Here is a 228,725-nt window from a genome sequence, read left to right as displayed (position 1 = left end):
TGACCGTGGCCCATCGGGACCCCGGCAACCGCATCGTGGCCTGGCTCGACAGCGCACGTGGGTCCCTGGTCACCGATGTACGGGTGGACGGCAGGAGTCGCGGCGAGCAGGCCACCGCGCTGCCGTCCGGCTTCTCCTGGGGCACCTGGCACAACGTGTCCGTGGAGCTGCGCGGTACCCGGATGACGGTGGAGGTGACCGGCGACCGGCTCCGGGACCCGGTGGCCGTGCAGAGGCGTGAGGTGCCCGCCGCGGCTGTCCGCCCGGGCGCTGTCGGAGCCGCGGCCCGCGGTTCGGGGGCCGCGGCGGACAACGTGGGCGCGGCGGCCCTGTACCGGCCGGTGACCTCCCGGGTGGATCCGCCCCGGACCGGGAAGCTGCTCACCGCGTACAGCGACGAGTTCGACACCCCCGCGGTCCCGGGAACGTCCCCCGGTTCCCCCTGGCAATGGGTGCGGGGCCCGGCCGCCGGGGTCACCGTGGGGGGCGGTTCGCTCTCCTGGCCGACGCAGGACGCCGAGCTCTACCTGGGCGACAACCGGGCCTCCGTCCTCCTGCGGGACGCACCGCAGGGCGACTACACCGTCGAGACGAGGATGCGGTTCGCACCGGACCGCACGGCGCAGCAGGCGGGGCTCGTGCTGTACGAGAACGACGACCGCTGGTTCAAGCTCGTCCACTCCGTGCTGCCGCTCACCAACGGCAACGGAGCCCTGCTCCATGTCAGCGAGTTCGGCAAGGAGGGCGAACGCCCCACCACCACCCCGCCGACCGCCGTCGCCAATGCCCCGATGTTCGGGGGGCCCACGGCCGACACCCTGTGGCTCCGGATGACGTACCACCACGACGCCGTGAACCAGGAACACGAGGTCCGCGCCTTCACCAGCCGCGACGGCGTCCATTGGTCGGCCGGCAGCGTCTGGACCCTCCCCGTACGGGGCGAGCTGAAGATCGGCCTCATCTCACTCAACCGCTCGGGCGCGCTCGCCGACTTCGACTACGTGCGGACCTACCGGGATCGATGAGCCGATCCGCCACTTCCTGAACAGACGAGGCTTCAGATCTCACGCTCCGTCACCGAGCAGGGCGAATCAAAGGGGCAATCACTGCGGGGGCGTCATCAGTTCTTGTCGCCAACAGGCCCTGAGACATCTGTTGTTGCACATCTCTTGACGCGTTCGTAACAAGGGTGAAGGATCTGCCGCAGCCGGAGAGAGCGCTCTCCGGCTGTACGCGTCGTGTACCCGCCCCACGACTCAGGAGACACCCGTATGTACGCACCCCCTCTGTTCCACAGACCCGTTGCCTCGCTGGGCAGAAGACGCGGCGGTGTACTGGCCGTCGTCGCCGGACTCGTCCTCTCGCTCCTGGCGCTCGTTCCCTCGACCCCGGCCAGCGCGGCACCCGCGCTCCTGTCGCAGGGCAAGACCGTCACCGCCTCCAGCCAGGAGAACGGCGGCACTCCCGCCGGCTCCGCGGTGGACGGCGACAACGGCACCCGCTGGGCGAGCGCCTTCGCCGATCCTCAGTGGATCAAGGTCGACCTGGGCGCCTCCGCCTCGGTGAGCCAGATCGTGCTGCGCTGGGAGGCCGCCTACGGCACCGCCTACCGCATCGAGTTCTCCACGGACGACAACAACTGGAGCACCGCCTACTCGACCACTACGGGCCCCGGCGGAACGGAGACGCTCAACGTCTCCGGTACCGCCCGCTACGTCCGGCTGACCGGTACCACCCGGGCCACCGGGTACGGCTACTCCCTCTGGGAGTTCCAGGTGTTCGGCACGACAGGCGGGGGCGACCCGCAGATCCCCGGCGGCGGTGACCTCGGCCCCAACGTCCTGGTCTTCGACCCCTCGACCCCGAACATCCAGGGCAAGGTCGACGAGATCTTCCGGCAGCAGGAGTCGGCCCAGTTCGGGACCGGCAGGTACGCGCTGATGTTCAAGCCGGGCACGTACAGCAACATCAACGCCCAGATCGGCTTCTACACCTCGATCGCCGGCCTCGGCCTCAAGCCCGACGACACCACCTTCAACGGTGATGTGACCGTCGACGCCGGCTGGTTCAACGGCAACGCCACCCAGAACTTCTGGCGTTCGGCCGAGAACCTGGCCCTCAACCCGGTCAGCGGCACCAACCGCTGGGCCGTCTCCCAGGCCGCCCCCTTCCGCCGCATGCACGTCAAGGGCGGTCTCAACCTCGCGCCGAACGGCTACGGCTGGGCCAGCGGCGGCTACATCGCCGACAGCAAGATCGACGGCCAGGTCGGCCCCTACTCGCAGCAGCAGTGGTACACCCGCGACAGCTCCATCGGCAGCTGGGGCAACGGCGTCTGGAACATGACGTTCTCCGGAGTCGAGGGCGCACCCGCGCAGAGCTTCCCCGAGCCGCCGTACACGACCCTGAACAACACCCCGGTCTCCCGCGAGAAGCCCTTCCTGTACCTCGACGGCAACAACTACAAGGTCTTCGTCCCCGCCAAGCGGACCAACGCACGCGGCGTCTCCTGGAACGGCACCCCGCAGGGCGAGTCCATCCCGCTGAGCCAGTTCTACGTGGTGAAGCCGGGCGCGACCGCGCAGACGATCAACGCTGCCGTCCGCCAGGGGCTGCACCTGCTGTTCACCCCGGGCATCTACCACGTCAACGAGCCCATCGAGATCAACCGCGCGAACACCGTCGCGCTGGGCCTCGGCCTCGCCACGATCATCCCGGACAACGGGGTGACCGCGATCAGGGTCGGTGACGTCGACGGCGTCAAGCTGGCCGGCCTTCTGGTCGACGCCGGTACGCAGAACTCCTCGGTGCTCGTCCAGGTGGGCCCCGAGGGCGCCTCCGCCGACCACTCGGCGAACCCGACGTCGCTCCAGGACGTGTTCGTCCGCGTCGGCGGAGCGGGCGCCGGCAAGGCGACCACCGGCATGGTCGTCAACAGCGACGACACGATCATCGACCACACCTGGCTCTGGCGCGCCGACCACGGCGACGGGGTCGGCTGGGAGACCAACCGGTCCGACTACGGTCTGCGGGTGAACGGCGACGACGTGCTGGCCACCGGGCTGTTCGTCGAGCACTTCAACAAGTACGACGTGCAGTGGTACGGCGAGAACGGCAAGACGATCTTCTTCCAGAACGAGAAGGCGTACGACGCCCCCAACCAGGCCGCCATCCAGAACGGCAGCATCAAGGGGTACGCCGCCTACAAGGTGGCCGACTCGGTGACCACCCATGAGGGCTGGGGCATGGGCAGCTACTGCTACTACAACGTCGATCCGACCATCCGTCAGGAGCACGGTTTCCAGGCACCGGTGAAGCCCGGTGTGAAGTTCCACGACCTGCTCGTGGTGTCCCTGGGCGGCCAGGGCCAGTACGAACACGTCATCAACAGCACCGGATCCCCCACATCCGGCACCTCGACCATCCCGTCGCAGGTGGTGTCCTTTCCCTGAGACGGGGTGAGGTGAGCGGAGCTCCACTCACCTGACGGCGCGGGGCCCGGCAGCAGTCACTGCCGGGCCCCGCGTCATGTCCCGACGAGCATCTCCAGGTAGGTACGCAGCTCCGGACCCGTCGCGGGGGTGATCCGAAGCCCCAGGTAGCCGTCCGGCCGTACGAGGATCGCCTCGCCGCCACGAGCGCCGTACATCGACCGGAACTCGTCGAGGCCGTCGTGCACGGCGGGCAGTCGCAGCCCGGGGGCCCGTACCTTCGGGGCGAGTACCGCGCAGGCGTTCAGCAGGCCGGGCGCCGCCTGCTCGGCGGCAGCCGCCACCTCGTCGAACCGTGCCGGCTGCTCCTCGTCGTCCGCGTAGAGCAGCAGGGTGTGGTCGCGCCCGCGCAGCAGGGTGAACAGCCGTACGGGGAAGGACGCCAGACCGTACTCGAGGCCGCCGCAGTCGGGAGCGCGGTCGCCCGGGGCGGGGCCGTCGTGCGCGGTGCCGTCCGGACCCACCACGGGGCTTCCCCGGTAGCCGACCAGGAGCTGTGCCTCACGGCGCATCATCGTCGCCGGGTCGTCCGGATCGGACTTCATTCCGCTCCGCGCATGACGGAGCGTCCGCCGCACCACTTCCTCGCCGACCGGGCGGCGCTCCGTGTCATAGCTCGCCAGCAGGCCCTCGCCCGCCCGGCCGCGCACGGCGGCGGCCAGCTTCCACGCCAGGTTGTAGGCGTCCTGGATGCCGGTGTTCATGCCCTGGGCTCCCGTGGGCGGGTGGATATGGGCGGCGTCCCCGGCGACGAACACCCGCCCCTGCCCGTAGCGGTCCACCAGCCGGTGGCTGATGCGGAAGACGGAGGACCAGCGCAGCGACGAAGCGGTCGTGGGCACGGGCGAGAGCCGGTCGAGGACCGCCTGGATGTGCTCCTGTCCGGGCTGCGGGCCACGGTCGCCGCTCAGACCGTGTACCACCTCGTCCTTCCCGGTCTGCTGGGCCTGGGAGAGCTCGGGCGGAGTCAGCATCGACATCCGGTAGCGGCGGCGGCCGGGCAGCGGAATACACACCAGCAGATCGTCGGTGCGCCCGTCGACGACGTGCGAGGACCGGACCGTGTACCCGACGGGCAGGTCCCAGTCGACCTCGACATCGCCCAGCATGTACTCCTCGGGGAGGGCCGCACCCTCGAAGGTGAGCCCGAGGCCCTTGCGTACGACGCTGTGGGCGCCGTCGCAGCCCAGCAGGTAGCGGGCCCGGAGCTCCTCCGTACCGCCGGAGGCCGACGTGAGACGTGCCCTGACCTCGTTGTCGTCCTGTTCGAAGGAGATGAGCTCCGTACCGCGCTCGACCTGTCCTCCCAGGCGGACCAGGAGTTCTTCGAGGAGCCGTTCCGTCTCGTACTGCGGGAGGGCGGCGAAGGTGTAGGGAACGTCCGCCGGCAGGGTCAGGTCGATCCGGGCCTGTTCCTCGCCGTTGACGTAAAGCAGTTGCCCCTTCAACGGAATCGCGGTCTCCAGTGCCTCGCGGACCATGCCCATCCTGTCCCAGATCTCCAGGGTCCTGGGCTGGACGCCCACCGCCTTGGCGAACGGCTGACGGGCGCGGAGCCGGTCGACGACCCTGCACCCGATGCCCCGCCGCTGCAGCTCCGACGCAGCCGTGAGACCGACCGGACCCGCCCCTACGACCAGCACGTCGACGTCGATCACAGTGCCTCCCGGGAGGAAGTGCGTTTCACTCAAATGCAGCACACCGGGGGTGTTATGTCCATTTCGCGCATCGGGTGGGCCGGCGCGGGAGGGCTGGTCCCCTCCCGCGCCGGCCCGTGAACTCAGGCCGTGGGCGTCAGACGACGGTGCAGGCCTCACCACCCAGGGTGAAGGCTGCCGGCTCGGCGTTGCTGCCCGACCAGCTGCCCGAGAAGCCGAAGCCCACGGAGGAGCCGGCCGCCACTTTGCCGTTCCAGCCGACGTCGGCCACGGTCACCTTCGCGCCGTCCTGCTTGGGGGTGCCGTTCCACATCTGGGTGACCTTCTGGCCGCCGGGGAAGGACCAGGCCAGCTGCCAGCCGTCGATCGCCGCGCTTCCGGTGTTGGTGACCGTCACATCGGCCTGGAAGCCACCGGACCACTGATTGGTGATCGTGTAGGCCACCGAGCAGTCGGCGTCCGCCGGAGGCTCCTCCGGATCGGGGTCCGGATCCGGGTCGGGGTCCGTGCTGCCGGCGTCCGAGGACTCGCCCACCTGGATGCCCCGGCCGTTCGTGGACACGTAGACCCGTCCGTAGACCCGCGGGTCACCGGTGATCGCGGCCCCGGTCCAACCCCACTGGCGTGCGTCGTCGTTGATGCGGGTCCAGTTCGCACCCGCGTCCGTGGACCGGAAGATCCCGCGCACCCCACCGATCTTCGCGCTCACGAAGACGGTCTGGTACGAAGCGCCCGGGGCCGCTTTGCCGAAGCCCACGCTGTCCGCCTGTTCCACACCGGAGAACTTGGTGAAGCTCGCACCGGAGTCGGTCGAACGCCACAGCCCGTACGCGCCCGTGGACGTGCCGCCCGCGAGCCAGATGTCGCCCTCGGTACCGGGCAACGCCTTGAAGCGGACGTTGCCTTCGGCGGGCAGGCCGTTCGCCTTGGCGGTGAAGGTGGCGCCGCCGTCCGTCGACACGTAGAAGGTTCCGGCCTTGAAGCCGTAGAACTTCTTCGGGTTCTTCCGGTCGGACTCGACCGTCGCCCCGGCCGGAATGCCGGTGGACGCGGTCCAGGAGTTGCCGTAGCCCGTGGTGTGGTGGACGGCCGCGCCGTCCGGGCTCCAGACGAATCCACTGGCGTCCGCCGCTGCGGCAACCGTGCCGCCGCCGGTGACTCCGGAGGGCTCGGAGCCCTGGAACCAGTTGGCCCCGTTGTCGGTGGAGAAGCCGATGTGGGGCGCGGCGTCGGCGTTGCCGACCCGCACGACCGTGCCCGGTGAGGCCTCCGCGAAGTCCAGGCTCGTGGTCGAGTCGAGGTTCGGCGAGGTGAACATCAGGCTGGGCACCGCGTCGAGATTCGTGTGGCGGAAGCCTCCGATGTCACCGAGCGCACTCAGCAGCGGCGCTCCGGAGGGCGGGCTCGCCAGGTCGTTGACGGCCGTCTCCTCCAGTCCCTTGACCATCGGCGTGATCTTGAACTGGCTTCCTGAGTCCCAGGAGGTGAGGTTCTCGGTGCCGTAGACCGTCGCGCCCGTGCCGTACATCATCCGGTTCGAGTCGAACGGGTCGATCTCCAGCGCCTCCGTCATCCAGCCCAGCTTGGGCGTGGTCTCGGGCGGGGACGGGTTGGCGCCCCAGCTGAGCCAGGGGACGGTGGAGACGTCCAGGGTGTAGCGGTTGGAACGGTTCGGGTAACTGGTGTAGTCCCAGGCCTTCGTCCAGGTCGCGCCGCTGTCCGTGGAGCGGAAGAGCTGGGTGTCGGGCCACCAGGAGCTGTAGGCGGTGGCCATCAGGGTGCCGGGCTTCTGCCGGTCCACGGACAGCCCGCTGAACCCGTAGTAGGTGTCGGCCTCCGCGACCGGGCTGACGTCGGTCCACTCGCCGGTCCCGGTGGCGTAGCGCCAGATGCGCCCCTTACCGCCGTCGTACGGGCCGCCGGTGTCGCTCAGGGTCAGATACAGGTGGCCCGTCGAGGAGTCGAGCACGCCCTTGTGCGCGAGATACCCGGTCGGCTGTCCGGCGATCCGCGACCAGGTGCTGCCGCCGTCCGTCGAGCGGTAGACGGTGTTCGCCTTGTCGGCGACGCCCACGTAGATGTCCTTGGTGGTGCTGCCCGCGCTGCCGGAGCGCTCGTCGAACGTCACCCAGACGATGCCCTGGTTGTCGCTGGCGTATCCGCTGGTGTCGGACGGGTCCTGGGCGTAGTTGCCGGGATTCGGAAAGGCCGTCACCTCCGACCAGGTGACCCCTGAATCGGTGGACCTCCACAGCCCGTTGCCGCTGGGGGCACCCAGGTAGAGGACGGAGTTCTTGTTCGGGTCGACCGCGAGGCGCTCACCCATCCCGCGCCCCGGCATGTTGCCGCCGAGCTTGAAGGGAAGCGTGGTCGCCTTCCAGGACGCGCCGCGGTCCGAGGACCTCAACACGGCGCCGTTCGTCGGGTCCCAGCTGTTGGTGTACGTGCCGACAGCGGCGTACACGTTGTCGGGATCGGCCGTGTCGGAGGCGAGACTCACGACGCCGGACCAGCCCCATCGGTCCCAGTCCACCCAGTCGAGGAGCGGGGTCCACTGTTTGCCCGACTGGTCCCAGCGGTAGGCGCCGCCGATGTCGGTACGTGCGTAGGCGAGGTTCTTCTCGGACCGGTTGAAGACGATGCCCGGCACGAAACCGCCGCCGTCGATCCGCGCGTTCTTCCACGTGTAGGTGTCCGCGGCGATCGACACATCGGATGCTTCGGCCGTGCGGGGCACATCGTCGGAGCGTGCCGCCGCCGGGGATCCGGTGACGGCCAACCCTGCGGTCAAGGTGAGTGCCGCCAGTAGTGCGGCGAATGGTCTGGCGCTCAAGCGCACGGAAACGTCCTCTCCGAGCTGGGCCGCCGAAGACGGCGGCTGGGGGTGGGCACAGAGATGGGAGCGCTCCCATAAAGCAACACGATGGTAGCGTCGCGCGCCGCCGGGGAGAAGGGTGGTGCGCACGGTTCATCGGATGAATCGGCCAGGAGCCCAGCGCGAGCCGCCCCACACGCCTCCCACGGCGCCACCGGCCGGCCCTTGCCACCCGAGCCTCGCGTCCGATTCCCCGCAGACTCCGCAGAATAAAGGAAAGAGACACAGCTCCGTCACATTCTCGAAGACCGTGTGACGGATGAACACGCGGCGGGAGAAACAGCTCCATCTATTCCTCGACTTCACCCAATCCCGGACTTCGCGTCCCATCCCGTGCGGGCGGGGACTCGTGCGGGCGGGGATACGCACGCGTTTTTTCACGCAGACATGAATTTCGCCGGCTCCGCAAAAACCTGCACACCGCATGCGCAGACCGAGCACGCCGACTGCCACGGAACACCCGGTCAGGGCCAGGTACGTACCAGGTCCGGGGCCGTTTGGTACGGGAGTGCCCTACTTGAAGCGAAGAGAGTCACGACCACGAGGAATTCGTCCCGTGAAGCTCGTGAAGGATTTGCCGTCAGAAAATGAACGGGTCTGCACGCGAGGCGATTCGAGGGCGCCGATATCGACCGGACTGCCGTTGTTCGATTGGCTGCGCAAGCCGTCGGCGTGCTTTGATCCTGGCCCTAAGGGAGCCGCACCACGGGTTCCCGGTTTAAGGAATTTCCAGACGAAGGGCAGCGCTCATCATGAACCTCACCCCCCAGGTTGAGACCCTCGAGATCTCCGACAACGACCTGGACAACGTGTCCGGCGGCCTCATCGGTGGCGTTCTCGGCAACGTCACCGCCACCGCCGACTCGATCGCCCCGGTCACCGGCATCGTCGGCTCGGTCACCGGCCTGGTCGAGTCGACCACCGGCGTGAACACCGGCGCGGTCACCGGTCTGGCCACCGGCCTCACCGCCGGTCTCTGAGAGACGGCAGCACCCACCGAGCCCCGGAACCCGTCGGTTCCGGGGCTCGGTGCCGACCGCCGACAGGTGAGGGAAGAGTTCCGTGCAGTTCCGCAAACAGGCCCTTTCCAAGCTGCAGTCGCCCGAACAGCTCGACCTGCCGGTGCGGTTCGCACGCCCGCAGGGACTGCTCGTCCTGAGCATCACCGTGGCGGTGATGGCCGCTGCCTGCTTCTGGGCGGTCACCGGCACCGTCGCCACCACACTCAGCGCCCCCGGGATCCTCACGCACGCCAAGGGCAGCTACATCCTGCAGAGCCCCGTCGCCGGACAGATCACCGAAGTGCTCGCGGAAGAGGGCGAAAGCCTGCCTGCCGACGCACCGTTGCTCAAGGTCCGCACGGAGCAGGGCAATCAGGTCGTCCGGACCATCGACGCCGGCCGGCTGACCACGGTGACGGCCACGATCGGCGCCGTGGTCACCACCGGCGCGGACGTGGCGAGCGTCGAACGCGTCGACGGCACGGACGATCCGCTCGTCGTGATGCTCTACGTACCGGGCAACAAGGGGGCGGCCGTCCCGGTGGGCGCCTCCGTCGACCTCACCGTCCAGTCCGTGCCCTCCCAGCAGTACGGGGTGCTCCGCGGCCGGGTGACCGCGGTGGGCAGGCCGCGGACCCAGCAGCAGATCACCCGGTTCCTCGGTGACGGACAGCTGGGAGAGCAGTTCTCACGCCAAGGCAGGCCGGTGGCAGTCCTGGTGAAGCTCGACCGCTCCGCCGCCACCGAGTCCGGCTACCGGTGGTCCTCGGCCCAAGGGCCCCCGTACGCGATCGACTCCATGACCCTGGCCACCGGCTCCGTCCATCTGGCCGACCGGCGTCCGATCGATTGGCTCCTCCCGTGACCGCACCGCACCCCTCCCCCGCAGCGCAGCAGTTGCCACCCCCCGGTCGCGGCAGGCACCGCCCCGAGAGCACCTCCGGAGGCAGGCGGCGGTCGCAGCCGCGCCCTGCGCCGAAGACGGCACGGACCAGGACCGTGCGCACCCCCACCGTGCTCCAGATGGAGGCGCTGGAGTGCGGAGCGGCCTCGCTGGCCATGGTCCTCGGCCACTACGGCCGGCATGTTCCGCTGGAGGAGCTGCGCATCGCCTGCGGAGTGTCGCGCGACGGTTCGCGGGCCAGCAACGTGCTTAAGGCGGCCCGCAGTTACGGCCTGACGGCCAAGGGCATGCAGATGGAGCCCGCAGCACTGGCGGAGGTCCAGGCGCCGGCCATTCTGTTCTGGGAGTTCAACCACTACGTCGTGTACGACGGCATGGGACGCAGGCTCGGACGGCGGGGCGTGCACATCAACGACCCCGACAAGGGCCGCCGTTTCGTCCCGTCCGAGGATTTCGACACAAGCTTCACCGGAGTGGTGCTCGTCCTGGAGCCGGGCGACGACTTCCGGCGCGGCGGCCGGAAGCCCGGCGTCATGGCCGCCCTGCCCGCGCGGCTGCGCGGCACCACGGGCACGATGCTGGTGGCACTGCTGGCCAGCCTGCTGCTGGTGGCGGTCGGCGCCACGCTGCCCGCCCTGAGCCGTACGTACATCGACATGTTCCTGATCGGCAATCAGACCTCGCTGCTGGGCGTGCTGTTCGGCGCGATGGGCACGATGGTCGCGCTCACCCTCGTGCTGACCTGGCTGCAGCAGGCGAATCTGCTGCGCGGGCGCATCATCTCCTCCACGCTCGGCAGCGCCCGCTTCTTCCGCCATCTGCTGCGGCTGCCGGTGACCTTCTTCGCCCAGCGCAGCCCCGCCGACCTCGTCCAGCGCCTGCAGTCGAACGACGCCGTGGCCGAGACACTCGCCCGGGACCTCACCGCGGCCGGTGTGGACGGAATCGTCGTCCTGCTCTACGCGTTCCTGCTGTGGACGTACGATCCGCAGCTGACCGTCATCGGGGTGGGGATCGCCCTGCTCAACGTGGTCGCGATGCGCATCGTCGTACGGCTGCGGGCCACCGGTACCCAGAAGCTGCGGGCCGACAGCGCCCGGCTGACGAACACCTCCTACACCGGGCTCCAGTTGATCGAGACCATGAAGGCGACCGGCGGGGAGAACGGCTACTTCCGGCGCTGGGCGGGCCAGCACGCGACGACACTCGACGAGCAGCAGCGTCTCGGAGTGCCGAGTGCGTGGCTCGGCGTCGTCGCTCCCGCCCTCGCGACGCTCAACAGCGCGCTGATCCTCTGGATCGGCGGGCTGAGGGCGGTCGAGGGGCACATCTCGATCGGTCTGCTCGTCGCCTTCCAGGCCCTGGTCACCCGCTTCACCGCACCCGTCACCCGGCTCAACGGGGTGGCGGGCCGGGTCCAGGACTTCGCGGCCGACGTGGCCCGTCTGAAGGACGTCGAGAACTTCCCGGTCGACCCCCTCTACTCCCGCCGCGAGCCCGCCGCGAGTACCCGCCGGCTCAAGGGCCATGTGACGCTGGACGACATCACCTTCGGCTACAGCCCGCTCGACAAACCGCTCCTCACCGGCTTCTCGCTGTCCGTGGGACCCGGTCAGCAGGTGGCACTCGTCGGCGGCTCCGGCAGCGGCAAGTCGACGGTCTCCCGGCTTATTTCGGGGCTCTACAGCCCGTGGGAGGGCACGATCCGGATCGACGGGCAGCGTCTCGAGGACATCCCGAGGGGTGCGCTGGCCGCGTCGGTCTCCTTCGTCGACCAGGACGTCTTCCTGTTCGAGGGCACGGTGCGGGACAACGTGGCGCTGTGGGACCCCTCGGTCCCGGACGAAGCCGTCGTCGCCGCGCTCCAGGACGCCGCGCTGTACGAGGTCGTCTCCCGTCGTCCGAGGGGTATCCACAGCAGGGTGGAGCAGGACGGCCGCAACTTCTCCGGCGGCCAGCGCCAGCGCCTGGAGATCGCGCGCGCTCTCGTGCGACGGCCCAGCATCCTGGTGCTGGACGAGGTCACCAGCGCTCTGGACGCGGAGACCGAGCAGGTCATCATCGACAATCTGCGGCGGCGCGGTTGTGCCTGCGTCGTGATCGCACACCGGCTGAGCACGGTCCGCGACAGCGACGAGATCGTGGTCCTGGACCACGGATCCGTCGTGGAACGCGGCCGGCACGAGGACCTGGTGGCTGCCGGGGGCCCGTACGCCGAACTGGTCAGGGAGCACTGACGTGACGTCCGTACACCACCCTGCGGGCGCTGAGGCCCTCGGGCAGGACCCGGTCATCGGAGCGCTGGGAGGGCTCGGCGCTCCCATCGACTGCACCGGGCTGCGCAGCCTCTCGCTCGAAGGGCCCCAGGTGCTGTGGCTCGTCGTGGGTGGTGCCCTCGACCTGTTCGCGGTCGATGCGCTGGAGCAGGGCCACTGGCATTTCCTCGGCCGGCTCGAGCCGGGAACACTGGTGCTGGGGCCCGTCGAGGGACCTCAGCACACGCTGGTCGGCCGGCCTCTGCAGGAGTGCGTGCTGCGCCGGATACCGCTGCGGGAGCTCTACCGGCCCGAGTACGCGGCCCAGGGGGCGTTCGAGGGGCAGTACCGCAGCCACTACGACACCGGCGACGCCGCTCTGAGTCTGCTGGAGCACGCCTTCTCGCTCGGCGTGGGCCGCAGTCAGCGTGTCCTGTTCGAGGCCCCGCTGGACAGCAGGACCGCTCTCGACGAGACCGTGGGCGACGACAACATCCTCTGGCTGCCGGTGTCGCCAGGCAGCGTGCAGTACGGCGCCGCGTTCAGCGCCGAGGCGGCCGGTGACCTGCTCGTCGACGGCGCGTTGTGGCAGGGGATGGTCAACCAGCAGTACCGGTTGCTGGCCGCGCTCGACCGCTGGATCGAGCAGCTGGAGCGCGCCCACGAGGACCGTACGGCGGCCGGTATGAAGGCGGGCGAAGCCGTCCGCAAGGAGGCCGACGAGGCGCTGCTGACCTCGATGGGCCGTTCCGGCAGGAGCTCTTCGCGCAGCGCGGGCGCCACCGACGACGCGGTGTACGCGGCCTGTCGGCTGGTGGCGCGGGAGTCGGGGATCGTTCTGTCGGAGGCTCCGGCGGGTGGCGCGGTGAGCGACCGGATCGATCCGGTCGAGCGTGTCGCGGTCGCCTCCCGGATCAGGACGCGCCCCGTGCGGCTCGACGGTCGCTGGTGGCGGGAGAACTCCGGGCCTCTGGTGGGTCACCGGGCCGCGTCGGGGGCACCGGTCGCGCTGCTGTGGCGTCGCGGCAGGTACGAGGCGGTGAACCCGCTGACCGGCCGGCGCTCCCGGGTCGACAGCACCGCCGCACAGGACTTCGAGCAGCGGGCCGTCATGTTCTACCGGCCGTTGCCCGAGCGGCCGCTGGGCAAGTGGCAGCTGCTGCGCTTCAGCCTGCTCGGCACGCGGGCCGATCTGCGCAGACTGCTGCTGACCGGGCTCGTGACGGTGGCGCTCGGTTCGCTGGTGCCGCTCGCGACGGGCCAGGTGCTCGGCGTGTACGTGCCCAATGCCGAGAACAGCCTCATCGTCCAGGTCTCACTGGCCGTGATCATCACCGGTGTCGTCTCGGCCGCCTTCATGCTGCTGCAGAACCTCACCATCCTGCGTATGGAGGGGCGCATCGAGAGCACGCTCCAGCCCGCTGTGTGGGACCGCTTGCTGCGTCTGCCGACGAAGTTCTTCACCGAGCGCTCGACCGGCGAGCTGGCGAGCGCGGCGATGGGGGTCAGTGCGATCCGTCGCGTGCTGTCCGGCATCGGGCCCGTGGCCGTGCAGGCAGGCACCCTCGGTGTGATGAATCTCGGTCTGCTGTTCTGGTTCAGCGTCCCGCTGGCAATGACCGCCATCGCGATGCTGGTCGTCATCGCGGGTGTGTTCCTCACCATGGGCATGTGGGAACTGCGCTGGCAGCGGCGGCTGGTGGAGCTCGGCAACAAGCTGAACAACCAGGCGTTCCAGACGCTGCGCGGGCTGCCCAAGCTGCGTGTCGCCTCGGCGGAGAGCTTCGCGTACGGGGCGTGGGCGGCGGAGTTCGCGCGCAGCCGTGAGCTGCAGAAGCGGGCGGGCCGGATCAAGAACCTGACGACGGTGCTCAACGCGGTCTATCTGCCGCTGTGTTCGCTGGTCATGTTCATCCTGCTGGCGGGCCCTGCCCGGGGCTCGTTGTCCGCCAGTGAGTTCCTGACCTTCAACACCTCGGTGACCATGCTGCTGACCGCGGTCACCCAGCTCACCGGGGCGTTCGTGTCCGCTGCCGCAGTGCTGCCGATGTTCGAGCAGATCAAGCCGGTGCTCGACGAGGCGCCCGAGGTACGGGGTGCCAGCACGCAGCCCGGCGAACTGTCCGGGGAGATCGAGGCCCGGGGCCTGTCCTTCCGCTACACCGATGACGGTCCCGCCGTCCTCGACGACCTGTCCCTGACCGTGCGGCCGGGCGAGTTCGTGGCGATCGTGGGTCCCAGCGGCTGCGGCAAGTCGACGCTGCTGAGGCTGCTCATCGGCTTCGACAAGCCGGCTTCCGGCAGCGTCCTGTACGACGGCCAGGATCTGGCGGCACTCGACCAGGCAGCCGTGCGCCGCCAGTGCGGGGTCGTCCTGCAGAACGCCCAGCCGCTGTCCGGATCGATCCTGGACTGCATCTGCGGCGCCGAGGTCTTCACCCAGGAGGAGGCGTGGGAGGCGGCCGCGATGGCGGGTCTGGCCGAGGACATCAAACGCATGCCGATGGGTCTGCACACCATGATCTCCGGTGGCGGCGCCATCTCCGGGGGCCAGCGTCAGCGGCTGATGATCGCCCAGGCGCTCGTCCGGCGGCCCCGCATCCTGTTCTTCGACGAGGCCACCAGCGCGCTCGACAACGAGACCCAGCGCACGGTGATCGAGAGCACCCGGTCCCTGAAGGCCACCCGCGTCGTGATCGCGCACCGGCTCTCCACGGTCCTGGACGCCGATCGTGTGATCGTCATGTCGGACGGCCGGATCGTTCAGCAGGGGCCGCCCGCCGAGCTGCTCGCGGACACGGGCGGACGGCTTCATGAACTGGTGCGGCGCCAGATGCAGTAGGCGGGACCTGCGGGGCAGCCCATCCGACGCGGCCGCCTCTCAGCGGGACGTGCCGCGCCGGCCGCCGGGCACGGGAGCGGCCGCGGCGTCGCGGATGCTGTCGTGTGCCGCCGCCGCGACCGCTTCGGCGGTGATCCCGAACTCCTGGTACAGCCGCGCGTAGTCGGCGGACGCGCCGTAGTGCTCGAGGCTCACGATCCGCCCGGCGTCGCCGACCACCTCGCGCCAGCCCTGGCCGACGGCGGCCTCGACACTGACACGGGCACGCACGGTGGGCGGCAGGACCTCGTCCTGGTACTCCGGGGACTGCTCGGCGAACCATTCGCGGCAGGGCATCGAGACCACGCGTACGGCCAGGCCCTCGCCGGTGAGGAGGTCGCGCGCCTCGAGGGCGATATGGATCTCGGATCCCGTCGCCACCAGGATGACGTCCGGAGTCACTCCGGAGGCGTCCGCGAGGACGTAGGCGCCGCGGGCCGCTCCGGCGGACGGGGCGTTCGCCACGTCCCCGCGGTCGAGCACCGGAAGATTCTGCCGGGTCAGGACCAGGCCGGCGGGCCGGTCGGTGTGCTCCAGGACCGTCCGCCAGCAGGCAACCGTCTCGTTCGCGTCGCCCGGGCGTACGACGTCGAGCCCGGGGATCGCCCGCAGTGCGGCGAGGTGTTCGACCGGCTGGTGCGTCGGACCGTCCTCACCCAGCCCGATCGAGTCGTGGGTCCACACGTAGGTGACGGGCAGCTTCATCAACGCGGCGAGGCGGACAGCGGGGCGCATGTAGTCGCTGAACGTCAGGAACGTACCGCCGTAGGGGCGGGTCAGGCTCTGCAGGGCGATGCCGTTGAGCACGGCTCCCATGGCGTGTTCACGGATGCCGAAGTGCAGGGTCCGCCCGTAGGGGCCGCCCTTGAACTCCTCGGTCTGCCGGTCCGCCGGGACGAAGGAGGGCTCGTCCTCCATCGTGGTGTTGTTGCTTCCGGCCAGGTCCGCGGAGCCGCCCCACAGTTCGGGCAGCACCGGGGCGAGGGCACCGAGCACCTTGCCGGACGCCTTGCGGGTGGCCATGCCCTTCGCGTCGGCCGGGAAGACGGGCAGGGCGTCGGCCCAGCCGTCCGGGAGCCGCTGCTCCCGGAGGCGGTCCAGCAGCGCGGCCCGCTCCGGGTTCGCGGCACGCCAGTCCTCGTACCCCGGCTGCCACTGCGCCCGCGCCGCCCGGCCCCGCTCCCCGACCGCGCGGGTGTGGACGAGGACCTCGTCCTCGATGGCGAAGGAGACCTCGGGGTCGAAGCCCAGGAGCTCCTTCGTGCCGGCGACCTCCTCGTCGCCCAGGGCGGACCCGTGCGCCTTGCCGCTGTTCCTCTTCGTCGGGGCGGGCCATCCGATGATGGTGCGCAGCATGATCAACGACGGGCGGGTCGTGTCCTCCTTGGCCGCTTCGATCGCGGCGAGCAGCGCGTCGACGTCCTCGACGTAGTCGCCCGTGCGGGTCCAGTCCACCGTCTGCACGTGCCAGCCGTAGGCGGCGAAGCGGGCGGGAACGTCCTCGCTGAAGGAGATGTCGGTGTCGTCCTCGATGGAGATGTGGTTCGAGTCGTAGAACGCCACGAGGCTGCCGAGCCGCTGGTGACCGGCGAGCGACGCGGCCTCCGAGGCCACGCCCTCCATCATGTCGCCGTCGGAAGCCACCACGTACACATGGTGGTCGAAGGGGCTGGTGCCCGGTGCTGCGTCCGGGTCGAGGAGCCCGCGCTCCCGGCGGGCCGCCATCGCCATGCCGACCGCCGCGCCCATGCCCTGGCCCAGCGGGCCGGTGGTGATCTCGACGCCGCGGGTGTGCCTGTACTCCGGATGCCCGGGGGTCGCCGAACCCCAGGTCCGCAGCGCCTCCAGATCCTCCATCTCCAGGCCGTAGCCCGCGAGATAGAGCTGGATGTACAGGGTGAGGCTGGTGTGACCGCAGGAGAGTACGAAACGGTCCCTTCCCAGCCACTGGTCATCGGCCGGATCGTGCCGCATGACCTGCTGGAACAGCAGGTAGGCGAGCGGCGCCAGGCTCATCGCCGTGCCGGGGTGCCCGTTGCCGGTCTTCTGTACGGCGTCGGCGGCCAGCACCCGTACGGTGTCCACCGCACGCACGTCCACCGGACCCCAGCCCGCCCGGTCCGCCACCGGCAGCGCAAGGCCGGGGTCGCGCGGTGCGGTGCTGCCGGAAGAGGATCGCTCGGGCGCCATGGTGGTGTCTCCCTCGGGATGTCGCTTACCGGCCCGTACGGGCCCGGCCCTACGGCTCGGTCCCTCTTGGCATCCTCGGTTCCCTGGGCTCCCTTCGCATCCCGGGGCGGGAGCGGTGGAGCGGATCGGGCGGTGCTTCGGGGAAGCCGGCCGGGACGACGCGTACCCGTTCCCGCCCGAGGCACGCTCGGCCACCGTCACTTCCGGCCTCGTTCCCTGCCCCTGCGCGGCCGTACCGATTCCCGGACGCCCGTTCCAGGGGTGCACGGATGTGGCACAGTCGTGCCGGTGGATGATCTGCGGCCCCAGGATCCCTCGCGCATGGGCGCGTACCGGCTACTCGCCCGTCTCGGCTCCGGTGGAATGGGGCAGGTGTATCTCGGCCGGTCGCCGGGCGGGCGGCTGGTGGCCGTGAAGGTGATCCGGGACGAGATCAGTGACCATCCCGAGGCACTGACCCGGTTCCGGCGCGAGGCCGCCACCGTGGAGACGGTACGCAGCGCGTACACCGCCCAGTTGATCGAGGCGTCCCTCGACGCCTCCCCCTACTGGCTGGCCACCGAGTACGTACCGGGGCCGACGCTGCGCGGGGCGGTGACAGCCGCAGGGCCCTTCCCGCCGGACAGCGCCCTGCGGCTGTTCGCGGCACTCGCCGAAGGGCTGGCCGCGGTCCATGTCCACGGGGTCACCCACCGGGACCTCAAACCGCAGAACGTGATCCTCTCGCCGCAAGGACCCCAGCTGATCGACTTCGGGATCGCCCGCGGGCTCGATCAGACCTTCATCACCAGGGACGGAACGGCACCGGGGACACCCGGGTTCGCGGCACCCGAGGTGGTACTGCGCAACGAGGCCGGCCCGGCGGCGGACGTCTTCGCCCTGGGCGCGACGCTCGCGTACACGGTGACCGGCAGGCCTCCGTACGGCTCCGGCGATCCGGCGGTCGTGAGCTACCGGGCCGTGCACGAGGACATCGACCTGGAGGGCGTGCGGCCGGCGCTCGCCGCGCTGATCCGGGAGTGTGTCGCCAAGGACCCGGCGGACCGGCCGGATCCGGCGGCGGTGATCGCACGGTGCGCGGTGGACACGGCACTGGCGACGGACCCCCACTACCGCTCGCTGGTCCGGGACGACGACCCGGTCCCGGTGCATGAGGCCGCGCGCACCGCGGTCCTGCCGGACGGCCCGGCGGAGGCGGAGGACGCGGCGGCACCTGAGCGGGCTCCTGTCGGCCCCACACCGTACGACGGAGCCGATACGGCACGTTCCGCTCGCCGCAGGGCGTTGGGGCTCTCGGTCTGCGCGGTCGTGCTCGCCGCGTCCGCGGTGGTCTGGCAGCTCTCCGGGCCGGACGGCGGGTCGACCGGAGGTTCCGGGGCATCGGGCGCCTCGGACACCTCTTCCCGGCCCGGGACCACCGCTCCGTCGGCTCCTGCCGGGCCACCGGACCACATCCTGAACGACCGTGAATCGAAGGACCGCTGGACCCTGTCGGAGGACCCGGGTGAGGCCGGTTACGGCATGGGCTCCTGCGATCCGGCGAGTCTCCCGATGGACCGGCTGTCGATGAACCTGCGGTCCAGCGTCTCGCACACCACCGGGTCGGACACCGCCACCGTGAGGCTGCGCCCCGAGGAGTCCGGGAAGGGCGAACGGCCGGCGCCCTACTACCTCTCGGTGGGAGTGCGGCCCCCGCACGGGACGGACCGCGCCACCGGCCGGCCCACCACGTCCGTCGGCAAGGGCATCGGCTTCACGAGCAAGCCCTTCGACGTCTACTCCCGGTGGTCGTCCGAAGGCACCATCACGCTCCGGTACCCCGACGACTTCCGGGCCCATTTCGGTGACCGGGTCGTCGACGCGATCCCGGTGGGCGACGACAGGGGCGACTGGACGGTGGTGTTCTACCACGTCGAGGGCGGGCCGACGAAGTACACGTCCGTGGTGTGCAACGGCTTCCACGCCTGACCCGCGGCCCGCCGCACGCCGTACCCGGCTCAGTCCGCGGCGCGGAAGCCGCGCAGGCGCAGGCTGTTGCCGACGACGAAGACGGAGGAGAAGGCCATGGCCGCTCCGGCGATCATCGGGTTGAGCAGTCCGGCGGCCGCGAGCGGCAGGGCGGCCACGTTGTAGGCGAAGGCCCAGAACAGGTTCGAGCGGATGGTGCCGAGCGTCTTGCGGGAGAGCCGGATGGCGTCGGCCGCGGCCCGCAGGTCTCCCCGTACGAGGGTCAGATCGCCGGCCTCGATGGCGGCGTCGGTGCCGGTGCCCATCGCGAGCCCGAGGTCGGCCTGGGCGAGTGCGGCGGCGTCGTTGACGCCGTCGCCGACCATCGCCACGCTGCGGCCCTCCGCCTGGAGCCTCTTGACGACGGCCACCTTGTCCTCGGGCATGACCTCGGCGATGACTTCGCCGATGCCGACCTCGGCGGCCACGGATTCGGCGACTGCCTTGTTGTCACCGGTCAGCAGCACCGGGGTCAGGCCCAGTCCGCGCAGCCGCCGGATCGCCTCGGGGCTGGTCTCCCTGACCGCGTCGGCCACCTCCAGGACCGCGCGCGCCTCGCCGTCCCAGGCGACGACGACGGCGGTCCTCCCGGCCTTCTCCGCGTCGTCCTTGGCCCTCCTGAGCTGCTCGGGCAGGTCCATGGCCCACTCGGTGAGCAGCTTCTCCCGGCCGACGAGGACGGAGTGGCCCTCGACGATGCCCTGCACGCCGAGGCCGGGGACGCCCGCGAAGTCCTCGGGGGTGGGCAGGGCACCGGCCTTCGCGACCGCTCCGGTGGCGACCGCTCGGGCGATCGGGTGCTCGGAGGCGTGCTCCAGGGCGCCCGCGAGTCGCAGGACCTCCTTCTCGTCCGTGTCCCCGACGGTGTGCACGCCGACCAGGGTCATCAGTCCGGTGGTGACGGTGCCGGTCTTGTCCAGGACGATGGTGTCCACCCGGCGGGTGGTCTCCAGTACCTCCGGCCCCTTGATGAGGATGCCGAGCTGGGCGCCACGGCCTGTGCCGACCATGAGGGCGGTCGGGGTGGCCAGGCCGAGTGCGCAGGGGCAGGCGATGATCAGCACGGCGACGGCTGCGGTGAACGCGGCCGTGAGGCCGCTGCCGTTGCCGAGCCAGAAACCGAGCGTGGCGAGCGCGAGCCCGATGACGACCGGCACGAACACCCCGGAGATCCTGTCGGCGAGGCGCTGGGCGGCGGCCTTGCCGTTCTGCGCGTCCTCGACGAGCGCGGCCATGCGGGCGAGCTGGGTGTCGGCACCGATCCGGGTGGCCTCGACGACCAGCCGGCCGCCGGCGTTCAGCGTCGCCCCGGTGACGGTGTCGCCGGCGGACACCTCGACGGGTACGGACTCCCCCGTGAGCATCGACGCGTCCACGGCGGAGGACCCCTCGACGACGGTGCCGTCGGTGGCGATCTTCTCTCCGGGACGGACCAGGAAACGGTCGCCCACCCGCAGGTCCGCGGTGGGCACGGTGACTTCGAGTCCGCCCCGCAGGAGGGTCACCTCCTTGGCGCCGAGCTCCAGGAGTGCCTTGAGGGCGGCACCCGCCTTGCGCTTGGAGCGGGCCTCGAAGTACCGGCCGGCCAGGATGAAGGCCGTGACACCCGCCGCGGCCTCCAGATAGATGTTCCCCGAGCCGTCGCTGCGGGTGATCGTGAACTCGAAGGGGTGTGTCATGCCCGGTGTACCGGCCGTTCCGAGGAAGAGCGCCCACAGTGACCACAGGAAGGCGGCGCCGGTACCGACGGAGATCAGGGTGTCCATGGTGGCCGCGCCGTGCCGGGCGTTGGTGAGGGCGGCACGGTGGAAGGGCCAGGCCGCGTACGTGACGACGGGCGCGGCAAGGGTGAGGGAGAGCCACTGCCAGTACTCGATCTGCAGGGCGGGGATCATCGCCATCGCGACGACGGGTACGGCGAGGACGACCGCGGTGACCAGTCGCTGGCGCAGCGGCCTCAGCTCGTTGTCGGCACGCTCGTCGTCGCTCGGGCCGCTCGCGGCGTCCTCGCCGTTGCCGGTCCGGGGCGGGGCCGGTTCCTGGGCGGAGTAGCCGGTCGCCTCGACGGTGGCGATCAGGTCCTCGACCGAGATGTCGTCTCCGTAGGTGACCTTCGCCTTCTCGGTGGCGTAGTTGACGGTGGCCTCGACCCCGTCCATGCGGTTGAGCTTCTTCTCTATACGGGCCGCGCACGAGGCGCAGGTCATGCCGCTGATGGCGAGCTCTACCCGGGCGGCGCCCGGAGTCCTGGTGGTCATGTGCCTGCTCCTCGTTCGACGGGGGTGGGACCCGGGCCGGAAGTACGGGTCCGATGGAGGCCGGGGGCGGTCGGCGCCGGTCAGACGCGGCCGGTCAGCTCGTAGCCGGCGTCGTCGACCGCCGCGGCGATCGCCGTGTCGTCCGGCTGTCCGCCGGCGGTGACGGTGACCAGGCCTCCGGCCACGTCGACATCCACGGAGACGACCTCGTCCAGCGCTCCGACCGACTTCGTGATGGCGGTCCGGCAGTGCCCGCAGGTCATGCCGGACACGCGGTAGACGGTGGCTGTGCGGCCCGCGGCGGCGGTCGTGGTGGTGCCGTGGACGGCCGGGCGGCTGCCGCCGGAAGTGAACCAGGACATGGGTTCCCCCTTCAGATCCCGATACCCCCATGGGGTATCTTCTTCACTTCCAGATATACCCCCCTCCCGTATCTTGCGCAAGCTGGCGCAGAGCTCTTGCAGATACCCCATGGGGGTATAACCTGATGGAGGTGGGCCCGCCCCGGAGCCCGCCCGGACAGAAGGAGCAGCCATGAACACCGCCGGGAAGATCACGTCCTTCACCGCGGCACTCGCCGTGTCCTTCGGCGCCGCCTACGGTCTCGGCAACACCGTCGGCCCCCTGGACGGCACCGAACCGGCCCCGCAGGCCGACCACATGAACAGCGCGGCATCGGAGGGAGGGGGCGACGGCAACGAGCATGCCCAGTCACCGCCCGGAGGGCTCCAGATCTCCGAAGGCGGCTACACCCTCGACCTCTTCACCCCGCGTCTGAAGGCGGAGCAGGAGGGCGAACTGCGCTTCGCCGTACGCGACCGGTCCGGCAAGGCGGTCACCACGTACCAGCGCGAGCACGACAAGGAACTCCACCTCATCCTCGCCTCACGGGACCTGGCCACCTATCAGCACCTGCACCCCACCCGGGCCGCCGACGGCACCTGGAGCACCCCGGTCACCCTCGCAGCCGCCGGTGACTACCGGGTCTTCGCGGACTTCACCCCCGGCGCGAAGAACGCCCCCGACCTCACTCTCGGCGCCGATCTCGCCGTAGCCGGCGCCTACAAGCCCGCCGAGCTCCCCAAGCCGTCCCGCACCGCCACGGTCGACGGCTACACCGTGACCCTGAACGGGACGCTTCGCCCCGGCACCGCTGGAGACCTCAGGCTCGACGTCAGCAGGGGCGGCCGCCCGATCACCGACCTCCAGCCCTACCTCGCCGCCTACGGACACCTCGTCGCCCTGCGTGCCGGTGACCTCGCCTACCTGCACGTCCACCCCAACGGGGAGCCCGGCGACGGCAGCACCGAGCCCGGTCCGGAGGTCTCCTTCACCGCGACGGCCCCCAGTTCCGGGACCTACCGCCTCTTCCTGGACTTCAAGCACAACGGCACCGTCCGCACCGCGGCCTTCACCGTCCACGCCGGGGCGGCAGCGGCCTCCCCGCAGCCCGCCGAGCCCACGACGGAGCACGAGGACGGCGGCCACGGGCACTGAACCAGGGTTTCACCGGCGGCTGCGCAGGTGCGCTCGCAGCAGGTTGGGATCCGTGGCCGTGGTGTACGCGGCGCTGAGCACGTACACGTCCTTGCCGCGCAGTGCGACGGAGGTGGGGTTCTGCAGTCCGTCGCCGGCATCCAGCACCGTGCTGCTTGTGCCGTCGGGGCTGATGCGCACCACCGTGTTGGGTGCGTTGAGTGCGGCGAGGACCTCGTCACCACGCCCGGTGAAGGTGAAGTCGTCGATGCCGACCAGGCCCGACGCCTTGACCTGCGGCGTTCCCGCACGGTTGCCGGAGCGGATCGGAATGCGCAGGAGGGTGCCCCGGTCGAGGTTGGTCACCCACAGCGCGCCGCCGCGCACCTTCGCGCCGTTCGCTCCGAGGAAGCCGGCGGAGGCGAGTTCGGGAGCGGTGGACCATGCGGTGGGCGTGCCACCGGTGGTGGGGACGGTCCAGACGGTGCCGAGCACCGAGTCCGTGATGTAGAGCTGCTTGCTGTGCCTGTCCAGTGCCAGCCCGTTGGGCAGGCCGTCGGCGGGCAGCGCGGCGATGCGCCGCGGGGCCTGCCCCTGGCGCAGCCGCCACAGCCCCGTCAGGTCGGCCGTGCCGGTCGCGTACAGCACGTACACGGTGCCGTCCGGGGTGTGGACGATGCCGGTGGCCAGGGGGAAGCCGAGAACCGGTGTCGCGACTCCGCCGTCGGCGGGTGCGGGCAGCGTCGCCAGGATGCGCGTTGCTCCCCGGGGGGTGACCAGAGCCACCTGGCGGGCGGCGGCGAAAGTGACGGCTGCCGTGCCGTCGGGCAGCACGGTGACGTTCTCCGGCATCTGCCCCGCGGACAGGTCGAAGTGGGTGGCGACCTGTACATCCGTCAGGGGCCCCCTGCCGAGCGTGGCGTCGGCCGGTGCGGCAGCCGTGAGGGTGGCCGTGGCCATCAGAACGGCCGACATGGTGATCTTGATGCTTCGCCTGGACATGGTTCCTTCACTGACTTCGGGCATGCGGCAGCCGCGGTGCGGCGCCGGTGGTCGGGTGGGTACTCAACAGGCGCCGGCGGTGGTGCCGCCGGCTGCAGGGGCTCGGGTCAGCTGGTGCGCGGGTCGGTGCGCACGCGGTGCGGCGTGCTGATGCCCGCGCGCTCGCGGGGCTCCTCCCACCGCGGCCCCTGCACCCGGCGCCGCTCACCGCAGGACTTCGCCCGGACGCTCCAGGGCCGCAGTCGGCCCTGGAACACCCTTAGGAGGTCGGCGAGTTGCCGGTGCTTGTTCATGAACCGAGTATGTGTACCGCACGACGATCCGCGCCTCACCCCAGTGGGGTGAGGATCCGCACAGCCCCGCGAGGAGCCCCGGCATGCACGCCGAACGGGGGTGGGTCAGTCCCAGCGGTCCTGGTTGATGAAGTGGCCGAAGCCCCGCCAGGAGTTGGGTCCCATGACACCGTCGATGGGTCCGGTGTAGCCGTTGGCGGCGGCCAGTCGTTGGACCGCGGCCCAGGAGTTGGGTCCCATCACTCCGTCGATGGGTCCGGTGTAGCCCCAGTTACGCATGTTCCTCTGGAGCGCGGCGTATGTATTGGTCCCGGGGACACCGTCGATCGGCCCGGTGTAACCGGACTCGATCCGCAGCCAGTTCTGCGTCCTTTTCCACATGACCGGACCCGGAACACCGTCCTGCTCCGTCGTCGACTTGGGCAGCGCGTCCCCTCCGGGCGGCGGGTCGGTCGGCTCCGTGAGGTCGAAGGCCCAGGCGCGGGCGAGGTTGAGGTCGACGGGAGAGACTCCGCCCGCGGATCCGACGGAGGTGTACTGGTGGGCGGCCCAGTCGGGGTAGCGGCCGCCGAGGTCGGGCGCGCCGGGATAGGTGCCGTTGTTGGACCCCCAGGAGGCCGCCCACAGGTGAGCGCCTGCGGCGACGGTGCGGCTCCAGGTGCCGGCCCGCAGTGCGCCCGCGCTGATGTAGAACCAGGGCACGTAGGCGCCGACCCGTTCCCGTACGCGGTTGAACCAGGTGGACACATCCGTGTCGTTCCACAGCCGGGTGGAGTCGTCGAGCACCTCGACGTCCAGCGCGAGCACGTCACCGACGCGGTAGTCGTGGAGGTGGTCCACGAAGTAGTCGGCGGCGGCGGTGGGGGTGAGGAAGTCCCCCGACAGCCAGTAGTGCCCGACGCGCAGACCCGCGGCGCGGGCTCCGTCCACATGCCCGGCGTACGACGACGTGACGTAGGGGCCCTCGGCGAGCTGGCACCCTCCGGCCTTGGCGATGACGAAACTCCGGCCTTCCCCGGCGGCGCGGGCGTAGTCGATGCCGACCTGGTAGTTCGAGACGTCCACGCCCTGCAGATCGGCGGCGGGAGCCCGGCCGGCACCGGCCGCGGCACGGGCGGCCGTGACGATGCCGACCGGGGCCAGGGCCGTCGCGACGGCGCCACGGATCAAGGTTCTCCTGTGCATGCTTCCTCCGGTGAAGACGGGGCCGACAGCAGCAACCATGACATGTTCTTATCAACATCTATGCGCGTAGGCTACCGTGGCACCGCGTTCCTCCGCCAGCTCAAGTCACCTAATCAGCAAGGGAGTTGCTGTGTGTGAGAACCATCGGCCCGACGACGGCCGACAGGATCGACCACGGCTCGAAATGAGCCGCCGCACCCTGCTGCGCGGCTCGGTCACCACGCTCGGCCTGGCTGCCGGCGGCGTTCTGTTCTCGGGAACCGCCGCCCATGCCCTGGACATCTACAACCCGTTCAGCGGCTACCAGATGACGGGCACCTGGCAGGATCACCTCAACAGCGGTTCCCTGGGCGGGCTCGACTACGGGATGGGCGTCGGTACCGCGCTGCCCGCCGCCGGTGCCGGCGTCGTCACCAACATCCCGGACAACGGCACGGGTGGACACACCGTCACCATCACCCACAGCGACGGGTACCGGACGCAGTACATGCACCTGTCGCAGTTCCTGCTGGCCAACGGCACCTCGGTCGGCAAGGGCGCCATCGTCGGACGGTCCGGGGGTGCCGTCGGCGCCCCCGGCTCCGGAAGCTCCACCGGACCGCACGTCCACTGGCATCTCATCACCCCGGGCGGCACCCGGGTCAACCCGCTCAACTACCTGGGCGGGGGCGGCGGCGGACTGCCGAAGACCACGACGGAGCAGGACGGTGTCCCGGGTCCGATCATGTGGAAAAGGACGCAGAACTGGCTGCGGATCGAGTCCGGTTACACCGGGCCGATCGACGGTGTCCCCGGGACCAATACATACGCCGCGCTCCAGAGGAACATGCGTAACTGGGGCTACACCGGACCCATCGACGGAGTGATGGGACCCAACTCCTGGGCCGCGGTCCAACGACTGGCCGCCGCCAACGGCTACACCGGACCCATCGACGGTGTCATGGGACCCAACTCCTGGCGGGGCTTCGGCCACTTCATCAACCAGGACCGCTGGGACTGACCCACCCCTATCGGTGCACATGAAAATCCCCGGTCCGCAATTGCGGACCGGGGATTTTCTCACGTATATTGAGTTCTTCTGTGTGCCCACAGAAAAGGCCCCACAAAGGGGGCCTACAAGAAACACAGTATCCGGCAGGGAGCTATTTTGTCAAATCGGGAAAGCGTCGAATTGGAGAAGGAGCAGGAATACGTCGACCGGCTCCATCACCGTGTCGACGTGCTGCGCGGGGCCGCCTCGGACGCCGTCGAGGAGGCGCTGACGCCGGTCGGGACCGGCCTGCAGGCGCGCCTCGAACGCGATGTGCGCGTCGCGGAACGCTCGGGTCTGGTGGCTGCCCTCGACGCGGTGGACGGTTCGCTGTGTTTCGGTCGCATCGACCTCGCCAATGGCGACACGCACCATATCGGCCGGATCGGGATCCGCGAGGACGACACCGAGCACACTCCCCTGCTGATCGACTGGCGTGCGCCGGTCGCCCGCCCCTTCTATCTCGCCACCGGGCACACACCGATGGGGCTGCGCCGACGCCGGCACCTCACCACCGAGGGCCGCGTCGTCACCGAGCTGCACGACGAGATCCTCGACCTCGGGGACCGGGAGCGCACCGGCTTCGAGGACCCGAGCGGCGATGCCGTACTGCTCGCGGCCGTGGGCTCCGCCCGCACCGGCCGCATGGGCGACATCGTGCGGACCATCCAGGCGGAACAGGACCGGATCATCCGCGCCCCGCACCGCGGTGTACTCGTCGTCGAGGGTGGCCCGGGCACGGGCAAGACGGCGGTCGCGCTGCACCGGGCGGCCTTCCTCCTGTACGAGCACCGCGAGCTGCTCGCCAAGCGTGCCGTCCTCATCGTGGGCCCCAACCCCGCCTTCCTGCGCTACATCGGCGAGGTGCTGCCCGCACTCGGCGAGACCGGTGTCCTGCTCGCCACACAGGCCGAGCTCTTCCCCGGCGTCCACGCACGCGGCACCGACGCGCCCCGCGCCGCCGCCGTCAAGGGCGGCGAGCCGATGGCCGAGGCGCTCGCCCTGGCCGTACGCGACCGGCAGCAGCTGCCCGAGCCCGGCGCCCCGCTGATCATCCCGAACGACGACGGAGACCTCGTCCTCGACTGGGAGATCGCCTACGAGGCCCGGCAGGCGGCCCGCGACACCCTTCTCCCGCACAACCTCGCCCGCCCGCACTTCGCCTTCCGGATCATCGACGCCCTCACGGCGCAGCTCGGCGAGCGCCTCGGTGCGGACCCGTACGGCGGCCCCAACTTCCTCGGCCCGGACGACCTCGCCCAGTTGGGCAAGGGCGTCGCCGTCAGCGAGGAGGTGCACGCCGCCATCGACGCGCTGTGGCCCGAGCTCACCCCGGAGGGGTTCCTGACGGACTATCTGGCCGAGCCCGTGTACGTACCGGACGAGGACGCCGACGCCATCCGGCGCGCTCCGGGCGACGGGAAGTGGACACCCGCCGACGTCCCGCTGCTCGACGAGGCCGCCGAACTGCTCGGGGCCGACGACAGCGCCGAGCGGGCCGCCGCCGAGGCCGGTCGCCAGGAGCGGATCGCTTACGCGCAGGCCGTACTGGAGATGTCGCGGGGCTCGGAGACGTACGAGTTCGAGGACGAGGAGGAGTCCGAGATCCTCGCCGCCCACGACATCATCGACGCCGAACGCATGGCGGAGCGGCACGAGGAGGCCGACCACCGCAGCGCCGCCGAACGCGCCGCCGCCGACCGGACCTGGGCGTTCGGGCACATCATCGTCGACGAGGCGCAGGAGCTGTCGCCGATGGCGTGGCGGCTGCTGATGCGACGCTCGCCGACCCGCTCACTGACCCTTGTCGGCGACCCGGCTCAGACCTCCGAGGAAGCCGGGGTCGGCTCGTGGGACAGGATTCTTCAGCCGTACGTCGGTGACCGCTACGAGCACGTCAGGCTGGGCGTCAACTACCGTACGCCTGCCGAGATCATGGAGCTCGCCGCCGAGGTCGTACGGGCCACGGACCCGTCCTTCGAGCCGCCCGGCTCCGTGCGGTCCACCGGTGAGGCGCCGTGGACGCGGAACTCCGGCGAGGACCTGGCGGGCGCTGTGGCGCTGGCCGTCGCTGAGCTGATGCCCGAGGAGGGACGCCTCGCGGTGATCGCGCCGGCGGCGCTCCACGAGGAGATCGCCGCTCCGCTGGACGGTGTCACGGCCGGTGAGGAGCCCGATCTCACCCGCACGGTGGTCCTTCTCGACCCGCGCCAGGCCAAGGGGCTCGAATTCGACCATGTGCTCGTGGTGGAGCCAGCCCGGTACGGGACCAGCGACCTGTACGTGGCACTGACCCGCGCCACGCAGCGCCTGGGCATCGTTCACCGGGAGGAACTGCCGGCAGCGCTGACGGCGCAGGTCGGCGGCGCCCCGGCGGCGGCACCGGGTCCGAACGGGTAATGGGCGGGTAATGAGGGCTTCCTACCGTGGCGCGGCATCATGGTCCGGCGCACGGAGGGAATGCGATGAGCCCGTCAGCGGTGGAGATCGTCACCATCCGGGTGCTCGGCGGCTTCCGGGTGGAGTGCGGTGGTGAGACGGTCCCGGCCGGGCAGTGGTCCCGGCCGAGTGCCCGGCGTCTGCTCAAGGCCCTGGCACTGGCGGACGGCGGGCGGATGCACCGCTCCCGGCTGGCCGCCCTGCTGTGGCCCCGGGCCGATCAGGTGTCGGCGGCACGGAGCCTGCGGGTGACGCTGCACGCGGTGCGGCGCGCCCTGGAGCCGGACCTGCCGTCCAGGGCGCCGTCCTCGTACGTCGTGTCCGGCGAGGACGGTTCGGTCGTACTGGCGCGCGGGCGGGTGCGGGTGGACCTCATCGCGGTCCGCGACGAGGCGGCCGGCGCCCGACCGCACGAACTGCACCGGCTGGTCCGTACGCTGCTGCCCGAACTGCTGCCGGACGACGACCACGAACCCTTCGTACGGGCCGCACGTGAGGCCCACCGTGAGTTGCGGCGGACCCTGGCGGTCGCCTGTGCGCGCCAGGGGCGGGTCGCGGCTCCCGGGGCGCCGGGGGAGCCGCCGGACGAGTCGCTCGACGACGTGTTGAGGGAGGTGCTCCTTGCCGACCCGCTGGCGGCGGACGTCTGCCGCGTGCTCCTGGAACGCCTGATCGCGTCGGGCCGGCACGGCGAGGCGGTGCAGCGCTATCACGCGCACCGCGGCGCGCTGGTCGACTCCTGCGGCACGGAGCCGGACCGGCCGCTCCGCGATCTCTTCGCGCTGGCCGTATCGGCCCCGTTCCCGACCGCGCCCACCGACGGTGATCTGCCACGTTTCGTGGGCCGTGAGGCCGAGTTGGCGATGCTCACCGCGCTCCCCCGTCGAGCCGGTCCCTCGGTCGTGGAGCTCACGGGCGAACCAGGCATCGGTCTGTCCCGGACCCTGTCCGAAGCCGCGGCCAGGCTCCGCCGGAGCGGAGCCCATGTCCTGCACACCGGCGGGAGTTTCACCGGTACGGACAGCGGATACCGGGCAGTGCTCGCCCCCTTCGACGCATTCGTGGAGCGCCTGCACCCGGATGCCCGCGCGGCGGTCGCGCTGGCGCACCCGGACCTCGCGGCCGTACTGCCCTCCCTGTACGGGGACATGGCGCGGGCCGACGGTACGAGCGTCACGGACATGTGCGCCTTCGTGACCGGTCTGGCCCGGTCCCGTCCGGTCGTCCTGCTCCTGGACGACCTGGAACTGGCCGGTCCCGTTGCCGTGCGGGTGCTGCGCCGGCTTGTGACGCGGTGTGCTCGGCTCCCGGTGAAGTTCGTGGTGGCCTGCCGCAGCCCGGAGCGCGGGTGGCCGGGCCATTTCGGTGCGGCGCACCGGCTCGTGCTCGGGCGGCTGAGCGAGGCGCAGTGTGCGCGACTGGCAGGTGGGGGCGATACGGGGCGCGAGGTCTTCGCTCTCTCCGGGGGCAACCCCCTGTGCGCGGTGGATGTGGTGCGTGGCGGTGCGGATACGGCCGCCGGGCGGCTGCGGAGGGAGGCACCGCAGGTGCGGGAGGTGGTGGCGCTGATCTCGGCGCACCCGTCGGGCCTGTCGCGCGCCGCTCTCACCCGTCAGGCCGACAGTGCGGCGCGGGGGCGGATCCTGGCCGGCCTCGGCCAGGCGTTGTGCCTGGGCTGGGTGCGCACCGTGCCCGGCACGGACGGCCCCGTGTACACGGTCGCGCTGCGTGTCGGGAGTGCGGTGGCCGGCGCCGTCTCCGCGCGGACGGCCGATGCCCGGCCGCTTCAGGGCTTGCGCCCCGGGTGACGGTCCGGACGATGTGTGTGCAGTCGGGGCGTATACGTGGCGGCGGCCCCCCTATGCGCCGTTCCGAGGGCCGTCCTCACCGCCGTTGTCCCGGGTCCGTGCCTGACCGGTCCACTCGCGCTGCGCCGCGCACCAGCCGAGCTGCATGCGGGTCTCCGCACCCGCACGGTCCATCAGCGCTCTGACCCGGCGCAGCACCGTACGTCTGCCGAGTCCCAGTTGCCGGGCGATCCCCTCATCGGTCATTCCGCTGAGCAGCAGGATGAGCAACTGCCTGTCCTGCTCGGACAGTTCCGACGCCGCGGGGGCCGGCGAACCGGCGACGGGGGTGAGCGGCAGCCCCGTCGCCCAGAACTGCTCGAACAAGGCGATCAGGCCGTCGAGAAGTGGGCTCGGGCGGACCAGGGCGGAGCCGCTCCGGGTGCCCGGACCGTCTCCGGGTGCGGGCAGGATCGCCAGTTCGCGGTCGACGATCACCATCTTCATCGGCAGCCTGGGTGCTGACCGTGCTTCCTCCCCCGCGTCGACGTACCGGCTGATCCGGCCCAGACCTCCAGGGTTCTCGAGTGCCCGGCGGTCGTAGATCGTCCGGTAGCGCACTCCTGCCGAGAGCTGTTCCATCTCACGGTCGTTGGCGAGCAGGTCGAGGCCGCCGGCGAGGGACGCGTACGGCGGTATGTCGAACATGAGTACCTCCTTGCGCGCATTGCTCTGGAGCTGGTCGAACCGCTGGGCCACCGCTGCGCCGGGGGTGAACTCCACCGGCACGGAGTCGGTCCTCTGCTGCTCCGCGGCCGTTCGGTACGCGGCGGCGAGCCGGCCCATGGCCGCGCGGGCCACGTGCAGCTCCTGCATTCTGCGCAGCAGCAGGACTTCGCCCGCGATGTCCGGCGGGGAGACGATCACCCGGGGCCCGTCACCTTCCGTCCTGGTCAGCAGGCCATGTTCCGCCAGACCGGTCAGGGACACCTCGATCCGCTCGGGCGGCAGTCCTGTCAGCTCGGGCAACCGGTCGATCCGGCAGGGCCCCTGCCGTACGAGCTCCGCATAGATCCGTGTCTCCTCCTCGGTCAGTCCCAGAGCTTCGAACAAGACGATCCCTCCCTGGCCCGGCACGGTCGGCTTCAGGCTCCCGGCCTGCGCGGGGTGGGCGAAACCGGCTCGGCAGGGACGCCCCGCCCGCTGTAACGCCTCAGTAACGCGCGCCGTGTACACAGCAGCCGTATCAGGTGCCCGTTGATCATTGGGGTGTGCGCATGCCAGGACCGCTCGAACTCTCACGCGCCCCGATGCTGTCCCTGCACCTCCTCGGAGGGTTCGCGGCGGTCCGTGACGACGGCGTGGAGATCCCCCGCCGATGGCGGCGCAGCACCGCGCAGACCCTGGTGAAGCTGCTTGCGGTGGCTCCCGGTCTGCGGCGTCATCGCGAGGAGGTGATGGACCTGCTGTGGCCGGACGCCCCGATGGACTCGGCCGTACGGAATCTCCGTGTCACCCTGCACGCCGCACGCCATGCGCTGGAGCCCGAACTGGCACCGCGGGTCCCTTCCTCCTATCTGGTCGCTGAGGGCGATCTGCTGTTCCTGGCGCCGGACCGGGTGCGGGTCGACGCCGACGAGGCCGAGGAGGCCGGGCGCGCCGCGCTCGCTTCGGGGAACGCCGACGCGACCGGCGAGGCGCTGCAGGTCCTGGACCGGGAGCTGTTGCCGGAGGACCGGTACGCGGACTGGGCCGGGGAGCGCCGTCGCCGCATCGAGGTGCTGCGGGAACTGCTCGTCCCGGCCCTGGCCGAGCGGCTGTTGGCCGACGGCCGCACCGAGGAGGCGATCGGTGTGCTGCGCGAGGCGGTGGACCGCTCCCCCGCCGACGAGCCCCTGAACCTGCTGCTGGCCCGCACCTGGTACGACATGGGCAGGCCGCGCCAGGCCATCCGCCAGTACCACGCCTGCCGTGAGGCGCTCGCCGATGAGCTCGGGGTGCGTCCCGGCGCCGCGCTGGAGGCGCTGCACCGTACCGCCCTGTCCGCACTGGACGCTCTCGGTGCGGCACCCGTCGCCAGGACCGTGCCGGAGGCCACGCCGTTGCCGCCCGCGATCCGCCGTCCGGAACGGCTCCCGCTGTTCGGCCGCGAGCGCCCGCTGGCGCTGCTCGCCGAGCACGCCTCGGCATCGGCCGGGGACACCCCGCTCGTCGTGGTGCGCGGTGAGGCGGGGATCGGGAAGACCCGGCTGGTCGCGGAGGCGGCGCGACACGCGGCGGCGGAGGGGGTGTGCGTCCTGTGGGGTACGAGCCACGAGGCGGAGGGGCAGACGCCGTACGGGGTGTTCGCCGACGCGCTCGACGGTCACCTCGCCGGGTGCAGCGCCGAGGAGCGTTCCCGGGTCAGCGCCGAGCACAGCGGCCTCGCCGCGCTGCTTCCCTCCCTGGGCGGTGGGCCGCCGGCAGCCGCGAGCCCGGAGGAGGAGCGCGCCCGGCTGTTCCGGGCGGTCGCCGGTGTCCTCACCGACCTCGCGGCCACCCGGCCGGTCCTCGTCGTCCTCGATGATGTGCACGCCGCCGATCCGGGCTCGCTGAGCCTGCTGCATCACCTGGTGCGGACCGCGCAGGCGAGGCGATGGCGGTTCATCGCCACCTGCCGCGATGACACCCTCGATCCGGACGACGTGCGGCGGCAGGTGCTCGACGGCATCCTTCGGCAGCGGATGGCGGTGGAGGTCGATCTGCTGCGTCTGAGCCGTGCCGACTGCGCGGGGCTCGCCGCCGCGGCAGCCGGCCGCGGCGGGCCGGCGGAGGACCGTCGTACCGCCTCGCGCATCTTCCGGCTCTCGCTCGGGAACCCGCTGTTCGCCCTGGAACTGACGACCAGTCCGGAATCGGACCTGGAACGCATGGGACCCCGCCACCGCACCACGGCCGAGCCGGCCGCGGATGCCGTTCCGGACAGCATCCGGCGCCTGGTCGGCGGGCGGCTGGCCCGGCTGCCCGGGGACGCGCGGCGCACCCTCGCGGCGCTGTCCGTGGCGGGCGGCACCGCGGTCTCGCTCGCCGAGCTCGAGGCCGTCACCTCCGCCGGGCTGCATCCGCCGCTGGACGGGGCCGAGGTCGTGGCGGCACTCGACGCGGCAGCCGGATCCGGCATTGTCGAGGAACGCGACGTGGTCCTCGGCGGCCGTCAGGTACTCGGCTACGCGTTCCGCCACCCGCTGGTGCGCCTGGCGTGTGCGGAGCAGCTCAGCAGAGCCGCGCGACGGCGCCTCCATCAGGCGTATGCCGACACCGTGCTCAGGCTGCGTCCCGATGCCGTCGACACCCTCGCCTTCCACATGTCGGTGGCGGACGACTCACGAGCACCTGTCTTCCTCCGGGCCGCCGCCGACCGGGCCGCCGCCCTGTACGCCAACGACAGTGCCGGCGACTACTACCGCGAACTGGTGGCCCAACTGGACACCACGGACAGGGTCGCGGCCGCCGAGGCGCGACTCGCCTGGGGGAATGTGCTCCGCAGGGCGGCGCGGTATCCGGAGGCCGAGGAGGTACTGCGGTGTGCGCTCCGGGATCTGGTGTCGGCCGCCGAACACGTCGGAGCGCTGCGCGCGGCGGTGTCCCTGGCAGAGGTGCTCGGCCGCGCCGGGCGACCGCTCGACGGTCTCGCGGTGCTCAGTGAGGCGCCCTCACCGAAGCGGTCGACGGTGGCCGACCGGGTCGGTCACCATCTGGCGGTGGGCGCGCTCAGCTTCTACGCAGGGCGCATCGACGGGACGATGGCCGCGCTGCGCCGGGCGGAGCTGGAGGCCGCCCGGCTGCCCGCGGAGGACCGTGATCCGGTGCTGTCCCGTCTGTTCACGATCCGCGCCGCCTCGCTGCTCACCTCCGGGCAGGTACGCGAGAGCCGCGGGGCGGCCGAGGCTGCTTTGCTGACCGGTGAGCGGTCCGGCGATGCGGCGCTGATCTCCAGCGCACTCTCCGTCGTCGGTGAACTGGCCCGCGAGGAGGGCCGGACGCAGGCCGCACGGGACTGCGCGCGGCGCGCGGTGTCGGTCGCACGGCGTACCGGGGACCCTACGGTGCTCGCCTTCGACCAGAGCAATCTGGCCGGCGCCGAACTTCTGGTGGGCGATCACCGGCGGGCGACGGCACTGGCCGACGCGGCGGTGCGGCTGGCCCGTTCGCTGGGTACCTCGTGGGTGCTGCCGTACGCACTCGTGGGGCGCGCCGAGGTCGAGCTGCGCTGCGGGCGGCTGGCCGAGGCGGACGAGGCGCTGCGCGAGTGTGCCGACACGGGCTCGCTGGCGCGTGACCCTCAGATAATGGAGGGGATGCGGCGGCTGGAGCAGGAGCTCGTCGCCGCCAGGGCCGCGCAGGCGGACGGATCGTCGCCGGCACGGGCGAGGGGGCTCACGGGGAACCCGGCCACCGGAGGGTGAGTCGCCGCTCCCCCGGCCGGCGCGCTTGGACAGCGCGCCGGCCGGGGGACGGGTCGTGCCCGGTCCGAGGACCGGATCTACCTCCGGGTGGACGCCTGGCCGGCGCTGCCGTTGATGACGAACTGTGATCCGGGTTCGACCACGACGTCGCCGTCGGCCGAACCGGTGATGGTCACACCGGTCAGGGTCGCACTGCCCCGCGCACCTCCATGGGCGAGGATTCCGGACCCGTTGACGGAATTGACGATGCGGACGTTCGAGATCTGCGCTCCGGGCACGGACCCTCCGCCCGACTTGAACTGGATGCCGTCGTAGGTCGAGTCATGGATGTCGGTGTCCCGGATCGTGACGCCGGGGATGTCCTGACCGGCCGCGAACAGGGTGATGGCACCGAACTCCTGGGCCTCGCCCCAGAATGCCCCGCCCGTGCGGTGGAGCGCGTTGTTGGCGATCAGTGTCTGCCCGGAGAAGGGCAGCGGATCGTGGTCCGTCGCCAGCATGATGCCGGGGTAGTTCATCGTGTCGGAGATGATGTTGTTCTCGATCGTGTTTCCGTAACCGCCGTAGACAGCGATGCCGTTGGCCCTCCAGGGCAGCTGGATGGTGTTGTTGCGGAAGTGGTTGTCATGGCCGATGTCCACCGACGGATTCTTCACGTACTTGCTCGACCACACGGCCAGCGCGTCGTCGCCGGTGTTCCTGAACGAGGAGTTGAACACCGTCGAATTGCGCGTGCCGTTCGCGAAGTTGATTCCGTCCGCGTAGGTGTTGCGAATCCGCATGCCTGTGAACTCGACGCCTTCGCCGGGTCCCCAGAGGTCGGGGATGTTGTCGTAGTCACGGCCGACCCACACGCCCACGTTCGCGTGCTCCAGCCACACGTTGGTGATCTTGGTGTCGTCGCCGAAGCGTCCGTTCAGACCCACTCCGCCCTCGGCGTTGCCGTCTCCGCCCCGGATGGTGCCGGAACCGAAGATCGCCAGGTCCGAGATCTTGGTGTTGTCGTCGATGTCGAAGCCGAAGTTCCCCTCGTGCGGGTGGTTGATGCCGCCCGCGTTCTGGGGCTGGGTGAGGGTGTACAGCTGGGAGTGCCACATGCCCGCCCCGCGGATCGTGACGTCCCTGATGCCCACCTGGTTGAACTGGCCCCGGTTCAGCGGGTCGTCGGTCAGGATCTTCTGCTCCTGCCGCCACTGGCCCTGCGGGATCCACACGCAGCCGATGTCACCGTTCTGGTCGGCCGTCACCGCCCTCTGGATGGCGTCCGTGTCATCGATTCCGTCGTTCGGGACGGCACCGTAGGTGGTGATCGACGTGCATCCCGCCGGCTGGGCGGCAGGCGGCGCCACCTGCTCCAGGTCGACGAGGTCGATGATGTAGAAGGAGGCCGAGTCGCCCGCGTCGCGCTGGAGACGGAACTTCGTACCGGCGGGGTAGGTCTGGCCGAGCAGGGCGTTGGACTCGTCGAACAGCCTGCGGGCATCGGCCTGCGGCTGGTTGGTCAGGCCCTCGGGGCTGTCCGTGTCACCGTAGAGCCAGCTGTGCTTGGAGGAGAGGGTCAGCTTCCGGGCGAAGGTGCCGTTGACGTACAGGCTGATCGTGGCCTCCGTCCCGCCGCCACCGGGGGCGTCGGGGATGGAGTTGCGGACCACGATGGAGTTGGACGGTACGGTCGAGGTGACCTCGACGTACTGGCCGGTGGAGTTCAGCCGCACGGATTCGCGTCCCGAGGACTCGGTGGCGAAGTTGGTGTGCCCGAAGGTCCGCTCCTGGTCGGCCTTCAGCAACGTGCCTTCGTAGGCGGCCTGTTCCGCCTCGTACTCGGTGTACGGGACCGCAGCCCCACGGCCGACCACGATGGCGCGCGAGAAGACGTTGTTGTTCTCGTTGGTCTCGGTGAGGACTCCGGTCGCGTCCGCGGTGGCGGTGAGGTTGGCCCCACCGCTCTTCGCGGTCCAGCTTCCGCTGATGGGCACGGTGACTGTGCCTCCGGCGGGAACGGCCCCGGTCGTGCCGTTCAGGGTGGTGGTCTCCGCCAGGAGGCGGGTGACCGTAGAGGAACTCACGGCTGTGGTACCGCGGTTGCGTACGGATACGGTGAAGGTGACGGCGGCGCCCACGGCGGGATTCGACGGGCTGGACGTGATGCCGAGCACCTCGAGGTCGGGACCAGGGCTCTGGGAGACCACGAGCTTCGACGCGGCGGTGCGGCTGTTGTTGCTGTTGTCCTGCTCGACGATCGTGTCGGTCGGGTCGACCACCGCCGAGACGCTGTAGGTACCCATCGGGCGCTTGCCCACGTCGACGGGCACGGTGACCGAGGCTCCGGCGGCGAGAGCGCCCACGGACGCACTGCCGGCGACCAGGCCTTCGAGGCTGACGTCGACCGTCGTCGCGGCGGCTGCCGCCGTACCCGTGTTGCGCACGGTGGCGTTCACCGAGACGTCGTCCTTCTCGGACGGCGTGGCGGGCGACCACGTCAGCTCGGACACGGTCAGGTCGGGGTTGGGGGCGGCGGTCCCGACGACCTGGACCTCCGCGACCTGGGCGCCGGGCGCACCGGTGTTGGAGAAGAACTTGAGCTGTACGTCCGCGTACCGGCCGCTGACCGCAATGGTCACCGTGTTCTGGTTGCCGGAGGGGTTGAAGGAGTAGTCGGCCCGGTCCTTCAACGAGGTGAATCCCGTGGCGTCCTGGGTACGGCCGAGCACCTGGACGCTCTGCGTACGGGTCGCCCATGCCTGGTCCGGGGAGAGCTTGACGACGACGGCCTCGATGTCGGCGTCGGCGCCGAGCTTCACCGTCAGCGTCGAGGGGTATCCGTTCGACTCCCAGTACGTGGAGAGTTTGTCGTCATTGGCGTTCGCCGCCACATAGGTCTGCGTGACCGACGAAGCCTCGATCGGTTTGTTCAGCGCAAGGTTGGAGCCGTCCGAGGCTGGCGGACCGGGATCCTCCCCGCCGTCCTCGCCGGAGACCTCCACCTGGGAGAGCTGCGCGGCGTTCCAGCCGGTGTTGGCGGTCACCTGCACCCGGATGTACCGCGCCTGCTTCGCGGCGAAGCCGATGGTGACGGTGTTGCCCGCCGAAGGACTGAACACCCGGGCGGCCGACGCGGACAGGGTGCTGAAGCTGCTCCCGTCCGTGCTGCCCTGGACGGCGAGCGTCTGGGTCCGCGCCTCCCACGTGGTCGGCAGCTTCAGCACCACCTGGTCGACGTCGAACCGGTTGCCGAGGTCGATCTGGACCCACTGCGGGAAGGTGCCCGGGCTCTCCCAGTACGTCTGCTGGCTGCCGTCGGTGACGTTCGACGCCGGGTAGGCGCCGTGCGACCCGCTGGTCGTCGCCTGCTTACCGAGAGCCAGGTCGGGGCTCCGGACGGCCGCCGATGCGGCGACGGGCAGGAGCCCGACGGTCATCAGTGCGGCTGCCACCGCTCCGACGGCGAACCGCCGTCCGAGTTGCTTCCATCTCATGCTGTCCTCAGTTCCGTGGGCTGCGGGACCGGGAGGGCACAGCGACGCGTCACCGACCGCACGGCGCGTACTGCGTCACGCGGTCGGCGACGGCCGGGGCGGGCTGCCGGTACACCGATGGGGGGACGATCGGGGACGCCGGCAGGGGGAAGGCAGGCCACCCGCCGGAAACTCGCGTTCATTGCCTAGGATTTTGAGTGATCCGGTCAATATTTTGCGGTGCCGAGGTGACAGGTTTCTAGCAGGTCACGCTTTTGTCAACGGTTCTCACACCGGCACCACCCTCACGCCCGCCAACTGCGCAGCTCAGCGCCACCAGGCGGATCGCAAAGGAACAGAGCTCCGGGCGAAGCCGTCCACGGCCCACCGCAGCCCTCGCCGTTCCGTCGCGGCGCGACCGGGCCCGGGAACGGAAATCCGCGACAACTCCCGCCGCGCAGCGGCCTGTCGGGGGTGGCAATCACCAAGTCACGGATGGTCGGCCCGTGACGCGAAGCTCAAAGGGCGGGGCTCACGCCTGGTTTCCGGTCGGCACGGTCCGGTCGGCGGCATCGTGGAGCAGGTCCCGCAGCTTCGATGCCGCCGGCACCGGGGCGGCGGGCAGCGCAATGTGTACGGTCCGGTGCGGGGGGAGGTCGCCGAGCCGGCACAGGACGAGCCCGGCCGGGACCGCGTGGGTCGCCAGCGAGGGGACCAGGGCGACCCCCAGCCCGGCGGCGGCGTAGCCGAACTTCCCTGCCCACTCCGCGATCCTGATGATCTTCCTGGGCCTGAATCCCGCCCGGGCCCACGCATCGGCGAGCATGGTGGGGCTGTCCGCGGGCGCGTCCTGGAGCCAGACCTCGTCGCGCAGGTCGCGCAGGTCGACGGTCCCGGCTCCCGCCAGGGGATGCCCGTGGTGGAGCGCGACGAGCAGCTCGTCCCCCAGGAGAGCCGTCGTCGTGACCCCCTCGGCCGGCGGAAGACCGGACGGGTAGTCGCTGACCACGGCGAGGTCGAGTGCTCCCTCCGCGAGGCGCCGCATCAGGGTGCTGCTCCGCCCCTCGACCGCGGTGACCTCCACATCGGGCCTGGCCCGCTTGAACTCCCGCAGGGCCGCGGGCATCAGGGAGATGTTGGCGGTGGCGAAGGCACCGACGCGCAGGATTCCGCCGCGGCCCGCGTGCAGCGCGGCGAGTTCGTGTTCCGCTCTGGACAGTGACCCCAGTACGTCCACGGCATGCCGATGCAGCACGCGACCGGCGGAATTCAACCGCACACCCCTGGGAAGCCGCTCGAACAGCGGCCCGCCCGCCTGCTGTTCCAACGAGGCGATGCGCCGCGACACGGCGGACTGCGTGTAACTGAGCCGCAGCGCGGCCTTGGTGAACGACCCCGTCTCGGCCACGGTCACCAGCAGACGCAGCGCATCGGTCTCGAACACATTCCCTCCAGGCATGGCTCCGATGCAATCTAGTCGCTGGTGGAATGCATGGCCACGTCCTAGCGTCGTGCGCGTCATCACGTTTTCCGGTTCGGGAGATAGCGGGGAAAGCATGCCTGTGTCATGGAACAGCGGTGCGGGGCAAGGCCGGTGACGGCGGGGAGCACACTCCGATTACCGGCGATGCTGACCGACCTGGAGCAACTCGTGGTCTGCGAGTCCTTCTCGGCCGACCACGCCGCGCTGGCCCGCAGCGCCCAGGTGGTCGGTGCCCTGGGCACGGAGCTGCTCGGCACCGCGCCGGAGACGATCGTGATCGACGGCGTGAGCCATCTGCGCTGGGCCTTCGGACCGCCGCGTGTACTCCTGCTGGGACACCACGACACGGTGTGGCCGACCGGCTCGCTGAAGGCCCGCCCCTGGTCGGTGTCCGACGGGATCGCCCGGGGTCCGGGAGTGCTGGACATGAAGGCGGGGCTGGTCCAGATGTTCCACGCACTGGCCTCGCTGTCGTCCCTGGACGGCGTGTGCGTACTGGTCAACGGGGACGAGGAAGTCGGCTCCCCCACCTCACGGGCGCTCATCGAGGAAACCGCACGGGGCTGCGTGGCCGCCCTCGTTCTCGAACCGTCCGCGAACGAGCGGGGCGCCCTCAAGACAGCACGCAAGGGCACCTCACGGTACGAGGTCGTGGTGCACGGCAGGGCAGCCCATGCCGGCCTGGAGCCGGAGAAGGGCGTCAACGCCTCGATCGAGGCCGCCCATCAGGTACTGGCCATCGCCGGTCTCGCCGCCTCGCCGAGCCTGACCGACTCCGTCCTCGGAGCACCGACCGTCACACCCACCCTGCTGTCGGCGGGCACGACCCTCAACACCGTGCCCGCGCTGGCAAGAGTCGTGGTGGACGTGCGCGTTCCGAGCCTGGCGGCGCAGGACAGGATCGACGGCCTCCTCCGCGCACTGACCCCCCGGACGAGCGGAGCGCGGCTGAGCGTACGAGGAGGCATGAGGCGGCGGCCCCTAGAACCGGAGTCCTCCGCCGAACTGTTCGCCCTGGCTGCGGAGATCGCTTCGGAGCTGGGTCAGGAACCACTCCACGGCATGGCGGTCGGCGGCGCCTCCGACGGCAACTGCACCGCGGGCGCCGGCTGTCCGACGCTGGACGGCCTGGGCGCTGTCGGCGGCGGAGCACACGCGGACACCGAGCACGTCGATGTCTCCCAGCTGATTCCGCGCACCCGCCTGCTCGCTCAACTGATCGCGCGGACACGGCGATGACCCGACCTCCAGCCACCCGAAACGAAGCAGAGGCTCATGGCAACGCAGAGACCCGCATCAACATCGTCACCCCTGTCGCCCGAGGTCGCCGAACTGGCCGCCCGTCACGAGCTGGGCGAACTCAGGGCCGCCTTCGCCCCCCAACGCCTCGGCATCATGATGTTCGCCCTCTACCTCTTCACGCTCACGTATCTCCTGATCCTCGTCATACCCGCCCTGCTGCTCTTCCTGTGGCTGCGCCGCTACCCGAACTTCAGCAGGAAGCAGGCCTCCAAGCGCCTCTACTTGTTCGATAACGGCATGATCATGAACCCGCAGTCGGCGGACGGCCTGATCGTCCTGCGCTGGGATTCCGTGCAGCTCTACACGAACGTCAGCCAGAAGATCATCAACGGGATTCCCGGCCCCATCACGTACGTCTACACGCTGCTCCCCCCGACAGGAGGAGCGAGCGCCACGCTCACGGAGTTCTACGAGCGCCCCGGCGCGTGGGGGCCATGGATTCAGGAGGCCGTCGTGCGGGCCCAGGGTCCGACAGCTCTGGGCACGGTCCTGGAGGGCAGGACGATCAGGTTCGGAAACTTCGAGGTCTCCCGGACCGGCATCACCGCCGGCGGAAGGGGCCACTTGCTCTGGGCCGACTTCCAGCGGATCGACGTGGAGAACGGCAGGGTCCACATCATGAAGACCGGCGACGCGATCCCCTGGAGCAGGAGCGATGTGAAGAGCATCGCCAATCTCGCCGTCCTGCTCACGCTCGCAAAGAACCTCGACGGCCGTCGTACGACCGGTCCGTAACCCCTGGCCGGCACCCCTCGACCACGTCCTGCACTGGTCACGTGGCGGGCAGCGGTCGGTTCCCATGCGGGTGCAGGCGGTCGGTGAGGAAGGCAAGTATCTCGTCGCGGGCCCGGACGGTGGGGTGGCCGGCCTCGTCGACGAGATGGGCGGTGACGACGCTGTGCGGGGTGCCGACATGATCGGCGAAGAAGGGCGGCGGAGCCGGGTTGGCGGCGCTGTCCGGGAGGACACGCCCGTCGAAGGCGTCGCCCAGTAGCGATCGGTAGGCGGCGAAGCGCTGCCCCGTGCACCAACGATCGCCCTCGAAGCGGTAGGCGAGGACGGTGAGTCCGTCGCGGTCGAGCCGGTCGCGCACCGCGCGCGCGTCCGCCGCGTCGAGTTCGAGTCCGCCGGGGTCGTCGAGCGGCAGCGACGGGTGGTTGACCACCGGGGCGATCACCGCCGGCTCCAGGGCCATGGTGAGGGCGAAATTGCCGGTGAAGCACAGGCCGATCGCACCCACCCCTGGCCCACCGCACGCGGTGTGGGCGTGGCGCGCCAGGCCGCGTAGCCAGACCGTCACCGGGCTGGTGCCGCCCCCGGCGAAGGCGCGGAACTCGGCGCTGACACAAGCGCGGCGGACGACCTCCCGGCCGCCCTCGGCCGTGGGGAAGGCGCCGTCCGTCCCGAACAGGGAGGGCACATGGACGGTGAAGCCCGCGTCCCGCACCCAGCGCGCGAGCCGCAAGACGTCGGGGCTGATGCCCGGCATCTCCGGCAGCACCACGACCGCGGGCCCGACCCCGGCTACGTACACCGTCTTCTCCACCCCCTCCACGGCCACGCTGCTGCGGGTGAAGTCGGTGATCGGATCGTCGAAGCTCATGGGGCCAGCCTGGCCCCGGAGCCGGCCGCCGGGTGAGGAGCGGGATCGCCAACCACAGGGGTAATCTCGCCACACGCGAGGAAGGCGAGCGGTACGCGGTCGGCGACACGGGGCCAGGGAAACCAGGGGGTACGGGAGGAGCGATGGCCGAGGCGACGCGGCAGGCAAGGGAGCGTGCGGGTCCGGGCGTCGGGCCGGATGCGCTGCGGGTCGGGGTCCTGGCGTACCCGGACTGCTTCGCGTCCGAAGTGTTCGGCGTCCCCGACCTGATGACGATGGCCGGGCACCTCGCCGGACCGGACGCGCCCGGCTACCGGGTGTCGGTCATCTCACCCCGCCGCCGGGTCACCGCCTCGGGCGGCGCGAGGCTGGACGTGCGTCCCGTGCGCGAGGTCGACGTCCTCGTCGTCCCCGGCTTCGAACTGCGCCCGGACACGGACCTCGACGCGCGGCTCGCCCGGCTCGCCCCCGAGATCGCGGCTATCCGCGAGCAGGCCGCCGCCGGCACCGCCGTCGTCTCCCTCTGCGTCGGCGCGTTCCTGCTCGCCGAGGCCGGGCTCCTCGACCGGCGCCGGGCCACCACCTCCTGGCTGCACGCCGGCGAACTGGCCAGGCGCTGCCCGGACGCCGACGTGCGGCCCGAGCACCTGGTCGTCACAGACGCGGGGGTGACGACCACGGCCGCGTTCAGCGCCATGTACGACTTCGCGCTGGACCTGATCCGCCGGCACAACGGCGCCCGGGTGGCCCGCAGCACCGCACGGTTGGCGCTGGTCGACGACGCGCGGACTTCCCAGACCCCGTACGTCGACCCGCGACTCCTCCCGCAGCCCGGCGGGGAGTTCTCCCAGCGCGTCATGCGGCGGCTCGACCAGAACCTCGCCGAGCGGTACGACCTCGCCACGCTCGCGGACGCCTTCGGGGTCAGCACCCGCACGCTGCTGCGCCGCTTCTCCGAAGAGGCCGGACGTAGCCCGCTGGCCCATCTGCAGGCTTCCCGGGTCCGCCGCGCCCGCCATCTGCTGGAGACCACCGACCGCACCGTCGCCGCCGTCGCCGCGGCCGTCGGCTACCAGGACCCTGGTACCTTCGCCGCCCTCTTCGCCCGCCACACCGGCCACCGTCCGAGCGCGTACCGCGCCGCCTTCCGCCGCACGGCCCAGGCGTCCGCCCGGGACGGCGGCGCCTAGGTTCTGCCTCTTGGCCGGCGTTGTGCCCGGATGAGGATGCCGCGAGGTGGAGTGCGGCCTGGTAGGCGATCGCGAGCTTGTCGCCTGCATCGTAGCCGCGGGTGCTCCCCTGTCGTGGAGCGTCCCGCCTGTCGCGGACGACCGACGGCCCACTCCAGGCTCCACCGTGCAGGCAGGCGACCGGCCTTCCGGGCTGGCGCGTGCCGACGCCGCTCTCGCCATGCTGCCCGAGGTGAGACAGGTCTCCGTCGTCCGCAATCTGGCCCGAGAGGTCTCCCTCGTCGAGCGCCCTGACTGAACGCCTCACCCGGTGCTCCGACTTCGACAAGTACCGCCGTCGGCCCGTGGAACGGCCCCGAATTGACGGTCGCCCGACGCGACGTCACTCGCAGATCCCGGCACGGCAATGTCCGCTGCGCTGTCGAGCACGCGAGCACGGCCAGGGCGTCGACCCCGACCCGGAACCTGGTACCGGCACGCTGCCCCGGACCCGTCGGCCGATCCGGTCCGAGGCATCCAGCGTCCTGACCGGAAATCGCTTTCAGGGGACCCGAGTTGAGGCCGTTCACCGGAGGCTTGCCCTCGATGCGGGCGGTGGCACGACGCCCTGTCCTACACCTCCGGCTCCCAGGCGCGGACAGGTCGAACAGGCCTGCGTCTCCGTCGATCTGCAGTGAGTCCGCCGGGATGCGGTCGCACACGAAGAGGACCAGCTCACTGGCCGTGCCGCGGACGGAGACGCCAGCCGCGTTCGGGCCCTCGTCGGCAGCGGCGACAGGCGTCGTGTCAGGCGCGGGGATACGGGTGGAGCGTGCGCCGTCGACCGTCAGGCGCCAGGAGTGGCCCTCGGTGGCTGGAAGTCGAAGGCAGTGGGCTTGTGCGGCCAGGCACTCGTCGTTGCGACGCAGGTGAATCCGGACAGCGATCTCCGTTGCCGCCGGATTCCGCGCAGCCGCCGAAAGGTCAGAGGAGGACCTCCGCTGCGTGGGCGCGAGCAGCTGGTCCTGGGGGAGCACCGTGCACTCGCGCCGCAGGGCTTTCAGTCAGAGCGTCCTCCCACAACACCCCTGCCGTCGAACGCCGTTGCACTCTCGGACCCGAGGTCCAGCCACAGCTCCGTGAACCGGTCGAGCAGCCCGGCCGCCTTCGTCACATCGTCCGTCAACGGCCGGTCGGCCAGCTCGGCGTCGAGCACCGAGTCCGCCAGCTCGAAGGCACGGCCCACCGGCAGCTCCGGGTCGAGTCGCATGTCACGCTGCCGCAACGCCCTGATAGCCGCGACGAGTTCACAGCCCACGACGAGCCGGTACGCCTCGCACGCCCGCAGCGTCTGGCGCGCCGCCAGCGAGGCGAAGCTGGCCTGCTCCTCGACGCCCCGCGAAAGGACCGCGTGGCCGAGCGACGCGGGTGCGGAGAAGGCCCGCAGGTCGCCGAGCGCCGCCCCGGCCGCGTATTCGAGGATCATCACGCCCGACGACGCCGGTTCGCCGTCCGCGAGGAACGGCCGCAAGCGGGTGAAGCCCGGTTCGTTCAGCGTCGAGAGGCGCGAGGTCGACAGGCGCGCCACCTGCGTCACCGCCAGCCTGAAATGGTCGAGCGACAGGGCGAGTTGAGCGAGGTAGAAGCCGCCATGGTGGTACGCCGCCATGTCGGCCGCCGAGATCAGCGGATTCTCGGCCGCCGCGTTGATCTCGACCGCGAGGACGTCTTCGAGCGCGTCCGCCGCGTCGTGCGCGGGACCGTGGATCTGCGGCACGCAGCGGAGTCCGTACGGGTCCTGGATCCGGCCGAGCGGCGGCGTGGGGCGGTCGGGTGCGCCGAGCAACTGCCGCATCCGTTCCGCGACCGCGTACGAACCGGCGTGCCGCCGCGCCTCGTGCACGGGCAGCGCGTACGCCTCGTACGAACCGTCGATCGCCATCAGGGACAGCGCCGCCACCACCTGGGTGGCCGCGATCAGACCACGCAGCTCGTGCACGGCGAGCGCGGACTGGCCGAGGGTGAGGGCGTTACTGCTGATCAGGGCGAGGGCGTCGTTGTTGTCGAGGGGCTGCGGGTCGGGTGCCGCCCCCGCTCCCTGCCAGGGGTGCTCACCCGCCAGCGCGAGGCCCATCTGTGCGAGCGCGGCAATGTCACCGGTGCCGACCGAGCCGAATTCGTTGACCCTCGGGTAGGCGCCCGTCTCCAGGGCCTCGCAGAGCGCCGTGACGACGGTCGGGCGCAGGCCGGCGCCCCCCGCGAGCAGCTGGTTGGCGCGGACCGCGAGCATGGCGCGGACCTGCCGTGCGGGGAGCTCCTCGCCGATCGCTCCGGCATGGCTGCGCAGGAGCCGCAGGCCGTGGTCGGCGGCCGCCTCCGTGGGCACGGATTCATTCCGGTTAGCACCCACGCCGGTGGAGCGACCGTAGACGCGACCCCACGAGGCGATCTCCCGCGCGGCGTCCCACGAGGCCTCCACGCGCTTCATCCCGTCGGTTGCCGGAACAGGTTTTGCGGCGGATTCGGCCAGGCGTACGACATCTGCGACCATCAGTCGGCGGCCGTCCAGGACGACGATCGCGCCGCTGTCGCCGGCGACCCCGTCCACGATTTGAGACGACATCAGTGGTGATTCCTCCTCAATCAGGCGCTCCGTCTTGCCCTACGACCACTTGTAACCAGGGATTTACGCCTGAGCGGCGACGACCTATTGACAATCTATTCAGTCACCGAGAACTCTGCATGATGATATGCAGCCGGGCAAGGGACTCCTCATGATCCAATTCGACAAGGTCCACAAGCGCTTCCCGAACGGCACAACCGCGGTGCACGACCTCACCCTTGAGATGCCGGAGGGGGGCGTGACCGTCCTCGTCGGATCTTCCGGTTGCGGCAAGACGACGACGCTCCGCATGATCAACCGGATGGTCGATCCGACCTCCGGGACGATCCGGGTCAACGGCAAGGACGTCCTGGAGCAGGACGCCGCCGAGCTGCGCCGCTCCATCGGCTACGTCATCCAGCAGTCCGGGCTCTTCCCGCACCGCACAGTCCTGGACAACATCGCGACCGTGCCGCTCCTGCTCGGCTGGGGCCGCAGGAAGGCGCGGGCGCGGGCGGCGGAGCTCCTGGAGACGGTCGGCCTCTCCGCCGACGCCGGGAAGCGCTACCCGCACCAGCTCTCCGGCGGCCAGCAGCAGCGCGTCGGCGTGGCCCGCGCGCTCGCCGCGGACCCGCCGGTGCTCCTGATGGACGAGCCGTTCGGCGCCGTCGACCCCGTGGTCCGCACCCAGCTCCAGGACGAACTCCTCCGTCTTCAGAAGGAGTTGAACAAGACCATCGTCTTCGTCACACACGACATCGACGAGGCCGTACGGCTCGGCGACCGCATAGCCGTCTTCCGCACCGGCGGCCACCTCGTCCAGTGCGCCGCCCCCGCCGAACTCCTGGCCCGCCCCTCGGACGCGTTCGTCGCGGATTTCCTGGGCGCCGAGCGCGGTCTGAAGCTGCTGTCCCTCACGACGCTCGCTGCGGTCCCGCAGGGGCCCGCCCCCGAAGGCACCCGCTGGCAGTTGGCCCTCGACGCCGCCCGCAAGCCGCTGGCCTGGCGCGACACCGAGACGGACGCGGAGACACCGGTCCGCTCGCTGCGGGACACGGACTCGCTGCTCTCGGCGCTCAACGAGTCGATCGCCGCGCCGAGCGGCCTGGTCGCACGGGTCGACGCGGACGGCGTGCTCACCGGCGTGACGTCCCGCGAGGACATCCACGAACACGCGGGGCATGTGCACAGCGAGGCAAGCACGGTGGCCGCATGACCGTCGACTGGTCGTGGATATCCGACCACACCGGCGATCTCACCACCCTGACTCTCTCCCACCTGCAGGCCGCCCTCACCGCCGTACTCCTCGGCCTGATCGTCTCGCTCCCCCTGGCCGTCGTCGCACACCGTGTACGCCAACTGCGCGGACTCCTCCTCGGTCTGTCGAACGTCCTGTTCACCATCCCGTCCATCGCCGTCTTCGTACTTCTCCTGCCGGTCAGCGGACTCACCCGCACCACCACCGTCATCGGACTGACGATCTACACGCTCGTCGTGCTCCTGCGGAACACCGTCGAGGGCCTGGACTCCGTCCCCGCCAGGACCAAGGAAGCCGCGAAGGCCATGGGAACCCGGCCGCTGCGCACCCTGCTCACCGTCGAACTGCCCCTCGCCCTCCCCGTGATCATGGCGGGCGTGCGGATCGCGACGGTGATGTCCATCTCCCTCGTCTCCGTGGCCACGTACATCGGCGACGGCGGACTCGGACAGCTGTTCACGGACGGGTTCCAGCGCAACTTCCCCACCCCCGTCATCGTCGGCGTCGTCCTGACGCTGCTCCTCGCTCTCGTCGCGGACGCGCTGCTCGTCACCCTCCAGTACGTCCTGACTCCCTGGACCCGCCGGCAGAAGCAGAGGGCCTGACCTCATGTACGAACTCTTCAAGGGCCTCGGCGCCTGGCTGGTCAGCGGCGAACAGTGGGCCGGCCCCGACGGCATCGGGCACCGTCTCGCCGAGCACCTCCAGTACTCGCTGCTCGCCACTCTCGTCGCCGCCGCCATCGCGCTCCCGATCGGCCTGCTCATCGGGCACACCGGGCGCGGTGCCTTCCTCGCCATCAACCTCTCCAGTTTCGGGCGCGCCCTGCCGACGGTCGGGCTCGTCGTGCTGGTCTTCCTCGCCAGCGGCCTGTCGATGTGGCCCGTCTACATCGCCCTCGTGGCGCTCGCCGTTCCCTCCATCGTCACCAACACGTACGCGGGGATGACCGCTGTCGACCCCGATGTGCGGGACGCGGCGCGCGGCCAGGGGATGCGCTGGTACCAGGTCCTCCTCCAGGTCGAACTGCCCCTCGCGCTCCCCCTGATCACGACCGGGCTCAGGCTCGCGCTCATCCAGGTCGTCGCGACGGCCACCATCGCCGCGTACGTCTCCTTCGGCGGGCTCGGCCGGTACGTCTTCGACGGGCTCGCCCAGCGCGACCTCGTGCAGGTGCTCGGCGGCGCCGTGCTCGTGGCGGTCGTCGCCGTCGTACTCGATCTCGCGCTCTCCGCACTGCAGCGCGCCCTTTTCCGCCACCGCCCCGCCAAGTCGGCCTAGGAGCAAGCACAATGAACCGCAGGACTCTCCTCGGCGGGCTCTTCGCCGCCGCTTCCGTCCCCGCCCTCGCCTCCTGCAGCAGTGGCATCACCTCCCTCGACGGTCAGGGATCCGGCGGCGGTGGCGGTGGCTCCAGCAAGGGCGGCGTCACCATCGGCACCGCCAACTTCACCGAGAACCAGGTTCTGGGACATCTCTACGCCGCCGCCCTCGCGGCGGCCGGCGTGAAGACCACGGTCCGCCCCAACCTCGGCACCCGCGAGATCCTCATCCCCGCTCTCAAGGGCGGCGACATCGACCTCCTGCCCGAGTACCAGGGCGCCCTGCTGCACTACCTCGACGCCGAGGCCGCGGCCACGGAGGAGGGCGAGATGCAGAACGCCCTCGCCATGGCCCTGCCGGCCGGCCTCCAGATCCTTCCCTACGGCGAGGCCGAGGACTCCGACGCCTTCGTCGTCACCCGGGAGACCGCCGAAAGGTACGGCCTCACGTCACTCGCCGACCTCGCCCGGCACAACGGCAGGCTCGTCATCGGCGCGGCGCCCGAGGTCAAGAAGCGCACGGTGGGCTCGGTGGGTCTCAAGGACGTGTACGGCGTGGAGTTCAAGGAGTTCAAGTCCCTCGACTCCTCGGGGCCGCTCGTCAAGGGTGCCCTGAAGAAGGGCGACGTCGACGTCGCGAACCTCTTCACCACCGACACGGACATCGTCGCCGAGAACTGGGTCGTCCTCACCGACCCCAAGAACCTGATCCCCGGCCAGCACATCGTCCCCCTCATCGCCGACCGCAAGGCCGACTCGACGGTCCGCAAGGCACTCGCCCGCCTCGGCAACGCGCTGACCACCAAGGACCTCACCGAGCTCAACCGCCTGGTGGACAAGGACAAGAAGGACCCCGAGGACGTCGCCAACGACTGGGCGGCACAGCACGGGATCAAGAAGTAGCAACCGCCGGAACGGGCGGCACAAGCACACCATCGAGAGGCCAGGTGACCGAGTCATGGCAGTTGAGGACCTGGTGGAGCGGCGCTCCATCGACGTCGTCCCGGACGACGAGCGGCACGGGACCGCGTTCAGTCAGTTCACCCTCTGGCTCGGCGCCAACCTCCAGATCACCGCGGTCGTCACGGGCGCCCTCGCCGTCGTCCTGGGCGGCGACGTGGTGTGGTCGGCAGCCGGCCTCCTGCTGGGCAACCTCCTCGGCGGCGCCGTCATGGCCCTGCACTCCGCGCAGGGCCCGAAGCTCGGCCTGCCCCAGATGATCCAGTCCCGCGCCCAGTTCGGGGTGCGCGGCGCGGTCGTACCCCTGTTCCTGGTCATCCTCATGTACGTGGGCTTCTTCGCGAGCGGCAGTGTCCTCGCCGGGCAGGCGACCGCCGAGCTCACGCACACGAACGACACCACCGGCATCATCGTCTTCGCGGTCGTCACGGCCGTGACGGCAGCGGTCGGCTACCGCGTGATCCACGCCCTGGGGCGGGTGGCCGGCGTGGTCTGCGCGCTCGCCTTCGTCTACCTGGGCATCCGCCTCCTGGACCGGGTGGACCTGTCGGCGATGCTCGGTGACGCGCACTTCGACCTGCCGATGTTCCTGCTCGCGGTGTCGCTCTCGGCATCCTGGCAACTCGCCTTCGGGCCGTACGTCGCGGACTACTCGCGCTATCTGCCGCGTGCGACGTCGGGGCGGGCAACGTTCTGGTGGACCCTTTCGGGATCGGCGGTCGGCTCACAGTGGTCGATGACGTTCGGGGTGCTCGTGGCAGCGAGCGCGGGGGACGCGTTCCTCGCCAACCAGGTCGGATACGTGGTCGGCCTGGGCGGCACGGGCCTGATCGCGTCGTTCCTGTACTTCGTGATCGCGCTCGGCAAGCTGACCGTCAACGTGCTCAACACCTACGGCGGCTTCATGTCGATGGTGACCAGCATCAGCGGGTTCCGCGGCCGGAGGACCCTGTCGCCGCGCGGCAGGATCGCGTACATCGCGCTGATCATGGTCGCGGGGACGGCGGTGGCGCTCCTGGGCAAGGACACCTTCCTGACGTCCTTCAAGGACTTCCTGCTGTTCCTGCTGACGTTCTTCACCCCGTGGTCGGCGATCAACCTGGTCGACTACTACCTGATCTCACGGGAGCGGTACGACATCCCCGCGCTCTTCGACCCGGAGGGCCGCTACGGCGCCTGGCGCTGGGACGCCCTCACGGTCTACGGGGTGGGTATCCTCGCCCAGCTCCCGTTCCTCGTGACGCACTTCTACACGGGCCCGCTGGTGCAGCCGCTGGGCGGCGCGGACATCTCCTGGATCGTGGGCCTGGTGGTCCCTGCGGCCCTGTACTGGCTGCTGGCCCGCCGCGGGACGCCGCACGTCCCGGACGGGACCCGCTACGACCTGGCTTCCGCGCGTAAGGCGTGACCGTGCGCAACCTGGGCACGGCTACGCCCTCGCGAGGGCGTAGCCGTGCCGGTGCCGCCGGATGTCAGTAGGCGGAGTCGACGTTGTCGATGGAGCCGTACTTGTCCGCGGCGTAGTTGGCGGCCGCAGTGATGTTGGCGACCGGGTCGGTCAGGTCCTGCGGGGTGCCGTCGACGTGATAGGCGTCGAAGGTCGGCTGGATCACCTGCAGCAGGCCCTTGGAGGGCGTGCCGTTCTGCGCGTTGACGTCCCAGCCGTTGGACGCGTCGGGGTCACCGCCGGACTCTCGCATGATGTTGCGGTGCAGGCCCTCGTAGCTGCCGGGGATGCCCTCGGCCTCCATGATCTCGAGGGACTCCCGGATCCAGCCGTCCAGGTTGTCCAGGTCTGCCTTGCCGGCCTGCTCGGCGACGGCGACCGCCTGCGCTGAGACTCCTGCTGCGGAGGCCGCGGCCGACGCGGACACGCTGTACGTGGCCGGCGCGGAGGCGTGCGCGGGGGACGGTACGAGGGTCAGGGCCGCTGCTGCGGCTCCGGCGGCGCACAGACCGGAGACCGAGAACCTGCGGATCCGGGCGGCACGGGTGGCGGGGGCCTGGGACTGGGTGGACGTACGGATGTAAACACTCTCCTTGCGCTGCTTGATGCCAGGGAAGCCACGGGGCCGGTGGCCGCGGAGCGGAATTGCGCGGCGAGGTCCGTACATGCGGAATGCGGCGCTTGACCGGTCCGGAACAGCAGCTCCCGGGGACTCGACCCATGGTTAGCGGCACGCCGGAGTGACGGCAAGGCCCGCTATTACTACGTGCCTACGTAGAGGGGAACCGAGAGGCCGGCCGACGCCATCGGACGCCCCGAACCCTTGCGCCGGGCCTTACTACCGCGCCTCATATGTGATCCGGGCCCTATGGGTTGACTCACAACTACGGTCCGGTGCCGAGCAGCCGGCCGCTGTGCACACTCCGCCTAGGAGGGTTCCTGCTGCTCCGGCGTGCCGCCGGGCACCGTGATGCGCGTCAGGACCTCGGCCGTGGTGGGAAGCGTGGGTATCAGGTCGCCGACGCCCGTGACGTCGAGCAGCCTCGTGAGGTGCGGTGGTGCGGCGGCCAACGACAGGGACCCGTGCCGGTCCTTCGCGTACCGCAGGATGGCGATCATCGTATTGAGGCCGGAGGAATCGCAGAACTCCACGGGCGCCAGGTCCAGGACCAGGTGCGGCCTGCCCTGCCGGATCAGCTCCATGGCCCGGGTCCGCAAGGCCGGCGCACTGTCCACATCGATCTCTCCGGCGACCGTGAGCACGGCGATCGAATCCGCCGGATACCTGACAGTGAGGATGAGGGTCTGGCTGTGCGTCATGGGTGTCAGTACTCCAGGCCGGGAGCGGGTCGCCGTCACGGCGGGAGCGGCATGGCCCGCTGGAAGATCACGCATCAGATATTGACTGCCGAACCTTACCTTACGACAACTGTTGCCGTACGGAAACTTACCGGGCCTCGGTCGCGCCCCGGGGAACCTGTGGCGGACGGGGGTAGGATATTCGGGGCCGTGCATGTGTGTCCCGGAACCTCAGTCCTGGCTTTCCGTGCGAGCGCATCGGATGCCCGGCTCGATTGCTCGGTCCGGTGGCCAGACGGACGAGTGAGGCGATGCCGGATCGGAGTGTCATCAATATGGGCCTGAGCCCCAAACCCGACCATTGGTCGCGGGATGTGGCCCGTGAGGGTTCCGAGTTCGTCGAACTCCTCGAAGTCCTCTGGGAGCACGGACGCGAAGCCGTACCGACAGGTCCGGTCTCCCCTTCCCAGCTCCGCGTGCTGTACACGCTGGACCGGGAGGAGGGCATCAATCTGCGGATGCTCGCCGATGCCCTGGGATCGGCCTCCCCCTCGGTCAGCAGGTTGTGCGACCGGTTGCAGGCAACGGGATTCGTGGAGCGTGCTCCCAGCCCGGTGAGTCGCCGGGAGCTGGAGCTCCGGCTGACCAGCCTCGGCAAGGCGTATCTCGTCGACCTGCGCATGCGCAGGGAGGAAGTACTGATGGCCACGATCGACTCCATGCCGGCCAAGACGCGGCGCTCGCTCCTCGAGGGGCTCAGGGCCTTCCGCAACGCGGCTGCGTCCTCGGGGCAGGACAGCGACGGGGCGAGACCCTTGCGGTCGACCGGATAGTCGCCGGCCGACCGCCAGGCCGCCTGATCGGCCACGGTCACACGAGCGTGTCACCGGTGGAGGATTGCCGTCCGAACCAGTCCAGGCAGACGACCAGGGCATCGTCGTCCAGCGGTGTGGCACCGCGGTAGTCCCGCAGATCGCGGAGAACCGCGAGAGGCACCTGCTCGGACGGCAGGAAGCGGTGCGCGGACAGGGACCGTGCAAGGGCACGCTGCCCGTAGTGCTCCCCCGCCGCCGACGCGCTGTCGTAGACACCGTCACTACCGATCAGCAGCCGGTCGCCCGGCTCCACGTGAAAGCGCTCCGCGACGTACTCCGTCTCTTCGAACATGCCCAGCGGGAGCTGCGCGTCGAAGTCGAAGGATTCGACGCCGCGTCCCCTCAGCCGCCACATGCGGGGGGAGCCCGCGTCCACGGCCTCCACCTCGCCCGTGGCCAGATCGAAGCGGAGCAGGAGGACCGACGCGTACAGGGCGCCACGGTGCTGGGCGTAGACGGCCTGGTCGGCGAGGCTGGCCTGGCCGGAAAGGTCGAGGCCGGCCCGCCGGGCGTTGCGCAGCGCGTTCACGACGAGATTGGTCAGCAGGGCCGCCTCCATCCCCTTGCCCATACCGTTGGTGACGGTGAGCGTGAGGTGATGGGCCGACACCGACCAGTCGAAGTTGTCGCCGAAGATCGCGTACGCGGGCTCCAGGTGGGCACCCAGCGAGAATTCGGGGCGGGACACGGAGCGGCCGGGCAGCAGCTGCCACTGCATCTCCGCCGCCAGGGTCAGCCGTGTGGCGCGGCGGGCGAGGAGATAGAGGTCGGTGTCCCGTTCGGCGACCAGGATCTCGTGACCGAGCGCTTCGCAGATCTGCTGCATCTCCGCGAGGCCCTCGCGGGACCAGCCGCCCTCCCGCGCCGTGACGCTGAGGACACCGAGCCGGTCACCCCGGACGGTCACCGGCAGGTGCGCGGTCGCCGGACCCGGCGTGGTCCGGGGCTCCACGTACGCTTCCTGGGCGCCGAAAGCCCGCCCTTGCGGGCTGTCATGAATGGGCACCGGCTCGGCGAGAGGCGTCTCGGACACCACTTGGAGCGTCGTCACGCCGTAGTCGGCGAGCCGCAACTCCACGCTCTGTACGTCGTACTGCTCCCGCAGGGCCGTCGTGACGACGTCGAGGAGCTGATGAGGTGCGGCCTTGCGCAACTCTCGCTCGACGGCAGCGAATCTGTCCACGTGATCCTGTTTCTCGTCGTGCTGCGCCGAAACCCCGGACCGTCCGTGGGCCCCGGCCGTCGGCCTCCAGCGTACGGGGCCTGTGCCCGATCCAGCGCGGCGCGCCCAAGGGGTCGCGCCGGTGGTCGGCGCTGCTCATCTTACGATGCCCAGAGACAACTGTTTCCGCACAGCAAGAAAATTTGCGTCATGGCGCATGGGCCTCCCGAGGCGGGGCAAGGGCTCGTCAGGAAGCGAGCTCGTTCCAGGGAGGGTGACAAGAAGTGATTACTGAACAGACTGCCGGGCTCATGGCGACTGACGTGACATCGCCGTCGGAGGCATCGCCGGAGCGTGTCGGTGAGCTGCCCTGGATCGAGGACGCGGGCAAGGTGGCCCCGAAGGACGCGCGCGCTCTGTCGACGCTGTTCTTCGAGCAGCTGCAGGTCCTGGAGGAGGGCACGCGCGAGTACCAGTACGCGCGCAACACCCTCATCGAGATGAACATCTCCCTGGTCAGGTTCGCCGCGCGCCGCTTCCGCAACCGGGGCAGCGGTGAGATGGAGGACATCACCCAGGTCGGAACCATCGGACTCATCAAGGCCATCGACCGGTTCGAGCTCTCCCGCGAGGTCGAGTTCACCACCTTCGCCGTCCCCTACATCATCGGCGAGATCAAGCGCTTCTTCCGTGACACCACCTGGGCCGTCCACGTCCCCCGACGGCTGCAGGAACTCCGCGTGGATCTGGCCAAGGCGAAGGACGAACTCGCCACCCACCTGGACCGTGACCCGACGGCGAAGGAACTGGCCGAACACATGGACCTCACCGAGGACGAGGTCATCGAGGGCATCATCGCCTCGAACGGCTACACCGCGGGTTCCCTGGACCTGCCGACCGACTCCGGGGAAACGCCGGGCTCGGCGTCCCGCACGTTCGCCGACATCCTGGGCGAGCCGGACTCCGCCATGGAGACCGTGGAGAACCTGCACGCCTTGGCCCCGCTCCTGGAGGAGCTCGACGACCGCGAGCGACGCATCATCGAGATGCGCTTCGGCCAGGAGATGACGCAGTCGCAGATAGGCGCCGAACTCGACGTCTCCCAGATGCACGTCTCCCGCCTCCTCACACGCACCCTCAACAAGCTCCGCGCCGGCATGCTGGCCTGAACCCGTCCGCGCCCGGCGCCGACGCCCTCTCCCGGAGGCCGCGAGGGCCGCAGAAGCGCACTGCGAACCCGGTCACGGCCGCGACCCGCTCGAGGTCGGCCGATGCCGTTCCGCGGTCCCGGGTGAGCGCGCTCCGCAAAGCGGACGGACGCGGCTGATTTCCGGCTGATGTCGAACCCGCCCGGCCGAGGCGCAGCGCGACGTCCGCCGCCGTGCCTGGCGCACGGCCCGCGCCTTCGCTTCGCAGGGAAGCCGACGACCGCCGCGTGTTCGCGCAAGTAACCGCTAGCGGTACAGGTACGCACAGAGGGACCCGGTCCGCTTCCCGCGGGCCGGGTCCCTCTGTGCGTCGGAAGCCGCGATGCGCGAGCACGCGGCGGAGTGCCGTCCCGGCGAACATGACCGACGCCGGTTGGCCCTTCCGTCTCACGACCGCGAGGACGCCTCGTCGGTGCGCCCCCAGCCCTTCCCGGGCCGAAACAGCGTCCTGTCGTGTTTCTGACCCCGTGGCGCGAAGCCGGTCGCACCAAATGCCGACGGTGGCGCCTGCGGGGTTGCCGCCCAGCCCGGGGCCCGACAGGCCGCAATCCCCTTGGCGTACGGCACTTCTGCCGCCCCTCGACCCGTCGGTCCCCCACCGCTGGAGCCGAACCGGCCGATATCTGGAACGCGCCGTCAGCTGCGGCTGAATACAGTCGGTACCCGGACAAACATCGTGCGGACGCGATCATCGTATCGAGCGAATGTCAGCAACTTCCCTTGGTTCAGGGGGTGAAGCGGCAGTTAGGGTTCCTCTGGATCTGGACGGGTTCCCGTTCAAATACCGCTTTTCCCTCCTGTTGCCCGGTGGTGTCCGCATACGCGCGCCATCGCCCTGACCAAGGAGACCTAGCCCGATGACTATCGACTCCAGCCCGGAAGCGCGAGTGGAGCTGCCCAGGCAGTCCAGCCTGAGCACGGCGGCTGCCCGCAACCTCGCCACAACGACCAAGTCCGCCCCGCAGATGCAGGAGATCACCTCTCGCTGGCTGCTTCGCATGCTCCCCTGGGTGGAGACCCAGGGCGGGGCCTACCGAGTGAACCGTCGGCTGACGTACACCGTCGGCGACGGGAGCGTGGAGTTCATCCAGGACGGCGCAGACGTCCGGGTGATTCCCCGTGAGCTCGGTGAACTGGCCCTGCTGCGCGGCTTCGACGACGTGGAGGTACTGACTGCCGTCGCGGACAGGTGCGTTCAACGCGACTTCCGGACCGGCGAGACACTGGTGGAGCGCGGGACGCCCGCGGACCAGCTCCACTTGATCGCCCACGGCCGCATCAGCCGGACCTCCGTCGGCAAGTACGGCGACGAGGCCGCTCTGGACGTACTCGCCGATGGCGACCGGTTCGGAGAGCACGCCCTGCTGGAAGAGGACGCCCGGTGGGAGCACACCGCCACCGCCGAGACCTCGGGCACGCTGCTCACCCTGTCACGCGCCGACTTCACAGCCGTGCTGGCCACAGCGCCGGGCCTCCGAGCCCACCTCGACGAGTTCTCATCGCATTCCCGCCAACGGCAGAACCATCGCGGCGAGGCGGAGATCGCGATGTCGGCCGGCCACAGCGGCGAGGCCGAGCTGCCCGGCGCCTTCGTCGACTACGAACTGAAGCCGCGCGAGTACGAACTCTCGGTCGCCCAGACCATTCTGCGGATCCACACGAGGGTCGCCGACCTCTACAACGGGCCGATGAACCAGACCAAGGAGCAACTCAGGCTCACCATCGAGGCGTTGCGCGAGCGCCAGGAGCACGAGCTGATCAACAACCGGGAGTTCGGCCTGCTCCACAACGCCGACTTCAAGCAGCGCATCCAGACGCACTCCGGCCCCCCGACCCCGGACGACATGGACGAACTGCTCTGCCGGCGCCGGGGCACCAAGTTCTTCCTCGCGCACCCCCGGACAATCGCGGCGATCGGGCGCGGGTTCAACGCGCGTGGGGTCTATCCGGACCACGTGGACCTCGGCGGCCAGCAGGTCCCGGCCTGGCGTGGGGTCCCGATCCTCCCCTGCAACAAGATCCCCGTCACCAAGGAGAAGACCAGCTCCATCCTCGCCATGCGTACCGGCGAGGAGAACCAGGGCGTCATCGGTCTGCACCAGACCGGGCTGCCGGACGAGTACGAACCGGGTCTGTCGGTCCGCTTCATGGGCCTCGACGAGAAGGCGATCACGTCCTACCTCGTCAGTACCTACTACTCCGCCGCCATCCTCGTGCCGGACGCGGTCGGCGTGCTGGAGAACGTGCAGATCGCCCGCTGGCCCAAGTAGCGGGCCCGGCCCGAACGGCCTGGTGCGACACCCCCAACCCCTCTCGGGGCGGTCGCGCATGCCCCGGAGGGCTTCGGGACAGCCGCCCACCCCACCAAGGAGCCATGGATGTCAGAGCCTGAGCTACCACCCCCACAGTCCCACCTTCAAGAGGCCGCTTCCCGCTTCGGGGCGCACGTTCTCGCTTCCGCCGCGGCCCGCGCCTGCGATATCAACGCCGCCACCGCCGGCCCGCCCCGCGCGCCTTCCTCGCCCGCCCCGCCTGCGTTCTCCGCGCCCGCCCCGACTCCCCTCGTCACCCCGGCGGCCGAGGTGCCCGCACCGGGCGCCGGCCTGGAACGGATCCTGCGTGGTCCCAGCGGTCTGGGCACCGCGGGCCTGCGCCTGATCCTGCGGGAACAGCCGCCGACGCCATCGGACCCGCCGGCGGACGCGGCGGAAGGCACCCCGGTCCCGGGCCTCTACCACCATCCGGTGCCCGAACCCGACCCGGTGCGGGTGGAGGAAGTCGGGCGAAGGATCAAGTCCTGGGCGTTGGACGAGGTCAGCCTGTATCCCGAGGACTGGGAGGAGGAGTTCGACGGCTTCTCCGTGGGCCGCTACATGGTCGCCTGCCATCCGGACGCGCCCTCCGTCGACCACCTGATGCTGGCCACGCGCTTGATGGTCGCCGAGAACGCCGTGGACGACTGCTACTGCGAGGACCACGGGGGCTCGCCCGTCGGCCTGGGCGAACGTCTTCTGCTGGCGCACACCGCCCTCGACCCCCTGTACACGACGGAGGAGTACCAGCCGCAGTGGGCGAAGTCGCTCCACGCGGACGCTCCCCGGCGCGCCTACCGCTCCGCCATGGAGTACTTCGTCCGAGCGGCGAGCGCCTCCCAGGCGGACCGGTTACGGCACGACATGGCCCGGCTGCACATGGGGTACCTCGCCGAAGCGGCCTGGGCACAGCTGGACCACGTACCGGAGGTGTGGGAGTACCTGGCGATGCGCCAGTTCAACAACTTCCGGCCCTGCCCGACCATCACCGACACCGTCGGCGGCTACGAACTGCCTGCGGACCTGCACGCCCTGGCCGGCATGCAGAAGGTCATCGCCCTCGCGGGCAACGCGACGACCATCGTGAACGACCTGTACTCGTACACCAAGGAACTCGACGCTCCGGGCCAGCACCTGAACCTGCCCGTCGTGATCGCCGAACGTGAGGGCCTCTCCGAACGGGACGCCTATCTGAAGTCGGTCGAGGTCCACAACGACCTCATGCACGACTTCGAACGAGAAGCCTCCGCCCTGGCCGAGGCCTGCCCCGCCCCCGACGTGCAGCGCTTCCTCCGGGGCGTGGCCGCATGGGTCGACGGCAACCACTACTGGCACCGCACCAACACCTACCGCTACAGCCTGCCCGATTTCTGGTAAGAGAATGGACTCATCCGTGACCCACACCGAACTCACCGCCACCGCCACCACCTCCCTCCACATCCCCCGCCCGTCGACGCCCTACCAGGGGGACATCGCCCGCTACTGGGACGGGGAGGCCAGGCCCGTGAACCTGCGTCTCGGCGATGTCGACGGCCTCTACCACCACCACTACGGCATCGGTGACGTGGACCGTGCCGCACTCGGTGACTCCGCGGACAGCGAGAGCGAGAAGAAACTCATCGCCGAACTCCACCGGCTGGAGTCGGCCCAGGCGGAGTTCCTTCTCGGGCATCTCGGTGACATCGGGAGTGACGACACACTGGTGGACGCCGGCTGTGGCCGCGGCGGCTCGATGGTGATGGCGCACCAGCGCTTCGGATGCAAGGTCGAAGGTGTCACGCTGTCCGCCAAACAGGCCGACTTCGCCAACCGTCGGGCCCGCGAACTGCGCGTCCAGGACCACGTCCGCGCCCGCGTCTGCAACATGCTCGCCACGCCGTTCGAGACCGGGTCGGCCGCGGCCTCGTGGAACAACGAGTCGAGCATGTACGTCGACCTCGACGACCTCTTCGCCGAACACTCCCGCATCCTCGAGGTCGGCGGCCGCTACGTGACCATCACCGGCTGCTGGAACCCGCGGTACGGCCAGCCCTCGAAGTGGGTCTCGCAGATCAACGCGCACTTCGAGTGCAACATCCACTCGCGCCGGGAGTACCTGCGCGCCATGGCCGACAATCGCCTCGTGCCACAGGCCGTCATCGACCTCACTCCCGACACGCTGCCCTACTGGGAGCTGCGGGCCACGTCTTCGCTGGTCACGGGAATCGAGGACGCGTTCATCAACTCCTACAGGGACGGGTCCTTCCAGTACCTCCTCATCGCGGCCGACCGCATCTGACCCCCTGCTGACCGGAAGGGCCCGCCCCGGTGGAACGGGCCCTCTCCGTGACCCCGGCCTGATGCGGCTCGGCAGGCAGCCGGCCCAGCCGTTGCTGCGCGGAGCTCTGTCGCCGCATCAGCCGGATCAGCCGGATCAGCCCACCAGATCCGGCGCGCGCAGCATCTCGGGCGGGATGCCCCAGGCGTCGACGAAGTCGACGGCGAGGGGCCGGACCTTGCGGCAGAGGTCGTTCACCTCACGGCTGATCGCCTTGGAACGCTGGACGGTCAGCCGGCCGTGCTCCATGAACCAGGCCCGGTCCGCCTCGATCGTCGAGAGGGCGAACAGGTCGCACAACAACCCCAGCGCGACCTTGTTCCCGCTCTCGGGCAACGCACGTACCTTGTCGACGAACGCCTCCAGCACCAGTCGCTCGACGTGTGCGTGAGCGACCGCGATGACGTGGTCCTGGACCTGCGAGAAGACGGCTCCGGGGTTGCGCTTCTGGTCGATCCCGCGCTTGAGCCGCCGGGCCACACCGGCGAGCATGTGCTCCTCGCGGTAGCGGAGCATGGCGAGCTGGTACTCCGAGTCGAGCAGGCCGGCTTCCCGGTCCCACTCGTCGCCGCCGGGCAGCAGATCGCGTACTCGTTCGAGCAGCTTGTGGGCCGAAGTCTTCTCGATGACCGTCTCGACGGCGAGGCCGGTGACGTAGCGGACCATGCCGAGCTGGTCCAGGTCCTCGAACTCGCTCGCGTAATGGGTGAGCAGCCCCTTGGCCACGAGCTGCAGCAGGACGTGGTTGTCGCCCTCGAAGGTGGTGAAGATGTCGCTGTCGCCCTTGAGGGCGGCGAACCGGTTCACGGTGAGGTAGCCGGCGCCACCGCACGCCTCGCGGCACTCCTGGATGACCCGGGTGGCGTGCCAGGTACCGAGCGCCTTCGTGCCTGCGGCCCGTGACTCCAGCCGGCGCCGCGCGTGCGCGTCGTCCTCGATGCCGGAGAAGACGTCGTGGAGCTGCGTGCGCACGACGTCCTGCGCGAAGTGCAGCGCATACGTACGCGCGACGAGCGGCAGCAGACGACGCTGATGCAGGCCGTAGTCCAGGAGCAGTTGCTCCTCCGCGTCCGGGGTCGCTTCGAACTGCCGGCGCCGCACGGCGTACTTCGTGGCGATCGCGAGGGCGACCTTGGCCGCGTTGACCCCGGCGCCACCGACGCTGACCCGGCCCTGCACCAGCGTGCCGAGCATGGTGAAGAAGCGTCGGTCGGGGTTCTCGATCGGGCTTTCGTAGACGCCTTCGGCGGTGACGTCGGCGAACCGGTTGAGCAGCGCCTCGCGCGACACGCGCACGCCGTCGAACCAGATGCGGCCGTTGTCCACGCCGTTGAGGCCCATCTTGCGGCCGTCGTCCTCGATCCGGACTCCGGGCGCCACCTCGCCGCCGACCCGGATCGGCACGACGAACGCGTGCACACCCTCGGACTTACCGCCCACTTCCAGTTGGGCGAAGACGACCGCCAGCTCCGCGTGGCGGGCCGCGTTGCCGATGTAGTCCTTGCGCGCCTGGTCGCCGTGCGTGGTGATGACGAACTCCTGGCGGGCGTCGTCGTACCTCGCGAGGGTGCCGAGCGCCTGGACGTTGGAGCCGTGCCCGGTCTCGGTCATCGCGAAGCATCCCATCAGCCGCCCGGTGATCAGGTCCGGCAGGTGGGCGTCGTGGTGGCGTTCGGTCCCCAGATGCAGGATCGCGCCGCCGAAGAGTCCGAACTGCACGCCGACCTTCACCAGCACCGACAGGTCACCGAAGGCAAGGGTCTCGAAAGCGGCGATCGAGGCTCCGATGTCACCGCCCCCGCCGTACTTGCTCGGGAAGCCCATTCCGGTCTGGCCCGTCGCAGCCATCTCCACCACGAGCTCACGTACCCGCTCGCGAAACGCGTCGACGCCGAGCTCCTCTGCCTCCTCGAGGACGGAGGCGTGCGTCACCAGGTTGGTTCGGACGAGGTCGCGGATCTCGGCGTACTCGCCGTCGAGCACCTCGGTCAGGGCCCGGACGTCGACCTCGGGCTGCACGTATCCGCTCGCAGCAGTGGATGTGTTGTCAGTGGCCATGCCATCTCGCTACCCCGCCCAGGGACGATCAAGCGGTCGGCGGGCGCTCTCAGGGCCATACGAGGGAGGCGCGGGAGGTCACCGAGCAGGTGCGTTCCACGTCCCGGCCCCGCTGGGCGCCGTGGGCCGGTGCGGGTTGCTCGACACGCTGGGGCTCACGCCCGGCAGCCGGCTGCGGGGCGGGGCACAGTGGTGGCATGACCGCGGACAGCAGGAACATTCTGGCCCGGGGACGCGTGGCGACCCGGCTGCCGGCCCAGGACCTGGACCGGGCACGGCGTTTCTACGCCGAGCGGCTCGGTCTGGAACCCGTCGACGAACGGCCCGGTGGGCTGCTGTACCGGTGCGGAGAAACGGAGTTCGCCCTGTTCGAGTCGGCGGGAGCCGCGCCCGGCACCTTCACCCAGATGGGATGGCAGGTCGACGACGTGGAGACGATCGTGGCGGAACTCAAGCAACGCGGCGTGATGTTCGAAGAGGTCGACCTGCCCGGCCTCCGGACGAAGGACGGGATCGCCGATATCGACGGGAACTACCCGAGCAAGGGCGCACGGGGAGAACGCGCCGCCTGGTTCCGTGACAGCGAGGGAAACCTGCTCGGCATCGGCGAGCCGGTCGCCTGAACAGCGCACACCACGTCCGGCCGGCGCACCTGCGGCCGGTCGCCGCAGGTGCGCAACTTCCGGGCGGTGCGACGGATCAGCCGAGTGAGCCACTGAGGTATCGGCACGGGAACGAGGGTCCCGGAGCCGCCGGGGTCAGCTCGGCTTCGGCGGCTTCTGCGCGTCGAAAGCGAAGAGAGTGTTCCTGGCCGCGGCCACGATCACCGCACCCCCCGCAACGGACACGCGCGGGCTCGCGCCCTGCTCGCCCGTCAGACCATCGGCCTGCGGATCTGTCGTCCACAGCGCCGTGCCGTCGTTCGGGGACAACGCGACCACCCGGCCGGTGGCCGAGCTGAAATACAGGGCGCCGGCTCCCGCCGCGGGGCCCGACGCGCCCTCCACGCCCGTCTGCCGCGACCACTTCTTCCGGCCGGTCGCGGGGTCGAGTGCCGTGATGAGTCCCGTCTGCCCGCTCACGTAGACGATGCCGTCCACCATGCCGGGCGTCCCCGCGTACGTCCTGGCCAGTCGGGAGTACGTGACCTTCCGCGAGGCCGGGTCGACCCGCGCCACCCCGTCGTAGCCGGTCAGCGCCGGTCCCTCCATGTGCTCCTGAAGGAGTACGAGCCTGTCGTCGGCGACACCCACCGGCACGGCGGGACCGTCGACCGCGATGGGCCTGCCCAGGGTCCCCGAGGCGCGGTCCACCGTGGAAAGGGTCGGGTGGCGCACCTCCAAGGCATCCACCTCCGCATCCGTCGCGCACATCGCGAAGAGCTGTTGGCCCCCCGGGACGGGAGCGCACTGCGTTCCCGCGGGGAACGACGTCGTCCAGGTGACCTCACCGCTGTGAGCGTCCCGGGCCTCGAAGCGGGAGTTGGAAGCGTCGACCGTCACGACGGCCGAGCCGATCACAACGGCGTCCTGGGTCCGACCCGTGACGGCCGTCGACTGGGCGCCGGACGGCACGGACCACAGCTCCCGGCCGTTGTTCGCGTCGATGGCCACCACCTCGCTGGGAGGGTCCTGCGGCGCGTCCTGGGCGGCGAAGCGGTAACCGAGCACCGTGTCGTCGGTGGCGCCCACCAGGTGCATGCCCTGGACGGGGACGCCCGGGCTCTTCGCCGTCCACACCCGCGATCCGTCCATGGCCCTGATTCGGGTCGCGACAACACCGCCGCCCCCGCAGAACACCGCGTCGCCGCGCGCGACGCAACGCAGCTCGTCGGGAATGTCCTCGCTACCGCCCTGCACAGTCCTGTGCCACGGCTCGAAGCCGTCCGGCAGTGCGGCGCTCGGCGCCGCAACGGTGTTGCCCTTGTCGCCGTCGCTGTTCCCCCCGGAGCTGCCCGCCTTCAGCGCGGCGACTCCCCCGCCGATCGCTGCCACGGCGACCGCGGCCGCGAGCACAGGACGCCACCGGCGACGCAGACGGCGGCCGATGGGGGTGCCGGTGCTCGCTGAGTCGGGGCCGGCCGGGGCGGTGGTCGGGGCGGTCGGCGCCGGGGTGTCCGGCGTCGCGAAGTGATGCTGGGTGATCATGTCGCGGGTGCGGCCAGCGCCGACGCCGTTCGCGTCGGTCCCGCCGAGGTCGGTCGGCAGATCCCGCAGCAGCACGAGGAGTTCGTCCGCCGAGGGGCGCCCCTCGGGCTCCTTGCCCAGGCAGGACTCGACGACCGCGCGCAAGGCCGCCGGCACCGCACCCAGCGACGGCTCCTCGTGCACCACCTGATAGGCCGTCATGTAAGGGCTGTCCGCGTCGAAGGGCCCGTGGCCCGTCGCTGCGTACACCAGCAGTGTTCCCAGCGAGAAGACGTCCGACCGCGGCCCCACACCACGCGGCGCCTGCAACTGCTCGGGCGACATGAAGGGCGGCGTACCGATGACACGCCCTGTCATCGTCAGCGTCTGCTGGTCCACGGCGCGCGAAATGCCGAAGTCGATGACGCGCGGGCCCTCGGGCGAGAGCACGACGTTCGAGGGCTTCAGGTCGCGGTGGACGACCCCCACCCGGTGGATGTCACGCAGTGCTTCCGCCAGCCCGATGGCGAGGTTCCTGAGCTCGGCTCCGTCCAGCGGGCCATCCGCGGCGATGCGCTGGGCGAGCGTGTGCCCCTCGATATAGGTCGTCGCCATCCACGGCTGCTCGGCCTCGGGCGCGGCGTCGACCACTGCGGCGGTGAACGCGCCGCTCACCCGCCTCGCGGCCGCGACTTCCTGCCGGAAGCGCGTGCGGAACTCGTCGTCCCCCGCGAACTGCTGGTGGATCAGTTTGATCGCGACAGGTCGCCCCGAACTCGTACGGGCCAGGAAGACCGTGCCCATGCCACCCGAGCCGAGCCGTGCCTCAAGTGGATAACCGCCGATCTCGGCTGGATCACCTCCGCGCAGCGACACTCTTCCCCACCTCCCGTCCCCTGTGCACTCTGCCCCACGGGCCCGCGTACCTGTCCTGCACACAAACTAGCCGCAGGGCGGTAGGGCAGAGCAAAGCGGGTACGAACAGGGAGCCCGTGGCTGGCAGAAGCGCACTCCACAGCCCCCGGCAATCGGACATGTCCAGCGGGATTTTGAGCTGGCTGGAGAATCTGCCTCGGAGGCCCTACGCCAGCTGATCCACTCGATTCGGAAGCGCCAGCAGGACAAGCTGAATGACGATGCGACATCCTCTTGAACGCGAGTGGCGGTGAAGCCTCGTCGAGGGCACCATGCCCCGCCAGTGGGGCATGGTCCGCACGCCCGGGGTCAGAGCTGGTTGATCGCGCGCATCGCCAGGCCCTCGGTGCCGGCCCAACCGTTCACCCGCGCCGCGTCGTCGTAGGAGACGGAGGAGAGGCCGTCGGGCAGGTCGAAGATGAGCGTGCCGTTGAGTTCGGTGCCTTCACCGGCGACCAGCGTGGCGGTGAACCGGTCGGACTGGTCATACTCCGCCTCGCCGCCCTCGTCGTTGCCGAAGACGTACAGGCCCGCGTAGGCCGTGCCGTCTCCTTCGACGACGACGGGCTCGGTGTCCGGCTCCCCGAGCGTCTCGACGGTGGGGGCGTCGTTACCGGCCCCGAGCCGCACCAGCGGTGCCTCGTTGAGGACACAGGGCTTCTTGTTGCCGTTGGTGACGGTCAGCAGGAAGTGACGGGGAGTCTCCCCGGACGGATCCTGCAGCTCGACAGCGGTGTTGAGGTCGGTCGCCTTGCAGTCCTGGTAATCGGTGCCGTTGCCTCCGCCGGTCTCGCCGCTGTCCCCGGTCGCGTCGCCGGCCGAGCCACCACTGCCGGTTTCGGTGCCGGTGCCGGAGTCACCCGAGAGCTCGCGACTCTTCGACTTGCTCTCCCCGGCCGACGCGGAGGCCGACGGGGCGGCGTTGTCCTCGCCCCCGGAGGCCTGGCAGGCGGTAGCCCCCAGCAGCGCCGCGACGGCCACCGCTCCCAAGAGGGTGCCGCGCAGGCCCTGACGTAGCGATCCGACTCTCACTGTCTTCGCGTGCATGCTGTGTTCCACTCCCCCGAGACCGGCCCCCAGGACCGGTCGATGTCTCAAGCTCTGCACAGCCATTCTGGTTGCCGCCCAGCAGCCGGTCACCCCGGATCCCGGTCTGTTACAGCCCTCGTACGAACCGATGCCTTGGCGTGACCACGACGCTGACGGCACGACCGCCACGGTCCGAAGAGGGGGTCATAGCCTGCCTCCCGGACCGGCAACGAGAGGGACTACGGCTGCGGTGTCAGTCTGCTGACGTATCCTTCCGGCCACCACACACCGACTCGGAGGACCGAGAGAATTGACCGGCCTGTCTGCTTTCCCGCTGCCCTTCCATGCTTCCCGTTCCATATCGTTCGCGACACCCCGAACGCTGCGGGAAATTCAGATGATGCAGTGCAGCTCACACATTCGGGCGAAGTCCGGATGGTTCGACAAGATGAACGATGCCGACATCGTCGCCAGGTGGACGCAAGAAGCGGTCGCCCAGGGGCTCACCGAGGCACAGGTTCGTTACGTGCTCGCCGAACTCGTGCATTACGCCGCGCTGCGGGACGGACGAACCGGCATCGAGGTCTCCGCCGTCGACGGGGTGTGGCAGTCGGACACGCTGGTCGACGACAAGCTCAGGTCCCGGCTGCGCGAAGCGGTCCGGATTCTGGAAGAGGTCCCCGAAGCAGAACAGGACTGGCATCCCGGATCGGACGGCCAGGTAATGGATCTGGTTCATCCCTCACTGTTCTGTCTGGTGAGAGAGGTGAGCGGTGCGCCCGAGCGGGCTTGGCAGAACCCGACGGACCGCTACTCGACATACGAATTCTCGGAACAGTTCCAGTGGCTGCCCACGGACGTCGACGTCAGTTCCGACGGCGAAGTCGCCTTCCGTTCGTACGTCAACAACGTCCACCCCGAGACTCATCACGAACTGGCTTCTGTCCTGCCGGACTTGCTCGCGCGCTTTCGCCCTCTGCTCGAGAACGTGCTCACCGATCTGCGCCACCCCCGGCCCCTGCGGATCGAGGCCGATCCTTACGGCTGGTACGACTCGGAGCCGGAGCATCCGGACAAAGCCTCCTACAGCGATGACGGGGCCTACGCGGAAGCCCTCAGCGCGTGGGAGGAGGCCCAGGACGACTGGTGGGAAAACCGCGTCCCGGTCATCCCGGACGCCCCGGTCTTCACCCCGCCCGAGTTGCCCGACGAATCCGCCCGAGTCGACCTGCGCGGCCGCCGCCTCCAGGTCATCGTGAAGCTCGCCACCATTCATCTCACCCCGGAGAAGCCCGAGTACGCCGGCGGTTCCTGGCACGTCGAGGGGATGTTGAACGAGCGGATCGTATCGACCGGCATCTACTACTGGGACAGCGAGAACATCACCGAAAGCCACCTGAGCTTCCGGGCGGCACTCGACGACCCGAACTACGAGCAGAACGACGACAACGGCCTGCGTGAGGTCTACGGCCTGGAGGACGAAGACGCACTGAACCAGACGCTGGGATCGGCATCGACCCCAGCGGGCCGCTGCCTGGCGTTTCCGAACATCCTGCAGCACCGGGTCGGCTCATTCCGCCTCACGGACCCCACCCGCCCGGGATATCGCAAAATTCTCGCGTTCTTCCTTGTCGACCCGTCGGAAAAGATCGTCTCCACATCCGACGTGCCACCGCAACAACCATGGTCCGAGACCTCGACCATGACGCTTGAACAGGCAAAGAACTATCGCGAACAACTCATGCAGGAACGCAAGTTCTTCGTCAACGAGCACAACGAGCAGCTCTACGAACGAGAATTCTCCCTCTGCGAGCACTGAGCGTTTTCGGCGTTGCCTCTCCAGGGTGAGGGTGGCTTCGGCGATGACGGTCATCCGGTTGGGGCTGATGCGGGATCTGCGATAGATCTCCCAGGATTTCAGCTGTGCCATGGCGCGTTCGACTGGGGCTCCGGCTTGGGGGAGGGCGCGGTTGAGGGTGCGCTGGGTGGGCGTGCGTTCTCCCGCCGGGTGGTCGTTTGAGGCCGGTGGTGACGTGGGGTCCGGCGCCGGTGCGGGCGCGGTCGGCGAGGACTGGGACACCCTGGCGTTCGCAGATACGGATGATCTTGTGGGTGCGGGCGGCGGTCAGGTCGGGGGTGCGGCCCGGAAGGGCGGGTAAGATCCACAGCACCTTGCCAGCCGGGTCGGTGACGAAGGCGGCTGCCAGGTGGGCGAGGGTGTCATGACGGCGTAGGCCGATCACCTCCTTCAACGGCACACCGGCCCTGTCCGCCGCGACCCCTGCTCTCACGCTGCCTGTGGCGCCCCATCGGTGGCTACGCTTTGAATGCTCGACGAAAAGCGCCCACCGAAACAATCGGGGAGCGCTTTTGCTTCACGACCAGACGAGTCGCCCTTCGGTGACCTCGCAGACCGGATGGTTTCCATCGGCGATCTTCGTCAGCATCTCCGCCACGGAGTCGAAATAATGAGCCAGTGATTCGTACTCGCCCGTGGTCGTGATCTCACCCACGAACCACCTGCCGATCCGCCCGTCCCGCGCGTCGATGAACTTTCCCATCCAGCCGTCCTGGTCCGACAGGAACGGGATCCACTCATTACGCCAGAACGGACTGTCCGGCTGGTCCGGAGGGTCGAATCCACCGGGCATACAGCGGTTCGCATAGAGCGTCTCCATCGCCAGGATGCCCAGAAAGAAACTGCCCTCATCCGGGAAACCGGCGAAGCCGCAACATGCCACTCCGTCGTCCACATCTTCCTCAGGAAGATCCAGATTGTTCTGCAGCAGCCACGCCCGCAGATCCCGAGGGAGGGGGATACCCATCCGTTCCTCGGCGGCCGCGAGCATCTCTTCCGTAGCGGGCCCAGGCAGATCCGCGTGTTCGGCCGGAGCGTGCTGCTCAAGAAGATTCATCACGCGGGACCAGCTCTCCACCACACTCATTCCCCACTGCCCTCTCTGCATGGATGCCCCATACGACTGCACAACTGCAGGGGTACCGTTCGAAGCGTCGATGCCGGGCGCCGTAGTCCCGAAGCGTGTGTGCAGAAAAGCCACGTTGGGGAGCGCCGACCGGAAAACCTCGCAGGGATGGTACTCCGAGCAAGCCTCCTGCCCCACGACCACCTGACGCCTTCCGGCCCGAAGTGCAGGACCGGCCGCTCGGCGAGGTGACCGCCCGCCAACTCCTCCCGGACACGACCGCTGTTCCTCGGCGGACCCAGCCGAGGAGCCTCCACGGCACCAGCGAGGACGACATGCGCCGTGGCGTCCCTGCACGACGACTGCACCGGCCGCCCGCCCGCCCGGTAAGGCCGTCGGGTACACAGACCGAACTGCCCAACAACTGGGCTCGGCGGCCTGCACGGAGGCACCGCCCCCGGTGGCGAACGGCGCCCGCCGTGTGTCGGCCGGCCTTTCTGTAGTGCTCAGAGTTGTGGGATGGGCGGGAACGTCGGCGGCTGCGCCGCGCCCGGGACATAGTCGAAGTTGGGCGTGAGCGTGCCGAACAGGCTACCGGTGCACGGGCCTGTGGCTCCGGTGGCCGTCGGCTCCTCTGGCAATTCGCCGGCGATGAGCGGCAGGTCCGTCTCCTCTGATGCGACTACGCTGGTGGAGTTATCACACTTGAAGGAAGGACACCTGTGGCTCGCCCGTACAACCCCGGACCGAAACAGTTCATCTTCGCTGTCGGTGACGGCAACGATCAGCAGGTCTCCGTAGACGACCCTCAGGAAGCGTACGTAGCATTCTCCGCGTTCTTCCGGAACCGAGATTCTGATACCTACACCATCAAAGATGAGCCGGCGGGCCAAAGCTTGGTACTCATGCCCGGTCAAGGTGTGATCGCCCGGATCGAGGTGGCGGATCAGCCTCGGTCGGAATACCTCAAGGTCGACAGGGCCAATCGCTACCTGCCGAGCGCGATGCTGTTTTTCGAGAACGGATTTGCGGGCCTCGACTACTTCGGCCAGTGGTTCACGGTCCTCGCGGACCTCGACGCGTCACCGGAGACTCGCGGTGCTACCCGCGCCGCCACGATCACTACCGAAGCCGCGGCAATCGAAGAAGTCGCCCGGATCTGGGCAAATTCAGGCATCGTAGACCCGAGCAACCAGTACTACGTCTTCTTCGACTCGCATGATGCCGACGATGACCGAGCTGAACGAGCCGAACTGCTCAAGTTGATCGAATTCCTCGGTGTCGAGCGAGTCAACGCCCCCGCCGAGGCCGCCGATGGCGAAGTCTGGGTGCGCACCGACAAGCGCCTCGACGTCGAATTCGAACGGTGGTCATGAACGCCTACGCGTCGACCAGTAATTGCTGTATTTCTCTGGTGGTGCGTACTGAACTTGATTGGGTGATGTCGGGCTGTTCACCTGACGGAGCCGAGTCGGGTCGGTAGCTGTGGGGCGTGAGGTACGCGCAGGGCGGTGGTTTGACCGATGCCAAGAGGGCTGCAAGACAGCGGGTCCGGCTGGATTCGGTCGGTCGCTTCGAGAGCGGCGCGAAGAGCCGCAAGATCGCGGCCGTGCTGCGGGTGAGCGAGCGGTCGGTGAAGCGCTGGCGCCGCCAGTGGCGCGAGTAGGGTGAACAGGGTGCCCTGTCGAAGGGATCGCCAGGACGACTGAGGCTTTCGGCAGACCAAATCGCCAAGCTGGAGCGGGAGTTGGAGTGATCCTGGGGCCGGACTCCGGCATTCCGCGTCCCGGGACGGGGTTCAGGGCGGGTTTCGATGGCGGGAATGGTCTGCTTCCGGAGACCGCTCCCGGCTGATCTACAGTTTCCGCATTCACCGGGGCCGCAAGGGCGAACTCAAGGGATTCACCTGGCAGGACTACCGCGAACGAGGACTGGCTGACCGTCTTCCATTTCCCGTCCTACGCACCTGACCTCAACCCGCAGGAAGGCAAGTACCGGCCGCACCTCATCGACGGCTGTCTTGCGGGCGCCATCCTGGCGCTGGGCACCTGATCTGGCCTGACTGTCGACCATGCCTGGACCTGCGTGGCCGAAAAGTATCTCAGCCAAGGATCTGTCAGGCTGAGGTTGGAAGTATTGGGGGCTCTTCGCCCTCCCCCACAGGGGCTTCGGAGTGCTCAGCGATCCAGGCCAGCGTCTCTGGCGAAATCACGCCGTGTTCCTCCTCGCTGTTTCGCTTGGCCAGTCGCCGCAACAACTCATCGTGATCAGCCTGGAAGTGGACGAGCCGCCACCTGGCGCCATGGTCCGTGACCAACTGCTTGTAGCCGTCCCTGACCGCGCGGGTGCCCAGACCGTGATCCAGCACTACCGAACGGCTTTCCTGTAGGAGCGCGACGAGCTGTCGCTGAACGTCCTCAATCACGGGAGCCTGAAGCGAGAGGTGTTCGTGCTCGGCGTGGTCCTTGCCGATCCGTCCATGCCTAGCTGTCATTTGGTCATCCACTGACAGGCGGACGACACCGCCTCGTGCCAACGTCTTCGCGAAGGTGGTCTTACCCGAGCCGGGCATGCCCGTAAGGAGCCATACGACAGGCCGAAGATCACTCATCCGGCTGACCCTAACGGTCCCGGCGCCCTGCAATGAACTGGATTCCGACCGCCCGTGCACACGGTCACGCCGTCGAGCAAGGCTTGCGGAGTGCGACGAGCTGTACGCCCGACATCACCCAATCAAGATCAGTAGTCAGCGGTTCGTTCCCATCTGGACGCAATCCGTCGAGTTCGGTGCCGGATCGAAGTTGCTCTGTACCGGAACTCGGTGGTGTTCCGATACAACCTCTGACTCGACCATGACGGGCCTGCTCGCTCCGGGCGGCATGGGTTCACACGAAAGCGGCCGGTCAGACCGGTGCAGGCAGGGCTCGCCAGTCTCTTCTGATGGGGAAGACTGAGCCCATGAGAGACATAGTTTTCACGCGCAGGAGCGGCTGGATCCCGAACGTGATCCGCGAGGCCGGTGAGCTGAAGCTGATGCTCGGTGCCGGGGCTGACGCCAACCATGAGCCTCGCACGTTCACGTTCTCGATCGGGGAAGCCCACCTTGCGGTAATCCGGGAGGACCTGGCCAGACACCTGCTGCTGTGGAGTGCGGTCCTTCCGCTGTGCGACGCCGCCGGAACCCGGGGCCGGCTCGACGAGAACGCTGCCGTCGCGCTCCTGGACCCGATTCTCCTCTCCGCGCCCGCGGACGTCGACGCACTCTTCCAGCGCATCCAGTGGGACAGGGGTCGGCTCATCGCCCATGGGGCTGACATCGATCTGCTCGAACGCGGTCAGGTCTGCGCGGCGATGGGCGCGGCGACAGAGACGTCCAACGGGAAACGGGCTCAGGAGTACCACGCGAACCGCCGTCGCGCCGAGTGCGGAGCAGTACTCGGTCCACTCGACGCCGCGATGCTGAAGTACACGGGCCAGTACCTGCACGGCGCGACGGTTCCGAAGCGGCTGCCCGATGCCGTCGAACCCGCGCTGCTGCCGAAGGTCATGCGTGTGATCGCCACCGCGGAGCAGGCATGCGCCGGAATGCGGATCGGCCGCGATCCGCGACGGGGAAAGCGCGCCACGGACAAGCGCGACTGGGATCGGATGGCGACGGCGGTCGACGCGGCCGTGCGCCGTGCACACCCTGAGCTCGTCGATGACGCGGTGCGTACCGTGAGCTTCCTGATGTGCTCGGAGGCCGCGGACCGCTCCAGGAGCACCCCCATGGAGGACGACGAGGAGGCTGCCGGCGACCGCGCCGACTCCGGCGGGAGTGCGAGGAAGACGAGCCTGTCGTTCACCGATGACAAGGGCGTCGAGAAGAAGTGGATCCAGGACGATCCCCGCACTGCCACCGCGGAGTTCTGGGAGTTCGTCGGCGATCGCTCTGCCGCGGACAACGAAGTGTTCACCATCGAGGACGAGGAGATGGGCGAAGGGGTCCAGCTCCACTTCTACGCGGACTCCATCGCCCGGGTCACGACGGTGCGGGAGGGTGAAGGCGGGTCGGATCCGGAGTACCGGGTCGAGTACAGCCTGGTCGACGGGATGAGCGGGTACCGGAACCTGGTGAGCGCCTTCGTCCGCGGCGGCTGCGCCTCACTCGACCAGCACGGCTCCTGGATGTCGGACAACGCCGAGTTCGAGCGCGCGCGCCGGCGGCGCGACGCCAAGTAGTCGGAGCGGCCGGACTCCCCTCTGCAGTCCCACCGCAGCGACGTCCTATCCGAAGAAGCTCAACCGGACGTTGCGGTCAGCATTGTCGACGTTCGTGTCGACCAGGCAGACCGACTGCCATGTCCCGAGCTCCAGCCGTCCCCCGATCACCGGCAGAGTCGCGTGCGGCGGTACGAGGGCGGGGAGCACGTGGTCGCGGCCGTGGCCGGGGCTTCCGTGGCGGTGGCGCCAACGGTCGTCTGCGGGTAGCAGGGTCTGCAGGGCCGCGAGGAGGTCCTCGTCGCTTCCCGCTCCGGTCTCCAGGACCGCGATTCCGGCGGTCGCGTGAGGGACGAAGACGTTGAGCAGGCCGTCCCTGCCCTGGGCCACACGGGCGAGGAACTGTTCGCAGTCCGCGGTCAGGTCCGTGACCGTCTCGGTCCGTCCGGTGGCGATGCTCAGCAGGTGGGTGGCGAAGGAGTCGGGCATGGCTCCATTCTGGCGCCGGCGACAGGTGGTCGCGCCCCCTGAGGATCCGGGAAGATCCGGGAGCCCTCCCCGGTTGGTAGAAGGGTGAACAACTTCGGGATGCGCGAGCTGGACGTGGTCGTGATCGGCGCCGGGCAGGCGGGGCTATCCGCTGCGTACCATCTGCGGCGCGCCGGCCTCGAGCCCGACCGGGACTTCGTCGTACTCGACCACGCCCCGCGGCCCGGGGGTGCCTGGCAGTTCCGCTGGCCGTCGCTCACCTACGGCAAGGTCCACGGCATGCATTCCCTGCCCGGCATGGAGCTGACGGGTGCCGACGACGGGCGTCCTTCGTCCGAGGTGATCGGTGCGTACTTCGACGCGTACGAACACCGCTTCGGCCTGCGGGTGCACCGCCCCGTCGAGGTGAACGCCGTGCGCGAAGGAAGCACGGGAGAGGACGGCCGACTGGTTGTCGAGACGTCCGAGGGCACCTATGCCACGCGTGCCCTGATCAATGCGACGGGGACCTGGGACCGGCCGTTCTGGCCGCGCTATCCGGGCCAGGAGACCTTCCGGGGGCGGCAGTTGCACACTGCCGACTATCCGGGGCCGGCGGAGTTCGCCGGACAGCGGGTGATCGTGGTCGGTGGCGGGGCCTCCGGGACCCAGCATCTGATGGAGATCGCCGAGGTGGCGGCCGCGACGTACTGGGTGACGCGTCGGCCTCCGGTGTTCCGGGAGGGGCCGTTCGGCGAGGAGCAGGGGCGGGCCGCCGTGGCCATGGTGGAGGAGCGCGTACGGCTCGGGCTTCCGCCGCAGAGCGTGGTGAGCGTGACCGGACTGCCGCTGACCGACGCTGTCAGACGCGCGCGCGAGGAGGGGGTTCTCGACCGGCTTCCCATGTTCGAGCGGATCACCCCGAACGGGGTGACCTGGGCCGACGGTCGGACGGTCGAGGCCGATGCGATTCTGTGGGCCACCGGGTTCCGGGCCGCAGTCGATCATTTGGCCCCGCTGAAGCTGCGCGAGCCGGGCGGCGGCATACGCGTCGAGGACACCCGGGCGGTACGGGACGAGCGCGTCCATCTCGTCGGGTACGGGCCGTCGGCCAGCACGATCGGGGCCAACCGGGCGGGACGGGCTGCGGCCCGTTCGATCACCCGTCTGCTGGAGAGGACCGGCAGCGTTGCGCCCGCCGCGCAGGGTGTCTCCGCCTGACCTCACACCGAGCGCAACAGAACACACGAACAGGGGATCGGGTGTTCGTCAGAACGTGTGATCGTGTCAATTTTTGTCGATCAACTCCGGTGCGCAGCCTGATGATTACAGGGCGCAAGCAACGGGCTGCAGACCGCGACTGCGCAGTCCCACCGATGCACCACGCACAAGGAGAAGCACCGAATGAACTTCCTCACCAACCTGCTTGCCGGCGTCGTCCACTTCGTGGGTTGGCTCGTCTGACCGTTGCTCGACCGGCGCCGCCGCTCCCCGTCCCACGGGAGCGGCGGCGCCGCCGTGTTACGCGGCTCGTCAGCCGCGGGGGGCAGGTTCGACAGGGCCCGCGAACGGCGCCAGCGCGGCAAATCCGGGGTCCACGGTGACCGCCTCGACCAGCGCGTCGAGTGTCCGCCGGACCCTGGTCAGCGGGTGGTCCGGGAATTCCGCGTCCCACCTGGCGTGGTCCGCCGCGTGGAAGGGGAGGCCGCCCTGGACCTCGGGGGCATAGGGGTGCGGCCGGAAGTACTGGTCGGGGCCGAGCTTGGCGAGGACGACGGCTTCCCGCATGCCTGTCATACCGCGCTCGGGGGCCTGGATCTTCACCACCGTGCTGCATCCGGCCCGCGGCACCGTGAAGCTGCCGATGAACACCTGTCCGTGGGCCTGTTGGGGCAGCGGCACCTTGAGTATCTGACGCAGCGCAGGCAGCCCGCCCAGCTTCTTCACCGAGGCCTCTATGAGCCCGCCGCCCGCTTGCGCGGTCCAGTGCGTGAGCGTGTTGCGCAGGGTCGGGCCGTCTTCCAGTGCGGCAGGAAGGTCCGGCGGCAGACCGAAATAGTGCAGCGACAGCACATCGCCGTTGTCATTCGCCCAGGCGTCGTTGTCCACGGGCCGGTATCCGGGGAGTTCCACCCCGAGCAGAGCTCTCATGGACGGCGATCATGCCGTACGGAGCACCCGGCGCGCAGGCGCGGTCGCGCCTCATGTGGCCGCCGGGGCGAGGTCGCCGTCGCGGCGGATGAGGGCCGCGTACCGGCCGTCCCTCTCCAGCAGCTCCGCGTGCGTACCGCGCTCGGCTGCCTGCCCGCCGTCCAGGACGACGATCTGGTCCGCGTCCCTGACGGTGGAGAGACGGTGCGCGATGGTGAGGGTGGTGCGGCCCTTCGACAGCGCGTCGATGGCTTGCTGCACCGCATGTTCCGTACGGGTGTCGAGGGCGCTGGTCGCCTCGTCGAGGATCAGCACGGGCGGGTCACGGAGAATCGTGCGGGCGATGGCCAGACGCTGTTTCTCACCGCCCGAGAAGCGGTACCCCCGCTCGCCGACGAGCGTGTCGTAGCCGTCGGGCAGCGATGCGATGTGGTCGTGGATCTGCGCGGCGCGGGCCGCTGCTTCGATCTCCTCCTCGGTGGCGTCCGGCTTGGCGAAGCGAAGGTTCTCGGCAACGGAGGCGTGGAAGAGATAGGTCTCCTGGGAGACCACGCCGACGGCCCTGGCGAGCGTGTCGAAGTCCAGGTCCCTGACATCGACCCCGTCGATGGTGACCCGGCCGCCGGTGACGTCGTACAGCCGCGGCACCAGATAGCTGAGCGTCGACTTGCCCGATCCGGTGGGACCGACGACGGCCAGACTGCGGCCGGCGGGCACGGTCACGTCGATGCTGGTCAGCGTCGGGCCGCTCTTCTCGTCGTAGCTGAAGGTGACGTTCTCGAAAGCGACCTCGCCCCGGATCTTCTCCAGCCGGACGGGCTTCTCGGGCTCGGTGATGTCCACGTCGAGATCGAGGTACTCGAAGATCCGCTGGAAAAGGGCGAGGGATGTCTGCATCTGTACGCCGGTGGAGAGCAGGCTCACTGCCGGCCGGAACAGACCCTGCTGCAGCGAGACGAAGGCGACCAGCGTGCCGATGGAGACAGCCGTGGCACCCGACTGGAGGGTGAGGCCGGCCGCCCAGTAGATGACGGCGGGCATGGCGGCCATGACGATGCCGATCGTCGACATCCGCCACCGCCCGGCCATGTTGGAGCGCACTTCGAGGTCGACCAGTCGCTCCGACTCCTCGGCGAAGCCCTTGGTGAGGGAGTCCGAGCGGCCCATGGTGCGGCCGAGCAGGATGCCGCTGACCGAGAGCGACTCGGTGACCGTGGCCGCCATCGCCGCCATCTGCTTCTGGCGCTGGGTGGTGATCTTCTTGCGCTCACGGCCGACGCGGCGGCTGATCCAGACGAATACGGGCAGCAGGAGCAGCGAGACGACGGTGAGCCGCCAGTCCAGCGCCAGCATGGCGACCACGGTGGCGATGACGGCGGTGAGGTTGGAGACGAGTGAGGTCGCGGTGGAGGTGACCGTCGCCTGCATCCCGCCGATGTCGTTGGCGATGCGGGACTGGACCTCGCCCGTGCGGGTCCTGGTGAAGAAGGCGAGCGGCATCCGCTGCAGCTGGGTGTAGACGGCGGTGCGCAGGTCGTGCATGACGCGCTGGCCGACCGTCGTGGAGATCAGGGTCTGCAGGACGCCGAAGACGCTGGTCATCACGGCGGTGAGGATCATGCCGAGCGCGAGCAGCGTGAGCAGTCCCGTACGCCCCTGAGGGATCGCGGTGTCCAGGATCTCGCGGAGCAGGAACGGGGTGGCGACCGACACCAGTGACGAGGCGCCGACCAGCAGCCCCACGATCGCGAGCCTGCCGCGGTAGGGGCGGAAGAGGCGGAAGATGCGGCGCAGCTCGGCGGGCGGCTGCTGGGCATCACCGGCAGGGGGTGTCCACGTGGGTTCGTCGGGTTTCATGTGCTCCTTCGAGAGCGTGTGGCCGGCAGGCCCCGGGTGGAGGCGTGCGGCGGAGGATGTGCGGAATTTCGACTTTACGGAGCCTAGCTCATTGTTACCTCTATTCACAATGAACAAGGTCCTGATATTGTTCCCTCATGGACTCCCCCGATCCCGACGGTCTTCTGGCCGAACAGCTGCTGCGTCTCACCCGCAGACTCCAGCGCATCCAGAGCCGCCAGCTGGAGCCGATCGACATCACTCCGGCGCAGTTCCGGCTGCTGCGCACGGTCGCGCACTACGAGGATCCGCCCCGGATGGCCGATCTCGCCCAGCGCCTCGACGTCGTCCCGCGTGCGGTCACCACACTGGTGGACGGACTGGAGGCCAATGCCCGGGTGCGCCGTGCGCCGGACCCGACCAACCGCCGGGTGGTCCGCATCGAGATCACCGAGGAGGGCAGGGCCACGCTCCGCTCGCTGCGCAACGCGCGGAAGGCCGCCGCAGAGGAGATCCTGGCTCCATTGACCGCCGAGCAGCGCGAGGTGCTCGGCGGGCTGCTGACCGCTCTGGTGGACGGGATGCCGGAGCGCCGCCGCTGCTGAGGCGCGGTGCGGGGCACCGCACCGTGTCGTCGAGGAGACGCTGAGATGCCGCTGCTGGAGCCGAAGCCGGAAGCCCTCCGCCCTGGTACGGCACGGGCGCCGTCCCCCGACCGGGTGCCGGGCTGGAAGGCCGCGGGCACACCCGCACCGCTGCGTGCCGACCTGACCGCCCTGCTCGGCGCGGAGAAGGTGCTGTGGAAGATCTCCGACCTCGTACGGTACGCCTCCGATGCCAGCCCCTACCGCTTCCTGCCGCAGGTCGTCCTGGTCCCCAAGGACATCGACGACATCTCGGCGATCCTCTCCTACGCCCACGGCAAGGGCCGCAACGTGGTCTTCCGGGCCGCGGGCACCAGCCTCAACGGCCAGGCGCAGGGCGAGGACATCCTGGTCGACGTACGCCACCACTGGACAGGCATCGAAGTCCTCGACGACGGGGCTCGGGCCCGGATCCGGCCGGGGACCACCGTCATGCGGGCCAACGCCACGCTCGCCCGGCACGGCAGGCTGCTGGGCCCCGACCCCGCCAGCGCCATCGCCTGCACCATCGGCGGTGTCGTCGCGAACAACGCCTCGGGAATGACCGCCGGCACGACCCGCAATTCGTACCGCACGGTCTCCTCCCTCACCTTCGTCCTGCCGAGCGGCACCGTGGTCGACACGGCCGAACCGGCCGCCGACGAGCTGCTGCGTCACGCCGAGCCGCGCCTGTGCGAAGAACTGCTGGCCGTCAAGGCGGAGATCGAGGCGGACGAGCAGCTCACCGCCCGGATCCGCGCCAAGTACGAGATCAAGAACACCAACGGATACCGGCTCGACGCGTTCCTGGACGGATCCACCCCCGTGGAGATCCTCCGCGGGCTGATGGTCGGCTCCGAGGGCACCTTCGGCTTCATCTCGGAGGTCGTCTTCGACACGCTGCCGCTGGACCGCCTGGTCTCCTCCGCGCTGCTGTTCTTCCCTTCCCTCACCGCGGCGGCGGCGGCCGTGCCTCGGTTCAACGAGGCGGGTGCGATCGCCGTGGAGCTGATGGACGGCAACACACTGCGTGCATCGGTGCGCGTCCAGGGCGTTCCCTCGGACTGGGCGTCCCTGCCGAGGGACACGACGGCGCTCCTGGTGGAGTTCCGCGCCCCGGACGAGGCGGTTCTGGAGACCTACGAGCAGGCTGCGGCCTCGGTCGTCACGGGTCTCGACCTCGTCGCTCCGGCCGTGTCCGTGACCAACGCGTTCACCCGGGACGCCGCCACGGTCGCGGGCTACTGGAAGGCCCGCAAGGCGTTCGTCACCGCCGTCGGCGGCTCCCGTCCCTCGGGCACCACGCTGATCACGGAGGACTTCGCGGTGCCGCCGTCCCGGCTCGCCGAGGCCTGCGAGGCCCTGCTGGAACTCCAGGCGGTCCACGGCTTCGACGCCGCCGTCGCAGGCCATGCAGCGCACGGGAACCTGCACTTCCTGCTCGCTTTCGACGCCGCGGAATCCGCGGACGTCGACCGGTACGCGGCTTTCATGGACAGCTTCTGCTCGCTCGTCGTCGACCGTTTCGACGGATCGCTGAAGGCGGAGCACGCCACGGGCCGCAACATCGCGCCGTTCCTGGAGCTGGAGTGGGGCCCGAAGGCCACGGAACTGATGTGGCGTACGAAGCAGATCATCGACCCCGACGGGGTGCTGGCGCCCCGGATCGTCCTGGACCGTGACCCGAAGGCGCATCTGCGCGGGCTCAAGACGATCCCCAAGGTCGAGCCGGTGGCTGATCCGTGCATCGAGTGCGGCTTCTGTGAACCGACCTGCCCCAGCGAGGACCTGACCACCACGCCCCGTCAACGCATCGTCCTGCGCAGGGAGATGATGCGCCAGCCGGACCGCTCCCCGGTGGAGGCCGGTCTCCTCGACGCGTACGGGTACGACGCCGTGGACACCTGCGCGGGCGACTCCACGTGCAAGCTGGCCTGCCCGGTCGGCATCGACACCGGCGCGATGATGAAGGATTTCCGTCATCACCGGCACTCGCCGCGCGAGGAGCGCGTCGCTGCTCTCACGGCGAAGCACTTCAAGGCGGTGGAGGTCTCGGCACGGCTCGCGGTCGCCGCGGCCGACGCCGTCTCGAACCGGGTCGGCGACCGTCTGCTCGAGTCCGTGACCCGGCTGGCCCGCAAGGCCGTTCGACCCGATCTGGTACCGGAGTGGCTGCCCCAGATTCCCGGGGCTGCCGGCCGGAGGATGCCTCCCACCTCACGGGCGGGTGCGCACGCCGTCTACTACCCGGCCTGTGTGAACCGCATCTTCGCCGGACCCGAGGACGAGGGATCGCCGTCGCTCGCCGAAGCCGTCGTCTCCCTGTCCGCCCGGGCCGCGAAGCCCGTGTGGATCCCCGAGGACGTCGCGGGCACCTGCTGCGCGACGATCTGGCACTCCAAGGGGTACGACGTGGCCAACGCCGTGATGGCCAACCGCATCGTGGAGGCGGCCTGGGGCTGGACCGCGGGCGGCAGGCTGCCGCTGGTCGTCGACGCCTCCTCGTGCACGCTCGGCATGTCCCACGAGGTGGTGCCCTATCTCACCGAGGCCAACCGGGACCTGCACGGTGAGCTGACTGTCGTCGACTCGCTCGTCTGGGCCGCCGAGGAACTGCTTCCCTCGCTGACCGTGTTCCGCAGGGTGGGCTCGGCCGTCCTGCATCCCACCTGCTCGATGGAGCATCTCGGAGACGTGGCACAGCTGCGCGCGGTCGCCGAGGCATGCGCGGAGGACGTCGTCATCCCCGACGACGCGGGCTGCTGTGCGTTCGCGGGCGACCGCGGCATGCTGCACAAGGAGCTCACCGACTCGGCGACCGCCAAGGAGGCGGCCGAGGTGAACACCCGGGAGTACGACGCGTATCTGTCGGCGAACCGGATGTGCGAGATCGGGATGGACCGGGCGACCGGCCGCACGTACTACTCGGCGCTGATGGAGCTGGAGCGGGCGACCCGGCCGGTCCTCTGACCGAACGCACACACCCGGGCGACCCGGCCGGTCCTCTGACCGAACGCACACACCCGGGCGACCCGGCCGGTCCTCTGACCGAACGCACACACCCGGGCGACCCGGCCGGTCCTCTGACCGAACGCACCACACACCCGGGCCACCCGGCCGGTCCTCCGGACCGAGCGGGCACACACCTCCGGGCGACCCCGCCCGCCCTCTGAAGCGAGTACGCGCCCGCTCCTGCCGGCGCCCCGCCGGAAAGTCCATGGTTTCGGCGCGAGAGTCCACGCGCGAGTCCAATCGCATCCCTTGCGCAACAGCAGTCCCACCCTCCAGGGTCCTTACCGAGGTTCGGGAATCCGCCATGCCCCCATGGGTTCCCGCATCTCCACGCGCACCGTCAGATCCCCCTTTCTGGAGGCTCGATGAACGACGACGCACTACAGGACCAGGACCCGCAGAATACGGACGACGGCTCGATGAGCCGTCGTTCTGTGCTTCGTACAACAGCCGGGGTGGCCGGAATAGCCGGTGCAGGCCTCGGACTCGGAACACTCGGGAGCGGCACCGCAGCGGCCGCGACAGCGGCGGGAAGTCCCGAGGCCGCCCCCGCACGCCAGGGCCGCACCATGGCCGGGGTGCCCTTCGACCGGCGCTCCACCGTGCGGGTCGGCATCGTGGGCCTCGGCAACCGTGGCGGCAGCATGATCGATCTCTTCCTCGCCGTCACCGGAGTACAGGTCGTCGCCGTCTGCGACCCGGTGAAGGCCAAGGCGGAACAGGCGGCCGCGAAGGTGACGGCGGCGGGTCAGCCCGCGCCCGCCGTGTACACCAACGGCGAGGACGACTACGAGAACCTCTGCAAGCGCGGGGACATCGACTTCGTCTACGTAGCGACTCCCTGGGACTTCCACTTCGAGATGGCGAAGACCGCCATGCTCAACGGCAAGCATGTCGGGGTCGAGTGTCCGATCGCTCTCCAGCTCGACCAGCTCTGGCAGTTGGTCGACCTCTCCGAGCGGACCCGGCGGCACTGCATGCAGCTGGAGAACTGCTGCTACGGCCGCAACGAGATGCGGGTGCTGCGGATGGCGCACGCCGGTCTCTTCGGCGACCTGCTGCACGGCGCGGGCGCGTACAACCACGATCTGCGGGGGCTGATGTTCGACCCCGACTACTACGAGGGTCCGTGGCGCCGCCTGTGGCACACCCGGCTGCGCGGCGATCTGTATCCCAACCACGGATTCGGGCCGGTCGCCAACTACATGGACATCAACCGCGGCGACCGCGCGGTGAGCATCACCAGCGTCGGCTCCCCCTCACGCGGTCTCGCCGAGTACCGCGAGCAGCACATGCCCGCCGGTGACCCGAGCTGGAAGGAGACCTACATCGAGAGCGACCGGACGATCAGTCTCGTCCAGACGGCGAAGGGCCGGGTGATCCGACTGGAGCACGACGTGTCGACACCCCACCCGTACTCACGCATCAACAGCCTCGGTGGCACCAAGGGCGTCTTCGAGGACTACCCGACGCGCATCTATCTCGAGCCCGACCACACCGACGACCAGTGGAAGGACTTCTCCGCGTACGCCGACTGGGACCACTGGCTGTGGAAGGAGCACGCCAATCCGCCCGGTGGTCACGGTGGAATGGACTACATGCTGGTGTTCCGTCTGATGCAGTGCATGCGGCTCGGACTCGCGCCCGACTTCGACGTGTACGACGCGGCCACCTGGACCGCGCCGGTTCCGCTGAGCCACCTCTCCATCAAGGCCAAGGGAGTTCCGCAGCAGATCCCGGACTTCACCCGCGGTGAATGGAAGAAGGCCCGTCCGGGCATGGACTCCGACAAGCCCGCGGAGTAGACGGGACGGGGCTCCGCGCCGAAGGGCACGGAGCCCCGCCGCGTGTCCGGGTACCTGACGGACCGGGCGGACCGGGCCGGCCTCGCGCCCTGCCGTCCCGCTCCGCCGCCGTCGGCTGCCGGAGGCGTATCCACCAATAATCGCTTGCTTCGGACCGGGGCATGACGCGAACCTTGCACGGTTTGGTCACCTACTGTTCCACGAGATCCGTCACGGATCTCTGCCCCTTCCGATCCTTGGAACGTCATGCAGATTCGCGATCTTCCGTACTCGGATCCCGGCGACCCCGATGTCCGTTCAGGCCCACGCTTTCTGTTCTGGCTCGGGCGCAGCCAACTCACCGGCCAGCTCAAATCCCTCTCCTGGGGGCTGCTGCACCAGTGCGCGATCGCCGGGCTGCCGCTCGCCGTGGGAGTCGCGGTCCAGGCCGTCGTCGAACGCTCCGGCCGCGGCCTCGCGCTGGCCGGAGCACTCATCGTGGCCCTCGGCATCCTCATCGCCGTGGGCGACACCATGCTCCACCGCACAGCTGTCACCAACTGGATCACCGCGGCGGCCAGGGTCCAGCAGCTGCTGGCCCGTAAGACCGCCGAGCTCGGGTCGGCGCTGACCCGGCGGGTCGCGGCGGGAGAAGTCGTCGCCGTCTCCACCGGGGACGTCGAGAAGATCGGCTGGTTCGTCGAGGCGCTGTCGCGCTTCGCCGCCGCCGCCACCGCCCTCGTGCTCATCAGCTTCGGACTCATCGTCTACCTGCCCTCGCTGGGCGTGCTGGTCGCGATCGCCATGCCTGTCCTGGCACTCACTGTGCTGCCACTGCTCCCCCGCGCCACCCGGCGGGCGGATCTCCAGCGTGAGAAGGCGGGCAAGGCGACCGAACTGGCCTCCGACACCGTCGCCGGCCTGCGGGTGCTGCGTGGCATCGGCGGCGAGGAACTCTTCCTGACCCGTTACCGGCGTGCCTCGCAGGAAGTCCGCAAGGCCGCCGTGCGCAGTGCGCGGATGTGGGCGCTGATCTCGGCGATCCAGGTGCTGCTGCCCGGAATCCTGCTCATCTCGCTGGTCTGGTACGGGGCGGCGCTGGCCCGGGACGGCCGGATCGACGTCGGCCAGCTGGTCACCGTGTACAGCGCGGCGACGCTGATGCTCTTCCCCCTGCGGCACTTCGAGGAGATCGCCATGGCGTACTCGTTCTCGCGGCCGTCGGCACAGCGCGCGGTCCGGGTCCTGTCGCTGCGGCGCAGTGCGCAGCCCTCGACGCTCGACGCGATGTCACCCGAGGGCGATCTGTACGACCCGGTGAGCGGGCTGATGGCGCCGCGCGGCCTGTTCACGGCCGTTGTCTGCGGCGATCCCGACGAGGCGGGCCGGCTGGCCGAGCGGCTCGGCGGGCACGCGGAGACGGACGACGCCTCGGACCCGGAGCCCTCGGTGCTCCTGGGCGGTGTGGCTCTGGACGAGCTGCCGCTCGACTCGGCGAGGGCCGCGGTGCTGGTGCAGGACAAGGATCCGGTGCTGCTCTCGGGGACGCTGCGTGAGCTGCTTGACGTGCCGTCGTCGGGCAGGGTCACCGCAGAGGACGCGCTCGCGGCAGCTCACTGCGGTGACGTGCTGGACGCTCTGGCCCAGGCGTCCGTCGACACGGACGGCGACCCGATGCGCACCCGGATCACCGAACGCGGCCGGTCACTGTCGGGTGGTCAGCGCCAGCGGCTCGCGCTGGCCCGCTCCCTGGTCACCGACCCGGAGGCACTCGTGCTCGACGAGCCGACGTCCGCCGTCGACTCGCACACGGAGGCCCGGGTCGCCGCCGGTATCAAGCAACTGCGCACGGGTCGTACGACAGTGGCGTTCGCCTCGTCGCCGCTGCTTCTGGACCTCGCCGACCGCGTGGTGCTGGTCCACTCGGGCACGGTCGTGGCGGTCGGCGCGCACCGCGAACTGCTGCGGGACGAACCGCGGTACCGGGCGGTCGTCACCCGTGAGACCGACGCGGAGATCGCGACACCTGTTGTGCAGGACGGGCTCGCCGGGATCGGCGCGTCGAAGTCGGCCGAAACGATCGAGGAATTCGAGGAGAGGGCATGATCGGCGTCGCACCCCCCGCATACGACCCGGCCGCACCGCAGTCGGCGACGACCCTGCCGGTCGGCACACCGCTGACCGTACGGTCGTACGTGCGTTCTCTGCTTCGGCGTCACCGGAAGCCGTTCGTGGCGCTCATCGCGGTCAACGCGATCGCGGTGATCGCGTCGATCACCGGACCGTATCTCCTGGGCGGACTGGTCGAGGACCTTTCCAACGGGGTCACCGACCTCCATCTGGAGCGCACCGCCGCGGTGTTCGCCCTCGCACTGGTCGTGCAGACGGTCTTCACGCGGACGATGCGGCTGCGCGGAGCGGTGCTCGGTGAGGAGATGCTGGCCGATCTGCGCGAGGACTTCCTCGTGCGGTCGGTCGGGCTCCCGCCGGGTGTTCTGGAGCGGGCAGGCACCGGCGATCTGCTCTCCAGGATCACGACGGACATCGACCGGCTGGCGAACGCGATGCGGGAGGCCGTGCCGCAGCTGGCGATCGGTGTCGTGTGGGCAGGGCTGCTGCTCGGCGCGCTGACGGTCACCGCCCCGCCGCTCGCTCTCGCCGTGCTGATCGCGCTGCCGGTGCTGATCACCGGCTGCCGCTGGTACTTCCGGCGGGCGCCTTCCGCGTACCGCTCGGAGGCCGCCGGGTACGCGGCGGTCGCGGCGATGCTGGCCGAGACCGTGGACGCCGGCCGGACCGTGGAGTCCCACCGGCTGGGAGCGGGCAGGGTCGCGCTCTCCGACCGGCGGGTCAAGGAGTGGGTCGCGTGGGAGCGGTACACGCTGTTCCTGCGTTCGGTGCTGTTCCCCGTCATCAACGCCACGTACGTGACGATTCTCGGCGCGGTGCTGCTGCTCGGCGGCTGGTTCGTGCTGGAGGGCTGGCTCACCGTCGGGCAGCTGACGACGGGGGCGCTGCTGGCACAGATGATGGTCGACCCGATCGGCCTGATCCTGCGCTGGTACGACGAGTTGCAGGTCGCCCAGGTGTCCTTGGCGAGGCTCGTCGGCGTACGGGAGATCGAGCCGGACGCGGGCGACGACGCAGTCGGGCCGGACGGCCGCGAGGTACGGGCCGCGGGGGTGCACTTCGGTTACCGCGCCGGTGTCGACGTCCTGCACAAGGTGTCGCTGGACGTGGCCCCGGGTACGCGTCTTGCCCTGGTCGGGCCGTCCGGTGCGGGCAAGTCCACCCTGGGTCGTCTGCTGGCCGGGATCTACGCACCCCGGACCGGTGAGGTCACGCTGGGCGGGGCGGAGCTGTCCCGGATGCCGGCGGAGCGGGTACGGACCCATGTGGCTCTGGTGAACCAGGAGCACCATGTGTTCGTGGGCTCGCTCCGGGACAACCTGCTGCTGGCCCGTGCGGGCGCCGAGGACGCGGAGCTGTGGGCCTCGCTCGCGGCGGTCGACGCGGACGGCTGGGCCAAGGCCCTGGCGGACGGTCTGGACGCGGAGGTCGGCTCGGGCGGTCTGGCCCTCACCCCGGCGCAGGCGCAGCAGATCGCGCTGGCCCGGCTGGTGCTGGCGGATCCGCACACCCTGGTGCTGGACGAGGCGACGTCGCTGCTCGATCCTCGGGCGGCCCGGCACCTGGAGCGTTCACTGGCCCGGGTGCTGGACGGCCGGACGGTGATCGCGATCGCGCACCGGCTGCACACGGCGCACGACGCGGATGTGATCGCGGTCGTCGAGGAGGGCCGGATCAGCGAGCTGGGCAGCCACGACGAGCTGGTGGCGGCGGACGGCGCGTACGCGGCGCTGTGGCGGTCCTGGCACGGATGACCCCGGTGCGGCGGCCGGGGTGACCCTCCGGCCGCCGCCCCACAAGAGGCGGACTGCGGCCCCTACGGTCAGGATGAGGAGTGACTGGCCCCGGATACGGGGCAGGTGAGCGATGACCGCGTAAGCCCGAGAAGGGACGCACACCGTGGCACGACCCAGGATCCTCGTTGTCGGTGCAGGCTTCGCCGGAGTCGAGTGCGTGCGCCGGCTGGAACGCAGCCTCACCCCCGGTGAGGCGGACATCGCCCTCGTCACGCCGTTCTCGTACCAGCTCTATCTTCCGCTGCTCCCGCAGGTGGCGTCCGGGGTGCTCACCCCCCAGTCGGTCGCCGTCTCCCTGCGCAGCAGCCGGCGCCACCGCACCAGGATCGTGCCGGGCGGCGCCATCGGCGTGGACACCAAGGCGAAGGTCTGCGTCATCCGCAAGATCACCGATGAGATCGTGAACGAGCCGTACGACCACCTCGTGCTGGCCGCCGGGAGCGTCACCCGGACGTTCGACATCCCCGGGCTGATCGACAACGCGCGCGGGATGAAGACGCTGGCCGAGGCCGCCTACATCCGGGACCACGTCATCTCCCAGCTCGACCTGGCCGATGCCAGCCAGGACGAGGCCGAGCGGGAGTCCCGGCTGCAGTTCGTGGTGGTGGGCGGCGGATACGCGGGCACGGAGACCGCTGCCTGCCTGCAGCGGCTCACCGCCAACGCAGTCCGGCACTACCCCCGGCTGGACCCGAAGCTGATCAAGTGGCATCTGATCGACATCGCCCCGAAGCTCATGCCGGAGCTCGGCGACAAGCTGGGGCGCACCGCGCTGGAGATCCTGCGCAAGCGCGGCATCGAGGTGTCGCTCGGTGTCTCGGTGGCCGAGGCGGCTCCGGACAAGGTGACGTTCACCGACGGACGGGTGCTGCCCTGCCGCACGCTCATCTGGACCGCCGGGGTCGCGGCCAGCCCGCTCGTCGCCACCCTCGACGCGGAGACGGTACGCGGCAGGCTCGCGGTGACGCCGGAGATGCAGGTGCCCGGCGTGGACGGGGTGTTCGCCCTCGGCGACTCGGCGGCGGTACCCGACCTGGCCACGGGCGACGGGGCGATCTGCCCTCCCACCGCGCAGCACGCCATACGGCAGGGGCGGGTGCTGGCCGACAACCTCATCGCTTCGCTGCGCGGCCGTCCGCTGCAGCCGTACGTCCACAGGGACCTCGGTCTCGTCGTGGACCTCGGCGGCCGGGACGCGGTGTCCAAGCCGCTGGGCATCGAGCTGAAGGGCATGCCCGCCCAGCTGGTGGCACGCGGCTACCACTGGTCGGGGCTGCGGACCAATGTCGCCAAGACCCGGGTCCTGACCAACTGGATGCTGAACGCGATCGCGGGTGACGACTTCGTGCGGACCGGGTTCCAGGCACGCAAGCCGGCCACCCTGCGCGACTTCGAGTACACCGACGCCTATCTCACGCCGGAACAGCTCCGCGCGCACACCGCGTCGACGGCCACCCGCGGCTGATCGACGGTCGCCGGCCCCCGCCGCGCCGGTGGGGGCCGCGCTCAGGTCCGGGGCCGGTCAGGTCCGGCGGCCGAGCACCGTGTCGACCGTGTCCGCCTCCTGCGGCGACTTGTCCTCGCGGTAGCGCAGCACCCGGGCGAAGCGCAGGGTGACTCCCGCCGGGTAGCGGGTGGAGCTCTGGAGTCCGTCGTAGGCGATCTCGACGACGAGCTCCGGCCGCACGGTGACGACGTGCCCGTCGTCGCCGGTGGACAGTTCCCTGAGGCGTTCGGTCTGCCAGGCCAACATCTTGTCCGTGAGCCCTTTGAAGGTCTTGCCGAGCATCGCGAAGGAACCGTCCTGCCGCCTCGCTCCCAGGTGGAGGTTGGACAGTTTTCCGGTACGCCGGCCGTGCCCCCACTCGGCAGCCAGGACCACGAGGTCGAGGGTGTGTACGGGCTTCACCTTGAGCCAGGACGCGCCCCGTCGGCCCGCGCTGTAGGGCGCGGTCAGGCCCTTGACCACCACGCCTTCGTGTCCGTGCGCCAGGGTGGCCTCGAAGAACGCCGCCGCTCCCCCGCGGGCCTCTTCGTCCCCGGGGTCCGTCACGAGGAAGCGCCGCACCCGCATCGGCTCCGGGACCAGGGCGGCCAGCTCCGCGTGCCGTTCGGTGAGGGGGAGATCCAGCAGTTCGCGTCCGTCGACGGACAGCACGTCGAAGAAGACGGCGACCACGGGGACCTCGGCCGCCGCTGTGGCGACATCCCGCCGGGATCCGACCCGGCCGGCTGTCTCCTGGAAGGGCCGCGGTCTGCCGTCGGGCCCGAGAGCGATCGCCTCGCCGTCGAGGATGAACCGTTCGCCGCCGAAGCCGGCCACCGCCGTGACCAGTTCGGGAAGCCGGTCGGTGATGTCGTCGAGGGTGCGGGTGTGGACCCGCACCCGCTCCCCGTCGCGGTGCACCTGTACGCGAATGCCGTCGAGCTTTTCCTCCACGGCGCACGGCCCCAGTTTGTCGATGGCTTCGGTGACCGAGCGCGCGGTGTGCGCGAGCATCGGCAGGACCGGCCGGCCGACGGTGAGCCTGAAGGCCGGGAGAGCCCCGGGGCCGTCGGCGAGCAGCGCGCGGGCGACCGCCTGCAGTGATCCGGCGAGCATGACGGCGCGGCGAACCTCGGCGGGCTCCGCGCCGGTGGCACCGGCCAGGGCGTCGATGGCTACGGCGTCGAGCGCCCCCTGGCGCACCTCGCCGGTGAGCAGCCCGCGCAGAAAGTGCTGTTCGTCGGCGGTGGCGGCGCCGAGCAGCCGCTGGAGGCGCTCCTTGCGCGCGGCCTGCGAGCCGGGACCGGTCAGAGCCCCGATCGCTGTCAGTTCCGCGTCGACGTCCGTCACCGTCAGTGTGGCGGTGTCCGCGGGCGCCACCGGATCGCCCAGGGTGCTCCACCCGATGCCGAGCCGCCCCTGCGGGAGGCGGCCGGCGAGGTACGGGATGACCACGGGGACGTCGTCGGGACCGGACTCCCGGAACAGTCCGGCGAGCAGGGCGACCTTCCGGGTCCGTGCCGACGTCGCGGCGACCTCGATGGACACGTGGGCGAGCCGGGCGAGCAGCATGGGGTCATGGTGCTACGGGTCGGGTCGCGCCGCCCCCGGAACGGGCGCGCGGCGGTCAGATGAAGTTGAGCGCCGCGGCCGCGCCCACTCCCCCGAGCACCATGAACGCGGGCATCAGCACCTTGATCTCCACCCAGCTGCCGGCCCGGAAGCGCATGAACTTCGGGGGTCCGAGCGGGTACCACCGCTTGCGGCCGAGCGGGATCGGCCACAGGATCGGGCAGCCCGAGACGGTGAGCGCGTCGCCGATGCAGTGGACGAGGGACCCGAGCACGATCGGCAGGCCAAGCCACAGGTACTCCTGACCGGGCTCGGCGAACAGCCAGTCCGAACCGTTGCCCGGCTTGTCGAGCACCCCGGCCAGGATCCACGCGCTGGTCGCGCCGAGCAGCCAGACGAGGACGTCGCTGGACATGCGCGCCGCCCGCCACAGCAGGCCCTCGACGGCGAGCACGAGGTGGACGAAGAGAATCGCCAGGACCGCCCACCGGCCGCCGGTGATCGCCGCGAGGGAGGCTCCCCCGCCGATCAGCACCGCCCACAGCCAGGTATGGGTGAGGGTTCGGTGTCCGCCCGTCCTGCGCGGGTCGCCTGCTCCCTTGGTCGCCTTGTAGACGGCGTACGAGAGTTTGTCGACGATCTCGCACACGCCCTTGGAGATCGGGCCGAAGGCACGCGAGATCGTGGCGGACTTGTGGTCGAGGTCGGGGGCGAGCGCGGCGCCCGCGCAGATCAGTGCCCCCACGACGAGGACGGGCCAGGGCATCGTGTGACCCGCGGCGGCGGCCGCGGCGCCCACCCCCAGCCAGGCCGCTGCCCCTGACAGAGAGTGTGCCGGTCCCATCATGGCTGTTTCCGCCCCCATCGTGATTCGGCCGTGCGGCACGGCCGGGCCGTCATTGCCTGTGCGATGCGGCCGAGTTGAGTGGGCAGCGTATCGTCCGTGATCTTCGGGCGGTCCTCCGGTTCCCGCATCCGGGCACAAGGCAGGCAAGATGGGGGCGTGACCCTTATCGATCAGCTGCCCCCGACCGCCGACCCGGACGCCCTCTTCGAGGCCTTCTCGTCATGGACCGAATCGCAGGGCATCACCCTCTATCCGGCTCAGGAGGAGGCGCTGATCGAGGTGGTCTCCGGGGCGAATGTGATCCTTTCGACCCCCACCGGCTCCGGAAAGAGCCTGGTCGCGGCCGGTGCGCACTTCACCGCTCTGGCCCAGGACAAGGTCACCTTCTACACCGCGCCGATCAAGGCGCTGGTCTCGGAGAAGTTCTTCGACCTGTGCAAGATGTTCGGCACGGAGAACGTGGGCATGCTGACCGGCGACGCCTCGGTCAACGCCGACGCCCCGGTGATCTGCTGCACGGCCGAGGTGCTGGCTTCCATCGCTCTGCGTGACGGGAAGTACGCGGACGTCGGCCAGGTCGTGATGGACGAGTTCCACTTCTACGCGGAGCAGGACCGCGGCTGGGCCTGGCAGATCCCGATCCTGGAACTGCCGCAGGCCCAGTTCATCCTGATGTCGGCCACGCTCGGTGACGTCAAGATGTTCGAGGAGGATCTGACCCGCCGCACCGGCCGCCCCACCTCCGTGGTGCGCTCGGCGACGCGTCCGGTCCCGCTCAGTTACGAGTACCGGCTGACGCCGATCACCGAGACGCTCACCGAGCTCCTGGACACCCGGCAGTCGCCGGTCTACATCGTGCACTTCACCCAGGCGGCGGCCGTCGAGCGCGCCCAGTCGCTGATGAGCATCAACATGTGCACGAAGGAGGAGAAGGAGAAGATCGCCGATCTGATCGGCAACTTCCGATTCACCACCAAGTTCGGCCAGAACCTCTCCCGTTATGTGCGGCACGGCATCGGGGTGCACCACGCGGGCATGCTCCCCAAGTACCGCCGTCTGGTCGAGAAGCTCGCGCAGGCGGGCCTGCTGAAGGTGATCTGCGGTACGGACACACTCGGCGTCGGCGTCAACGTCCCGATCCGTACGGTGCTGTTCACCGCCCTCACCAAGTACGACGGCACCCGGGTGCGCACGCTGCGCGCCCGTGAGTTCCACCAGATCGCCGGCCGCGCGGGCCGGGCCGGTTTCGACACGGCCGGCTTCGTGGTCGCGCAGGCGCCCGAGCACGTCATCGAGAACGAGAAGGCCGTCAAGAAGGCGGGCGACGACCCCAAGAAGAAGCGCAAGGTGGTCCGCAAGAAGGCCCCCGAGGGCTTTGTCGCCTGGTCCGAGACCACCTTCGACAAGCTCATCACCTCCGATCCCGAGCCGCTGACCTCGCGCTTCCGGGTCACGCACACGATGCTGCTCTCGGTGATCGCCCGCCCGGGCAACGCCTTCGAGGCGATGCGGCATCTGCTGGAGGACAACCACGAGCCGCGCCGGGCCCAGCTGCGGCACATCCGGCGGGCCATCGCCATCTACCGCTCGCTGCTCGACGGCGGTGTGGTGGAACAGCTCGACACCCCGGACGCCGAGGGCCGGATCGTGCGCCTCACCGTCGATCTCCAGCAGGACTTCGCGCTGAACCAGCCGCTGTCGACCTTCGCGCTGGCCGCGTTCGACCTGCTGGACGCCGAATCCCCTTCGTACGCCCTGGACATGGTCTCCGTCGTCGAGTCGACCCTCGACGACCCGCGGCAGATCCTCGCCGCCCAGCAGAACAAGGCGCGGGGCGAGGCCGTCGGGCAGATGAAGGCGGACGGCGTCGAGTACGAGGACCGGATGGAGCGGCTCCAGGAGGTCACGTACCCGAAGCCGCTGAGCGAGCTGCTCTGGCACGCGTACGACGTCTACCGCACGAGCCACCCGTGGGTCGGCGACCATCCCGTGTCGCCAAAGTCGGTGATCCGGGACATGTACGAACGAGCCATGACGTTCACGGAGTTCACGTCGAACTACGAGCTGGCCCGTACCGAGGGCATCGTGCTGCGCTATCTGGCCAGTGCGTACAAGGCGCTCGAGCACACCATCCCGGACGACCTGAAGTCCGAGGACCTGGAGGACCTGATCGCCTGGCTCGGCGAGATGGTGCGTCAGGTGGACTCCAGCCTCCTGGACGAGTGGGAGCAGCTGGCGAACCCGGAGGTGGAGACCGCCGAGCAGGCGCAGGAACGGGCCGACGAGGTCAAGCCGGTCACCGCCAACGCCCGCGCCTTCCGGGTCCTGGTGCGCAACGCGATGTTCCGCCGGGTGGAGCTGGCCGCCCTGGACCGGGTCCGCGACCTGGGCGAGCTCGACGCCGACTCGGGCTGGGACGAGGACGCCTGGGGCGAGGCGATGGACGGCTACTGGGAGGCTCACGAGGACCTGGGTACGGGTCCGGACGCGCGCGGCCCGAAGCTGCTGAAGATCGACGAGGATCTCGAGCACGGTCTGTGGCGGGTGTGGCAGGCCTTTGCCGACCCGGCGGGTGACCATGACTGGGGTATCCGTGCGGAGGTCGATCTGGCGGCCTCCGACGAGGAGGGCCGGGCGGTTGTCCGGGTCACGGCCGTCGGCCAGCTGTGACGGCGCACCGGCTTCGAGAGTGGAGAAGAACCGCATGACGACGAACCCCGCCGAGCGCTTGGTCGATCTTCTCGACCTGGAGCGGATCGAGGTCAATATCTTCCGTGGCCGCAGCCCCGACGAGTCCCTGCAACGGGTCTTCGGCGGCCAGGTCGCGGGACAGGCCCTGGTCGCGGCAGGCCGCACCACGGACGGGGACCGTCCCGTCCACTCGCTGCACGCCTACTTCCTGCGGCCGGGCCGCCCCGGTGTGCCGATCGTGTACGACGTCGAGCGGGTGAGGGACGGCAGGTCCTTCACCACCCGCCGGGTCACGGCCGTCCAGCAGGGCCGGACGATCTTCAATCTGACGGCGTCCTTCCACCGCCCCGAGGAGGCGGGCTTCGAGCATCAGCTGCCGCCCGCCCGTACGGTGCCGGACCCCGACGACCTGCCGACGGTCGCCGACGAGGTGCGCGAGCACCTGGGCGGGCTGCCGGAGGCCCTGGAGCGGATGGCGCGGCGTCAGCCCTTCGACATCCGCTACGTCGACCGGCTGCGCTGGACGCACGAGGAGATCAAGGACGCGGACCCGCGCAGCGCCGTGTGGATGCGCGCGGTGGGCCCGCTGGGCGACGACCCGCTCGTGCACACCTGTGCGCTGACGTACGCGAGCGACATGACGCTGCTGGACGCGGTCCGGATCCCGGTGGAGCCGCTGTGGGGTCCGCGCGGCTTCGACATGGCGTCGCTGGACCACGCCATGTGGTTCCACCGGCCGTTCCGGGCGGACGAGTGGTTCCTGTACGACCAGGAGTCGCCGATCGCCACGGGCGGCCGCGGACTGGCCAGGGGCCGGATCTACGACCGCCAGGGGCAGTTGCTCGTGTCGGTGGTCCAGGAGGGCCTGTTCCGCCGTCTCGACGGCGCGTAGCACCCACTGCGGGTTCAGATGCCGGGCAGGGTGTCCTGCTCGACGTCGTGACGGCGGGTCCGGATGTCCGGGCCCGCCGGATGCAGTTTGGCGTCGCAGGCGGGGCCGAGTCCGGTGCGGCGTGAGTCCGCGCCGGTGAGGGGGCGTCCGCACAGGGCGCAGCGCACCGTTCGGCGGCCCTCGGTCCTTTCGGCTTCGGGCTGCGGTCCGGGGAAGAGTTCGGGGAAGGGCTCGGGGGACGGGAAGGGCTCGGGGGACTCCACGTACGGATCCTCTCAAGCCCGGGCGGCAGGCACGACCGGTGACCGTGCGACCTGTCAGTCGCGCAGCCGGTCGAGTGCCTCGTCGAGGGTGCGGGCGGCCGAGATGAGGGAGAGGTGGGTGAACGCCTGGGGGAAGTTGCCCAGCTGCTCGCCGCTGGGGCCGATCTCCTCGGCGAAGAGGCCGACGTGGTTGGCGTAGGTGAGCATCTTCTCGAACGTGTAGCGGGCCATCCGCAGTCGCCCGGCGCGGGCCAGCGCGTCGACGTACAGGAACGTGCAGAGGCTGAACGTGCCCTCGGAGCCGCGCAGGCCGTCCGGGGAGGCGGCCGGGTCGTAGCGGTAGACCAGGCTGTCGGAGACGAGGGTGTCGTTCATGGCGTCCAGCGTGGACAGCCAGCTGGGGTCCTTGGGTGCGAGGAAACCCACCCTGGGCATCAGGAGCAGCGAGGCGTCGAGCACGTCCCCCTCGTAATGCTGGACGTACGCCTGTTCCTGCTCGCTCCAGCCCCGGGCCATGACCTGTTCGAGGATGGAGTCCCTGGCCCGGGTCCACCGGACGGTGTCGGCCGGTCTGCTGAACGCGGTCGCGAGCTTCAGTCCGCGGTCGAACGCGGCCCAGCACATCACCCTGCTGTAGGTGAAGTCCTTGCGTCCGCCGCGCGTTTCCCAGATGCCCTCGTCGGGGCGGTCCCAGGAGTCGGCGAGCCAGTCCAGGGTGCGGGAGACCTTCTTCCAGCCGCGGTAGCCCGCCTGGATGCCGACCTCGTGCCCCTCGGAGAGTGCGTAGAGGGCCTCTCCGTAGATGTCGAGCTGCAACTGGTCGGAGGCGGCGTTGCCCACGCGTACCGGATGCGAACCGCGGTAGCCCTCGAGGTGCCCGAGGATCTCCTCCGCCGGCAGGGGTTCCCCGTCGACGCGGTACATGATCTGCAGTGCCTCGCCGTCGATGTCGCCGTCCCCGAGGCGGGCGCCCAGCCATCGGGTGAAAGCGGTCGCTTCCTCGACGAAGCCCAGGTCCAGCAGGGCCCGCACCGACAGCGACCCGTCCCTGACCCAGGTGTACCGGTAGTCCCAGTTGCGTTCGCCGCCGATCTGCTCGGGCAGGCCCATCGTGGCGGCGGCGACCGGTGCGCCCGTGGGGGCGTACGTGAGGAGCTTCAGGGTGATGGCGGAACGGTGGACCATGTCCGACCAGCGGCCACGGTAGCGGGAGGTACGCAGCCAGTTCTGCCAGAACTCGACGACCTCCCAGAGCTGCTCGTCGGTCCCCTCGACGGTGGGCGGCGGCGGTGCGGGTTCGTCGGCCCCGCAGACGGTGAAGACGGCGACGGCCGTCTCGCCCACGCCCAGCGTCACCGTTCCGCGCACATCGTGGCCGTCGCGCTCCAGGGGAAAGCCTGCCTGCAGATGCCCGCTGATCCCCGCAGACCTGAACACGGCTCCGTCCGGGACGAGTTCGAGCTCATGGGACGCACGCCCGTAGTCGAACCGGGGCCTGCACTCCATCGAGAACCGTACGGTTCCCCGCACCGCGCGCACCTTCCGTACCAGTGTGTGCCGGCCGGTGGCGCCCCCGGAGGTGATCGGTGCCATCCAGTCGAGCACCTCGCCGACGCCGTCGGGCGACATGAACCGGGTGACCAGCACAGCGGTGTCCGGGTAGTAGAGCTGCTTGCAGGAGCTCTCCGGGCCGTCGGGCGACAGCCGGAAGTAGCCGCCCCGGTCGTGGTCGAGCAGCGCGGCGAAGACGCTGGGGGAATCGAACCGGGGGGCGGCCAGCCAGTCGACGACGCCCTGCGAAGAGATCAGCGCACAGGTCTGCAGGTCGCCCACCAGACCGTGGGTGGCTATGGGAGGGTATCGGTCCATGACCGTCCAATCTCCGGTATGTGACTATCCATGCCACTATCCGTCACCCGGCATCCGGCCGCCCGCCCTGCCTCGTGGAGGCGCGGAGTGGACATGATCCATGTCCGCGCGGTGAGCCCTCCGGACCGCACGGACCAGGTCGTGGAGCTCCTCGCCGGTGCCCCCTACGTCATGAACCTGATCGTGCAGCGTGGCGCCGCGTACCACCCCGACGGCGACGCCTTCGCCTGCGATGTGCTGGCGGGGGCGGCGAACGATGTACTGCGGGGCCTGCGGCGGCTCGAGATCGACGTGCACGGCTCCATCGTCATCGAGCCGGTGGACATGGCGTTCCCGGGGCGGGCATCGGAGACGGCGGTCCGCCGCCTCGGGGCACTGGTCAACACCCCGGTCTGGGCCCAGGTGGAGGCGCGCATCCGGTCCGGGGGGAGGTACCCGCCGAGCTTCTACCTCTACCTGGTCATCGCGGGTCTCATCGGCTCGGTCGGCATCGTCACCAACTCCCAGATCCTGATCGTCGGGGCCATGGTCGTCGGCCCCGAGTACGGCGCGATCGTCGCCGTGGCGCTGGGCATCGACAGAGGCGACCGGACCATGATCCGCGCAGGGCTGGGCGCCCTGTGCACGGGCTTCCTGCTGACGATCGTGGTCACCTTCCTCTTCAGCCTCCTCATCCGCGGCTTCGGTCTTCAGTCGGAGGCCTTCGACCTGGGGCTCCGGCCGGTCTCCGACCTGATCAACACCCCCAACTTCTTCTCCTTCGCCGTCGCCGCCCTCGCCGCTGTCGTCGGCATCGTGTCGCTCACGGAGGCCCGCACGAGTGCCCTCCTCGGGGTGTTCATCTCGGTCACCACCATTCCGGCCGCCGCGGCCATCAGCGTGTCCACGGCCTTCGCCAGCTGGTCCGAGGCGTGGGGTTCACTCGTCCAGCTCCTGGTGAACATCGTGGTGCTCATCGTGGTGGGTGCGGGTGCACTGCGGTGCCAGCGCGCGATCTGGCGGAGGGTGGGCCGCCAGGCCAGGAAGCGCGGACGCGCCTGATCCACACGGCGCCCCCGCCGCCGGAACGCGCCGAGCGGCCGGAATCCGTCCGGCCGGGGATGATGGGAGCAGGGGCCGCCCGCACGGCCCCGCACGCAGCCAGGAGGGCCGCCATGCCCCAGGAACGCACCTCACCGCTCCGTGCCGTGCCGGGCGCGACGCCGAAGGAACGGGCCGCGCTCGGCAAGGCGGCCCGCAAACGGGCTCCCCGGTCGAGCCATGAGGTGTACGAGCCACCGGCGGACCGGCAGGATCCACTGGCCATCCTGGAGGCCCAGTCGGCGGCCAGGGTGCAGGAGCTCGTCCCGATCCGCTACGGACGGATGACCGAGTCGCCCTTCCGCTTCTACCGGGGCGCCGCGGCCGTCATGGCCTCCGACCTGTCCGGCACACCGGACTCGGGCATCAGGGCGCAGTTGTGCGGTGACGCCCATCTGCTGAACTTCAGACTGCTGGCCTCCCCCGAGCGCCACCTGCTGTTCGACATCAACGACTTCGACGAGACCTTGCCGGGTCCCTGGGAGTGGGACGTCAAGCGGCTGGCCGCCAGCCTCGTCATCGCCGGGCGCGCCAACGGCTTCTCCGACAAGGAGCGGGCCCACATCGTCCGGGCCACCGTCCGGTCGTACCGGGAGTCGATGATCCGCTTCGCGGGCATGCGCAATCTCGAGGTCTGGTACACGCAGACCGACGAGGGCCGCCTCAAGGCCCTGGCCGCCGACAGACTGGCCTCCCGGGGCCGCAAGCGCATGGCCAGAGCGACGGCGAAGGCCCGCACCCGGGACAGCACGCAGGCGTTCGACAAACTCACCGAGGTGGTCGGCGGGCGGCTCCGGATCGCCGCGGATCCGCCCCTGATCGTGCCGGTCGCGGACCTGCTGCCCGAAGGTGCGGAACGCAGCGCGACGGAGAAGCAGTTCCGGACGCTTCTCCGTCGCTACGGCCGCAGTCTTCCTTCGGACCGGCGGTCCCTGCTCGCCGACTTCCGGCCCGTGGACATGGCCCGCAAGGTCGTGGGCGTGGGAAGCGTCGGAACGCGCTGCTGGATCATCCTCCTGCTGGGCAGGGACGGCGCGGATCCGCTCGTCCTCCAGGCCAAGGAGGCCGACTCCTCGGTGCTCGCGCCGCACGCCGGGGCGAGTGCGTACCGCAATCAGGGCGAGCGCGTGGTGGCCGGCCAGCGCCTGATGCAGGCTGCCGGCGACATCTTCCTGGGGTGGGAGCGGGTGGAGGGGTTCGACGGGAAACGCAGGGACTTCTACGTACGCCAGTTGCGCGACTGGAAGGGCATCGCCGAACCGGAGCAGATGGTGCCGCGCGGGATGGCCGCTTTCGGCGAGTTGTGCGGGATGACGCTGGCCCGTGCGCACGCGCGGTCCGGTGACCGGATCGCCATCGCTGCCTACCTGGGCCACGGCAAGGTGTTCGACCGGGCGCTGCAGACGTTCGCCGAGCGGTACGCCGACCAGAACGAGCGGGACCACCGGGCACTGGTCGATGCGGTGGCCACGGGCCGCCTTCGCGCGGCAGGGGCGGGCACGAAGTAGCGAGACCCGGATTCATCACACCTCAACAGCGGGTACATCGCCGACATAGCGGGACATCGTGGTATCACGTGAGGAGCCCGGCGGGGCAGGACGAGCCGGCCGGGACCCGAACCCGAGGAGACCATGACGATGTCGGCCGAACCGGTCGGAACCCCCGGCACGGAGTCCCCGGATCCACGCGCGGTGATCCGTACGCGGAGTTACGCAGTACTTCTGGTCATGGTGGCAATCCTCGGAGTCCCCATCTCCGCCGCGGCGTTCGGGTTTCTGGCGCTCGTCCACGAGCTCCAGAACCTGACCTACAAGGACCTGCCCCACGCGCTGGGCTTCGACGACACGCCGACGTGGTGGCCGGTCCCGTTGCTCGCCGTCGCGGGCCTGCTGACGGCACTGAGCATCCGTTACCTCCCGGGAACGGGCGGACACAAGCCGGCCGAGGGCCTGGTGGAATCAGGGGCACCGACAGCCGCGGAACTTCCGGGGGTCGCGCTCGCCGCCCTCGCGTCCCTCGGCCTCGGCGCGGTCCTCGGACCCGAGGCCCCGCTCATCGCCATCGGCGGCGGGCTGGCCGTGTGCGCGGTGCGCCTGCTGAAACCCGGCATCGAGCCGAGCGCGAGCGCCATGGTGGCGGCCGCAGGCAGCTTCGCCGCCATCAGCGCCCTCCTGGGATCCCCGCTCGCCGGCGCGTTCCTGCTGATGGAGGCGTCCGGCCTCGCCGGGATGATGCTCGGCCTCGTGCTCGTGCCGGGGCTGCTCGCCTCGGGTATCGGGGCGCTCATCTTCGTCGGGCTGGGATCGTGGACCGGGCTGGGGACGTACTCCCTCGCCATCCCGCACGTGCCGCACACGCCCACGCCCACCGTCGCCGAGTTCGGCTGGGCCCTCGCCCTCGGAGTCGCGGCGGCGTTCGCGGGCACGGGCATCAGGAGGCTTGCCCTGCTCCTCCAGGATTGGGTCGAACCGCGGAGAGTGATCGCCACCGTCGGAACGGCGGTGGCGATCGGCGTACTCGCGCTCCTGTACGCCGAGAGCACGGGAGGGGACGCGTCCGAGGTGCTGTACTCGGGCCAGGACGCCCTCGGGGGTCTGCTCACCGAGGACGCCAAGTATTCGGTCGGAACGCTCCTGGTACTGATCACCTGCAAGGCGCTCGCGTATTCCTTGTCGTTGAGCAGCTTCAGAGGTGGCCCGATCTTCCCGTCGATGTTCCTGGGGGCGGCAGGCGGGCTGGTGCTGTCGCACCTGCCCGGCCTGAACGCGACCTCGGGTTTCGCGATGGGAATCGGGGCGATGTGCGTGGCGATGCTCAAGCTGCCGATGACATCGGTACTGCTCGCCACGCTGCTGCTGGGATCCGAGGGCATCACCGTCATGCCGCTCGTGATCGTCTCCGTGGTGGTCTCCTATGTCCTCGTGCTCAGGCTCGAGCCTTCTGCGACCCCGAACACAGAGCCCAGATGATGAAGACGTTGATCGCGATGAGCACGATGGACCAGAACGGGTAGTAGGGGAGCCACAGGAAGTTGGCGATGGCCAGGAGTCCGGCCAGCACGACGCCGACCGCGCGAGCCCAGAGCGCTCCGGTGAACAGGGCGCAGCCGGCGAGAACGACCACGATGCCGAGGATGAGGTGCACCCAGCCCCAGCCGGTCAGGCTGAACTTGAACACGTAGTTGCTCGTGGAGACGAAGAGGTCGTCCTTGGCCAGGGCGGCGATCCCCTCGAGGATGGCCATCGCACCGCCGAAGATCATCATCACAGCGGCGAAGACGGTCCAGCCGGACTGAACCTCCTTGTGCGCGTCCGGGGCGTCGTGGCCCGTTCGCGTCCCACTCATGCTTCCAGCCATGTCAGTCTCCTAGGTTCTGCAGCCGATACGCGGCGCGGGTGCGCCGCGTATGTGGCTTATGTCCTCCTTATCAGACTGACACGCCATCACCCGATCGGCACGTAGACGCCCCCTGATGCGCATCTCCACTCAGGGATACAATCCCAGATATGAGAGAACAGGGTGCGCCGGAGTCTGCCGACGCCCGGCTCGCGGCCCGGCTGGGCCTGCTCCGTACCGAACGCGGCTGGTCGCTGGACGAGCTGTCCCGCCGCGCCGGCGTGAGCCGCTCGACGCTGTCGCGGCTGGAGCGCGGCGAGCTGAGTCCCACCACCGCCGTGCTCGGGCAGTTGTGCACGGTGTACGAGCGGACCATGTCGCGGCTGCTGATGGAAGTGGAGGCGGAGCCGCCAGCGCTCGTGCCCGCGGCACAGCAGCCGGTGTGGCGGGACGAGCGGGCCGGATTCGTGCGCCGTTCCGTGTCGCCTCCGCACGCCGGGCTGCGTGCCGAGGTCATCGAGGGCACGCTCGCCGCGGGCTCCGTCGTCACGTACGAGAATCCGCCCCTGCCCGGCGTGGAGCAGCACATCTGGGTGATCGAGGGCACGGTCGAGATCACCGTCGCAGGCACGGTGCACACCGTCGGCCCCGGCGACTGCCTGCGCTTCCGCCTGCACGGCCCCTCGCAGTTCCACTGCCCCGGCCCCGACCGGGTCCGCTATGCCCTGATGATCGTCCTGCCGTGAATGTGAAAGGACTTGTTCCATGACCGAGATCGTCTCCGTGTCCGGCCCCGAACTGGTCACGTACGCCGACGAGTTGGCTGCCCTACTGGTCGAGACCGTGGAGGGCGGATCCTCGGTGGGCTTCCTGGCACCGCTGGACCGGGGGGCTGCCGCCACCTGGTGGCGGGAGCGGGCGGCCTCCGTCCAGACGGGCTGCCATGAGGTATGGATCGCCCGTGACGGCGAACGGGTGGCCGGCACCATCGGGCTGGTCAAGCCGGCGCTGCCCAATGCCGGGCACCGCGCGGAGGTCGCCAAGCTGATGGTGCGGCCCTCCTCCCGCGGCCGCGGGGTCGGCCGCGCCCTGCTCGAGGCGGTCGAGCGGTCGGCCGCCGCCGAGGGGCTCTCCCTGCTCGTCCTCGACACCGAGACCGGCAGTCCCGCCGAACGGCTCTACCGCTCGGCGGGCTGGACGGAGTGCGGGTCGATCCCCCGGTACGCGCAGGACCCCGCCGGCGCCCTGCGGGCGACCACCTTCTACTACAAGGCGGTCGGCCCCGCGGATCCCCTGGAGTCACAATGAACAGCGACGCCACGCTATCGAGGAGATATCCCATGACCCTGCACGACATCCCGCTGAGCACCCTCACCGGCGAGCCGACCACGCTGGGGGCCTACGAGGGCTCCGCGGTCCTGCTGGTGAACGTCGCTTCCAAGTGCGGGCTCACCCCGCAGTACGCCGGCCTGGAGCGGCTCCAGAAGGAGTACGGCGACCGCGGATTCACCGTCCTCGGCGTGCCCTGCAACCAGTTCGCGGGCCAGGAGCCGGGTACGGCGGAGGAGATCCAGACGTTCTGCTCGACGACGTACGGGGTCAGCTTCCCGCTCCTGGCGAAGATCGATGTCAACGGCGAGGACCGGCACCCGCTCTACACGGAGCTCACGAAGCTCACGGACGCCGAGGGCGCGGCCGGTGACGTCCAGTGGAACTTCGAGAAGTTCCTGATCTCCCCGGCCGGTGAGCCGGTTGCCCGGATCCGCCCCCGTACCGAGCCGGATGCGCCCGAGGTCATCGCGGCGATCGAGGCGAACCTGCCGCAGAAGTAGAACGGCTCGCGGGGCCGGACCGTTGCCCGGTCCGGCCCCGCGGTACGTCGAGGATCGGCGCTAGCGGATCGGCATCCCCGACAGGGTGCGGGCGATCACCAGGCGCTGGATCTCGCTCGTGCCCTCGAAGATGGTGTAGATCGCGGCGTCACGGTGCATGCGCTCCACCGGGTACTCACGGGTGAAGCCGTTGCCACCGAGGATCTGGACGGCCTGGGCGGTCACCGACTTCGCCGTCTCGCTCGCGTAGAGCTTCGACATCGAGCCCTCCGCAGAGGTGAACGGCTTGCCGGCGCTCGCCATCCAGGAGGCGCGCCAGACCAGCAGCCGGGCGGCGTCGATCTGCGTACGCATGTCCGCCAGCTGGAAGGCGATGCCCTGGTTGTCGATGATGGGGCGGCCGAACTGGGTCCGGGTCTTCGCGTAGTCGAGGGCGACCTCGTACGCGGCGCGGGCGGTGCCGACCGCCATGGCGCCGACGGCCGGGCGGGACGCCTCGAAGGTGGCCATCGCGGCGTTCTTGACGCGCTCCCCGCCGGACTTGGCACGCTCACGGGCCCGGGCGAGGCGCTCGTCGAGCTTCTCCTTGCCGCCGAGCAGGCAGTGCCCGGGGACACGGGCGTCCTCGAGGACCACTTCGGCGGTGTGCGAGGCGCGGATGCCGTGCTTCTTGAACTTCTGCCCCTGGGAGAGGCCGGGGGTGGCGGGCGGGACGATGAACGAGGCGTGGCCCTTCGAGCCCAGCTCCGGGTCGACGACCGCGACGACGACGTGGACGTTGGCGATACCGCCGTTGGTCGCCCAGGTCTTGGTGCCGTTGAGGATCCACTCGTCCTTGGCCTCGTCGTACACCGCGCGGGTACGCATCGAGCCGACGTCGGAGCCGGCGTCCGGCTCGGAGGAGCAGAAGGCGGCGACCTTCACATCGTTCGCGTCGCCGTACATCTGCGGGATCCAGGTGCCGATCTGCTCCTCGGTGCCGTTGGCGAGGACGCCGACGGCCGCCAGGCCCGTGCCGACGATCGACAGGGCGATGCCCGCGTCACCCCAGAAGAGCTCCTCCATAGCCACGGGGATGCCGAGACCCGTAGGGTCGAAGAACTGCTGGGCGTAGAAGTCGAGGGAGTAGATGCCTACCTTGGCCGCCTCCTGGATGACGGGCCAGGGCGTTTCCTCACGCTCGTCCCACTCCGAAGCGGCCGGGCGGATCACATCCGCGGCGAAGCCGTGAAGCCAGTCACGGACCTGCTTCTGGTCGTCGTTGAGATCGAGCGTGAACTCGGCCATGTTCCCTCCATGCGCTTCCGTAAAATAAAAAACATGCGTTACTCGCGGTAACAACAGTCTGTTACCAGCAAGTAGCCACTGTCAACCGGTCACACGCGGATCCGCACGCGTCAGGGCATGGTGTTACGTTGCCCGGGCGTCAAGAGATCGCAGGACAGCTGGCCGGGGCGGGGAGATACGACATGGAGACCACACGAGGGGCCGAGCGACAGCGGACGGCGGCCGAGCGCCGCCGCCGGGAGCTGCTCGAAGCGGCGGACCGAGTGGTGCTCAGGGACGGGCCCAAGGCGTCGATGAACGCGATCGCAGCGGAGGCCGGGATCACCAAGCCCATCCTCTACCGTCACTTCGGCGACAAGGGCGGCCTCTACCGCGCCCTCGGCAAGCGCCACACGGACGCATTGCTGAGCGCCCTGCGGGCCGCGCTCGACGCCCCCTCCGAGCGGCGCGAACGGGTCGAGGCGACCCTGGACACCTATCTCGCGGCGATCGAGGCCCGCCCCCAGGTCTACCGCTTCCTCATGCACCCGTCCGACGACGCGGCACCCTCCCCGGAGCAGGGCTTCGACGTGGGCCGGCACTCCGCCCCGCTGCTGCGCCGCCTCGGCGAGGAGCTCGGCAAGGTGATCGCCGAACGGGTCGACCTCGGCCCGGACAGCGAACAGATGGCCCGCATCTGGGGCCACGGCATCGTCGGCATGATGCACGCGGCCGGCGACTGGTGGCTCGGCGACCGCCCCTGCTCGCGCGAACAGCTGGTACACAGCCTCGCCGACCTGCTCTGGGGCAGGCTGGCCGAGGCCGGCGACCTGCCGGGCGGCCAGGGCTTCTGAACCGCCTCCCGCCTCCGGAGTCAGTCCGTACGCCCCCACGGCGCCCGCCGGGCCGCGCGCAGCGCCCTGGCGCGGCGCAGTCCGGTCAGCCGGTCGGTGTAGACCCGGCCGTCCAGGTGGTCGCACTCGTGCTGAAGACAGCGGGCGAACCAGCCGGTGCCGGCGATCCGCACCGCCTCGCCCGTCATGGACCTGCCCTCGACCACCGCATGGTCGAAGCGCTGGGTACCTGCTTCGAGGCCGGGAAGTGAAAGGCACCCCTCCGGTCCGCGTACGGTGATGCCGTCCGCCTCGACGAGTACCGGATTGACGAGATGTCCCAGATGCCGGACTTCGTCGTCGTCCGGGCAGTCGTAGACGAACACCTTCAACGGGACGCCGATCTGGTTCGCGGCGAGCCCGACCCCCTGCGCCGCGTACATGGTGGCGAACATGTCCTCGACCAGCCGGGCGAGCGAGGGCCCGAAGTCGGTGACTTCCTCGCACGGACTGTGGAGCACCGGGTCGCCGAGCAGTCTCAAGGCACGAACGAGTCCGGAACTGCCGGGGATCGGGCGGTTTCGCATGGGGAGAAGCGTACGTTCCACGTGACCTCCACGTTCCCGGTGGTGCCGAGGTGCGGTCGACGCGCCGGACATCGATAGGCTGGGCGCGGACTGATGCAAGGAGGATCTAGGACGATGGCAGGCAACACGGAGCCGTTGTCGCCGCGGGCCAAGCTCGCCGTGACGGCGGGCAAGGCCGCGGCGGCGGTGTCGCGCGCTGCGGGGCGCGGCAGCGGATCGGTGATCGGCGGCCGGGTGGCGCTCAAGCTCGACCCCGACCTGCTGGGGCGGCTGGCGCAGCACTTGGACGTGATCCTCGTGTCCGCGACGAACGGCAAGACGACCACCACCCGGCTGATCGCCGAGGCACTCCGGGCCGCTGGGCCCGTCGTGTCGAACGCGCTCGGCGCCAACATGCCCGCGGGAATCACCTCCGCGCTGGCCGGCGGATCGGACGCGAAGTACGGCGTGATCGAGGTCGACGAGAAGTATCTCGCCGGCGTCGCACGCGATACGACGCCGAAGGTGATCGCGCTGCTCAACCTCTCCCGCGACCAGCTGGACCGCGCCGCGGAGACCCGGATGCTGGCCGAGAAGTGGCGTGAGGGCCTCTCCGGCTCGAAGGCCGTGATCGTCGCCAACGCGGACGACCCGCTGATCGTCTGGGCGGCGTCCTCCTCCCCCAACGTGGTGTGGGTCGCGGCCGGACAGGCGTGGAAGGACGACGCCTGGTCCTGCCCGTCCTGCGGCGGTGTGATGCAGCGCCCCGGCGACGACTGGTTCTGCGGCGAGTGCGGCTTCCGCCGTCCCGCCCCCAGCTGGGCGCTCAACGGCGACTACGTCCTGGACCCGCACGGGTCCGCGTGGCCGATCCACCTCCAGCTGCCGGGCCGGGCCAACAAGGCGAACGCCACCAGTTCGGCCGCGGTCGCCGCGGTCTTCGGTGTGCCGCCGCAGGTCGCCCTGGAGCGGATGTACCAGGTGCAGGCTGTCGCGGGCCGCTACGACGTCGTGACCTTCCTCGGCCGCGAGCTGCGGCTCCTGCTGGCGAAGAACCCGGCGGGCTGGCTCGAGACGTTCTCCCTGATCGACCCCCCGCCCACCCCGGTGATCCTCTCCGTGAACGCCCGAGGCGCGGACGGTACGGACACCTCCTGGCTGTGGGACGTCGACTACACCCAGCTGTACGGGCACCCGATCTTCGTGCTCGGTGACCGCAAGCTGGACCTCGCGGTGCGGCTCGAGGTTGCCGGACTGGACTTCCGTGTCTGCGAGACCCTGGACGAGGCCGTCCAGATGGCTCCTCCCGGCCGCATCGAAGTCATCGCCAACTACACCGCCTTCCAGGACCTGCGCCGTCGTGTCGGCAACTGACCCCGGCGCCGGCCACCCCCGGAGAGGACGAAGCATGAGCAACAACGGCCTGCGGCTGGTGTGGGTGTACCCCGACCTCCTCAGCACCTACGGCGATCAGGGCAACGCCCTCGTGGTGGAGCGCCGGGCACGGCAGCGCGGTCTCGACGTGTCGCGTGTCGACGTGCGCAGCGACCAGCCCATCCCCACCTCGGGCGACATCTATCTGATCGGTGGCGGTGAGGACCGTCCGCAGCGTCTTGCCGCGGAGCGGCTGCGCCGTGACGGCGGGCTGAGCAGGGCCGCGTCCAACGGCGCGATCATCTTCTCGGTCTGCGCGGGCTACCAGATCCTCGGTCACGAGTTCATCAACGACCTCGGCGAGCGCGAGCCCGGCCTCGGGCTGCTCGATGTGGTCTCCACGCGCGGCGAGGGCGCCCGGTGCGTCGGCGACGTGCTCGGTGACATCGATCCGAACCTGGGGCTCCCGCCGCTGACCGGATTCGAGAACCACCAGGGCATCACCCACCTCGGCCCGACGGCCCGGCCGTTCGCCCGCACCCGGATCGGGCGGGGCAACGGCACGGGCGACGGCACCGAGGGCGCGTACAACGACACGGTCTTCGGCACGTACATGCACGGCCCCGTGCTGGCACGCAATCCGCTGATCGCGGACCACCTGCTGAAGCTGGCCCTCGATGTGAACGCGCTGCCGCCGTGCGACGACCGCTGGTACGAGGCACTCCGCTCCGAGCGGATCGCCGCGGCGACGCAGCCTGCCTGACTTCCTCCCGGCCGTCACGGTCTCCCCTACGGGCACGCCCTGTTGACAGGCTGCCCGTAGCTGTGGGGTTTCGTGTACGGCCGGTGGACGTCCAGCAGGCGGACGGTGGGTTCGGTCCGGCCACCTTGCGCCGGTAGGGTGGCGGGGATCCAACCGGACGACGTGGTCCGGTCGTCGGCCCACGTTGCAAAGGTTTCCCGGGCAATGCGAATTGGTGTGCTCACCTCCGGCGGCGACTGCCCCGGCCTGAACGCCGTCATCCGTTCCGTCGTGCACCGCGCGGTGGTAGATCACGGCGACGAGGTCATTGGCTTCCACGACGGCTGGAAGGGCCTCCTCGAGTGCGATTACCGCAAGCTCGACCTCGATGCGGTCGGCGGTATCCTCGCCCGCGGCGGCACGATCCTCGGCTCCTCCAGGGTGCAGCCGGCCCACCTGCGTGACGGGGTGGAGCGGGCCAAGGGCCATGTCGCCGACCTCGGCCTCGACGCGATCATCCCGATCGGCGGCGAGGGCACGCTGAAGGCGGCCAACCTGCTCTCCGAGGCGGGGCTGCCCATCGTCGGTGTGCCGAAGACCATCGACAACGACATCGCCTCCACCGATGTGACCTTCGGTTTCGACACGGCTGTCGGCGTCGCGACCGAGGCTCTCGACCGGCTGAAGACCACGGCCGAGTCGCACCAGCGGGTGCTCATCGTCGAGGTCATGGGACGGCACACCGGCTGGATCGCGCTGCACTCCGGCATGGCTGCCGGCGCGCACGCCATCGTGGTCCCCGAGCGGCCCTTCGACATCGACGAGCTGACCGCGCTCGTCGGGCAGCGTTTCTCCGCCGGCAAGAAGTTCGCGATCGTCGTCGTCGCCGAGGGTGCGAAGCCGCGCGCGGGTTCCATGGAGTTCAACCAGGGCACCAAGGACATCTACGGCCACGAGCGTTTCGCCGGTGTGGCGACGCAGCTCTCCATCGAGCTGGAGCAGCGCCTCGAGAAGGAGGCCCGCCCGGTGATCCTCGGCCACGTCCAGCGCGGCGGCACCCCGACCGCGTACGACCGTGTCCTCGCCACCCGCTTCGGCTGGCACGCGGTGGAGGCCGCTCACCGCGGCGAGTTCGGCATGATGACGGCACTGCGCGGCACGGACATCACGATGGTCCCGCTGGCGGCGGCCGTGGAGACCCTGAAGACGGTCCCCGCCGAGCGCTACGCCGAGGCCCAGTGCGTGCTCTGACCGACACATAGGTCCACGAACCGCCCCCGCCCGCAACCGCGGTCGGGGGCGGTTCTAGTCTGGACCGGACAACCGGCACGAATCGGGGACGCCCCGGCGGGAGTGAACAGATGGATCACAGCGGGCACGGCATGAACATGGATCTGCCGCCGTTCACGCTGGGACGCGGGCTCGAATTCTCCGCGGACCCGTTCTTCCTCGTCGGCTCCGTCGCCGCACTGGCCCTCTACGGGTACGCGGTGCTGCGGCTGCGCAGGCGCGGCGACGGCTGGCCGGTCAACCGGATCGTCTTCTTCGTCGTCGGCGTGCTGTCCATCGCCCTGGTGATGTGCACCAAGCTCAACGACTACGGCATGGTCATGTTCAGCGTGCACATGGTGCAGCACATGGTGATCAGCATGCTGTCGCCGATTCTCCTGCTGCTGGGCGCCCCGGTGACGCTGGCGCTGCGGGCGCTGCCGGTCGCGGGGCGGGACCGCACCGGGCCGCGTGAACTGCTGCTCATGCTGCTGCACAGCCGCTACATGAAGATCGTCACGCATCCGGTGTTCACGATCCCGCTCTTCATCGCCAGCCTGTACGGGCTCTACTTCACGCCGCTTTTCGACTTCCTGATGGGGTCGAGGACCGGCCATCTGGCGATGATGGTGCACTTCCTCGGCGTCGGCCTGGTGTTCTTCTGGCCGATCATGGGCGTGGACCCCGGGCCGCACCGGCCCGGCTATGTGATGCGGATGCTGGAGCTCTTCGCGGGCATGCCGTTCCACGCGTTCTTCGGCATCGCCCTGATGATGGCGAGCGGGCCGATGGTGGAGACGTACAAGACGCCTCCGGCGTCCCTCGGCATCGATCCGCTGAGCGATCAGAACTGGGCGGGCGGCATCGCCTGGGCGTTCAGCGAGATCCCGTCGGTGCTGGTCCTGATCGCGCTGGTCTTCCAGTGGTACCGCTCCGAGCAGCGGACGGCAAAGCGTGCGGACCGGGCAGCCGACCGCGACGGCGACCGCGAGCTGAACGCGTACAACGCCTATCTCGCCTCATTGCAGGCACGCGGACAGTAGCGGCAGGCACGCCTGTGGGGTGACCATGGCTTCAACGGCCGTGCGGCCGATGAGGAGCGTGCGCTCATGTCCGGATCCACGAAGACCATGGGAGTGCTTACCGTCGGGGCGCTGGTTGCGGTGACGGCGTACACGGTGGCGCTGGGGAGCAACGGCTGGCTCTGGTTCGGCTGGGTGGTCCTGGGGCTGGCCACCTTGGGGATGGTGGCCACCCGCGACACCTGAGTTACGTCCGTGTCTTACAGGGCAACCGATTGGTGCCGCACATGACCGGTGGGGCCTGGCCGCGGGCGATCACACACGCCGATCGGCGATGTGCAAGGTTGTCTCCTGTGACCTGGCTGAACACGGTCACCAGCCCGATCCAGAGTGGGAGAGATCTTGTTCTATTACGTCCTGAAATATGTCGTGCTCGGACCACTGCTCCGGCTGGGGTTCCGGCCCCGTATCGAAGGACTGGAGCACATTCCTGCCGAGGGCGCGGCCATCGTCGCGGGCAATCATCTGTCGTTCTCCGACCATTTCCTGATGCCCGCGATCATCAAGCGGCGCATCACGTTCCTCGCGAAGGCCGAGTACTTCACCGGCCCCGGCATCAAGGGCAAGCTCACCGCGGCCTTCTTCCACAGCATCGGGCAGATTCCGGTGGACCGGTCGGGCAAGGAGGCCGGTCAGGCAGCGATCCGCGAGGGGCTGGGGGTGCTGAGCAAGGGTGAGCTGCTGGGGATCTATCCGGAGGGCACCCGCTCGCACGACGGGCGTCTGTACAAGGGCAAGGTCGGGGTCGCCGTGATGGCGATCAGGGCAGGCGTCCCGGTCGTCCCGTGCGCGATGGTCGGTACGTTCGAGATCCAGCCGCCCGGGAAGGTCGTGCCCCGGATCAAGCGGGTCACCATCCGCTTCGGCGAGCCCCTGGACTTCTCCCGCTACGCCGGGCTGGAGGACCAGAAGGCGGCGATCCGCGCGGTCACCGACGAGATCATGTACGCCATCCTCGGCCTGTCCGGGCAGGAGTACGTCGACGAGTACGCGGTCAAGGTGAAGGCCGCGCAGGCGGAGCAGTCCAGAAAGTTCCCGCGGCGGCAACGCTGAGCGTGGAGTCTGCTCCTGGCAGATCTCCCTGGCCCGGCGGTGTGGCGCCCCGTAGCGTTTCCGTATGAGCAGAGGACGAGCGTTCGTACTGGGCGCGACGGGGCAGGTCGGCCGGGCCGCGGTGCGGGCCCTGGCGGAGGACGGCTGGGACGTGACGGCGGGGTCGCGCGGGGGCGGCCCGGACAGCACGTGGGGGCCGGACGTCCGCAGCGTGTCCCTCGACCGTGAGGACGAGGGGGCGCTGGCCGCCGTGCTCGGTAACGGCTGCGACGTCCTGGTCGACATGGTGGCGTTCGACGGCGCCCACGCCCGGCAGCTGACCGGGCTCACCGGCCGGGTCGGTTCGGCCGTCGTCATATCCAGCGGTGCGGTCTACGAGGACGACAGGGGACGCGGCTTCGACACCCAGGGCGAGCCCGACGGCGCTCCTCACTATCCGCTGCCGATCCCGGAGACACAGCGCACGGTGGCCCCCGGGGACACGACGTACGCGACACGGAAGATCCAGCTGGAGCAGGAGCTGCTCGCGGCCGGCGGCGAACTTCCGGTGACACTGCTGCGGGCGGGTGCGATTCACGGGGAGTACTGCCGCACGCCGCGCGAGCTGTACTTCGTCAAGCGTCTGCTCGACGGACGCGCGCGGCGGGTGCTCGCGTACGACGGGATGTCCCGCTTCCATCCGGTCCATGTGTCCAACCTCGCCGAGCTGATACGTCTCGCCGCTCTGCGGCCTGCTTCGCGGGTGCTCAACGCCGGGGATCCACAGGCGCCGACCGTCTCCGAGATCGCCGCGGCCATCGACGACGTGCTCGGCCGGAAGACCGAAACGGTCCTGGTGGCGGGTGCCCCACCCGAGGGTCACGTCGGCGAGACACCGTGGACCAGCGCTCATCCCATCGTCTACGACATGGCGTCCGCCCGGCACGATCTCGGCTATGTGCCGGTGACGGACTATGCGGACTCGCTTCCGGCAACCGTCGAGTGGCTCGCGTCCGAACTGCACGGACGGAAGTGGACGGAGGCCTTCCCGAAGATGGCGCGGAACTACGGCGAGACCCTCTTCGACTACGCGGCGGAGGACGCCTGGCTGGCGGAGTACGACCGCGGGGCCTGAGCCCGGTCGGCGGAACGGGCGGCCGGTTGGATCTCCGGCCGCCCGCTCGCTCACTTCAGATGACGCTCACGGCTTCGGTGTGGCGTGCGGGGTGCACGTCACATCACGCGGGTCGGTCTTCCCGGTGAGCAGGTAGGTGTCCACCCGCTCGTTGATGCAGGGGTTGACCAGGCCGGTGACACCGTGCGAGCCGGCGTCCTTCTCGGTGATGAGGCGGGAGCCCTTGAAGCGCTTGTGCAGGTCGACGGCGCCCTCGTACGGAGTGGCGGCGTCACGCGTGGACTGCACGATCAGCACGGGCGGCAGGCCCTTGCCGGTCCTGACGTCCAGCGGGGTCTGCTGCTTCGTCGGCCAGGTCGCGCAGGGCAGGTTCATCCAGGCGTTCGCCCAGGTCATGAACGGGTTGTCCTTGTGCAGCCTGGTGTTGTCGCGGTCCCACTTCGACCAGCTGGTGGGCCACTTGGCGTCCGCGCACTCGACCGCCGTGTACACGGCGTTGCTGTTCTCCGAGGAGGCGTTGCCCTTGGTGTCCGACAGGTCGGGGGCCGCGGCGTCGATCAGCGCCTGGGTGTCGCCGCCCAGGTAGTCGCTCCAGACCTGGGCGGTGGGTGCCCAGGCGGAGTCGTAGTACGGCGCACCCTGGAAGAACCCGATGAGCTCGGCGGGGCCGACGACGCCGCCGATCGGGTCCTTCTTGGCCGCCGCGCGCAGCTTCAGCCACGCCTGCTCGACCTTCTCGGGCGTGTCGCCGATGTGGTAGACGGCGTCGTTCTTGGCGACCCACGCCTTCCAGTCCCCCCAGCGCACCTGGAAGGCGACGTCCTGGTTGAGGTTGGCCTCGTACCAGATGTTGTCCTTCGAAGGATCGACCACGCTGTCGACGATCATGCGGCGCACGTGGTCCGGGAACAGCGTGCCGTAGACCGCGCCCAGGTAGGTGCCGTAGGAGACGCCCAGGAAGTTGAGCTTCTTCTCACCGAGCGCGGCGCGGATGACATCCAGGTCGCGCGCGGTGTTGAGCGTGGTCATGTGCGGCAGCATGTCGCCGCTGCGTTCGGCGCAGCCGTCCGCGTACTCGGCGGCGAGCTTGCGCTGCGCGCGCTTGTCGGCCTCGCTGTCGGGTACGGGGTCCGCCTTCGGGGCCTTCACGAACTCCTGCGGGTCGATGCAGGAGATCGGCGCCGAGTGGCCGACACCGCGCGGGTCGAAGCCGACGAAGTCGTATGCCTTCGCCGCCTTCACCCAGAGCGGGTTCTTGGTGACGATGCGCCTCGGGAACGCCATACCGGAGCCGCCGGGGCCACCGGGGTTGTAGAGGAGCGCGCCCTGGCGCTCCTCTTTCGTGCCCGTGCTGACGTGCCGGTCGACGGCGAGCTTGATCTGCTTGCCGTTCGGCCTGGCGTAGTCGAGCGGCACGGTCACCCATCCGCACTGGATGGGTGTGACGATCGCCCAGTCGGCCGGACAGTCCGCCCAGTCGATACCGGCTGTCGCCGCACGGGCCGCGGCGACCTGGACGCCGCGCGCCTCGGAACCGCCGTGGTGACGGCCGTCGGCACTGGCTGCCGGTGCGGCTATCGCCCCCGCTATGAGCGTGCCCGCGATCAGAGTGCCGGCCGAGCCGAGCACTGCTGTGCGTCTCAAGTGGAACCTCCCCCTGTGTGATGCGCCGCTGGTGGCGCAGGTGTTCGTATGTCCAGCGGATCCTTTCGTCTGTGGGGTTGCTGAGAACAGGGCGTACGCACGTTTCTTTACCGAACCAATAACCGGTGACCGCGTCCCGCTGAGCGGACTCAGGCCCCGTGGAAGGCCTTGAGTCCGTCCAACAGCCCGGCGAGCGCCTCGTCCAGAACACCGCGCAGCAGCCGGGCGTCGGCGGCGAGCGCTGTCACCAGTACGGCGGGACCGGCCAGCGGGGCGAGCGCGGCAGTGGGACCCAGCAGCCGGGGTTCAGGCAGGGCGTCCTCGAACCCGGGGTGGACGACGAGTAGTTGTCCCACGGCCCGGTGACCCCCCAGGACCGCCGCACCGTCCCATCCGCCGGGTGCCCCGGGCCCGTACCCGAGCTGTTGGTCGAGCAAGGGGCGGCCGGCCCGGCGGACCGTCAGACGGGTGGTGAGGCTGCCGGTGACCTCGCCGTGCCGTCCCAGGATCTGTTCCTCGCGCAGCACCAGACGTGCGGTGGCGGCGAGTTCGACCCGGGTGCTCTGGTCGAGCTCGCTGCCGTACGCGGAGATGAGCTGCTCGGGGAGCCAGCGGAGTTCCGCGCCCTCCCCCACGCTCAGCCGCAGGTCGTACGAGGCGCGGCCCGCGTCCGGACGGGCGCCGGGGAGTGCCACGGTGGCCGCGGCGGAGTCCACCGCCAGCCGTGCGCCGTCCTCGGCCCGCGCCTCGATGGCGAGGCGGTCGCCGCCGAGGGGCGCGCTCATCGCTCCGACCACGGTGACGCGGGCGCGTCCGGGCTCCGGTGATCTGGTGCGGCGCAGGGCCAGCGGTCCCGCGCTCTCCAGCACGGGCAGCGCGGTGGAACCGCGCCCGTCGGGGACCGCGGTGATGCGGGCGGTGGCCTCGATGCTCATGCGGTCCAGGCCGCGAGCTGCGTCCGCACCCAGTCCGCGACGGGCGCCACGCCCTCGGCGGAGGTCAGGGAGGTGAACACGACGGGGAGTTCGCCGCGCTGCTCGGCGGCGTCGCGGGCCATCCGGCCCAGATCGGACCCGACGTACGGGGCGAGATCCGTCTTGTTGATGACGAGGAGGTCGGCGGTGGTGACCCCGGGGCCGCCCTTGCGCGGGATGTCGTCGCCCCCCGCCACATCGATCACGAAGACCTGGGCGTCGACGAGTCCCTTGGAGAAGGTGGCGGTGAGGTTGTCGCCGCCGGATTCGACGAGGATCAGGTCGAGCGGCCCCACGGAGTCCTCCAGGTCCTCGACGGCTTCGAGGTTGGCGGAGATGTCGTCGCGGATGGCGGTGTGCGGGCAGGCGCCGGTCTCGACGGCCTGGATGCGCTCGGGCGGCAGCACGGCGTTGCGCAGGAGGAAGGCGGCGTCCTCGCGGGTGTAGATGTCGTTGGTGACGACGGCGATCGACAGCCGGTCGCGCAGGGCCCGGCACAGGGCGGCGACGGTCGCGGTCTTCCCGGAGCCGACCGGTCCGCCGAGGCCGATGCGCAGGGCGCGCCGGGTGCCGTCGGGGCGTGCGGCGTCGGCGCTGACGGCCGCGGGGCCGCTGTGGGTGTGGTCGAGGTGCATGGGGGTGACTCCTGGTGGTGGCAGGTGTGGAGTTCTCAGGACGCGAACAGCCGGACCGGCCAGGCCGCGTGCGCTTCGGCGGTGATGTCGAGCAGCGGCGCGGAGGCGGCGGGCAGCGCGTCGATGCCGTCCAGCGCGGCCGCGGTGGCCTGTTCGGCGACCCGGTCGAGTTCGGGCGCGAGGCGGGCGAGGACGGCGGTGGCCTCGAAGGGGTCCAGGGAGAGCAGCCGGACGACCGCGGTGGCCGGGCCGCTGACTGCTTCGTACACGGCGCAGTGTGCGGCGTCCTCGGGCCCCAGGCCTGCGGCGCGGGCGGTGAGGCCGAGGACGACGGGCTGGTGGGCGCCACGCGGCCGGGCTGCTGCGAGCGCGGCCAGTTCGGTGCTGGGCCAGGTTGCCCGCGCCGCCCGCATCAGCTGGCGGCCGAGCTTGCGTGCGACGGCCCGCAGCGCGGGCGAGGGCGTCCTGGCGTCGGCGGCCTCGTCGAGTGCGAGCGGGTCGAGGCCGTGGGCCGCCGCCGCGGCGAGTGCGGCCGAGGTCAGTCCGGTGGTGTGGAGCCGGCCCAGGCAGAAGCCCGCCAGGTCCTGGGCGTTGCGGATGTGTCCTGCCTTGACGGCCGGTTCGGCGCCACCCGAGTGGGCGTGGCCACCGGCGGGGAACCGGCCGTCGGCGAGGACGAGCAGTGCGGCGCGCGTCGTCATGGAGTGCTGCCCCGCCCTCAGAAAAGGAAGTAACGCTGGGCCATGGGGAGTTCGGCTGCCGGAGCAGGTTCGACCTGCTCCCCGTCGATGGTGACGGCAAAGCTGTCGGGGTCGACCTTGACCCGCGGCATCGCGTCGTTCTCCCGCATGTCCGCCTTGGTGACGCCACGGGTGCTGGTGATGGGCACGAACGCCTTGCCCAGCCCCAGCCGGTCCGGCAGCCCGTCCTCGATGGCGGCCGTGGACACGAAGTTGAAGGAGTTGGCGGCGGGCGCACGCCCCACGGCGCCGAACATCGGGCGGGGCATCACGGGCTGCGGGGTGGGGATCGAGGCGTTGGCATCGCCCATCTGCGCGTACGCGATCTGCCCCCCCTTGATCACCGTCTGCGGCTTGACGCCGAAGAAGGCCGGGTCCCACAGCACGAGGTCGGCGAGCTTCCCCGTCTCGACCGAGCCGATCTCCCGGTCCAGGCCCTGGGCGACCGCCGGGTTGATGGTGTATTTGGCGACATAGCGACGAGCCCGGTGGTTGTCGGCGGCCCCGTCGCCCGCCAGGGAACCGCGCCGCCGCTTCATCACGTGGGCGGTCTGCCAGGTACGCAGGATCACCTCGCCGATCCGTCCCATCGCCTGGGAGTCGGAGGAGATGATCGAGATGGCGCCGAGGTCGTGGAGGATGTCCTCGGCCGCGATGGTCGAGGGCCGGATCCGGGACTCGGCGAAGGCCAGGTCCTCCGGGACGGCGGGGTTGAGGTGATGGCAGACCATCAGCATGTCGAGGTGTTCCTCGATCGTGTTGACGGTGTGCGGCCGGGTCGGATTGGTGGAGCTGGGCAGGACGTACGGCTCCGAGACCACGCTGATGATGTCGGGGGCGTGCCCGCCGCCCGCACCTTCGGTGTGGTACGCGTGGATGGAGCGCCCGGCGATGGCGGCGAGGGTGTCGGCGACGAATCCGGCCTCGTTGAGCGTGTCCGTGTGGATGGCCAGTTGAGCGCCGGTCTCCTCGCAGACGCTCAGACAGGCGTCGATGACGGCGGGGGTGGCGCCCCAGTCCTCATGGATCTTGAACCCCAGTGCTCCGGCGCGCAGCTGGGAGTGCATGGCCTCGCGGGACATCGTGTTGCCCTTGCCGAGCAGGCCGATGTTGACCGGATAGCCCTCGAGGGCCTCGAACATCCGGGCGAGGTGCCAGGGGCCCGGGGTGATCGTGGTGGCCTTGGTCCCTTCCGCCGGTCCCGTGCCGCCGCCGACGAGCGTGGTGATACCGGAGGAGAGCGCCTGGTCGACGAGGGTCGGGGAGATGAAGTGGACGTGCGCGTCGATGGCACCCGCGGTGATGAACTTGCCGTTGCCCGCGATGATTTCGGTCTCGGGGCCGATGACCAGATCGGGGTGGACGCCGTCCATCGTGTCGGGGTTGCCGGCCTTGCCGATGCCGGTGATCCGGCCGTCGCGGATACCGATGTCGGCCTTGACGATGCCCCAGTGGTCGATGATGACGGCGCCGGTGACGACGGTGTCGGGTGCCCCCTCGGCGCGGGTGGTGCGCGCCTGGCCCATCGATTCGCGGATCACCTTGCCACCGCCGAACACCGCCTCGTCACCGGCCCTCCCGGGGCCGCCCGAGCGGTCCTCCTCGATCTCGACGACGAGATCGGTGTCGGCGAGCCGGATGCGGTCACCGGTGGTCGGCCCGAACAGGTCGGCGTACACGGCGCGGCTGAGCTCAGGCATCGAGGGAACCTCCGGTTTCGCCGCGCAGCCCGGGGACGGTGCGCAGGCCTGCGAGCGGGACGAGTTCGACGTCGACCGGGACACCGGGTTCGAAGCGCACGGCGGTACCCGCTGCGATGTTCAGCCGCAGCCCGTGAGCTGCTCGGCGGTCGAAGTCCAGACCGGGGTTGGCCTCGGCGAAGTGGTAGTGCGAGCCGACCTGGACGGGCCGGTCGGCTGCGTTGAGGACGGTGATGCGGGTGACGGGGCGCCCCTCGTTGAGCCGCACCGTGCCTTGCGCGTACAGGATCTCTCCGGGAATCATCCGGCCGCTCCCCCGTCAGACGATCGGATCGTGGACGGTGACGAGCTTGGTGCCGTCCGGGAAGGTGGCTTCGACCTGGACGTCGTGGATCATCTCGGGGATGCCGTCCATGACGTCCTCGCGGGTGAGCACCTTCCTGCCGGAGGCCATCAGTTCGGCGACGGTCCGGCCGTCGCGCGCGCCCTCCAGGAGGTGGGAGGTGATCAGGGCGATCGCCTCGGGGTGATTCAGCCGCAGCCCGCGCGCCCTGCGCTTCTCGGCGACATCGGCCGCCACATGAATGAGCAGGCGTTCCTGTTCGTGCGGAGTCAGTTGCACGCTTCCACCTCTTCGTCTTCCGCCCGGGACCGGCCCGGGCGCAGCGGGACCCTATCCCCGTTCAACACTCTGTTGAACGATGAAGCGGATCGCGCGGCCAGGTATTGCACGTTAGGGCGGAAGTTTTTCCGGCGCGTTAACTGATCTTTTGCAGATCCATGGACATCAGCCCGCGCAGGCCGCTTTCGAGGATCTCCGGGCCGACGTCGCCGAACATGGCCAGCTGGGCGATGTACCCCTGCGCGACGGCGATCAGCGTGCGGGCGACGTGTTCGTCCGGCACCTCGGCGGTGAGCACTCCGGCGGCTCGGTACGCACCGACCAGTTCCGCCCAGGCCACGCGCAGACCCGCGTAGGCCTCACCGAGCGTGGCCGACAGCCGCTCGCTGCGCAGGGTCTCGGACCACACCTGGACGATCAGCCCGGCGTAGGCCCTGCGGTCCAGCCCGCCCGCCCTGTCCGTCCCGTCACCGAAAAGAGAGCGCACCACGCGGCCGATCAGGACATCGGGAGTGGGCGGCGGACTGTCCTGGGACGCCTGCTCGAAGGCCTGGCGGACGCCGCCGACCGCCTCCCCCGCGATGGCCGCGATCAGGTCCTCCTTGCCGCTGAAGTAGCGGTAGACCGCCCCAGCCGACAGCCCGACCTCCTTCAGGACGTCCTGCATCGAGGTGCCGTGGAAGCCGTCACGGGCGAAGGCGCGTGCGGCGCCGTCGAGGATCTGCCGGCGGCGGGCGTCGAGGTGTTCCTGGGATACACGAGCCATGGAGCCCAATCTAAAACGAACGTTCCTTCTTGACAAGGCACCGACCCGGCAGGACAGTGGGAGAAACGTAAAACGAACGATCCTTCTCTTTGAATTGAGGCGCTCGTCATGCCTGGACAGAACCGCCGCGCGGTGGCGGTCATCCTGCTCGTACCTCTGATGGTGACCCTGGCGCTCTGGGCCTTCTCGTGGCCCGCCGCCCGCACAGCACCGCGGGACCTGCCCCTGGGCGTCGCCGGCACCGCGCCGGCGGCCGACCAGCTGCAGGAGCAGCTCGAGCGGCGCGAGGGCGCCTTCGAGATCCACCGCTACGACGACGCGGCCGCCGCCCGTGCCGCCATCGAGGACCGGGTCGTATACGGCGCCGTCGTGGCCACCGAGAAGGGTCCGCACCTGCTCACGGCGTCGGCGGCGAGCCCGATCGTCTCCCAGCTGCTGCGCGAGGCGGTCACCGCCGCGGCCCCCGCGGGTGCCGCGGTGCCGGTCACCGACGTCGTCGCTGCGCCGGGGACCGATCCCAGGGGCGGCGTGCTCGGCGCGAGCATCCTGCCGCTGGCCCTCGCGGGAGTCGCCTCCGGAGCGGTGGTGACGCTCATGAAACTGCGCGGCGCCCGTGCCGCCGTGACACTGACCGGCGCGGCCGTGCTGGTGGGTGTCGCCGCCACGGCCGTGGCCCACAGCTGGCTCGGAGTGATCACGGGCAACTGGTGGGCCGAGGCCGGCACCATCGGGCTGACCGTGGTGGCGATCGGTGCGGCCGTGGCGGGGCTCGCCGCCCTGATCGGCACGCCGGGCATCGGACTGGGCGCTCTGCTGATGGTGCTGCTGGGCAATCCGTTCTCCGGGGTCACCAGCGCCCCCGAGCTGCTGCCCGAACCGGTCGGCATGATCGGTCAGTGGCTGCCGCCGGGCGCGGGCGGATCACTGCTGCGATCCGTGGCGTTCTTCGACGGAAGTGCGGCCGGCGGGGCCATGGCGACCCTGGCGATCTGGGCCGTTCTCGGCCTGGCCGCCGTCCTGATCGGCGGCCGCACACGGCAGGGGAACCCCGACCGCGCCGAACCCTCCGAGCGGAAGCCCGCACCCGCCCTCACGGGCTGAGCGACTCCGCACCGGTACCGCCGTGCACCCCCGCCGTAGCGGACGGGGGTGCACGGCTCTGTCGTTGCGCTGCCCGGAGTCAGTCGTCCCGGCGGTCGTCGTGGCCGCTGTGCTCAGCGGCGATGCCGAAACGGCGCCGTTCGGCCGGGGCGGACGTCATGGAGCCGATCGAGGACACCGTACGAACGATCTGCTCCTCGGCCACCACCTCGTCGCTCTCGAGTCGCTGCAGGTCAGCCGCCGACACCAGAGCCACGAGCGGCTTGCCGTGCCGGGTCACGACCACTCGCTCACCACCGTAGACAACGCGGTTGATCAGTTCGGCGAGCTCTGCTCGGGCTTGCGTCACCGGAATCTCGTAGGCCATGGCCCCCAGCTTAAGGCGCGTGTTCCACGGCCCCGGGGCCCGTGCGGCACCAGAAGAACCGATCTCCGAACGGGGCCGGGCTTCTGGGTGCGTACGGTGTGCGCGAGACGGGGCGCCCGCCCGTTCAGCCCCCTTCGGTGGTCCACCCAGAGTTGTCGGCCTCAGACGGAGAAGCCGGAGATCCTCTGCGGAGTCACCCGGACGATCAGCCGCAGGACATCGTCCGACTCGGCGGGCGGGTCCTCTCCGAGGTACTTCTGCGAAAGCTCGCGCGGAAGCGACTTTTCCCGGTCCTCGATCAGTTCGACAGTGCCGCGGATGTCCACGGAGTGGTAGGGGTTCTCGATGTCGTAGACGGTAAGGCTGACCCGTGGGTCCCGTGTGAGGTTTCGGGCCTTCTGCCGCCCTGCCGTGGTGGAGAACAGCACCGCGTCCCCGTCCCTCGCTACCCAGACCACCGAGGTCTGTGGCCCTCCGTCCCGGTTCAGCGTCGCGACGGTGGCGAAGTTCCTCCCGTCCAGAAGCTTGCGCGTCTCCTCGTTGAACGCTACTGACACGGCGTCACCCTTCTGCCCGGATCTTGTGTTCACTGCTCGGGTGGAACGGATGCGAGGGCTGCGTTCTTCCCGATGCCGTGTCAAACAGCAGGCACCCGCCCGGGACAGCGGCAGCGCACCGAAAGCGAGGGGCACACCGCGTACCCCTCGCTCCGCCTGTCGAGCGCCCCTAGTCAGGGCACTTCTCGGGCTGACCAGGCGCGTCGACGTGGCGGACACGTGCGGCCTGGTCGTGGCGGGCCGGAGAGACAGCGATGGTTCCGCCGCACTTCGTACAGACGGTGACGGCATCAGCCTCGGACATGGAAGTGACCTTTCTCGTGGGGTCTCTGCGCTCCTTAGTTCACCCGCCGGGCGACGGACAGCGGTGCTCTCCAGGAATGTTCAGCGTGTCGCTCACCCACAGGGTCGACGCGGGCCTGCCCAGCCCGCCATATGAGGGGTTGTCAGCTTTCGTCCCTCGCTGATAGCGAAACCACATCGGACCGGTTGCTTCCCCCTGGATCCCTGGGCCATAGTCCCCATCAGAACCTTCTGTACGTCCTGTACATTTTTTACGGACTCCGAGGAAGAGGCAACGCCGTGCACCGTCCCTCCGCCCGCTACGTACTGCCCGAGTTCACCGAACGCACCTCGACCGGCACCCGGACGCTGGATCCGTACTCGAAGCTGCTCGCCGAACGGATCGTCTTTCTCGGCACGCCCGTCGACGACACCGCGGCAACCGACCTCATCGCGCAGTTCATGTACCTGGAGTACGCCGAGCCCGACCGACCGGTCTCCCTCTACATCAACTCGCCCGGCGGCTCGTTCAACGCCATGGCGGCGGTCTACGACACCATGCAGTACCTGTCCTGCGAGGTGGAGACCTTCTGCCTCGGCCAGGCGGGCTCCTACGCCGCCGCGCTGCTCGCAGCCGGCGCACCCGGCCGTCGACATGCTCTGCCCGGCGCCCGGGTAGTCATTCAGCAGCCGGCCCTCGACGAGCCGGTGCAGGGCCAGCCCTCCGACCTCGAGATCCAGGCGCGCGAGCTAATGCGTGAGCGCGACTCGCTCACCGCGATGCTGGCCCGTCATACGGGGCGTTCCGCACAGGACATCGGCACCGACCTCGAGCGGGACACCATCCTCGACGCCCCGGCCGCCAAGGCGTACGGACTGGTCGACCACATCACGGAGAACCGCAAACCGATTCGGCCGCCACACCCCGCGAGGTGATCCCCGTTGCTCTCCCCCCAGCTCCCGCCGCTCCCCGCGCTGACCCGCGCCGAGGGAGAGTTCATCGACTGCTACCTGGAGGTGCTCGACCAGGTCGGCCGGATCAACCCCGCCCGGGGCAGCGACACCTACGGAGCGCTCCGGGCCGCCCAGGCGCTGGCCTCACGGGCGACCGCCCTGCGCGATGCGCTCGCGCTGATGCATGAGCGGGGCGAGGCCCAGATCCATGCGGCCACGTTGGCCCGCGCGTTGCGGGTACTGGACGGCGAGCGTCGCGCGGGGCGGGTCACCGTACCCCCTGAATCGACGAGTTGACCGCCCCTCAGTGCGGCTCCGCTGCCGGGCCGCCGTCCTGACGCCGCTTCACGGCGCCTCCCCCGGAGACCCGCGCGCCCCGACGGTCCGCTCCGGTCGCCGCGGTGCGCGGCCTCGGGGCCAGCGCGGCGCGCAGCGCCGGCGCAAGGACGTGGCGGGTCTCTGACGGGGTGAGTGCCGCGGGGGTGGGGAGCGGGTTGAGGTAGCGCGTGTAGATGAGGCCGCCGAGAATCGTCACCACGGCCGTGGCGCGGGCGGTCGCGTCCCGCCCGCCGAGAAATTCAACAAGCCGGGCCAGCAACTCGCGTTCCAGGTATTCGCGGATCACCTCGGCCGCCTCCTCACCCCGGGTGGTGAGCTGCCGGAAGTCGGCGTCCTCCCACAGGTCCGTCACGGCGTCGATCAGGCGGTCGGGGAGGGTGGCCGGGTCGCCGCCGAGGACGTCGTCCACCGCCAGTGCGTTGGCGCACTGGAACTGCATCACGTCTGCGAACAGGCCCTTCTTCGAGCCGAAGTGGTACGCGATCAGCGCCGGGTCGACCCCGGCGGCCCCGGCCACCGCGCGCAGGGTGGTGAGCCGGTAGCCGCGCTCCAGGAACAGCGTACGAGCCGCCGAGACGATCGACTCGCGGGTCGGCGGGTTACCGCGGGGGCGGCCCCGGGGGCGGGCGGAGGCAGGGGCGGCGTTATTCATCAGCGTTGAGCCTGCGTTTCGCGGTCGGCACAGTCAAGGGCGTTCCGGAAGCCACACCAAGGGATGGCCCACACCATGCGTATCGCAGTCTTCGGCGCCAACGGACCGACAGGTCGCCACCTCACCGAGCAGGCCCTCGCGATCGGCCACGAGGTCGTCGCCGTGACCCGCCGCCCGGGTTCCCTCCGCACACGGCCGGGCCTCACCGTGGCGGTCGCCGACGCCACCGACCCGGAAGCCGTCGACGCCGCGGTCGACGGGACGGACGCCGTCCTCTCCGCGCTGGGCACGCAATTCTCCAAGGAGACCATCACCACGTACTCGGCGAGCGCCACGGCCATCACCCGGGCCATGGCCCGCCACGGCATCAAACGGCTGCTCACCGTCAGCTCCAGCATCGCCGACCCCGACTGGCGGCCCTCCGGCGCGCACTTCTTCAACCTTGTGCTCGACCCGCTGGTCAACCGACGCCTCGGCCGCACCCTTCACGAGGACATGCGCCGCATGGAAGCCGCGATCCGCCGAACGAACCTCGACTGGACGCTCGTCCGCCCCTCGGGCCTCTTCGAGCACCCCACCGTCACCGATTTCCACACCGCCGGGACGAGCGCCGACGGCGTCTTCACCGCCCGTGCCGACCTCGCCGCAAGCATGCTGCGCGAGCTGGAGGAGCGACGGTACGTCCGTACGGCCATGGGTGTCATCACCGATGCCGTGAGACCGAACATCGCCAAGCTGATCTGGAACGAGGGCGTGAAGAAGAAGTGAGCCGGGCGACTGTCGGACTACCGGCCGCCGCAGGGGCGTTCCTCGCTCTTCCCCATACGGCCACGCTGACCACCCTCCGTCCCGACGGCACCCCGCACGTCACGCCTGTCCGCTTCACCTTCGACGCGCCCACCGGCCTGGTCCGGGTGACCACCCGGGCGGGAGCCCGCAAGACCCGGAACGTGGCGGCAGGCGGCGCGGCGGCGCGTGTCGCGCTCTGCCAGGCGGACGGCTTCCGCTGGCTCACTCTCGAAGGCCGGGCCGCCGTCACCGACGATCCCGCGCGCCTGGCCGAGGCCGTTCGCCGCTACACCGTCCGCTACCGCACGGCACCGCCCGCCCCACCGGACCTGGTCGTCGTCGAGATGGCCGTCGACCGCGTCCTGAGCCTCAACCTCTGAATCTCCCTTACAGAAAGCGAAGTGACACCGCGATGCCCACCCTTCCCGTCCTCGATTCCACCCTCCACTACCGCGAGTCCGGCGACCCCGACGGGCTGCCGTTCGTCTTCCTCCACGGCAACCCCACCTCCTCCCACCTGTGGCGGAACATCCTGCCGGGCGTGGCAGCGCCCGGCCGCCGCCTCCTGGCCCCCGACCTCATCGGCATGGGCGACTCCGGCAAACCCGACCTCGCCTACTCCTTCGACGACCACGCACGCTATCTCGACGCCTGGTTCGACGCCCTCGGCCTTGCCGAGGCCGTCATCGTCGGCCACGACTGGGGCGGCGCGCTCGCCTTCGACCGCGCGGCCCGCCTCCCGGGCAGCGTGCGCGGCCTCGCCTTCACCGAGACGATCATCAAGCCGCTGGTCGGCAACGAATTCCCGTCGGCAGGGCGGGAGTTGTTCACTCTCCTGCGCACCCCCGGGGTGGGCGAGGAGATGATCCTGGAGAACTCACTGTTCATCGAGAGGTTCCCGGACACGCTCGCCACCCCGATGGACCCCGCCGATCTCGAGGTCTACCGCCGCCCCTTCCCGACCCCGCACAGCCGACGCCCGATCCTGGCGTGGACGCGCATGATGCCGCTGGACTCCGAGCCCGCCGATGTCGTGGCCCGCATCGAGCGCTACGACGCCTGGCTGGCCGCCAGTCCCGAAGTCCCCAAGCTGCTCGCCGCTTTCGAACCCGGCCCCGGCGCGATGACCGACCAGGGGGCCGTCGCCTGGTGCGAGGAGAACATCGCGGGTCTGGAGGTCTCCCGCCACGGCCTGGCCGGCCACCACTCCCCGGAGGACCGCCCCGCGGAACTGGCCGCGGCGATCAGCACCTGGGCCGACGCCCACGGGCTGGCACGGCTGTAGGTGTCCTCGAACGCGGCAGTGCCGTCACCGTCGCACACCCGAGCCTTGGTTCCTCGGCCGCCGCGAGCCCGCCGGGGTCTTCGAACAGTTGTCGTGTCAACGGCCGTGCCGATGTCCCCCGAGGCCGGACACGCCCGATGCGCAGATCAATTTTCCTCGCTCGTTCGGCGTAGAGCATCCCCCTCACGGGGGACAGCTCAACTTGCGCATCCCGCGCGGACACTGAGTGGAATTCACCGTTCCGCTGCTGGTACGAGGCCGGTCACGCAGCGTCGCCTCAGCTTCGGTCCCACCCCGTCCACCCGAACAGATCAGTCGTGATGACTCTCACAAAACGACCTTCACAGCGGAAATCCGGCGGTCCGTGAGTAAAGATCCCTGGGACGACAAGCCCCCGCCACCGCGGCGGGGCGGTCCGGGCGGACGCCGAGTCCTGCCGCTGCCCGGATGCCTGGTCGACAGAAGTGGATCGGCAGGAGTGGAGGACCCGAGCACAACGGGTCGACGGGATATCCCTTCGACCCTCGGGGTGAAGCCGCCAAGTGCGGCCGGGCAACTTCGCCAGCCCGAACCCGACAGGTCATCCTTCACAGGCGGCTGACGAAGGGTTGCGCATGACTGCGCAGGTTCATGTCCCGTCTCTTTTCGCCCGGGTCGGTACGGCCTCGGTTCTCACATTCGCCGTAGGCACCACCATGCTCGCCCCCGGCCTCGTCAACGAGGCCGAGGCCGCTGCCCATTCGACGAGGGCGCTCGACATCGCCGCCTCGAAGAAGGGTTCGCCCTACAGGTACGGCGCCAGCGGCCCCCACCGCTTCGACTGTTCGGGCCTCACGCTCTACTCGTTCAAGAAGGCGGGCAAGAAGCTCCCCCGCACGGCCCAGCAGCAGTACAACAAGACCCGTCACATCTCCTCGTCGCAACGGCGCCGCGGCGACCTGGTCTTCTTCCACGCGGGCCGGAGTGTCTACCACGTGGGCATCTACGCCGGCGGCGGCAAGATCTGGCACTCGCCGAAGACCGGGGCGGTGGTCCGGCTGGAACGGATCTGGTCGAAGAGCATCTGGTACGGGCGGGTCCGCTGACGGCGGCCCCGGCTGACACCGCCGTCAGCCGCTCCTGCCGGTCCCGCCGGGGGCCGCCCCGCCGAGTCAGTGCAGCAGCGGCCCGGTCACCAGCACGAGCCCCAGCGCGGTGAGAGCCGCGCCGCTGCCGCCCTCGATCGCGCGGGCGGTACGCGGCCGGCGCAGCCAACGGCCGAGGCGGTCCACCAGCAGGGCCACGGCCGGGAACCAGAGGAGCGCCAGCACCACGACCACGGCCGCCAGCAGCAGGGTCCTGGGAAGCGGCGGCTGCCCCTCGGGGACGAACTGGGGCAGCAGGCTCAGGAAGAGCACAGGCGCCTTCGGGTTCAGGGCGTTCGTCAGGAAGCCCTGACGCAGTGCCCGTACCGGCCCCAGCTTCGCGGCGGGCGCCTCCTCCGCAGCGGAGGCGCCCGCCGCGGTCCGCCGCCTGAGCGCGTACAGGGCGCTCACCCCCAGGTAGAGCACATAGGCACCACCGAGCAGCTGCACGGTGCGGAACAGGACGGGCATCGCCACCAGCACCGCCGCGAGTCCGGCGACGGCCAGCGCGGTGTGCACGAGCAGTCCCCCGGCGACACCCAGTGCCGCGGCCATGCCGGACCGGCGCGAAGCGAGGGCGTTGCGTACGACCACGGTGAAGTCCGCGCCGGGCAGGGCGACCATTCCCGCGGCGACCGGGATGAAAGCGAGCAGTTGTGCGTCCATGGGTACACCCTGACCCGGACGGCCCTTTAGCGTGTACTTGCAATCTTCTGGGTCTGCCAAAAGGAATGCTTTATGTACGATCCGACGCGGCTGGCCGCACTGGTGGCGGTCGCCGAGGCCGGTTCGATCACGAAGGCGGCCGCGAGGCTCGGTTACACCGCGCCCGCCCTGTCCCAGCAGCTCGCGAAACTGGAGCGGGAGGCCGGCGCCGCGCTTCTGGTTCGCCACCATCGCGGGGCGCGCCTGACGGCTGCCGGCGAGCTGCTGGCCGGGCGTGCCCGACGGGTCTTGGACGAGATGGACCAGGCACGGCACGAGCTGGCCCGGCTCGCGGGGCTGTCGGGAGGACGGCTGCGGGTCGGGACGTTCACCACGGCCGGGATCCACCTGCTGCCGCCGGTGCTCAGTGCGTTCCGGCGTGCCCACCCGGACGTGGAACTCACCGTGACGGACTACGAGCCGCCCGGCGGGGTGGCAGCCGTGGCCGCGGGCGACGTGGATCTGGCGCTGACCCATGCGTACGAACCGGCTGTCGCCGATCCGCTGCCCTCCGGGGTGTCCGCCGAGCCTCTGCTGGTCGAGGAGCTCGTACTGATCACGGCCGTGGGGCAGGCGCTGTCCGAGGGCAGCGGCCGGCTCCCGGTGGCCGAGCTGGCGGGCCGTCCGCTGATCAGCAGCGCACCGGCGCATCCACCCCGGCAGGGGGTGGAGCGTGCGCTGGCCGACGCGGGGGCCACTCCTGCCGTGGTGTGCGAGTCCCCCGGTTACGCGCTGGTGTGCGCACTGGTCAGTGCGGGTGTCGGCGTGGCCGTCGTGCCCGAGATGGTCGCTTCGATGTCCCCGACACCGCTCGCCGTGCGGCGCCTCGAACCCTCCGCCTTCCGCCGGACGATCTCCGTGGTGCACCGCGGCGACCGGTCGACGGCCGCGGCGGCGACACTCAGGGCTCTGCTGCGCAGCGGCTTCGGCCGCGCCACGGGGGCGCGGTGACGTCAGGCCTGGGCGGGCACGACCCAGGGAAGGGCGATCGACACGGTCTTGCCACCGTCCGGGGTGGGGCTGACGCTCAGCCGGCCGCCGCATTCCTTGGCGAGGGCCCTGATGATCACCATCCCGCGCCCGTTGTCCTGCTGGACGGCGGCGGGCAGCCGTTGGGGCCAGCGGGGGTGACTGTCCGTCACTCCCAGATACAGCTCGACGTCCCGGTCGAGGCGGAGATCCACCGTGAAGGTGGGCGACTGCCCGAAGGTGTGCTGGACGGCGTTGGTGGCGAGCTCCGAGACGATCAGCCGGATCGTGTCGGCGGCGTCGGTCCCGTCGGGGAGGCCCCAGCCGGCGAGAACGCCGGCCACGTACCTCCGGGCCCTGGAGACCGAGACCGGGTCGCTCGGCAGAGTGACGGTTGCTTCTTGATGGTCTGCCATGGCGACGCCGTCCCTTTCCCGCCCTGACCGACCTGCGATCGGCCTGGATTGTGCTTCGCGCCAGATTGCCACTGATGCCGCCCTCTGTAACGGCAATCCATCAAGATATGCATATATCTGTCGCCCAATACGGTGAACTCTGCCCCGGAAGCCGTATACGGGCGCAACACTGGCCCCCTTCCGAGCCGAACCCGGTACGGGCCGGCTCCCCGCCGAGCGGAAGGAGGCCGGCATGCGGCACGGCCCAGCGGTACGCCGACGCAAGCTCGGGGAGGAGCTGCGGAGTCTGCGCCACACCACGGGACTGACGAGCCGGGAGGCAGCCCGTCTGCTGGGCTGGCACCAGTCGAAGGTGAGCCGGATCGAGACGGGTGCCAGCGGAGTGACTCCCGGCGATGTGACCCGGTTGCTGGACGCCTACGACGTGGACGACGTCCACCTCCGGTCCCTCCTGGAGGCGCTCGCGGGCTCGGCGGGCGGCGGGGGCACCGGGTGGTGGCACGCCTACCGGGGCCTCATCCCGCCCCAGTACCGCGACTTCATCAGCCTGGAGTCCCAGGCCGGAGCCGCCCGCACACTGGAGACCTCGGTGGTCCCGGGGCTGCTCCAGACCGCGGACTACGCACGGGCGGTGACCCGGTCCTCGCTGGACGGACTGCCGCCCGGACAGCTGGACTCCCTGGTCGAGGTCCGGCTCGCCCGCCAGGGGGTGCTGTACGCGCAGCGCCCGCTGCAGTTGAGCGTCGTGCTCGACGAAGCCGTGCTGCGGCGCGGAGTCGGCGGCCCCCAGGTGATGAGGGAACAGCTCGACCATCTGACACATGCAGCTCAACTACCCCACGTGCAACTGCAGTTACTGCCGTTCGAGGCCGGCAGCTACATCGGCCTCACGGGGCCTTTCGTTATCTTCTCCTTTCCGAACATTTCTGATCTGGATGTGGTCGTTCTTGACCATTTGACGAGTAGTCTCTATCTGGAGCGGAGAGAAGACCTTGAGGCGTACAGCTCGGCCTTCCGCACGATGCAGGCTCACGCACTGTCGCCGGAGCGATCGCTGGACCTCATCGCCGCAGTCAGCCGCGGCGATTGACCGGACCTACAGACTGCCCGAGGGGGGCACGATGTCCGACCGTCTCGCACACCGTCTCGAACAGCACCAACTGCGGTGGCGCCGCAGCAGCCGCAGCACCGGGATGAACAACTGCGTGGAAGCAGCCCGGCTCGGCGACGAGCATCTCGCCGTACGCGACTCCAAGGACGTGGACCTGCCGCCGCTGCGCTTCTCGGCGACGGCCTGGACCTCCTTCGTCGCCGGGCTGGGTGACCGCCGGGTCAGCTGACCTGCGAGGGTGCCGATGCCACGATCGTGGCCACCGCGGTCGCGATCTGCTCACGGCTCAGGTCCGCCCGTGCGGTCAGCCGCAGCCTGGAGATCCCGTCCGGCACCGACGGCGGCCGGAAGCACCCGACCGCGAGTCCGGCCGTGCGGCAGTCCGCCGCCCAGCGCACCGCCGCCTCCGCGGACGGCGCGCGGACGGAGACGACCGCCGCGTCGGGGCGTACCGCTGTCAGACCTGCCGCGGTCAGCCGCCCGTAGAGGTCGAGGGCGACCTCGCGGGCCCTGTCCGCCCGTTCCGGTTCGCGGCGGAGCAGCCGGAGAGCGCCCAGGGCCGCTCCTGCCGCCGCCGGCGCGAGACCGGTGTCGAAGATGAACGTACGGGCCGTGTTGACCAGATGGTCGATGACCCGGGCGGGGCCGAGGACCGCACCGCCCTGGCTGCCCAGGGATTTGGAGAGGGTGAGCGTGGCGACGATGCCTTCGCCGCCCGCCAGCCCGGCGGCGGCGAGCGCTCCGCGTCCGCCCTCGCCCAGCACGCCCAGGCCGTGCGCGTCGTCCACGAGCAGTGCCGCGCCCTCGGCGCGGCAGACATCGGCGAGCTCCGCCAGCGGCGCGGCATCGCCGTCCACCGAGAAGACGGAGTCCGAGACGGTCAGCGCACGTCCGTCGTGCGCCTGGAGCGCTTTGCGCACGGCGTCGGGGTCCGCGTGCGGCACGACCGCCGTGGCGGCCCGCGAGAGCCTGCACCCGTCGACGATCGAGGCGTGGTTGCCCGCGTCGGACACGATCAGCGAGCCGTGTCCGGTGAGTGCGGTGAGGGCGGCGAGGTTGGCCGCATACCCGGACGAGAGCACCAGGGCGGCTTCGAACCCGCAGAAGTCCGCGAGCTCGCGTTCGAGTTCGGCGTGCAGCGCGGTGGACCCGGTGACCAGCCGTGAGCCCGTGGCGCCGGCGCCCCAGCGCCGGGCCGCGTCCGCCGCCGCAGCGGTGACTTCGGGGTGCCGGGTGAGGCCGAGGTAGTCGTTGCTCGCGAGGTCCAGCAGTTCCGCTTCGGCCGGCCGGGGGCGCAGGGTCCGGACGAGTCCGGCGGCGGCACGGCGACGGGCCTCGTCATCGATCCAGTCGAACGGGGCGAAGGGCATGGGAGGGTCCCTTTTGTAGGCAGCTCACAGACCCTAGCCCGGTGCGCAGCAGGTCAGGATGTGGCAATACACACACCCTTGGCCGCCTCTCCTGTCCGGTTCCTCCTTGGCCGGAGGCCGTGCCGTACGTAAGGATCAGGTCCATGGACCTGCTGAACACGCTGGTGGACAAGGGGCTGCGGCGCGAACTGCCGACCCGTGAAGAAGCGCTCGCCGTACTGGCGACCTCCGACGACGAACTGCTCGACGTGGTGGCCGCGGCCGGAAAGGTGCGCCGCCAGTGGTTCGGGCGACGCGTGAAACTGAACTATCTGGTCAACCTCAAGTCCGGGCTCTGCCCCGAGGACTGCTCGTACTGCTCGCAGCGGCTGGGATCCAAGGCGGAGATCCTCAAGTACACCTGGCTCAAGCCGGACGAGGCGACGAAGGCCGCGACCGCCGGAGTGGCCGGTGGCGCGAAGCGCGTGTGCCTGGTGGCGAGCGGCCGCGGACCGACGGACCGGGACGTCGACCGGGTGTCGAAGACCATCGAGGCCATCAAGGAGCAGCACGAGGACGTCGAGGTGTGCGCCTGCCTCGGTCTGCTGTCCGAGGGCCAGGCGGACCGTCTCAGGTCCGCGGGCGCCGATGCGTACAACCACAACCTCAACACCTCGGAGGGTACGTACGGCGACATCACGACGACCCACACGTACGCCGACCGGGTGGATACCGTGCAGCAGGCCCAGGCCGCCGGCCTTTCGGCGTGCTCCGGGCTGATCGCGGGCATGGGCGAGACCGACGCCGACCTGGTGGACGTCGTCTTCTCGCTGCGCGAGCTCAACCCGGACTCGGTGCCGGTGAACTTCCTGATTCCGATGGAGGGGACCCCGCTCGCCAAGGACTGGCACCTCACCCCTCAGCGGTGCCTGCGCATTCTGGCGATGGTCCGGTTCGTCTGCCCGGACGTGGAGGTACGTCTCGCGGGCGGACGCGAGGTCCATCTGCGCTCGATGCAGCCGCTCGCCCTGAACCTGGTCAACTCGATCTTCCTGGGTGACTACCTGACCAGTGAGGGCCAGTCCGGCCAGACCGACCTCGACATGATCGCGGACGCCGGTTTCGAGGTGGAGGGGGCGGGCACGACGACCCTTCCCGAGCACCGCGTCCAGGCGGGCGGCGGCTGCGGTTCGCACGACGGCGGCTGTGCACCCTGCGGTGACGCCCCCGAGGCGGCCGCGGACGACGCCGAGGTCCCGGCGGCGCGAACGGATCTGGTGGCGGTCCGCCGCCGCGGTGCCGGTACGGACCTCGCGCCCAATGCCTGAACCGCTCACGCCCAGCCGGCTGCGAGCCCTGGACCGTGCCCACGTCTGGCATCCCTACGGCCCGATGCCGGGCCGTCAGGAGCCGCTGGTCGTGGAGTCCGCGTCAGGTGTACGGCTCCGGCTCGCGGAGCCCGCTGAGGGGCACCGCGAGCTGGTGGACGGTATGTCCTCCTGGTGGTCGGCGGTACACGGCTACAACCATCCGGTTCTCAACGAGGCCGCACGCGGCCAGCTGGACCGGATGAGCCATGTGATGTTCGGCGGGCTCACCCACGAGCCCGCCGTCCGGCTGGCCACCCGGCTGGTGGAGATCACTCCGGAGCCGCTGCGGCACGTCTTCCTCGCCGACTCCGGATCGGTCTCGGTCGAGGTCGCGGTGAAGATGTGCCTGCAGTACTGGCGCTCGGCCGGCCGGCCCGCCAAACACCGGCTGCTGACATGGCGCGGGGGCTATCACGGGGACACCTGGCAGCCGATGTCGGTGTGCGATCCCGAGGGCGGGATGCACGAACTGTGGTCGGGGGCCCTCCCGCGCCAGATCTTCGCGGACGCTCCGCCGGACGGCTTCGACGCCGAGCCGGACGAGGCCTACGTGCGTCATCTGCGGGAGACCGTCGCGGACCACGCCGATGAACTGGCCGCGGTGATCGTGGAACCGGTGGTGCAGGGTGCCGGCGGGATGCGGTTCCACTCGCCCGCGTACCTGCGGGTGCTCCGCGAGGCGTGCGACGAGAACGACGTACTGCTCGTGTTCGACGAGATCGCGACGGGATTCGGCCGCACGGGGCAGTTGTTCGCAGCCGGGCACGCCGGGGTCTCCCCCGATGTCATGTGTGTCGGCAAGGCTCTGACCGGCGGCTATCTGACGCTGGCCGCGACGCTGTGCACCTCACGGGTGGCGGAGGGCATCTCGAGCGGGGACGTGCCGGTGCTGGCGCACGGGCCGACGTTCATGGGCAACCCGCTCGCCACGGCGGTCGCCTCCGCGTCCATCGACCTGCTGCTGGGCCAGGACTGGGAGCAGGAGGTGAAGCGGATCGGCGCGGGACTGCGCGACGGCCTCGCGGAGGCCTCCGGGCTGCCGGGGGTCCTGGACGTACGGGTGCTGGGCGCGATCGGAGTGGTACAGCTCGATCACGAGGTGGACATGGCGGCCGCGACGCGTGCCGCGGTCCGCGAGGGCGTCTGGCTGCGGCCGTTCCGCGACCTCGTGTACACCATGCCGCCCTATGTGACGGGCGACGACGATGTGGCACGGATCTGCCGGGCCGTGTGCGCGGCAGCGCGGGAAGGGTGACATGACGATTCTGGTGGTGTCGGGTACGGGCACGGAGATCGGCAAGACGGTCGTGACAGCCGCGGTGGCCGCGGCCTTCCGGGGCCGCCGGGTCGCGGTGCTCAAGCCGGCCCAGACCGGGCTGGCCCCCGGCGAGCCCGGGGACGCCGCGGAGGTGGCACGGCTGGCGGGCGCCCATGTGACTGCGGTCGAACTGGCACGTTTCCCGGAGCCGCTGGCCCCGGCGACGGCCGCGCGCCGCGCCGGCATGGCGCCCGTACGCCCGTACGAAGTGGCCGAGGCCGCCCAGAAACTGGCGACGGAGCACGATCTGGTGCTCGTCGAGGGTGCGGGCGGACTGCTGGTCCGGTTCGACGACGAGGGTGCCACTCTGGCGGACGCCGCACGCCTGATGGCGGCGCCCGTGCTGATCGTGACACCCGCGGGCCTGGGAACCCTGAACGCCACCGCGCTCACGGCCGAGGCGCTTCGGGCGCGCGGCATCGAGTGCCTGGGCGTGGTGGTGGGCAGCATGCCGCTCGAACCGGATCTCGCCGCCCGCTGCAATCTCGACGACCTTCCGGTCGCGGCGGGCGCCCCGCTGCTCGGCGCGGTCCCGGCCGGGGCGGGATCGCTGCCTCCGGCCGACTTCCGTGCGCGGGCCGCGAGTTGGCTGGCACCGGAGCTCGGCGGTGACGGGTACGGCCGTTGAACGGCTGAGCGGGCCCGCACGGGGGAGAATCGAGGTAGCCGTACCTGCCCTCGAGGAGGCCCGTCATGCCGAGGTCCGTCACGCACCTGCGCAGCACGAAGATTCCACGGGACGCGGTGCACCACCCGGTCTTCGCCCGGTTCTACGCCCGGATGAGCGTGACCGCCGATCTGAAGGGCGGCATCGCCGCCCACCGCGAGGAGCTCCTGTCCGGGCTCTCGGGCCGGGTCATCGAGATCGGCGCGGGCAACGGCCTCAACTTCGCGCACTATCCCGGGGCCGTCTCCGAGGTGGTGGCGATCGAACCCGAGCGCAGCCTGCGCCAGCTGGCGGCCGGCGCCGGCCTGCGTGCGGAGGTCCCGGTCGATGTGGTGCCGGGCACGGCCGAGGCCCTGCCGGTCAAGAGCGAGGCCTTCGACGCGGCCGTGGCCTCGCTCGTCCTGTGCACCGTCCGGGACCTGCCCCGGGCCCTCGGTGAGATCAAACGGGTGCTGCGGCCGGGCGGTGAACTGCGCTTCTTCGAGCACACGCTGGCGTCCGGACGGGCGCTGGCGACCGCCCAGCGCGCGGTGGACCGCACCGTCTGGCCGCTGCTCTTCGGTGGCTGTCACACGGCGCGGGACACCCTTGCGGCGATCGAGGCAGCCGGCTTCGAGCTGGGGACGTACCGCAGGCTGCGGATCCCGGAACGGGGTGTGCAGCTGCCGTCCTCACCCTGCGTGCTCGGGGTGGCCCGGCGCCCCATGGCCGTGGACTGAGAGACGCGGCGCGCGGCCGTGGACGGAGGGTTCCGGCCGTGGAATCGGGTGCGCGCCGCGACGGGCTCGGGCACGCGGCGTGCGGCGTGCGGCGTGCGGCGTGCGGCGTGCGGCGTGCGGGCGGAGCCTGCCCGGTCACAGGGTCCACTGGCGCAGTTCGTCCGCGATGGCCCGGACGTCCGCCTTGCCCTCCTTCACCAGCAGGGCCAGGTCGCGCACCTGTTCGGGCGACGTGATGACCTTCAGCCCCGACGCGACGAGATAGCCGTACGCGACTGCGGACGCGAACATCGCGTTGGAGTGCTCCAGAGCCGGTACGTGAAGGAGCAGCTGCAGCAGAGCCGCAGCCCGGGAGTGCGGATCGCTGTAGACGGGGCTGCCGAAGATCTCCGCCTCGTGCCGGCCCACCGCGGCGACGAGCGCACCCCAGTCGACGACCTGCGGATCACCGGGCGTCTTGTGCTCGGCGACCATGAGCAGCCAGGAAAGGTCGATCTGCAGGTTCAACGGCTGCCTTTGCGCTCCGTGCCGAACTCCTCGGCGAACACCGACTCGTACTGCTTCATGAAGTCGGCCGCAGCCTCGACGAAGGTGTGTCCCACCTCGCCCGCATCCTGTTTGACGAGCTCCTCTATGTAGCGGTTCACGCTCATCCCCCGCTGCAGCGCGCGCTGTCGCGCCGCTTCGGCGGTGGCCTCGTCCACTCGAACGTTCAGCTGAGTCTTGGGCACACCATCACGCTAGCGTGCCTGCGCTAGCACCGGCAAGAGGAACCGGCGCGTGCCCCCTGCACCGGTGCCACCACTCGCGGGACGCGCGCCCCCGCACCGCCCGGCGGGACGCCGGTGAGCTGGGACAACGCCGCCGCACACCCCCCGCGATGCCGCACGCACCCGAGTGCCGCACACCTGCGGGCTACGGGCGCGCCCCACGTGGCGTGAGCGCTTCGGCTCCGTGCGGACACGACTGCGTCATCCGGCGGAAACACCCTCTCCCTAATTTCTATCGTCCGACAGGAATACGGCTTCGGCCGACTGCCCCGCGCTCCCGGAACCCGTCCGCCCTCCCCTGAGAGCAGGTCCAGCCATGGCCGCCACCGCCCCCGCCGACCTACGTCCCGACCCGCCCGTCCCCCCGGCCGCGGAAGCCGGCTCCTCCCTCGAGGAGTTCGGCTACCGACAGGAACTGCACCGCAGCCTCGGCCGGTACGCCTCCTTCGCCGCCGGATTCTCGTTCATCTCCGTCCTGACGACGGTCTTTCAGTTCTTCGCCGTCGGCTATGCCTTCGGCGGCCCGGTCTTCTTCTGGACCTGGCCGGCCGTGCTGGCCGGACAGCTGCTGGTCGCCGCGTGCTTCGCCGAACTCGCCGCCCGCTACCCGATCTCGGGTGCGATCTACCAGTGGTCGTCCCGGCTCAGCAATCTCACCTTCGGCTGGTTCGCGGGCTGGATCATGGTCATCGGCCAGGTCGTGGTGGTGGCAGCCGCGGCCCTGGCTCTCCAGATGGTGATGCCGCCCATCTGGTCCGGTTTCCAGATACTCGGCGGCGACCCGTCACCGCTGTCGCCGACCGGGGCGGCCAACGCGGCAGTCCTCGGTACGCTCCTGCTGGTACTGACGACCTGGGTGAACGTCATCGACAACCGCGTCATGTCGGTGATCAACCGGATCGGGGTCACCGCCGAGATCATCGGCGCCGTCCTCATCGTGGTACTGCTGCTGACGCACTCCGAACGCAGTCCGGGCATCACCTTTCACACGAGTGGCGCGGAGACGGGCCTGTTCGGCGCCCTGCTGGTGGGTTCGTTCACGGCCGCGTACGTGATGATCGGCTTCGACAGCGCCGGGGAGATGAGCGAGGAGACCCGCGATCCCCTCCGGACCGCTCCGCGCACGATCCTGTCCGCGCTCGGGGCGGCGGGCCTGCTCGGCGGCCTGCTGGTACTGGGCGGGCTGCTGGCCGCACCGAGCCTCACGGACGGGAACCTCGCGGCCGACGGCATGAGTTACGTCCTGACCAGCAGTCTGGGTGACGGCCTGGGCCGGGTTCTGCTGGCCGATGTGGTGGTCGCCATCGTGGTGGCGACGCTGGCGGTCCAGACGGCGGCGTGCCGGATGCTGTTCTCGATGGCCCGTGACGGCCAGTTGCCCTGCTCCGGCCTGCTGTCCAAGGTCAACCGGCGCACCGGGATGCCGACCGCACCCGCGCTGGTCGTCGGGGTACTCGCCGCGGCCCTGCTGCTCCTCAACTTCTCCTCGCCGGACGCGTTCCTGGCCATCGGCACCACGTGCATCGTGATGCTGTACCTCGCGTACTCGATGGTGACCGGCCCGCTCCTGGTCCGCCGGCTGCGCGGCACGTACAGCTCCCGCACCGATGCCCTGGACGAGGCGGGCAAGCCGCTGTTCTCACTGGGGCGATGGGGCCTGCCGGTCAATGTTCTCGCCCTGCTCTACGGCCTGTTCATGACGGTCAACCTCGCCTGGCCCAGGGCAGAGGTCTACGACCCGGCGGGTGGCCACTGGTACTTCCAGTGGTTCACGGTCCTGTTCCTGAGCGGCACGGTCGCCCTGGGCGCCGCGTACCGCACGTACCGCACGTACAAGCGAGCAGCTTCCGCGCGCTGACCCGATGGCCCCGGATCCCGGCAGAACCGCCGGTGTCCGGGGCCTCCGTGTGCCCTACCCGCCGCGCCGCGCCCCGGCGATCCGCAGCGCCGCGTCCGCCGTCGCGGCGGCGAACACGTCGGCCGACCTGTCCGGGTCCGAGCGGTGCACCAGGATCACGCCTTCGATCAGGCCGAAGACCAGATCGGTACGCAGCGCCAGCTCGCCCTTGTCGAGATCCGCGCACGCCTCCGTGCCGGCCAGCAGCTGCCCGTACGCGTCCTTGAGCTCGGTCCGGACGCGATGGAAGCCCGCGAACCGTTCCGCCTGTACCTCGGGCAGCACGTACAGCGCGCCCAGATTGTGCGGGCCCGCGCACAGCAGTGCCACGTCCGAGCGGCACAGCTCCCACAGCCGGTCCTCCGCACTGGTCGCGTCATCGGCGAGCAGCTGCCTGGCCACCGCCAGGGACGGGGTGACCGTGGATTCGAGGAGCTCCGCGAGCAGATCCTCCTTACCCGCGACGTAGTGGTACATCGTCGCCTGGCGCATGCCCGCCCGTTCGGCGACGGCCCGGGTGGTGGTCGCCGAGTAGCCGCGACTGGTGAACAGCTCCGCGGCCGCGCCCAGCAGTTCGTCTCGTGCGGACAGACCGCTGTCGGGCCGCTGCTGGGCGCGCGGGCGACCGACCTTTCTTCCGGTGGGAGGCATGGGGCCGATCGTCGCACATCGCGGACCGTACGGATCTTGGTGAGCAGTCGGTAACGCACCCGCAATGGACGGGCAACGAACCCGAATCCCGGGCGACTTAATTTCTGTCGAGCGACAGAAACTGGCGCGGGGCCCCGAAGCGAGCCGCGCAGTGATGCCACCGCCGACCGGAGGTCCAGCCATGGCGACAGCGACAACACACGGAGCGCGGGAGCACGCCCGCTCCCAACACGTCACCCGTACCCGTGACATGCCGGTGGTGCCCGCGGCCGACTGGCCCGCCTGCCTGCCGGGCGAGCCCGTGTGGGCCGAGACCGTCGCGGGAGGCAACTACACACACCGCGTACTCGCCCGCGGTACGGAACTGCGCCTCACGGACCTCGACGGCGACGCCTGCGCCCATGTGCTCCTGTACGCGGACGGCCGCCCGTGGGAGCGGCTGAACACCGCCGACACGATCAAGGTGCAGTGGAATGCCTATCTCGGCGCGGACCGGCTGCTCCTCTCCGACCAGGGGCGCGTCCTCGCTTCGGTGATCGCCGACTCCTCGGGCCGGCACGACGCGCTGTGCGGTACGTCGACCCTCCTGCGCAACACCGCGCGGTACGGGGACGGCACTCCGCAGTCCGGGTCCCCCGCCGGGCGGGAACTGCTGAAGCTCGCGGCCGCCAAGAACGGCCTCGAGCCCCGGGATCTGCCGCCCTCCCTCTCCTTCTTCCAGGGCGTGGAGATACACGAGGACGGCGCCCTGGACTTCACCGGCTCGGCGGGAGCGGGCACGGCCGTGACCCTGCGCGCCGAGCAGGACCTGACGGTGCTCGTCGCGAACGTCCCGCATCCGCTGGATCCCCGCCCGGAGTACACCTGCACCTCGCTGGAGGTGCTCGCCTGGCGTGCCCGGCCGACGCGGCCCGGCGACCCGCTCTGGGACGCCGCACCCGAGGGGCGCAGGGCCTTCCTCAACACGTACGACTTCCTCACCGCCAGGGGGCGAGCATGACCCGGACGACCGCCACGACCACCACCGCCACGATCCCCGCACGGGCCGCGTGGTCCGCCGTGGTCCGCGCCGGCGAGCACCTCACCCTCACCGACCTGCACGGCAATCAGGCCGTCGACTTCCTCGTGTACGACGCCCGGGACACCGCCGTCCGCTACAGCGCGCCGGACACCCTCCACGCACAGGGCAGCATCTTCCTCACCACCGGCAGCGTGCTGATGTCGAACGAGCACACCCCGCTCATGACGGTCACCGAGGACACCTGCGGCCGGCACGACACCGTGGGCGGCGCGTGCTCCAAGGAATCCAACACCCTGCGCTACGGACACCACACCTGGTCGCAGCACGCCTGCGTGGACAACTTCCTCGCGGAGGGCGCCCGGCACGGGCTCGGCAAACGGGATCTCGTCTCCAACATCAACTGGTACATGAACGTGCCGGTCGAGAAGGACGGCACCCTCGGCATCGTGGACGGCATCTCGGCGCCCGGCCTGAAGGTCACCCTCCGCGCCGAGACGGACGTCCTGGTCCTGGTGTCCAACTGCCCCCAGATCAACAACCCGTGCAACGGCTTCGACCCGACAGCCGTCGAGGCCACCATCACCGCCCCCGCGGCAACGGGGGCCGCGCGATGACCTTCGACACCCTCCTGATCGCCAACCGCGGCGAGATAGCCGTCCGGATCATCCGGACGGCCCGCGAACTGGGCCTGCGTACCGTCGCGGTGTTCTCCGACGCCGATCGCTCCGCCCCTCATGTCCGGCTCGCCGACGAGGCGGTGCGCCTCGGCCCGGCGCCGGCCAAGGAGTCGTACCTCGACGCCGACCTGGTACTCAAGGCCGCCAAGGACACCGGCGCCGGGGCCATCCACCCGGGATACGGATTCCTCTCCGAGGACGCGGAGTTCGCCCGGCGTTGCGAGGACGCCGGCATCGTCTTCGTCGGTCCGACCGCCGATCAGCTGGAACTCTTCGGCGCCAAGCACACCGCACGCGCGGCGGCCGAGGAGGCGGGTGTCCCCCTGGCGCCCGGCACCGGGCTGCTGCCCGACCTTCCCGCGGCCCTCACCGCGGCGGACCGCATCGGCTACCCGGTGATGCTCAAGGCCACCGGAGGAGGCGGCGGAATCGGCATGTCGGCCTGCCGTTCCGCCGAGGAACTGACCGACGCCTGGGAGCGTGTGCAGCGCGTCGCCGCCGCGTCCTTCTCCTCGGCGGGGGTCTTCCTGGAGCGGCTCGTCGAGCACGCGCGGCATGTGGAGGTGCAGGTCTTCGGCGACGGCCGGGGCCGCGTGGTCACCTTCGGCGACCGCGACTGCTCGCTCCAGCGCCGCAACCAGAAGGTCCTGGAGGAGGCCCCCGCCCCGGGCCTCCCGGACGACGTCCGCAGCCGACTGGCCACATCGGCGCGTGAGTTGTGTGCCTCGGTCGGCTACCGTTCGGCGGGCACGGTGGAGTTCGTGTATGACGCCGCCCGCGAGGAGGCGTACTTCCTGGAGGTCAACACCCGTCTCCAGGTCGAGCACCCGGTCACCGAGGAGATCTTCGGTGTCGACCTCGTCGCCTGGATGCTGCGCCTGGCGCAGGGCGACACCGACGTCGTGCAGGAGCCGTCTGCGCCGCGCGGCCACGCGGTCGAGGCACGCGTGTACGCCGAGGACCCGACGCGCGACCACCGCCCCGGCGCCGGCCTGCTGACCCGCGTCGCGTTCCCCGAGGCCGAGGGCATCCGTGTGGATACCTGGATCGAGACGGGTACGGAGGTGACGACCTCGTACGACCCGATGCTGGCCAAGGTCATCGCGTACGGCACCGACCGCGCCGAGGCTCTCACCCGGCTGGACGAGGCACTCGCCGCGACCCGGGTGGACGGCATCGAGACCAATCTGGGCCTGGTGCGGGCCGCCCTGGCCGACGACCGGGTCAGGGGCGCCGCGCACTCGACCGCCACCCTGGCCACGGTCACGGACCCGACCCCCCGTATCGAGGTGGTCTCGGGCGGCACACTCACCACCGTGCAGGACTGGCCCGGTCGCACGGGCTACTGGCAGGTGGGCGTACCGCCTTCGGGCCCCATGGACGACCTCTCCTTCCGGCTCGGCAACACCGCCCTGGACAACGCCCCGGGCGCGCCCGGCCTCGAATGCACGCTCCAGGGCCCGACTCTGCGCTTCACCCGTGCGACGACGGTCTGTGTCACGGGCGCACCTGCCCCCGTGACGCTCGACGGCGAGCCGGTCGGGCAGTGGGAGCCCCTGACCGTCCCGGCCGGCGCCACGCTCGCTGTCGGCACCCCGGCAGTGCACGGACTGCGGACCTACGTCCTGTTCGCGGGAGGCGGCCTGGACGTCCCCGGCTTCCTGGGCAGCGCCGCCACGTTCACGCTCGGCGGCTTCGGCGGCCACGGCGGGCGGGCGCTGCGCACCGGCGACGTGCTGCACTGCGGGACCGACGAGACCTTCGCAACCGACGAGGCCGGCGCGGCCGCGGGCGCCGCCGTCCCCGAGAGTGCACGTCCGGACTTCGGTTCCGTGTGGCGGATCGGGGCGGCCGAAGGCCCCCACGCTGCGCCCGAGTTCTTCACCGAGGAGGACATCCACGACTTCTACGCGGCCGACTGGAAGGTCCACTTCAACTCGGCCCGGACCGGTGTGCGTCTGGTCGGCCCCAAGCCGCGCTGGGCGCGCACCGACGGCGGCGAGGCAGGCCTGCACCCGTCCAACATCCATGACACGCCCTACTCCGTGGGCGCCGTCGACTACACAGGCGACATGCCGGTGCTCCTCGGTCCCGACGGGCCCTCGCTGGGCGGGTTCGTCTGCCCGGCGACGGTGGTGACGGGCGAACGCTGGAAGCTGGGGCAGCTCCGCCCCGGCGACACGGTCCGCTTCCAGCCGGTGACGATCACCGGTGCGCCGCGCCCCGCGATCGTCGACGGCGGCATCCTGTTCCAGGACGGCACCCTCACCTACCGCCGCAGCGGTGACGACAACGTCCTGGTCGAGTACGGGCCGATGCAGCTGGACCTGGCGATGCGGATGCGCGTCCACGCGCTGATGGAGGCGCTGACGGCGCAGGCCGTCCCCGGCGTCACCGGCCTCACGCCCGGCATCCGCTCGCTCCAGATCCAGACCGACCCCTCGGTCCTTCCGCAGGAACGCCTCCTGGAGCTGCTCCACCGCACCGAGGCCGCGCTCCCGCCGACCGATGCCCTCGTCGTACGGTCCAGGACCGTGCATCTGCCGTTGTCCTGGGACGACCCGGCGACCCGCGAGGCCATCGCGCGCTACATGGCGGGGGTCCGGGACGACGCCCCCTGGTGCCCGTGGAACATCGAGTTCATCCGCCGGGTCAACGGCCTGGACTCCGTGGACGAGGTCTACCGCACGGTCTTCGACGCCGAGTACCTGGTGATGGGGCTCGGCGATGTCTACCTGGGCGCGCCCGTCGCCACTCCGCTGGACCCGCGCCACCGGCTGGTCACCACGAAGTACAACCCGGCCCGCACCTGGACGGCCGAGAACTCGGTCGGCATCGGCGGCGCGTACCTGTGCATCTACGGGATGGAGGGCCCCGGCGGCTACCAGTTCGTGGGCCGCACGACCCAGGTGTGGTCGGGCTGGCAGCAGCGCGGTGCCTTCGAGCCGGGTTCGCCCTGGCTGCTGCGCTTCTTCGACCGCATCAAGTGGTATCCGGTGGAGGCGGACGAACTCCTCGAGCTCCGTGCGGACATCGCGTCCGGGCGCTTCGTACCGCGTATCGAGGAAGGCGAGTTCTCGCTGGCGCGGTACCAGGCGTTCCTCGACGGGAACGCCGTGTCGATCGCCGCGTTCCGCGCCCGGCAGGGCGCCGCGTTCGGCGCCGAGCGTGACGCCTGGGAGGAGGCCGGCGAGTTCGCCAGGGCCGAGGCGGCAACCGCCCCGGCCGAGGTGCCGGTGGAGATCGAGATACCGGAGGGCGGCCGGCTGCTGGAAGCCGAGTTCGCCGCATCCGTCTGGCAGTTGAATGTGGCCGCGGGGGACACGGTCACGGCGGGTCAGCCGCTGCTCGCCCTGGAGGCGATGAAGATGGAATCCCGCGTTCATGCCCCGATGGACGGCACGGTCGTCCGGATCCTCACCAAGCCCGGCGCCCAGGTGGAATCGGGAACACCACTGCTCGTCCTGTCCCGCCGACCCGAGGTGGCACCATGACCGACCCCAGCCCCGTTCTCCAGCGGGTCCGTGCAGCCCACGGGCGTGTCCTCGCGGTCGACCGGCCCGAGATCTGGATCGACCTGCGTCCGCTCGCCGATCTGGAGGAGGAGGCCCGCGCTCTGGACGCCCGCGTCGCGGCGGGCGAACAGCTTCCGCTGTCGGGCCGCCTCCTGGCGGTCAAGGGCAATATCGACGTGGCCGGGCTGCCGACCACGGCCGGCTGTCCCTCGTACGCGTACAAGCCCGCCGCCGACGCTCCCGCCGTGGCCCGTCTGCGCGCGGCCGGTGCGCTGGTGATCGGCACGACGAACCTCGACCAGTTCGCCACCGGTCTGGTCGGGACCCGCTCCCCGTACGGTGCGGTGCGCAACGCCGTCGACCCCTCGCGCGTCAGCGGCGGTTCCAGTTCCGGGTCGGCGGTCGCGGTCGCCCTGGGCATCGCCGACCTGGCCCTCGGCACGGACACCGCGGGCTCGGGGCGCGTTCCCGCGGCGTTCAACGGCATCGTCGGTGTGAAGCCGACCCGAGGTCTCGTCCCGACCGAGGGGGTGGTGCCGGCCTGCGCGAGCCTGGACTGCGTCACGGTGTTCGCCCGTACGCTCCCCGAGGCGGAGCAGGCTCTGGGCCTGATGAGCACTCCCGCACCGCGCGCCGTCCCTCCCCGGACAGCGGGCCCCTGGCGCGTCGCCGTCCCTCCTGTCCAGCAGCTCGGAACGCTCGACCCCGGCTGGGCTGCGGCGTACGAGGCTGCCGTCGAGCGGCTCCGCGCGGCGGGTGCCGAGATCAGGCCGCTGGACCTCACCCCGTTCACCGAGGCGGCGGCCCTGCTGTACCAGGGGGCGTTCGTGGCCGAGCGCTACACCGCCGTGGGTGACTTCATCGACAGCACTCCCGCGCCTCCGGATCTCGACCCCACGGTGGCCGCGATCATTTCCGCGGCCCGCGACATCCCCGCGCACCGTCTCTTCACCGACCGGGACCGCCTGGCACGTCTCCGTACGGCGGCACTGCGCGCACTCGGCGACGCCGACGCCCTCCTGCTCCCCACCACGCCCGGGCACCCCACCCTCGCCGATGTGGCCGCCGACCCCGTCGGCGCGAACACCCGGCTGGGGCGGTTCACCAACTCCACGAACCTGTTCGACATGTGCGCGATCGCCGTGCCCGCGGGCGACATCGCGGGACTGCCCTTCGGCGTCATGCTGATCGGCCCGGCGGACACCGACGAACGGCTGCCCAGGATCGCGGCACTCCTGACCCCGCCCGTACAGCTCGCCGTGGTCGGCGCCCACCTGACGGGCCAGCCGCTCAACTCACAGCTCCTCGCGCTCGGCGCCCGGCTCGTCCGTACGACGAGGACAGCACCCACCTACAGACTGCGCGCGCTGCGTACGACTCCCGCCAAGCCGGGCCTTGAACGGGTCGCCGAGGACGGTGCAGCCGTCGAGACGGAGATCTGGGAACTGCCGCCGGAGGGGCTGGGCACTCTGACGGCGCAGCTCCCGCACCCGATGACGCTGGGCCGCATCGACCTCGCCGACGGCACCACGGCCCCTGGATTCCTCTGTGAGCCGTATGCGCTGCACGGGGCCGCGGACATCACGGCCCACGGTGGCTGGCGCGCGTACCGCGCTGCGGAAACCGGCGTGGGAGGGCACGCGGCCACTTCATGACCGCGCCGTTCCCCGGCGAGGAAATGGTTCGCAGAACAGGTCGGCGCTCTGCTTGGGTCGCCCCATGAGCGATCTCCATACCCCTTTCCCTTCCGCGCTCCTCGCGATCCGGTGTGCGACTCCGGCCGACATCGGCACCGTGCTGCGGTTCTGGGGCGAGGCCGCAGAGGGAACGAGCATCAGTGACGACTACGACGGGGTGGCCGGGCTCATCTCGAGAGACCCGGAAGCCCTGCTCCTCGCAGAGCACGACGGTGTCCTCGCGGGAACCGTCATCGCCGGTTTCGACGGCTGGCGATGCTCCGCCTACCGGCTCGCCGTACACCCGGACTGCCGCCGGCAAGGCATCGCCACCGCCCTGATGGACGCAGCGGAGCAGCGGTTCGCCGCCCTGGGCGGGCGCCGGGTCGACGCCATGGTCCTGGAGGCCAACGAGACGGCGCACCGCACCTGGGCGGCGACCGGATACCACCGCGAGGATCACTGGCGGCGATGGGTGAAAGCGCTGTAGACACGCGTGAGACGCTTCTGCCTCCGCCGGATTCGGCCCCGGCCCCGGCCCCGGCCCCGGCCCCGGCGGATTCGGACCCTCCTCCGGCGGATTCGGACCCTCCTCCGGCGCATGCCGGAATCCGATGCGGGCAGAGGACTGAAGCACCTCGCCGACTGCGATCATGGGTGACCTCCGGGAACGCCCGGCGCACCCGGTATTTTGCCGACCCTTTACTATGGATCCTCAACCGTCCCACTTTTCGAAAGGTGTGAGCGTCCGCCCATGGGCGAGCCTCCCAGTAGTAGATACCGCCGACATCGCGCGAACCTCCTGACCCTGCCCGATCATGGGACGGAGGTGAACCGATGACCGAAGTGCTTCTGCTCCTCGTGGCGGTACTGCTCTCACTCGCCTGCGGCGCCTTCGTGGCGGCTGAGTTCTCTCTGACCACCGTGGAGCGCGGCGAGCTCGAACGGGCCGTCGAGCGAGGGGAACGAGGTGCGGCGGGAGCACTCAAGGCTGTCCGGAGCCTCACCTTTCAGCTCTCCGGCGCGCAGCTCGGTATCACCGTCACCAATCTGGTGGTCGGCATGCTCGCCGAGCCGTCCATCGCCAAGCTGATCCAGGGACCGGTCGAGGCCATGGGGGTCTCCCCCGGCGTGGCATCCACGCTGGCACTCGTGATCGGTACCGCCCTGTCCACCGTGGTCCTGATGGTGGTCGGCGAGCTCGTCCCGAAGAACTGGGCCATCTCGTCCCCGCTGGCCGTGGCCAAGGTGGTCGCCACCCCGCAGCGGGTCTTCACCGCGGTCTTCCGCCCGTTCATCAGCCACCTCAACAACACCGCCAACCGGATCGTGCGCCGCTTCGGCCTCGAACCGACCGAGGAGCTGGCCTCCGCGCGCAGCCCGCAGGAGCTGGTGGCCCTGGCACGTCACTCCGCGAAGGAGGGCGCCCTGGAGGCCGACACCGCGGAACTGTTCGTGCGTACCCTCAACCTGTCCGAGCTGACCGCGGAGAACGTGATGACGCCGCGCGTCCAGGTGACCGCCCTCGAGATCCGGGCGACCGCGGAGGACGTCGCGAACGCCACCCGGGCGACCGGTCTCTCCCGCTTCCCCGTCTACCGGGGCAGCCTGGACTCGGTCGTGGGGGTCGCGCACATCAAGGACGTGCTGGCCATTCCGGCAGCGCAGCGGCCCCGCAAACGGGTGTCGGACATGCTGCGCGAGCCGCTCCTCGTGCCCGAGACCCTCACCGTGGACCGGTTGCTGGACCGGCTGTCCGGCAAACTCGCCATGGCTGTCGTCATCGACGAGTACGGCGGCACGGCAGGTGTCGTGACGCTGGAGGACATCGTCGAGGAGGTCGTCGGCGAGGTACGTGACGAGCACGACCCGCACGAGACGCCCGACCTCGCACCCGCCGGCGAGGACGCCGACGGACGCACCCTGTGGTCCGCCGACGGTGCGGCACGCACGGACCAGCTCCGGACCATCGGGCTGCGGGTCCCGGACGGGCCCTACGAGACCCTCGCCGGGCTCATCGCCACCGAAGTCGGCCGCATCCCCGTGGTCGGCGACACCGTTGAGCTCACCAACTGGCGGATCGATGTGGTGGACGCCTCGGGGCACCGCGCCGCGCGCGCCCTTCTGCACGCACCGCTGCCCGGTACCGACGATCCGACGGAGAACGAACGATGATCGCCGTGCAGCTCTTCATCGGGCTGCTGACCCTGGTCGTGAACGCCTTCTTCGTCGGCGCGGAGTTCGCACTGATCTCCGTACGGCGCAGCCAGATCGAGCCGGAGGCCGAGGCCGGGAACCGGCGGGCGCGCAGCGTCATCTGGGGCCTCGAACATGTGTCGGCGCTCCTCGCCGCGGCTCAGCTGGGCATCACGCTCTGCACGCTGGTGCTCGGTATCGTCGCCGAGCCCGCCATCGCCCACCTGCTGGAGCCCGTCTTCGACGCGGTGGGGGTGCCGCACGGACTGGTGCACCCGATCTCGTTCGTGATCGCCCTGTCCGTGGCGACCTATCTGCACATGCTGCTGGGCGAGATGGTGCCGAAGAACATCGCGCTGGCCGAACCGGCCCGCACGGCACTGCTGCTCGGACCACCGCTCGTTACCCTGGCCAGGGCGCTGCGCCCGGTGATCTTCACCATCAACGCCTTCGCCAACGCCCTGCTGAAGCTCCTGCGGGTGGAGACCAAGGACGAGGTGTCCGCGACCTTCTCCGACGACGAGCTGGCCCGGCTCGTCAAGGACGCCGGTGACGCGGGCCTCGTCGACGACCGCTCGGCGGAGCGGCTGCGGCATGCCCTGGAACTCGGCCGACGGCCGGTCCGGGACGTCCTGCTGCCGGTCGACCGGGTGTTGTACACCCGGGTCGGGACGACGCCCGAAGAGCTGGAGAGGCTCTCGTCGGAATCCGGCTTCTCCCGCTTCCCCGTCATGGACAGCGAGCAGCGGATTCTCGGGTACCTCCACGTGAAGGACGCCCTGGACGCCACACCTCGCGACGTTCCGTTCCCGGTGACGGCGATGCGGCCGATCGCCCGGGTGCGGGCCAACACGCCGCTCGACGACGTCCTGACCGCACTGCGGCGGAGCCGCACACACCTCGCAGCCGTGCTGGACGAGGACAACGACCGGCTGGTCGGCATGGTCACGATGGAGGACGTGCTGCGTGAGCTGGTGGGGAGGGCCCAGGCGCGCTGACGCCGGTGTCCTGCGGGAGTGGGTGAGGGGCGCGGCTGCGATCGCGCCCCTCTTCCGGCGGGATCCGGCCGCGGGTTCCCACCACGGTAGGATTGCACGGCCATGGAATTGAATGCCTCCTACACCAGTCTTGTCGCGGTCGGCGACTCGTTCACCGAGGGCATGTCGGACCTGCTGCCCAACGGTTCCTACCGCGGCTGGGCCGATGTCCTCGCCGCCCGGCTCGCGGCCCGCACTCCCGGCTTCCGGTACGCGAATCTGGCCGTGCGCGGAAAACTCATCAGCCAGATCGTCGACGAGCAGGTAGCCGTCGCGGCAGCGCTGCAGCCCGACGTGATCACGCTCGTCGGCGGGCTCAACGACACTCTGCGGCCGAAGTGCGACATGGGCATGGTGCGGGGTCGGCTGGAGGAGGCCGTCGAGCGTCTCGCGCCGTCGTGCAAGCAGCTGGTGCTGATGCGCAGCCCCGGGCGCAACGGTCCCGTGATGGAACGCTTCCGTCCGCGCATGGAGGAGCTCTTCTCGCTGGTCGACGACCTGGCGGAACGGCACGGCGCGGTGGTGGCCGACCTGTACGGCGCACCCTCCCTGGGGGATCCCCGGATGTGGGACGTCGACCGGCTGCATCTGACGCCCGAGGGGCACCGAAGGGTCGCCGAGGCGGTCTGGCAGACGCTCGGACTGCCTGCGGAGAGCGACTGGCGGACCCCTGTACCGGCTTCCCAGCCGGCGCGCTGGGCGAGGCGGCGCGTCGATGACGTCAGGTTTGCCCGCCAGCATCTGATGCCCTGGATCGGGCGGCGTCTTACCGGACGCTCGTCCGGCGACGGACGGGCCGGCGCGCAGTTCGACGCCGGACTCGGGCGTGCCTTCTACGTCACGCCTGCGGATGCGGCGAACCCCGGCCCTGTGACGGAGTGGCGTCGGCTGGACAGCTGACGCCACTGCGGGCCATGGCTTCCCGACGTCATTGCCCAGCAGCCGAGTTGGCGCAGTTGCACCTGGTACGCAAGGGGCGGATGAGCCAGGCTGGTCGTCCATCGCGCAGGGGCACCCTGGGCACCAGGACAGGGATGAACGATGAGTGACGACACCTCGCCGCCTGCGGACCGGATCGACACAGGCACACCGCACTCGGCGCGCGTCTGGAACTACTGGCTGGGCGGCAAGGACAACTACGAGGTGGACCGCCTCCTGGGCGCGGCCATGGAGGAGTCGTACCCGCAGATCATCGACATCGCCCGTGCCTCCCGCCTGTTCCAGGCGCGAGCTGTTCGCTATCTGGCCCAGGAAGCCGGGATACGGCAGTTCCTCGACCTCGGCACCGGCCTGCCGACAGCGAACGCGACGCACGAGGTGGCCCAGGCGGTCGCCCCTTCGGCCCGCATCGTCTACGTGGACCACGACCCCATCGTGCTGGCCCACGCGCGCGCCCTGCTGACCAGCCGGCCCGAGGGCGCCACGGACTACGTGCACGCGGATCTGAGGGACTCCGGGACGGTGCTGCGGGAGGCCGCGAGGACACTGGACCTCCAGCAACCGGTTGCCCTGATGGTGCTCTCGACCCTGGGGCACATCGCGGACGGGGGCGAGGCCGCCGCCCTTCTGCGCAGCTACCTCGACGCGTTCCCCGCCGGAAGTTTCCTGATGCTGTGCGACACGATCGAGACGGAGGAGACCCGGGCGGCGTCCGACGACTACGCCAGCGGTGGCGCCATGCCCTACATCTCACGGCCCAGGGAGATCATGCGCTCCTTCTCGGACGGCCTGGACCTGGTCGAGCCGGGCTTCGGGTCGATCAGCCTGTGGCGCCCGGAGGAGCCCGCCACCGGTGAGCCGGTCGACCAGTGGGGATTCGTGGCCGCGAAGCGGTAGGCCGAAGCGGTAGGGCCCCCCATGACAAGCCTTGGGATCAGGCCGGGCATCGCGTTCGTAGGAAAGCACACACCGGCCCGCGGCGTCGGCCTGCAGAAACCGCCAGTAGAATCTGGACACGTGACTGCTGTGTCTGCGAAGCCTCGCATCCCCAATGTCCTGGCCGGCCGCTATGCCTCTACGGAGCTGGCCGTCCTCTGGTCCCCCGAGCAGAAGGTGAAGCTGGAGCGTCAGCTGTGGCTGGCGGTGCTGCGCGCTCAGAAGGACCTCGGGATCGAGGTGCCCGACGCAGCGCTCGCCGACTACGAGCGGGTGATCGACCAGGTCGACCTGGCCTCGATCGCCGAGCGCGAGAAGGTGACCCGGCACGACGTGAAGGCCCGGATCGAGGAGTTCAACGCCCTCGCCGGCCATGAGCAGGTGCACAAGGGCATGACCTCCCGGGACCTCACCGAGAACGTCGAGCAGTTGCAGATCCGGCTCTCGCTGGAGCTCATGCGCGACCGTACGGTGTCGGTTCTGGCCCGCCTGGGCAAGCTGGCCGCCGAGTACCGTGAGCTGGTCATCGCGGGCCGCTCGCACAATGTCGCCGCACAGGCGACGACGCTCGGCAAGCGTTTCGCGACCGCCGCGGACGAGCTGCTCGTGGCCTACGGACGGCTCGAGGACCTGCTCGACCGGTACCCGCTGCGTGGCATCAAGGGCCCCGTCGGCACGGCCCAGGACATGCTGGACCTGCTGGGCGGCGACGCGGACAAGCTCGCCGACCTGGAGCACCGCATCGCCGGTCACCTCGGCTTCGCGCAGGCCTTCACTTCGGTCGGCCAGGTCTACCCCCGCTCTCTCGACTACGACGTGGTCACCGCGCTGGTCCAGCTGGCCGCCGCACCCTCGTCGGTCGCCAAGACCATCCGGCTGATGGCCGGCCACGAGCTGGTGACCGAAGGCTTCAAGCCGGGTCAGGTCGGCTCGTCGGCCATGCCGCACAAGATGAACACCCGCTCCTGCGAGCGCGTCAACGGCCTGATGGTCATCCTGCGCGGCTACGCGTCGATGACGGGCGAGCTGGCGGGCGATCAGTGGAACGAGGGCGACGTGTCCTGCTCCGTGGTCCGCCGCGTCGCACTGCCGGACGCGTTCTTCGCGTTCGACGGTCTGCTGGAGACCTTCCTGACGGTCCTCGACGAGTTCGGCGCGTTCCCCGCGGTCGTGGCACGTGAGCTGGACCGCTACCTCCCGTTCCTCGCCACCACCAAGGTGCTGATGGGCGCGGTACGGGCAGGAGTCGGCCGTGAGGTCGCCCACGAAGCGATCAAGGAGAACGCTGTCGCATCGGCGCTGGCGATGCGTGAGCAGGGTGCGGAACGCAACGAGCTGCTGGACAAGCTGGCCGCTGACGAGCGCATCCCGCTCGACCGCGGGCAGCTGGACGCCCTGATGGCGGACAAGCTGTCCTTCACCGGCGCGGCCGGCGATCAGGTCGCCGCTCTGGTGGCCCGGATCGAGGAGATCACCAAGCAGCACCCGGAAGCGGCCGGCTACACGCCCGGTTCCATCCTCTGACGGTCCCACCACCGTCGCATGACACCCGAGGAACTCCTGGCCGCCCGCGACCGCATCGTCCCCGATGTGGTCGCGGGTGGTCTGCGTGTGCTGTTCTGCGGCATCAACCCGAGTCTCATGACCGGGGCCACTGGGCACCACTTCGCCCACCCGGGCAATCGGTTCTGGCCCGTTCTGCATCTGTCGGGCTTCACTCCGAGGCAACTGAAACCGTCGGAACAGGACGAGCTGCTCACTCACGGCCTCGGCATCACCAACGTGGTGGCCCGCGCCACGGCACGTGCGGACGAGCTGAGCACCGAGGAATTCCGCGCAGGGGGAGAACTTCTGTCGGCGAAGGTGGAGCAGTTCGGGCCTTCGTGGCTCGCTGTTGTCGGCGTCACCGCCTACCGCACGGCTTTCGGTGAACGCCGAGCGCAGATCGGCCCGCAGGAGCGAACCATCGGCGGCGCCCGTGTCTGGGCCCTGCCCAACCCGAGTGGGCTCAACGCGCACTGGACCGTGAGGACGATGGCGGAGGAATTCGCCCGCCTGCGCACGGCCGTGGGACAGGAGGCATCCGTACCCCCCGCCCCTGGCCGCTGCACCCCTGAGATCCCCTGAGCCCCTGGGCCCTGGGCCCTGGGCCCTGAGCTCCTGAGCCCGTCGGGCGCCGGTCAGGCGTCCCTCTTACGCACCGCCCACCAGCCGGCGAACAGCGCGGCACCGGCCCATGCGGCGGTGACGGCCATCCCCGTCCACGGCCCGAGGCTTCCTTGGGGAGTCTGGTGGAGCACCAACTGCCCTGCCCGGTCCGGAAGATACTGCGCTACGCCGCCCGCGATGTCTCCGACCACGAAGGAGACGATCAGGATGAAGGGGATGAGCAGACTGAGCACGGCAACCGCACTGCGCAGCAGCGCTGTCAGTCCCGCCGCGAACAGCGCCATCAGCGTGAGGTAGATGCCCCCGCCGAACGCCGCACGCAGAGCGCCGGGTTCTCCCAGACCGATTGCGTAGTCGCCCATGAACATCTGCCCCACGAGGAACGTGGCGAAGCTGGTGATCATGCCTACGGCGAGAGCGAGCCCGCCGACCACGGACATCTTGGCTGCGTAGAAGAGACCTCGGCGTGGAACGGCCGACAGCGATATCCGCAGGGCTCCGTTCAGGAACTCGGAGGACAGGGCGGTCGCACCGAAACTGATGGCGGCGATCTGGCCGAAGTTCAGGGCGTAGAAGGCGTCGAAGACCGGCTCGGCGTTGGCGTTGTCCGCCTCCGCCTGTCCGACCGTGGCGAACGCGAGCACGGTGATGGCGAGGGTGGCGGCGAAGACCGCTATCAGGGATCCGGACACGGACCGCACCGACTTGATCTTGATCCACTCGGAGTGGAGAACAGCAGTTGTCGACATCGTCACGACGGTCAGACCTCCTGGCGGGCGGTGGATGATGTGGGGGCGGCGAATTCCGTTTCGGCCGCGGTGAGGTCGAGATATGCCTGTTCCAGGGTGGCCTGCTCGTCGATGAGCTCAAGGATGGGGATTCCTTCGAAGGCGGCCACGGCACCGATTTCCTCCGCCTTGACTCCCTCCACCGTCCAGCGGCCGTCGTCTCCCTGCTCCGGCTCGTAGCCCTTGCGGATCAGCACATCCCTCAGTCGCGTGGATTCGGTTGTCCGGAGACGTACGCGCGGACGGCTCCGCGAGTCGAGGAACTCCTGCATCGGCAGATCGACGAGGAGCCGGCCACGGCCGAGGACCACCAGGTGGTCGGCGAAGGAAGAGGTCTCGTTCATCAAGTGGCTGGAGACGAGGACTGTGCGGCCCTCGCGGGCCAGCCGCCGCATCAGCTCACGGATCCAGATGATGCCTTCCGGGTCCAGTCCGTTCGACGGTTCGTCCAGCATCACCACCTCCGGATCTCCGAGCAGTGCCGCAGCAATACCGAGACGCTGGCGCATGCCGAGCGAGAACGTCTTGATCCGCTTTCCGCCGACTGTGCCGAGACCGGCTTCCTCGAGCACCTTCTCGACCCGGCTGCCGGCTATGCCGTTGCTCGCGGCGAGCGCCAGCAGGTGGTTGCGCGCGGTCCGCGAGCCGTGCGCCGCCTGCGCATCGAGCAGTGCGCCGACGCGGCGCAGCGGGTTGCCGAGCGAGGCGTAGGGCTGTCCGCCGATCGTGGCGGAACCACCCGTGGCCCGGTCCAGGCCGAGGACGAGTCGCATGGTGGTGGACTTCCCGGCGCCGTTCGGACCGAGAAATCCCGTCACCCGGCCCGGCCGCACGCTGAACGTGAGGTGGTCCACGGCGCGGGTGGGTCCGTAGTCCTTCGTGAGCTCGTGAACGTCGATGCTGGTCATGACCCCAGACTGGCCGCCGGCCACGGTGCATGGCCTCCCCCGCCCGAGTGGACCTTCTCCCTCTCACGGGGGAGCCTCCGACCGCTCGGCACTGGCACGATGGCAGCATGCGCCGCCTCCTCAGACCGTTGGCAGTCCCCGCCACCTACAGCCGATGGCTTCACCTGCTCATCCCGTCCGCGGTCGTCAGCGTGTGGCTGTTCATTTCCCCGGACAGGCCGTGGGTTCCCTTCGTCCTCGCGATTCCCGTGGGGCTGATTCCCGCGATGCGTCTCGCCGAAGGAGTGCAGGCTCAGCTGCTCCTCACACCGCAGGAGCGCGGCCGCCCGGACGCCGCGATCTCCATTGCGCCCGCGGCGACATGGGCGGACCGCTGGCGCACCGCGGTCTGGCTGGAGGCACGGCTGCTGTTCGCGACCGCGGCCACCTTCGCAACGGTCTGGCTGCCTGCCACGACGGTCGACCTCGTCAGCGCCTCGTTCGGGACCCCGCTGAGCGGTGACTGGCTGGTCCGTGGCATCGAGCCGGGCTGGTGGTTCGCGCTGCTCGCTCCCCTGCCGATCCTGCTGCTGCTCGGGCTGGTCGTCGTGCTCGGCCACCTGGTCACAGCTGTTGCCCGCAGGTTGCTCGGCCCGTCACCCGTTGAGCGGATGACCGCCCTGGAGGAGCGCACCGAGCAGTTGCTCGAGCGCAACCGCATAGCCCGCGAGCTCCATGATTCGATCGGGCACGCGCTGACGGTCGCGGTGGTGCAGGCGGGGGCTGCTCGGACTGCGCGCGACCCCGAGTTCACCGACCGGGCACTCGCCGCCATCGAGGAGACCGGCCGCAGCGCGCTGGACGACCTGGAGCGCGTCCTGCGAGTACTGCGGGAATCGGACACCCCCGTCAGCCGGCGGCCCACGCTGCTCGAGGCCGACAGGCTCCTGGACTCGGCCCGCGGCGCCGGGGCGACGATCAAAGCGAATGTGTCGGGGCCGCTGGGTCTGGTCCCCGACCCCGTGTCCCGCGAGGGTTACCGAATTCTTCAGGAGTCACTCACCAACGTGCTGCGTCACGCCGGCCCCGTACCCGTCCGGGTGAGGCTCGCGGTGATGGACGGGTGGCTGGAGCTCGAGGTGGCCAATCCGCTCGACGGATCATCGAAGGTGCGGGGCGGCGGAAGCGGCCTGCGGGGCATACGGGAGCGAGCCTCCCTGCTCGGCGGAAAGGCCAAGACGGGCCCGTACGAAGGAGAGTGGATGGTGCACGCGAGCCTCCCGCTGGACCACATACGCTGACCGGATGCCGGTTACCGTACTTCTGGTCGACGACGAGCCCCTCGTACGCACGGGACTGCGTGCGGTCCTCGAGGCGCAGCCCGATATCACCGTGGTGGGTGAGGCGGCCGATGGTGCCGCGGTGATCCCCCTCGTGCGTCAACTGCGCCCCGATGTCGTGGCGATGGACGTCCGTATGCCTTTGATGGACGGGATCGAGGCGACCCGGCTGGTGCTGCGCACGGTTGCCGATCCGCCGAAGATCCTCGTGGTGACGACCTTCGAGAACGACGAGTACGTGTACGAGGCGCTGCGTGCCGGTGCGGACGGGTTCCTCCTCAAGCGCGCCAGGCCTGCGGAGATCGTGCACGCGGTGCGGTTGGTGGCGGAGGGGGAGTCGCTGCTGTTCCCCGCTGCGGTCCGCCGGCTCGCGGCGGAGTACGGAACGAGCAAGGCGCGGGCGGCGATGGACCGTGCGGCTCTCACCGACCGTGAGGCCGCGGTGCTCCGGTTGATGGCACGGGGCCTGTCCAACTCGGAGATCGCCGCGAAGCTCACGGTCGGGGTGGAGACGGTGAAGAGCCATGTCAGCGCGGTTCTGGCGAAGTTGGGCGCCAGGGACCGTACCCAGGCGGTGATCGCCGCCTACGAGTCCGGCTTCGTGGCCCCGGGCTGACTCAGGTCACCTCTCGGTACCGGCTTCCGGAGCCGGTCGCCGCAGCCTGGGTCAGCGAGTACGATCCGGCAGACATGCGCACGACCTGGGAGGACACAACCGTGGGCCGGCTGACCGGTGGGGACCCGTCTCTGCTCCGGCGGATCAATTCCGCGGTGGTGCTGCACGCCCTGCGGGGGGCCCAGTCACCCACCCTCACGGACCTGACGCGACTCACGGGGCTGTCCCGTCCTACCGTCGAGGGAGTCGTCGAGGGCCTCTTCGAGGCAGGTCTGGTCGTCGAGGCCTCGCCTGACGAGAGCGAGACACGGCGGCAGGGGCGGCCTGCCAGGCGGTTCCGGTTCCGTGCCGAGGCCGGGTACTTGCTGGGTGTCGAGATCGGCTCCCACCGGGTCTCCGCGCTGCTGTCCGGGCTGGACGGAAGAATCGTGGGCGCGGGCTCGCGCGAGGTCTCCGAGACCGCTTGCGCGGATGACAGGATCGATCAGGTCAGGGCCGTGATCGCCGATGTACTGCGGCGTACCGGAGTGGCGCGGAGCAGTCTGCGAGCGGTCGGGGTGGGCAGCCCAGGAATTGTCGAGGCCGACGGGACCGTGCGGCTGGGCACCGCCCTGCCGGACTGGACCGGCCTGGCGCTCGGCGAGAAGCTGCGGCGCTCCTTCCGGTGCCCTGTGCTGGTGGAGAACGACGCCAATGCCGCGGCGGTGGCCGAGCACTGGAAGGGTGCGGCAACCGAGTCCGATGACATCGTCTTCGTTCTCGCGGGCTTGAGCCCCGGGGCGGGTTCGCTGATCGGCGGGCGGCTGCACCGCGGATTCGGCGGGGCGGCCGGCGAGATCGGCGCGCTGCACCTGCTGGGCCGGGATGTCACCCCGGAGCATCTCCTCTCGACGACCGACACCCCGCTGGACCCGCTGGACGAGCACGCCGTGGCCGCCGTCTTCTCGAAGGCCAAGCACGGGGATGCAGGCGCGCAGGCCGCTGTCGAGCGGTTCATCCAGCGTCTGGTTCACGACGTCGCGGCCCTGGTGCTGGCGCTGGATCCGGAGCTCGTGGTCATCGGCGGCTGGGCCGCCGGCCTGGACGGTGTCCTCGACCCGCTCCGGGACGAGCTGGCCCGCTACTGTCTGCGGCCGCCCAAGGTGACCCTGTCGCTGCTGGGCGAGGCGGCCGTGGCCACCGGCGCCCTGCGGCTCGCGCTGGACCATGTCGAGGAGCAGCTCTTCGCGGTGGAGGCAACGGTGACGGCCCGCCGCTGACTGCGACGGGCCGCACGTTGGCCATGGCACGAGCGAACGGCCGGCCTCGGGTGCCGGGGACAGGAACCGCGGCGCCCTCAGGTCAGGAAGCCTGCCGTTCCTGCTCGTCGTGGCTGATCTCCAGCGCCCCCGAGTCCCCGAAGGTCAGGCGGCAGGTGTCCGCCCGGTACGTGGCGACAGATACGGCCGCTGTACCGGAGGCGGCGAAGTAGCGTGTCGTGACCACGAGAACCGGGGCGCCCGGAAGCCGGTCGAGCTCCTTGGCGTCGTCCGCGCGGGCCGAGCCGAGCTCGACCGAGCGGTCCTGGCCGTCGAGGCCGAGTCGGTGCAGCTCGCGCAGGACGCTGCGGGCCCGGGTGGGCCCGGACGGCGCTTCGATCGCGGAGAGTTCGGGTACGGACGACGAGGGGACGTACAGGAGCTCCGCCGCCACCGACTGCCCATGGGTGACACGGATGCGGCGCACCACGTGCACGGGTTCCTCGGCGTCGCACTCCAGCACGGCGGCAACCGCGGCGGGAGCCGTCGCGACGGTGCATTCGACGGGCTGCCAGGCCTCGTCCGAGCCCCCGCCCGCCCAGTCGTGCTGTGCGGCAGCGACGGCCACACCGACGCGAGGCGGAGCGACAGTCGTGCCGACACCCCGGCGTCGCTGCAGTCTGCCTTCGAGTTCGAGCTGCTCCAGAGCCTGTCGGAGCGTGGCCCTGGCGACTCCGAAACGCGCCGCGAGGTCACGCTCGTTGGGCAGGATCTCTCCTACCGCAAAGTCCGAGTCGAGTGCCTCACTGAGCACGGTCTTGAGGTGCCAGTACTTCGGCTCCTGTACCGATTCCAGCTGCGTGGTCCCCACCCTGTCCTCCGCATTCGCCCGGCGTCTTTCCGCGACGTTATTTATTAAAGGTCCCTGTCTTAACATGGAGACCTTAGGGCGGCGTACCACCTTGGTCAAGACCAATCCTCACCCCGTAACAGAGCGAAACGATCCACTGCCGCAGAGCGTTCACAGGACGTTCGCGGAGCGGTGGGCAGTACGCAGCACTGAGCCCCACGTCCGAAGAGGCTCGTGGGGCTCGTTGGGGCTCACGGGTTCGCAGGTGCCGCGAGAAGGGCCGAGGCGAGGAAAGCGGACGGTTATCCGCGAGCGGCCGCCCAATTCACGGACAATCCGGAAAGTTTGTCTGGATTACGAACGATATAGACACATTGAATGAATCCCTCTTCGACGTCCAGCTGGAAGACCGTGTCCACATTTCCGTCGATGAACAACGCCACGGCCGGACCACCGTTGAGCTCGACGATCCGCGCCTCCATTTCCACGGACATGTCCCGCCCGACAGCGAAGAGGAAGCGGCTGACCTTGTCAGCGGTCTCGATGATCCGCCGCGGCGCCTTCGACTTGCCCCCGCTGTCGCTGACCAGCCGCACATCGGGCGCCAACAGGTCGAGCAGCTTCTCGAAGTCGCCACCCGACGCGGCGGACAGGAACCGCTCGGTGAGATCACGGCGTACGGCCGGATCCACGTCGTAACGCGGCTTGCGCTCCTCCACGTGCCTCTTGGCCCGTCCGGCGAGCTGGCGAACCGCAGCCTCGGTCCGGTCGAGGGTGACCGCGATCTCGGCGTAGGGGAATCCGAAGGCCTCGCGGAGGACGAACACCGCGCGCTCCAACGGCGAGAGCGACTCGAGGACGACCAGCACGGCGAGGGACACGGAGTCGGCGAGGACCGCCTGTTCCGCGGTGTCGGGGACGGAAGGCCCGAACTCGGTGACGACTGGCTCGGGCAGCCACGGCCCCACGTACGCCTCGCGCCTGGACTGCAGGTGGCGCAGCCGGTCGATGGCGAGCCTGGTGGTGATGCGTACGAGGAAGGCCCTCGGTTCCCGCACGTCCTCGCGTCCCGCCGACGACCAGCGGAGCCACGCCTCCTGCACCACGTCCTCGGCGTCGGCGATGCGGCCGAGCATGCGGTAGGCGACCCCGGTGAGGACGGGCCGGCTTTCTTCGAAGAGATCGGTCGCGGTGTCGGCAGTCACTTCCCCATCCCAGCGGACACGTCAGACGCTGTCCAGCAAGAACAGCAGGAACAGCAGGAACAGCAGGAATCGGGCGCACCTATTGAACTACAAGCTACCGGGCGGTAATCATTGCTGACGAGGGGCCTGTCCACTCATCCCCCGCCCGCCCGGGGACGGATCACCTGAGGAGCAGCATGGCCACCACGGTCTCGTTCGTAGTCGATTCGGCCCTCGGCCGGCACACCGTGTCCATGGCGTACGAACGAACCGGGTCCGGCGAGCCGTTGCTTCTGCTCCACGGCATCGGTCACCACCGTCAGGCCTGGGACCCGGTCGTACGGATCCTGGCCGCCGAGCGGGATGTCATAGCCGTGGACCTGCCCGGGTTCGGGGACTCACCGGCGCTGCCGGACGGCCTCCCCTACGACCTGGACACCGTGGTCCCTGTGCTCGCCGCCTTCTGCGAGGCGATCGGGGTGGAGCGTCCGCACGTCGCGGGGAACTCCCTCGGAGGGCTCCTGGCGCTGGAGCTGGGCCGCGAGAAGCTCGTATCCTCGGTGACGGCTCTGTCCCCGGCCGGGTTCTGGACGGAGGGTGAGCGCCGCTACGCCTTCGGGGTGCTGCGCACGATGCGCCGCGGTGCGCTGACGATGCCGATGCCCGTGATCGAGCGGCTTTCGCGGAGCTCGGCCGGCCGTGCGGCGCTGACCAGCACCATCTACGCACGGCCCGGCCGCCGTTCACCCGATGCCGTCGTGTCGGAGACGGTCGCTCTGCGCGGGGCGACGGGCTTCCACCAGACTCTTGCCGCCGGCCGGGGCCTCGCCTTCACCGACGACGTGCCGGATCTTCCGGTCACCATCGCCTGGGGCAACCGGGACCGTCTGCTGCTGCGCCGGCAGGGAGTCCGGGCCAAGAGCCTCATCCCCGGCGCCCGGCTCGTACGGCTCCCCGACTGCGGTCATGTTCCGATGAACGACGACCCCGCCCCCGTGGCGCGCGTCATCCTCGACACGAGCCGCTGAACGCCCGGCGCGCAGTGCCGCTGCAGCCGTGGCCCCAGTCCCGGAACGGCCCGCACCGCTTGCTGCAGCGCCAGCTCTCCCGGCTGCAGGAAGGCGGCGCCTCAGGACGCCCGAGCCGAGGGCCACACCCGCGCCCACCAGGAGGCTGCCCGCACCCTGCGCGATGCCGTACGCCCCCGCACCGACGACAGGCGCGGTGAGTGCGGCCGAGACCGGGATCAGTCCGGAGAAGAGCGTGGCGCGCTCGGCACCGATACGCCGCATACCGCTGTACCAGCAGACGAATCCGATCACCGTGACGACGGCTGCCTGCCACAACAGGGCCAGCGCCTCCCCTGCCGTGGGCACCCGTACGAACCCTGCCCCGTCCAGCAGTACGCCGAGCAGCGCCGATTCCACTGCGGCGACGGCACAGACGGTCGCCGACAGCAGCTTCGGGCCCAGGGGACGCAGCACCGGCACGGCCAGTACCGCGAAGCCGACCTCACCGGCGAGCGCGCCCGTCGAGCAGAGGATGCCCGCCAGGTCGGTCCGGCCCCAGCCCTGGACGGTGAACGCCCCGGCGGCGACGAAGCCGGCCGCGTACAGGACGGTCCGCGAGGGACGGCGGCCTTCCAGCGCAGGAACCATGACCCCCACGACGATGGGTGCGCAGCCGACGAACACGCCCGGAACAGCCGGCTCCGCCGAGCGTTCGGCGGCCAGCACCGCCAGGTTGAAGCCGACCATGCCAATGGCCGCGAGGGCCGCGAGGCGGCCCCACTGACGGCCTGTGAGGGTACGCAGAGGGGCGAGCCCCGACCTGCCGCCGCTGTGCAGGAGCGGGAGCAGCAGCAGTGCGGCGAGGCCGTACCTCAGTGCCTGCCCGCCAGCGTACGGGTAGTCGCCGAGGAGGCTGTTCGCGGTGAAGGAGGCACCGACCAGGGTGCAGGCGAAGGCAGCGAGGAGGGCGCCGCGCAGATCGGTAGCGTTCATGGAACCGACGCTAGGTTCGGGCACGGTCCGGTTTAAGGTCCACTTCCATGACGTCTTCGGAGACCAATTCGCGACCCGACCCGGGCGTTCAGGAAGAGCCGCCCATCGCTACCGCCGCCTGGGAGCTGTTGGTTCCCGCCGTCTCCGCGCCAGCCCGCCAGCGCGGGCGGGCTCTGCAGTCGGCGCTGCGCGAGGCCGTGCGTTCGGGCCGGCTCGCGGCCGGGACCAGACTTCCGGCAAGCCGTGAACTCGCTGCCGACCTCGGGGTGTCGCGCGGTCTGGTGACGGAGGCGTACGAGCAGCTCACGGCCGAGAGTTATCTGCGCAGCGGCCGAGGCGCGGGCACCTGGGTGAGCGGCGGGGTGCGGCCGGCCGCCCACGGGGCGCGTGACCTGGCGCCGCGTGCGCCGGGCGTACGGGTGGACTTCCGCCCGGGCACCCCCGACCTCTCCCTCTTCCCGCGGAGCGCATGGGGCGCCGCCCACCGCGCGGTCCTCGGCCGGTTGCCGCACAGTGCCCTCGGCTACCCGGACCCGCGCGGACTTCCGGAGCTGCGCGAGGCACTGGCCGCCCTGCTGACGCGGCGCCGCGGGGTGGTGGCCGATCCCGAGCGGCTGGTGGTGTGTTCGGGGGTGGCGCAGGCGACGACGCTGCTCGGGTTCGTGCTGCGGGCGCGCGGCGCCTCGGCGGTCGGCGTCGAGGACCCGGGGAGCCCGGAGCACGCCACGCTGTTCGCCTCGGCCGGGCTCGGGACGGTACCGCTTCCGCTGGACGACGAGGGACTCGCTGTGGCACCGCTGCTGCGCTCCGGCGTGCGCGCTCTCGTCACGACCCCGGCGCATCAGTTCCCCACCGGGATCGCCTACTCCGCCGAGCGGCGCAGCGGACTCCTCGACTGGGCCCGCAGCTCCTCGGCCGTGATCATGGAGGACGACTACGACGGCGACTTCCGCTACGACAGGGCGCCGGTCGGGGCGCTCCAGGGACTGGACCCGGAGCATGTCGTGTACACCGGCTCGGTGAGCAAGTCGCTGGCGCCGGGACTGCGACTGGGCTGGCTGATCGCCCCCGCGTCGATGACCGACGAGATCGTCGACCGCAAGCGCACCATGGACCTCGGCAATCCCGCCATCGACCAGGCCGTCCTCGCGGACTTCGTCACCCGCGGCGGCTACGACCGTCACCTGCGCCGCTGCCAGCGCGCCTACCGGGAGCGCCGGGACGCCATGACCGCTGCGCTGGCGGAACACTTTCCCGGGGCCGAGGTCAGCGGGATCGCCGCGGGGCTGCACATCATCGCCCGTCTGCCCGAACGCTGCGGGGCCCGGACGGACATCCTGGTCCGGGCGGCGGCGGCCGGGATCGCCCTTCGCCCCCTGAGCGACTACGGGACGGCCGGCGCCGAGGACCCCGCGGTCCGTCTGGTGCTCGGCTACGCGCATCTGGCCCCGTCCGACATCGCGCACGGGATCCGTCTGCTGGCCCACGGGCTCAAGGCGTCCTAGGCAAGGGACGGGCAGCATGTTCCGTCCCGGGGAAGGAACAGGCCGCCTGTTCATCTGGGGTTGGCGTTCCGGCTGCCGCCAGGCACTAGGCATGAGTCGGCAACCAGCCATGCGTGCACAGCCGTTCCGGCAGGCCGCCCGCCCCGTCGCCCCTGGAGGCAACTCGATGTCGAACCGTCCTCGCGTACCGGCCCCGGGCCGTCGCACCGTGCTGCGCGGCTCGCTGCTGGCCTCGGCCGCGGTCGCCGTTCCCACGACCCTGGCCGCCGCTCCCGCCTTCGCGCTCTCGGGCAGGCCGAGCGCGACATGGGGTGTGCAGGTGGGCGATGTGACGGCGTCGTCGGCGCTGGTCTGGGTGCGTTCGGACCGTCCGGCCCGGATGCTGGTCGAGACGTCGGCCACCGAGTCCTTCCGCAGGGCCCGCAGATGGCACGGTCCGCTGATCGGGCCCCGAACGGACTTCACGGGCACGACCCCCCTGTACGGTCTGCCCGCCGGCGAGCAGGTGCACTACCGGGTGACGCTCGCGGACCCGCACGACCCGCGCCGTACGGGCAAGCCGGTGTACGGAACCTTCCGCACCGCCCCCGCCAGGCGCCGCGAGGGGGTGCGCTTCCTGTGGTCCGGTGACATAGCGGGCCAGGGGTGGGGCATCAACCCCGACATCGGCGGCTACGTGGTGTACGAGGAAATGCGGCGCCTCGACCCGGACTTCTTCCTGTGCAGCGGCGACAACATCTACGCGGACGGCGTGCTCGAACCGAGCGTGGCACTGCCCGACGGCCGGACCTGGCGCAACATCACGACCCAGGAGAAGTCGAAGGTCGCCGAGACCCTCGACGAGTACCGCGGCAACTTCCGGTACAACCTGCTGGACGACAACCTGCGCGCGTTCAACGCGCAGGTTCCTTCCGTGATCCAGTGGGACGACCACGAGGTCCGGAACAACTGGTATCCCGGTCAGATCCTCGACGACGTGCGCTACACGGAGAAGAACGTGGACCTCCTGGCCGCCCGCTCGATGCGTGCGTTCCGTGAGTACTTCCCCGCGTCGGCCCTGCACGGCTCCTCCGCGAACGGTTCGTCCAGGGAAGGGCGCATACACCGCGTCGTGCGGCACGGTCCCCTGCTCGATCTGTTCGTCCTGGACATGCGGTCCTTCCGCAACGCCAACTCCCCCGGCCGCCGGCCCGATGACACCACCGGCATCCTCGGCGCCGAGCAGCTGAGCTGGCTCAAGCGCGAACTCGCGCAGTCGCGCGCGGTGTGGAAGGTGATCGCCGCGGACATGCCGCTGGGCCTGGTCGTCCCCGACGGAGCCACGGACTACGAGGCAGTCGCCCAGGGTGATCCCGGCGCACCGCTGGGACGCGAGCTGCAGATCGCCGAGCTGCTGCGGTACATCAAGCACCGGCGGATCACGGGCACGGTCTGGCTGACCGCCGATGTGCACTACACCAGCGCCCAGCACTACTCACCCGAGCGGGCGGCGTTCAAGGACTTCGCACCCTTCTGGGAGTTCGTCTCGGGCCCGCTGGCCGCAGGCGGCTTCCCCGCCAACGCGCTCGACGGCACGTTCGGCCCCGAGCGGGTCTTCGTCCGGGCGCCGGACCGGGCGAACGTGTCGCCCATGGAGTCCCCGCAGTTCTTCGGAGAGGTCGACATCGACGGCGGGAGCGGGGAACTGACGGTGCGGCTCCGGGCGCAGGGCGGCACGGTTCTGTTCACGAAGGTGCTGCAGCCGGGGCGTACGGGGCAGTGAGCGGGCGTCGGTGAGGACCGGCCCCGGGTTCGTGTCCGGGGCCGTTGTCAGTGGCGGGTCCTACGGTTTTCCCATGACCCGATCCGTTCAGGCCCTGGCCTACTCACGCCCGTCCGTCCTGGAGTCCTCGCAGGCCGGGCAGTTGCTCGGACTGGAGACCGCAGGCGGTCTCACGCCGCGCGGCACCGAGGCGCACCCCCGGTTCTTCTCCGGATTCCTCACGTCGCCGAGGATCGCCGCGCGGGGGCTCCTGGCCGTCGCCGATGTGGCGTCCGCCCGCTACTACCAGCGGATGCTGCCGTCGTCCCTCGACCCGGTGGTCACGGGCAACGGCGACCGGCTGCGCTTCGAGTCGTTCTCCGGCTGCTGCGGGGTGTACGCGCGCCTCGATGTGCTGCAGGACGGCCTCGACGGGGCGGAGACGGGGCACGGGACGACGAACGTGGATGTCAACCACCCCTTGCGTGAGGCGCTTTCGCGGATAACCACGGACGATCCGCTGCATCTGCGGGTCGGGCCCGACGAGATGGCGGTGACCACCATGGACGGCCCCGTGGTGGAGAAGAAGGTGCCGCTGCCGGGCCGCTGGCTGCGCGGTTTCGCCGAGGCCCAGGTGGTGTCCGCCGGTTTCGATCTGAGGGCCGAGCTTCCGGCGGCGGAGGCTGTCCGGTTCCTCCGTTCGCTGCCGCGCTCCTCGGGGAACGCCTCGCGGGGAGCCCAGTGGGTCGTGCCCGCCGGGAAGACCCTGCGGCCGACGACCCGCCCCGTGACGGGCGCGGTCTGTCTGCCTGGTCCGGAGCGACTTGTCGCGCTGCAGCGGGTGTTGCGGCATGCGACGGCTCTGCGGATCTACGGTCCGGTGGCCGACGGTGCGGCGACGGCGAGTGCCTGGGAGGTGGTGCTGCCGGGCATGCGGCTGACACTGACCCTGTCGCCCGACGCGTCCCGCGGATTCTCCGGTGAGGGAGGAGTGCTGGAGGCACTGGCCACGGACGATGCAGCGGCGGATGCCGAACTGGTGTCCGTATTGTGGCGTGGGAGCCCAGGATCGAACCCGCCGATCTGGCCGAGCAGTCGGGGCTGACGGTGGAACGGATCCGGGCGGCGCTCACCCGGTTGGGCACGGCCGGGCGCGTGGGGTACGACCTCGCGAACGCGGCTTACTTCCACCGGGAGCTTCCGTACGACGCGCGCCGCGCCGAGCGGCACAATCCTCGTCTGGTCGCGGCACGGCAGCTGGCCGGTTCGGGAGCGGTCGTCGTCGACGGTGAGCTGGCGGCCGTCTCCTCCGGCGAACGCCGTTATCAGGTACGGGAGAGGGACGGAGTGCTGAGCTGCACCTGCCAGTGGTGGGCGGACTACCGAGGACGCCGCGGCCCCTGCAAACACGCCTTGGCGGTCCGTATGGTCCGCCGCGGTGCCACGGTCGCCGGCGGCATCCCGGTCGCGGGCGGTGTGCGATGAAGGAGCTCCTCACGGCCGTCCGGGAAGGCCGCAAGCAGGCCGTGCCCGAACTCGTGGCCGGACTCGACCGCGCGGGACGCAAGGCGGCCCTCGCCGAGTTGAAGTCCATGCGCAAGGAGGCCCGGGGCTGGGACTGGCAGCAGCGGGCAGCCGTCCAGAACACGCTGCTGGTGGCGGGCGCGGGGTGTCACACCGGCGCTGCGGCCTGCGCGGCCTGGATCGGCGGCAGAGACCTGCGCGACTGGTCGAGCACTCCGTACCCCTTGGTCCTGAAGGTCCTCGCGGACCGTGATCCGGCCTGGCTCGGCGACCTCGCCCATCGGCTGGCCGCACGTCCGTCGATGGCCTCGACGGACGCCGACTACCGGTTCGTCGCCGAACTGGTCCGCATCGCGCAGTGCCCGATGCCGGTCACGGACACCATCGTGGAGGCCTGGCTGTCGTACGTCGGTTCCAGCAGGTGGCACGGCAACGAGCGGAACCCCCTGATCGAGATCCTGCGCGCCGATCCGCATCTCACGGCCATGGTGCCGAGGCTGTTCGAGGGGTCCGAGCCGCCGTCCGCTCTGTACTGGTACGACGATCCGGACTCCGGCGATCATTGGCCGGCCGCACTGGCGACGCTGGCTGCCGAAGGGGTGCTGGACCGTGCCGTGCTGGTCGACGGGGCCGTGAAGCGGCTGCTGCGCGGAGGGAAGCCGGGGAGTCTGAGGTTCTACCTGGCCGTGGTGCGTGAGCTCGGCCTGACCGAGGAGGAGGAGAATGCGCGTGTCCCGGACTGGTCGGGGATGGCCGGGGACGGCATTCCGATCGTCGCGGGCCATGCGCAGGAGGTCCTCTCCCGGCTGGACGCCCGCGGGGAGCTGACCACGCGTGTGCTCGCCGAGGTCTCGGGCTCGGTGCTGTTCCGCACGGAGAAGAAGCTGGTGCGGACCCAGTTGATACTGATCGGCAAGGCGCTCCGCCGGGACGCGTCCACCGCCGATGAGCTGCTTCCGGTCGTCGCCGAGGCCTTCGGGCACGAGGACATGGACGTCCAGGAGCGGGCCCTGAAACTGACGGCACGTCATCTCCGCGCGGCCGGTGAGGCCGTGCGTGAGGATCTCGCCGTTGCCGCGGCGCAGCTGGGACCGATGCACCGGGCTGCCGCCCACGAGGTGTTCGGGGACCTGCTGGACGAGGGCCCCGCGGAGGAGCCCTACGAGGAGACCCTGCCCCCGGTGCCTGCCGCGCGTCTCCTCGGACCGGCTCCGGGGACGGTGGCCGAGCTCGTCGAGGAGGTGGCCGCCCTCGTGAACTCCGGCTCGCGGGAGGTCGGTTCGTTCGAGCGCGCGCTCGACGGGCTGATCCGTCACGCCCGGACCGACCGTGCCGCGCTGACGGAGGCACTGCGCGAGGCCATGGCCGGACAATGGTGGCTCGATGACCTTCGCGAGGAGCAGGTGGACCGGTGGTTCACCAGGAATCCCGGCGGTCTCGATCTTGTCGCGGCATCGCTGCTCGGCCGGATCTCGTTCCGGTCCGTGCACGACGGACGCAACCGCTGGACGGCAGCAGGCACCTGCCCGCATGCCGCGCTGGACGGGGTGATGTACGCGAGGCTGTGGGAGGCGGCCGCCTTCGCGGCAACGGGTCAGGTGCCGTTCCTGCTGGCCACGCCGACCTGGCACACCGGTTCGCTGGACGCCGACGAGCTCGTGGAGAGGCTGCGTGCCTACCGTCGGCTCGGCGTCCGGCCGGGGCCCGCCGACTTCGCGCAGGCGCTGCTTCGCGTGCGAAGGACCGACAGCCTGCGGGCAGCGGCCGACGCCGCCCTGCTCGGCACGGCGGAGGGCGACCGGCTCGCCTCGTGGCTGCGGGCGGACACACCGGTCGCACCCGTACTGCGGCACGGGTCCGACAGCCACCGTCCGACCCCCGGTACCTGGTGGCAGCGGTCCGCCACCGGGACCCGGCGGGTGCTGCTCGCCACGAAGGAACGCCTCGACATCCAGCAGGAGTTCCCACGCGCGTTCCACTGGCTGGGCCGTCCGCACTACCCCGATCAGAGCCCCTGCTACCACTGGGCCGCCGCCCGCTCGGAGCACTGGCTCGCGGCCCTCCCCGAGGACGGCGAGGCGCTCGCGGCCTGGCTGATACCCACCCTCATGCACGGCGCCGACGACGGCCCGGACGGCGGGGCCTGGGTCCTGCCGGGACTCGCCGAGGCGGGTGGACCTGCCGCCGACGCCATTCATCTCGCCCTGGCGTACGGGCTGGGGGCACGCCATCCGGAGGACCGCCTCTCGGCGGTGGACACCCTCCTCGTACTCGCCGCGCAGGGGCGCCTGGACCCGGGACTGCTCGGCCGGGAGCTTGCCATTCTCGTCGACCACGATCTCGTGAAGCCGAACCGGCTCGCGGACTCGGCCCGTACAGCCGCCGCCACGGGCGCGTACCGGACGGTCCTCACGGTGCTCACGGCAGCGCTGCCGAGCCTGCTGGCCTACGAGAAGGCGCCGCACGGGCTGGGCGACATCCTGGCCGTGGCGGCCGCGTGCGCGGAACGCTGCGGACCGGTGGCCCCGGAGCCGATCGCCGGCCTCGCCGCGACCGCCGGCCGGCGGGGCTCCTCGCAGCTGGTGCGGCAGGCCGCCCGGCTGCTGGCGGCGTCCGGACCCGGGTACGGCGGGGAGCCCGTCGACGGGGACAGCCAAAAGGTACTGATAGGCGCCAGATCCACACGTAACCCATCAGTCACAATGCGTTCGTGATCAGGCAACACCGTTCGGTCACAGTGAGGACATGACTGATGTGACATCCGCAAAGAGTGCCCGCCGCCCCCACCACTGGCGGCGGGACCTGATCGAGCTGGCCGCCCTCTTCACAGCGGTTGCGGTGGCCGACGCGATCGCCAATCTGATCGGGCACACCCCCGACGGCCCGTACCTGCTGGTCGCTTCGGCCGTGGCCCTCGCGGCCACGGCCGCGTTCCACACATGGTGGGCACGACGCCACAGCCACGCCCCGCCGCCGCCGGAGACCGATACGGACACCGGCGGCGCGGACGGCGCGCTCGCGTCCTCCGGCGTGGAGGAGGACCTGGAGACGGTGCTGTGGCGGATGCGGACGACGGTGCGGGACACCCCCGGCACCCTCGCCGCCCTCTGCATCGCCCTTGCCCGGCACCGGATCGACATTCTCACGCTGCAGACGCACCCGCTGGCGGAGGGCACGGTCGACGAGTTCCTGCTGCGGGCGCCCGCAGCGCTGCCGGCTCAGCAGCTCACCCGGGAGATCTCCGCAGCGGGTGGGTCCGCCACCTGGATCGAGCGCGCGGACGCCCACGACCTGGTGGATGCGCCCACCAGGGTCCTCGGCCTCGCGACCCGCACCGCTCTGGACGCGGCGGAGCTCCCTCTCGCGCTGCGCCAGCTGCTCGGCCGTTGCACCATCCATTCGCTCCCGGCCCTGTCGATCACGGGGCGGCCCACCGGGGAGAGTGCTCCCGTGGAGGGAGTTCTGGAGGAGACCGTGATGAGGCTTCGCGACCCCTCCGGCGGCGTCATCACCGTCGAACGGCCCTACCTTCCGTTCACCCCGACCGAATTCGCCAGGGCCCGTGCGCTGGTGGAGCTCGATGCCCGTCTCGGGCCGCGCGTCCCGCGCAGCGAGGACGTCCTCACCCTTCCCGAGGGCAACGAGATCACGGTGCGCCGCGCGGACCGCAGCGACCTCGCTGCCGCCCGCGCCATGCACGACCGCTGCTCCGACCGCACCCTCGGTCTGCGGTACCACGGCCCGGTGCGGGACGCCGACCGCTATCTGGACCACCTGCTGAGCCCGCGTTTCGGCCGGACCCTCGCCGTTCAGACGGCTTCCGGCAGGCTGGTCGCACTCGGCCACCTGCTCTGGGACGGGGACGAGACCGAGGTCGCTCTGATGGTCGAGGACGACTGGCAGCGCAGGGGCATCGGCTCCGAACTCCTGGGCCGGCTGGTGGCCCTGGCCGTCGAGGCGGGCTGCGAGAGCGTGTACGCCGTCACCCAGGCGCACAACACGGGCATGGTCGCGGCCATGCGTGCGCTCTCGCTGCCCCTCGACTACCAGATCGAAGAAGGAACCCTCGTCATCACAGCCCGGCTGGGTGCGACTCCAGTCCTGCCGGCCGCCCCGCACGGGCAGGCCGAGCAGACACCGCAGACCCGTCGCTGAGCGCCTGACACAGATCGGCCCAGAGGTCCTCGACGTCCTCCAGGCCGACGGACATCCGCAGCAGCCGGTCACCGACGCCCGAAGCCTGCCGGTCTCCCTCATCCACAATGCGGTGGCTGATGGAGGCCGGATGCTGGATCAGGGTGTCGACGCTGCCGAGGCTCACGGCGGGCGTGATGAGCCCGACTCCCGCGATCACCCGGTGCGGATCCCCGTACACCTCGAACGAGACCATCGCCCCGCCCAGCTTCGGGTAGTGCACCCGCGCGATGCGGGGGTCGGCGGAGAGCCGGCGGGTGAGTTCGGCGGCGCTCGCCGACGCGGCCCTGACCCGCACCGACAGTGTGGAGAGGCCGCGCAGCAGCAGATAGCCGGCCAGCGGGTGCAGCACGCCACCGGTGGCGAACCGCACCTGCCGGAGCTTCGCCGCGAACTCCTCGTCGCACGCCACGACCCCGCCCATGACATCGCCGTGGCCGCCGAGGTACTTGGTCGCGCTGTGCAGCACGACCCGGGCACCGTGCTCCACCGGACGCTGCAGTACGGGTGTCGCGAAGGTGTTGTCGACGAGCAGCGGCACGGAACCGCAGGAGTGCGCCACCGCCCGGATGTCGATCTCGGCCAGCGTCGGGTTGGCCGGGGTCTCGACCATCACCAGCCCGGTGTCCGGGCGGATCGCGTCGGCGATGCCCGCCGGATCGGTCCAGGTCACCTCGGTCCCGAGCAGCCCGGCGCCGAGGAGGTGGTCACTGCATCCGTACAACGGCCGGACGGCGACGACATGGCGCAGCCCCATGCTCGCGCGGGCCAGCAGCACGGCGGTGAGCGCCGCCATTCCGCTGGCGAAGGCCACAGCGCTCTCGGTCCCCTCCAGACGGGCCAGTGCCGTCTCGAAGCGGGCGGTCGTCGGATTGTCCAGCCGGGCGTAGACGGGCGGCCCGTCCGGCCTGGCTCCGGTGGCGGCGAAGGCATCGATCCGCTCGGCCTCACCCCGTGAGTCGTACGAGGGGTAGGTGGTGGACAGATCGATGGGCGCGGCGTGCAGTCCGAGAGAGGCGAGATCGTCGCGTCCGGCGTGCACGGCTTCGGTGGCGAGCGCCCTGGGCCGGAGGGGGGCCGGGGATGTCAGCGAGGAGGCTTCGGTGTCCATGTCACTACTCTGAACACTGAACGGCCTAATGAGCGAGAATCCCGTGTTACGTTCGCCCGATGGCTGAATCTGTCGCTCTGGACCCGGTGGATCTGCATATTCTGCGATTGCTGCAGAACGATGCACGGATGACGTACCGGGAGCTGGCCGCCGAAGTCGGGGTGGCGCCGTCCACCTGCCTGGACAGGGTGGCACGGCTGCGCCGCTCCGGCGTCATCCTCGGGCACCAGCTGCGGCTCGATCCTGCGCGGCTCGGCCGGGGCCTCGAGGCGCTGCTCCTGGTGCAGGTCCGGCCGCACCGCAGGGAACTCATCGGACCGTTCGTCGAGCGGATCCGCGCACTGCCCGAGTCCCGCGCGCTCTTCCACCTCACCGGGCCCGACGACTATCTCGTCCATGTGGCCGTCGCCGGCACGGCGGACCTGCAGCGGCTGGTCCTGGACGAGTTCACCTCGCAACGTGAGGTGGCGCGGGTGGAGACGCGGCTGATCTTCCAGCAGTGGGAGTGCGGTCCGCTGCTGCCGCCCGCCGCAGGCCCGAACGAGACGCACCCCGACTCCACAACGCCGTAAGGGATCTCCACGGGGACCGAAGTCCTATCCGGGTGACGCAGAGCCCTCCGCCGTATGAGGATGTCCACATGTCAGACACATCGAGCAGCACGCTGCCGCGCCAGGTCGCCGACGCCTACGTCGACGCGTTCATCGAACTCGACCCGATCACCGGTACCTACCTCGGTGTCGCGGAAAGCTCTCGCCGGCTGCCCGATTTCTCTCCGGCCGGGCAGGAAGCCGCTGCCGAGCTGATCCGCCGCACCCTGGTGGAGCTCGACGCCGCCGAGCAGGCGCCGGGCGCGGACACCGACGCCGAGCAGCGCTGCGCGCGGCTGCTGCGCGAGCGCCTGACGGCCGAACTCGCCATCCACGAGACCGAGGAGGGCCTGCGGACCATCTCCAACATCCACTCACCGGCGCACAGCCTGCGGGACGTCTTCACGGCGACGCCGACCGCGACGGACGAGGACTGGGCGGCGGTCGTGGACCGACTGCTCGCGGTCCCCGCGGCCTTGGAGGGATACCGCGCCTCGCTCGCGCTCGGTCTCGATCGCAAGCTGTACGCGGGCCCGCGCCCGACGGCCACGTTCATCGAGCAACTGGGTACCTGGGCCGGGGAGAACGGCACCGGGTTCTTCGAGGACTTCGTGGCCCCGGGGCCGGAGTCGCTGCGCGCGGAACTGGACGACGCCGCACGCCGGGCGACCGAGGGGCTCCTCGCACTGCGCGGGTGGCTGAGGGAGGTCTACGCACCCGCGATCGAGGGTTCCCCCGACACGGTCGGCCGTGAGCGCTACGCACGTTGGGCGCGCCAGTACAACGGCACGGACCTCGATCTCGACGAGGCGTACGCGTACGGCTGGTCCGAGTACCACCGGCTGCTGGCCGAGATGAGGACCGAGGCCGACAAGATCCTTCCGGGCGCCGGCCCCTGGGAGGCTCTCGCCCATCTCGATGTGCACGGCAAGCACATCGAGGGTGTGGACGAGGTCCGCGTGTGGCTGCAGGGGCTGATGGACGAAGCCATCGACGCGCTCGACGGAACCCACTTCGAACTCGCCGAGCGGGTAAGGAAGGTGGAGTCCCGGATCGCTCCGGCGGGAGGCGCCGCCGCTCCGTACTACACGGGTCCTTCCGAGGACTTCTCCCGGCCCGGCCGCACCTGGCTCCCCACCATGGGCGAGACGCGTTTCCCCGTGTACGACCTGGTGTCCACCTGGTACCACGAGGGAGTACCGGGCCACCATCTGCAGATCGCCCAGTGGACCCACGTCGCCGACAGCCTCTCCCGCTATCAGGCGTCGATCGGCCATGTCAGTGCCAACGCCGAGGGCTGGGCGCTGTATGCGGAGCGGCTGATGGACGAGCTGGGCTTCCTGCCCGACGCCGAGCGGCGGCTCGGATACCTGGACGCGCAGATGATGCGTGCCTGCCGGGTGATCGTGGACATCGGCATGCACCTGGAGCTGGAGATCCCCGCGGACTCGCCGTTCCACCCGGGTGAGCGGTGGACACCGGAACTGGCCCAGGAGTTCTTCGGCAGCCACAGTGGCCGGCCTGCCGATTTCGTGGAGAGCGAGCTGACCCGCTACCTGTCGATGCCGGGGCAGGCCATCGGGTACAAGCTGGGCGAGCGCGCCTGGCTGCTGGGCAGGGAGAACGCACGCAAGGCCCACGGTGACGCGTTCGACCTCAAGGCCTGGCACATGGCGGCACTCTCGCAGGGTTCGCTCGGCCTGGACGATCTGGTGGACGAGCTGTCCAGGATCTGACGCCGGGGCGTACGTCCTGGATCTGTTCCACGGATCGGGTTCCGCGTCCCGATCCGCGCGGCCGACGGGGCCGGTGGAATCACCGGCCCTGTCCGCCCGCGACACCTCCGCCCGTGCACGCTCCCTTCGGCTTCCGCCGAAGTCCCGAGTGAAAGATCGAGAACGGTTTCCGCATGCCGCCGACCGGTTTCCTGTTCTGCTCCGACCCCCTGCGCACCGGACGTCCGGACCCCCAGTTCGCCCAGGAGGCTGCCGCTGCCCGCAGGGCGGGTGCGCGGGTCGTCCTGGTCGACCACGACGCGCTGCTCGCCGGGGACCCGGAAGCGTGCGTCGGTCGGGTCCCGCGGGACTCGGGGCCGTTGTGGTACCGCGGCTGGATGATTCCGCCGGAACGGTACGAGGAACTGGAGGGTGCGCTGGCAGGGCGTGGCTGCTCGCTCCTCACGGATGCCGCCGCGTACCGCACCGCGCATGAACTGCCCGGCTGGTACAGGACATTCGCCGGTCTCACACCGCACAGCGTCTGGTGCGCGCTGCCCTCCGGCGCCGCCGCCTCCGCCGGCACGGAGTTCTGGTCACACCTCGCCGGGCCTCTCGGCTCCGGGGCGGGGATCGTGAAGGACTTCGTGAAGTCCCGCAAGCACGAGTGGGACGAGGCCTGCTTCGTACCGGAGTTGTCGGACGGGCTTCGGCTCGCCTCGGTCGTCGGCCGGTTCGTCGAGCTGCAGGGCGACTTCCTCGCCGGTGGTGTGGTCCTGCGGGCGTACGAGTCGTTCGTTCCGGGCGGTGAGGCCCGGGTGTGGTGGGTGGACGGTGAGGCCGTGCTGGTGACCGCCCACCCCGACACGCCCGCTCAGGTGCCCTCGCCGGGCCTCGATGCCGTCGGCGAGGCGGTACGCGGCCTCGACTGCCGTTGGGTGACGACGGACATGGCCCTGCGGGACGACGGGGCGTGGCGGGTGGTGGAGGTCGGCGACGGGCAGGTCAGCGGACTGCCTGCCGGCCACGACGGCGAGGACGTGTTCGCGGCCCTCCTCGACGCCGCGGGCAGGTCCCGCAGGCGCTGACCGGCACGTGTAGCGGGCTGACCGGCACGCCTCGCGAGCTGATCCGGCCGGCCCCGAGGGCGCTGCGGCCGGTCTCCCGGCGGGCAGCAGCGGTGGCCGCCGGCGAGGGGCGGTGCGGTCAGCAGCCGCAGTCGTCGGCATCGGCCGGTGCCGTGAGCGGGTCCGCGGTGCGCCGCTCCAGGCCCTGCCAGGTCTCGAACTCGAAGCCCTCGCGTGCCCAGTACTCGAATCCGCCGAGCATCTCCTTGACCTGGTAGCCGAGTTCGGCGAGGGCCAGGGCGGCGCGGGTCGCACCGTTGCAGCCGGGGCCCCAGCAGTAGGTGACCACCGGTACAGCCGGGTCGAGGAGTGCCGGTGCCTGCTCCGCGATGAGTGCGGTGGGCAGGTGCACCGCGCCGGGCACGTGTCCCTGGTCCCAGGAGGCGGTGGACCGGGAGTCCAGCACGACGAAGCCCGGGTCGCCGCCCGTCGCCAGTACCGCGGCGACGTCGGAGACGTCGGCGTGGAAGGCCAGCGAGGCGCCGAAGTACGCGGCAGCGGCTGCGGGGGTCGCCGGCGCCACGCGCAGGACGGGGTTGTCCGTAGGGGTGAGCTGTGAGGTCATGTCCAGAAATCTACGGTCGGTGATCGCCTGCCGGAAGTAATGATCCCCGGCACATCGCTTGATCTGCCGGGGATTGCCCTGTTGTCTGTGGACCATGACCGACTATTCCCCGGACGCCACGGACTGGCGCATCCTCGAGGTCCTGCAACGCGACGGACGCGCGACCTTCGCCGAGCTGGCCCGCGCCGTGGCCATGTCCCCGAGCGCCGTCACCGAACGGGTGCGCCGCCTCGAGGAGGTGGGGGTGATCAGCGGTTACACCGCGGTGGTGGACCCCGAGCGGCTCGGGATGCCGATTCTGGCCCTGGTACGGCTGCGCTATCCGAACGGCAACTACAAGCCGTTCCACGATCTGACGGATACGACGCCGGAGATCGTGGAGGCACATCATGTGACCGGGGACGACTGCTTCGTACTGAAGGTGACCGCCCGTTCGATGCGCCACCTCGAAGAGGTCACGGGGAGGATCGGCACCCTCGGCTCCGTGACCACCAGCATCGTGTACTCCTCGCCGCTCCCCCGCCGGGCGATCAGCCGCTGAGCATGCCCGCGGCGCGATGCCGCACCGCCGACCCGTGCCGCTCCTTCACCACTTCCAGCTGCGCCGGGATGCGGCGCCGCAGGTCGGCGACATGGCTGACGATGCCGACACTGCGGTCGCGTTCGCGCAGCGAGTCCAGGACGTCGAGCACTTCGTCCAGGGTCTGCTCGTCCAGGCTGCCGAAACCCTCGTCGATGAAGAGCGTGTCCAGCCGTACGCCGCCCGCCTCGTCCGTCACGACGTCGGCGAGGCCGAGCGCGAGGGCCAGCGAGGCGAAGAACGTCTCGCCGCCGGACAGGGTCGCCGTGTCGCGCTCCCGGCCCGTCCAGGAGTCCACGACGTGCAGCCCGAGCCCTGCTCTGCGCCCACCGCTCCGCGCGTCGGAGTGCACCAGGGTGTAGCGGCCCGAGGACATGCGCTGGAGGCGGGCTGTCGCGGCTGCGGCGACCTGTTCCAGCCGGGCGGCGAGCACATACGCCTCGAGCCTCATCTTTCGCTCGTTGTCGGCCGAGGTGCCCGCGGTCAGCCCGGCGAGGCGTGCCACCCGTTCGTGCTCCTGCCGGAGCGGCCCCATCCTGCGCACCTCGTCCGCGGTCTGCCGGGAGAGCCGGCCGAGCTCCGTGCAGCGCTCCTGGGCGGCGGCGAGCGCGGCCGCGCTGTCGCGCAGCAGCCGTCCCGAAGCGTCGTACGCCGACTGCGCGGCATCCGGCGTTGCGGGTGGCTGCGCTGCGGCTGCCCGGGCGTCCTCCTCGGCGAGCCGGTCGGCGACGGCTGCGGCCTCCGCCTGCCAGGCGTCGATCCGGTGCTGGAGTTCCCGCTGGGCGGTGGCGTCGACGAGCGCCGAAGCGGCGGCCTGCGGGGTGTCGAATCCGGCCCGGAAGGCGGCATCGGCGAGCGTGCCATCGGCCTCCTTGCGGCGCTGCGCGGCGCTCTGTTCGGCCCGCAGCGAATCGGCGGCGTCGGCGAGCAGCGAGACCCTGCGCTCCAGCAGGTCCGCGTGCGCGGCGACGGATCCCGACGCCCCCCGTGCCGTCACCAGTTCGGCCTCCAACGCGGCCTGTTCGCGCTCGAGTGCTTCCCGCTGCGAGGTACGGGCGGCTGCGCGCCGTTCGGCCTGCTGCCGGGCGTCGAGCCGTCCGAGGTGCTCCCGCTCGGCGGCGGCGAGTGCCTCCCGGGCGCCGTGCATCCCCGCCGCCAGCCGGTGCGCTTCCGTGTGCTCCCGGGTCAGCACGGTGACGACCGCCTCGAGTTCCGCGACGGAGGCCGTACCCCGGCCGGCAGCCCGCACCGTCCCCTGGCCCTCCGGCTCCTCCGGGTCCCCGGACAGGTCCCCCGAGGCCTCCGCCCGCGCAGCGGCGAGCCGTTCGCGCAGGACGCCGAGCTCGCGCTCCGCCTCCGCGCGGGACTGCTCCGCACGCCGGTGGGCGGCGAGTGACGCTTCCTCCGTCGCGCGGTCCACATGCCCGTCTCCCGGCCGGGCCGGCTCCGGGTGATCGGCCGAGCCGCACACGGTGCAGGCCACACCGTCGGCAAGCCCCTCGGCCAGCTCTGCCGCGATGTCGCGCAACCGCCGCTCCCGCAGCCCCAGCCAGGTCTCGTGAGCAGCGAGTGCGTGTTCGCGGGCCGCCGTCAGACTGTCCTCGGCGGCCCCTTCCCGAACGACGAGTGCGTCGCGCCGCCGCGCCGCGTCCAGCCTCCGGCGCGCAGGGTCCAGCCGCCCGGCCAGTTGCTCGGCCCGGGTCGCGGCCTCCTGCGCGCCCTCGATGCGCTCCCGCAGTTCCCGGTGGATACCGTCCCAGCCGGCCAGCCAGTCCGCCGCCTCCTGGATCAGTTCGTCGTCGGCACGGGACTGCCGTTCGATCCCCGCCCGTTCGGCGTCGATCTGCCTGCTGCGCCGTTCGGCGCGGCGCGCCGCCTCGAGTGCGCCGAGGTCCGACCGGAGGGTGCGCTCAGCGCCGGCGAGCTGTTCGACGCCCGCGTCGGCCAGCTCCGGGGGCAGCTCCGCGCGAGAACGTTCACGGGCCGCGCTCGCCGCCGTGTGGGCGCGTTCGGCCTCCTCGCGCAGCTCGAGCGCCGGAGCGACGAGGTCCGCCTTGCGTGCGCGCGTGAGCTGTTCGTGGCAGCGGTCGCGCTCGAGGCGGCGCTCCTCGAGTCCGGCAGCGCGGCGGCGCGTCTCCGCGTACCGCTGCTGCAGCCGGGCGAGCTCGCGCTCGGCGTCCAGGGCGTGGCGCGCGGCGTTGTTCCGGGCCTCCGCCGCCGACAGGGCGCACCGGGCGACGTCGAGCCGTTCGCCCGCGCCGCCGCGCGCGACGGCCGCCCATTGCAGTACGCCCTCGGCCAGTCCGGGTTCACCGGGCCGGTCCTCGGGCAGGGGCGATTCCCGGGCGGCCGGGCCGGCGGCCTGCGCGATGCGCTGGGCGAGGGCCAGGATGTGTTCGTCGCCGGTTCGGACCTGCGCTTCCGCCCGACGGCGCAGCTCGGCCAGGTGGTCCTCCACCGCGGCGAACCGACGGGTGTCGAAGAGCCTGCCCAGGAGTTTGCCGCGTGCCTCGGCGTCGGCCCGCAGGAAGCGCGCGAAGTCTCCCTGGGGCAGCAGGACCACCTGGCAGAACTGGTCCCTGCTCATCCCGATGAGCCGGCCGATCTCCTCGCCGATCTCCTGGTGCGAGCGACTGAGCGCCTGCCAGCCCTTCTCCGCGCCGTACTCGCGCAGCAGGCTCTGTGCCTTTTCTGTCGTGAAGCCGCCGCCCCGCTTCCTGGGGCGGGGCTGGGCAGGCCGACGGGTGACCTCCAGGCGGCGCCCTCCGACGGTCAGCTCCAGCCGGACCTCGGTCGGCAGGTCGACCGGGGCGTGGTCGCTCCGCAGGGAGGTGCCGGGGCTCTGCCGGGCGCCGGGCACGGCTCCGTACAGCCCGAAGCAGACGGCGTCGAGGACGGAGGTCTTACCCGCGCCGGTCGGACCGTGCAGCAGGAAGAGCCCGGCCGAGGAGAGTGCGTCGAAGTCGACTTCCTGGGTGGCGCCGAAGGGGCCGAAGGCGGTGAGGGTGAGCCGGTGCAGTCTCAACGGGACACCTCGTGCACGCTGTCGCTCACCCGTACGTCGTCGAATGCGGCGCGCAGCACCGTGCGCTCCTGCTCGCTGGGTCCGCTGCCGCCGCGCACGTGGGCCACGAAGTCCTCCGCGATCTGCTGGTCGTCCCGGCCCCGGAGACGCTGGGCGTACGAGGCGAGGGGGTCCTCGGGGGCACGCTCGGGTTCGAACACGAGGCTGAGGGTGTGCGGGTAACGGGCCAGGAGGCGGGCCATCGGCTCGTCGGGCCGTACCGGGTCGGTGAGGGTGGCTTCGACCCAGGACTCCTCGTGCCGTTCCAGGCCGGCGTCGTCGAGGAGGGTGTCGAGCCGCCCCCGGAGCCGTGCGAGCGGACGCGGGGAAGGGCAGTCGATGCGTTCGGCGGAGAGCTCCCCGCCTGCGCCGAGGTCGATCAGCCACATCGTCTTGCGGTGGGTGGCCTCGGAGAAGGAGTACGCGAGCGGCGAGCCCGAGTAGCGGACGCGTTCGGTGACGGTCTGGCAGCCGTGCAGGTGTCCGAGGGCGGTGTAATCGGCACCGTCGAAGACTCCGGCGGGGACGGCGGCGACACCGCCGACCGTGATGTCGCGTTCGCTGTCGCTGGGTTCGCCGCCCGCCACGAACGCGTGGGCGAGGACCACGGAGCGGGTGGTGGCGGGCCGGTCGGCGAGGTCGGCACGGACCCGGTCCATGGCGGCGGTCAGGACCGCTTCGTGTCCGGCCTTCGTGGCACCCAGGGTGTCCTTGACGAGCGCGGGTTCCAGATAGGGCAGTCCGTAGAAGGCCACGTCCCCGTGCGCGTCGTGCAGCACGACGGGGGTCGCGCAGTCCGCAGGATCGGTGCGCAGATGGATACCGGCCCGTGCGATCAGGCCGGCGCCGACGCCGAGCCTGTGGGCCGAGTCGTGGTTGCCGGAGATCATGACGGTCGGCACTCCGGCGGCCGCGAGCCGGTGCAGAGCGTCGTCGAACAGCCTGACGGCCGCGAGCGGCGGTACGGCCCGGTCGTAGACATCGCCGGCCACGAGGACCGCGTCCACCTCGTGTTCGCGTACGGTCCGCACAAGGTGGTCGAGGTAGTCGGCCTGGGCGTCGAGCATGGGGACGCGGTGGAACGACCGCCCCAGATGCCAGTCCGAGGTGTGCAGAATCCTCACGGCATCACTCCGACGGCTCCGACCTGCATCTTCCGCTTCCTCCGCCCCGGAGCCGCACCGGCCCCGCACCCCCGCCCGCCGCGGATTTCCGCAGCCGGCCCGACCACGCTAATGCCGCGGGGCCTCTGATCCCTCATCCGGCCCGTACATCCCCGTAGGCCTCGCCACCCAGTTCGAGCGTCGCCGAGCCTGCCGTCGCGTCGGCGAGCCAGACCCTGAAGTCCTCGACGTCGGCGTCCGGGATCCCGATCTCGATCGTCACCGCCTCCGCGTAGCGCACGTCGTGCACGGAGCGGCCGGTGGCGCGCAGATCGTTCTCGAGCTTGCCGGCCCGCTGGTGGTCGACGGTGACCGTGGCCAGCCGGAACCGCTGCCGGGTGATCGTGCCCAGGGTGTCGAGCGCTTCCCCGACCGCGCCCCCGTACGCCCGGATCAGCCCTCCGGCGCCGAGCTTGACGCCGCCGTAGTAGCGGGTGACGACGGCGACGGCGTACCGCACCTCCCGGCGCATCAGCATCTGGAGCATGGGGACGCCCGCGGTGCCGCCCGGCTCCCCGTCGTCGCTCGCCTTCTGTACGGAGGCGTCGGCTCCGATCACGTAGGCGAAGCAGTTGTGGCTGGCGGTGGGGTGCTCCTTGCGGATGCGTGCGACGAATTCCTGCGCCTCCTGCTCGGTGGCTGCGGGGGCGAGCGCGCAGAGGAAGCGCGATCGGTTGACCTCGGTCTCGTGCACACCCGCGCGAGCGACTGTCCGGTACTGCTCCTGCATCCGGCCACCCTATGCGCCGTCCGGCGGCCGCCTCTCCCCCGGCTGTACGGGAATGGTCCGGGGGGAACGTCCGTTGTCCCCGGCATGTACGCAGACGATGAGACGGTCCGCAGGATTCTTCAGGACTCGGGCGACACCTGGGCGGTGGTCGGCCTGTCCAACAACCGCTCGCGGGCCGCCTACGGGGTGGCCGAGGTCCTTCAGCGCTTCGGCAAGCGTGTAGTCCCGGTGCACCCCAAGGCGGAAACGGTCCACGGCGAGCAGGGGTACACCGCGCTGGCGGACATTCCGTTCCCGGTCGATGTCGTGGACGTCTTCGTCAACAGCGATCTGGCGGGCACGGTCGCCGACGAGGCGGTCGCAGCCGGCGCGAAGGCGGTCTGGTTCCAGCTCGGCGTCGTCGACGAGGCGGCGTACGGGCGCACGCGGGCGGCCGGTCTCGACATGGTGATGGACCGCTGCCCAGCCATCGAAATTCCGACACTCGCCCGCCGTTCCTGACAGGACGGTGTCGCACCCGTCCCACGACGGGGACAATGTCTGCCGTGACAGAGCAGCTGATCAGCAACGACCGGGCGGTGGCCCAGCTGTCCCGGCTCGGGGTGGAGCGGGGCGGTGTCCTGCTGGTCCACACCTCCATGCGTGCGGTGGGGGGTGACGCCGTCGACATGGTCGACGCCCTTCGGCAGGCGCTCGGACCGGAGGGGACGCTGGTCGTCCCCTCGTTCACCACGGAGAACTCCGACACCTCGCCCCCGTACCTGGACCGGGTACGAGGGCTGAGCGACGCGGCGCGCGCAGCCGTCCACGCGTCGATGCCGCCGTTCGACCTGGCCGCCTCGCCCGCGATCGGCATGGGCACGCTGGCCGAGACGGTCCGTCTGGCACCGGGCGCCGAGCGCAGCGCCCACCCCCAGACGTCGTTCGCCGCGATCGGCCCGGCGGCCGGCGGACTGCTCGCCCGGCACCGTCCCACCTGCCATCTGGGCGAGGACTCCCCCCTCGCCCGTCTGTACGAATCCGACGCCCGGATTCTGCTCCTGGGCACGGGCTTCGATACGTGCACGGCCTTTCATCTGGCCGAGTACCGGCTCCCCGACCCGCCGCGCCGCCTCTACCGCTGTGTGGTGGCGCCCGGGGGCAGGCGCCAGTGGTGGGAGTACGAGGATGTCGCGCTGGACGACAGCGACTTCGCGGCGCTGGGGCGCGACTTCGAACGGGCGGACACCGACGGGGCCGTACGGAGGGGGCGCGTGGGCTCGGCGCAGAGTCGGCTGATCCGGCTGACCTCGGCGGTGGACTTCGCCGTCGGCTGGTTCAAGGACAACCGCACCCGGACCTGAAACGGGCGGGTCCGCGCCCTCCCACTGCGGGCCGGGCCGGTCCGCGCCGTCCCGCTCCGGGCTTGGCCGGTCCGCGCCCTCCCGCTGCGGGCTTCAGATCCCCAGGCCCTCGACCAGCACCGCACCCGGCAGTGCCGCCAGCGCCTTGCCCGGGACGATCAGCTTGCCGCGGCGCCGGCCGCTGCCGATCAGCACCCACTCCTCGTCGACCACTGCGGGGTCGAGCAGCAGCGGCCAGGTGGCGGGCAGGCCGATCGGGGTGATCCCGCCGTACTCCATGCCGGACTCCCCGACCGCCACATCCATCGGTGCGAAGGACGCCTTGCGTGCGCCGAGGTGCTTGCGCACCGCACCGTTCACATCGACGCGCGTGCGCGAGAGGACCAGACATGCGGCCAGGGTGACCTCGCCGCCCCGCTTGCCGGCGACGACGACGCAGTTGGCCGACCGGTCGAGCAGCTCGGGGCCGTGGTGCTCGACGAAGACGGCGGTGTCGGCGATCGCCGGATCCGTGTCGACGTGGACGATCCGGTCGGCGGGGATGTCGCCCCAGCCCTTGGCCACCGCCTCGGCGACGGGCGGGGGGAGCAGGCCGAGACGGTCGGCGGCGGGAGAAGCATCCTCGAAGTTACCCAGTGGTGCGCGCATGGGTGGCACGCTAACAGCCCTCCGGCCGAGGTCAGTTGCCGTCCCGGCGTACCGGCGGGATGGAGACCGCCATGGTCAGGTCGACCGGCTCGGTGCCGTCGTTGCGGTAGCTGTGCGGCACGTGCGCCTCGAAGGTCGCGGAGGTGCCGGCGGGCACGGAGTGCTCCGCACCGTCGACGATCAGGGTCAGTTCGCCCGCGCTGACGTGGAGGAGTTCCACCGTGCCCTCGGGGTGCGGGTCGGAGGCACTTCCCTCGCCGGGCATCAGGTGCCAGGACCAGAGCTCGATGGGCCCTCGTGCTTCCGTGCCGACCAGCAGCGTGGTCGAGCTGCCCGCCTCCGTGGACCACATGCGCACGGCCTGGCTTTCGGGCACCAGGCGCACCTGGGACCCCTGCTCGTAGTCGAGAAGGGTCGTGATGCTCACACCGAGTGCGTCGGCGAGTTTGACGGTGGTGCCGACGCTCGGGTTCGTACGCGCCTGCTCGATCTGGATGATCATGCCGCGGCTGACCCCGGCACGGGCAGCCAGAGCGTCGAGGGTGAAGCCGCGCTCGCTCCGCCAGCGCTTGAGGTTGCGTGCGAGCGACTGGGTGAGCTGATCGAGGTCAGACACGTTCCGTCCAATATTTTGGATGACAGGGTCGAAAATACTGCACTACGGTGTGGTGTACCCACCCGATCACCGCACTGTACTGCGAGGCACGCGATGACAGCACTGTTCGCCCTGGCCACGAGCCTCCTGTGGGGGCTGGCCGACTTCGGTGGCGGGCTGCTGACCCGGCGGACGCCCGCACTCACCGTGGTCGTGGTCTCGCAGTGCATCGCCGCTGTGGTGCTCGGCGTCGTCGTGACGGCGACGGGCGCGTGGAGCGAGCTGGACGGACGGCTCTGGTTCGCGGTCGCGGCCGGCGCCGTCGGACCCGTGGCGATGCTGAGCTTCTACAAGGCTCTGGCCCTCGGCCCGATGGGGGTGGTCTCCCCGCTCGGCGCGCTGGGTGTCGCCGTTCCGGTCGGGGTCGGCCTGGTCGTCGGCCAACAGCCGGGACTGCTGCAGTTCGCCGGTGTCGCCGTGGCCGTCGTCGGCGTGGTCCTGGCAGGCGGCCCGCAGCTGCGCGGGGCCCCGGTGCAGCGCCAGGCCGTTGTGCTCACCCTGCTGGCGGCCTTCGGTTTCGGAGCGGTGATGGCCCTGATCGCCGAGGCGTCCACCACGGTCACCGGACTGTTCCTGGCGCTCTTCGTCCAGCGCGTCACCAACATCACTGTCGGCGGCACGGCCCTGTACGTATCGGTGCGCCGCGGGGGCCGTGCCCTGCCCGAGGAGGGCGGCCGGGCCGTCGTCCTCGCCGCGCTGCCCGCGCTGGCGTTCGTCGGCCTCGCCGATGTCGCGGCGAACGGCACCTACTCGATCGCGGCCCAGCACGGCCCGGTCACCGTGGCCGCGGTCCTGGCCTCGCTGTATCCGGTGGTGACGGCGCTGGGCGCACGCGTCGTGCTGGGTGAACGGCTGCGCGCGGTCCAGGCCGCGGGTGCGGGCCTCGCCCTGCTCGGCACCGTCCTGCTGGCCACGGGATAGGCACTCAGCCGCGGGAAGTGTCCTCGAGATGCGCCACCGCCAGCAGCTGTTCGGACGTGACGCCTTCCGGGATCGGCACCGGTGCGGGCGTGCGCAGCGGCGGCTGCCAGCCGTTCTCGGGGTCCCAGCTCCGTACCACCCGGGCGGGCGCTCCCGCCACGACCGCGTGGTCGGGGACCTCTCCCCGTACGACGGCTCCGGCGGCGACCACCACGTTGCGCCCGAGCCTGGCCCCCGGAAGGATCACCGCTCCGGTGCCGATCCAGCAGCCGGGACCGATCGCGACGGGTTCCATGCGGGGCCACTGCTTCCCGACGGGCTCGTGGGGGTCGTCGTAGCTGTGGTTGGTGGAGGTGATGTAGACGTACGGACCGCAGTACGTGTTCGAGCCGATCGTCACCGTCGTGTCGGCGATGACATGGCTGCCGCGACCGAGCACCACACCGTCGCCGAGGGTCAGGATCGGATCGGACCCCAGGTCCAGATCGGGCATCATCCCGGCCGTGAGCGTCACCTGCTCGCCGATGATGCAGTGGTCTCCGAGCTCGATCCACGGCTCACCGAACACGGTGCCCTGCGGAAAGGCGAGCCGGGTCCCGGCGCCGATGCGGCCGAACCGCAGCCGCCCCGGGTGCTGCGCGGTGACCGCGCCGGACTCCTGCACCCAGGCCCAGCCCCGGTGGACGGCGCGGGAAAGGACGCGGCGCCGCCAGAGGGCCACGGACGAGAACGTGTTTCTGTTCTTCGGCACCCGCTCACGTTAGTCGGCCGGAACGGGACCGGCCCTCGCGCCAGGCTGTGATGTTCACCCCACCCCGGCCCGGCGGGACGAAGAGGACGTCGCTTACGGTTTCACCGGTGGGAGGACGTGTCCTCACCGCACCCGCAACCGAGGAGCACACGATGACAGAACAGGCGTTGGTCACCGGCATCGGCGGCAAGGAGCCGGACATCGACCCGGACGCCTTCGTGGCACCGACCTCCGTCGTCATCGGCGAGGTCTCGTTGGCCCCGGGCTCCAGCGTCTGGTACCAGGCCGTGCTGCGCGCCGACTGCGGCCCGATCTCCCTCGGCCCCGACAGCAACATCCAGGACAACTGCAGCGTCCACACCGATCCCGGCTTCCCGCTCACGGTCGGCGCCCGGGTCTCCGTCGGCCACAACGCGGTCCTGCACGGCTGTGTCATCGAGGACGACGTCCTCATCGGCATGGGCGCCACGGTGCTCAACGGGGCGCACATCGGCGCCGGCTCGCTGATCGCCGCGCAGGCCCTCGTACCGCAGGGGATGCAGGTGCCGCCGGGTTCGCTCGTCGCCGGTGTGCCCGCCAAGGTCAAGCGGGAACTGACCGCCGAGGAGCTCGCGAACATCCGCTTCAACGCCGTCGGCTACGTGGAACTGGCGAAGGCGCACCGTAAGGCCCACCAGGCCTGATGCCGGCAGCCGGGCGCGCGGCCGACTCCCCGGAGGGGGTCCCGGCCGCGGGCACCGGGGTCAGTCGACGGCAGGTACCGCGTCCGGCTCGGCTGCCGCGGGGGAGCTGTCCGCCGACTGCTGCGAGGCCTTCTTCGCCCGGTTCTTCAGCACCAGCATCGAGGTCAGGCCGATCAGTACGGCAACCACCAGGCCGAGCCACGAGAAGCGCTTGAGCCACGCCTCGGCGACGACACCCACCGAGTAGATGACGGCCGTGGTGCCACCGGCCCAGACGATGCCGCCGAACACGTTGGCGATCAGGAATTTCCAGTACGGCATGCGCAGAACGCCGGCGAGCGGTCCCGCGAAGATCCGCAGCAGTGCGACGAAGCGGCCGAAGAAGACCGCCCACACGCCCCACTTCTCGAACGACCGCTCCGCCAGTGCGATCTGGGGCTCACCGAAGTGCTTGGGGAACCTGCCGCCGAGCCATGCGAGCAGAGGGCGGCCTCCCCTTCGGCCGATGGCATAGCCGATCGAGTCACCGATGATCGCTCCGGCGGACGCGCAGGCGCCGAGCACCACGGGGTCGATGTCGCCGTGCTGGGAGGCGAGGAGCGCCGAACTGACGAGGATGATCTCGCCCGGCAGCGGAATACCCAGGCTCTCGAGCCCGATGACGACCCCCACCAGGAGGTAAATGCTGACCGCGGGTACGGTCTCGAGCCACTCCTGGACGTGCAACGCCGGTCCCTCCTGAGAAATCCTGCCGCTGTGCACTCCGCCGGCGCACGGCGGGCAGCCTACCTGGCCCGGACAGCGCGAAGGGCCGCCGCTCCCCTGGCGGGTGTGCGGCGGCCCGGTGCGGATGGGTGCGGGTCAGCGGTTCGGACGCAGGGTCCAGACCACGGTCATCTCGCCCGTCACGGCGCCGTCGGCTCGACGTATCTCAACGGTGATGGGGAATTCCGGCCGCTTGCCCTCGTCGAGTTCGGCGATGACGTCCGCCACCGGGCGCCCGAGCGTCGCGGTCGCCGTGACGGCTCCCATGGCCACCTTCTTGAAGGACATCTCCGAGGTGACGGGGAGCGGCACGGCCCGTGCCATCTGGTCGCCGAAAGCGGCCACGACGATCGCGCCGCTCGCGGACTCGGCCAGGGTGAACATCGCTCCGGCGTGCGGTCCGCCGAGGTGGTTGTGGTACTCGGCCTGGTCCGGCAGCGAGAGGACAGCCCGCTCCGGGCTCGTTTCGAGGTACTGCAGGTTGAGGGTCCTGACCATCGGAACGGTCGCGGACAGCATCTCGCCGACTGTCATCTCTTCAGTGCTCATGAACGGGATGTTACTCGCGAGTATACGGCTTTGACCATCTCCTCACAGGGGCGGCCGTAGCAGTGGGCGCCGCACCCCTCTATGGTTACTGGCCATGTGGCCAGGACAGCAGCCGCCCGGGGGCGAGCAAAACCCGCAGGACCAGAATCAGAACCCGTACCAGCAGCCGGGGTACCAGCAGCCGAATCCCTATCAGCAGCCGGGATACCAGCAGCAGGGTTATCCGCAGCAGGGCCAGCCCGGGCAGCAGCCGGGCTACCCGCAGCCGAACCCGTACCAGCAGCCGACGATGCCGCAGTACGCGGTGCCGGGGCCGCCCGGAGGTCCGCAGGACGACAAGAAGAAGACGACGATCGTCGCGATCGTCGCCGCCACCGCGGTCGTCGTGGCGGCTGTCGTCACCGGCGTCGTCGTCATGGGCAAGGACGACGACAAGGGCAAGACCGTTGCCGACGACAAGAAGTCGTCGCCGACCGCCAAGCCCTCCGACACCGCCTCCTCCCCCACGGCCAACCCGCGGGGCGGCGAGGACGCCGCGCCGACGATCCCCGGCTGGAAGGTCGTCACGAACCCCAAGTGGGGCACGCAGTTCGACGTGCCCGGCGACTGGGAGGTCTCGGGCGCCGGTGTGTTCTCCGGCTTCGAGGACGTCAAGAAGCCCGAGGGCCCGCCCGCCGTCGGCTTCTCCGCGCCGGCCTACTACAAGAGCAAGTGGTGCATCGACGACGCCGACAAGGACGGCACCAAGGAGGACACCGGTCTGGCCGGCGTCGGCACCAAGGGCGGCCAGGGCGCCAAGAGCACCGACGAGGCCGCCACGAACGAGGCCGCCAACTGGGTGTGGGCCGCCTATGCCCAGGAGGACCCGAAGGAGAAGGTCAAGATCGGCAAGCCCAAGCCGTACACGACCAAGTCCGGCCTCTCCGGCAGCGTGGTGACCGCCACCGCGACAGGGCTGGCCAACAAGGACAAGTGCGACACCGACGGCAAGTCGATCGCGTTCACCTTCAAGAACGCCAAGGCCGAGTACTCGTCCTGGATCCTCTACGCCAACGCGGGCGTGGACGATGAACTCCCGGACGCCACCATCCAGAAGATCCTCAGCACCGTCCGGCTCGCGGAGAGCACGTCCTGACCCTCCGCGCCCTCGGAACGGCCGGCCCATTTGGCAGCGAGGGGCCGCGGCGGGGATAGTCCCCTGGTGACTTCCGCCGCCGCATCTCCGCCCCCCTCGCTCCGCTCCCTGCGGACCGGCCGCAACTTCGGTCTGCTGACAGCCGCCGCGATCATCACGAGCCTGGGTACCCACGGCGCGCTGATCGCGGCGGCGTTCGCGGTTCTGGAGTCCGGCGGCGACGGCGGCGACGTGGGCCTGGTCGCCGCCGCGCGTACCGCGCCGCTGGTGCTCTTCCTGCTGATCGGCGGCGCGATCGCCGACCGGCTCCCGCGCCACCGGGTGATGGTCGCGGCGAACGCGCTCAACTGCGTCTCCCAGGCGTTGTTCGCCTGGCTGGTCCTGACCGGCGAGGCCCAGCTGTGGCACATGATGCTCCTGACCGCGCTGTGCGGTACCGGGCAGGCGTTCTTCAGTCCCGCCGCCGAAGGCATGCTGATGTCCAGCGTCAGCGGCGAACAGGCGAGCCGCGCCTTCGCCCTCTTCCGGATGTCCATGCACGGTGCGGCCATCGGCGGCGCGGCGCTCGGCGGCGCCATGATCGCCGCCATGGATCCCGGCTGGGTGCTGGCGGCCGACGCGGCGGCGTTCGCGGTCGCAGGTGCGCTGCGGGCCTTCCTCGACGTGAGCCACATTCCGAAGCGCGCTCCGGGCAGCGGGCTGCTCGCCGATCTGCGCGACGGCTGGCGGGAGGTCGCGAGCCGCCCCTGGCTCTGGGCCATCGTGCTGCAGTTCTCCGTGGTCGTGGCCGTGGTCGGCGCCGCCGAGGCGGTGTACGGACCCCTGGTGGCCCGGGACGAGCTCGGTGGGGCGCGCCCATGGGGGTTCGCGCTCGCCGCGTTCGGTGTCGGCACGCTGGGCGGGGCGCTGCTGATGATGCGCTGGAAGCCCAGACGGCTGCTGCTCGCCGGGACGCTCTGTGTGTTCCCGCTGGCGCTCCCCTCGGCAGGCCTCGCCGTGCCGCTGCCGGTGGCCGGTCTCTGCGGGGTGATGTTCGTGACCGGGGTCGCCATCGAGGTGTTCGGCGTCTCCTGGATGACGGCGCTCCATCAGGAGATCCCGGAGGAGAAGCTGTCCCGGGTCTCGGCGTACGACTGGTTCGGCTCTGTCGCGATGGTGCCGGTGGCCACGGCGGCGGCCGGTCCGGTGGAGACGCTGGTGGGCCGCAGCGCGGCCCTGTGGGGCTGCGCCGCGCTGATCGTGGTGGTGACGGCGGGGGTGCTGCTCGTCCCGGACGTACGGAACCTGACCCGGCGCGGCACGGTGAAGGCTGCAGGCAGCGCGACGCACGTGCCGCCCGCGCAGGAGCGCCGGGTGTCAGCCGATGCTGAAGGCTCCGTCGGGGGGCTCGGGTGAGGCGACCGCGTCGGCGTCCCGTACGGGCTCGGCGCCGCCTGCGAGCCGGGTGAGCGCCGTCCCGTACGCGACCCGGGCGGGGAACGCGTCCGCGGCGCACAGCCTCGTCAGCGGTGCGATGGAGAGAGGGCTCCGCGAGGCGACGAGCACGACGTTGCCGAAGCGCCGGCCGCGCAGTACGGCCGGCTCCGCGATCAGCGCGAGCTCGTCGAAGACCTCGGCGAAGTTGGCGAGCTGCGGGCGCAGGAAGCCGAAGGGCGCGCTGTCCGCCAGGTTGGCCGCGTAGATCCCTCCCGACCGCAGGACCCGCCCGGCAGCCCGTGCGTACTCGACGGACGTGAGGTGCGCCGGTACCCGTGCGCCGCCGAAGACGTCGGCGATCAGCAGGTCCGCGGAATTCTCCGGTGCCTGTTCCAGCCAGCCCCGGGCGTCGGTGCCGTGCACGGTGATCCCGGCCGCTTCGGGCAGCGGCAGATGCTCACGGACCAGCTCGATCAGTCCCCGGTCGGCCTCGGCCACGTCCTGCCGGGAGCCGGGGCGGGTCGCCGCGACGTAGCGGGGCAGCGTGAGCGCGCCGCCGCCGAGGTGCACGGTGTCCAGCGGCGCGCCGGGCTCGCCCGCGAGGTCCACGACATGGGCGAGCCGCTGCACGTACTCGAATTCGAGGTACTGCGGATCGTCGAGGTCGACGTACGACTGCGGGGCGCCGTCGACCGTGAGCAGCCACGCCCGGTCCCGGTCCACATCGGGCAGCAGCCGGGCGGTGCCGAAGTCGGCGGCGCGGATGACGGGTATCGGCTCGTTCACGCCTCCATTGTTCCCTGATTCCCGGGCGTGCCGGACCTTCCCAGGGGTGCCGGACATGCGGAACCCGCCCCCCGTGGAATGCGGGAGGCGGGTTCCCCGGCCTCAGAGCAGGCCGGTGACCGTACCGGCGCCGACGGTCCTGCCGCCCTCGCGGATCGCGAAGCCGAGACCGGACTCCAGCGGGATGTCACGGCCGAGCTCGATGGTCATGGTGACCGTGTCGCCGGGCCGTGCCACGGCCGTTTCGCCGAGGTCGACGTCGCCGACCACGTCCGCCGTACGGATGTAGAACTGCGGCCGGTAGCCGGTGGTGACCGCGGTGGTGCGGCCTCCTTCCCGGGCCGACAGGACGTACACCTGCGCGGTGAAGCGCCGGCTCGGACTGACGCTCCCGGGGGCCGCGACCACATGGCCGCGCCGGACGCGGTCGCGCTCCACTCCGCGCAGCAGCAACGCGACGTTGTCTCCGGCCTCCGCGGACTCCATCGGCTTGCCGAAGGTCTCCAGGCCGGTCACGACCGTCTCGATGTCCGCACCGAGCACCGACACCCGGTCCCCCACGCGCACCGTGCCGCGCTCCACGGCGCCGGTGACGACGGTGCCGCGGCCCGTGATGGTGAGCACGTTCTCCACGGACAGCAGGAACGGCGCGTCGATGTAGCGCACCGGCATCGGCACGTACGTGTCGATCGCGTCGAGCAGCCCCTCGATGGACGCCGTCCACCGCGGGTCCCCCTCCAGGGCCTTGAGGCCCGACACCCGCACGACGGGCACCGTGTCGCCGCCGTAGCCGTGCGCGGAGAGCAGCTCACGGACCTCCAGCTCGACCAGGTCGGTCAGCTCGGGGTCACCCGCGTCGGCCTTGTTGAGGGCGACGACGATGTGGTCGACGCCGACCTGACGGGCCAGCAGGACGTGCTCCGCGGTCTGCGGCATGATCCCGTCGAGCGCGGAGACGACGAGGATCGCCCCGTCGAGCTGCGCCGCTCCGGTGACCATGTTCTTGATGTAGTCGGCGTGGCCGGGCATGTCGACGTGCGCGTAGTGCCGGGTGTCGGTCTCGTACTCGACGTGCGAGATGTTGATGGTGATGCCGCGCTGCGCCTCCTCGGGCGCCCGGTCGATCCGGTCGAACGGCACGAAGGTGCCGGTCCCGCGGTCGCTCAGCACCTTGGTGATGGCGGCGGTCAGGGTGGTCTTGCCGTGGTCGACGTGGCCCATGGTGCCGATGTTCAGGTGCGGCTTGGTGCGCACGTATGCCGTCTTGGGCATGGCTCATTCCTTGGAATTCGAAGCTGAGAAAAGAAGACCCCAGGGCCCCGCCGACCCTCCCCTTACGGGGTCCGCCGGACTGTCGGGGGAGGGTCAGCTTCGGGCGCCGCCGATGGGCGCTGCTGCAGCGAGGAACGCTGCTTCGACTGCTGCTGCGGTTGCGACCGCGGTGTCCACGGCAGCCTTCGGCGTGTCCGCGACTGCGGACTGCGCTGCGAGGAAGGCGTACCGGAACATGCCCCTGATCATGGCGGAGCGGTGCGGCGGCGTCGAATGGTTTTCGGGCGGACACCGGACGGGCCTGCCGCACGCGGGAGTTCAGCCGGCGGTGGTCCTCACATGTTCTTGAGCGCCTCGCGGACGGACAGCGGTGACAGCCTGTCGCGGGCCCCCTCGACGAAGTCGCGCACGGCATCCGGGTCGGTCTTCGCGTACTCGCGCAGGCACCAGCCGATCGCCTTGCGGATGAAGAAGTCCGGGTGGTCGGCCCGCACCAGGCAGTAGCCGAACAGCCGCCCCGTGTCGGTCAGGTCCTTGTACCGCAGTTGGTGCAGCAGGGCGGTGCGGGCGATCCAGATGTCGTCGTCCTCGATCCACCGGTCCATCGCCTTGGCGAGCACCGGATCGGCGGTCACGAGCGGACCGGCGACATGGGCGGCGAGCAGGTCGACGGTGTCCCACCAGGCCCTGGTGGACACGAGATGGCGCAGGACCGGGAGGAACCCGGAGGAGCAGCGCGCCACATGACGGCGCAGGTGGTCGACGGCGAAGTACTGGTACTCGCGCTCCGGCAACTCCCAGCAGCGCAGGGCGATCGCCGTGCAGTCCGCCTCGTCCGGCCGCCCCGTACCAGCCAGCACGGTCCGTGAGAGCGCCCGCCGCCGCGGGGTGGCGATGCCGAGGAACGGGGCGATGTTCTTCATGTACGCGGCTGCCGACACCGCTCGTTCCGGGTCGGCGGCCCGGGGGTAGGCAGCCGTGAGCCGCTCGAGCACGGTGTCGGCGAGCTCGCTGTCCGGCACGGTGGGCGCGGCGTGCGCTGCGGGCCTCATGGGCTGCACATTACGGCGATCACACGTCCGTTTCGGTTAGTCTCCCCAAATGTTCGACCCCGTCCCCGCCGCCCGGCCCGCCGGCGGTCTCGCAGTGCGTTGTACGAGGGTGCTGCTCTCACCCTGGTCCCGGTTCTCCCTGCTCGTGGCGGTGCTGCTGGCTGCCGCCACCTCGATGCTGCTCTTCGAACCACAGCGGCTGCTCGCCTCCGGCTGGCCACCCCAGCTGACCGGTTCGGCCGCGGCCATGCTGTTCGGCGTCGCGTACGGCGTGTGCACCGTGGCGTTCGTGCCGCGTCCTCTTCTCAACCTCGCCGCCGGTGCGCTCTTCGGTGCGCAGACCGGCCTGGCGGCGGCTCTGGCGGGTACCGTGCTCGGCGCGGGTGTCTCCTTCATGCTCGGTCGGGTACTGGGGCAGGACGCCCTCCGGACGCTCCTGCGCGGACGGTGGATGAAGGCCGCGGACGGACTGCTGAGCCGGCACGGCTTCCGCTCCATGCTGGCGCTGCGGCTCTTCCCCGGAGTGCCGTTCGCCGCCGCCAACTACTGTGCGGCGACCTCCCGGATGGGGTACCCGCCGTTCCTGCTGGCCACCGGGCTCGGTTCGATCCCCAATACCGCGGCGTACGTCATCGCGGGCAGCGAGGCCGCCTCGCCGACCTCACCCGCCTTCCTGGCGGCTATGGGGTTCATCGTGCTGTCGGGGGCGGGTGCGGCCCTGCTCGCCTGGCGCAAGCGTCACCGGCTGGGCGGTTCCTGAACGGTGTCCGGGCGCAGTGGCGGGGGCAGCCGGGAGTCCGTTCACGTACAGGCGATACGCTGCGCGCGACCGAAAGACGATCTCCGGGGCGCAACACCATGCCCTCTTTTTCCCTTTTGACCGCTTCCGCACGCTGTCGACGGCCTGAGTCTCCGTCGGACGTTGCATGATCACCTCCGGGATGGCCAAAGCCCCATGAGCTGGTTCGAATCATTCGTCCTGGGCCTCGTTCAGGGACTGACCGAGTTCCTGCCGATCTCCTCCAGCGCACACCTGCGGCTGACCGCCGCGTTCGCCGGCTGGCACGACCCGGGTGCGGCGTTCACCGCCATCACGCAGATCGGTACCGAGGCTGCGGTCCTCATCTACTTCCGCAAGGACATCGCCCGGATCGTCTCGGCCTGGTTCCGGTCACTGACCAACTCCTCGATGCGCGGCGACCACGACGCCCAGATGGGCTGGCTGGTGATCATCGGTTCGATTCCCATCGGCGTGCTCGGCGTGACCTTCAAGGACCAGATCGAGGGTCCCTTCCGTGACCTCCGCCTGATCGCGACGACGCTGATCGTCATGGGCATCGTCCTCGGCATCGCGGACCGCCTCGCGGCCCGTGACGAGACCGGCGGCAAGCACCGGGCGATCAAGGAACGCAAGTCGCTGAAGGAACTGGGCGTCAGGGACGGCCTGATCTTCGGCTTCTGCCAGGCGATGGCCCTGATCCCGGGCGTCTCCCGCTCGGGCGCCACGATCAGCGGTGGGCTGCTCATGGGCTACACCCGTGAGGCGGCGGCCCGCTACTCCTTCCTTCTCGCCATTCCTGCGGTGCTGGCCTCGGGCGCGTTCGAGCTGAAGGACGCGGGCGAGGGGCACGTCTCCTGGGGGCCGACGATCTTCGCGACGATCATCGCGTTCGCGGTCGGCTATGCGGTCATCGCATGGTTCATGAAGTTCATCACGACCAAGAGCTTCATGCCGTTCGTCATCTACCGCGTGCTGCTGGGCATCCTTCTGTTCATCCTGATCGGCGCGGGTGTCCTGAGTCCTCACGCCGGTGAGTCCGCGGGCTGAGAGGGGTCCTGAAAGTCGGATTCCTCTAGCTTCTATCCAGAGATATTTGGAGATACTGAGAGAGCTTTCGAAGCTCCTGGAGGAAGTCATCTCCCACTTCTCTCTCACTTGATCTTCGTCGTCGCTACTGTCGACCCCGGACATGAGAGAACCGGGGCAAGGCCACCACCTGGAGGGGTGGAGTGCGGCCTTACCCCGGCCAGCCTGCCCAAGGAGTGGCACGTCCGCGCAGCACGCACGGGCCACCCGTTCGAGCGGGTTTGAGTACGCCCGCTCGGTAAGTAGGGCCTCCCGCCCGCCGCATGCACCCCACTTGGTCGCCCTGGTCCGAGCCGGCGCCCGCTTTGAACGTGGCCAACTCGTGGAGCGACCGGAAAGGCTCGCCGCGTGACCGACCAGCCCTTCGACGAGGAGCCCCCCGAGCACCTCCGCTACCGCAGCTACCTGCAGGATCTGGAAGATGTCTCGGAGGCGGACGAGGCCACCCTGGTGGCCACCGTCCTGCACGATCCGCACGTATCGATGGCGGAGGCCGCAGTCAACCGCCACCTTGAGCGTCGGGTCGCCCACCTGCTGACCGACCCGGCGTTCACCGCTTGGGCCCACACCTTCGCGACCGTAATCGGGGACCGCCCCTTCCTCGCCCGTCGGCTGCGCGAGTGGACCCTGCTCAGAGCAGTCGCGCTGGATGAGCCATGGACCGCAGAGGAGCTCACCACCGCATCCGACTGGTTCCAACGCACGGCCACGGTCGTACTCGTCGTCACCTCACATGAGGCCCTCAGCCTGCTCGCCGAACGGGGACGAACCCGCCGCGTTCGGAACGCAGCGAGCCGCCGACTGCAAGATTTGGATCAACGCCAATCCGACACGATCCACAAGTCTTGACGATTCCTCCTGCCCCAGCTTCTCTCAGACTTCGGGGACCTGCGGCTGCTGCTGACCGGCCGACAGGGCGCGCCCGTCCGCAAGCGCCTCCTCATCGCCGCGGCGCAGATGTCCGGCCTGATGGCGCTGACCCTGCTCAAGCTGGGCGACTCCCGCGCCCTCGCCTGGTGGCGGACCGGCCGAACCGCAGCTGCGGCGGCTGAGGACAGGGCGACGCTGGCGTGGATGTACGCGCAGGAGGCGTACCAGCTGTACTACAGCTCAGACATAGAGGGTGCTGTCGAACTTGCCTGCCGGGCCCAGGTGCTGGCCGGCGGGCTGCCGTGCGTTGGCCCGGCGCTCGCGGCCCCGCTTGAGGCCCGCGCGCTTTCGCGGCTCGGGCGAGGCCGGAAGTCGCGGTCGCCCTGGGCGCCGCCGAGGTCGCCCTGCAGCGGCTGCCCGTCGAGGAGCAAGTCGGGTCGGCCTTCGGGTACTCCGAGTCCCAGCTGCGCTTCCATGCCGGGAACCCATGGACGCACTTGGGCGAGACGGGCCGTGCGCGTGAGGAGCGGGCGCTCGAGCTGTACCCGGAGTCAGACCACATGGACCGGGCGCTGGTCCATCTCGATCAGGCGATGTGCCTGGCTGCTGAGGGCGATGCAGCCGGCGCAGCCCAGCCGGCGACGAACACACTGGTCGGCTTGGCCCCGTCCCGCCGATTCGCTTTGATCGTCTACCGCGCAAATGATGTTGCAGCTAGGGTTCCCGAGGCACGAGCCATGTCGGAGGTGCGGGTGTTGCGCGAGATCCTGGCGCTACCCCTTGGCGATGGGACTAGCGGTGGAGATCAGCGCGGCAACGGTGGCGGACACTAAGACGATCTCGGTTCTTCTCGGGGAGATCGAGGGCTACTACGGCGGCGACAGCACGCCGGCCAATGAAGCACAGATCAGGTCCGCCCTGTTCCGGGAGCGCCCGCACGCCACCGTGCTCCTTGCCCGGGACGGCGACGACGTCCTCGGCTTGGCCTCCTACATGTTCCTTTGGCCGGCGGCCGGGGCGAGCAGCAGCCTGTACCTGAAGGAGCTGTACGTCCGCGAGTCCGCTCGGCGCCGCGGTGTGGCCCGCGCGTTCATGGCCGCGCTGAACGAGGCTGCGGCGGCTGCAGGATGCTCGCGTGTCGAGTGGACCGCCGACACCGACAACCCTCCTGCTCTCGCCCTGTACGAGGCCCTCGGCGTCAAGCAGCACCAGGGGAAAGTGTTCTACCGGGTCGCCCTCTGAGCTGGGCGGCTGTCAGCCCTCACCCGTAGAAACGGCGCATGCCCAACTCCCCTGCCGTACCCGGCTCTGTGCGTCCTGCCGCCGTGGTCAACGAGGAGATCCGTGATCTCCGGACCCGGTCCGATGGCACGCTGACACCGGAGGGGCAGCGGGAGTACGAGCAGCTGCTCGTCGAGTGGGCGGTGGCGTCGCGGACCGACGCAGAGGCGGCCTGAGCCGGGCCCGGTTAGGCGCTCAAAGGGGGCGGCGGCCGTCACCGCCAGGTGTCCCGGGAGGATCCCGAGGAGCATTGCCGCCAGCATGGCGGACGGCCCGCTGTCAGTGGTGGCGCTAAAGATCCCGCCGTGGCGAAACCGAGCGAACACCTGATCCAGCTTTGCCGTGCAGCCGTCGAGGCCGAGCGGCAGGCGACGAGCCAGCCGTACACCGAATAAGACATCTATTCTTATGGCTTGATCATTCGTTGAGCTATGCATGGCGGATCTGGTTGAGCGGTTGGTGCCGGAAGAGTTGTGGGAGCTGTTTCGGCGAGTGGTCCCGCCCATGAATGTGAAGCGTCCGCAGGGCGGGGGCCGGCGTCGAGCGGGTGACCGGGAGGTTCTGGCGGCGGTCATCTTTGTGGCTACCTCGGGCTGTACGTGGCGCCAGCTTCCACCGGAGTTCGGCCCGGCTTGGCAGACGGTCTACCGGCGGTTCTCCCGGTGGAGTGTGGGCCAGGCTCCACCGTGTGGTTCTGGACGGACTCGGGGCCCAGGGCGAGCTGGACTGGTCGCGGTGCGCGATCGACTCGGTCAGTGTCCGGGCGGCAAAAGGGGGCTTCTGACGGGACCGAATCCGACCGACCGTGGCAAGTTGGGCTCGAAAATCCATCTGGTCACCGATCGGAACGGACTGCCGCTGTCGCTGGGCATTTCCGGTGCCAACATGCACGACAGCCAGCTTTGTCACCGCCGCCTCGTCCGCGTGGACAGGCAGGGCCAGTCAGTGCGAGGCTCCGACACTGCTGACCCAGACGTGGAAGGGTGCGATCTCCGACTCGGTCTCGGTCTGCTCCGAGCGGCTCTGCACGTCCTCCAGGTCCGACCACGCGATGGAGCCGGGCTCCCTGTCTGCCAAGAAGCCCTCGACGATCGGACCGAGATCGTCGGAAGCCACATAGGTACCGCCGAACGGCAACGCGTCCGGGGGCACGGAGCCGGTCGAGCACCGGAGTTGCCGGGCCTGTTCGTCGTGCCACACGTAGAACGTCGCCGCCCCGGAGAAGTTCAGACCAAGAATGCGCTCCTTTATGGCTGCAGCAGTCCACTCGAAGGCAGCCACCACCTCGGCGGCGGACGAGCCCCTGTCCTCGTCCGCCGCACCCAGCGACCAGGTATTGGTTTTCCACTCCACCCGCCGGTCAGCTGGCTCCAGCACCAAGGGCTCGTCCGCCACCTCAGCAATCCACGTCAACAGCACAGCAGCAGTATCCCTGCATGGCTCAGGCCCCAACAGCCACCATAAGAAGCGACGTCTTAGATCGCAGGGATCCGGAAGACGCTGGCACGGATGCGCTGGTTCCTGACACACGAGACGCCCCCCTCCCGGCCAGGGTGGGGGCTTCCTACCGTCCGGCGCGCCATCCGTAGACGCGGTTCTGAGAACATCTGCAGATCTTCGCCGGCGTCGCACGCTGCGGCGCGACTTGGCGTGGCCGTGGACTACACCACTCCGAGGAGATCCAGTGTCCGACTGGGAACGCTTCAACAACCGCATCCTGTCCATCAGCCCGGCCGAGCCCGGATGGCACGTTCGCGTCGAGCTCCGGTCCGTCATGGGGACGGCGCACGAGACTGAGGACAAGTTCTCCTTCCCGATCCTGACCTGGGCTCTTGTCGAATCGGTCGACCGCAGCGGCGCCAGCACCACCCAAGTGGAACCCGTCTTCCTCGACGGCAACAGTCCTACCAACTCAACGGAATACCGACGGATGCACTCGAACGTCGACCCCGATCCTGGCGAACCGAAGGAACTGGTTAGCATCGAAATTCTGCAGCCGGAGCCACGACCGAACCTGGTGTAACGAAGCGGCCCCCTCCCGGTTGGGTGGGGGCCGCTGTGTTGTGCGGGTCGGGCGGTCATGCCTGTGTTACCGGTTCGTAGTGGGCGGCTCGAACTCGTCGGAGCCATGCCTCGGCCGGCGCCTCATCCGGCTTGTCGGGCAGCACGCTGGTCGTGGAGTCGAAGAGGGCTTCGTACCGCTGGAGCATCGGGAGGGCAACCATGGCGTCGGCTGCTACCTGCTCCCCGAACTCGTGGTACTCGTCGGGGTTGTCGACACGGATCTGCAGGTGGCCGGTGGAGTACAGCTGGAAGCCTTGATGGCATAGCCGGCGCAGGTGGCGGGCGTGCTTCTCGGTGCGCTTCCTCGTGTCGGCGGAGAACGATCCGTCGCCGCGGTCGTACAGCCGTTTGAACTGTTGGGTGGCGTAGCCGAGGTAGGCGTCGCGGACCCGTTTCGCGGAGAGCAGCGTGGACCGGATGTCTATGAGTTCGTCGCCGAGCGGTGTCCTGACTTCGTACAGGTCGTCGGGTAGCCAGACGAGTTCCATGACGGTGGGGTTTCCGCCGAGGGCAAGCCGGCACCACTTGGCGGCTTCATGGAGTGTCTGGTCGGGGTGGTTGGTGACGTGGGATTCCGTGGGCCGGTGCAGCCCGTGGAAGTCAGCGGTGTTGGCGGCGAACAAGCCGAGCCGGTCGATGTCGGAGCCTGGGCGGGCCAGGCCGTAGGCGGTCGAGCCGACGATCCCTGAGAGCAGGACGTTCACGGATGATCCTTTGTTGGTTCGGCTGGCCGGTGCCACTTGCAGGTGCAGGCGGGGTCCCCATGGCAACAGAGGCACGGCTTGTGGTCGAGCCGATATTCGACCGAGGGCAGGTTCCAAGTTCCGGCACGTCGAGCTCGTAGGCACTCAGGGCGTACTTTGGTTCATCCTGATCGGCGCGGGTGTCCTGAGTCCTCACGCCGGTGAATCCGCGGGCTGAGCAGACCCCGTGGGGCCCCGTGCGGGCGCGCCTCGGGCCCGCCCTGGGCTTCAGGGCGGACCCGGTCGTGTGCCGGTCATCGGCAGACCGTGTTCACGGCGTCGATGCCGCGAGCGGCGGTTCAGGGAGCCAGGGCCGGCACGGGGAGCATCGGCCCTTGCGGGGCATGACGGTCAGCGAGTACGGGCCGTCTGGGTACGGCGCTTGAGAGTCCGCGCGTAGTCCTCGAACCGCGCCTTCGCGATCACCGAACGGTCGGCGGTACGGAGCACCACACCTTCCGCACGGCCCGTCGCCCGGTCGTCCAGCGCAACCTTGGTCTGCAGCCAACTGGCGTTGAGCCAGGCGCTCATCCCGTCGACACCGGTCGGCAGACTTCCCGGCGCGATGACGTCGAGGCGGGGGGTGAGCGCAATGCCTTCCAGGCCGGCGGCGATGGTCAGGGCCTCCTCGGTGAGGAACGACTGCCCGCCCCCCTCGCGCCATGCGGATATGCGCTCGACAGGCCGGTCCAGAACCTCCAGCGGCACCGTCGCCACGTCGAACAACCGGTACCCGACCTGCCCGGTCCCGGTGTACTGCTTGGCCGCAGCCCCCACCTTCGCCCCGTACACCTCCAGGTAGAAGACGTTGATGCCATCCCTCGCGGAGAGGCCTTCGGCGACGGTGCGCAGCGCCCCCACGATCCCCAGGGCCGGGTTGGTGACCCGGTCGCCCCGGGCGGCAAGAAGCTCCTCGCGGCTGCCGATGAACCAGTCACCGCCCGGAAGTTGGATGATGCGGGCGTTCGTTCCGTCGACCTTCTCGGTGAGAATCACATCGCCGACGAACGGGGTGGCGTCCTCGGTGAGAGCGCCACGCTCCCCGAGCACGTGATAGGTCGGGATGGACGGGTACTTGGTTGCCGAGTTCAGGGCGGCAAGATCGATGCTGTCGCTCATGGGGGACTCCTCGGGGCGGTCAGGTCTTCTTGTTCCGGGCGCTGCGCCGGGCGAGCATGCGGGCTTGGATCTGCTCTTCGCCGGGGCGCTCCCGTATGTGCCAACCGACGGACATCTTCCACTGCTGGGCGTGGGACTGCTCGTCAATTTCGTGCGAGCGACCGGAGACCGCCATGAACGTACAGAAGCCCCGGGCCTTCAGGCCCGGGGCTTCGCCGTGCGGTGAGGCGTCAGGCCGGGCACGTGCCGCCTGCGGCCTGGTACTCGGTGGTGCCTGCCGGGAGTCCCGCCTCTGCTGCTCCAACTGCCCCTACGACGTAGCGCCCGTTGGCGAGGCGCCGGTCGTACTCGTCCCCGCCGGTCGTGCATTCGATGCCGACGACGTAGACGGCCTCTTCGGTGAGTTCGGCCTTCACGGCATCGAAGACGGCACGGAGCTGGTCGTCGCTGTCGACCTGGACGAGGACGTTCCTGACGGCGCCCGCCTCTTCCCGTTCGGTGATCTTGTAGGCGACCGCAGCGGCCTTGCTCCCGCCTTGGACCCCGTCGATGCCCGTGCTGCTTCCGCCGTTCTTGCTGTTGCTGCCGTCGCCGTCGGCGCAACCGCTCAGAGCGAGGGTGGCGGCGAGGGCGATGAGGACGGTCCCGACTGTGGCTCTCATCCGGTTCATCATCCGTGCCGTCTGCCGATGCATCCCCCAATTTCCGCATGTTGATGGATTTCGGTCATGTCTGGGTCCCCACCTGACGCGCCACGTCCGGCCGTGCGCGGTTGTGCGTCGAGGGCGCCGCTGCGTCAATCGGTGTGCTTGTGCATCACGTCGAGGTAGTGCCGATCACGGTGCGGCACCTGGTTGTCCCGTCCCGGCAGGCTGAAGACCGCGCAGACCTCGGCGGGACGGGTGATGAGGCTTGACTGCCGGCCGAAGGTGAGAGTGCTGTTGACCTCATGCCGGCAGTCGGCGTCGTCGAGGGCGGCGATCAGGTCCTCGCGGAGGACGGTGGTCCCGTAGGACTCGGAATCGGGCAGGACCGGCGGAGGAAGCTTGGCGGTCGAGCCGGGCCGGATGTTGAGCCACAGCCCGCTCACGGCCCGCTGGGTGATGACCAGCTGCAGCCCGTGCCAGGAGTACGGGTAGCCGTCGGTATCGGGTCCCAGCATGATGTGGGCGGGGTGCGGGCGCCCGGGGCCGAGAAGGTCTTCCGCCTCGTCCAGGGACATTCCGCAGCTCAGGGGCCCGATCCGGCCGGTGCGGGAGAAGTCGACAAGTACGTCCATCAAGGTCACGACAGGGACTGTGACACTCCCCCGAGCCGCATCGCACGTCGATTTCGGTGCGGGGCAGTGGCCGACGCCGCCCCGCGGGCCACGGCAGGAGCCGGCAACACCACAACGCCCAGGTCAGCGGCGACCAGTGACCCGTCGCCGCCGTGACACCCCGGTCACCCGTACAATCTGCGCATGCCCACCATGCCCTCCGAGCCGACGCCTGTCCGCTCACTCGCCGAGCTGAACGCGGAGATCCGCGCGCTCGTCGACGGCGGCCTGGTGTCCCCGGAGTCCCGCCGGGAGTACGAACGACTGCTGGTCGAGTGGGGGGCCTCGGTGCAGGGCGGTGTCGAGGCGGCCTGACTGTCGGCGCGGGCGTCAGGAGCTTCGCTCCGGCGGCTGGTGCAGTCCGAAGGGGGAGCCCTGGTCGTCGTGGCAGAGCTGGAAGCGGCCGAACCTGGCGACCGACCCCTCGTCGCTTCCCAGGTCGATGTCGTCGACCCGGCCGCCGAGTTCGCGGACGCGTGCCACTGCGGACGCCATGTCGTCGACGGCGAAGAACAGGTACGGGCTCGCGCCCGCGTCCCCGCCGTGCAGCCCGCCGGGGACATTGGGTGTGCCGATCGCGAACCCGCCTCCGTCGGCCGGGCCGCGGTCGAAGGTCCAGCCGAACAGCCCGCCGTAGAACGTCCGCGCCTGCTCGGGGTCGCCCGCGCCCAGTTCGAAGAAGGAGACCTCACCGGCCATCGCGGGTACCTGTCCGTCCGCTCGGAGACTTTCCGTCCACGCTACGGCCGGCCGCACCCCGGGGCACTGCGCCGTGCCGACCGGCCGCCGGGAAACCGCGTTGCCATCTGTTCTCCCCCTCCATACGGTGCAGCGCATGCTGCCTGAGGTGAATACGGACGAGGAGTGGGACGCGGTCGTCCCGGACGAGGCCGTGATGCGTCCCGGCGCGGAGGACCTCTGTGCGCGGCTCGGGCTCGCGGGAGCCCCGCTCACCCGCTTCCCGGAAGGCTCCCAGCCGGTGTACGCGGTCGGGGACGAGCACGTGCTCAAGCTGTTCCCGGGCGCGGCTGCCGAGGACGGCATCGCCGAAGGACGGGTTCTGACCCATGTCCAGCGGCGGCTGCCCGTCGCCACGCCCGAGGTGCACGGCTTCGGAGCGTACGAGAACGGCTGGCAGTACGTCCTGATGTCCCGGCTGCGCGGTGAAGGCCTCGCCGTCGCCTGGGACCGCATGCCGCGGGCGGACCACGAGCGGATCGTGAGCGAGGCCGGTGAGACGCTCGCCGCCCTGCACACACTCGGCACCGAGCCGCTCGCGGATGTGCTCGGTCCCGGGGACTGGAGTGCGTTCGTGGCCCGGCAGCGTGCGGGCGCGGTCGTGCGGCAGCAGAAGCGGGGGCTGGCGGAAGCCTGGTCGGAGCAGATCCCCGGCTTCCTCGACCGGGTGCGGCCGCCATCCGCCCCTCGCTCCGCCCTCCTGCACACGGAGTTCATGCGCGAGCACCTGCTCGTGGATGCGGGGGGCCCACGGCTCACCGGGCTGTTCGATTTCGAGCCCGCCATGATCGGCGACCCTGCCTACGACTTCGTGGCTGTCGGACTCTTCGTGACGCGTGGGGACCCGCAGTTGATGGGGAGGCTGTCGAAGGCGTACGGCCGGACCTTCGAACCGGTCCGAACTCCTCGCGTACACGCTGCTGCACGTGTACAGCAACCTTCCCTGGTATCTGCGGGAACTGTCCGCTCCTGCCGACGGCACGCTGGACTCGCTCGCGGACATGTGGTTCGGCGCGCTGTGACGTGAGCGGCGTCAAGGAGCCGCGTCCGTCAGCCGCCCGGTACACGTGCGCACGTGCCCCGCACGAGGAGCTCCGGAATCGTCTCCCGCCGGGGCACAGTCCGGCCACGGCCGGTGCCGGACCCTTGGCCTGCCGCTCCCGTGGGCGGAGACTTGCGCGATGACACAGCGCGTGGCTCTCGCGACGGTGATGGACCGGCTCTCCATCGATGCAGTGATCACTGACTACGCGGTCGCGGTGGACGACGGCACCTGGGACGACTACATCGCGTTGTTCACCGAGGACGGCCGCGCCGACTACCGCGGTGCGGGAGGGATCGAGGGCACGGCACCGGAGATCGCACAGTGGCTCGCCCGGACCCTGCGCGCCTCCCCCGTCCGCCAGCACCTGATCGTCAACCGGCGGCTCGATCTCCAGGATCTTGGCGGCTACCCCGGTGACCAGGCACGGGTGCGGGCGGACTATCTGAATCCGATGGGCCCGGAAGCCGAAGCCGGCGGGCACGGGACGGCGCCGGCCTTCGTCTCCGGCGGCAGGTATGCCTTCGACCTGCTGCGTACGGAGCCGGGCTGGCGGATCCGTGCCGTCGAGGCCCGTGAGATGTGGCGGTGCGCGCCCGGGGCCGCCACCGGCTGAGCCCCGCGCCCGGGGCCGGGGGTCACCGCCCGGACCCCCGCATGGCGCCGGGGTCACCGCACGGGCCCCCGCCCGGCGCCGGGGTCACCGCCTGCTCCCGGGGCCCGCGGGGCCGTGTCGGACGGCACGCCCACTGTGCGCTGCCGATCTTCTGCCCCACACTGGGATCACGTGGGCGGACCGGCAAGGAGGACACGGTATGCCGTTGCGGGGCGGGCGGGTTCCGGCAGACCGGGTTTCGGACGGCCCGGCCAACGGGGTCCGGCCCGGCGTACGCCTGCTGCGCTCACCCGGGTGGCGCGCCGCCGCTGCCCTGCTCGCGGGCGCACTGCCCGCCCTGGCGTTTCCCGAACCGTCGCTCTGGTGGTTCGCCTATGTCGCACTGGTGCCCTGGCTGCTCCTGATCCGGTCGGCGGACACCGGGCGGCGGGCGGCCCTCGACGGATGGCTCGGCGGCATGGGCTTCATGCTCGCCGTGCACCACTGGCTCGTTCCGAGCCTGCACGTGTTCATCGTGGTTCTCGCGGCGCTGCTCGGCCTGTTGTGGGCCCCTTGGGGCCTGCTGGTGGCCAGGCTGATCGGCGGATCACCGTCCGTGCTCCGCGCGGTCGCGGCTGTCGCCGTGGTGCCTTCCGGCTGGCTGATGATCGAGCTCGTCCGCTCCTGGGAGGGACTCGGCGGCCCCTGGGGGCTGCTGGGGGCCAGCCAGTGGGAGTTCGCGCCCGCGCTGCGGACCGCGTCGGTGGGTGGTGTGTGGCTGGTCAGTCTGCTCGTCCTGGCGGTGAACACGGCGGTCGCTCTGCTGGTCGCCGTACCTGGGGCCCGCACTGCCGCGGCCGCCTCGCTGGTGGCGTGCACGCTGTTCGTCGGCGCGCTGTGGGTGTGGGCGCCTCGGCCGGAGAGCTCCGGAACGGCCCGGATCGCCGTCGTGCAGCCGGGTGTCGTCGACGGCCCCGGCAGCGTCGAGCGCCGGTTCGCGCGCAGCGAGGAGTTGACCCGCGGTCTCGCCGGGCGGGATGTCGACCTGGTGGTGTGGGGCGAGAGCAGTGTGGGTGTCGATCTTTCGCGCAGCCCTGCGACGGCGGCCCGGATCGCGGCGCTCTCGCGGCTGGTCGGGGCCGACGTGCTGGTGAACATGGATGCCAGGCGGAAGGACGGCCCGGACCGCGCCGGGATCTTCAAGTCGGCGGTACTGGTGGGTCCGGACGGGCCGACCGGGGACCGCTACGACAAGATGCGTCTGGTGCCGTTCGGTGAGTACGTCCCGGCCCGTGCGGTGCTGGGCTGGGCGACCTCCGTGGGCAAGGCCGCGGGTGAGGACCGGCTGCGCGGCAGCCGTCCGGTGGTGATGCGCCTGCCGGGTGAGGACGGGCTGCGGCTCGGGCCGCTGGTGTGCTTCGAGTCGGCGTTTCCCGACATGAGCAGACGGCTCGCCAAGGACGGCGCACAAGTGCTGATCGCCCAGTCGTCCACCTCGACGTTCCAGCACAGCTGGGCGCCGGAGCAGCACGCGTCGCTCGGGGCGCTGCGCGCGGCCGAGAGCGGGCGCCCGATGGTGCACGCCACCCTGACGGGCGTCAGCGCGGTGTACGGCCCCGAGGGCGAACGGGTGGGCACGTGGATCGGCACGGACGCGAGTGAGGCTGCCGTGTTCGACGTACCGCTCGCCCGGGGCACGACGCTCTATGTGCGCCTCGGTGCGTGGCCGGTGTACGCGGCGTTGGCGGTGCTGGCCGCCTTCTTCGCCGTGGCGGGTGTGCGGTCCCTCAGGACGCCTGCTCCAACGCGTCACGGACCACGCGCTCGCACAGACGGTGAGTCTCCAGGGCGTCCTGGGCGCTGAGCACCTTTCCGGCCCTGATCCCGTCCAGGAAGGACAGCACGCTCTGCTCGATGCCGCGCTGGCGTGCGACGGGTACCCAGTCACCGCGCCGCCGGACGGTGGGCTGGCCCTTGTGGTCGACGACGTCGGCGAGGTTGAGGACCTGCCGCTTGGAGTCCTGGCCGGAGACCTCGAGGATCTCCTCGGTCGATCCGTTGAGCCGGTTCATCATGCCGATGGCGGTGAAACCGTCTCCCGACAGCTGAAGGACCACATGGTGCATGAGACCGTCGATGATCCGTGCCCGCACGACGGTGCTGGTGACCGGGCCGGGCACCAGGAAGCGCAGCGTGTCGACGACGTGGATGAAGTCGTCGAGCACCATGCTGCGCGGGTCCTCGGGCAGCCCGACCCGGTTCTTCTGCAGCAGAATCAGCTCGCGCGGGTGCTCGATGCACTGCGCGTAGGACGGGGCGAGACGGCGGTTGAACCCGACGGCAAGGCTCACGCCGCGCTCCTCGGCCAGGGCCACCAGCCGCTCGGAGTCGGCGAGTTCATGGGCGAGCGGCTTGTCGACGTAGGTGGGCACACCCGCTTCGAGGAGCCGGCCGGTGATCTCCGGGTGCACGGGGGTCGGCGCGTGCACGAAGGCGGCGTCCAGTCCCTGGGCCAGGAGCGAGTCGAGGTCTGCGTGGAGCTGCCGCGAGGGGATCCGATGGGTCTCCGCGACGGCCGCCAGGGTGGCCGGTGTGCGGGTCTGCAGATGCAGCTCGACTCCGGGAAGTGCCGTCAGAACCGGCAGATACGCCTTCTGCGCGATGTCGCCGAGTCCGATGCAGCCGACCTTCACCAGTGTCTCCCTGTCGTCCTTGCACGCCCGTGTCACGGCCGCGTCATATGCCCGTCCCTGGTTCCGGCAGCATACGTGCGCTGCGGCGGCTGCCAGTCGGCGATCCCGTCGAAGGTCCGCAGGACGAGCCCCGGGCCGAGGCGGGAGACGGTGGACATCAGCCCGTTCCGGAGTGCGGCGGCCGGCCCGCTGGACAGCTGCATCAGCCGGGAGACCTGTGCGGACTTGCGGACGATCGCCGTCGTACGGGGCAGCCTGGCCGCGCTGTAGGCGGCCGCCCCCTCCCCCGGGCCGCCGTCCGGCGTGAGGTGGTGGGCGAGCACGATGGCGTCCTCGATGGCCTGGTTGCCGCCCTGGCCGAGCGTGGGTGCCATGGCGTGCGCGGCGTCACCCACGAGTACCGTGCGCCCCTTGTGGAAGGAGGGCAGCGGGTCGGTCAGGTGGTACACGTCGTGACGCAGGATCTCATCGGGTGTGACGGCGCCGATGATTTCGGGAACCGGGTCGTGCCAGTCGCCGAACCTGCGCAGCAGTTCCGCCTTCTCGTCGTCGGATGCGACCGTCCCGGCCGGGGCGGTGGCCGCGGCGTAGGCGTAGATCCGGCCGTCCTTCAGCGGATGGCTGCCCCACAGGGCGCCTCGACCCCAGGTCTCCTGCGAGCCGATCGGGCTGCCGGGCGAAGGGGCGATGACACGCCAGGTGGTGAAACCGCTGTAGGTGGGACCCGGGTGCTGCGGGAAGAGTGCGGAACGTACGGACGAGCCGATGCCGTCGGCCCCGACGACGAGGTCGGCCTCGATGTCCCCGGAGGGTGTCCTCACGACGGCCCGCCGGCCGCCCGCGCTGCCGGCGCCGACGAGTTGTGCCGGTGTGCCGGTGTGGAGTGCGGTGTCGGGAATCCCGGCGCGGAGCAGGTCGATCAGGACGGAACGGTGCAGCAGGACCAGGGGGCCTCCGAACCTCTCCGCCGCTGCCGCGCTGTTCGTACGGGCGAGCCAGCGTCCGGCCGGGGTGCGCATCCCGCCGTCGCCCTGCCAGGCCGCGAGGGACCTGATCGTGTCGCCTAGGCCGATGACGTCCAGTGCGCGCTGGGCGTTGGGAGAGAGACTGATGCCGGCGCCGACCGGCTCCACCGAGGGCGCGCGCTCCAGGACGGTGACATGCCAGCCGCACCGGTGCAGCGCCGTGGCGGCGGTGAGTCCGCCGATTCCGCTGCCGATGATCACCGCGTGGGGTGTCCTCATGACTGAGCCCTCCTCGGAACTACACCTGTAGTTGCGAGATCCACCGTACTACAGCCGTAGTGACGGCGGTAGATTGGCCCCATGCCCACACGCACCACCGGGACACCCGGCCCCTCCCGCGCAGGCCTGATCGCCGACACCGCGCTCACGCTGCTCGCGGAGCGCGGGATGCGGGGCCTCACCCATCGCGCGGTGGACGAGCGGGCCGGACTCCCCCAGGGGTCGACGTCGAACCACGCACGCACCCGCCAGGCGCTGCTGGAAGCCGCCGTGCGCCGGCTCGCGGAACGCGAGGCACAGGTGCTCGCCCCCGGAGAGCTTCCGGCGGACGGGGCCCCCGCCTCCGCCGCCACCGGACTGGCACGCGCACTGCACCGCTATCTGACCGGCCATCCGGAACTCTTGGTCTGCCGCTACGAACTCGCTCTGGAGGCCACCAGGCGCCCCGAACTGCGGGCGTTCTACGATGCCGCGGGCCGGCAGTTCCGCGAACCCCTCGTCGCCCTGATGACAGCGGCAGGATCCGCCGAACCGGAGCGCCACGCGCTGTCGCTCGTGGCCTGGGCGGAAGGGATGATGTTCGCCTGCGCCGCGGGCTCGTACCACCGCTCCGTTCCGACCGAGGACGAACTGCGTACCGGCTGCGCCGAGCTGCTGCGCGGGATGCTGGGCGTCCAGGCCGCCGACAACCTGTAATCGCTGGCCGTGCTCATGATCGTTGAGCAAGGATGGCCGGCATGACGACAGACGAACGTACCGAACCCGCCTTCGACGCCGCCGAGCGCCAGATGCTCGAGGGGTGGCTGGACTACCACCGCGAGACGCTCGCCATGAAGTGCGCGGGCCTCACCGACGCCCAGTTGCGGGAGGCGTCCGTGCCTCCTTCGGAGTTCACGCTGCTCGGACTGGTGCGGCATCTGGCGGAGGTCGAGCGCGGCTGGTTCCGCGAGGTGCTGGTCGGTGAGGACGTACCGCCGATCTACGGCAGCGACGAGGACCCGGACGGGGAGTTCCACCTCACCGAGGCGGACACCTGGGAGGAGGCGCACGCGACCTGGCTGGCGGAGATCGAGGTGGCACGGCTGAATTCGGCGAAGTTCGAACTCGACGGCCTCTCGGTCGGCCTGAGCCGCGGGGGCAAGCCCTTCAGCCTCCGCTGGATCTACACGCACATGATCGAGGAGTACGCCCGGCACAACGGTCACGCGGACCTCGTACGGGAACGGATCGACGGCGCGACCGGGGAGTGACGGCTCGGACCCTCACCCCACGCCCCGCCTGACGCCCCTGACTCTCCGCCGCCGCTTCCGGGGCACGTCGCTGACCGGGTCACTCGTGCGGGCCAATCCTTGCTCACCGGCTGTCACCGGGCGGGACGACCGAGCAGAGTTACCCGGGTGCATCGAATCAGAATCACAGCAACGCTGCTGGTGGGGATTGCTGTCACAGCTGTCTCCGGCTGCGTGTCGGTGGAACCCTCGAAGAGAACCGTCGCGCCACGCTCCGGGGCCGGCAGACCCGTCCAGGACGTGGCACCCCAGATCGTGCAGCCGCCCGTCCGGGACTCCCTCGAGGCCCTGCCGGGTCCCGTGACGTCCGTGCGGGCCGTGTCCCCAGGAGCACCCTCCCCGGCCCGGAGAACGGCGCCACGGGCCCCACGGCAGTACGAACCGGCCGGCACCCCGGGAGTCCGGACACCTCGCCGGGTGTCCGCCGTTCCGCCCGCGGCGCTCCCTGCCGTGCCGGGCTCCGTCGTCACCGGGAGCGATGTCTGCAGACTCGGGCGTGGGTACGGGCGCTGGCCGGCGGGCAGCCCGCAGTCCCTCATCTGCGACGAGACATACGGCCGCTGAGCCGCGAAGTCCCGTACGGGGCGGGCCGCCCGGTCATGGGCGGGCCCGCCTCACTCCCCCGCGGCGCTGCCCCGCATCCGCTGCTCCAGGCGTCCGATGGCGGCCCGGACGCCCCCGCCGTATCCGTCGTCCCCGAGCACACCGGCGGCGTCCCACGCCCGGTCCAGATGGATCCGGGCGGACTCGGGGCGCTGCAGCTTGAGGTAGTCCGCCGCGAGATTGAGGTGCAGGGAGGGAAAGAAGGCCCGGACCGCGGTCGCGTCCCGGTGCTCCGCGACCGGCCCGCCGCTCAGCCCTTCCGCGGCCGTCAGCGCCCGGAGGTCCCATGCGAGCTCATCGCCGGGATCGTCCTGGGTGTCGGCCATGTAGTGCGCGAGGGTGCAGCGGTGGAGGGCATCGCCCTCCTCGCCGATCTCCGACCAGATGGCCCCGAAGCGGTTGCGGGCCTCTTCCCTGTCCCCTCCGTGCAGCAGCATGATCGCCTGGCCGATCCTGGTCATGACGGCGTCCTTCGACGCCTCCTGCTGCTCCGCCACCGCGGTCTCCCTGGTAAGCCCGTCCAGCCCGTTCCGGTCGGTCGAACGCTAGCCGCAGCCGCCGGGAAAGCCGCTCAGGCGCGGACCGGAACTGCCGGCCGGGTCGCCCTCACCCCAGGTCCGGGATACGCCAGTCGATGGCCTCGTGGCCCTGGGCGGCGACCGCCTCGTTGATCTGGGTGAAGGGGCGGGAGCCGAACCACTTCTTCGCGGAGAGCGGCGAGGGGTGCGCCCCCTTCACCACCACGTGGCGGTCCTGGTCGATCAGCGGGATCTTCTTCTGCGCGTAGTTGCCCCAGAGGACGAACACCGCAGGGTCGGGCCGCTCGGCGACGGCACGGATCACCGCGTCCGTCACCTTCTCCCAGCCCTTGGCCTTGTGCGAATTGGCCTCGCCGCCGCGCACCGTCAGCACCGCGTTGAGCAGGAGGACTCCCTGCTCGGCCCACGGCATCAGGTATCCGTTGTCCGGGACCGGCAGGCCGAGCTCGTCGTTCATCTCCTTGTAGATGTTGCGCAGCGAAGGGGGCGTCCTGACGCCGGGCCGTACCGAGAAGCAGAGCCCGTGCCCCTGCCCCTCGCCGTGGTACGGGTCCTGGCCGAGGATGAGCACCTTGACCCGGTCGTACGGGGTGGCGTCAAGGGCGGCGAAGACCTCTTCGCGCGGCGGATACACCGGCCCCCTGGCCCGCTCCTCCTCGACGAATTCCGTGAGCTCCTTGAAGTACGGCTTCTGCAGCTCTTCGTCGAGGACGCCGCGCCAGGATTCGGGCAGCAGGTCGGTGTCGGTCACGTCCACAACCTCCGGTACACAATCGGTTCTTGACCACAGAACCTACCGGGGGCCACTGACAACGGCCGCCCCGAGCCCTACCAGCTGGCCTTGCGGTACAGCTCCCACATCTGCATGACCGTCTGCGGGTCCAGGGCGCGCTCGCCGCCGCCGATGTCCTCGCCGGCCGCCACGTACAGCTTGCCCTGCCACAGCGGCAGCAGCCGGACATCCTCGACGAGGATCTCCTGAGCCTTCTTGAACTGCGCGGAAACGGCTCCGCGGTCGCTCTCCTGGCGGGACGAGGCCAGCTGCTGGTCGATCTCCGCGGTCAGGTAGGGCGTCCCGGTGACGCTGTCCTTGCCGACGAACGGGGCGATGAAGTTGTCCGGGTCCGGGAAGTCGGGGAACCATCCACGGCCGAAGACCGGGTACTCGCCCTTGGTGAAGCCCTCCTGGAAGGTCTTCCACGGCGCGCTCTTCAGAGTGATCTTGAACAGGCCCGAGTCCTCGAGCTGGCGCTTGATCTCGGCGAACTCGGGGGCGGTGGAGGAGCCGTAGCGGTCCGTGGTGAACCAGAACGTCATCTCGACCGGCTCGGTGATCCCCGCCTCGGTGAGGATCTCCTTGGCCTTGGTCTTGTTCGCGTCGCCGAAGGCGTCGAAGAAGCTCGTCGTGTGGCCGGCGATGCCCTTGGGGACCATGGAGTACAGCGGCTCCGCGGTGCCCTGGTAGACCTTGGCGACCAAGGCGTCGCGGTTCACCAGCTGCGCGATGGCCCGCCGGACCGCGGGCTTGCCTGCGGCCGGGTCCTTGGGGTTGAAGACCAGGAAGCGGATGTCGGCGCCGACGGTCTCGACGATCTGCAGACCGGCGTTGTCCTTCTTGTTGTCCTCGAGGCCGACGACCTCCTCGGCGGTCAGACCGCGGTAGGTGGCGTCGATCTCCTTCTTCTTCAGGGCGTCCACCATGGGGGCGGAGTCCTTGAAGTAGCGGATGGTGACGGCGGTGTTCTTGCGGTTGGCGAAGCCCTTGTAGTCGGGGTTCTTGGTCAGCTCGGCCTTGTTCCCGGGCTCGTACGACTCCAGGACGTACGGCCCTGAGCCGGTGACCTTGCCGTCGTCACGGATCTTGTCCGCGGGGTACTCACTGGGTGCGACGAGCGACATCGCCGGAGTCGCCAGGATGAACGGGAAGGTCGCGTCCGCCTTGCTGAGGTGGAAGATGACCGTGTCGTCGCCCTTGGTCTCCACACGGTCGAGGGAGCCGAGCAGACCGGCCGGGCCGCCCTTGACCTTGATCTTCACGATCCGGTCGATGGAGTACTTGACGGCCTCGGCGTTGATCGCCTCGCCGTTGGAGAACTTCAGGCCCTGACGGAGCTTGCACCGGTAGGCCATGCTCGTGGAATCGGTGAACTGGCAGTCCTCCGCCGCGTCGGGCTCGGGGCTCATCGTGCCGGTGGGGAAGCTCACCAGGGTCTGGAAGACGTTCCTCATCAGCTCCCAGGAGCCGTCCCAGGCCGCTGCAGGATCGAGTGTCGAGGGCGAACTCGTCGTCCCGACTGCTATCTGCTGGTCGGTTTCCGAACTGCTGTCGGACAGCAAACCGCAGCCGGCCAGCAGAGAAAGAGATGCAAGGGCTGCAGCAGCCTGCAGACTGGCCCGGTAGAACACGTGAACGCTCCTCGATCAGCCATGGGTCGGCAGACCATACCGCAGCGCCCCGCCAGGTCAATCCGCTGGCCCGGCGGGGCGCTTGACTCATTCAGGGCCAAACCGGCTCAGGCCGTACTCAGGCCACGCCGGCATTCAGGAAAATACCTCCGTCGACCACGAGAGTCTGCCCCGTGATCCAGTCGGACTGCGCGGAGGTGAGGAAGGCCGCGGCGCCTCCGATGTCCTCCGGGACTCCGAGCCTGCCGAGCGGGTAGGCGGCTGCCGCCTCCGCCTCCCGGCCCTCGTAGAGCGCCTCGGCGAACTTGGTCTTGACCACGGCCGGCGCGATCGCGTTGACCCGGACGACCGGTGCGAACTCGTGCGCCAGCTGGAGGGTCAGATTGACCATGGCGGCCTTGCTCATCCCGTAGGCGCCGATGAAGGGCGACGCGGAGACACCGGCGACGGAGGCGATGTTCACGATCGCCCCGCCGTTGTCCTTCTGCCAGGCCTTCCAGGTCTGCTGGGCGAAGCCGAGCGCCGAGATCACATTGGTCTCGTACACCTTGCGCGCGACGTTGAGGTCGAGCTCGGCCATCGGGCCGAAGACCGGATTCGTACCCGCGTTGTTGATCAGGTAGTCGACCCGGCCGAACACCTCCATGGCGCGCTCGACCGCTGCCGCCTGGTGTGCCTCGTCGTGCGCCTTGCCCGCGATACCGATCGCCCGGTCGGCCCCGAGCTTCTCGACGGCCTCCTTGAGGGCGTCCTCGCCACGGCCCGTGATGACGACACGGTCGCCCCGGGCGACGAGCGCCTCGGCGACGCCGTAGCCGATGCCCCGGCTCGCACCCGTGATGAGTGCGACCTTGCCACTGTCCTGCACAGTCATGATGTCCGTTGCCCTTCCGGGGTCAGTTGAGCGGTCCGCCGGCGACGTACATGACCTGACCGGAGACGAAGCCCGCGTCGTCGCCCGTGAAGAAGGCGATGGCGTTGGCGATGTCCTCGGGCCACCCCACGCGCTGCACGGGGATCTGGGTGGCTGCCGCGGCCTGGAACTCCTCGAAGCCCATGCCGACGCGGGCCGCCGTCTGGGCGGTCATCTCCGTGACGATGAAGCCGGGGGCGACGGCGTTGGCGGTGACGCCGAACTTGCCGAGCTCCTTGGCGAGGGTCTTCGTGAAGCCCTGCAGACCGGCCTTCACGGCAGAGTAGTTGGCCTGACCCCGGTTGCCGAGGGCCGAGGAGGAGGACAGCGAGACGATGCGGCCGAACTTGGCCCCCACCATGTGCGACTGGACGGCCTTCGCCATCAGGAACGCACCCTTGAGGTGGACGTTCATGACGAGGTCCCAGTCGGCCTCGCTCATCTTGAAGAGCAGGTTGTCGCGGAGCACGCCCGCGTTGTTGACGAGGATCGTCGGGGCGCCGAGCTCGGCGGCGACGCGCGCGACGGCGGCTTCCACCTGGGCGCTGTCCGACACATCGCAGCCGACGGCGAGGGCGGTGCCCCCCGCGGCGGTGATCTTCTCGACCGTGTCCTTGCAGGCCGCCTCGTCGAGGTCGAGTACGGCGACGGCGCGGCCCTCGGCCGCCAGTCGTACGGCGGTGGCGGCGCCAATGCCCCGCGCCGCTCCCGTCACGATGGCGACGCGCTGCTCGGTGGTGGACATGCTTGGTTCTCCTCGCCCTTGGATCGCGGCTCAGCGGACGTCAGGAAGTTCCCGATAACTGAGCAACCGCTTAGTACCTTCAGCAGACGAGACGCTAGAAGCCCTGGCACCCGGTGTCAACGGCCCACGGGGGCAGGGGCGCATGTCACACCGGAAGGCGCCGCTGCCGGACCTGTCGCAGGCGGCGCCACCGGCCGCAGGCTCAGCGCACCAGCAGGTCGAGCAGCCGCTCGACCTCGGCCTCCGGGTCCGCGGTGAGACCGCTGTGGACGGCGCCCGGCTGCACCACCGTGGAGCGCGGGGCGATCAGCCAGCGAAAGCGCCGCCCCGCGTCGTCACCGGCAGCCTGACCCGCGGCGTCACCACCGCAGCAGACCCCCTCGACCGCGCGCAGGGCGGCCCGGACGCCCACCACGTCGGCGTGCGGATCCAGGGCCATCAGCTTGCGCTCGTCCAGGAGCGTGCGGGCCGCGACGAAGGACTTCGCCCGGCAGTACACCAGCACGCCCGCGTTGAAGCACTCGCCTCGCTCGACCCGCGGAACGACGCGCAGCAGCGCGTACTCGAAAACAGTGCGCTCGCTCATCGGCCGCCGTCCTTGCTGCTCTGTCCGGCGTCCGCCTGCTCCGCGCGGACCTCACCGGTGGGGTGCGGCCGCGGCGCGAGGCGCTCGGTGAGCCAGCCGGGGGCCTGGGAGGCCCGTGTCTTCGTGGGCGCCTCCATCGTGATCCGCTCGTGGACACTTCCGGCGCGTGCCAGCAGCGGCGCCACGTACGCCCGGCGCAGCTGGTCCGTCGAGTCGAAACCGGGTTCGCCCGCCAGCCACTCCTCGGGCACGTCGGCGACCACTTCGGTCAGCAGTTCCTCGGTAACGAGCGGGGCCAGCTCGGCGGCCGCGGCCGCGATGTCCGGTCCGAACCGGGCGAGGACGTGGTCGGATGCGTTGTACGGCTTGGCTGCCGACGCCTGCGCTCCCGGCCAGTTGTGGTGCCAGATCATCGTGGCCCCGTGGTCGATGAGCCAGAGATCGCCGTGCCAGACCAGCAGGTTGGGGTTCCGCCACGACCGGTCCACGTTGTTGATCAGCGCGTCGAACCAGACGACCCGGCCAGCTTCCGCCGGGTCCACCTCGTAGGCGAGCGGATCGAAACCGAGCGAGCCGGGCAGATAGTCCATGCCCAGGTTCAGCCCGCCGCTCGCCTTGAGGAGCTCCTGCACCTCCTGGTCCGGCTCCGCGAGCCCGATGACGGGATCGAGCTGGATGGTCACCAGTTCGGGGACCCGCAGTCCCAGCCGCCGGCCGAGCTCCCCGCAGATGATCTCCGCAACGAGGGTCTTGCGTCCCTGCCCTGCGCCGGTGAACTTCATGACGTACGTGCCGAGGTCGTCGGCTTCGACGATCCCGGGGAGCGAGCCACCCTCACGCAGGGGCGTGACGTAGCGGGTCGCGGTGACTTCGGTCAGCATTTCCCCAGGCTATACGGCGCCACTCCCTGCAGATCCACGGACCGGGGTCGGTCACCGCGGTGGCTTCGTCGCAGCACGCTTTCCCTGAACAATTCGGCTGCGCAAACGCAGGTGATCAGTCCCCTCGTAACAGTGGCAAAGGGCACCAACCGCCCGCCCCGACCAAGCATTCAGCGCACCGAAGAACAAGGATGCATTCACCCCCGCAGAGGTTGCCGTCTTTTATCGAGGTCTTTCTTTATCGCACTCCGCCAAAAACTCGTTCGCTTCGGACCTTGCAGCATCTGTTCGAGATGTCATCACAGCGCCTGGCGTGTCGGGACCGGTCGGACGACAACTTCGTACCGGCCCGCCCGTCACCAGACAATGACCCCGCCGCCCTCGGCTTTGGCTCGCACCGCGGCGGCAACGATGTTGTCGAACCGCGCGGTGATGTAATCCGCGCCGTAGCCGCTCAGTTCACCAAGACGATCAAAGTGTGGGCGTATCACTTCGCACTCGGCGAGGAAGTCGTCGACCTCTTCCGGCTCCACGTAGAGGTCACTCCCGTCCAACTGGGGGAAGAACCGCGCCCCCAGATCCCGGATCGCTTCAGAACCCCACAGGCGGCTGCGGGTGCTCTCGAATCCGGCCATGGTGTCGGCGTACTCGGGGTCCTCCAGGAAGTCGCGTTTGCCGTCGGCGTCGTAGACGTAGGTGTGCACAAGGAGAGTCATGCGCCGATTCTCGGACGCAGGGCCGACCGAAGTCGAACGCATTACCCCGCATTACCCTCTGCCGAGTCCCGCCCCGGACGCACGAAAGCCCCGCCCCGAGATCTTCATCAGCTTCTAGAAGCTCGGCGGATTCCTGCGCAACTTACGTCGTTCCCATCGGTTGGGGTGGCGGATGACCACTCCGGCCACGCCGCCGGCTCCGGTCAGCCGGATCAGCGGAGTTCCCCGGAGCCTGTCGGGGGTGGTCTTGTCCGTCAAACCGCCGATGCCAGGATCCATGCCGCTGGTGTCTGCGCCCCAAGCGTCAGGAATGACGATCGTGACACCGGCCATCTCGCCGTACGCCTCCACCGCGACCTCGGTGAGGCGGCACTGGACCCTGGTGAAGTCGACCTTCACGCCGCCCCAGCCTCCGCGAGCAATCACGTGCCCGGGCACCTCCCAGCGTCCGGAACCTCGCGACACACCGTGCATGCCGCCCCTGAGCACCAGCGGTGACTGCCCGTCGGGGTTCAGCTGCGGCAAATCAGCTGTCAGTACGGCCAACTCGCCATGAGTCTTGGCCTTCAGCGCCACCTCCAGGCGCGAGCCCAGCTCTTCGAGATCGATTCGGCCCTCGGCTGCAGCATCGCGCAGCTGCTCCACCACCGTTTCCCGGTCGTCATGAGAGGCCCGAAGCTCTCCTGCGGGAGCAGGGCGCGGCAAGGGCTCTGGAAGCTCGGCAGTCATGGCACAAGAATAGGGGAACAAGCAGCCACCGTACCGGGACTGCACATCTGGAACGGGCCGCGTCCTGATCTTCGACCCCGGGGTCCGCACGAGCCCTCGTACGTGATCGATCGGACCGGTAACTGCCTTACGTGCGGGCGGTCTTCGGCTCATGGGCAAGGACTGCCGGTGCACGTGGTGCAGGCTCGCCGGGTCACGGTCTCCGGCCCCATCCAGCCCGCTGCCAGCCACTCTTCCACCCGACAGGTGCCAGCGGTTCCCGCACGTGGTCACGCATGCGCCACCGCAGATCCACCTGCCCGAACCGGCGCGCAGTCCGAGCGAAATCCGACTCCAACTCGGGCTTCCAGCAATCGTCTTCAGGCGTTTCGTCCATACCCGAAGAACGACAACCAGCAGCTCAGGACACGAGATCTCGCTGTTGAAGTACTGAAGGTGCCCGGTCAGAGACTTGCGGCAGACCGTTCCCCGATCCCGCCGACCCCTATTGCGCGGGCACCGGGCGGCGAGGGGCGGCACGGCAAACCCGTACCGCACCCCTATTGAGGGCCGTGGCCTGTACTCGTACCTCCGCGCAGCCCCCGATCAGTGCGCCGCGAAGGCGAGGACGGCGTTCTGCCCGCCGAAGCCGAAGGAGTTCGTGAGCGCCAGGCCGATCGGGTGGCGCCGGGCCTCCTTGGCCACCACATCGACATCGATCTCAGGGTCCTGGCTCTCGAGGTTCGCCGTCGGCGGGATCAGCCCGTTCTCGAGTGTCAGCACCGTCAGGGCCGCCTCGATCGCCCCGGCGGCGCCGAGCGTGTGCCCGAGGACGCCCTTGGTCGAGGTGACCGCGGGGCCGTGAGGGAGGCAGCGGGCCAGGACCCTGGCCTCGGCCAGGTCGTTCAGCGGCGTCGACGTGCCGTGCGCGTTGACGTGGTCCACGTCGGACGGAACGGCGCCGGCGTCGAGGAGGGCGGCGCGGACGGCCCGCTCCACACCGGCGCCGGCCGGGTCGGGGGCGGTCGCGTGGTACGCGTCGGCGGAGGCGCCGTATCCGACGAGCCTGGCCCGGACCCTTGCTCCGCGTGCCGCGGCGTGGTCGGCGCGTTCGAGGACGAGAATCCCGCTCCCCTCCCCGATGACGAATCCGTCGCGGTCGGTGTCGAACGGGCGTGACGCCGTCGCCGGCGATTCCCCGCGGGTCGACAGCGCGCGCATCCGGCTGAAGCCGGTGACGATGAGTGGCACCACCGCGGCCTCGGTGCCGCCCGCCAGAACGATGTCGCACACGCCCTGGCGCAGCATGTCGCGGGCCACGCCGATGGCGGTCGCCCCGGACGCGCACGCCGTGGCGGTCATGAGGTTCGGGCCCGTCGCCCGGAACCGGATGCCCATGTGCCCGGCGACCATGTTGGGGAGCATCATCGGCATCAGCAACGACGACACCCGATCGGGCCCGTCGTCGCGGAACGTCGCGTGCTGCGTCTCCCAGGTGCCGGCGCCACCCACGCCGCAGCCGACGACAACGCCGACCCGGGTGCCGTCCCACGTGGCGGGGTCCAGCCCGGCGTCCGCGACGGCCTCGTCCGCGGCGATGAGACCCAGTTGCACGAACCGGTCGTACAGCATGGTCGCGCGACGTCCCAGCAGCGCCCGGGCGTCGAACTCGGGCACCCGGCACGAGAAGTCGACCGGCAGCCCGGCCAGCGCGGGGTCGGTGGCAGCGGTCGACTTCCCGGCGCACACCGCGCGCCAGGCCGGTTCGGTGCCGACGCCGGCGGCGGTCACCAGCCCCAGGCCTGTGACGACGACACCGGAGGTCATGACGCGGGGTCGAGCTGGGCTTCGATCAGCTTCACGACGTCGGCGACCGTGCTGCGTGGGGTCGCGGCGTCCTCGTCGATCTCCACGTCGAGGTCCCGCTTGACGACCAGGGTGAGTTCCACCAGGAACAGCGAGTCCAGTTCGAGTTCCTCGAAGGTGGCGTCAGGGCGGATCCCCTCGGGCCGCACCTCGAACTGGTTGACCAGTATGTCGGTGAGCCGGTCGTACGAATTCCCCATGGGATGACTCCTCATCACAGTCGGTAAGCGTGCTCAGCTAGTCGCGGAGCGCGAGATCGGGCCAGGTCAGCAGCGTCGAGCCCCAGGTGAGGCCCGCGCCGAACGCGGTGAGCAGGGTCCGCTGTCCGGGCCGCAGGGCGCCGTCCGCGACGCCGTGGAGCAGCGCCAGCGGGACGGAGGCGGCCGCGGTGTTGCCGACGCGGTCGATGTTGGCGACGACGCGGTACCGGTCGACGCCCAGCTCGTCGGCGAGCTGGTGCAGGATGCGGATGTTGGCCTGGTGGGCCACGATCCGGTCGATGTCGGCGACGTCCCGGCCGGCGCGCTTCAGCACGGTCCGGCACGAGTCGGCCATCCGCGTGACGGCGTGCTTGAACACCTCGCGCCCGGACATCGTCAGATATCGCTCGCCCTCCAGCTCCGGCCTGCCGGACAACCGCTGCCGGGAACCGCCGCCGCCGACCGCGATGAGTCCGGCGCCGTCGCCGTCGCTGCCCAGATCGATGTGACCCACCGCGCCCGGCTCGTCGGGGGTGCCGGCCCGGAGCACCACCGCCCCGGCTCCGTCGCCGAAGATGGGGGCCGTTCCGCGGTCGCGCGGGTCCAGGATGCTGGAGTACGTCTCGGCGCCGATGAGCAGCACCCGGTCGGCGACGCCTGTGGCGATCAGACCGGCCGCACAGGCGAGTCCGTACAGGAATCCGGTGCACGCGGCGTTCATGTCGAAGGCCGCGGCGCCGGTGAGGCCCAGCCGCGTCGCGACCTCGGGTGCGGTGGCCGGGCAGATCCGGTCGGGCGTGGTCGTGGCCAGGACCACGGCGTCCACCTGCGGCTCGCCCGAGGAGGCCAGGGCCCGCGCCCCGGCCTCGACGGCGAGGTCGGACGTCGCGGAGCCGGGTGCGGCGTAGTGACGGCGTGTGATTCCGGTACGGGTGCGGATCCAGTGGTCGGAGGTGCCGAGTTCGGCCGGCAGATCGCCGTTCGTCACCATCCGAGGGGGCAACCAGCCGCCCAGCCCACTGATTACCGCGGCACGCGTCATGCGCCAAAGAATGGCAGTGGGCGCTGAAATTCGGCTGACGGACCTCTGACACACGACCGCTTTCAGCGCTGTGTCAGCAGATTTTCCACAGCCGGTCAGAGATCGGACAGCGGGGTGCGCCAGCATGCGTGTGTGGCGAGGAGACGACTATGGACGAACCCGGTTACCTCGAAGCGCACGCGGCCGGAGAACGGCGCGCCGCCGGTCGGCGAACGGTGAACGGGAGCGAGGGGCCCGCGCCTTCGAAGGAGCCGGGCACCACCGCCGGCAAGGTCGCCGACCTGCGGGCCCGGCGCGAGGCGGCCCGCCACGTCCCCCATCGCACGGTCCGCCGCCTCGCCCGGTTCGGCCGGATGACGGCCCGCGACCGCCTGGAGCACCTGCTGGACCCGGGCTCGTTCGTGGAGACCGGCCTGCTCGCGCGGCACCGTTCGACCGGCTTCGCCGCCGACACGGAGCGGCCCAGCGGCGACGGCGTCATCACCGGCTACGGCACCGTGGACGGCCGCAAGGTGTGCGTCTACGCCCAGGACGCCCTTGCCCTGGGCGGCAGCGTCGGCGAGGTCTTCGGCGAGAAGGTCGGCAAACTGCTCGACCTCGCCCTGCAGACCGGTTGCCCGGTCGTCGCGATCAACGACTCCAGCGGCGCCCGCGTCGCCGAGGGTGTGCTGTCGCTGGCCGCGTACGGCCGCATAGCCAACAAGGTGGTCACCGCCTCCGGCGTCATCCCGCAGATCTCACTGATCATGGGCCCTTGCGCGGGCGGCGCCGTCTACGTGCCTGCCTGCACCGACTTCGTCGTGATGGTCGACCGGACGTCACACATGTTCGTGACCGGCCCGGAGGTCATCCGGGCGGTCACGGGCGAGCCGGTCCGCCTGGAGGAACTCGGGGGCGCGCAGGTGCACGCCTCGGTCACCGGCAACGCGCACTACGTGGCGGACAGCGAGGCCGAGGCGCTCGACTACGTACGGGACCTGTTGTCCTTCCTTCCGTCCAACAACCTGGACGAGACGCCGACATACCGGTCCGCCGCGGTCCTGGACGTCACGCCCGACGACCTCAAGCTCGACTCGATCCTGCCCGACGCGCAGCGGGAAGCGTTCGACATGTCCGAGGTGGTCGCACGTGTGGTCGACGACGGCGACCTGCTGGAGGTGCACCCGAGCTTCGCGCCGAACATCATCTGCGGTTTCGGCCGGATCGAGGGGCGTACCGTCGGCGTCGTCGCCAACCAGCCGCTGCATCTGGCCGGAGCGCTCGACATCGCTGCCGCCGAGAAGGCCGCGCGCTTCGTACGTTTCTGCGACGCGTTCAACATCCCCATCGTGACGCTGGTGGACGTACCCGGCTTCCTGCCCGGCACCGCCCAGGAACATCAGGGGATCGTCCGGCGCGGCGCCAAGCTCGGCTTCGCCTACATCGAGGCGACGGTGCCGAAGGTGACCGTCATCGTCCGGAAGGCGTTCGGCGGCGGGTACGCGGTGATGGGATCCAAGGAGCTCGGTGCCGACATGAGCTTCGCCTGGCCCACCGCGTCGATCGGTGTGATGGGCGCCGCCAGCGCTGTCGACATGCTGTGCCACCGCCAACTCGGTGCCGCCGACGATCCCGTCGTGCTGCGCGACGAGCTGATCGAGGAGTACGAGGAGACCGTACTCACCCCCTACATGGCGGCCGAACGCGGCAGCCTCGACGACGTCATCCTGCCGTCGGAGACCCGGTCGGCCGTGCTGCGCGCGCTCAGGGCGCTGCGCACCAAGCGCATTGCCCCGCCGCACCGCAAGCACACCAACATCCCCCTGTAGAAAGGCCGGACGCGGCGGACCGCGAGCTCCCCGAAGCCCGTTCGAGGCCTCCGCCGACGTGACGGACCCCGACCGTGAATAGGGGGTCCACCGGTGGATATACGGGGCGTCGGCTGTTGACGACGCCTCCGCCTTCCGACAAGCATGGGCTGCGTCGATCATGCGTCGGCGTGCCAATGACAACATCGGCCAGGCGGAGAGTTCCGATGGAAGTAGCCATTCTCGGCCCGCTGACAGTGACCGGGAGAACACGTCTCCCGGTGAGCGGCACCAAGGTGCGCGCCATCCTCGCTCTGCTCGCCCTCAACGTCGGATCCGTCGTGTCCTACCAGGATCTGGCCGACGAACTGTGGGACGACCGCCCGCCGCGCACCAGCAAGAACACCCTGCAGGCCCACATCGCCCGGCTGCGCCGGCTGCTCGAGGAGGCCGGCTGCCCGGACGCCCTGCGGACGGTGAGCCAGGGATATCTGCTGGACCTGAGCCCCGACGCGATCGACGCGGATCGCTTCCACCGCCTCGCCTCCAGCGGCGCCCAGCGCATCGCCGACCACCCGCAGGCCGCCGTGGAACACCTCGAACAGGCGCTGCGCCTGTGGCGGGGACCGGTCCTGCTGGACGCCGGGCCGGGCGCGCACTGCCGGTCCGCGATGCTGTGGCTCAACGACAGCCGCGTCGCCGTGCACGAGAATCTCATGGCCGCGCGGCTGGCCCTCGGCGACGAGCACGCGGTCGCCTCCGAATTGAAGAGCCTGGCCGCCCAGCATCCGCTGCGCGAAGGGCTGCACGACCTGCTGATGCTCGCGCTGTACCGGGCCGACCGGCAGGCCGACGCGATCGATGTGTTCCACCGGCTGCGCCAACGTCTCCGCGACGACCTCGGCCTGCAGCCGGGGCTGCAGGTCCAGCGCCGGTACCGTGCGATCCTCGACCAGGATCCGGCGCTGGCCACACCACCGCGCGCCGTTTGACGGGCAGCTGAGACGCTGTTCCACGTCGCCACCCACTGACGGGGCGCCCGCCACGGTTCGCATCCGTGGCGGGCGCCGTCAGCGTGTCTGGCCCGGCTACTCCCCGCCGTCGCTGAGCTCCTTCTCGATGAAGGCGATGAGTTCATCGTCACCGGCCGCGTCGATCCGCGCGGCCAGGGACTCGCCTCCGTCCGCCACCTCGCCTGCCGTCCACTTCTCCAGGAACGCCTGCAGCCGTACCGTCACCCGCGCCCGGGCCAGTCCGTCCGTCCGGCCGGCGGCAAAGGCCGCATCGAGCTCGTCCAGCGCGCTGATCATGGGCTCGGCCACGTCGGCGCCGCTCCCATCCAGCTCGTCGAGCAAGTGACGCGCGAGCACGGCCGGCGTCGGATGGTCGAACACGATCGTCGAGGCGAGCCGCAGCCCGCTGTCCTTCGCCAGCACATTGCGGAACTCGACCGCCGTCAGAGAGTCGAACCCGAGATCCCGGAACGGCCGACTGTCGATGTCCTCCACGGACTTGTAACCGAGTACGGCTCCGATGCCGCGGCGGATCATCTCCGACAGCTCCGCCTCCTGCTCCTGAGGGCTCATCGAAGCCAGTCGTGCGCGCAGATCGGCAGCGCTCGCACCACCGTCCTCCTCCTGGGGCGCGTTCAGGGCTTCGGCTGTTGCGGTGAACTCGTGGAGCAGCGGGCTGGGTCGCAGGAGTGTGAAGGCTTCGGCGAAGCGTGTCCAGTCGACGTCGGCGACCGTGAGGCTGTTGTCACGGTGGTCGATCGCCTCGGCCAGGGCCCGGATCGCCAGGGCCGGGTCCATCGGTGCCAGGCCACGCCGACGCAGGCTCTGAGCCGCTTCCGGATCCGCGGCCATCCCTGCCCCGGCCCACGGACCCCAGGCCACCGAGGTGCCGGGAAGTCCTCGGTCGTGGCGGTGCTGTGTCCAGGCGTCGAGGAAAGCGTTGCCCGCCGCGTAGGCCGACTGGCCGCCGCTGCCCCAAGTGGCGGCGATCGAGGAGAACACCACGAACAAGTCCAGCGGCAGATCCTCGGTCAGCTCGTCCAGGTGCTTGGTTCCCTCGACCTTGGCCCGGAGCACCGAGGCGAAGGCCTCGGGGGTGGCTTCCTCCAGACGCTGCGGAACATCGAGACCGGCCGCGTGCACGACGCCGGTCAGCGGCCACTGCTCAGGAACACCAGCGATCACCGCGGCCAGAGCGTCCCGGTCAGCCACATCGCAGGCGGCAACCGTGACCTGCGCGCCCAACCCGGCCAGTTCCTCGACCAGACCGTCCGGGGCGACACCGCTACGGCTGGTCAGCACCAGGTGCGGCACACCCCGAGCGGCCAGCCAACGGCCCACCTCCACGCCCAGGGCACCCGTACCACCCGTGACCAGCACGGTGCCGGACGAGTCAGGGTTCCACAGCGCGCCCGGCACCGCGCCAGAAACCGCACGAGCCAACCGACGGACGAACACCCCGGACTCCCGGACCGCGACCTGATCCTCACCACCACCCGCAGCCAGGACACTCACCAGCCGGGCACCCGCCCGGGCGTCCACTTCGGCCGGCAGGTCGATCAGACCACCCCAGCGACCCGGCACCTCCAACGCTGCCACACGGCCCAGACCCCACACAGCGGCCAGGTCCGGATCGCCGAGCCGGTCCGAACCACCCACGGACACCGCACCACGTGTGAGCACCCACAGCGGCGCCGTGACCTCACCCAGCTCCTGCACCACGGCGAGCGTCTCCACCACCCCGGATGCGGACAGGATCACACCCGCCAGGCCAGGCAGCCCTGACACTTCGTCGGCGGGAACACCGACCACGGTCGCGCCCGCGGCCTCCAACGCGGCGGAGACCTCGGGGTCCTCGGTGCCGACGACGGCCCACACACCGGTCAGCACCGCCGACGACGGCAGACCGCCCAGCGGCTTCCAGGTGATCCGGTAACGCCACGAGTCGAGCGTCGATCGTTCCTGGTGACGCTGTCGCCACGCGGACAGTGACGGCAACGCCGACTCCAGACCCGCGAGTTCCTCCAGGTCCTCCCGCTCCACCGCGTCCCAGAACGCGGCATCCACCAGATCACTGCCACCGCCCGCAGCGGACGTCAGCGAAAGCTCCGGCCAGAACCGCTCCCGCTGGAACGCATACGTCGGCAGATCGACCACACGGCCGCCCCAACCGGCAAGCAGTGCCGTCCAGTCGACACCGACTCCGGACGTCCACAGACGGCCGGCCGCAGTGAGCGCCGTGTCGGTCTCGTCGCGATCCTTGCGTAGGACTGAGATGAACTCGGCTTCGGCGGAGGCGTTTTGGGCCATGGCCGACAGGACGCCGTCGGGGCCCAGTTCTACGTACCGCGTCACGCCCATCGCTTCGAGAGCGGTGACACCGTCGGCGAACCGCACCGGCTGCCGCACCTGGTTCAGCCAGTACTCCGGCTGCTGCATGACACCGGGTTCGGCGACGGCTCCGGTCAGATCGGAGATGATCGGGATTTCGGCCGGGTGGAAGGTCAGGCCGGTCAGGACGGTCGCGAACTCGTCCAGCATCGGTTCCATCAGGGCCGAGTGGAACGCGTGCGACACCGACAGAACGTTGAACCGCAGGTCGCGGGCCGCGCACTCGGCCGCGTACCGCTCAATGGCTTCGGTGGCGCCGGACAGGACCACGGAGCTCGGCCCGTTGACTGCGGCGATGTCCAGGCCGGAGTCCGCGACGTCGGCTTCGGTTGCCTGTACGGCAAGCATGCCGCCGCCCTCGGGCAGTGCCTGCATCAGCCGGCCGCGTTCGGCGACCAGGGTGCAGGCGTCGTCCAGGTCGAGGATGCCTGCGACGTGCGCGCCGGTGATCTCGCCCAGGGAGTGACCCAACAGCACATCCGGGGTCACGCCCCACGACTCCACAAGCCGGAACAGGGCGACCTCGAGCGCGAACAGGCCGGTCTGCGCCCAGACGGTGTGGTCCAGGTCGACACCGTCGGTCAGAACGTCACGCAGCGGACGTTCCAGCCGGACGTCGAGCCGTGCGCAGACCGCGTCGAAGGCTTCGGCGAACACCGGGAACTGCTCGTAAAGCCCCAGGCCCATCCCCGCGCGCTGCGAACCCTGGCCGGTGAACAGGAACGCGGTCCTGCCCTCTCGGGCGACCCCCGTGGCGAGTGTCGTGTCCCCGGCCAGCACCGCACGATGCTCGAGCCCGGCTCGCGTGGTCGCGAGCGACCAGGCCACGTCGACGGAGTCCGCCTCGGGCCGTTCCGCGGTGAACGACCGCAGCCGTTCGACCTGTGCCCGCAATGCCGGCTCGGACTTCGCCGACACCACCCACGGCACCAGCCCGGGACGCATCACCGACGGCTCGGCCGCCACCGGCTCCCGCTCGACGGACTCCGGAGCCTGTTCCAGGATGACGTGCGCGTTGGTGCCGCTGATACCGAACGAGGACACCGCAGCGCGGCGCGGACGTTCCACCTCGGGCCAGGAACGTGCCTGGGTGAGCAGTTCCACCGCGCCCGCCGACCAGTCCACTTGGGGGGAGGGGGCGTCGACGTGGAGCGTCGCCGGCATGA

Annotated in this window: 198 protein-coding genes, 6 pseudogenes and 1 riboswitch (2 of these 205 only partly in view); of the genes and pseudogenes, 114 read left to right on the top strand and 90 right to left on the bottom strand. The window is 70.3% G+C overall.

The annotated features are described in order from the left end of the window. Window positions 1-1,025 carry the end of a family 43 glycosylhydrolase gene (locus OG257_RS33665; protein WP_329213619.1) on the top strand. The gene continues 1,345 nt to the left of window position 1, outside the view, so the window shows 1,025 of its 2,370 coding nt (coding positions 1,346-2,370); its start codon lies off the left edge, out of view; it ends in the stop codon at window positions 1,023-1,025. Between the two features lie 246 nt (window positions 1,026-1,271). After that, window positions 1,272-3,452 carry a discoidin domain-containing protein gene (locus tag OG257_RS33660; protein ID WP_329213617.1) on the top strand — a complete coding sequence of 727 codons (2,181 nt, stop codon included), beginning with the start codon at window positions 1,272-1,274 and terminating at the stop codon, window positions 3,450-3,452. A 74-nt stretch (window positions 3,453-3,526) separates the two neighbouring features. On the opposite strand, the gene OG257_RS33655 is transcribed toward OG257_RS33660, so the two are convergent. Beyond that, window positions 3,527-5,149 (bottom strand): FAD-dependent monooxygenase, encoded by a 1,623-nt coding sequence (locus OG257_RS33655; RefSeq protein ID WP_329213615.1) that lies wholly within the window; start codon window positions 5,147-5,149, stop codon window positions 3,527-3,529. Window positions 5,150-5,285: 136 nt separating this feature from the next. Then, window positions 5,286-7,988, bottom strand: a complete 2,703-nt coding sequence (locus OG257_RS33650; RefSeq protein ID WP_443054518.1) for a cellulose binding domain-containing protein — start codon at window positions 7,986-7,988, stop codon at window positions 5,286-5,288. A 788-nt stretch (window positions 7,989-8,776) separates the two neighbouring features. Here OG257_RS33650 and OG257_RS33645 point away from each other — a divergent pair. The 4 genes from OG257_RS33645 to OG257_RS33630 all read left to right on the top strand — a co-directional run bounded on the left by OG257_RS33645 (window position 8,777) and on the right by OG257_RS33630 (window position 15,026). Beyond that, window positions 8,777-9,004, top strand: coding sequence for a type A2 lantipeptide (locus OG257_RS33645; RefSeq protein ID WP_329213613.1), 228 nt, complete (start codon window positions 8,777-8,779; stop codon window positions 9,002-9,004). Between the two features lie 82 nt (window positions 9,005-9,086). Continuing rightward, complete coding sequence (locus OG257_RS33640; RefSeq protein ID WP_329213611.1) at window positions 9,087-9,890, top strand: hypothetical protein; 804 nt, start codon at window positions 9,087-9,089, stop codon at window positions 9,888-9,890. Next, on the top strand, window positions 9,887-12,166 hold the full coding sequence (locus tag OG257_RS33635; RefSeq protein WP_329213609.1) for an NHLP family bacteriocin export ABC transporter peptidase/permease/ATPase subunit: 2,280 nt from the start codon (window positions 9,887-9,889) through the stop codon (window positions 12,164-12,166). The genes OG257_RS33640 and OG257_RS33635 overlap by 4 nt, the downstream gene beginning before the upstream one ends. A 1-nt stretch (window position 12,167) precedes the next feature. Next, a complete protein-coding gene (locus OG257_RS33630; RefSeq protein WP_329213607.1) occupies window positions 12,168-15,026 on the top strand; it encodes an NHLP bacteriocin export ABC transporter permease/ATPase subunit in 2,859 nt (952 codons plus the stop codon). A 39-nt stretch (window positions 15,027-15,065) separates the two neighbouring features. On the opposite strand, the gene tkt is transcribed toward OG257_RS33630, so the two are convergent. Beyond that, complete coding sequence (tkt, locus tag OG257_RS33625; RefSeq protein ID WP_329213605.1) at window positions 15,066-17,255, bottom strand: transketolase; 2,190 nt, start codon at window positions 17,253-17,255, stop codon at window positions 15,066-15,068. Window positions 17,256-17,537: 282 nt separating this feature from the next. Between tkt and OG257_RS33620 the strand changes: the two genes are divergently transcribed. Beyond that, window positions 17,538-19,223, top strand: a complete 1,686-nt coding sequence (locus OG257_RS33620; protein WP_443054517.1) for a protein kinase domain-containing protein — start codon at window positions 17,538-17,540, stop codon at window positions 19,221-19,223. Window positions 19,224-19,252: 29 nt separating this feature from the next. Here the strand turns inward: OG257_RS33620 and OG257_RS33615 are convergent, their stop codons facing one another. Beyond that, a complete protein-coding gene (locus OG257_RS33615) occupies window positions 19,253-21,520 on the bottom strand; it encodes a heavy metal translocating P-type ATPase (RefSeq protein ID WP_329213601.1) in 2,268 nt (755 codons plus the stop codon). 80 nt (window positions 21,521-21,600) lie between these two features. Further along, entirely contained in the window at window positions 21,601-21,882 is a 282-nt protein-coding gene (locus tag OG257_RS33610; RefSeq protein WP_329213599.1) for a heavy-metal-associated domain-containing protein, read from the bottom strand. Between the two features lie 172 nt (window positions 21,883-22,054). On the opposite strand from OG257_RS33610, the gene OG257_RS33605 reads away from it, so the two are divergent. After that, a complete protein-coding gene (locus OG257_RS33605; protein WP_329213597.1) occupies window positions 22,055-23,017 on the top strand; it encodes a hypothetical protein in 963 nt (320 codons plus the stop codon). Between the two features lie 9 nt (window positions 23,018-23,026). On the opposite strand, the gene OG257_RS33600 is transcribed toward OG257_RS33605, so the two are convergent. The 3 genes from OG257_RS33600 to OG257_RS33590 all read right to left on the bottom strand — a co-directional run bounded on the left by OG257_RS33600 (window position 23,027) and on the right by OG257_RS33590 (window position 25,476). After that, window positions 23,027-23,998 (bottom strand): hypothetical protein, encoded by a 972-nt coding sequence (locus tag OG257_RS33600; RefSeq protein ID WP_329213595.1) that lies wholly within the window; start codon window positions 23,996-23,998, stop codon window positions 23,027-23,029. A gap of 107 nt (window positions 23,999-24,105) precedes the next feature. Then, a complete protein-coding gene (locus OG257_RS33595; protein ID WP_329213593.1) occupies window positions 24,106-24,291 on the bottom strand; it encodes a hypothetical protein in 186 nt (61 codons plus the stop codon). A gap of 105 nt (window positions 24,292-24,396) precedes the next feature. After that, complete coding sequence (locus tag OG257_RS33590; RefSeq protein WP_329213591.1) at window positions 24,397-25,476, bottom strand: GH25 family lysozyme; 1,080 nt, start codon at window positions 25,474-25,476, stop codon at window positions 24,397-24,399. 184 nt (window positions 25,477-25,660) lie between these two features. Here OG257_RS33590 and OG257_RS33585 point away from each other — a divergent pair, with 184 nt between their 5' ends. The 3 genes from OG257_RS33585 to OG257_RS33575 all read left to right on the top strand — a co-directional run bounded on the left by OG257_RS33585 (window position 25,661) and on the right by OG257_RS33575 (window position 30,753). Further along, a complete protein-coding gene (locus OG257_RS33585) occupies window positions 25,661-26,476 on the top strand; it encodes a peptidoglycan DD-metalloendopeptidase family protein (protein ID WP_329213589.1) in 816 nt (271 codons plus the stop codon). Between the two features lie 171 nt (window positions 26,477-26,647). After that, window positions 26,648-28,906 carry a HelD family protein gene (locus OG257_RS33580; RefSeq protein ID WP_329215482.1) on the top strand — a complete coding sequence of 753 codons (2,259 nt, stop codon included), beginning with the start codon at window positions 26,648-26,650 and terminating at the stop codon, window positions 28,904-28,906. Between the two features lie 65 nt (window positions 28,907-28,971). After that, window positions 28,972-30,753, top strand: coding sequence for an AAA family ATPase (locus OG257_RS33575; protein ID WP_329213587.1), 1,782 nt, complete (start codon window positions 28,972-28,974; stop codon window positions 30,751-30,753). Between the two features lie 51 nt (window positions 30,754-30,804). On the opposite strand, the gene OG257_RS33570 is transcribed toward OG257_RS33575, so the two are convergent. Beyond that, window positions 30,805-31,845, bottom strand: a complete 1,041-nt coding sequence (locus OG257_RS33570; RefSeq protein ID WP_329213585.1) for a helix-turn-helix domain-containing protein — start codon at window positions 31,843-31,845, stop codon at window positions 30,805-30,807. Window positions 31,846-32,009: 164 nt separating this feature from the next. Between OG257_RS33570 and OG257_RS33565 the strand changes: the two genes are divergently transcribed. Beyond that, a complete protein-coding gene (locus OG257_RS33565) occupies window positions 32,010-35,177 on the top strand; it encodes an ATP-binding protein (RefSeq protein ID WP_329213583.1) in 3,168 nt (1,055 codons plus the stop codon). Between the two features lie 77 nt (window positions 35,178-35,254). Here the strand turns inward: OG257_RS33565 and OG257_RS33560 are convergent, their stop codons facing one another. Both OG257_RS33560 and OG257_RS33555 read right to left on the bottom strand, forming a co-directional pair. Beyond that, entirely contained in the window at window positions 35,255-38,653 is a 3,399-nt protein-coding gene (locus OG257_RS33560) for a CARDB domain-containing protein (protein ID WP_329213581.1), read from the bottom strand. 511 nt (window positions 38,654-39,164) lie between these two features. Beyond that, on the bottom strand, window positions 39,165-40,076 hold the full coding sequence (locus OG257_RS33555; protein WP_329213579.1) for a LysR family transcriptional regulator: 912 nt from the start codon (window positions 40,074-40,076) through the stop codon (window positions 39,165-39,167). A 183-nt stretch (window positions 40,077-40,259) separates the two neighbouring features. Between OG257_RS33555 and OG257_RS33550 the strand changes: the two genes are divergently transcribed. Further along, a complete protein-coding gene (locus tag OG257_RS33550; protein WP_329213577.1) occupies window positions 40,260-41,354 on the top strand; it encodes a M20 family metallopeptidase in 1,095 nt (364 codons plus the stop codon). Between the two features lie 36 nt (window positions 41,355-41,390). Then, a complete protein-coding gene (locus OG257_RS33545; RefSeq protein ID WP_329213575.1) occupies window positions 41,391-42,152 on the top strand; it encodes a DUF6585 family protein in 762 nt (253 codons plus the stop codon). Window positions 42,153-42,189: 37 nt separating this feature from the next. Here the strand turns inward: OG257_RS33545 and OG257_RS33540 are convergent, their stop codons facing one another. Continuing rightward, the gene (locus OG257_RS33540) at window positions 42,190-43,020 is read right to left on the bottom strand and encodes a dienelactone hydrolase family protein (RefSeq protein ID WP_329213574.1); all 831 of its coding nucleotides are present in this window, start codon (window positions 43,018-43,020) and stop codon (window positions 42,190-42,192) included. A 143-nt stretch (window positions 43,021-43,163) separates the two neighbouring features. Between OG257_RS33540 and OG257_RS33535 the strand changes: the two genes are divergently transcribed. Together OG257_RS33535 and OG257_RS33530 are read left to right on the top strand one after the other, a co-directional pair. Continuing rightward, window positions 43,164-44,210, top strand: a complete 1,047-nt coding sequence (locus tag OG257_RS33535; protein ID WP_329213572.1) for a GlxA family transcriptional regulator — start codon at window positions 43,164-43,166, stop codon at window positions 44,208-44,210. 166 nt (window positions 44,211-44,376) lie between these two features. Next, window positions 44,377-44,508 (top strand): hypothetical protein, encoded by a 132-nt coding sequence (locus tag OG257_RS33530; protein ID WP_329213570.1) that lies wholly within the window; start codon window positions 44,377-44,379, stop codon window positions 44,506-44,508. Window positions 44,509-45,249: 741 nt separating this feature from the next. Here OG257_RS33530 and OG257_RS33520 read toward each other — a convergent pair. Further along, on the bottom strand, window positions 45,250-46,812 hold the full coding sequence (locus tag OG257_RS33520; protein ID WP_329213568.1) for an aromatic amino acid ammonia-lyase: 1,563 nt from the start codon (window positions 46,810-46,812) through the stop codon (window positions 45,250-45,252). 151 nt (window positions 46,813-46,963) lie between these two features. Here OG257_RS33520 and OG257_RS33515 point away from each other — a divergent pair, with 151 nt between their 5' ends. From OG257_RS33515 to OG257_RS33495, 5 genes are read left to right on the top strand one after another with little or no spacing between them, the layout of a single operon-like run. Continuing rightward, window positions 46,964-48,007, top strand: coding sequence for an ABC transporter ATP-binding protein (locus OG257_RS33515; RefSeq protein WP_329213567.1), 1,044 nt, complete (start codon window positions 46,964-46,966; stop codon window positions 48,005-48,007). Next, window positions 48,004-48,654, top strand: a complete 651-nt coding sequence (locus tag OG257_RS33510; protein ID WP_329213565.1) for an ABC transporter permease — start codon at window positions 48,004-48,006, stop codon at window positions 48,652-48,654. The genes OG257_RS33515 and OG257_RS33510 overlap by 4 nt, the downstream gene beginning before the upstream one ends. A gap of 4 nt (window positions 48,655-48,658) precedes the next feature. After that, window positions 48,659-49,330 (top strand): ABC transporter permease, encoded by a 672-nt coding sequence (locus OG257_RS33505; protein WP_329213563.1) that lies wholly within the window; start codon window positions 48,659-48,661, stop codon window positions 49,328-49,330. Between the two features lie 11 nt (window positions 49,331-49,341). Beyond that, window positions 49,342-50,274, top strand: a complete 933-nt coding sequence (locus OG257_RS33500; RefSeq protein WP_329213561.1) for an ABC transporter substrate-binding protein — start codon at window positions 49,342-49,344, stop codon at window positions 50,272-50,274. A 55-nt stretch (window positions 50,275-50,329) separates the two neighbouring features. Further along, the gene (locus OG257_RS33495) at window positions 50,330-51,739 is read left to right on the top strand and encodes a purine-cytosine permease family protein (protein WP_329213559.1); all 1,410 of its coding nucleotides are present in this window, start codon (window positions 50,330-50,332) and stop codon (window positions 51,737-51,739) included. 64 nt (window positions 51,740-51,803) lie between these two features. Here OG257_RS33495 and OG257_RS33490 read toward each other — a convergent pair whose 3' ends face one another. Beyond that, entirely contained in the window at window positions 51,804-52,445 is a 642-nt protein-coding gene (locus OG257_RS33490; RefSeq protein WP_329213557.1) for a transglycosylase SLT domain-containing protein, read from the bottom strand. A gap of 260 nt (window positions 52,446-52,705) precedes the next feature. Beyond that, window positions 52,706-53,098 (bottom strand): STAS domain-containing protein, encoded by a 393-nt coding sequence (locus OG257_RS33485; RefSeq protein ID WP_329213555.1) that lies wholly within the window; start codon window positions 53,096-53,098, stop codon window positions 52,706-52,708. 314 nt (window positions 53,099-53,412) lie between these two features. On the opposite strand from OG257_RS33485, the gene OG257_RS33480 reads away from it, so the two are divergent. Further along, complete coding sequence (locus OG257_RS33480) at window positions 53,413-53,910, top strand: MarR family winged helix-turn-helix transcriptional regulator (RefSeq protein WP_329215480.1); 498 nt, start codon at window positions 53,413-53,415, stop codon at window positions 53,908-53,910. 37 nt (window positions 53,911-53,947) lie between these two features. Here the strand turns inward: OG257_RS33480 and OG257_RS33475 are convergent, their stop codons facing one another. Further along, window positions 53,948-55,135, bottom strand: a complete 1,188-nt coding sequence (locus tag OG257_RS33475; protein ID WP_329213553.1) for a PP2C family protein-serine/threonine phosphatase — start codon at window positions 55,133-55,135, stop codon at window positions 53,948-53,950. Window positions 55,136-55,425: 290 nt separating this feature from the next. On the opposite strand from OG257_RS33475, the gene OG257_RS33470 reads away from it, so the two are divergent. The 4 genes from OG257_RS33470 to OG257_RS33455 all read left to right on the top strand — a co-directional run bounded on the left by OG257_RS33470 (window position 55,426) and on the right by OG257_RS33455 (window position 60,912). Then, complete coding sequence (locus tag OG257_RS33470; RefSeq protein WP_329213551.1) at window positions 55,426-56,283, top strand: SigB/SigF/SigG family RNA polymerase sigma factor; 858 nt, start codon at window positions 55,426-55,428, stop codon at window positions 56,281-56,283. Window positions 56,284-57,179: 896 nt separating this feature from the next. Next, entirely contained in the window at window positions 57,180-58,592 is a 1,413-nt protein-coding gene (locus OG257_RS33465; protein ID WP_329213549.1) for a family 2B encapsulin nanocompartment shell protein, read from the top strand. 108 nt (window positions 58,593-58,700) lie between these two features. Next, the gene (locus OG257_RS33460; RefSeq protein WP_329213547.1) at window positions 58,701-60,011 is read left to right on the top strand and encodes a family 2 encapsulin nanocompartment cargo protein terpene cyclase; all 1,311 of its coding nucleotides are present in this window, start codon (window positions 58,701-58,703) and stop codon (window positions 60,009-60,011) included. Between the two features lie 16 nt (window positions 60,012-60,027). After that, complete coding sequence (locus OG257_RS33455) at window positions 60,028-60,912, top strand: geranyl diphosphate 2-C-methyltransferase (RefSeq protein WP_329213545.1); 885 nt, start codon at window positions 60,028-60,030, stop codon at window positions 60,910-60,912. Window positions 60,913-61,047: 135 nt separating this feature from the next. Here OG257_RS33455 and OG257_RS33450 read toward each other — a convergent pair whose 3' ends face one another. Further along, a complete protein-coding gene (locus OG257_RS33450) occupies window positions 61,048-63,009 on the bottom strand; it encodes an acyl-CoA dehydrogenase family protein (RefSeq protein WP_329213543.1) in 1,962 nt (653 codons plus the stop codon). Window positions 63,010-63,206: 197 nt separating this feature from the next. On the opposite strand from OG257_RS33450, the gene OG257_RS33445 reads away from it, so the two are divergent. Beyond that, complete coding sequence (locus OG257_RS33445) at window positions 63,207-63,632, top strand: VOC family protein (protein ID WP_329213541.1); 426 nt, start codon at window positions 63,207-63,209, stop codon at window positions 63,630-63,632. Between the two features lie 135 nt (window positions 63,633-63,767). Here OG257_RS33445 and OG257_RS33440 read toward each other — a convergent pair whose 3' ends face one another. Both OG257_RS33440 and OG257_RS33435 read right to left on the bottom strand, forming a co-directional pair. Beyond that, window positions 63,768-66,011, bottom strand: a complete 2,244-nt coding sequence (locus OG257_RS33440; protein ID WP_329213539.1) for a serine/threonine-protein kinase — start codon at window positions 66,009-66,011, stop codon at window positions 63,768-63,770. Between the two features lie 348 nt (window positions 66,012-66,359). Further along, window positions 66,360-67,097 (bottom strand): DUF4232 domain-containing protein, encoded by a 738-nt coding sequence (locus OG257_RS33435; protein ID WP_329213537.1) that lies wholly within the window; start codon window positions 67,095-67,097, stop codon window positions 66,360-66,362. A gap of 292 nt (window positions 67,098-67,389) precedes the next feature. On the opposite strand from OG257_RS33435, the gene OG257_RS33430 reads away from it, so the two are divergent. Beyond that, a complete protein-coding gene (locus OG257_RS33430; protein WP_329213535.1) occupies window positions 67,390-68,898 on the top strand; it encodes a DUF4246 domain-containing protein in 1,509 nt (502 codons plus the stop codon). Window positions 68,899-68,907: 9 nt separating this feature from the next. On the opposite strand, the pseudogene OG257_RS33425 reads toward OG257_RS33430, so the two are convergent. Both OG257_RS33425 and OG257_RS33420 read right to left on the bottom strand, forming a co-directional pair. Next, window positions 68,908-69,271, bottom strand: a pseudogene (locus tag OG257_RS33425) (transposase family protein); the annotation flags it as partial. A 183-nt stretch (window positions 69,272-69,454) separates the two neighbouring features. Continuing rightward, window positions 69,455-70,024: an SMI1/KNR4 family protein gene (locus OG257_RS33420; protein WP_329213533.1), complete on the bottom strand. Its 570-nt coding sequence runs from the start codon at window positions 70,022-70,024 to the stop codon at window positions 69,455-69,457. Window positions 70,025-70,725: 701 nt separating this feature from the next. Here OG257_RS33420 and OG257_RS33415 point away from each other — a divergent pair. Beyond that, window positions 70,726-71,379: a hypothetical protein gene (locus OG257_RS33415; protein ID WP_329213530.1), complete on the top strand. Its 654-nt coding sequence runs from the start codon at window positions 70,726-70,728 to the stop codon at window positions 71,377-71,379. Window positions 71,380-71,495: 116 nt separating this feature from the next. Further along, window positions 71,496-72,055, top strand: a pseudogene (locus OG257_RS37285) (helix-turn-helix domain-containing protein). 64 nt (window positions 72,056-72,119) lie between these two features. Here the strand turns inward: OG257_RS37285 and OG257_RS33405 are convergent. Further along, window positions 72,120-72,614, bottom strand: a complete 495-nt coding sequence (locus OG257_RS33405; RefSeq protein ID WP_329213526.1) for an AAA family ATPase — start codon at window positions 72,612-72,614, stop codon at window positions 72,120-72,122. A 347-nt stretch (window positions 72,615-72,961) separates the two neighbouring features. On the opposite strand from OG257_RS33405, the gene OG257_RS33400 reads away from it, so the two are divergent. Next, on the top strand, window positions 72,962-74,224 hold the full coding sequence (locus OG257_RS33400) for a DUF6357 family protein (protein WP_329213524.1): 1,263 nt from the start codon (window positions 72,962-72,964) through the stop codon (window positions 74,222-74,224). A 45-nt stretch (window positions 74,225-74,269) separates the two neighbouring features. Here the strand turns inward: OG257_RS33400 and OG257_RS33395 are convergent, their stop codons facing one another. Next, a complete protein-coding gene (locus OG257_RS33395; RefSeq protein WP_329213522.1) occupies window positions 74,270-74,692 on the bottom strand; it encodes a secondary thiamine-phosphate synthase enzyme YjbQ in 423 nt (140 codons plus the stop codon). A gap of 99 nt (window positions 74,693-74,791) precedes the next feature. Here OG257_RS33395 and OG257_RS33390 point away from each other — a divergent pair, with 99 nt between their 5' ends. After that, entirely contained in the window at window positions 74,792-75,892 is a 1,101-nt protein-coding gene (locus OG257_RS33390) for an FAD-dependent oxidoreductase (protein ID WP_329213520.1), read from the top strand. A 312-nt stretch (window positions 75,893-76,204) separates the two neighbouring features. On the opposite strand, the gene OG257_RS33385 is transcribed toward OG257_RS33390, so the two are convergent. Together OG257_RS33385 and OG257_RS33380 are read right to left on the bottom strand one after the other, a co-directional pair. Next, window positions 76,205-76,822, bottom strand: coding sequence for a hypothetical protein (locus OG257_RS33385; protein WP_329213519.1), 618 nt, complete (start codon window positions 76,820-76,822; stop codon window positions 76,205-76,207). 51 nt (window positions 76,823-76,873) lie between these two features. Next, window positions 76,874-78,679, bottom strand: a complete 1,806-nt coding sequence (locus OG257_RS33380; protein WP_329213517.1) for an ABC transporter ATP-binding protein — start codon at window positions 78,677-78,679, stop codon at window positions 76,874-76,876. Window positions 78,680-78,816: 137 nt separating this feature from the next. Between OG257_RS33380 and OG257_RS33375 the strand changes: the two genes are divergently transcribed. The 6 genes from OG257_RS33375 to OG257_RS33350 all read left to right on the top strand — a co-directional run bounded on the left by OG257_RS33375 (window position 78,817) and on the right by OG257_RS33350 (window position 89,468). After that, window positions 78,817-79,263, top strand: a complete 447-nt coding sequence (locus tag OG257_RS33375; protein WP_329213515.1) for a MarR family winged helix-turn-helix transcriptional regulator — start codon at window positions 78,817-78,819, stop codon at window positions 79,261-79,263. Window positions 79,264-79,308: 45 nt separating this feature from the next. Continuing rightward, complete coding sequence (locus tag OG257_RS33370) at window positions 79,309-82,251, top strand: FAD-binding and (Fe-S)-binding domain-containing protein (RefSeq protein WP_329213513.1); 2,943 nt, start codon at window positions 79,309-79,311, stop codon at window positions 82,249-82,251. A 407-nt stretch (window positions 82,252-82,658) separates the two neighbouring features. Further along, window positions 82,659-84,098, top strand: coding sequence for a Gfo/Idh/MocA family protein (locus OG257_RS33365; protein WP_329213511.1), 1,440 nt, complete (start codon window positions 82,659-82,661; stop codon window positions 84,096-84,098). 246 nt (window positions 84,099-84,344) lie between these two features. Beyond that, on the top strand, window positions 84,345-86,183 hold the full coding sequence (locus tag OG257_RS33360; RefSeq protein ID WP_329213510.1) for an ABC transporter ATP-binding protein: 1,839 nt from the start codon (window positions 84,345-84,347) through the stop codon (window positions 86,181-86,183). Beyond that, window positions 86,180-87,961 (top strand): ABC transporter ATP-binding protein, encoded by a 1,782-nt coding sequence (locus tag OG257_RS33355; protein WP_329213508.1) that lies wholly within the window; start codon window positions 86,180-86,182, stop codon window positions 87,959-87,961. Before OG257_RS33360 ends, OG257_RS33355 begins: the two co-directional genes overlap by 4 nt. A gap of 145 nt (window positions 87,962-88,106) precedes the next feature. Next, window positions 88,107-89,468: an NAD(P)/FAD-dependent oxidoreductase gene (locus OG257_RS33350; protein ID WP_329213506.1), complete on the top strand. Its 1,362-nt coding sequence runs from the start codon at window positions 88,107-88,109 to the stop codon at window positions 89,466-89,468. Window positions 89,469-89,525: 57 nt separating this feature from the next. Here the strand turns inward: OG257_RS33350 and OG257_RS33345 are convergent, their stop codons facing one another. Together OG257_RS33345 and OG257_RS33340 are read right to left on the bottom strand one after the other, a co-directional pair. Continuing rightward, window positions 89,526-91,061: an ATP-dependent DNA ligase gene (locus OG257_RS33345; protein WP_329213504.1), complete on the bottom strand. Its 1,536-nt coding sequence runs from the start codon at window positions 91,059-91,061 to the stop codon at window positions 89,526-89,528. A gap of 55 nt (window positions 91,062-91,116) precedes the next feature. Then, the gene (locus OG257_RS33340; RefSeq protein WP_329213502.1) at window positions 91,117-91,908 is read right to left on the bottom strand and encodes a metal-dependent hydrolase; all 792 of its coding nucleotides are present in this window, start codon (window positions 91,906-91,908) and stop codon (window positions 91,117-91,119) included. 156 nt (window positions 91,909-92,064) lie between these two features. Here OG257_RS33340 and OG257_RS33335 point away from each other — a divergent pair, with 156 nt between their 5' ends. Together OG257_RS33335 and OG257_RS33330 are read left to right on the top strand one after the other, a co-directional pair. Then, on the top strand, window positions 92,065-94,578 hold the full coding sequence (locus tag OG257_RS33335; protein ID WP_329213500.1) for a DEAD/DEAH box helicase: 2,514 nt from the start codon (window positions 92,065-92,067) through the stop codon (window positions 94,576-94,578). A 34-nt stretch (window positions 94,579-94,612) separates the two neighbouring features. Next, window positions 94,613-95,491 carry an acyl-CoA thioesterase gene (locus OG257_RS33330; protein ID WP_329213498.1) on the top strand — a complete coding sequence of 293 codons (879 nt, stop codon included), beginning with the start codon at window positions 94,613-94,615 and terminating at the stop codon, window positions 95,489-95,491. Between the two features lie 14 nt (window positions 95,492-95,505). On the opposite strand, the gene OG257_RS33325 is transcribed toward OG257_RS33330, so the two are convergent. Continuing rightward, a complete protein-coding gene (locus OG257_RS33325; RefSeq protein WP_329213496.1) occupies window positions 95,506-95,754 on the bottom strand; it encodes a DUF6011 domain-containing protein in 249 nt (82 codons plus the stop codon). A 54-nt stretch (window positions 95,755-95,808) separates the two neighbouring features. Further along, window positions 95,809-97,623: a glycoside hydrolase family 15 protein gene (locus OG257_RS33320; protein WP_329213494.1), complete on the bottom strand. Its 1,815-nt coding sequence runs from the start codon at window positions 97,621-97,623 to the stop codon at window positions 95,809-95,811. 87 nt (window positions 97,624-97,710) lie between these two features. On the opposite strand from OG257_RS33320, the gene OG257_RS33315 reads away from it, so the two are divergent. The 3 genes from OG257_RS33315 to OG257_RS33305 all read left to right on the top strand — a co-directional run bounded on the left by OG257_RS33315 (window position 97,711) and on the right by OG257_RS33305 (window position 101,672). Next, window positions 97,711-98,664, top strand: coding sequence for a DUF389 domain-containing protein (locus OG257_RS33315; RefSeq protein WP_329213492.1), 954 nt, complete (start codon window positions 97,711-97,713; stop codon window positions 98,662-98,664). Window positions 98,665-98,777: 113 nt separating this feature from the next. Continuing rightward, window positions 98,778-100,211, top strand: a complete 1,434-nt coding sequence (locus OG257_RS33310; protein WP_329213490.1) for a DUF2252 domain-containing protein — start codon at window positions 98,778-98,780, stop codon at window positions 100,209-100,211. A 129-nt stretch (window positions 100,212-100,340) separates the two neighbouring features. Beyond that, window positions 100,341-101,672: a chloride channel protein gene (locus OG257_RS33305; protein ID WP_329213488.1), complete on the top strand. Its 1,332-nt coding sequence runs from the start codon at window positions 100,341-100,343 to the stop codon at window positions 101,670-101,672. Here OG257_RS33305 and OG257_RS33300 read toward each other — a convergent pair. Continuing rightward, the gene (locus OG257_RS33300; protein ID WP_329213486.1) at window positions 101,629-102,060 is read right to left on the bottom strand and encodes a DUF7144 family membrane protein; all 432 of its coding nucleotides are present in this window, start codon (window positions 102,058-102,060) and stop codon (window positions 101,629-101,631) included. The genes OG257_RS33305 and OG257_RS33300 overlap by 44 nt on opposite strands. Window positions 102,061-102,209: 149 nt before the next feature. Between OG257_RS33300 and OG257_RS33295 the strand changes: the two genes are divergently transcribed. From OG257_RS33295 to OG257_RS33285, 3 genes are read left to right on the top strand one after another with little or no spacing between them, the layout of a single operon-like run. Next, window positions 102,210-102,785, top strand: a complete 576-nt coding sequence (locus OG257_RS33295) for a helix-turn-helix domain-containing protein (RefSeq protein ID WP_329213484.1) — start codon at window positions 102,210-102,212, stop codon at window positions 102,783-102,785. Between the two features lie 19 nt (window positions 102,786-102,804). Beyond that, window positions 102,805-103,347, top strand: a complete 543-nt coding sequence (locus tag OG257_RS33290; protein WP_329213482.1) for a GNAT family N-acetyltransferase — start codon at window positions 102,805-102,807, stop codon at window positions 103,345-103,347. A 32-nt stretch (window positions 103,348-103,379) separates the two neighbouring features. Beyond that, window positions 103,380-103,871 (top strand): glutathione peroxidase, encoded by a 492-nt coding sequence (locus tag OG257_RS33285; RefSeq protein WP_329213480.1) that lies wholly within the window; start codon window positions 103,380-103,382, stop codon window positions 103,869-103,871. A gap of 60 nt (window positions 103,872-103,931) precedes the next feature. Here OG257_RS33285 and OG257_RS33280 read toward each other — a convergent pair whose 3' ends face one another. Then, the gene (locus OG257_RS33280; RefSeq protein WP_329213478.1) at window positions 103,932-105,158 is read right to left on the bottom strand and encodes an acyl-CoA dehydrogenase family protein; all 1,227 of its coding nucleotides are present in this window, start codon (window positions 105,156-105,158) and stop codon (window positions 103,932-103,934) included. A gap of 182 nt (window positions 105,159-105,340) precedes the next feature. Here OG257_RS33280 and OG257_RS33275 point away from each other — a divergent pair, with 182 nt between their 5' ends. After that, complete coding sequence (locus OG257_RS33275) at window positions 105,341-105,991, top strand: TetR family transcriptional regulator (protein ID WP_329213476.1); 651 nt, start codon at window positions 105,341-105,343, stop codon at window positions 105,989-105,991. Window positions 105,992-106,011: 20 nt separating this feature from the next. On the opposite strand, the gene def is transcribed toward OG257_RS33275, so the two are convergent. Next, complete coding sequence (gene def / locus OG257_RS33270) at window positions 106,012-106,557, bottom strand: peptide deformylase (protein WP_329213474.1); 546 nt, start codon at window positions 106,555-106,557, stop codon at window positions 106,012-106,014. Between the two features lie 114 nt (window positions 106,558-106,671). Between def and OG257_RS33265 the strand changes: the two genes are divergently transcribed. From OG257_RS33265 to OG257_RS33235, 7 genes are all read left to right on the top strand, one after another. Further along, the gene (locus OG257_RS33265) at window positions 106,672-107,910 is read left to right on the top strand and encodes a Mur ligase family protein (protein WP_329213472.1); all 1,239 of its coding nucleotides are present in this window, start codon (window positions 106,672-106,674) and stop codon (window positions 107,908-107,910) included. Between the two features lie 34 nt (window positions 107,911-107,944). Next, a complete protein-coding gene (locus OG257_RS33260; RefSeq protein WP_329213471.1) occupies window positions 107,945-108,673 on the top strand; it encodes a type 1 glutamine amidotransferase in 729 nt (242 codons plus the stop codon). Window positions 108,674-108,877: 204 nt separating this feature from the next. Next, entirely contained in the window at window positions 108,878-109,903 is a 1,026-nt protein-coding gene (locus OG257_RS33255; protein WP_329213469.1) for a 6-phosphofructokinase, read from the top strand. A 110-nt stretch (window positions 109,904-110,013) separates the two neighbouring features. Beyond that, window positions 110,014-110,964, top strand: a complete 951-nt coding sequence (locus tag OG257_RS33250; RefSeq protein ID WP_329213467.1) for a cytochrome c oxidase assembly protein — start codon at window positions 110,014-110,016, stop codon at window positions 110,962-110,964. A 66-nt stretch (window positions 110,965-111,030) separates the two neighbouring features. After that, complete coding sequence (locus tag OG257_RS33245) at window positions 111,031-111,189, top strand: hypothetical protein (RefSeq protein WP_329213465.1); 159 nt, start codon at window positions 111,031-111,033, stop codon at window positions 111,187-111,189. A gap of 156 nt (window positions 111,190-111,345) precedes the next feature. Next, window positions 111,346-112,056 carry a lysophospholipid acyltransferase family protein gene (locus OG257_RS33240; protein WP_329213463.1) on the top strand — a complete coding sequence of 237 codons (711 nt, stop codon included), beginning with the start codon at window positions 111,346-111,348 and terminating at the stop codon, window positions 112,054-112,056. 64 nt (window positions 112,057-112,120) lie between these two features. Then, window positions 112,121-113,170 (top strand): NAD-dependent epimerase/dehydratase family protein, encoded by a 1,050-nt coding sequence (locus OG257_RS33235; protein WP_329213461.1) that lies wholly within the window; start codon window positions 112,121-112,123, stop codon window positions 113,168-113,170. A 66-nt stretch (window positions 113,171-113,236) separates the two neighbouring features. Here the strand turns inward: OG257_RS33235 and OG257_RS33230 are convergent, their stop codons facing one another. The 8 genes from OG257_RS33230 to OG257_RS33195 form a co-directional block, all read right to left on the bottom strand. Beyond that, entirely contained in the window at window positions 113,237-114,814 is a 1,578-nt protein-coding gene (locus tag OG257_RS33230) for an alpha/beta hydrolase (protein WP_329213460.1), read from the bottom strand. Between the two features lie 149 nt (window positions 114,815-114,963). Further along, window positions 114,964-115,749 carry an urease accessory protein UreD gene (locus OG257_RS33225; RefSeq protein ID WP_329213458.1) on the bottom strand — a complete coding sequence of 262 codons (786 nt, stop codon included), beginning with the start codon at window positions 115,747-115,749 and terminating at the stop codon, window positions 114,964-114,966. Further along, on the bottom strand, window positions 115,746-116,423 hold the full coding sequence (gene ureG, locus OG257_RS33220; protein WP_329213456.1) for an urease accessory protein UreG: 678 nt from the start codon (window positions 116,421-116,423) through the stop codon (window positions 115,746-115,748). Before ureG ends, OG257_RS33225 begins: the two co-directional genes overlap by 4 nt. A gap of 35 nt (window positions 116,424-116,458) precedes the next feature. Next, complete coding sequence (locus OG257_RS33215; protein WP_329213454.1) at window positions 116,459-117,124, bottom strand: urease accessory protein UreF; 666 nt, start codon at window positions 117,122-117,124, stop codon at window positions 116,459-116,461. Between the two features lie 17 nt (window positions 117,125-117,141). Then, window positions 117,142-118,863, bottom strand: a complete 1,722-nt coding sequence (locus OG257_RS33210) for an urease subunit alpha (RefSeq protein ID WP_329213452.1) — start codon at window positions 118,861-118,863, stop codon at window positions 117,142-117,144. Next, on the bottom strand, window positions 118,856-119,167 hold the full coding sequence (locus OG257_RS33205; protein ID WP_329213450.1) for an urease subunit beta: 312 nt from the start codon (window positions 119,165-119,167) through the stop codon (window positions 118,856-118,858). Before OG257_RS33205 ends, OG257_RS33210 begins: the two co-directional genes overlap by 8 nt. Before the next feature lie 15 nt (window positions 119,168-119,182). Continuing rightward, window positions 119,183-119,485, bottom strand: a complete 303-nt coding sequence (locus OG257_RS33200) for an urease subunit gamma (protein WP_329213448.1) — start codon at window positions 119,483-119,485, stop codon at window positions 119,183-119,185. Window positions 119,486-119,621: 136 nt separating this feature from the next. Next, the gene (locus OG257_RS33195; RefSeq protein WP_329213446.1) at window positions 119,622-120,251 is read right to left on the bottom strand and encodes a TetR/AcrR family transcriptional regulator; all 630 of its coding nucleotides are present in this window, start codon (window positions 120,249-120,251) and stop codon (window positions 119,622-119,624) included. A gap of 108 nt (window positions 120,252-120,359) precedes the next feature. Here OG257_RS33195 and OG257_RS33190 point away from each other — a divergent pair, with 108 nt between their 5' ends. Then, window positions 120,360-121,352, top strand: a complete 993-nt coding sequence (locus OG257_RS33190; protein WP_329213444.1) for an ABC transporter permease — start codon at window positions 120,360-120,362, stop codon at window positions 121,350-121,352. A 79-nt stretch (window positions 121,353-121,431) separates the two neighbouring features. On the opposite strand, the gene OG257_RS33185 is transcribed toward OG257_RS33190, so the two are convergent. Further along, window positions 121,432-121,719: a type II toxin-antitoxin system Phd/YefM family antitoxin gene (locus tag OG257_RS33185; protein ID WP_329213442.1), complete on the bottom strand. Its 288-nt coding sequence runs from the start codon at window positions 121,717-121,719 to the stop codon at window positions 121,432-121,434. Window positions 121,720-121,880: 161 nt separating this feature from the next. Next, complete coding sequence (locus OG257_RS33180) at window positions 121,881-122,276, bottom strand: PPOX class F420-dependent oxidoreductase (RefSeq protein ID WP_329213440.1); 396 nt, start codon at window positions 122,274-122,276, stop codon at window positions 121,881-121,883. Between the two features lie 582 nt (window positions 122,277-122,858). On the opposite strand from OG257_RS33180, the gene OG257_RS33175 reads away from it, so the two are divergent. Beyond that, window positions 122,859-123,494: an ATP-dependent Clp protease proteolytic subunit gene (locus OG257_RS33175; protein ID WP_329213438.1), complete on the top strand. Its 636-nt coding sequence runs from the start codon at window positions 122,859-122,861 to the stop codon at window positions 123,492-123,494. 6 nt (window positions 123,495-123,500) lie between these two features. Further along, complete coding sequence (locus OG257_RS33170; protein WP_329213435.1) at window positions 123,501-123,809, top strand: hypothetical protein; 309 nt, start codon at window positions 123,501-123,503, stop codon at window positions 123,807-123,809. A 7-nt stretch (window positions 123,810-123,816) separates the two neighbouring features. On the opposite strand, the gene OG257_RS33165 is transcribed toward OG257_RS33170, so the two are convergent. After that, complete coding sequence (locus OG257_RS33165; protein WP_329213433.1) at window positions 123,817-124,503, bottom strand: TetR/AcrR family transcriptional regulator; 687 nt, start codon at window positions 124,501-124,503, stop codon at window positions 123,817-123,819. 75 nt (window positions 124,504-124,578) lie between these two features. On the opposite strand from OG257_RS33165, the gene OG257_RS33160 reads away from it, so the two are divergent. The 4 genes from OG257_RS33160 to OG257_RS33145 all read left to right on the top strand — a co-directional run bounded on the left by OG257_RS33160 (window position 124,579) and on the right by OG257_RS33145 (window position 127,662). Then, window positions 124,579-125,271, top strand: a complete 693-nt coding sequence (locus OG257_RS33160; RefSeq protein ID WP_329213431.1) for an NAD(P)-dependent oxidoreductase — start codon at window positions 124,579-124,581, stop codon at window positions 125,269-125,271. Further along, a complete protein-coding gene (locus tag OG257_RS33155; RefSeq protein ID WP_329213429.1) occupies window positions 125,268-125,672 on the top strand; it encodes a pyridoxamine 5'-phosphate oxidase family protein in 405 nt (134 codons plus the stop codon). Before OG257_RS33160 ends, OG257_RS33155 begins: the two co-directional genes overlap by 4 nt. Beyond that, window positions 125,669-126,577 carry a haloalkane dehalogenase gene (locus OG257_RS33150; protein WP_329215478.1) on the top strand — a complete coding sequence of 303 codons (909 nt, stop codon included), beginning with the start codon at window positions 125,669-125,671 and terminating at the stop codon, window positions 126,575-126,577. The genes OG257_RS33155 and OG257_RS33150 overlap by 4 nt, the downstream gene beginning before the upstream one ends. 438 nt (window positions 126,578-127,015) lie before the next feature. After that, window positions 127,016-127,188, top strand: a riboswitch (cyclic di-AMP (ydaO/yuaA leader). Window positions 127,189-127,191: 3 nt separating this feature from the next. Next, the gene (locus OG257_RS33145; protein ID WP_329213427.1) at window positions 127,192-127,662 is read left to right on the top strand and encodes a C40 family peptidase; all 471 of its coding nucleotides are present in this window, start codon (window positions 127,192-127,194) and stop codon (window positions 127,660-127,662) included. Window positions 127,663-127,728: 66 nt separating this feature from the next. Here the strand turns inward: OG257_RS33145 and OG257_RS33140 are convergent, their stop codons facing one another. Continuing rightward, window positions 127,729-128,367 (bottom strand): LysE family translocator, encoded by a 639-nt coding sequence (locus OG257_RS33140; RefSeq protein WP_329213425.1) that lies wholly within the window; start codon window positions 128,365-128,367, stop codon window positions 127,729-127,731. A gap of 72 nt (window positions 128,368-128,439) precedes the next feature. Between OG257_RS33140 and OG257_RS33135 the strand changes: the two genes are divergently transcribed. Then, window positions 128,440-129,357, top strand: coding sequence for a LysR family transcriptional regulator (locus OG257_RS33135; RefSeq protein WP_329213423.1), 918 nt, complete (start codon window positions 128,440-128,442; stop codon window positions 129,355-129,357). 2 nt (window positions 129,358-129,359) lie between these two features. Here the strand turns inward: OG257_RS33135 and OG257_RS33130 are convergent, their stop codons facing one another. After that, the gene (locus OG257_RS33130; protein WP_329213421.1) at window positions 129,360-129,791 is read right to left on the bottom strand and encodes an ATP-binding protein; all 432 of its coding nucleotides are present in this window, start codon (window positions 129,789-129,791) and stop codon (window positions 129,360-129,362) included. Between the two features lie 232 nt (window positions 129,792-130,023). On the opposite strand from OG257_RS33130, the gene OG257_RS33125 reads away from it, so the two are divergent. Beyond that, on the top strand, window positions 130,024-130,881 hold the full coding sequence (locus OG257_RS33125; protein WP_329213419.1) for a helix-turn-helix domain-containing protein: 858 nt from the start codon (window positions 130,024-130,026) through the stop codon (window positions 130,879-130,881). A 31-nt stretch (window positions 130,882-130,912) separates the two neighbouring features. Next, on the top strand, window positions 130,913-131,131 hold the full coding sequence (locus tag OG257_RS33120; protein ID WP_329213417.1) for a DUF397 domain-containing protein: 219 nt from the start codon (window positions 130,913-130,915) through the stop codon (window positions 131,129-131,131). Here the strand turns inward: OG257_RS33120 and OG257_RS33115 are convergent. After that, complete coding sequence (locus OG257_RS33115) at window positions 131,124-132,272, bottom strand: 8-amino-7-oxononanoate synthase (protein WP_329213415.1); 1,149 nt, start codon at window positions 132,270-132,272, stop codon at window positions 131,124-131,126. The two genes, OG257_RS33120 and OG257_RS33115, sit on opposite strands and share 8 nt — an antisense overlap. A 143-nt stretch (window positions 132,273-132,415) precedes the next feature. Here OG257_RS33115 and bioB point away from each other — a divergent pair, with 143 nt between their 5' ends. The 4 genes from bioB (at window position 132,416) to OG257_RS33095 (ending at window position 136,325) form a co-directional block, all read left to right on the top strand. Then, window positions 132,416-133,579 (top strand): biotin synthase BioB, encoded by a 1,164-nt coding sequence (bioB, locus tag OG257_RS33110; RefSeq protein WP_329213413.1) that lies wholly within the window; start codon window positions 132,416-132,418, stop codon window positions 133,577-133,579. Continuing rightward, on the top strand, window positions 133,572-134,876 hold the full coding sequence (locus OG257_RS33105; RefSeq protein ID WP_329213412.1) for an adenosylmethionine--8-amino-7-oxononanoate transaminase: 1,305 nt from the start codon (window positions 133,572-133,574) through the stop codon (window positions 134,874-134,876). The genes bioB and OG257_RS33105 overlap by 8 nt, the downstream gene beginning before the upstream one ends. Window position 134,877: 1 nt before the next feature. After that, the gene (gene bioD / locus OG257_RS33100; RefSeq protein WP_329213411.1) at window positions 134,878-135,567 is read left to right on the top strand and encodes a dethiobiotin synthase; all 690 of its coding nucleotides are present in this window, start codon (window positions 134,878-134,880) and stop codon (window positions 135,565-135,567) included. A 65-nt stretch (window positions 135,568-135,632) separates the two neighbouring features. After that, window positions 135,633-136,325, top strand: coding sequence for a class I SAM-dependent methyltransferase (locus OG257_RS33095; protein WP_329213410.1), 693 nt, complete (start codon window positions 135,633-135,635; stop codon window positions 136,323-136,325). 135 nt (window positions 136,326-136,460) lie between these two features. Here the strand turns inward: OG257_RS33095 and OG257_RS33090 are convergent, their stop codons facing one another. Next, complete coding sequence (locus OG257_RS33090) at window positions 136,461-136,832, bottom strand: fic family toxin-antitoxin system, toxin component (protein ID WP_329213409.1); 372 nt, start codon at window positions 136,830-136,832, stop codon at window positions 136,461-136,463. Beyond that, window positions 136,829-137,056 carry an antitoxin gene (locus tag OG257_RS33085; protein WP_329213408.1) on the bottom strand — a complete coding sequence of 76 codons (228 nt, stop codon included), beginning with the start codon at window positions 137,054-137,056 and terminating at the stop codon, window positions 136,829-136,831. Before OG257_RS33085 ends, OG257_RS33090 begins: the two co-directional genes overlap by 4 nt. Window positions 137,057-137,411: 355 nt before the next feature. Between OG257_RS33085 and OG257_RS33080 the strand changes: the two genes are divergently transcribed. Further along, window positions 137,412-138,953: an amino acid permease gene (locus OG257_RS33080; RefSeq protein ID WP_329213407.1), complete on the top strand. Its 1,542-nt coding sequence runs from the start codon at window positions 137,412-137,414 to the stop codon at window positions 138,951-138,953. Between the two features lie 54 nt (window positions 138,954-139,007). Here OG257_RS33080 and OG257_RS33075 read toward each other — a convergent pair whose 3' ends face one another. After that, a complete protein-coding gene (locus OG257_RS33075; RefSeq protein ID WP_329213406.1) occupies window positions 139,008-139,643 on the bottom strand; it encodes a TetR/AcrR family transcriptional regulator in 636 nt (211 codons plus the stop codon). 181 nt (window positions 139,644-139,824) lie between these two features. Here OG257_RS33075 and OG257_RS33070 point away from each other — a divergent pair, with 181 nt between their 5' ends. The 11 genes from OG257_RS33070 to mug all read left to right on the top strand — a co-directional run bounded on the left by OG257_RS33070 (window position 139,825) and on the right by mug (window position 153,767). Next, window positions 139,825-140,643 carry an urea amidolyase associated protein UAAP1 gene (locus OG257_RS33070; protein ID WP_329213405.1) on the top strand — a complete coding sequence of 273 codons (819 nt, stop codon included), beginning with the start codon at window positions 139,825-139,827 and terminating at the stop codon, window positions 140,641-140,643. Continuing rightward, window positions 140,640-141,278 (top strand): urea amidolyase associated protein UAAP2, encoded by a 639-nt coding sequence (locus OG257_RS33065; RefSeq protein WP_329213404.1) that lies wholly within the window; start codon window positions 140,640-140,642, stop codon window positions 141,276-141,278. The genes OG257_RS33070 and OG257_RS33065 overlap by 4 nt, the downstream gene beginning before the upstream one ends. Continuing rightward, window positions 141,275-144,835, top strand: coding sequence for a 5-oxoprolinase/urea amidolyase family protein (locus tag OG257_RS33060; protein ID WP_329213402.1), 3,561 nt, complete (start codon window positions 141,275-141,277; stop codon window positions 144,833-144,835). Before OG257_RS33065 ends, OG257_RS33060 begins: the two co-directional genes overlap by 4 nt. Then, entirely contained in the window at window positions 144,832-146,511 is a 1,680-nt protein-coding gene (atzF, locus tag OG257_RS33055; protein ID WP_329213401.1) for an allophanate hydrolase, read from the top strand. The genes OG257_RS33060 and atzF overlap by 4 nt, the downstream gene beginning before the upstream one ends. Before the next feature lie 64 nt (window positions 146,512-146,575). Continuing rightward, window positions 146,576-147,022, top strand: coding sequence for a GNAT family N-acetyltransferase (locus tag OG257_RS33050; protein WP_329213399.1), 447 nt, complete (start codon window positions 146,576-146,578; stop codon window positions 147,020-147,022). A gap of 347 nt (window positions 147,023-147,369) precedes the next feature. Then, window positions 147,370-148,707, top strand: a complete 1,338-nt coding sequence (locus OG257_RS33045) for a hemolysin family protein (RefSeq protein ID WP_329213397.1) — start codon at window positions 147,370-147,372, stop codon at window positions 148,705-148,707. Further along, window positions 148,704-149,726: a hemolysin family protein gene (locus tag OG257_RS33040; protein ID WP_329213395.1), complete on the top strand. Its 1,023-nt coding sequence runs from the start codon at window positions 148,704-148,706 to the stop codon at window positions 149,724-149,726. Before OG257_RS33045 ends, OG257_RS33040 begins: the two co-directional genes overlap by 4 nt. Window positions 149,727-149,828: 102 nt before the next feature. Continuing rightward, a complete protein-coding gene (locus OG257_RS33035; protein ID WP_329213392.1) occupies window positions 149,829-150,665 on the top strand; it encodes an SGNH/GDSL hydrolase family protein in 837 nt (278 codons plus the stop codon). Between the two features lie 141 nt (window positions 150,666-150,806). Continuing rightward, window positions 150,807-151,601: an SAM-dependent methyltransferase gene (locus tag OG257_RS33030; RefSeq protein WP_329213390.1), complete on the top strand. Its 795-nt coding sequence runs from the start codon at window positions 150,807-150,809 to the stop codon at window positions 151,599-151,601. A 129-nt stretch (window positions 151,602-151,730) separates the two neighbouring features. Beyond that, entirely contained in the window at window positions 151,731-153,164 is a 1,434-nt protein-coding gene (gene purB, locus OG257_RS33025) for an adenylosuccinate lyase (RefSeq protein WP_329215476.1), read from the top strand. An 18-nt stretch (window positions 153,165-153,182) separates the two neighbouring features. After that, a complete protein-coding gene (gene mug, locus OG257_RS33020; RefSeq protein WP_329213387.1) occupies window positions 153,183-153,767 on the top strand; it encodes a G/U mismatch-specific DNA glycosylase in 585 nt (194 codons plus the stop codon). Between the two features lie 53 nt (window positions 153,768-153,820). On the opposite strand, the gene OG257_RS33015 is transcribed toward mug, so the two are convergent. Together OG257_RS33015 and OG257_RS33010 are read right to left on the bottom strand one after the other, a co-directional pair. Next, complete coding sequence (locus OG257_RS33015) at window positions 153,821-154,558, bottom strand: ABC transporter permease (RefSeq protein WP_329213384.1); 738 nt, start codon at window positions 154,556-154,558, stop codon at window positions 153,821-153,823. An 11-nt stretch (window positions 154,559-154,569) separates the two neighbouring features. Next, complete coding sequence (locus tag OG257_RS33010) at window positions 154,570-155,505, bottom strand: ATP-binding cassette domain-containing protein (RefSeq protein ID WP_329213382.1); 936 nt, start codon at window positions 155,503-155,505, stop codon at window positions 154,570-154,572. A 107-nt stretch (window positions 155,506-155,612) separates the two neighbouring features. Between OG257_RS33010 and OG257_RS33005 the strand changes: the two genes are divergently transcribed. From OG257_RS33005 to OG257_RS32995, 3 genes are all read left to right on the top strand, one after another. Beyond that, entirely contained in the window at window positions 155,613-156,785 is a 1,173-nt protein-coding gene (locus tag OG257_RS33005; RefSeq protein WP_329213380.1) for a sensor histidine kinase, read from the top strand. Between the two features lie 4 nt (window positions 156,786-156,789). Next, complete coding sequence (locus tag OG257_RS33000) at window positions 156,790-157,440, top strand: response regulator transcription factor (protein WP_329213378.1); 651 nt, start codon at window positions 156,790-156,792, stop codon at window positions 157,438-157,440. A gap of 101 nt (window positions 157,441-157,541) precedes the next feature. Continuing rightward, on the top strand, window positions 157,542-158,699 hold the full coding sequence (locus tag OG257_RS32995; protein ID WP_329215474.1) for an ROK family protein: 1,158 nt from the start codon (window positions 157,542-157,544) through the stop codon (window positions 158,697-158,699). Between the two features lie 82 nt (window positions 158,700-158,781). Here the strand turns inward: OG257_RS32995 and OG257_RS32990 are convergent, their stop codons facing one another. Together OG257_RS32990 and OG257_RS32985 are read right to left on the bottom strand one after the other, a co-directional pair. After that, window positions 158,782-159,549, bottom strand: a complete 768-nt coding sequence (locus tag OG257_RS32990; RefSeq protein ID WP_329213376.1) for a GntR family transcriptional regulator — start codon at window positions 159,547-159,549, stop codon at window positions 158,782-158,784. Window positions 159,550-159,830: 281 nt separating this feature from the next. After that, complete coding sequence (locus tag OG257_RS32985) at window positions 159,831-160,733, bottom strand: RNA polymerase sigma-70 factor (protein ID WP_329213373.1); 903 nt, start codon at window positions 160,731-160,733, stop codon at window positions 159,831-159,833. A 176-nt stretch (window positions 160,734-160,909) separates the two neighbouring features. Here OG257_RS32985 and OG257_RS32980 point away from each other — a divergent pair, with 176 nt between their 5' ends. Next, complete coding sequence (locus OG257_RS32980) at window positions 160,910-161,740, top strand: alpha/beta fold hydrolase (protein ID WP_329213371.1); 831 nt, start codon at window positions 160,910-160,912, stop codon at window positions 161,738-161,740. Window positions 161,741-162,349: 609 nt separating this feature from the next. On the opposite strand, the pseudogene OG257_RS37280 reads toward OG257_RS32980, so the two are convergent. Then, window positions 162,350-162,715: pseudogene (locus OG257_RS37280) on the bottom strand (EamA family transporter); the annotation flags it as partial. A 47-nt stretch (window positions 162,716-162,762) separates the two neighbouring features. Between OG257_RS37280 and pdxR the strand changes: the two are divergent. The 5 genes and pseudogenes from pdxR to OG257_RS32950 all read left to right on the top strand — a co-directional run bounded on the left by pdxR (window position 162,763) and on the right by OG257_RS32950 (window position 171,640). Next, window positions 162,763-164,220 carry a MocR-like pyridoxine biosynthesis transcription factor PdxR gene (gene pdxR / locus OG257_RS32970; RefSeq protein ID WP_443054515.1) on the top strand — a complete coding sequence of 486 codons (1,458 nt, stop codon included), beginning with the start codon at window positions 162,763-162,765 and terminating at the stop codon, window positions 164,218-164,220. A gap of 166 nt (window positions 164,221-164,386) precedes the next feature. Beyond that, window positions 164,387-165,982 carry an alkaline phosphatase D family protein gene (locus tag OG257_RS32965; protein WP_329213369.1) on the top strand — a complete coding sequence of 532 codons (1,596 nt, stop codon included), beginning with the start codon at window positions 164,387-164,389 and terminating at the stop codon, window positions 165,980-165,982. 73 nt (window positions 165,983-166,055) lie between these two features. Then, a pseudogene (locus OG257_RS32960) lies at window positions 166,056-167,446 on the top strand (SWIM zinc finger family protein). Continuing rightward, window positions 167,443-170,199: a DUF6493 family protein gene (locus OG257_RS32955; protein WP_329213367.1), complete on the top strand. Its 2,757-nt coding sequence runs from the start codon at window positions 167,443-167,445 to the stop codon at window positions 170,197-170,199. The pseudogene OG257_RS32960 and the gene OG257_RS32955 overlap by 4 nt, the downstream one beginning before the upstream one ends. Before the next feature lie 31 nt (window positions 170,200-170,230). After that, complete coding sequence (locus tag OG257_RS32950) at window positions 170,231-171,640, top strand: GNAT family N-acetyltransferase (RefSeq protein WP_329213365.1); 1,410 nt, start codon at window positions 170,231-170,233, stop codon at window positions 171,638-171,640. On the opposite strand, the gene OG257_RS32945 is transcribed toward OG257_RS32950, so the two are convergent. Beyond that, window positions 171,558-172,790: a trans-sulfuration enzyme family protein gene (locus tag OG257_RS32945; protein ID WP_329213363.1), complete on the bottom strand. Its 1,233-nt coding sequence runs from the start codon at window positions 172,788-172,790 to the stop codon at window positions 171,558-171,560. The two genes, OG257_RS32950 and OG257_RS32945, sit on opposite strands and share 83 nt — an antisense overlap. Before the next feature lie 59 nt (window positions 172,791-172,849). Between OG257_RS32945 and OG257_RS32940 the strand changes: the two genes are divergently transcribed. From OG257_RS32940 to OG257_RS32930, 3 genes are all read left to right on the top strand, one after another. Beyond that, window positions 172,850-173,362, top strand: coding sequence for an Lrp/AsnC family transcriptional regulator (locus OG257_RS32940; protein WP_329213361.1), 513 nt, complete (start codon window positions 172,850-172,852; stop codon window positions 173,360-173,362). Window positions 173,363-173,430: 68 nt separating this feature from the next. Then, window positions 173,431-175,116, top strand: coding sequence for a DUF885 domain-containing protein (locus OG257_RS32935; RefSeq protein WP_329213359.1), 1,686 nt, complete (start codon window positions 173,431-173,433; stop codon window positions 175,114-175,116). Between the two features lie 173 nt (window positions 175,117-175,289). Continuing rightward, complete coding sequence (locus OG257_RS32930; protein ID WP_329213357.1) at window positions 175,290-176,183, top strand: ATP-grasp domain-containing protein; 894 nt, start codon at window positions 175,290-175,292, stop codon at window positions 176,181-176,183. Window positions 176,184-176,301: 118 nt separating this feature from the next. On the opposite strand, the gene OG257_RS32925 is transcribed toward OG257_RS32930, so the two are convergent. After that, complete coding sequence (locus OG257_RS32925; protein WP_443054590.1) at window positions 176,302-176,793, bottom strand: rhodanese-like domain-containing protein; 492 nt, start codon at window positions 176,791-176,793, stop codon at window positions 176,302-176,304. Between the two features lie 88 nt (window positions 176,794-176,881). Here OG257_RS32925 and OG257_RS32920 point away from each other — a divergent pair, with 88 nt between their 5' ends. Continuing rightward, window positions 176,882-177,328, top strand: a complete 447-nt coding sequence (locus OG257_RS32920) for an Lrp/AsnC family transcriptional regulator (protein ID WP_329213353.1) — start codon at window positions 176,882-176,884, stop codon at window positions 177,326-177,328. Here OG257_RS32920 and OG257_RS32915 read toward each other — a convergent pair. The 3 genes from OG257_RS32915 to OG257_RS32905 all read right to left on the bottom strand — a co-directional run bounded on the left by OG257_RS32915 (window position 177,318) and on the right by OG257_RS32905 (window position 182,324). Beyond that, window positions 177,318-180,392: an SMC family ATPase gene (locus OG257_RS32915; protein ID WP_329213351.1), complete on the bottom strand. Its 3,075-nt coding sequence runs from the start codon at window positions 180,390-180,392 to the stop codon at window positions 177,318-177,320. The genes OG257_RS32920 and OG257_RS32915 overlap by 11 nt on opposite strands. Then, window positions 180,389-181,555, bottom strand: a complete 1,167-nt coding sequence (locus OG257_RS32910; protein WP_329213349.1) for an exonuclease SbcCD subunit D — start codon at window positions 181,553-181,555, stop codon at window positions 180,389-180,391. The genes OG257_RS32915 and OG257_RS32910 overlap by 4 nt, the downstream gene beginning before the upstream one ends. Window positions 181,556-181,688: 133 nt before the next feature. Beyond that, window positions 181,689-182,324 (bottom strand): YigZ family protein, encoded by a 636-nt coding sequence (locus OG257_RS32905; RefSeq protein ID WP_329213347.1) that lies wholly within the window; start codon window positions 182,322-182,324, stop codon window positions 181,689-181,691. 84 nt (window positions 182,325-182,408) lie between these two features. Here OG257_RS32905 and OG257_RS32900 point away from each other — a divergent pair, with 84 nt between their 5' ends. Further along, window positions 182,409-182,825 carry a CoA-binding protein gene (locus tag OG257_RS32900; protein WP_329213345.1) on the top strand — a complete coding sequence of 139 codons (417 nt, stop codon included), beginning with the start codon at window positions 182,409-182,411 and terminating at the stop codon, window positions 182,823-182,825. Between the two features lie 35 nt (window positions 182,826-182,860). Further along, on the top strand, window positions 182,861-183,667 hold the full coding sequence (locus tag OG257_RS32895; RefSeq protein WP_329213343.1) for an aminoglycoside N(3)-acetyltransferase: 807 nt from the start codon (window positions 182,861-182,863) through the stop codon (window positions 183,665-183,667). A 93-nt stretch (window positions 183,668-183,760) separates the two neighbouring features. On the opposite strand, the gene OG257_RS32890 is transcribed toward OG257_RS32895, so the two are convergent. Together OG257_RS32890 and OG257_RS32885 are read right to left on the bottom strand one after the other, a co-directional pair. Further along, entirely contained in the window at window positions 183,761-184,315 is a 555-nt protein-coding gene (locus tag OG257_RS32890) for a YbaK/EbsC family protein (protein ID WP_329213341.1), read from the bottom strand. Between the two features lie 31 nt (window positions 184,316-184,346). Then, window positions 184,347-184,931, bottom strand: coding sequence for a helix-turn-helix domain-containing protein (locus OG257_RS32885; protein WP_329213339.1), 585 nt, complete (start codon window positions 184,929-184,931; stop codon window positions 184,347-184,349). Between the two features lie 93 nt (window positions 184,932-185,024). On the opposite strand from OG257_RS32885, the gene OG257_RS32880 reads away from it, so the two are divergent. Then, window positions 185,025-185,891 carry an EamA family transporter gene (locus OG257_RS32880; RefSeq protein WP_329213337.1) on the top strand — a complete coding sequence of 289 codons (867 nt, stop codon included), beginning with the start codon at window positions 185,025-185,027 and terminating at the stop codon, window positions 185,889-185,891. A 4-nt stretch (window positions 185,892-185,895) separates the two neighbouring features. On the opposite strand, the gene OG257_RS32875 is transcribed toward OG257_RS32880, so the two are convergent. Further along, complete coding sequence (locus OG257_RS32875) at window positions 185,896-186,642, bottom strand: acyltransferase (protein ID WP_329213335.1); 747 nt, start codon at window positions 186,640-186,642, stop codon at window positions 185,896-185,898. A 152-nt stretch (window positions 186,643-186,794) separates the two neighbouring features. Here OG257_RS32875 and OG257_RS32870 point away from each other — a divergent pair, with 152 nt between their 5' ends. Next, window positions 186,795-187,325, top strand: coding sequence for a gamma carbonic anhydrase family protein (locus OG257_RS32870; protein WP_329213333.1), 531 nt, complete (start codon window positions 186,795-186,797; stop codon window positions 187,323-187,325). A 60-nt stretch (window positions 187,326-187,385) separates the two neighbouring features. On the opposite strand, the gene OG257_RS32865 is transcribed toward OG257_RS32870, so the two are convergent. Beyond that, window positions 187,386-188,051 (bottom strand): DedA family protein, encoded by a 666-nt coding sequence (locus OG257_RS32865; protein ID WP_329213332.1) that lies wholly within the window; start codon window positions 188,049-188,051, stop codon window positions 187,386-187,388. 135 nt (window positions 188,052-188,186) lie between these two features. After that, window positions 188,187-188,624, bottom strand: a complete 438-nt coding sequence (locus tag OG257_RS32860; protein WP_329215470.1) for a DUF4442 domain-containing protein — start codon at window positions 188,622-188,624, stop codon at window positions 188,187-188,189. Between the two features lie 109 nt (window positions 188,625-188,733). On the opposite strand from OG257_RS32860, the gene OG257_RS32855 reads away from it, so the two are divergent. Next, window positions 188,734-189,774, top strand: a complete 1,041-nt coding sequence (locus tag OG257_RS32855; RefSeq protein ID WP_329213330.1) for a hypothetical protein — start codon at window positions 188,734-188,736, stop codon at window positions 189,772-189,774. 66 nt (window positions 189,775-189,840) lie between these two features. Then, window positions 189,841-191,169 (top strand): MFS transporter, encoded by a 1,329-nt coding sequence (locus tag OG257_RS32850; protein WP_329213328.1) that lies wholly within the window; start codon window positions 189,841-189,843, stop codon window positions 191,167-191,169. Here the strand turns inward: OG257_RS32850 and OG257_RS32845 are convergent. The 4 genes from OG257_RS32845 to OG257_RS32830 all read right to left on the bottom strand — a co-directional run bounded on the left by OG257_RS32845 (window position 191,131) and on the right by OG257_RS32830 (window position 194,300). Next, a complete protein-coding gene (locus tag OG257_RS32845; RefSeq protein ID WP_329213326.1) occupies window positions 191,131-191,976 on the bottom strand; it encodes a spermidine synthase in 846 nt (281 codons plus the stop codon). The two genes, OG257_RS32850 and OG257_RS32845, sit on opposite strands and share 39 nt — an antisense overlap. Before the next feature lie 102 nt (window positions 191,977-192,078). Continuing rightward, entirely contained in the window at window positions 192,079-193,248 is a 1,170-nt protein-coding gene (tuf, locus tag OG257_RS32840; RefSeq protein WP_329213324.1) for an elongation factor Tu, read from the bottom strand. 93 nt (window positions 193,249-193,341) lie between these two features. After that, window positions 193,342-193,485, bottom strand: coding sequence for a hypothetical protein (locus OG257_RS32835; protein WP_329213322.1), 144 nt, complete (start codon window positions 193,483-193,485; stop codon window positions 193,342-193,344). A gap of 98 nt (window positions 193,486-193,583) precedes the next feature. Beyond that, complete coding sequence (locus tag OG257_RS32830) at window positions 193,584-194,300, bottom strand: DNA alkylation repair protein (RefSeq protein ID WP_329213321.1); 717 nt, start codon at window positions 194,298-194,300, stop codon at window positions 193,584-193,586. Between the two features lie 49 nt (window positions 194,301-194,349). Here OG257_RS32830 and OG257_RS32825 point away from each other — a divergent pair, with 49 nt between their 5' ends. The 6 genes and pseudogenes from OG257_RS32825 to OG257_RS32800 form a co-directional block, all read left to right on the top strand. Further along, a complete protein-coding gene (locus OG257_RS32825) occupies window positions 194,350-195,060 on the top strand; it encodes a TVP38/TMEM64 family protein (protein WP_329213319.1) in 711 nt (236 codons plus the stop codon). A 195-nt stretch (window positions 195,061-195,255) separates the two neighbouring features. Beyond that, complete coding sequence (locus tag OG257_RS32820) at window positions 195,256-196,128, top strand: undecaprenyl-diphosphate phosphatase (RefSeq protein WP_329213317.1); 873 nt, start codon at window positions 195,256-195,258, stop codon at window positions 196,126-196,128. 387 nt (window positions 196,129-196,515) lie between these two features. Then, a complete protein-coding gene (locus OG257_RS32815; protein WP_329213315.1) occupies window positions 196,516-197,016 on the top strand; it encodes a hypothetical protein in 501 nt (166 codons plus the stop codon). An 807-nt stretch (window positions 197,017-197,823) separates the two neighbouring features. Beyond that, window positions 197,824-198,279, top strand: a complete 456-nt coding sequence (locus OG257_RS32810; RefSeq protein ID WP_329213313.1) for a GNAT family N-acetyltransferase — start codon at window positions 197,824-197,826, stop codon at window positions 198,277-198,279. A gap of 38 nt (window positions 198,280-198,317) precedes the next feature. Then, window positions 198,318-198,494, top strand: a complete 177-nt coding sequence (locus OG257_RS32805; protein ID WP_329213311.1) for a hypothetical protein — start codon at window positions 198,318-198,320, stop codon at window positions 198,492-198,494. Window positions 198,495-198,753: 259 nt separating this feature from the next. Continuing rightward, window positions 198,754-199,218, top strand: a pseudogene (locus tag OG257_RS32800) (IS5 family transposase); the annotation flags it as partial. 42 nt (window positions 199,219-199,260) lie between these two features. On the opposite strand, the gene OG257_RS32795 reads toward OG257_RS32800, so the two are convergent. Further along, on the bottom strand, window positions 199,261-199,713 hold the full coding sequence (locus OG257_RS32795; RefSeq protein ID WP_329213309.1) for a hypothetical protein: 453 nt from the start codon (window positions 199,711-199,713) through the stop codon (window positions 199,261-199,263). A 289-nt stretch (window positions 199,714-200,002) separates the two neighbouring features. Between OG257_RS32795 and OG257_RS32790 the strand changes: the two genes are divergently transcribed. Next, the gene (locus tag OG257_RS32790) at window positions 200,003-200,341 is read left to right on the top strand and encodes a hypothetical protein (protein ID WP_329213307.1); all 339 of its coding nucleotides are present in this window, start codon (window positions 200,003-200,005) and stop codon (window positions 200,339-200,341) included. A 55-nt stretch (window positions 200,342-200,396) separates the two neighbouring features. On the opposite strand, the gene OG257_RS32785 is transcribed toward OG257_RS32790, so the two are convergent. The 5 genes from OG257_RS32785 to OG257_RS32765 all read right to left on the bottom strand — a co-directional run bounded on the left by OG257_RS32785 (window position 200,397) and on the right by OG257_RS32765 (window position 203,532). Further along, a complete protein-coding gene (locus OG257_RS32785; RefSeq protein ID WP_329213305.1) occupies window positions 200,397-201,086 on the bottom strand; it encodes a nucleotidyltransferase domain-containing protein in 690 nt (229 codons plus the stop codon). Window positions 201,087-201,476: 390 nt separating this feature from the next. Next, complete coding sequence (locus tag OG257_RS32780) at window positions 201,477-202,244, bottom strand: RNA ligase family protein (RefSeq protein ID WP_329213303.1); 768 nt, start codon at window positions 202,242-202,244, stop codon at window positions 201,477-201,479. Between the two features lie 19 nt (window positions 202,245-202,263). Next, window positions 202,264-202,419 carry a hypothetical protein gene (locus OG257_RS32775; protein WP_329213302.1) on the bottom strand — a complete coding sequence of 52 codons (156 nt, stop codon included), beginning with the start codon at window positions 202,417-202,419 and terminating at the stop codon, window positions 202,264-202,266. A 55-nt stretch (window positions 202,420-202,474) separates the two neighbouring features. Further along, window positions 202,475-202,906, bottom strand: coding sequence for a hypothetical protein (locus tag OG257_RS32770; protein ID WP_329213300.1), 432 nt, complete (start codon window positions 202,904-202,906; stop codon window positions 202,475-202,477). Window positions 202,907-203,040: 134 nt separating this feature from the next. After that, window positions 203,041-203,532, bottom strand: coding sequence for a hypothetical protein (locus OG257_RS32765; RefSeq protein ID WP_329213298.1), 492 nt, complete (start codon window positions 203,530-203,532; stop codon window positions 203,041-203,043). Between the two features lie 174 nt (window positions 203,533-203,706). On the opposite strand from OG257_RS32765, the gene OG257_RS32760 reads away from it, so the two are divergent. Further along, window positions 203,707-203,877, top strand: coding sequence for a hypothetical protein (locus tag OG257_RS32760; RefSeq protein ID WP_329213296.1), 171 nt, complete (start codon window positions 203,707-203,709; stop codon window positions 203,875-203,877). A 15-nt stretch (window positions 203,878-203,892) separates the two neighbouring features. Here OG257_RS32760 and OG257_RS32755 read toward each other — a convergent pair whose 3' ends face one another. Then, on the bottom strand, window positions 203,893-204,261 hold the full coding sequence (locus tag OG257_RS32755; RefSeq protein WP_329213294.1) for a VOC family protein: 369 nt from the start codon (window positions 204,259-204,261) through the stop codon (window positions 203,893-203,895). 136 nt (window positions 204,262-204,397) lie between these two features. On the opposite strand from OG257_RS32755, the pseudogene OG257_RS32750 reads away from it, so the two are divergent. From OG257_RS32750 to lnt, 3 genes and pseudogenes are all read left to right on the top strand, one after another. Beyond that, window positions 204,398-205,322 (top strand): annotated as a pseudogene (locus tag OG257_RS32750) (phosphotransferase). 159 nt (window positions 205,323-205,481) lie between these two features. Further along, a complete protein-coding gene (locus tag OG257_RS32745; protein ID WP_329213292.1) occupies window positions 205,482-205,958 on the top strand; it encodes a nuclear transport factor 2 family protein in 477 nt (158 codons plus the stop codon). A gap of 199 nt (window positions 205,959-206,157) precedes the next feature. After that, entirely contained in the window at window positions 206,158-207,801 is a 1,644-nt protein-coding gene (gene lnt / locus OG257_RS32740) for an apolipoprotein N-acyltransferase (protein ID WP_329213290.1), read from the top strand. On the opposite strand, the gene OG257_RS32735 is transcribed toward lnt, so the two are convergent. Together OG257_RS32735 and OG257_RS32730 are read right to left on the bottom strand one after the other, a co-directional pair. Beyond that, window positions 207,725-208,630, bottom strand: a complete 906-nt coding sequence (locus OG257_RS32735; RefSeq protein WP_329215468.1) for a Gfo/Idh/MocA family protein — start codon at window positions 208,628-208,630, stop codon at window positions 207,725-207,727. The genes lnt and OG257_RS32735 overlap by 77 nt on opposite strands. Before the next feature lie 32 nt (window positions 208,631-208,662). After that, window positions 208,663-209,874, bottom strand: a complete 1,212-nt coding sequence (locus tag OG257_RS32730) for an FAD-dependent monooxygenase (RefSeq protein WP_329213288.1) — start codon at window positions 209,872-209,874, stop codon at window positions 208,663-208,665. Between the two features lie 81 nt (window positions 209,875-209,955). Between OG257_RS32730 and OG257_RS32725 the strand changes: the two genes are divergently transcribed. Together OG257_RS32725 and OG257_RS32720 are read left to right on the top strand one after the other, a co-directional pair. Then, a complete protein-coding gene (locus tag OG257_RS32725) occupies window positions 209,956-210,570 on the top strand; it encodes a TetR/AcrR family transcriptional regulator (protein ID WP_329213286.1) in 615 nt (204 codons plus the stop codon). 41 nt (window positions 210,571-210,611) lie between these two features. Continuing rightward, on the top strand, window positions 210,612-211,124 hold the full coding sequence (locus OG257_RS32720; RefSeq protein ID WP_329213284.1) for a DinB family protein: 513 nt from the start codon (window positions 210,612-210,614) through the stop codon (window positions 211,122-211,124). A 653-nt stretch (window positions 211,125-211,777) separates the two neighbouring features. Here OG257_RS32720 and OG257_RS32715 read toward each other — a convergent pair. The 12 genes from OG257_RS32715 to OG257_RS32660 form a co-directional block, all read right to left on the bottom strand. Next, a complete protein-coding gene (locus tag OG257_RS32715) occupies window positions 211,778-212,263 on the bottom strand; it encodes a hypothetical protein (protein ID WP_329213282.1) in 486 nt (161 codons plus the stop codon). 109 nt (window positions 212,264-212,372) lie between these two features. Continuing rightward, the gene (locus OG257_RS32710) at window positions 212,373-213,056 is read right to left on the bottom strand and encodes a uracil-DNA glycosylase (RefSeq protein WP_329213280.1); all 684 of its coding nucleotides are present in this window, start codon (window positions 213,054-213,056) and stop codon (window positions 212,373-212,375) included. Window positions 213,057-213,133: 77 nt separating this feature from the next. Continuing rightward, the gene (locus OG257_RS32705) at window positions 213,134-214,711 is read right to left on the bottom strand and encodes an ABC transporter substrate-binding protein (RefSeq protein WP_329213278.1); all 1,578 of its coding nucleotides are present in this window, start codon (window positions 214,709-214,711) and stop codon (window positions 213,134-213,136) included. A gap of 118 nt (window positions 214,712-214,829) precedes the next feature. Beyond that, window positions 214,830-215,585 carry an SDR family oxidoreductase gene (locus OG257_RS32700; protein WP_329213276.1) on the bottom strand — a complete coding sequence of 252 codons (756 nt, stop codon included), beginning with the start codon at window positions 215,583-215,585 and terminating at the stop codon, window positions 214,830-214,832. 22 nt (window positions 215,586-215,607) lie between these two features. Next, window positions 215,608-216,369, bottom strand: coding sequence for a 3-oxoacyl-ACP reductase FabG (gene fabG, locus OG257_RS32695; RefSeq protein WP_329213274.1), 762 nt, complete (start codon window positions 216,367-216,369; stop codon window positions 215,608-215,610). Window positions 216,370-216,571: 202 nt separating this feature from the next. Then, window positions 216,572-216,955 (bottom strand): DUF3037 domain-containing protein, encoded by a 384-nt coding sequence (locus OG257_RS32690; RefSeq protein ID WP_329213272.1) that lies wholly within the window; start codon window positions 216,953-216,955, stop codon window positions 216,572-216,574. Further along, window positions 216,952-217,836: a HipA family kinase gene (locus tag OG257_RS32685; RefSeq protein WP_329213270.1), complete on the bottom strand. Its 885-nt coding sequence runs from the start codon at window positions 217,834-217,836 to the stop codon at window positions 216,952-216,954. The genes OG257_RS32690 and OG257_RS32685 overlap by 4 nt, the downstream gene beginning before the upstream one ends. A 356-nt stretch (window positions 217,837-218,192) precedes the next feature. Next, entirely contained in the window at window positions 218,193-218,552 is a 360-nt protein-coding gene (locus OG257_RS32680) for a hypothetical protein (protein ID WP_329213268.1), read from the bottom strand. A gap of 114 nt (window positions 218,553-218,666) precedes the next feature. Beyond that, window positions 218,667-219,281 carry a DUF1707 SHOCT-like domain-containing protein gene (locus tag OG257_RS32675; RefSeq protein ID WP_329213266.1) on the bottom strand — a complete coding sequence of 205 codons (615 nt, stop codon included), beginning with the start codon at window positions 219,279-219,281 and terminating at the stop codon, window positions 218,667-218,669. A 585-nt stretch (window positions 219,282-219,866) separates the two neighbouring features. Continuing rightward, window positions 219,867-221,087 carry a beta-ketoacyl-[acyl-carrier-protein] synthase family protein gene (locus OG257_RS32670; RefSeq protein WP_329213264.1) on the bottom strand — a complete coding sequence of 407 codons (1,221 nt, stop codon included), beginning with the start codon at window positions 221,085-221,087 and terminating at the stop codon, window positions 219,867-219,869. Continuing rightward, a complete protein-coding gene (locus OG257_RS32665; RefSeq protein ID WP_329213262.1) occupies window positions 221,084-221,326 on the bottom strand; it encodes an acyl carrier protein in 243 nt (80 codons plus the stop codon). Before OG257_RS32665 ends, OG257_RS32670 begins: the two co-directional genes overlap by 4 nt. A gap of 37 nt (window positions 221,327-221,363) precedes the next feature. After that, complete coding sequence (locus OG257_RS32660; RefSeq protein WP_329213260.1) at window positions 221,364-222,368, bottom strand: beta-ketoacyl-ACP synthase III; 1,005 nt, start codon at window positions 222,366-222,368, stop codon at window positions 221,364-221,366. 149 nt (window positions 222,369-222,517) lie between these two features. Here OG257_RS32660 and OG257_RS32655 point away from each other — a divergent pair, with 149 nt between their 5' ends. Both OG257_RS32655 and OG257_RS32650 read left to right on the top strand, forming a co-directional pair. Next, the gene (locus tag OG257_RS32655; protein WP_329213257.1) at window positions 222,518-224,176 is read left to right on the top strand and encodes an acyl-CoA carboxylase subunit beta; all 1,659 of its coding nucleotides are present in this window, start codon (window positions 222,518-222,520) and stop codon (window positions 224,174-224,176) included. Between the two features lie 260 nt (window positions 224,177-224,436). After that, window positions 224,437-225,147 (top strand): AfsR/SARP family transcriptional regulator, encoded by a 711-nt coding sequence (locus tag OG257_RS32650; protein WP_329213255.1) that lies wholly within the window; start codon window positions 224,437-224,439, stop codon window positions 225,145-225,147. 96 nt (window positions 225,148-225,243) lie between these two features. Here the strand turns inward: OG257_RS32650 and OG257_RS32645 are convergent, their stop codons facing one another. Beyond that, window positions 225,244-228,725, bottom strand: partial view of a type I polyketide synthase gene (locus OG257_RS32645; RefSeq protein WP_329213252.1) — the final stretch only. It continues 24,832 nt past the right edge of the window; 3,482 of the gene's 28,314 nt are visible here — the last part of the coding sequence; its start codon lies off the right edge, out of view; it ends in the stop codon at window positions 225,244-225,246.

Source organism: Streptomyces sp. NBC_00683 (genome assembly GCF_036226745.1).
In the GTDB taxonomy this organism is placed as follows: Bacteria; Actinomycetota; Actinomycetes; order Streptomycetales; family Streptomycetaceae; genus Streptomyces.
Note: the sequence above shows the minus strand (reverse complement) of the source record. Positions and strands in the feature narration are given on the sequence as shown.

Excerpts from the sequence above, each read along its gene's own strand:
- OG257_RS33095 (WP_329213410.1), top strand. The coding sequence starts at position 135,633 with ATGCCGAGGTCCGTCACGCACCTGCGCAGCACGAAGATTCCACGGGAC.
- OG257_RS32980 (WP_329213371.1), top strand. The coding sequence starts at position 160,910 with ATGGCCACCACGGTCTCGTTCGTAGTCGATTCGGCCCTCGGCCGGCAC.
- OG257_RS32895 (WP_329213343.1), top strand. The coding sequence starts at position 182,861 with ATGTCTGCCGTGACAGAGCAGCTGATCAGCAACGACCGGGCGGTGGCC.
- OG257_RS33370 (WP_329213513.1), top strand. The coding sequence starts at position 79,309 with ATGCCGCTGCTGGAGCCGAAGCCGGAAGCCCTCCGCCCTGGTACGGCA.
- OG257_RS33070 (WP_329213405.1), top strand. The coding sequence starts at position 139,825 with ATGGCGACAGCGACAACACACGGAGCGCGGGAGCACGCCCGCTCCCAA.
- OG257_RS32870 (WP_329213333.1), top strand. The coding sequence starts at position 186,795 with ATGACAGAACAGGCGTTGGTCACCGGCATCGGCGGCAAGGAGCCGGAC.
- OG257_RS33130 (WP_329213421.1), bottom strand. The coding sequence starts at position 129,791 with ATGGCAGACCATCAAGAAGCAACCGTCACTCTGCCGAGCGACCCGGTC.
- OG257_RS33345 (WP_329213504.1), bottom strand. The coding sequence starts at position 91,061 with ATGCTGCTCGCCCGGCTCGCCCACGTGTCCATCGAGGTCGCCGCGACG.
- OG257_RS33000 (WP_329213378.1), top strand. The coding sequence starts at position 156,790 with ATGCCGGTTACCGTACTTCTGGTCGACGACGAGCCCCTCGTACGCACG.
- OG257_RS33355 (WP_329213508.1), top strand. The coding sequence starts at position 86,180 with ATGATCGGCGTCGCACCCCCCGCATACGACCCGGCCGCACCGCAGTCG.
- OG257_RS33645 (WP_329213613.1), top strand. The coding sequence starts at position 8,777 with ATGAACCTCACCCCCCAGGTTGAGACCCTCGAGATCTCCGACAACGAC.
- OG257_RS32665 (WP_329213262.1), bottom strand. The coding sequence starts at position 221,326 with ATGGGGAATTCGTACGACCGGCTCACCGACATACTGGTCAACCAGTTC.
- OG257_RS33660 (WP_329213617.1), top strand. The coding sequence starts at position 1,272 with ATGTACGCACCCCCTCTGTTCCACAGACCCGTTGCCTCGCTGGGCAGA.
- OG257_RS33210 (WP_329213452.1), bottom strand. The coding sequence starts at position 118,863 with ATGCCTGAGCTCAGCCGCGCCGTGTACGCCGACCTGTTCGGGCCGACC.
- OG257_RS32810 (WP_329213313.1), top strand. The coding sequence starts at position 197,824 with ATGGGACTAGCGGTGGAGATCAGCGCGGCAACGGTGGCGGACACTAAG.
- OG257_RS32940 (WP_329213361.1), top strand. The coding sequence starts at position 172,850 with ATGGCTGAATCTGTCGCTCTGGACCCGGTGGATCTGCATATTCTGCGA.
- def (WP_329213474.1), bottom strand. The coding sequence starts at position 106,557 with ATGCGAAACCGCCCGATCCCCGGCAGTTCCGGACTCGTTCGTGCCTTG.
- OG257_RS32955 (WP_329213367.1), top strand. The coding sequence starts at position 167,443 with ATGAAGGAGCTCCTCACGGCCGTCCGGGAAGGCCGCAAGCAGGCCGTG.
- OG257_RS33205 (WP_329213450.1), bottom strand. The coding sequence starts at position 119,167 with ATGATTCCCGGAGAGATCCTGTACGCGCAAGGCACGGTGCGGCTCAAC.
- OG257_RS33160 (WP_329213431.1), top strand. The coding sequence starts at position 124,579 with ATGCGTATCGCAGTCTTCGGCGCCAACGGACCGACAGGTCGCCACCTC.
- OG257_RS32880 (WP_329213337.1), top strand. The coding sequence starts at position 185,025 with ATGACAGCACTGTTCGCCCTGGCCACGAGCCTCCTGTGGGGGCTGGCC.
- OG257_RS33500 (WP_329213561.1), top strand. The coding sequence starts at position 49,342 with ATGAACCGCAGGACTCTCCTCGGCGGGCTCTTCGCCGCCGCTTCCGTC.
- OG257_RS33080 (WP_329213407.1), top strand. The coding sequence starts at position 137,412 with ATGGCCGCCACCGCCCCCGCCGACCTACGTCCCGACCCGCCCGTCCCC.
- OG257_RS33245 (WP_329213465.1), top strand. The coding sequence starts at position 111,031 with ATGTCCGGATCCACGAAGACCATGGGAGTGCTTACCGTCGGGGCGCTG.
- OG257_RS33435 (WP_329213537.1), bottom strand. The coding sequence starts at position 67,097 with ATGCACGCGAAGACAGTGAGAGTCGGATCGCTACGTCAGGGCCTGCGC.
- OG257_RS32680 (WP_329213268.1), bottom strand. The coding sequence starts at position 218,552 with ATGACTCTCCTTGTGCACACCTACGTCTACGACGCCGACGGCAAACGC.
- lnt (WP_329213290.1), top strand. The coding sequence starts at position 206,158 with ATGCCGTTGCGGGGCGGGCGGGTTCCGGCAGACCGGGTTTCGGACGGC.
- OG257_RS32780 (WP_329213303.1), bottom strand. The coding sequence starts at position 202,244 with ATGAGCGACAGCATCGATCTTGCCGCCCTGAACTCGGCAACCAAGTAC.
- OG257_RS33010 (WP_329213382.1), bottom strand. The coding sequence starts at position 155,505 with ATGACCAGCATCGACGTTCACGAGCTCACGAAGGACTACGGACCCACC.
- OG257_RS33305 (WP_329213488.1), top strand. The coding sequence starts at position 100,341 with ATGTCGGCCGAACCGGTCGGAACCCCCGGCACGGAGTCCCCGGATCCA.
- OG257_RS32725 (WP_329213286.1), top strand. The coding sequence starts at position 209,956 with ATGCCCACACGCACCACCGGGACACCCGGCCCCTCCCGCGCAGGCCTG.
- OG257_RS33585 (WP_329213589.1), top strand. The coding sequence starts at position 25,661 with ATGAGCCGCCGCACCCTGCTGCGCGGCTCGGTCACCACGCTCGGCCTG.
- OG257_RS32905 (WP_329213347.1), bottom strand. The coding sequence starts at position 182,324 with ATGCAGGAGCAGTACCGGACAGTCGCTCGCGCGGGTGTGCACGAGACC.
- OG257_RS33300 (WP_329213486.1), bottom strand. The coding sequence starts at position 102,060 with ATGGCTGGAAGCATGAGTGGGACGCGAACGGGCCACGACGCCCCGGAC.
- OG257_RS33535 (WP_329213572.1), top strand. The coding sequence starts at position 43,164 with ATGGCCGAGGCGACGCGGCAGGCAAGGGAGCGTGCGGGTCCGGGCGTC.
- OG257_RS33065 (WP_329213404.1), top strand. The coding sequence starts at position 140,640 with ATGACCCGGACGACCGCCACGACCACCACCGCCACGATCCCCGCACGG.
- OG257_RS33105 (WP_329213412.1), top strand. The coding sequence starts at position 133,572 with ATGCCTGAACCGCTCACGCCCAGCCGGCTGCGAGCCCTGGACCGTGCC.
- OG257_RS33255 (WP_329213469.1), top strand. The coding sequence starts at position 108,878 with ATGCGAATTGGTGTGCTCACCTCCGGCGGCGACTGCCCCGGCCTGAAC.
- pdxR (WP_443054515.1), top strand. The coding sequence starts at position 162,763 with ATGACGTCTTCGGAGACCAATTCGCGACCCGACCCGGGCGTTCAGGAA.
- OG257_RS32935 (WP_329213359.1), top strand. The coding sequence starts at position 173,431 with ATGTCAGACACATCGAGCAGCACGCTGCCGCGCCAGGTCGCCGACGCC.
- OG257_RS33195 (WP_329213446.1), bottom strand. The coding sequence starts at position 120,251 with ATGGCTCGTGTATCCCAGGAACACCTCGACGCCCGCCGCCGGCAGATC.
- OG257_RS32965 (WP_329213369.1), top strand. The coding sequence starts at position 164,387 with ATGTCGAACCGTCCTCGCGTACCGGCCCCGGGCCGTCGCACCGTGCTG.
- OG257_RS33320 (WP_329213494.1), bottom strand. The coding sequence starts at position 97,623 with ATGGACCGATACCCTCCCATAGCCACCCACGGTCTGGTGGGCGACCTG.
- OG257_RS32860 (WP_329215470.1), bottom strand. The coding sequence starts at position 188,624 with ATGACAGTCGGCGAGATGCTGTCCGCGACCGTTCCGATGGTCAGGACC.
- OG257_RS33595 (WP_329213593.1), bottom strand. The coding sequence starts at position 24,291 with ATGAACAAGCACCGGCAACTCGCCGACCTCCTAAGGGTGTTCCAGGGC.
- OG257_RS33385 (WP_329213519.1), bottom strand. The coding sequence starts at position 76,822 with ATGAGAGCTCTGCTCGGGGTGGAACTCCCCGGATACCGGCCCGTGGAC.
- OG257_RS33340 (WP_329213502.1), bottom strand. The coding sequence starts at position 91,908 with ATGATGGGACCGGCACACTCTCTGTCAGGGGCAGCGGCCTGGCTGGGG.
- OG257_RS33520 (WP_329213568.1), bottom strand. The coding sequence starts at position 46,812 with ATGTCGTCTCAAATCGTGGACGGGGTCGCCGGCGACAGCGGCGCGATC.
- OG257_RS33050 (WP_329213399.1), top strand. The coding sequence starts at position 146,576 with ATGAGCGATCTCCATACCCCTTTCCCTTCCGCGCTCCTCGCGATCCGG.
- OG257_RS33115 (WP_329213415.1), bottom strand. The coding sequence starts at position 132,272 with ATGCCCTTCGCCCCGTTCGACTGGATCGATGACGAGGCCCGTCGCCGT.
- OG257_RS33505 (WP_329213563.1), top strand. The coding sequence starts at position 48,659 with ATGTACGAACTCTTCAAGGGCCTCGGCGCCTGGCTGGTCAGCGGCGAA.
- OG257_RS32655 (WP_329213257.1), top strand. The coding sequence starts at position 222,518 with ATGGACGAACCCGGTTACCTCGAAGCGCACGCGGCCGGAGAACGGCGC.
- OG257_RS33485 (WP_329213555.1), bottom strand. The coding sequence starts at position 53,098 with ATGACGCACAGCCAGACCCTCATCCTCACTGTCAGGTATCCGGCGGAT.
- OG257_RS32835 (WP_329213322.1), bottom strand. The coding sequence starts at position 193,485 with ATGTTCCGGTACGCCTTCCTCGCAGCGCAGTCCGCAGTCGCGGACACG.
- OG257_RS33215 (WP_329213454.1), bottom strand. The coding sequence starts at position 117,124 with ATGACGACGCGCGCCGCACTGCTCGTCCTCGCCGACGGCCGGTTCCCC.
- OG257_RS33250 (WP_329213467.1), top strand. The coding sequence starts at position 110,014 with ATGGATCACAGCGGGCACGGCATGAACATGGATCTGCCGCCGTTCACG.
- OG257_RS32770 (WP_329213300.1), bottom strand. The coding sequence starts at position 202,906 with ATGAGAGCCACAGTCGGGACCGTCCTCATCGCCCTCGCCGCCACCCTC.
- OG257_RS32950 (WP_329213365.1), top strand. The coding sequence starts at position 170,231 with ATGACTGATGTGACATCCGCAAAGAGTGCCCGCCGCCCCCACCACTGG.
- OG257_RS32825 (WP_329213319.1), top strand. The coding sequence starts at position 194,350 with ATGTTCGACCCCGTCCCCGCCGCCCGGCCCGCCGGCGGTCTCGCAGTG.
- OG257_RS33480 (WP_329215480.1), top strand. The coding sequence starts at position 53,413 with ATGGGCCTGAGCCCCAAACCCGACCATTGGTCGCGGGATGTGGCCCGT.
- OG257_RS32920 (WP_329213353.1), top strand. The coding sequence starts at position 176,882 with ATGACCGACTATTCCCCGGACGCCACGGACTGGCGCATCCTCGAGGTC.
- OG257_RS33515 (WP_329213567.1), top strand. The coding sequence starts at position 46,964 with ATGATCCAATTCGACAAGGTCCACAAGCGCTTCCCGAACGGCACAACC.
- OG257_RS32720 (WP_329213284.1), top strand. The coding sequence starts at position 210,612 with ATGACGACAGACGAACGTACCGAACCCGCCTTCGACGCCGCCGAGCGC.
- OG257_RS33290 (WP_329213482.1), top strand. The coding sequence starts at position 102,805 with ATGACCGAGATCGTCTCCGTGTCCGGCCCCGAACTGGTCACGTACGCC.
- mug (WP_329213387.1), top strand. The coding sequence starts at position 153,183 with ATGACACCCGAGGAACTCCTGGCCGCCCGCGACCGCATCGTCCCCGAT.
- OG257_RS32820 (WP_329213317.1), top strand. The coding sequence starts at position 195,256 with ATGAGCTGGTTCGAATCATTCGTCCTGGGCCTCGTTCAGGGACTGACC.
- OG257_RS33140 (WP_329213425.1), bottom strand. The coding sequence starts at position 128,367 with ATGGACGCACAACTGCTCGCTTTCATCCCGGTCGCCGCGGGAATGGTC.
- OG257_RS33450 (WP_329213543.1), bottom strand. The coding sequence starts at position 63,009 with ATGGCCACTGACAACACATCCACTGCTGCGAGCGGATACGTGCAGCCC.
- OG257_RS32690 (WP_329213272.1), bottom strand. The coding sequence starts at position 216,955 with ATGAGCGAGCGCACTGTTTTCGAGTACGCGCTGCTGCGCGTCGTTCCG.
- OG257_RS33015 (WP_329213384.1), bottom strand. The coding sequence starts at position 154,558 with ATGTCGACAACTGCTGTTCTCCACTCCGAGTGGATCAAGATCAAGTCG.
- tuf (WP_329213324.1), bottom strand. The coding sequence starts at position 193,248 with ATGCCCAAGACGGCATACGTGCGCACCAAGCCGCACCTGAACATCGGC.
- OG257_RS33235 (WP_329213461.1), top strand. The coding sequence starts at position 112,121 with ATGAGCAGAGGACGAGCGTTCGTACTGGGCGCGACGGGGCAGGTCGGC.
- OG257_RS33470 (WP_329213551.1), top strand. The coding sequence starts at position 55,426 with ATGGCGACTGACGTGACATCGCCGTCGGAGGCATCGCCGGAGCGTGTC.
- OG257_RS32775 (WP_329213302.1), bottom strand. The coding sequence starts at position 202,419 with ATGGCGGTCTCCGGTCGCTCGCACGAAATTGACGAGCAGTCCCACGCC.
- OG257_RS32900 (WP_329213345.1), top strand. The coding sequence starts at position 182,409 with ATGTACGCAGACGATGAGACGGTCCGCAGGATTCTTCAGGACTCGGGC.
- OG257_RS32685 (WP_329213270.1), bottom strand. The coding sequence starts at position 217,836 with ATGCTGACCGAAGTCACCGCGACCCGCTACGTCACGCCCCTGCGTGAG.
- OG257_RS33615 (WP_329213601.1), bottom strand. The coding sequence starts at position 21,520 with ATGACCACCAGGACTCCGGGCGCCGCCCGGGTAGAGCTCGCCATCAGC.
- OG257_RS33030 (WP_329213390.1), top strand. The coding sequence starts at position 150,807 with ATGAGTGACGACACCTCGCCGCCTGCGGACCGGATCGACACAGGCACA.
- OG257_RS32760 (WP_329213296.1), top strand. The coding sequence starts at position 203,707 with ATGCCCACCATGCCCTCCGAGCCGACGCCTGTCCGCTCACTCGCCGAG.
- OG257_RS33135 (WP_329213423.1), top strand. The coding sequence starts at position 128,440 with ATGTACGATCCGACGCGGCTGGCCGCACTGGTGGCGGTCGCCGAGGCC.
- OG257_RS33125 (WP_329213419.1), top strand. The coding sequence starts at position 130,024 with ATGCGGCACGGCCCAGCGGTACGCCGACGCAAGCTCGGGGAGGAGCTG.
- OG257_RS32855 (WP_329213330.1), top strand. The coding sequence starts at position 188,734 with ATGTGGCCAGGACAGCAGCCGCCCGGGGGCGAGCAAAACCCGCAGGAC.
- OG257_RS33265 (WP_329213472.1), top strand. The coding sequence starts at position 106,672 with ATGGCAGGCAACACGGAGCCGTTGTCGCCGCGGGCCAAGCTCGCCGTG.
- OG257_RS33565 (WP_329213583.1), top strand. The coding sequence starts at position 32,010 with ATGCCAGGACCGCTCGAACTCTCACGCGCCCCGATGCTGTCCCTGCAC.
- OG257_RS32890 (WP_329213341.1), bottom strand. The coding sequence starts at position 184,315 with ATGCGCGCACCACTGGGTAACTTCGAGGATGCTTCTCCCGCCGCCGAC.
- OG257_RS33035 (WP_329213392.1), top strand. The coding sequence starts at position 149,829 with ATGGAATTGAATGCCTCCTACACCAGTCTTGTCGCGGTCGGCGACTCG.
- OG257_RS33045 (WP_329213397.1), top strand. The coding sequence starts at position 147,370 with ATGACCGAAGTGCTTCTGCTCCTCGTGGCGGTACTGCTCTCACTCGCC.
- OG257_RS33365 (WP_329213511.1), top strand. The coding sequence starts at position 82,659 with ATGAACGACGACGCACTACAGGACCAGGACCCGCAGAATACGGACGAC.
- OG257_RS33490 (WP_329213557.1), bottom strand. The coding sequence starts at position 52,445 with ATGTACGGACCTCGCCGCGCAATTCCGCTCCGCGGCCACCGGCCCCGT.
- OG257_RS33165 (WP_329213433.1), bottom strand. The coding sequence starts at position 124,503 with ATGAATAACGCCGCCCCTGCCTCCGCCCGCCCCCGGGGCCGCCCCCGC.
- OG257_RS33145 (WP_329213427.1), top strand. The coding sequence starts at position 127,192 with ATGACTGCGCAGGTTCATGTCCCGTCTCTTTTCGCCCGGGTCGGTACG.
- OG257_RS33445 (WP_329213541.1), top strand. The coding sequence starts at position 63,207 with ATGACCGCGGACAGCAGGAACATTCTGGCCCGGGGACGCGTGGCGACC.
- OG257_RS33285 (WP_329213480.1), top strand. The coding sequence starts at position 103,380 with ATGACCCTGCACGACATCCCGCTGAGCACCCTCACCGGCGAGCCGACC.
- OG257_RS33405 (WP_329213526.1), bottom strand. The coding sequence starts at position 72,614 with ATGAGTGATCTTCGGCCTGTCGTATGGCTCCTTACGGGCATGCCCGGC.
- OG257_RS33400 (WP_329213524.1), top strand. The coding sequence starts at position 72,962 with ATGAGAGACATAGTTTTCACGCGCAGGAGCGGCTGGATCCCGAACGTG.
- OG257_RS33545 (WP_329213575.1), top strand. The coding sequence starts at position 41,391 with ATGGCAACGCAGAGACCCGCATCAACATCGTCACCCCTGTCGCCCGAG.
- OG257_RS33510 (WP_329213565.1), top strand. The coding sequence starts at position 48,004 with ATGACCGTCGACTGGTCGTGGATATCCGACCACACCGGCGATCTCACC.
- OG257_RS32945 (WP_329213363.1), bottom strand. The coding sequence starts at position 172,790 with ATGGACACCGAAGCCTCCTCGCTGACATCCCCGGCCCCCCTCCGGCCC.
- OG257_RS33190 (WP_329213444.1), top strand. The coding sequence starts at position 120,360 with ATGCCTGGACAGAACCGCCGCGCGGTGGCGGTCATCCTGCTCGTACCT.
- OG257_RS33310 (WP_329213490.1), top strand. The coding sequence starts at position 98,778 with ATGCCCCAGGAACGCACCTCACCGCTCCGTGCCGTGCCGGGCGCGACG.
- OG257_RS33390 (WP_329213520.1), top strand. The coding sequence starts at position 74,792 with ATGCGCGAGCTGGACGTGGTCGTGATCGGCGCCGGGCAGGCGGGGCTA.
- OG257_RS32830 (WP_329213321.1), bottom strand. The coding sequence starts at position 194,300 with ATGAGGCCCGCAGCGCACGCCGCGCCCACCGTGCCGGACAGCGAGCTC.
- OG257_RS32675 (WP_329213266.1), bottom strand. The coding sequence starts at position 219,281 with ATGACTGCCGAGCTTCCAGAGCCCTTGCCGCGCCCTGCTCCCGCAGGA.
- OG257_RS33380 (WP_329213517.1), bottom strand. The coding sequence starts at position 78,679 with ATGAAACCCGACGAACCCACGTGGACACCCCCTGCCGGTGATGCCCAG.
- OG257_RS33005 (WP_329213380.1), top strand. The coding sequence starts at position 155,613 with ATGCGCCGCCTCCTCAGACCGTTGGCAGTCCCCGCCACCTACAGCCGA.
- OG257_RS33395 (WP_329213522.1), bottom strand. The coding sequence starts at position 74,692 with ATGCCCGACTCCTTCGCCACCCACCTGCTGAGCATCGCCACCGGACGG.
- fabG (WP_329213274.1), bottom strand. The coding sequence starts at position 216,369 with ATGTCCACCACCGAGCAGCGCGTCGCCATCGTGACGGGAGCGGCGCGG.
- OG257_RS33330 (WP_329213498.1), top strand. The coding sequence starts at position 94,613 with ATGACGACGAACCCCGCCGAGCGCTTGGTCGATCTTCTCGACCTGGAG.
- tkt (WP_329213605.1), bottom strand. The coding sequence starts at position 17,255 with ATGGCGCCCGAGCGATCCTCTTCCGGCAGCACCGCACCGCGCGACCCC.
- OG257_RS33075 (WP_329213406.1), bottom strand. The coding sequence starts at position 139,643 with ATGCCTCCCACCGGAAGAAAGGTCGGTCGCCCGCGCGCCCAGCAGCGG.
- OG257_RS32730 (WP_329213288.1), bottom strand. The coding sequence starts at position 209,874 with ATGAGGACACCCCACGCGGTGATCATCGGCAGCGGAATCGGCGGACTC.
- OG257_RS33560 (WP_329213581.1), bottom strand. The coding sequence starts at position 38,653 with ATGAGATGGAAGCAACTCGGACGGCGGTTCGCCGTCGGAGCGGTGGCA.
- OG257_RS33495 (WP_329213559.1), top strand. The coding sequence starts at position 50,330 with ATGGCAGTTGAGGACCTGGTGGAGCGGCGCTCCATCGACGTCGTCCCG.
- bioD (WP_329213411.1), top strand. The coding sequence starts at position 134,878 with ATGACGATTCTGGTGGTGTCGGGTACGGGCACGGAGATCGGCAAGACG.
- OG257_RS33600 (WP_329213595.1), bottom strand. The coding sequence starts at position 23,998 with ATGTCCAGGCGAAGCATCAAGATCACCATGTCGGCCGTTCTGATGGCC.
- OG257_RS32745 (WP_329213292.1), top strand. The coding sequence starts at position 205,482 with ATGACACAGCGCGTGGCTCTCGCGACGGTGATGGACCGGCTCTCCATC.
- OG257_RS32755 (WP_329213294.1), bottom strand. The coding sequence starts at position 204,261 with ATGGCCGGTGAGGTCTCCTTCTTCGAACTGGGCGCGGGCGACCCCGAG.
- OG257_RS33420 (WP_329213533.1), bottom strand. The coding sequence starts at position 70,024 with ATGAGTGTGGTGGAGAGCTGGTCCCGCGTGATGAATCTTCTTGAGCAG.
- bioB (WP_329213413.1), top strand. The coding sequence starts at position 132,416 with ATGGACCTGCTGAACACGCTGGTGGACAAGGGGCTGCGGCGCGAACTG.
- OG257_RS32670 (WP_329213264.1), bottom strand. The coding sequence starts at position 221,087 with ATGACCTCCGGTGTCGTCGTCACAGGCCTGGGGCTGGTGACCGCCGCC.
- OG257_RS33460 (WP_329213547.1), top strand. The coding sequence starts at position 58,701 with ATGTCAGAGCCTGAGCTACCACCCCCACAGTCCCACCTTCAAGAGGCC.
- OG257_RS33120 (WP_329213417.1), top strand. The coding sequence starts at position 130,913 with ATGTCCGACCGTCTCGCACACCGTCTCGAACAGCACCAACTGCGGTGG.
- OG257_RS33275 (WP_329213476.1), top strand. The coding sequence starts at position 105,341 with ATGGAGACCACACGAGGGGCCGAGCGACAGCGGACGGCGGCCGAGCGC.
- OG257_RS33375 (WP_329213515.1), top strand. The coding sequence starts at position 78,817 with ATGGACTCCCCCGATCCCGACGGTCTTCTGGCCGAACAGCTGCTGCGT.
- OG257_RS33040 (WP_329213395.1), top strand. The coding sequence starts at position 148,704 with ATGATCGCCGTGCAGCTCTTCATCGGGCTGCTGACCCTGGTCGTGAAC.
- OG257_RS32805 (WP_329213311.1), top strand. The coding sequence starts at position 198,318 with ATGCCCAACTCCCCTGCCGTACCCGGCTCTGTGCGTCCTGCCGCCGTG.
- OG257_RS33185 (WP_329213442.1), bottom strand. The coding sequence starts at position 121,719 with ATGGCCTACGAGATTCCGGTGACGCAAGCCCGAGCAGAGCTCGCCGAA.
- ureG (WP_329213456.1), bottom strand. The coding sequence starts at position 116,423 with ATGCACCTCGACCACACCCACAGCGGCCCCGCGGCCGTCAGCGCCGAC.
- OG257_RS33225 (WP_329213458.1), bottom strand. The coding sequence starts at position 115,749 with ATGAGCATCGAGGCCACCGCCCGCATCACCGCGGTCCCCGACGGGCGC.
- OG257_RS33295 (WP_329213484.1), top strand. The coding sequence starts at position 102,210 with ATGAGAGAACAGGGTGCGCCGGAGTCTGCCGACGCCCGGCTCGCGGCC.
- OG257_RS33605 (WP_329213597.1), top strand. The coding sequence starts at position 22,055 with ATGAACACCGCCGGGAAGATCACGTCCTTCACCGCGGCACTCGCCGTG.
- OG257_RS32700 (WP_329213276.1), bottom strand. The coding sequence starts at position 215,585 with ATGACTGTGCAGGACAGTGGCAAGGTCGCACTCATCACGGGTGCGAGC.
- OG257_RS33280 (WP_329213478.1), bottom strand. The coding sequence starts at position 105,158 with ATGGCCGAGTTCACGCTCGATCTCAACGACGACCAGAAGCAGGTCCGT.
- OG257_RS32660 (WP_329213260.1), bottom strand. The coding sequence starts at position 222,368 with ATGACGCGTGCCGCGGTAATCAGTGGGCTGGGCGGCTGGTTGCCCCCT.
- OG257_RS33465 (WP_329213549.1), top strand. The coding sequence starts at position 57,180 with ATGACTATCGACTCCAGCCCGGAAGCGCGAGTGGAGCTGCCCAGGCAG.
- OG257_RS33550 (WP_329213577.1), top strand. The coding sequence starts at position 40,260 with ATGCTGACCGACCTGGAGCAACTCGTGGTCTGCGAGTCCTTCTCGGCC.
- OG257_RS33540 (WP_329213574.1), bottom strand. The coding sequence starts at position 43,020 with ATGAGCTTCGACGATCCGATCACCGACTTCACCCGCAGCAGCGTGGCC.
- atzF (WP_329213401.1), top strand. The coding sequence starts at position 144,832 with ATGACCGACCCCAGCCCCGTTCTCCAGCGGGTCCGTGCAGCCCACGGG.
- OG257_RS33060 (WP_329213402.1), top strand. The coding sequence starts at position 141,275 with ATGACCTTCGACACCCTCCTGATCGCCAACCGCGGCGAGATAGCCGTC.
- OG257_RS32930 (WP_329213357.1), top strand. The coding sequence starts at position 175,290 with ATGCCGCCGACCGGTTTCCTGTTCTGCTCCGACCCCCTGCGCACCGGA.
- OG257_RS33360 (WP_329213510.1), top strand. The coding sequence starts at position 84,345 with ATGCAGATTCGCGATCTTCCGTACTCGGATCCCGGCGACCCCGATGTC.
- OG257_RS33590 (WP_329213591.1), bottom strand. The coding sequence starts at position 25,476 with ATGCACAGGAGAACCTTGATCCGTGGCGCCGTCGCGACGGCCCTGGCC.
- OG257_RS33610 (WP_329213599.1), bottom strand. The coding sequence starts at position 21,882 with ATGTCCTGGTTCACTTCCGGCGGCAGCCGCCCGGCCGTCCACGGCACC.
- OG257_RS33575 (WP_329213587.1), top strand. The coding sequence starts at position 28,972 with ATGAGCCCGTCAGCGGTGGAGATCGTCACCATCCGGGTGCTCGGCGGC.
- OG257_RS33260 (WP_329213471.1), top strand. The coding sequence starts at position 107,945 with ATGAGCAACAACGGCCTGCGGCTGGTGTGGGTGTACCCCGACCTCCTC.